117 protein-coding genes and 1 tRNA gene are annotated in these 166,816 nt (G+C 73.2%); 47 read left to right on the top strand and 71 right to left on the bottom strand.

The window, feature by feature from the left end; translation table 11 throughout:
* The 3 genes from H1A17_RS00590 to H1A17_RS00580 all read right to left on the bottom strand — a co-directional run.
* A partial coding sequence (locus tag H1A17_RS00590; protein ID WP_194820724.1) for a type I polyketide synthase occupies positions 1–4,596 on the bottom strand: 4,596 nt, incomplete at its 3' end.
* Between the two features lie 148 nt (positions 4,597–4,744).
* Positions 4,745–4,981, bottom strand: coding sequence for a ferredoxin (locus H1A17_RS00585; RefSeq protein ID WP_145918688.1), 237 nt, complete (start codon positions 4,979–4,981; stop codon positions 4,745–4,747).
* Positions 4,978–6,165, bottom strand: a complete 1,188-nt coding sequence (locus H1A17_RS00580) for a cytochrome P450 (RefSeq protein WP_145918687.1) — start codon at positions 6,163–6,165, stop codon at positions 4,978–4,980. The genes H1A17_RS00585 and H1A17_RS00580 overlap by 4 nt, the downstream gene beginning before the upstream one ends.
* A gap of 357 nt (positions 6,166–6,522) precedes the next feature.
* On the opposite strand from H1A17_RS00580, the gene H1A17_RS00575 reads away from it, so the two are divergent.
* The 4 genes from H1A17_RS00575 (at position 6,523) to H1A17_RS00560 (ending at position 11,719) form a co-directional block, all read left to right on the top strand.
* Positions 6,523–7,869, top strand: coding sequence for a KamA family radical SAM protein (locus H1A17_RS00575; protein WP_194820723.1), 1,347 nt, complete (start codon positions 6,523–6,525; stop codon positions 7,867–7,869).
* A 29-nt stretch (positions 7,870–7,898) separates the two neighbouring features.
* A complete protein-coding gene (locus H1A17_RS00570; protein WP_194820722.1) occupies positions 7,899–9,155 on the top strand; it encodes a pyridoxal phosphate-dependent aminotransferase in 1,257 nt (418 codons plus the stop codon).
* Positions 9,156–9,219: 64 nt separating this feature from the next.
* Positions 9,220–10,149 (top strand): ACP S-malonyltransferase, encoded by a 930-nt coding sequence (locus tag H1A17_RS00565; protein WP_194820721.1) that lies wholly within the window; start codon positions 9,220–9,222, stop codon positions 10,147–10,149.
* A gap of 25 nt (positions 10,150–10,174) precedes the next feature.
* A complete protein-coding gene (locus tag H1A17_RS00560) occupies positions 10,175–11,719 on the top strand; it encodes an AMP-binding protein (protein ID WP_194820720.1) in 1,545 nt (514 codons plus the stop codon).
* Positions 11,720–11,861: 142 nt separating this feature from the next.
* Here H1A17_RS00560 and H1A17_RS00555 read toward each other — a convergent pair whose 3' ends face one another.
* On the bottom strand, positions 11,862–13,457 hold the full coding sequence (locus tag H1A17_RS00555) for a D-alanine--poly(phosphoribitol) ligase (protein WP_194820719.1): 1,596 nt from the start codon (positions 13,455–13,457) through the stop codon (positions 11,862–11,864).
* Between the two features lie 158 nt (positions 13,458–13,615).
* Here H1A17_RS00555 and H1A17_RS00550 point away from each other — a divergent pair, with 158 nt between their 5' ends.
* A complete protein-coding gene (locus H1A17_RS00550; protein ID WP_145918681.1) occupies positions 13,616–13,870 on the top strand; it encodes a phosphopantetheine-binding protein in 255 nt (84 codons plus the stop codon).
* A gap of 58 nt (positions 13,871–13,928) precedes the next feature.
* Here H1A17_RS00550 and H1A17_RS00545 read toward each other — a convergent pair whose 3' ends face one another.
* Positions 13,929–14,795 (bottom strand): aldo/keto reductase family oxidoreductase, encoded by an 867-nt coding sequence (locus H1A17_RS00545; protein WP_305070346.1) that lies wholly within the window; start codon positions 14,793–14,795, stop codon positions 13,929–13,931.
* A 122-nt stretch (positions 14,796–14,917) separates the two neighbouring features.
* Here H1A17_RS00545 and H1A17_RS00540 point away from each other — a divergent pair, with 122 nt between their 5' ends.
* Positions 14,918–15,382: a helix-turn-helix domain-containing protein gene (locus H1A17_RS00540; protein ID WP_145918679.1), complete on the top strand. Its 465-nt coding sequence runs from the start codon at positions 14,918–14,920 to the stop codon at positions 15,380–15,382.
* A 27-nt stretch (positions 15,383–15,409) separates the two neighbouring features.
* Here the strand turns inward: H1A17_RS00540 and H1A17_RS00535 are convergent, their stop codons facing one another.
* The 11 genes from H1A17_RS00535 to H1A17_RS00485 all read right to left on the bottom strand — a co-directional run bounded on the left by H1A17_RS00535 (position 15,410) and on the right by H1A17_RS00485 (position 57,153).
* A complete protein-coding gene (locus tag H1A17_RS00535; protein ID WP_205789494.1) occupies positions 15,410–16,315 on the bottom strand; it encodes a proline iminopeptidase-family hydrolase in 906 nt (301 codons plus the stop codon).
* A gap of 11 nt (positions 16,316–16,326) precedes the next feature.
* Positions 16,327–32,394 carry a type I polyketide synthase gene (locus tag H1A17_RS00530; protein ID WP_194820718.1) on the bottom strand — a complete coding sequence of 5,356 codons (16,068 nt, stop codon included), beginning with the start codon at positions 32,392–32,394 and terminating at the stop codon, positions 16,327–16,329.
* Positions 32,395–32,453: 59 nt separating this feature from the next.
* Positions 32,454–37,217, bottom strand: a complete 4,764-nt coding sequence (locus H1A17_RS00525; protein WP_375372776.1) for a type I polyketide synthase — start codon at positions 37,215–37,217, stop codon at positions 32,454–32,456.
* A gap of 37 nt (positions 37,218–37,254) precedes the next feature.
* A complete protein-coding gene (locus tag H1A17_RS00520; protein ID WP_194820716.1) occupies positions 37,255–46,275 on the bottom strand; it encodes a type I polyketide synthase in 9,021 nt (3,006 codons plus the stop codon).
* Between the two features lie 47 nt (positions 46,276–46,322).
* Complete coding sequence (locus H1A17_RS00515) at positions 46,323–51,743, bottom strand: type I polyketide synthase (protein WP_194820715.1); 5,421 nt, start codon at positions 51,741–51,743, stop codon at positions 46,323–46,325.
* Between the two features lie 335 nt (positions 51,744–52,078).
* Entirely contained in the window at positions 52,079–53,344 is a 1,266-nt protein-coding gene (locus tag H1A17_RS00510; protein WP_145918673.1) for a glycoside hydrolase family 16 protein, read from the bottom strand.
* Positions 53,345–53,624: 280 nt separating this feature from the next.
* Positions 53,625–53,843 (bottom strand): hypothetical protein, encoded by a 219-nt coding sequence (locus H1A17_RS00505; RefSeq protein ID WP_088642133.1) that lies wholly within the window; start codon positions 53,841–53,843, stop codon positions 53,625–53,627.
* Positions 53,844–53,918: 75 nt separating this feature from the next.
* Entirely contained in the window at positions 53,919–55,013 is a 1,095-nt protein-coding gene (locus H1A17_RS00500) for an NYN domain-containing protein (RefSeq protein WP_145918672.1), read from the bottom strand.
* Positions 55,014–55,222: 209 nt separating this feature from the next.
* On the bottom strand, positions 55,223–55,768 hold the full coding sequence (locus H1A17_RS00495; protein WP_145918671.1) for an SRPBCC family protein: 546 nt from the start codon (positions 55,766–55,768) through the stop codon (positions 55,223–55,225).
* Positions 55,769–55,864: 96 nt separating this feature from the next.
* Entirely contained in the window at positions 55,865–56,878 is a 1,014-nt protein-coding gene (locus H1A17_RS00490) for a cupin-like domain-containing protein (protein WP_145918670.1), read from the bottom strand.
* A complete protein-coding gene (locus tag H1A17_RS00485) occupies positions 56,875–57,153 on the bottom strand; it encodes a hypothetical protein (RefSeq protein ID WP_145918669.1) in 279 nt (92 codons plus the stop codon). The genes H1A17_RS00490 and H1A17_RS00485 overlap by 4 nt, the downstream gene beginning before the upstream one ends.
* Before the next feature lie 116 nt (positions 57,154–57,269).
* On the opposite strand from H1A17_RS00485, the gene H1A17_RS00480 reads away from it, so the two are divergent.
* On the top strand, positions 57,270–57,959 hold the full coding sequence (locus H1A17_RS00480; protein ID WP_145918668.1) for a YoaK family protein: 690 nt from the start codon (positions 57,270–57,272) through the stop codon (positions 57,957–57,959).
* Between the two features lie 148 nt (positions 57,960–58,107).
* On the opposite strand, the gene H1A17_RS00475 is transcribed toward H1A17_RS00480, so the two are convergent.
* On the bottom strand, positions 58,108–58,674 hold the full coding sequence (locus tag H1A17_RS00475) for a TetR/AcrR family transcriptional regulator (protein WP_145918667.1): 567 nt from the start codon (positions 58,672–58,674) through the stop codon (positions 58,108–58,110).
* Positions 58,675–58,765: 91 nt separating this feature from the next.
* On the opposite strand from H1A17_RS00475, the gene H1A17_RS00470 reads away from it, so the two are divergent.
* Complete coding sequence (locus tag H1A17_RS00470) at positions 58,766–59,689, top strand: NmrA/HSCARG family protein (RefSeq protein ID WP_145918666.1); 924 nt, start codon at positions 58,766–58,768, stop codon at positions 59,687–59,689.
* A 203-nt stretch (positions 59,690–59,892) separates the two neighbouring features.
* Positions 59,893–65,358, top strand: coding sequence for a carboxyl transferase domain-containing protein (locus H1A17_RS00465; protein WP_194820714.1), 5,466 nt, complete (start codon positions 59,893–59,895; stop codon positions 65,356–65,358).
* Between the two features lie 56 nt (positions 65,359–65,414).
* Here H1A17_RS00465 and H1A17_RS00460 read toward each other — a convergent pair whose 3' ends face one another.
* The 4 genes from H1A17_RS00460 to H1A17_RS00445 all read right to left on the bottom strand — a co-directional run bounded on the left by H1A17_RS00460 (position 65,415) and on the right by H1A17_RS00445 (position 70,251).
* A complete protein-coding gene (locus H1A17_RS00460; RefSeq protein WP_145918664.1) occupies positions 65,415–67,067 on the bottom strand; it encodes a class I adenylate-forming enzyme family protein in 1,653 nt (550 codons plus the stop codon).
* Positions 67,068–67,216: 149 nt separating this feature from the next.
* Entirely contained in the window at positions 67,217–67,981 is a 765-nt protein-coding gene (locus H1A17_RS00455; RefSeq protein WP_145918663.1) for an ABC transporter permease, read from the bottom strand.
* 25 nt (positions 67,982–68,006) lie between these two features.
* On the bottom strand, positions 68,007–68,987 hold the full coding sequence (locus H1A17_RS00450) for an ATP-binding cassette domain-containing protein (RefSeq protein WP_194820713.1): 981 nt from the start codon (positions 68,985–68,987) through the stop codon (positions 68,007–68,009).
* A gap of 82 nt (positions 68,988–69,069) precedes the next feature.
* Positions 69,070–70,251 (bottom strand): glycosyltransferase, encoded by a 1,182-nt coding sequence (locus tag H1A17_RS00445; RefSeq protein ID WP_194820712.1) that lies wholly within the window; start codon positions 70,249–70,251, stop codon positions 69,070–69,072.
* Positions 70,252–70,419: 168 nt separating this feature from the next.
* On the opposite strand from H1A17_RS00445, the gene H1A17_RS00440 reads away from it, so the two are divergent.
* Positions 70,420–71,364: a 3-oxoacyl-[acyl-carrier-protein] synthase III C-terminal domain-containing protein gene (locus H1A17_RS00440; protein ID WP_145918660.1), complete on the top strand. Its 945-nt coding sequence runs from the start codon at positions 70,420–70,422 to the stop codon at positions 71,362–71,364.
* A 64-nt stretch (positions 71,365–71,428) separates the two neighbouring features.
* Positions 71,429–72,346, top strand: coding sequence for a 2-hydroxy-acid oxidase (locus H1A17_RS00435; protein WP_194820711.1), 918 nt, complete (start codon positions 71,429–71,431; stop codon positions 72,344–72,346).
* Between the two features lie 26 nt (positions 72,347–72,372).
* Here H1A17_RS00435 and H1A17_RS00430 read toward each other — a convergent pair whose 3' ends face one another.
* The 6 genes from H1A17_RS00430 to H1A17_RS00405 all read right to left on the bottom strand — a co-directional run bounded on the left by H1A17_RS00430 (position 72,373) and on the right by H1A17_RS00405 (position 79,681).
* Entirely contained in the window at positions 72,373–73,398 is a 1,026-nt protein-coding gene (locus H1A17_RS00430; protein WP_145918658.1) for a histidinol-phosphate transaminase, read from the bottom strand.
* Complete coding sequence (locus H1A17_RS00425; RefSeq protein WP_145918657.1) at positions 73,395–74,678, bottom strand: NAD(P)/FAD-dependent oxidoreductase; 1,284 nt, start codon at positions 74,676–74,678, stop codon at positions 73,395–73,397. Before H1A17_RS00425 ends, H1A17_RS00430 begins: the two co-directional genes overlap by 4 nt.
* Complete coding sequence (locus H1A17_RS00420; protein ID WP_145918656.1) at positions 74,675–76,375, bottom strand: prenyltransferase/squalene oxidase repeat-containing protein; 1,701 nt, start codon at positions 76,373–76,375, stop codon at positions 74,675–74,677. Before H1A17_RS00420 ends, H1A17_RS00425 begins: the two co-directional genes overlap by 4 nt.
* A complete protein-coding gene (locus H1A17_RS00415) occupies positions 76,372–77,409 on the bottom strand; it encodes a UbiA family prenyltransferase (protein WP_145918655.1) in 1,038 nt (345 codons plus the stop codon). Before H1A17_RS00415 ends, H1A17_RS00420 begins: the two co-directional genes overlap by 4 nt.
* A complete protein-coding gene (locus H1A17_RS00410; RefSeq protein WP_145918654.1) occupies positions 77,406–78,425 on the bottom strand; it encodes a polyprenyl synthetase family protein in 1,020 nt (339 codons plus the stop codon). The genes H1A17_RS00415 and H1A17_RS00410 overlap by 4 nt, the downstream gene beginning before the upstream one ends.
* A 230-nt stretch (positions 78,426–78,655) precedes the next feature.
* Complete coding sequence (locus H1A17_RS00405; RefSeq protein ID WP_145918653.1) at positions 78,656–79,681, bottom strand: methyltransferase; 1,026 nt, start codon at positions 79,679–79,681, stop codon at positions 78,656–78,658.
* 167 nt (positions 79,682–79,848) lie between these two features.
* Here H1A17_RS00405 and H1A17_RS00400 point away from each other — a divergent pair, with 167 nt between their 5' ends.
* The gene (locus H1A17_RS00400) at positions 79,849–80,712 is read left to right on the top strand and encodes a TauD/TfdA family dioxygenase (protein WP_145918652.1); all 864 of its coding nucleotides are present in this window, start codon (positions 79,849–79,851) and stop codon (positions 80,710–80,712) included.
* Positions 80,713–80,763: 51 nt separating this feature from the next.
* Here H1A17_RS00400 and H1A17_RS00395 read toward each other — a convergent pair whose 3' ends face one another.
* Positions 80,764–81,936 carry a cytochrome P450 gene (locus H1A17_RS00395; protein WP_228542645.1) on the bottom strand — a complete coding sequence of 391 codons (1,173 nt, stop codon included), beginning with the start codon at positions 81,934–81,936 and terminating at the stop codon, positions 80,764–80,766.
* 187 nt (positions 81,937–82,123) lie between these two features.
* Between H1A17_RS00395 and H1A17_RS00390 the strand changes: the two genes are divergently transcribed.
* Positions 82,124–83,314: a nucleotide disphospho-sugar-binding domain-containing protein gene (locus H1A17_RS00390; RefSeq protein WP_168222405.1), complete on the top strand. Its 1,191-nt coding sequence runs from the start codon at positions 82,124–82,126 to the stop codon at positions 83,312–83,314.
* A gap of 30 nt (positions 83,315–83,344) precedes the next feature.
* Positions 83,345–84,550, top strand: coding sequence for a cytochrome P450 (locus H1A17_RS00385; RefSeq protein ID WP_145918651.1), 1,206 nt, complete (start codon positions 83,345–83,347; stop codon positions 84,548–84,550).
* 82 nt (positions 84,551–84,632) lie between these two features.
* Here H1A17_RS00385 and H1A17_RS00380 read toward each other — a convergent pair whose 3' ends face one another.
* Positions 84,633–86,030 (bottom strand): condensation domain-containing protein, encoded by a 1,398-nt coding sequence (locus H1A17_RS00380; protein WP_145918650.1) that lies wholly within the window; start codon positions 86,028–86,030, stop codon positions 84,633–84,635.
* A 97-nt stretch (positions 86,031–86,127) separates the two neighbouring features.
* On the opposite strand from H1A17_RS00380, the gene H1A17_RS00375 reads away from it, so the two are divergent.
* From H1A17_RS00375 to H1A17_RS00365, 3 genes are all read left to right on the top strand, one after another.
* On the top strand, positions 86,128–86,832 hold the full coding sequence (locus H1A17_RS00375; RefSeq protein WP_145918649.1) for a 4'-phosphopantetheinyl transferase superfamily protein: 705 nt from the start codon (positions 86,128–86,130) through the stop codon (positions 86,830–86,832).
* 71 nt (positions 86,833–86,903) lie between these two features.
* Complete coding sequence (locus tag H1A17_RS00370) at positions 86,904–87,185, top strand: phosphopantetheine-binding protein (protein WP_240762710.1); 282 nt, start codon at positions 86,904–86,906, stop codon at positions 87,183–87,185.
* A 43-nt stretch (positions 87,186–87,228) separates the two neighbouring features.
* Complete coding sequence (locus H1A17_RS00365; protein WP_145918648.1) at positions 87,229–88,542, top strand: glycosyltransferase family 2 protein; 1,314 nt, start codon at positions 87,229–87,231, stop codon at positions 88,540–88,542.
* Positions 88,543–88,608: 66 nt separating this feature from the next.
* On the opposite strand, the gene H1A17_RS00360 is transcribed toward H1A17_RS00365, so the two are convergent.
* The 3 genes from H1A17_RS00360 to H1A17_RS00350 form a co-directional block, all read right to left on the bottom strand.
* Positions 88,609–89,844, bottom strand: coding sequence for a beta-ketoacyl synthase (locus H1A17_RS00360; RefSeq protein ID WP_145918647.1), 1,236 nt, complete (start codon positions 89,842–89,844; stop codon positions 88,609–88,611).
* A gap of 70 nt (positions 89,845–89,914) precedes the next feature.
* Positions 89,915–90,175 carry an acyl carrier protein gene (locus H1A17_RS00355; protein WP_145918646.1) on the bottom strand — a complete coding sequence of 87 codons (261 nt, stop codon included), beginning with the start codon at positions 90,173–90,175 and terminating at the stop codon, positions 89,915–89,917.
* 169 nt (positions 90,176–90,344) lie between these two features.
* A complete protein-coding gene (locus H1A17_RS00350; RefSeq protein ID WP_194820710.1) occupies positions 90,345–91,628 on the bottom strand; it encodes a cytochrome P450 in 1,284 nt (427 codons plus the stop codon).
* Between the two features lie 187 nt (positions 91,629–91,815).
* Between H1A17_RS00350 and H1A17_RS00345 the strand changes: the two genes are divergently transcribed.
* The 7 genes from H1A17_RS00345 (at position 91,816) to H1A17_RS00315 (ending at position 99,073) form a co-directional block, all read left to right on the top strand.
* Entirely contained in the window at positions 91,816–92,361 is a 546-nt protein-coding gene (locus H1A17_RS00345; RefSeq protein ID WP_145918644.1) for an RNA polymerase sigma factor, read from the top strand.
* Positions 92,358–93,119 (top strand): hypothetical protein, encoded by a 762-nt coding sequence (locus H1A17_RS00340; protein WP_145918643.1) that lies wholly within the window; start codon positions 92,358–92,360, stop codon positions 93,117–93,119. Before H1A17_RS00345 ends, H1A17_RS00340 begins: the two co-directional genes overlap by 4 nt.
* A gap of 314 nt (positions 93,120–93,433) precedes the next feature.
* Positions 93,434–93,823, top strand: coding sequence for an iron chaperone (locus tag H1A17_RS00335; RefSeq protein WP_145922657.1), 390 nt, complete (start codon positions 93,434–93,436; stop codon positions 93,821–93,823).
* A gap of 57 nt (positions 93,824–93,880) precedes the next feature.
* Complete coding sequence (locus H1A17_RS00330) at positions 93,881–94,327, top strand: hypothetical protein (protein WP_145918642.1); 447 nt, start codon at positions 93,881–93,883, stop codon at positions 94,325–94,327.
* A 95-nt stretch (positions 94,328–94,422) separates the two neighbouring features.
* Positions 94,423–96,681 carry a catalase gene (locus H1A17_RS00325; protein WP_194820709.1) on the top strand — a complete coding sequence of 753 codons (2,259 nt, stop codon included), beginning with the start codon at positions 94,423–94,425 and terminating at the stop codon, positions 96,679–96,681.
* Positions 96,682–96,796: 115 nt separating this feature from the next.
* Positions 96,797–97,237, top strand: coding sequence for a hypothetical protein (locus H1A17_RS00320; protein WP_145918640.1), 441 nt, complete (start codon positions 96,797–96,799; stop codon positions 97,235–97,237).
* Between the two features lie 177 nt (positions 97,238–97,414).
* Positions 97,415–99,073, top strand: a complete 1,659-nt coding sequence (locus tag H1A17_RS00315) for a lectin (protein ID WP_145918639.1) — start codon at positions 97,415–97,417, stop codon at positions 99,071–99,073.
* A 192-nt stretch (positions 99,074–99,265) separates the two neighbouring features.
* On the opposite strand, the gene H1A17_RS00310 is transcribed toward H1A17_RS00315, so the two are convergent.
* The 7 genes from H1A17_RS00310 to H1A17_RS00280 all read right to left on the bottom strand — a co-directional run bounded on the left by H1A17_RS00310 (position 99,266) and on the right by H1A17_RS00280 (position 114,336).
* Positions 99,266–100,180 carry an NAD(P)-dependent oxidoreductase gene (locus H1A17_RS00310; RefSeq protein WP_145918638.1) on the bottom strand — a complete coding sequence of 305 codons (915 nt, stop codon included), beginning with the start codon at positions 100,178–100,180 and terminating at the stop codon, positions 99,266–99,268.
* Positions 100,181–100,292: 112 nt separating this feature from the next.
* Positions 100,293–103,493 carry an AAA family ATPase gene (locus H1A17_RS00305; protein WP_194820708.1) on the bottom strand — a complete coding sequence of 1,067 codons (3,201 nt, stop codon included), beginning with the start codon at positions 103,491–103,493 and terminating at the stop codon, positions 100,293–100,295.
* A gap of 84 nt (positions 103,494–103,577) precedes the next feature.
* Entirely contained in the window at positions 103,578–107,258 is a 3,681-nt protein-coding gene (locus H1A17_RS00300; RefSeq protein WP_194820707.1) for an RICIN domain-containing protein, read from the bottom strand.
* A 24-nt stretch (positions 107,259–107,282) separates the two neighbouring features.
* Positions 107,283–107,714 carry a hypothetical protein gene (locus tag H1A17_RS00295; RefSeq protein ID WP_145918635.1) on the bottom strand — a complete coding sequence of 144 codons (432 nt, stop codon included), beginning with the start codon at positions 107,712–107,714 and terminating at the stop codon, positions 107,283–107,285.
* A 47-nt stretch (positions 107,715–107,761) separates the two neighbouring features.
* The gene (locus H1A17_RS00290) at positions 107,762–108,277 is read right to left on the bottom strand and encodes a hypothetical protein (RefSeq protein WP_145918634.1); all 516 of its coding nucleotides are present in this window, start codon (positions 108,275–108,277) and stop codon (positions 107,762–107,764) included.
* Positions 108,267–110,069, bottom strand: coding sequence for a RyR domain-containing protein (locus H1A17_RS00285; protein ID WP_145918633.1), 1,803 nt, complete (start codon positions 110,067–110,069; stop codon positions 108,267–108,269). The genes H1A17_RS00290 and H1A17_RS00285 overlap by 11 nt, the downstream gene beginning before the upstream one ends.
* Before the next feature lie 61 nt (positions 110,070–110,130).
* Positions 110,131–114,336, bottom strand: coding sequence for a HEAT repeat domain-containing protein (locus H1A17_RS00280; protein WP_194820706.1), 4,206 nt, complete (start codon positions 114,334–114,336; stop codon positions 110,131–110,133).
* Positions 114,337–114,630: 294 nt separating this feature from the next.
* Here H1A17_RS00280 and H1A17_RS00275 point away from each other — a divergent pair, with 294 nt between their 5' ends.
* Positions 114,631–115,617, top strand: coding sequence for an SCO2521 family protein (locus H1A17_RS00275; protein ID WP_145918631.1), 987 nt, complete (start codon positions 114,631–114,633; stop codon positions 115,615–115,617).
* Here H1A17_RS00275 and H1A17_RS00270 read toward each other — a convergent pair.
* From H1A17_RS00270 to H1A17_RS35385, 6 genes are all read right to left on the bottom strand, one after another.
* On the bottom strand, positions 115,596–116,561 hold the full coding sequence (locus H1A17_RS00270) for an SCO2522 family protein (protein ID WP_145918630.1): 966 nt from the start codon (positions 116,559–116,561) through the stop codon (positions 115,596–115,598). The genes H1A17_RS00275 and H1A17_RS00270 overlap by 22 nt on opposite strands.
* The gene (locus H1A17_RS00265; RefSeq protein ID WP_145918629.1) at positions 116,558–117,487 is read right to left on the bottom strand and encodes an SCO2523 family variant P-loop protein; all 930 of its coding nucleotides are present in this window, start codon (positions 117,485–117,487) and stop codon (positions 116,558–116,560) included. Before H1A17_RS00265 ends, H1A17_RS00270 begins: the two co-directional genes overlap by 4 nt.
* On the bottom strand, positions 117,487–119,328 hold the full coding sequence (locus tag H1A17_RS00260) for an SCO2524 family protein (protein WP_145918628.1): 1,842 nt from the start codon (positions 119,326–119,328) through the stop codon (positions 117,487–117,489). Before H1A17_RS00260 ends, H1A17_RS00265 begins: the two co-directional genes overlap by 1 nt.
* A gap of 196 nt (positions 119,329–119,524) precedes the next feature.
* Positions 119,525–120,313, bottom strand: a complete 789-nt coding sequence (locus tag H1A17_RS00255) for an SCO2525 family SAM-dependent methyltransferase (RefSeq protein WP_194820705.1) — start codon at positions 120,311–120,313, stop codon at positions 119,525–119,527.
* Positions 120,314–120,953: 640 nt separating this feature from the next.
* A tRNA-Val gene (locus H1A17_RS00250) sits at positions 120,954–121,025 on the bottom strand.
* A gap of 56 nt (positions 121,026–121,081) precedes the next feature.
* A complete protein-coding gene (locus H1A17_RS35385; protein WP_370517023.1) occupies positions 121,082–121,714 on the bottom strand; it encodes a TIGR02611 family protein in 633 nt (210 codons plus the stop codon).
* Between the two features lie 293 nt (positions 121,715–122,007).
* Here H1A17_RS35385 and H1A17_RS00240 point away from each other — a divergent pair, with 293 nt between their 5' ends.
* Positions 122,008–122,439 (top strand): SsgA family sporulation/cell division regulator, encoded by a 432-nt coding sequence (locus tag H1A17_RS00240; RefSeq protein WP_007457244.1) that lies wholly within the window; start codon positions 122,008–122,010, stop codon positions 122,437–122,439.
* 75 nt (positions 122,440–122,514) lie between these two features.
* Here the strand turns inward: H1A17_RS00240 and H1A17_RS00235 are convergent, their stop codons facing one another.
* On the bottom strand, positions 122,515–123,291 hold the full coding sequence (locus H1A17_RS00235) for a glucose 1-dehydrogenase (RefSeq protein ID WP_145918626.1): 777 nt from the start codon (positions 123,289–123,291) through the stop codon (positions 122,515–122,517).
* Between the two features lie 168 nt (positions 123,292–123,459).
* On the opposite strand from H1A17_RS00235, the gene H1A17_RS00230 reads away from it, so the two are divergent.
* From H1A17_RS00230 to H1A17_RS00215, 4 genes are all read left to right on the top strand, one after another.
* The gene (locus H1A17_RS00230; RefSeq protein WP_145918625.1) at positions 123,460–124,374 is read left to right on the top strand and encodes an AraC family transcriptional regulator; all 915 of its coding nucleotides are present in this window, start codon (positions 123,460–123,462) and stop codon (positions 124,372–124,374) included.
* 7 nt (positions 124,375–124,381) lie between these two features.
* Entirely contained in the window at positions 124,382–124,837 is a 456-nt protein-coding gene (locus tag H1A17_RS00225) for an Rrf2 family transcriptional regulator (protein WP_088642227.1), read from the top strand.
* A gap of 161 nt (positions 124,838–124,998) precedes the next feature.
* Positions 124,999–125,178: a DUF4236 domain-containing protein gene (locus H1A17_RS00220; RefSeq protein ID WP_007075522.1), complete on the top strand. Its 180-nt coding sequence runs from the start codon at positions 124,999–125,001 to the stop codon at positions 125,176–125,178.
* Between the two features lie 127 nt (positions 125,179–125,305).
* Positions 125,306–125,836 carry a potassium channel family protein gene (locus H1A17_RS00215; RefSeq protein ID WP_145918624.1) on the top strand — a complete coding sequence of 177 codons (531 nt, stop codon included), beginning with the start codon at positions 125,306–125,308 and terminating at the stop codon, positions 125,834–125,836.
* On the opposite strand, the gene H1A17_RS00210 is transcribed toward H1A17_RS00215, so the two are convergent.
* Entirely contained in the window at positions 125,796–126,704 is a 909-nt protein-coding gene (locus H1A17_RS00210; protein ID WP_194820704.1) for a hypothetical protein, read from the bottom strand. The genes H1A17_RS00215 and H1A17_RS00210 overlap by 41 nt on opposite strands.
* Before the next feature lie 24 nt (positions 126,705–126,728).
* Positions 126,729–127,250, bottom strand: a complete 522-nt coding sequence (locus H1A17_RS00205; protein WP_145918622.1) for a VOC family protein — start codon at positions 127,248–127,250, stop codon at positions 126,729–126,731.
* Positions 127,251–127,300: 50 nt separating this feature from the next.
* Between H1A17_RS00205 and H1A17_RS00200 the strand changes: the two genes are divergently transcribed.
* Positions 127,301–127,762 (top strand): MarR family winged helix-turn-helix transcriptional regulator, encoded by a 462-nt coding sequence (locus tag H1A17_RS00200; RefSeq protein ID WP_145922655.1) that lies wholly within the window; start codon positions 127,301–127,303, stop codon positions 127,760–127,762.
* Between the two features lie 57 nt (positions 127,763–127,819).
* Entirely contained in the window at positions 127,820–129,832 is a 2,013-nt protein-coding gene (locus H1A17_RS00195) for a tetratricopeptide repeat protein (protein ID WP_194820703.1), read from the top strand.
* A gap of 275 nt (positions 129,833–130,107) precedes the next feature.
* On the opposite strand, the gene H1A17_RS00190 is transcribed toward H1A17_RS00195, so the two are convergent.
* Together H1A17_RS00190 and H1A17_RS00185 are read right to left on the bottom strand one after the other, a co-directional pair.
* Entirely contained in the window at positions 130,108–131,517 is a 1,410-nt protein-coding gene (locus H1A17_RS00190; RefSeq protein ID WP_194820729.1) for a HAMP domain-containing sensor histidine kinase, read from the bottom strand.
* 41 nt (positions 131,518–131,558) lie between these two features.
* Positions 131,559–132,215: a response regulator transcription factor gene (locus H1A17_RS00185; protein ID WP_145922653.1), complete on the bottom strand. Its 657-nt coding sequence runs from the start codon at positions 132,213–132,215 to the stop codon at positions 131,559–131,561.
* Between the two features lie 95 nt (positions 132,216–132,310).
* Between H1A17_RS00185 and H1A17_RS00180 the strand changes: the two genes are divergently transcribed.
* Both H1A17_RS00180 and H1A17_RS00175 read left to right on the top strand, forming a co-directional pair.
* Positions 132,311–133,465 (top strand): sigma-E factor regulatory protein RseB domain-containing protein, encoded by a 1,155-nt coding sequence (locus H1A17_RS00180; protein ID WP_194820702.1) that lies wholly within the window; start codon positions 132,311–132,313, stop codon positions 133,463–133,465.
* 182 nt (positions 133,466–133,647) lie between these two features.
* Positions 133,648–136,008 carry an ATP-binding domain-containing protein gene (locus tag H1A17_RS00175; protein ID WP_194820701.1) on the top strand — a complete coding sequence of 787 codons (2,361 nt, stop codon included), beginning with the start codon at positions 133,648–133,650 and terminating at the stop codon, positions 136,006–136,008.
* Between the two features lie 53 nt (positions 136,009–136,061).
* On the opposite strand, the gene H1A17_RS00170 is transcribed toward H1A17_RS00175, so the two are convergent.
* Entirely contained in the window at positions 136,062–136,469 is a 408-nt protein-coding gene (locus H1A17_RS00170; protein ID WP_145918619.1) for a hypothetical protein, read from the bottom strand.
* Between the two features lie 374 nt (positions 136,470–136,843).
* Between H1A17_RS00170 and H1A17_RS00165 the strand changes: the two genes are divergently transcribed.
* Positions 136,844–137,128: a hypothetical protein gene (locus H1A17_RS00165; protein ID WP_194820728.1), complete on the top strand. Its 285-nt coding sequence runs from the start codon at positions 136,844–136,846 to the stop codon at positions 137,126–137,128.
* A 110-nt stretch (positions 137,129–137,238) separates the two neighbouring features.
* Here the strand turns inward: H1A17_RS00165 and H1A17_RS00160 are convergent, their stop codons facing one another.
* From H1A17_RS00160 to H1A17_RS00145, 4 genes are all read right to left on the bottom strand, one after another.
* The gene (locus H1A17_RS00160; protein WP_194820700.1) at positions 137,239–138,228 is read right to left on the bottom strand and encodes a sporulation protein; all 990 of its coding nucleotides are present in this window, start codon (positions 138,226–138,228) and stop codon (positions 137,239–137,241) included.
* 63 nt (positions 138,229–138,291) lie between these two features.
* The gene (locus tag H1A17_RS00155; protein WP_194820699.1) at positions 138,292–139,557 is read right to left on the bottom strand and encodes a multidrug effflux MFS transporter; all 1,266 of its coding nucleotides are present in this window, start codon (positions 139,555–139,557) and stop codon (positions 138,292–138,294) included.
* A gap of 198 nt (positions 139,558–139,755) precedes the next feature.
* Positions 139,756–140,352 (bottom strand): RICIN domain-containing protein, encoded by a 597-nt coding sequence (locus H1A17_RS00150; RefSeq protein WP_194820698.1) that lies wholly within the window; start codon positions 140,350–140,352, stop codon positions 139,756–139,758.
* 301 nt (positions 140,353–140,653) lie between these two features.
* Positions 140,654–141,322: a TetR/AcrR family transcriptional regulator gene (locus H1A17_RS00145; protein WP_194820697.1), complete on the bottom strand. Its 669-nt coding sequence runs from the start codon at positions 141,320–141,322 to the stop codon at positions 140,654–140,656.
* 56 nt (positions 141,323–141,378) lie between these two features.
* Here H1A17_RS00145 and H1A17_RS00140 point away from each other — a divergent pair, with 56 nt between their 5' ends.
* Positions 141,379–142,233 (top strand): alpha/beta fold hydrolase, encoded by an 855-nt coding sequence (locus H1A17_RS00140; protein WP_194820696.1) that lies wholly within the window; start codon positions 141,379–141,381, stop codon positions 142,231–142,233.
* A gap of 18 nt (positions 142,234–142,251) precedes the next feature.
* Here the strand turns inward: H1A17_RS00140 and H1A17_RS00135 are convergent, their stop codons facing one another.
* A complete protein-coding gene (locus tag H1A17_RS00135; RefSeq protein WP_194820695.1) occupies positions 142,252–143,172 on the bottom strand; it encodes an alpha/beta fold hydrolase in 921 nt (306 codons plus the stop codon).
* A gap of 56 nt (positions 143,173–143,228) precedes the next feature.
* Here H1A17_RS00135 and H1A17_RS00130 point away from each other — a divergent pair, with 56 nt between their 5' ends.
* The gene (locus tag H1A17_RS00130; RefSeq protein ID WP_194820694.1) at positions 143,229–143,813 is read left to right on the top strand and encodes a TetR/AcrR family transcriptional regulator; all 585 of its coding nucleotides are present in this window, start codon (positions 143,229–143,231) and stop codon (positions 143,811–143,813) included.
* 10 nt (positions 143,814–143,823) lie between these two features.
* On the opposite strand, the gene H1A17_RS00125 is transcribed toward H1A17_RS00130, so the two are convergent.
* Positions 143,824–144,597, bottom strand: a complete 774-nt coding sequence (locus tag H1A17_RS00125) for a phosphotransferase (protein ID WP_194820693.1) — start codon at positions 144,595–144,597, stop codon at positions 143,824–143,826.
* A 101-nt stretch (positions 144,598–144,698) separates the two neighbouring features.
* On the opposite strand from H1A17_RS00125, the gene H1A17_RS00120 reads away from it, so the two are divergent.
* Positions 144,699–145,130 carry an NUDIX domain-containing protein gene (locus H1A17_RS00120; protein WP_194820692.1) on the top strand — a complete coding sequence of 144 codons (432 nt, stop codon included), beginning with the start codon at positions 144,699–144,701 and terminating at the stop codon, positions 145,128–145,130.
* Here H1A17_RS00120 and H1A17_RS00115 read toward each other — a convergent pair.
* Positions 145,104–145,538 carry a hypothetical protein gene (locus H1A17_RS00115; protein ID WP_194820691.1) on the bottom strand — a complete coding sequence of 145 codons (435 nt, stop codon included), beginning with the start codon at positions 145,536–145,538 and terminating at the stop codon, positions 145,104–145,106. The genes H1A17_RS00120 and H1A17_RS00115 overlap by 27 nt on opposite strands.
* Before the next feature lie 58 nt (positions 145,539–145,596).
* Positions 145,597–145,962: a DoxX family protein gene (locus H1A17_RS00110; protein WP_194820690.1), complete on the bottom strand. Its 366-nt coding sequence runs from the start codon at positions 145,960–145,962 to the stop codon at positions 145,597–145,599.
* A 116-nt stretch (positions 145,963–146,078) separates the two neighbouring features.
* Between H1A17_RS00110 and H1A17_RS00105 the strand changes: the two genes are divergently transcribed.
* Both H1A17_RS00105 and H1A17_RS00100 read left to right on the top strand, forming a co-directional pair.
* The gene (locus tag H1A17_RS00105) at positions 146,079–146,456 is read left to right on the top strand and encodes a helix-turn-helix domain-containing protein (RefSeq protein WP_194820689.1); all 378 of its coding nucleotides are present in this window, start codon (positions 146,079–146,081) and stop codon (positions 146,454–146,456) included.
* A gap of 51 nt (positions 146,457–146,507) precedes the next feature.
* Complete coding sequence (locus H1A17_RS00100; protein ID WP_145918607.1) at positions 146,508–146,711, top strand: hypothetical protein; 204 nt, start codon at positions 146,508–146,510, stop codon at positions 146,709–146,711.
* A gap of 316 nt (positions 146,712–147,027) precedes the next feature.
* On the opposite strand, the gene H1A17_RS00095 is transcribed toward H1A17_RS00100, so the two are convergent.
* The 4 genes from H1A17_RS00095 to H1A17_RS00080 all read right to left on the bottom strand — a co-directional run bounded on the left by H1A17_RS00095 (position 147,028) and on the right by H1A17_RS00080 (position 149,293).
* On the bottom strand, positions 147,028–147,351 hold the full coding sequence (locus H1A17_RS00095; RefSeq protein WP_194820688.1) for a hypothetical protein: 324 nt from the start codon (positions 147,349–147,351) through the stop codon (positions 147,028–147,030).
* Position 147,352: 1 nt separating this feature from the next.
* A complete protein-coding gene (locus H1A17_RS00090; RefSeq protein ID WP_194820687.1) occupies positions 147,353–147,790 on the bottom strand; it encodes a hypothetical protein in 438 nt (145 codons plus the stop codon).
* A 415-nt stretch (positions 147,791–148,205) separates the two neighbouring features.
* Positions 148,206–148,424, bottom strand: coding sequence for a DUF397 domain-containing protein (locus H1A17_RS00085; protein WP_194820686.1), 219 nt, complete (start codon positions 148,422–148,424; stop codon positions 148,206–148,208).
* The gene (locus H1A17_RS00080; protein WP_194820685.1) at positions 148,421–149,293 is read right to left on the bottom strand and encodes a helix-turn-helix transcriptional regulator; all 873 of its coding nucleotides are present in this window, start codon (positions 149,291–149,293) and stop codon (positions 148,421–148,423) included. The genes H1A17_RS00085 and H1A17_RS00080 overlap by 4 nt, the downstream gene beginning before the upstream one ends.
* A gap of 308 nt (positions 149,294–149,601) precedes the next feature.
* Between H1A17_RS00080 and H1A17_RS00075 the strand changes: the two genes are divergently transcribed.
* Positions 149,602–149,850 (top strand): DivIVA domain-containing protein, encoded by a 249-nt coding sequence (locus H1A17_RS00075; protein ID WP_194820684.1) that lies wholly within the window; start codon positions 149,602–149,604, stop codon positions 149,848–149,850.
* Positions 149,844–150,110, top strand: a complete 267-nt coding sequence (locus H1A17_RS00070; RefSeq protein WP_375372775.1) for a hypothetical protein — start codon at positions 149,844–149,846, stop codon at positions 150,108–150,110. Before H1A17_RS00075 ends, H1A17_RS00070 begins: the two co-directional genes overlap by 7 nt.
* Positions 150,111–150,117: 7 nt before the next feature.
* Here H1A17_RS00070 and H1A17_RS00065 read toward each other — a convergent pair whose 3' ends face one another.
* Both H1A17_RS00065 and H1A17_RS00060 read right to left on the bottom strand, forming a co-directional pair.
* Positions 150,118–150,894: a DeoR/GlpR family DNA-binding transcription regulator gene (locus tag H1A17_RS00065; RefSeq protein WP_145918602.1), complete on the bottom strand. Its 777-nt coding sequence runs from the start codon at positions 150,892–150,894 to the stop codon at positions 150,118–150,120.
* A gap of 40 nt (positions 150,895–150,934) precedes the next feature.
* The gene (locus tag H1A17_RS00060) at positions 150,935–152,980 is read right to left on the bottom strand and encodes a beta-galactosidase (RefSeq protein ID WP_145918601.1); all 2,046 of its coding nucleotides are present in this window, start codon (positions 152,978–152,980) and stop codon (positions 150,935–150,937) included.
* Positions 152,981–153,262: 282 nt separating this feature from the next.
* On the opposite strand from H1A17_RS00060, the gene H1A17_RS00055 reads away from it, so the two are divergent.
* The 4 genes from H1A17_RS00055 to H1A17_RS00040 all read left to right on the top strand — a co-directional run bounded on the left by H1A17_RS00055 (position 153,263) and on the right by H1A17_RS00040 (position 158,783).
* On the top strand, positions 153,263–154,588 hold the full coding sequence (locus H1A17_RS00055; protein ID WP_145918600.1) for an ABC transporter substrate-binding protein: 1,326 nt from the start codon (positions 153,263–153,265) through the stop codon (positions 154,586–154,588).
* A 22-nt stretch (positions 154,589–154,610) separates the two neighbouring features.
* Positions 154,611–155,570: a carbohydrate ABC transporter permease gene (locus tag H1A17_RS00050; RefSeq protein WP_145918599.1), complete on the top strand. Its 960-nt coding sequence runs from the start codon at positions 154,611–154,613 to the stop codon at positions 155,568–155,570.
* A complete protein-coding gene (locus H1A17_RS00045; RefSeq protein ID WP_088642203.1) occupies positions 155,567–156,487 on the top strand; it encodes a carbohydrate ABC transporter permease in 921 nt (306 codons plus the stop codon). The genes H1A17_RS00050 and H1A17_RS00045 overlap by 4 nt, the downstream gene beginning before the upstream one ends.
* Positions 156,488–156,644: 157 nt before the next feature.
* Positions 156,645–158,783: an alpha-galactosidase gene (locus H1A17_RS00040; protein WP_228542643.1), complete on the top strand. Its 2,139-nt coding sequence runs from the start codon at positions 156,645–156,647 to the stop codon at positions 158,781–158,783.
* A gap of 146 nt (positions 158,784–158,929) precedes the next feature.
* On the opposite strand, the gene H1A17_RS00035 is transcribed toward H1A17_RS00040, so the two are convergent.
* Entirely contained in the window at positions 158,930–160,318 is a 1,389-nt protein-coding gene (locus tag H1A17_RS00035; RefSeq protein WP_194820683.1) for a cellulase family glycosylhydrolase, read from the bottom strand.
* Positions 160,319–160,699: 381 nt separating this feature from the next.
* Between H1A17_RS00035 and H1A17_RS00030 the strand changes: the two genes are divergently transcribed.
* Positions 160,700–161,662, top strand: a complete 963-nt coding sequence (locus H1A17_RS00030; RefSeq protein ID WP_145918596.1) for a TIGR03557 family F420-dependent LLM class oxidoreductase — start codon at positions 160,700–160,702, stop codon at positions 161,660–161,662.
* 415 nt (positions 161,663–162,077) lie between these two features.
* On the opposite strand, the gene H1A17_RS00025 is transcribed toward H1A17_RS00030, so the two are convergent.
* The 5 genes from H1A17_RS00025 to H1A17_RS00005 all read right to left on the bottom strand — a co-directional run.
* Positions 162,078–162,902 (bottom strand): endonuclease/exonuclease/phosphatase family protein, encoded by an 825-nt coding sequence (locus H1A17_RS00025; protein ID WP_194820682.1) that lies wholly within the window; start codon positions 162,900–162,902, stop codon positions 162,078–162,080.
* Between the two features lie 10 nt (positions 162,903–162,912).
* Complete coding sequence (locus H1A17_RS00020; protein WP_194820681.1) at positions 162,913–164,406, bottom strand: phosphatase PAP2 family protein; 1,494 nt, start codon at positions 164,404–164,406, stop codon at positions 162,913–162,915.
* Between the two features lie 82 nt (positions 164,407–164,488).
* Entirely contained in the window at positions 164,489–165,490 is a 1,002-nt protein-coding gene (locus H1A17_RS00015) for a YihY/virulence factor BrkB family protein (protein ID WP_145918593.1), read from the bottom strand.
* The gene (locus H1A17_RS00010; RefSeq protein WP_145918592.1) at positions 165,483–166,484 is read right to left on the bottom strand and encodes a diacylglycerol kinase family protein; all 1,002 of its coding nucleotides are present in this window, start codon (positions 166,482–166,484) and stop codon (positions 165,483–165,485) included. The genes H1A17_RS00015 and H1A17_RS00010 overlap by 8 nt, the downstream gene beginning before the upstream one ends.
* 102 nt (positions 166,485–166,586) lie before the next feature.
* Positions 166,587–166,816 (bottom strand): Clp protease N-terminal domain-containing protein (locus H1A17_RS00005; protein ID WP_194820680.1); only part of this gene is annotated, 230 nt, incomplete at its 5' end.

Raw genomic sequence — 166,816 nt, 5'->3', positions numbered from 1 at the left:
GGCCGCCGCCGGGCCGCTGCGGCTGGTCAAGAGCAGGTGGCGTACGCCGTGGTTGCCGGCCAGGTGCCGGGCGACGTGCGCGCCGAGCCCGCCGGTGCCGCCGGTGACCAGCACCGTGCCGTCGGTCGGCCACCCGCTGCCGGTGCCGGCTGCGTCGTCGGGGGTGGTGGCGACCCGGGCCAGCCGGGGCACACTGATCTCCCCGTCGCGTACCCGCAGCTCCGGTTCGCCGGTGGCCAGGGCGGCGGCCAGCAGCGACGTCGGGGCGTCGCCGAGCCGGACGGTGACGAACCGGTCCGGGTTCTCCGTCTGCGCGGCGCGCAGCAGACCCCAGACCGCCTCGGTGGCGAGGTCGTCGGCGCGGCTGACGAAGACCAGCCGGGTGCCGGCCAGCCGCGCGTCGGCCAGCCACTGCTGGACCAGCGTCAACGCGTCGGCGGTGGCGGCCCGGACGTCACCGGCGCCGACCCCGACGAACGCCCACTCGGGGGCGGTCGCGCCGGCGTCGATCGCGGCACCCAGCGCGGCCGGGTCGGCGTGCCGGGTGGCCGTGCCGATCCGCTCGTCGCCGAGCACCACCCAGCGGGGGGTGCCCGCCGGGGCGGGCCGGTGCCCGAGCTTCGTCCACTCCAGCCGGAACAGCCGCTCGTGGTAGCCGCCCCGGGCGGCGGTGAGCTGGGCGGTGGAGACCGGCCGGGAGACGAACGACCGCACCGACGCCACCGGTGCGCCGGTGGCGTCGGCGAGGGTCACCGACACGCTGTCCCCGGCGGCCGGGGCGATCCGCACCCGCACCTCGGCGGCACCGGCGGCGTGCAGGGTGACGTCGTTCCAGGCGAACGGGATGCGCACCTCGTCGTCGGTGGGCTCGCCCCGGCGGGCCGCGTCGATGGCGTGCAGGGCGGCGTCCAGCACCGCCGGGTGCAGGCCGAAGCGGGCCGCCTCGGCCCGGCTGTCGGCGGGGAGCGCGACCTCGGCGTACACCTCCTGGCCGCGCCGCCAGACGGCCTTGAGGCCCTGGAAGACCGGGCCGTAGCCGTAGCCCTGGTCGGCGAGTTCGGCGTAGATGCCGGCCAGGTCGACCGGGCGGGCGTCGCGCGGCGGCCACTGGGTGAGCGGCTGCCCGGCGTCGGCGGTCTCCGGGGTGAGGAAGCCGCTGACGTGCCGGGTCCAGAGCTGGTCGTCCGGGTCGGACCCGTCGGGCCGCGAGTAGACGGCCACCGGGCAGCGGCCGGCCGGGTCGGCGGCGCCGACGACCACCTGGAGGGCGACGCCGCGCTCGTCGAGCGCCAGCGGGGCCTCCAGGGTCAGCTCCTCGACGGTGGGGCAGCCGACCTGGTCGCCGGCCCGCACGGCCAGCTCGACGAAGGCGGTGCCGGGCAGCAGCGCCACCCCGGAGATGGTGTGGTCGGCCAGCCACGGGTGGCTGCGCAGCGACACCCGACCGGTGAGCACCACCCCGTCGCCGCCGGCCAGGCCGACGACCGCGCCGACCAGCGGGTGCCCGGCGGCGAGCTGGCCGAAGCCGGTCGCGTCGCCGCTGCCGCCACCGGATTCCATCCAGAACCGGCGACGCTGGAACGGGTACGTGGGCAGCGCGACCCGGCGGGCCCCCCGGGCGGCGAAGAACGCCGTCCAGTCCACCGGCACCCCCCGCACGTGGGCGCGGGCGACGGCGGCGACGATGTCGGTCTCCTCGTCGTGGTCGGCGCGCAGCAGCGGGGCGAAGACCACGTCGGCGTCGTCGTCGAGGCAGGCCGGACCCATCGCGGAGAGCACACCGGCCGGACCCAGTTCGAGGAAGGTGGTGACCCCCTCGTCGGCCATCGCCCGGACCGCGTCGGCGAACCGGACGCTGTCGCGCACGTGCCGCACCCAGTAGTCGGGGTCGCACAGCTCACCGGAGAGCACCGGCCGGCCGGTGACCGTGGAGACGACCGGGATGGTCGGCGGACGGTAGGTGAGCACGTGCGCGAGCCGGCCGAACTCGGCGAGCATCGGCGTCATCAGCGGCGAGTGGAAGGCGTGGCTGACCTTCAGCCGCTTCGTCTTGTGCCCGGCGGCGGCGAGGGCGGCGACCACCTCCAGCACGGCGTCCTCGTCGCCGGAGACCACCACCGAGGCGGGGCCGTTCACCGCGGCAAGGCCCACCTGCGCCTCGCGGCCGGCCAGCAGCGGGCGGACCTGTTCCTCGGTGGCCTGCACCGAGATCATCGCGCCCTCGGCGGGGAGCTGCTGCATGAGCCGGCCCCGGGCGGCGACCAGCAGCGCGGCGTCCTCCAGGGAGAGCACCCCGGCGACGTGGGCGGCGGCCAGCTCACCGATCGAGTGCCCGGCGAGCAGGTCCGGCCGGACCCCCCACGACTCCAGCAGCCGGAACTGGGCGACCTCCACCGCGAACAGCGCGCACTGGGTGTAGGCGGTCTGGTCGAGCAGGGCCGCCTCGGCGGTGCCGGGCTCGGCGAACAGCACGTCGGCCAGCGGCACGTCCAGTTGCAGGTCGAGCCAGCCGCAGGCGTCGTCGAACGCGGCGGCGTAGACCGGGTAGCTGCGGTGCAGCTGCCGGCCGGCGTTCAACCGCTGGCTGCCCTGCCCGGTGAACAGGAATCCGAGCCCACCACCGGCGGCCTGCCCCAGGCGTACGCCGGGCACGTCGCCACCGGCGGCGAGGGCGGCCAGGTCCTGGACCGCCCCGACCCGGTCCCGGGCCACCAGCACCGCCCGGTGCTCCAGCGCGGTCCGGGTGGTGGCCAGCGAGTACGCGACGTCGAGCAGTTCCGGGGCGTCCCCGTCGGTGCCCACGACGGCGAGCAGCGCGGCGGCCTGGTCGCGCAGCGCCGCCTCGCTCCGGGCGGAGAGCACCACCGGCAGCACCTCGCTGGGCAGCTGCGGCACGGCGGGCACGGCCTCGTCGTCGACGGCCGGCGGCTCCTCGACGATGACGTGCGCGTTGGTGCCGCTGACCCCGAACGAGGAGACCCCGGCCCGGCGCGGGTGGCCCGGGTCGTCCCACGGGCGGGCCTCGGTGAGCAGGGCGACGGTGCCGGCGGACCAGTCCACGTTGGGGGTGGGCGCGTCGACGTGCAGGGTCCGTGGCAGCACCCGGTGCCGCATCGCCATCAGCACCTTGATCACACCGGCGACACCGGCGGCGGCCTGCGAGTGGCCGATGTTGGACTTCAGCGAACCGAGCCACAGCGGCCGGTCGGCGGGGCGTTCCCGGCCGTAGGTGGCGATGATCGCCTGCGCCTCGATCGGGTCGCCGAGCCGGGTGCCGGTGCCGTGCGCCTCGACCAGGTCGACGTCGGTGGGGGCCAGGCCGGCCGACGCCAGCGCGGACATGATCACCCGCTGCTGGGACGGCCCGTTCGGGGCGGTCAACCCGTTGGACGCGCCGTCCTGGTTGATCGCCGAACCCCGGATCACCCCGAGCACCCGGTGGCCGTTGCGGCGGGCGTCGGAGAGCCGCTCCAGCACCAGGATGCCGACCCCCTCGGCCCAGCCGGTGCCGTCGGCCGCCGCCGCGAACGGCTTGCACAGCCCGTCCGGGGCGAGACCACGCTGCCGACTGAACGCGGTGAACGCGCCCGGGTGCACCATCACCGCGACGCCACCGGCCAACGCCGTGGTGCACTCGCCGCGCTGCACCGCCTGGCAGGCCAGGTGCAGGGCGACAAGCGAACCCGAGCAGGCGGTGTCCACGGTCAGCGTCGGGCCCTCGAAGCCGAAGGTGTAGGCGAGCCGGCCGGACACCACGCTCGGCGCGTTACCGGTGAGCAGGTAGCCGTCCAGGCCCTCCGGGGCCTCGTGCAGCCGGGGGCCGTACTCCTGCGGTTCGGCGCCGATGAAGACACCGGTCTGGCTGCCGCGCAGCGACGCCGAGTCGATGCCGGCGTCCTCCAGCGCCTCCCAGGCGGTTTCCAGCACCAGCCGCTGCTGCGGGTCCATCGTCATCGCCTCGCGGGGGCTGATGCCGAAGAAGTCCGCGTCGAACTCGGCCGCGCCCTCCAGGAAGCCGCCCTGGCGCACGTACGTCTTGCCCGGCTTGCCCGGGTCCGGGTCGTAGAGCCCGTCGGTGTCCCAGCCCCGGTCGGTCGGGAAGTCGCTGATCACGTGCCGGCCCTCGAAGACCAGCCGCCACAGGTCGTCGGCGGAGGTGCTGTGCCCCGGGTAGCGGCAGCCGATGCCCACCACGGCGATCGGCTCGTCGTCGGCGGCGGGCCGGCGCAGCGGCGCGGCGACCGGCGCGGGCGCGGCGTCCCCACCGAGCAGGGTCCGCAGCAGCCGCCCGACCGCCTGCGGCGTCGGGTGGTCGAAGACCAGGGTGACCGGCAGGTCCAGGCCGGTCGCGGCGGTGAGCCGACGGTGCAGCTCGACCGCGGCGAGCGAGTCGAAGCCCAGGTCGCGGAAGGGCCGGCCGGGCTCGACCGCGTCCGGGCCGTCCGGCAGCACGGTCCGCAGCACGTCGCGGGCCTGCTCCCGGACCAGCGCGGTGAGCGCCCGGTCCTGCTCGTCGGCCGTGCGGCCCTCCAGCCGCCGCCGCAGTGCCGACAGGGCGTCGGGCTCGGCACCGGTGGGGTTCACGGACTCGCTCATGGCACGCTCCACTAGGTCTCCGGGTTCGACGCCCGGCTCGGTGTGTCGGCTTTCGGCGCCCGATCACGGCAAGGCCGCCGCGACCGGTAGGGGGGACCGGTCGCGGCGGCCTCGCGGCGACCGGTGGGTTCACCGGTCGGGGCGGTGGTTACTCCTCGGGCGCGAGCAGCGCGCCCGAGGCGGCGTCGCGCACGGTGATCGCCGACATCGGGCACATGTCGGCGGCATCGATGACCGCCTCGTCGGGCGCGGTCTCCGGGGCCAGGGCGGACGCCTTGCCTTCCCGGATCTCGATCTGGCGGGGGGCCGCGCCGGCGCAGACCCCGGTACCGATGCAGGCGTCCCGGTCGACGGTGACCGTCCACCGGGTGTCCACAGCGGTCACCACGCCACCAGCAGCTTGCTCGGGCCCCGGACCAGCTGGCCGGACTTCCACGACACGCCCGCGTCACCGTCGGCCAGGCTCAGCTCGGGGAACCGGTCCAGGACGGTGTGCAGGGCCACCTGGAGTTCCATCCGGGCGAGCTGCGCGCCGAGGCAGTGGTGCGGGCCGTGGCCGAACGCGACGTGCGGGTTCTGCTCGCGGGTGAAGTCGAAGGTCTCCGGGTTGTCGAAGATCTCCGGGTCCCGGTTGGCGCCGGGCAGCGAGACCAGTACCGGCTCACCGGCACGGACGGTGATCCCGCTCAGCTCCACGTCCTCCACCGCGTACCGGGGGAACATGGCGGCCGGGTTCAGCGGGATCATCCGCAGCAGTTCCTCCACGGCGGCCGGCACCAGGCTCCGGTCGGCGCGCAGCTGCGCCATCAGCTCCGGGTGGGTGAGCAGCGCGTAGACGAAGTTGGGAATGTGCGTGGAGACGGTCTCGACCCCGGTGAGCAGCAGCCCGACCCCGGCGATGGAGAGCAGTTCCTGCTCGGTCAGCCGGTCGCCCTCGTCGCGGGCCTTGACCAGCGCGCCGAGCAGGTCGTCGGTGGGCTGCTCGCGGCGCTGGGCGACGAGCTTGCCCATGTAGCCGAAGAGCTGCTCGGCATAGACCATCAGCTGCTCGCTGGTGCTGGTCAGCCCCTCGGTCCAGATCCGGAACTGGGCCCGGTCCTCGACCGGCACCCCGAGCAGCTCGCAGATGACGGTGATCGGGTACGGCAGGGCGAACAGCTCGACCAGGTCACCCGGCGAGCCCTTGGCGATCATCTCGTCGACGTACTCGTTGGCGATCCGCTGTGCGCCCTCGCGCATCTCGTTGACCCGGCGGGCGGTCAGCGCCTTGCCGGCGAGCTTGCGCAGCCGGGTGTGGTCCGGCGGGTCGAGGCCGATGATGCCCTCGTAGGTCATCTCCTCGCGGGTGCGGGGCTGGTCCTTGCCCTGCGCCGCGGCCCGGCTGAACCGCGGGTCGGTCAGCACGGTCTTGACGTCCTCGTACCGGGTGGCCAGCCAGGACACCTCGCCGTACGGCAGTTGCACCCGGGCCAGCGGCTCGGTGCTGCGCAGCAGCCCGTAGACGGGGTCGATGTCGATCCCGGGCGCCTCGCTGAACGGATATTTACGGATCTCCTGATCGATCGTCACGGAGCACTCCCTCGGGTCGCACCGGGCGCACGTGATCCGGCGCTGGCGTCGATGTCTGCACGGCCGCTCGGTGCGGTACGGCGTATCCGGGCGACACGCCGGGCGCCGGCCGGACCAGGCGAGGGATACGTAATCAGGAAAGGAAATCCACCTACACCCCCGCGACGCCCCTAGCCTCCCCCTACCCGCGGCGCTAAGGGGCGGCTCTGGGGTGCCGCTAGGGGTCCGGGCGGACCGGCCGCCACTAGCGTGTGGTCGAGGCAACGCGCTGTTGACCGTCGAGCGATTCTCGCGGGCGCGCACCGGTGATTGAGTCACGCCACGTCGGTGGGCGCAACCCCCCATGGAGGATGGTTGATGTCCCTGCTCGTTTCCACGACCGCCGATCCGGGGCGGTTCCACTCCTTCGGGCCGCACCACATCGATGAGCTGGGCGCCCGGTACGGATTGTCGGCCGACAATCTGCACGCGATCCGCACCATTTCCCAGGTGCTGCCCTTCCGGGTCAACGAGTACGTCCTGTCGCACCTGATCGACTGGGACCGTATCCCGGACGACCCGATCTTCCGGCTGGTGTTCCCGCAGCGCGGCATGCTCGCCGCCGCCGACGAGCAGCTCCTGGGTGACCTGCTGCGCGCCGGTGACCGCAAGGGGCTGCGCGGCGAGGTGTCCCGGATCAGGGCGGGGCTCAACCCGCACCCGTCCGGGCAGCAGCAGCACAACGTGCCCAGCCTGGACGGCCAGGAGTTGCCGGGCATGCAGCACAAGTACCGGGAGACGGTGCTGTACTTCCCGCAGCAGGGGCAGACCTGCCACGCGTACTGCACCTACTGTTTCCGGTGGGCGCAGTTCGTCGGGGACGCCGACCTGCGGTTCGCCGCGCCCGGCCCGGAGCAGTTGGTGAGCTACCTGCACCGGCACCCGGCGGTGACCGACGTGCTGGTCACCGGGGGCGACCCGATGATCATGTCGACGGAGCGGCTGCGCAGCCACGTGGAGCCGCTGCTGAACGTCGACACCGTGCGCACCATCCGGTTCGGCACCAAGGCGGTCGCCTACTGGCCGTACCGGTTCGTCTCCGACAGCGACGCCGACGATCTGCTGCGGCTGTTCGAGCAGGTGGTCGCGTCGGGGCGCAGCGTCGCGGTGATGGCGCACTTCAGCCACCCCCGGGAGCTGGCCACCGAGGTCGCCACCCGGGCCATCGCCCGGATCAGGTCGACCGGGGCCGTGGTCTACTGCCAGGCCCCGCTGATCCGCTACGTCAACGACGACGCCCGCGCCTGGAGCGAGATGTGGCGGGCCGAGCTGGCCGTCGGCGCGGTGCCCTACTACATGTTCGTCGAGCGGGACACCGGCCCGCGCGACTACTTCCAGGTGCCGCTGACCCGGGCCGCCGACATCTTCCGCACCGCGTACCAGGACCTGCCGGGGCTGGCCCGGACGGTGCGCGGGCCGGTCATGTCGGCCACCCCCGGCAAGGTGCTGGTCGACGGCGTCGAACGGACCCCGGACGGCGACTTCTTCCAGCTCCGGTTGATCCAGGCCCGGGACCGGCGGCTGGTCGGCCGGCCGTTCCGGGCCCGTTGGTCGACCGACGCGGCCTGGCTGAGCGACCTGGAGATCGACCCGGCTGCCCCGGCGGACATCCTCGCCGCCGTCAGCCCCAGCGCGGCCCGCCCCGGCGCGGCCGTCACCGCCTGAGCACGTACCGACCTGAAGGGAGCTGGCTGATGGCCGGCCGGAAGATCTCGCCCAACCTCGCGCTCGACCAGTTGGTCGCGCAGCGCATCGCCGCAGGCGAGTCCATCGTGCACCTGGGCTTCGGCGAGTCCCGCCTGCCGGTGTTCCCGCCGCTGCTGCGGGCGCTGACCGAGGGCGGGGACCGCAACGCCTACGGGCCGGTGGTCGGCGACCCCGCCACCCGGGACGCGGTCGCCGGGTACTTCTCCCGCCGCCGGCTGCCCACCGAGGCCGACCAGGTGATCATCGCGCCGGGCAGCAAGCCGCTGCTGATGGCCCTGCAACTGGTCGTCGGCGGGGACACCCTGCTCGCCGCGCCGAGCTGGGTCACCTACGCCCCGCAGGCCCGGCTCGCCGGCCGCACCGCGCTGGGGGTGCCGATCCCCGACTCGTGCGGCGGGGTGCCCGACCCGGCGGCGCTGCGGGAGACGATCCGCGCCGCCCGGGTGCTCGGTCACGACCCGCGCATCCTGGTGCTCACCTCGCCGGACAACCCGACCGGCACGCACGCCCCGGACGACCTGGTCCGCGAGCTGTGCGCGATCGCCGAGGAGGAGGACCTGCTGATCGTCTCGGACGAGATCTACCGGGACATCCTGCACACCCCGGGCACGGACCTGCTCTCCCCGGCCGAGATCGCCCCCCGGCGGACCGTGGTGCTCACCGGGCTCAGCAAGAACCTGGCGCTCGGCGGCTGGCGGATCGGCGCGGCCCGGTTCCCGGCCGGCGGGTGGGGTGAGCGCATCCGCGCCGACGTCGCCTCGGTGGCCAGCGAGATCTGGTCCACCCTGGCCGGGCCGATGCAGTCGGTCGCCCGGTACGCCTTCGCCGAGCCGCCGGAGATCCGCGAGCGGCTCACCGAGGACGCCGCGCTGCACGGCGCGGTGGCCGGCGCGGTGCACCGGATCATGGTGGAGGCGGGCGCCACCTGCCGGCCGCCGACCGGCGCGTTCTACGTCTACCCGGACTTCGCGCCGCTGCGCGGGCCGCTGGCCGAGCAGGGCATCACCGACGGCGCCACCCTGCAGCACTACCTGCTGGAAGAGCTGGGCGTGGCGGTGCTCTCCGGCCACCACTTCGGCGACCGGCCGGAGGCGCTGCGGTTCCGGGCCGCCACCAGCATGCTCTACGGCGACACCCCGGAGCAGCAGCGGCAGACCCAGACCGCCGCCGACCCGCTGACGGTGCCGCACGTCGCCGACGCGTTGACCCGTATCGAGCAGGCCCTGGCCAAGCTCCCCCGGTGAACCGACCCGACTCCCCCGCCGACCGCGCCGGTGCCGGTCTGCCCCGACGACAAGGACGCCCCAGATGACCAGCGCCATCGTCTTCCCCGGGATGGGTCCGTGCGACTTCGCCGACGTCGCGAAGTTCATGCTCATCGACCGGGACGCCCGCGAGCTGCTCGCCACCGCCAGCGACGCCCTGGACTACGACCTGTTCGCCCGGTACCGCGACAGCGACAGCGACTACTCCGAGTACGCCCAGGTGGCCTTCCTGGTCAACTGCGTGGCGCTGGCCCGGTGGGCGGAACGGACCATGGACCTGCGGCCGGACCTGATCGCCGGGCCCAGCTTCGGTGGCAAGGCCGCCGCCGTGTTCAGCGGCGCGCTGGACTTCGCCGAGGCGGTCCGGATGACGGCGCGGCTGTCCCGGATCGAGACGGAGTACTTCACCGCCGAGCAGCGGGGCGTGGTGACCATGTCGTTCGTCCGTACCCCGGCCGAGCGGCTGCGGGAGATCCTCGCCGAGCTGGACGAGGCCGGTGAGTGGTACGAGATCTCCTGCTACGTGGACACCGACTTCTGGATGGTGACCCTGCACGAGGGGCGCACCGACTGGCTGGCGCAGCGGCTGCGGGCCGGCGGCGGGCTGCCGCTGTACGTGATGGACCCGCCGCTGCACGCCGCCGCGTTCGGGCCGCTGCGCGACCGGGTGGAGGCGGAGCTGTTCGGGTCGCTGCGCTTCACCGACCCGCAGATCCCGGTCGTCGCCGACCAGGACGGCACGGTACGCACCACCGCCGACGGCGTACGGACGATGCTGCTCGACGGGATCGTCACCCCGGTGCGCTGGCCGGAGGTGGTCGCCACGTTCCAGCGGTCCGGGGTGGAGACGGTGCACGTCTGCGGGCCGGACCGGTTGTGGGGCCGGGTCGGCGCCACCGTCCGCAACTTCCGGACCACCATCGTGGACCCGCGACGGGCGATGCGGCCGATCCGTCGCACCGTGGCCGCCTGAGCGCCGGTAGAGCACGGAGGACGAGATGACCCAGCACACCGACTACGCCCTGCACGGCCGGTTCCTCCAGGGGCTGGCCGTCGCACCCCGGGCCACCGCCCTGCACCTGCCGTCCGGGCCGGTCAGCTACGAGGAGCTGCACGCCACCGCGCTGCGCTGGGCGGGGGCGTTGGCCGCCGGTCCGGACGGGCCGCCCCGGGTGGTCGGCATCCTGGCCGGCAAGACCCTGGAGTCGTATGCGGGGCTGCTGGCCACCCTGTACGTCGGCGCGACCGCCGTCCCGCTGCACCCGGAGTTCCCGGCGGCCCGGACGGCGGGGATGCTCACCGCGTGCGGGGTCTCCACCCTGCTGCTCGACGAGGCCGGGCTGGCGGTCCGGGCGGAGATGGGCGACGCGGTCGCCGGGGTGCCGGTGTTCGCGCCGGTGGTGGACCCGCGTGGCAGCGGCACCGGGCTGCGGCTGCCGGTGGTGGGGGCGACGCCGCTGGCCGCGCCCCGCGCCGCCGGCCCCGACGACCTGGCGTACGTGCTGTTCACCTCAGGGTCGACGGGACGCCCCAAGGGGGTGCCGATCACCCACGGGAACCTGCGGCACTACTTCTCGGTGCTGGACGACCGGTACGACTTCGGCCCGGACGACCGGTTCTCCCAGTCGTTCGACCTGAACTTCGACTGCGCGATGTTCGACCTGTTCTGCGCCTGGGGTGCGGGGGCGAGCGTGCACCCGGTGCCGCCGGCGGCGTACCGGGACGTGCCGGCGTTCGTCGTCGAGCGGGGCCTGACGGTGTGGTTCTCCACCCCGAGCGCGATCACCCTGGTCCGGCGGACCGGCCGGCTGGCCGCGGCGGCGATGCCGTCGCTGCGGTGGAGCTTCTTCGCCGGGGAGGCGCTGCACGCCGCCGACGCGGTGGACTGGCAGACGGCGGCACCCGGGTCGACCCTGGAGAACATCTACGGCCCGACCGAGCTGACCGTGACCATCACCGGGCACCGCTGGTCGCCGCAGACCTCGCCGGGGTTGTGCGTCAACGGCCTGGTCCCGATCGGGACGCTGCACGACGGGCACGACGGGGTGCTGCTCGACGCCGACGGCGCGGCCAGCGAGGTGGAGGGGGAACTCTGCATCACCGGCCCGCAGCTCACCCCCGGCTACCTCGACCCGGCCGACGACGAGGGCCGGTTCCTGCTGCGCGACGGCCGGCGCTGGTACCGCACCGGGGACCGGGTCCGGCGGCTGGAGAACAAGGAGCTGATCTACCTGGGCCGGCTCGACTCGCAGGTGCAGGTGCACGGCTGGCGGGTGGAGCTGGCCGAGATCGAGCACGCCCTGCGGGGCTGCCCCGGCATCGAGGACGCGGTGACCGTGGCCCGTGCCGGGGCCGGCGGCACCGAACTGGTGGTCTTCTACACGGGTGCGCCGACCGCCCCGGCGGAGCTGTCCCGGCAGTTGCGGCAGATCCTGCCCAAGGGGATGCTGCCGCGGTCGTACCGGCACGTGTCGGAGTTCCCGTTGAACTCCAACCGCAAGGTGGACCGGGCCCGGCTGGCCCGGGAGGCCGCCGAAGGCTGAGGTTGATCGACGCTGTTGCGCCGAAATGGCGGCATCCGATCCCGTCGGATGCCGCCATTTGACTGTCGCAGCGGCGGCACAGGAAAAGCCCCTGGCCGGTCCCCCTCCTGAAGGGACCGGCCAGGGGCCGTCAGGGGCCGGCTCAGTGCTGCGCGGGCTGTCCGGCGCGCTCGGCGAGAGCCCGGCGGTCGATCTTGCCGTTGGCGTTGACCGGCAGCTCGTCGATGACCCGGACCTGCTGCGGCACCATGTAGTCGGGCAGCGCCTCCAGGCAGAACGCGCCCAGCTCCATCTCCTCCACGCCGGTGACGCCCTCGTCGAGCACCACGAACGCGGCCAGCACCGGGTCCTTGCCCTCCTGCGGCAGCATCAGCGCGGCGGCGCCGGCGATGCCCGGGAACTCCCGGACCCGGCGCTCCACCTCACCCAGCTCGACCCGGTTGCCGCGCACCTTGACCAGCAGGTCGGCCCGGCCGGTGAAGTACAGCTCCCCGCCCTCGCCCCGGTAGGCCAGGTCGCCGGTGCGGAAGACGACCTGCCCGGTGGCCGGGTTGAGCGGGTCGGGGACCAGCGCGGCGGCGGTGGCCTCCGGGTCGTTCCAGTAGCCGTGGAACAGTGCGGCGCTGCGCAGGTGGATCTGCCCGACGACGCCCGGGGAGTCGACCGGCCGGCCGTCCTCGTCGATCAGCAGCATCTCCGCGCCCGGGTGGGCGTGGCCGATGGAGATCCGGTCGACGTCGTCGGGCAGCGGGTTGGGCACGTCGGTGAAGGACGCGGCGATGGACTCGCTGCTGCCGAAGCAGTTGACCACCCGGGCGTGCGGCAGGGCACGTTGCAGCTCCCGCATCTCGGGCAGGGGGAAGTTCTCGCCGGAGTAGAGCACCCCGCGGATCTGCTCACCGAGCGCGGCCAGCCCGGCGAACTCGTGCCGCAGCACCCCCCGCCAGATCGACGGCACGCCGTTGACCTGGGTGGCGCCGCTGTCGGCGAGGAACTGCACGAAGCGGCGCGGCCAGCGCAGCAGCGACCGGGGCACCGGCACCACGGCCGCGCCGCTGCCCAGCGCCAGGCCGATGTCGAGCAGCGAGAAGTCGAACTGCAACGGCGAGGTGGTGGCGACCCGGTCCTCGGCGGAGACGATGCCGTGCCGCAGCATGCCCCGGAAGAAGGCGAGCACGCCCCGGTGGCTCATCACCACGCCCTTGGGCCGGCCGGTGGTGCCCGACGTGAAGATCATGTAGGCCGGGTCGGTGGGCACCAGTTCCCGGCGGTGCCGGGTGCGCGGCGCGGGCGCCCGCTCGACCTGGATGCCGTCCGGGCCGAACCGGGCGGTGCCCAGCGGCGCGGGCACGCCCTCGCGGCGGCCGTCGACGGGTTGCAGGTGCAGCGCGGCGGCGGTGCTCTCGGCGATCAGCGCGAGCCGCTGGGCCGGCGTCTCCGGGCTGACCGGGATGAAGGTCAGGCCCAGCGACGAGCAGGCCAGGAAGACCGCGATGGCGGTCGGGGAGGTGTCCGACTCCAGGATCACCCGGTCGCCGATGTCGAGGCCGAGTTCGTCGAGGGCGGCGGCGTAGCCGTCCACCCGCTGGGCGAGCTGACGGTACGAGATGGAGCCGACCTCGCCGCCGACGGCCTGGATGACGGCCGGCTTGTCGGGCGTCAGCCGGGCACCCGCCAACAGGAACTCGTGCAGCGTCTCCACGGAGGCGTGCGTGCGCGCGAAGTTCTCTCGACTCATGGCCGGAGCGTATCGGCGGCCCCGCCGGCCCCCACCCGCATCGACCCCCCTAACGACCCCTTACCCGGGCCGGGCGGCGGCCGGGAAATTGTCGGGTCGTCACTGCCCGTGGGGCGTTGTTAGCGTCTTCTCACCCTGCACCGGAAGGAATCGCGGACATGTGGGATCAACGGTTCGAGGCCATCCTGCGCCAGCACCTGCCCTTCCTCGACCCCGAGGAGACGCTGCTGGCCGGCACCAGCCTGCGCGACTCCGGCCTGGACTCCCTCGCCATGGTCGAACTGCTGGCCACCCTGGAGAGCGAGTACGACGTGCGCTTCGTCGACGAGGCGATGTCGATGGAGACGTTCGCCACCCCGCAGACGCTGTGGCGCGTGCTGACCGACATGCGTGGCGCGCCCGCGCCCGTGTGAGCGGCACCCGTTGCGCACAGTGCCCGTGACCGGTCCGGTCACGGGCACTTCTGCGCGGTCAGCGGCCGATCGCGTCCAGGGCGGCGAGGTCGTCGGCGGTGAGCGTCAGCCCCGCCCCGGCGACGTTCTCCCGCAGGTGCGCCACCGACGAGGTGCCGGGGATGAGCAGGATGTTGGGTGAGCGCTGCAACAGCCAGGCCAGGGCGACGGCCATCGGCGTGGCGTCCCGGCGGGCGGCCACGGCCGACAGCGCCGCGGACTGCAACGGGCTGAAACCACCCAGCGGGAAGAACGGCACGTAGGCCACCCCCTGCCCGGCGAGCCGGTCGATCAGCGCGTCGTCCTTCCGGTACGCCAGGTTGTAGAGGTTCTGCACGCACACGACCGGGGCGATCGACTGCGCCTCGGCGACCTGCTCCGGCGTCACGTTGCTCAGCCCCAGGTGCCGGATCAGGCCTTCCTGCTGGAGGGCGACGAGCGTCTCGAACGGCTCGGCGAGGGAGCCGTCCCGGGGGCCCATGGCGTCGCCGAGCCGGAGGTTGACCAGGTCCAGCACCGCGACGCCGAGGTGCGCCAGGTTCTCCTCGACGGCCCGGCGCAGCTGCTCCGGCTCCCGCGCCGGGGGCCAGCCGCCCTGCCGGTCCCGGGTCGCGCCGACCTTGGTGACCAGGTGCAGCCCCTCGGGGTACGGGTGCAGGGCCTCGCGGATCAGCCGGTTGGTGACGTGCGGCCCGTAGGCGTCGCTGGTGTCGATGTGCGTGATGCCGAGGGCGACGACCTCCCGCAGGACGGCCAGGGCGGCGTCCGGGTCGGCGGGCGGTCCCATCACCCCGGGGCCGGCGAGTTGCATGGCGCCGTAGCCGAACCGGGTGACGGTGAGGTCGCCCAGCGTCCAGGTGCCGCCGGGCAGAGAGCGGGTGAGCATGTGGCTTACCTCGGCCTTTCATGGTGATCGGAGCGGTACCGGACCACTGTCGGTGAGGTAGCTTTCTGCTGGGAAGTAGGCACCTGAAAGTGCGTAGCGCACCAACTGTGGAAGGAACGGCGATGACGACGAGGACGGCGGCCGAGCGCCGCGCGGAGACGGCGGCGGCGTACGACGCGTTCGTGGCGCAGTGTCCCAGTCGGGAGCTGCTCGCCCGGATCTCCGACAAGTGGGTCGCGCTGGTGCTGGCCGCGCTGCGCACCGACGGCTCGCACCGGTTCGGCGCGGACTGCGCCGGCACCCCCCGGCCGATGCGCTACTCGGAGCTGTCCCGCCTGCTCGCCGGGGTCAGCCAGAAGATGCTCACCCAGACGCTGCGCGCCCTCGAACGCGACGGCCTGGTCAGCCGTACCGCGACGGCGACCGTGCCGGTCACGGTCACCTACGAGCTGACCGACCTCGGCCTCTCCCTGCACGAGACGATGCGTGCCCTCAAGAGGTGGGCCGAAACGCACCTGGACGACGTGCACGCCCACCGGGCGGCCTACGACGCCCGCCACCCCGCCCCGGCGGCCCGCCCCGCCTGAGCAGCGGGCCGTCCGGGGCGGTCGGATTCAGAGCTTGTCGAGGAACTGGGTGAGGATCTCGGTGAACCGCTCCGGGGTCTCCAGGTGGGGCAGGTGGCTGGCCCCATCGATGATCTCCCAGCGGGCACCGGGGACGAGATCGTGGAAGGGGCGGACGGCCGCCGGGGTGACCTCGTCGTACTCGCCGCTGATCACCAGGGTCGGGGTGTCGATCTGCGGCAGCTGGTCGAGCAGCGAATAGTCGCGCAGCGTGCCGATGATGTGGAACTCGCTCGGCCCGTTCATCGCGTGGTAGACGGTCGGATCACCGTTGATCTCCATGAAGGAGGCCATCAACTCCGGCGGCAACGGCTTACACCGGCACACGTGCCGCTGGTAGAAGACCATCATCGCGGCCGTGTACGCCGGGCTGCCGGTGGTGCCGGCCGCCTCGTGCCGGCGCAGCGTCGCGTCCACCCCCGGGGGCAGCGCGGCCCGCAGCACGTCCAGCTCCGGCAGCCACAGCGGGTACGACGCGGGCGCGTTGGCGATCACCAGGCCGCGCAGCCCGGCCGGCCGGCGCACCGCGTGGGCCGCCGCCAGCACCCCGCCCCAGGACTGCCCCAGCAGCACGTACCCGTCGGCGATGCCGAGCTGACGCAGCAGGTTGTCCAGTTCGGCGAGGAACAGATCCACCGTCCAGAAGTCGGCGCCCCGACCCGGCAGGTGGGTGGAGCCGCCGTTGCCGAGCTGGTCGTAGTGCACCACCGGCCGGCCGGTACGGCTCAGCTCGGCCAGGTTGAGCAGGTAGTCGTGGGTGCTGCCCGGGCCGCCGTGCAGCACCACCAGTGGCGGCCGGTCGCCGGGCAGCTCCCCCGTCACCCGGTACCACGTCCGGTGGTCGCCGAACTCGACGGTGCCCTTGGCGGTCGGTGCCAGTGTCATGTCGTCCACTCCAGCTGTCGTCACTGCGCGATCCAGTCCCGTACCACCCCGGCGGTCGTGCCGGCCCGACCCTCCATCATGGTGAAGTGGTCGCCGGGCACCTCCCGGAGCGTGTGCGGGGTCTCCCAGGTGGCCCGCCACCCGTCGTCGTCCCCGCCGGCCACGATGGACTCCTGCGGCCGGACGAAGAGCACCGGTGCGTCGATCGCCTCCACCGGGCAGCTCTCCAGCAACCGGATGTAGCGGCCCATCGCCGAGAGTCGGGCGCTGCTGAACTCGCCGAAGGTGGCCTCCTTGTCCAGCAGCGATTCGAGCATGTGGGTGAAGAACGTCGCCGTGGTGCTGCCGGTGGTCAGGTAGGTGTCCAGCAGCACCACCCCGGTCGGGCCGTGCCCCTGCCGTGCCAGCAGACCGGCGGTGGCGTGGGCGAACAGGCCGCCGGAGGAGTAGCCGACGATGACGTACGGCCCCTGCTCGGCGATCGGGCGGACCATCTCGGCGAACACCCGCACCGCCGCGTCGGCGGAGGCGGGCAGGCTGTCGTCGCGGCCGAAGCCGGGCACCGGCAGGGTCCACACGTCCCGGGTGCCACCGAACTCGGCGGTGAACCGGGCGTACTGCTGGTCGCCGCCGAGGGCCATCGGCGACGGGAAGCAGACGATCGCCGGTGCCTGGTCGCCGCGGGCGAGCCGCCGGGGGGCGGGGATCTGCGGCAGGTCGGCCGGCCCGTCGAAGCTGGGCCGGATGTCGGCCACCGCGTGGAGCAACGCCAGGCCCTGCTGTACCCGACCGCCCCGAACGGCGGTGCCGAACAGCGCGCTCATCGAGTCGGCGGCGGCGTCGGGGGTACCGGCGCGGTCCTCGGCCGGCGGCGCGGCCAGTTCGGTGCGCAGCAGCGTGGCCAGTTCGTCGACGCTGCCGTGGTCGAAGACCACCCCGGTGGCCAGTCGCAGCCCGGTCGCCTCGTTGAGCGCGGTGCGCAGCTCCATCGCGGTGAGCGAGTCGAAGCCCAGCTCGACGAAGCGCAGCGCCGGGTCGAGGTCGTCGGCGCCGCCGTGTCCGAGCACGGCCGCGGCGCGCGCCCGGACCAGGTCGGCCAGCAGCGCCTGCTGCCCGTCGGCGTCGAGCCCGCCGAGCGTACGCCGCAGCGCCGCCGGGTCGGGCCGGTTCGTCCCCGACGCGGCCCGCCTGTTCGGGGTGACCAGGGCCCGCAGGATCGGCGGCACCTCGTCCCCCGCCGGGGTGCCCAGGTCGGCCTTGAGCGGGACGAGCACCGCCTCGGTGCGGGCCAGCGCCGCGTCCAGCAGCGCCAACCCCTCCCCGGCGGACATCGGCAGCACCCCGCCCCGGGACATCCGGGCCCGGTCGGTGCCACCGAGGTCGTCGGCCATCCCGCCGCCGGCCCACGGCCCCCAGGCCAGGGACTGGGCGGGCAGCCCGGCCACCCGTCGCGCGCCCGCCAGCGCATCGAGGAAGGCGTTCGCCGCCGCGTAGTTGCCCTGCCCCGGGCCACCGAGCACGCCGGCCGCCGAGGAGAACAGCACGAACGCGGTGAGGTCCGCGTCACGGGTCAACTCGTGCAGGTGGGTGGCGGCGTCGACCTTGGGGCGCAGTACCGCGTCGAGGCGCTCCCGGGTCAGCGACGGGATGATCCCGTCGTCGAGCACCCCGGCGGCGTGCACCACCCCGGTCAGCGGATGCTCGGCGGGCACCCCGGCGAGCAGCGCGGCGACCGCCTCCCGGTCGGCCAGGTCGCAGGCGGCCACGGTGACCTGCGCCCCGCGGGCGGTGAGGTCGTCGCGCAGCGCGGCCATCCCGTCGGCGTCCGGCCCGCGCCGGCTGGCCAGCAGCAGGTGCCGCACCCCGTACGCGTCGACCAGGTGCCGGGCGACGAGCCGGCCGAGGGTGCCGCCTGCCCCGGTGACCAGAACGGTGCCGCCGTCGGTGAAGCCGCTGCCGGGGGTGCCGTCGGGTACGGCGGCGGGCACCAGCCGGGCGGCGTGGGCGACGCCCTCGCGGACGACGAGCTGCGGTTCGCCGCCGGCCAGCACCGCCGGGAGGGCCTGGGCCGACCCGTCGTGGTCGTCGAGATCCACCAGGACGATCCGACCCGGGTTCTCCGACTGTGCGGAGCGGACCAGGCCCCAGGCCGCCGCGGCGGCCGGTTCGGTGACCCGGGTGCCCTGCGCGCCGTGGGTGAGCACCAGCAGCCGGGACGACGCCAGCCGCTCGTCGGCGAGCCAGCCCTGGAGCAGGGTGAGCAGCTGCCCGGTGGTCTGCCGGGCACCGGCGGCAAGGTCCCGCGAGTCGGGCTGGACGCTGGCGACCAGCACCACGTCGGGCGCGACACCGCCCGCGTCCAGGGCGGCGGTGAGGGCGTCCAGGTCGGGGTGGGTCTCGGCGAGCAGGCCGACGGTGTCGAGCGCGGCGGCCACCTTGAACTCGTCGGCGCCGACCAGCGCCCACCGGCCGGTGGCCGGGGTGGCGGTCAGCGGCACCGGGGTCCAGTCGACCCGGTAGAGGTGCTCCTGACGACCGGTGCGGGCGGCGGCGAGCTGACCCGCGTCGATCTCCCGCAGCACCAGCGAGTCGACCCGGGCGACGGGTGCGCCGGTCTGGTCGGTGAGGGTGAGGGCGACCTCGTCGGGGCCGGTCGGGGTGACGGTGACCCGCAGTGCGCCCGCACCGGTGGCGTGGACGGTGACCCCGGTCCAGGAGAAGGGGACGGCGGGTCTCCCCTCGCCCCGGCTCAGCCCGATGGCGTGCAGGGCCGCGTCGAACAGGGCCGGGTGCAGGTGGAACCGGTCGGCGTCGAGCACGTCGCCGGGGAGCGCGATCTCGGCGTACACCTCGTCGCCGTGCCGCCAGGCGGTCCGCAGGCCCTGGAAGACCGGGCCGTAGACCAGTCCGGCGTCGGCCATCCGCTCGTAGATCCCGTCGACGTCGACGGGAGTGGCGGCGGCCGGTGGCCAGACGGCCCCCGGGTCGGCCGGTGGGCCGTCCGGGGCCGGGGTGAGCAGGCCGGTGGCGTGCCGGGTCCACGGCGCGTCCCGGTGCCGGGAGTAGACGGTGACCGGCCGGCCGCCGTCCTCGCCGGGCGCGCCGACGGCCACCTGCACCTGGACGCCGTCGTCGTCGGGGACGACCAGTGGGGCCTGGAGGGTGAGTTCGGCCAGCCGGCCGCAGCCGACCTGGTCCCCGGCCCGGACGGCGAGTTCGACAAGCCCGGTGCCGGGCAGCACGATCGTGTCGCCCAGCGCGTGCTCGGCCAGCCACGGGTGGGTACGCCGGGACAGCAGCCCGGTGGCGATCAGCCCGTCGGTGTCGGGCAGGGTGGTGAGGGCCGACAGCAGCGGGTGCCCGGCGTCGAGCAGCCCGGCGGCGGTGACGTCCCGGTCCGAGCCGGTGTCCTGCATCCAGTAGTGCTGGTGCTGGAAGGCGTAGGTGGGCAGGTCGACCTGCCGCGCTCCCGGGTGCACGGCCGTCCAGTCGAGGTCGACGCCGGTGGTCCACGCCTGCGCCATCCCGGTCGCGTACGCCGTGACCTGTTCCCGGTCGCGGCGCTGCAACGCGATGGTCACCGCGTCGTCGACGCTGTCGGCGACCATCGCGGTGAGCACGCTGTCCGGCCCGATCTCGATGAACCGGGTGACCCCACGGGCGGCGAGAGCGGCGACCGCGTCGGCGAACCGGACGGTCCCCCGCACCTGACCCTGCCAGTATTCGACCGACCCGAGTTCGGCGTCGCCGGCCAGGTCACCGGTCACGGTCGACACCAGCGGAATGCCCGCCGGGTTCGCCGTCACCCCGTCGAGGACCAGCCCGTAGCCGGCCAGCATCGGGTCCATCAGGTGCGAGTGGAACGCATGCGACACCCGCAGCCGGCGGGTCTTCACCTCAAGGGAGGCTTCCAGCGCGGCGATCTGCTCCTCGGTGCCGGACACGACGACCGCCCGGGGACCGTTCACCGCCGCCACGTCGATGTCACCGAGGTCCAACTCAGCCAGCGGCGCGGCGATCGCCAACATGGCCCCACCCGCCGGAAGCGCCTGCATCAGACCACCCCGGGCCGCCACCACCCGGCACGCGTCCTCCAGCGACCACACCCCGGCCACGTGCGCGGCAGCCAACTCACCGATCGAATGCCCGGCAACGAAGTCCGGCTTCAACCCCCACGACTCCGCGAGCCGGAACAACGCCACCTCGACCGCGAACAGGGCCGGCTGCGTCCAACCGGTCTGGTCGAGAACACCCTCCGGGTCGGTGAACATCACCTCCCGCAGGTCACCACCCAGCAACGGACCGAACGCGACACACACCTCATCCAGAGCAGCCGCGAACACCGGGAAGGCTTCCGCCAGCCCACGACCCATACCGACCCGCTGCGCACCCTGACCGGTGAACAACACCGCCGTACGACCACCGGTCATCCGACCCGAGACACCGGTGCCGGCGGCCAGGGCCTCCAGACCGGCGGACAGGTCGGCGGCCGTACCGCCGACGGCGACCGCCCGGTGGTCCAGGGCCGCCCGACCGGCGGCCAGGGAGTGCCCGACGTCGACCGGCCGTTCGTCGGTGAGGAAATCGCGCAGGCGGGTGGCCTGTGCGGTGAGTCCGGCGGTGGAGCGGCTGGCGAGCGGCCAGAGCACCACGGCCGGTTCGGGCGTCGACGCGGGCGCGGCCTCGTGTTGCGGGTACTCCTCGACGATGACGTGGGCGTTGGTGCCGCTGATGCCGAACGACGACACCGCCGCCCGGCGCGGACGACCCTCGGCCGGCCAGTCGACGGCCTCGGTCGCGAGCCGCACCTCGCCGGAAGACCAGTCCACGTGCGGGCTCGGCGCGTCCACGTGCAACGTACGCGGCACCACCTGATGCCGCATCGCCAACACCATCTTCATCACCCCGGCGACACCGGCAGCAGCCTGCGTGTGACCCAGGTTCGACTTCACCGACCCCAACCAGAGTGGCCGCTCCCGGTCCCGGCCGTACGTCGCCAGGATCGCCTGCGCCTCGATCGGATCACCCAGGGTGGTGCCCGTACCGTGCGCCTCCACCACGTCCACCTCGGCCGCCGACACCCGGGCGTTGGCGAGGGCCTGCCGGATCACCCGCTGCTGCGCCGGCCCGTTCGGGGCGGTCAGCCCGTTCGACGCGCCGTCCTGGTTGACCGCTGAGCCCCGGACGAGACCGAGGATCGTGTGTCCGTGCCGACGGGCGTCGGAGAGGCGTTCGAGCACCAGCACGCCGACGCCCTCGGACCAACCCGTCCCGTCGGCCGCCGCCGCGAACGGCTTGCACCGACCATCCGGCGCCAACCCCCGCTGACGCGAAAACTCCACGAACGTCTCCGGCGTCGCCATCACCGTCACCCCACCGGCCAACGCCAGATCACACTCACCCGACCGCAACGCCTGACCCGCCAGATGCATCGCCACCAACGACGACGAGCAGGCGGTGTCCACGGTGACGGCGGGGCCTTCGAGGCCGAGGGTGTAGGCGATCCGCCCGGAGACGACGCTGCCGGCGCTGTGCCCGGTCACGTAGTCGTGGTACATCAGGCCGGCGAAGACGCCGGTGGCGGAGCCGCGTACCGAGGAGGGGTCGATGCCGGCCCGCTCGAACGCCTCCCAGGAGACCTCCAGCAGTTGCCGCTGCTGCGGGTCCATCAGCACGGCCTCGCGGGGCGAGATGCCGAAGAACGCCGGGTCGAAGCCGGCCGCGCCGGGCAGGAACCCGCCCTGGTCGGCGTAGCTGGTGTCGGGGCGGACACCGGTCGGGTCGTAGAGCCGGGCGAGGTCCCAGCCCCGGTCGGTGGGGAAGCCGTCGATGGCGTCGACGCCGTCGGCGACGAGTCGCCACAGGTCCTCCGGCGAGGACACCCCGCCGGGGTAGCGGCAGGCCATGCCGACGATCGCCACCGGTTCGTCACCGAACGCCGTGGTGGCGCTGCGCCGCTCCTGCGGTACGTCGAGCGCGCCGCTCAGCTCGCCGTACAGGAACTCGGCGAGGGCCACCGGCGTCGGGTAGTCGAAGATCAGGGTGGCCGGGAGCCGCAGGCCGGCCGCCGTGGAGAGCGCGTTGCGCAGCTCGACGGCGGTGAGCGAGTCGAAGCCGAGGCTCTGGAAGGTGCGGTCCGCCTCGACCGCCTCCGGGCCGGCGAGGCCGAGCACGGCGGCGACGTGGGTGTGCACCAGGTGCCGGACGGCACCGGCGCGCTCTTCCTCCGGCAGGCCGGCCAGCCAGTCGCTGCCCGCCCGGTCGACGGCGCTGGCGGCGGTGGCCGTGCGCCGGGTCGGCCCGGTCAGGGCGCGGAACACCGGGGGCAGCCGGTCGCCGAGCGTACGCAGGGTCGGCACGTCGAGCCGGGCCGGGACGAGAGTGGCCGGTCCACCGGCGACGGCGGCGTCGAGCAGGGCCAACCCGTCGGCGGTGGTCAGCGGCAGCACCCCGCCCCGGGACATCCGTTCCCGGTCGGCGTCGGCGAGCTTGTCGGTCATCGCCGACCCCTCACCCCACAGCCCCCACGCCAACGACACACCCGGCAGCCCGGCAGCACGGCGGGTGGTGGCGAGCGCGTCCAGGAACGCGTTCGCCGCCGCGTAATTGCCCTGCCCCGGCGCACCCAGCACCCCGGACAACGACGAGAACAGCACGAAGGCCGACAGTTGCCGGTCCCGGGTCAGCTCGTCCAGCAGCGCCGCCGCGTCCACCTTGGGGCGCAGCACCCCCGATACCCGCGCTGCCGTGAGCGACGACACGACGCCGTCGTCGAGCACCCCGGCCGTGTGCACCACCGCCGACAGGTCCGGCACCCCGGCCAGCGCGGCGGTCACCTGCTCCCGGTCGGCCACGTCGCAGGCGACCAGGTCGACCTGTGCGCCGGCCTCGGACAGTTCCGCGACGAGATCGTCCGCGCCGGCTGCCGCCGTACCGCTGCGGGACAGCAGCAGCAGCCGGGACACCCCGTGTGCCGTCACCAGGTGCCGGGCCACCGCCGAGCCGAGCGCACCGGTCGCGCCGGTGACCAGCACCGTGCCGGTGCCGTAGCGCGGGGCGTCCGGCGGGGTCGTCGGCAGCGTCCGGCGGGCGATCCGGGGCACCCGGACGACGCCGTCGCGGATCAGCACCTGCGGGTCGTCGGTGGCCAGGGCCAGCGGGAGGACGTCGTCGAGCCGGTCGGTGTCGACGTCGACGAGGAGGAACCGGTCGGGGTTCTCCGCCTGCGCGGAGCGGATCAGCCCCCACACCGCGGCGCCGGCCAGGTCGGTCACGTCGTCGCCGACGGCGTGCCGGGTGAGCACGACGAGCGGGGCGGCGGTGGTCCCGGCCAGCCAGCGCTGGGCGATGTCCAGCACCCGGTTCACCTCGGCGTGCACGTCGTCGGTGCCCCCGGCGCGCAGCACCATCAGTTCGGCCGCGCCGTCGGCGGTCGCCGAGCCACCGTCGCCGCCACCCGGTACGGCGGTCGTGGTGTGGCCGTCGCCGGTCGGGGCGGTGTCGGGGTGCCAGGTCCAGGTGGTGGCGGTCGGGGTGACGGTGACCGGCTGCCAGTCCAGGCCGAAGATCGCGTCGGCGACGCCGGTGCCGGCGGTGACCTGCACCGGGCGGAGCACCAGCGACCGTACGGTGGCCACGGGTGCGCCTACCGCGTCGGCGACCGCGATCCGTACCCCGCTGCCGGCCGGGGTGAGCCGGACCCGCAGGCTGGTCGCGCCGGTGGCGTGCAGCGTCACCCCCGACCAGGCGAACGGCAGGCCCCGGGGGGTGTCGCCGTCGGCGCGGGTGAGGACGTGCAGGCCGGCGTCGAACAGGGCCGGGTGCAGGCCGTAGCCGTCGGTCTCCGTACCGTCGGGGAGGTCGACCTCGGCGAAGAGTTCGTCACCGGCCCGCCAGGCGCGGCGGAGGCCCTGGAAGACCGGGCCGTAGTCGAGCCCGCCGCCGGCGAGGTCGTCGTAGAGGCCGGCCAGCGGCAGCGGTTCGGCGTCGGCGGGGGGCCACGCGGTGAGCGCGACGCCGGGGGTGTCCCCGGCGGTGAGCACGCCGGTGGCGTGCCGGGTCCAGGGGACGTCGTCGTGTTCCCGGGAGTGCACCAGGACGGCCCGGCGGCCGGTCGGGTCGGGCGGCTCCACGGCGACCTGCACCTCGACGCTGCCGGCGGCGGGGACGACGAGTGGCGCGTGCAGGGTCAGTTCGTCGAGCAGGCCGACGCCGACCCGGTCGCCGGCGTGGATGGCGAGTTCGACCAGGCCGGTGCCGGGGAAGACGACGGTTCCGCCGACGGCGTGGTCGGCGAGCCACGGGTGGGTGTGCAGCGACCACCGGCCGGTGAAGACGACGCCGTCGGTGTTGGCCAGCGGCACGGCGGCGTCGAGCAGCGGGTGGGTGGCGGCGAGCAGGCCGGCGCCGACGAGGGCCGGGTCGTAGAGCCAGTAGTGCTGGCGTTGGAAGGCGTAGGTGGGCAGGTCGACCTGCCGGGCGGCGGGGTGGATGGCGGCCCAGTCGAGGTCGACGCCGGTGGTCCACGCCTGCGCCATCCCGGTCGCGTACGCCGTGACCTGTTCCCGGTCCCGGCGCTGCAACGCAATCGTCACCGCGTCGTCGACGCTGTCGGCGACCATCGCGGTGAGCACACTGTCCGGCCCGATCTCGATGAACCGGGTGACCCCCCGCGCGGCGAGAGCGGCGACCGCGTCGGCGAACCGGACGGTCCCCCGCACCTGACCCTGCCAGTATTCGACCGACCCCAACTCGTCGTCGCTGGCGAGATCACCGGTCGCGGTCGACACCAACGGGACACCCGCCGGGTTCGCGGTCACCCCGTCGACGACCCGCCCGTACCCGGCCAGCATCGGATCCATCAGGTGCGAGTGGAACGCGTGCGACACCCGCAGCCTGCGCGTCTTCACCTCCAGGGAGGCTTCCAGCGCGGCGATCTGCTCCTCGGTGCCGGAAACGACCACCGCCCGGGGGCCGTTGACGGCCGCCACGTCGATGTCACCGAGATCCAGCTCGGCCAGCGGGGCGGCGATCGCCAACATCGCCCCACCCGCCGGAAGAGCCTGCATCAGACCACCCCGCGCGGCAACGACCCGGCACGCGTCCTCCAACGACCACACCCCGGCCACGTGCGCGGCAGCCAACTCACCGATCGAGTGCCCGGCAACGAAGTCCGGCTTCAAACCCCACGACTCCGCGAGGCGGAACAGGGCCACCTCTACCGCGAACAACGCCGGCTGCGTCCAACCGGTCTGATCGAGGACACCGTCCGGGTCGGTGAACATCACCTCCCGCAGATCACCGTCCAACAACGGCCCGAACGCCGCACACACCTCGTCCAACGCCTGCGCGAACACCGGGAAGGCCGCCGCCAGCTCACGACCCATACCGACCCGCTGCGCACCCTGACCGGTGAACAACACCGCCGTACGGCCGGTGGTCAGGTGGCCGTGCACACCCTGGCCGGCGGCGAGGGCGCGGAGGCCGGCGACGCCGTCCCCGACGGCCACCCCCCGGTGCTCCAGGGCCGCCCGGCCGGTGCCGAGGGTCAGCGCCACGTCGGCGGGGTTCAGGTCGGCGTCGGCGAGGAAGTCGGCGAGGCGGGCGGCCTGGGCGGCGAGGCCGCTGGCCGACCGGCCGGAGACCGGCCACAGCGGCACCGGCGTCGGGGCCGGCGCGGCGGGCGGCGCGGTGTCGGGGGCCTGTTCCAGGATCAGGTGGGCGTTGGTGCCGCTGATGCCGAACGACGACACCGCCGCGCGACGCGGCCGGTCCAGCGCCGGCCACCGCACCTCGTCGGTGGCGAGCCGCACCTCGCCGGAAGACCAGTCCACGTGCGGGCTCGGCGCGTCCACGTGCAACGTACGCGGCACCACCTGATGCCGCATCGCCAACACCATCTTCATCACACCCGCCACACCCGCAGCGGCCTGCGTATGACCCAGATTCGACTTCACCGACCCCAACCACAACGGCCGCTCCCGATCCCGGCCGTACGTCGCCAGGATCGCCTGCGCCTCGATCGGATCACCCAACGTGGTGCCCGTACCGTGCGCCTCCACCACGTCCACCTCGGCCGCCGACACCCCCGCGTTCGCCAGGGCCTGCCGGATCACCCGCTGCTGGGAGGGACCATTCGGGGCGGTCAGCCCGTTCGACGCGCCGTCCTGGTTCACCGCCGAACCACGCACCACGCCTAGGACCCGGTGCCCGTTGCGCACCGCGTCGGACAACCGCTCCAACACCAGCACGCCGACGCCCTCGGACCAACCCGTCCCGTCGGCCGCCGCCGCGAACGGCTTGCACCGACCATCCGGCGCCAACCCCCGCTGACGCGAAAACTCCACGAACGTCTCCGGCGTCGCCATCACCGTCACCCCACCGGCCAACGCCAGATCACACTCACCCGACCGCAACGCCTGACCCGCCAGATGCATCGCCACCAACGACGACGAACACGCCGTGTCGACCGACACCGCCGGCCCCTCCAGCCCGAGCGTGTACGCCACCCGACCGGTGACGACACTGCCGGCGCTGTGCCCGGAGACGTAGTCGTGGTACATCACCCCGGCGAACACGCCGGTGGACGAGCCGCGCAGGGTGCCCGGGTCGATGCCCGCCCGCTCGAACGCCTCCCACGACACCTCCAGCAGCAACCGCTGCTGTGGGTCCATGATCACCGCTTCGCGGGGGGAGATGCCGAAGAAGACCGGGTCGAACTCGGCGGCGTCGGTGAGGAAGCCGCCCCTGTCCACGTACGTGGTGTCGGGGCGGCTGCTGGTCGGGTCGTACAGCCGGGCCAGGTCCCAGCCCCGGTCCGTCGGGAAGCCGTCGATGGCGTCCGCGCCGTCGGCGATCAGCCGCCACAGGTCCTCCGGCGAGGACACCCCGCCGGGGTAGCGGCAGGCCATCCCGACGATCGCCAGCGGCTCGTCGTCGGCGACGGTCGTGGCGACCTTCCGTACGGTGGCGACGCCGTCCGGGCCGGCGATCTCGCTGAGCAGGTGCCGGGCCAGGTCACGCGGCGACGGGTAGTCGAAGATCAGGGTGGCGGGCAGCCGCAGGCCGGTGGCGGCGGAGAGCCCGTTGCGCAGTTCGACGGCGGTGAGCGAGTCGAAGCCCAGCTCCTGGAACGCCCGGCCGGCGTCGATCCGTTCGGCGGAGGCGTGCCCGAGTACCGCCGCCACCTGGCTGAGGACCAGGGCGGTCGCGGCGCGCTCGCGTTCCTCGGTGGACAGCGCGGCGAGGTCCGCCGCCCAACCGGTGGCGGTGGCCCCGGCGGCGGCGCGGGCGGCCGTCCGCCGGGCCGGGCGGACCAGGCCGTGGAACGGCAGCGGCAGGTCCTCGCCGAGGGTACGCAGGGCGGCCAGGTCGAGCCGGGCCGGCACCGCGGTCGGGTACGGGTTGGCCACGGCGGCGTCGAGCAGGGCCAACCCGTCGGCGGTGGCCAGCGGCAGCACCCCACCCCGGGACATCCGCTCCCGGTCGGCGTCGCCGAGCCGGTCGGTCATCGCCGAACCCTCACCCCACAGCCCCCACGCCAACGACACCGCCGGCAACCCGGCGGCCCGACGCGACACCGCCAACGCGTCGAGGAACGCGTTCGCCGCCGCGTAGTTGCCCTGCCCCGGCGCACCCAGCACCCCGGACAGCGACGAGAACAGCACGAACGCCGACAGCTCCCGGCCCCGGGTCGCCTCGTCGAGCAGCCACGCGGCGTCCACCTTGGGCCGCAGCACCGCCGACAGCCGGGCGGTGGACAGCGACGACACCACCCCGTCGTCGAGCACCCCGGCGGTGTGCACCACCGCCGACAGGTCGGCACAGGTGTCGAGGAGGGCCGTCACCTGCTCCCGGTCGGCCACGTCGGCGGCGACCAGGTCAACCTGCGCGCCGGCCGCGGTCAGCTCGGCGACCAGGTCGTCGGCACCCTGCGCGGCGGGGCCCCGGCGGGACACCAGCAGCAGCCGGTTGACCCCGTGCGCCGTCACCAGGTGCCGGGCCACGGCCGCGCCGAGGGCACCGGTCGCGCCGGTGACCAGCACCGTGCCGGTGCCGTAGAGCGGGGCGTCCGGGGTGGCCGGTTCGACGAGCTGACGGGTGAGCCGGGGCACCGAGACCACGCCGTCGCGGACCCGTACCTGCGGCTCGCCGGTGGCCAGGGCGACGGCGAGCGTCCCGGCCACGTCCGCGTCCGGGTCGGTGTCGACAAGCAGCAGCCGGTCGGGGTTCTCGGCCTGCGCCGAGCGGAGCAGCCCCCAGACGGCCGCCCCGGTCAGGTCGGTGCCGTCGCCGCCGACGGCACGCCGGGTGAGCACCACCAGCCGGTGGGTGTCGGGGCCGGCCAGCCACTCCTGCACCAGGCCGAGGACCCGGTTCACCTCGTCGTGCACCGCTTCCGGGCCGGTGACGTCCCCGGCGCTGCCGGCGGTCAGCACCAGCAGGTCCGCGTCGGCGGGGACCGGCCCGCTGCCTGCGGGCAGGGTGGCCGGGTGGTGGGCCCAGTGCGGAGCGGCCGTGGTGGTGGGGGTGCCGATCTCCTGCCAGGTCAGGTCGAACAGGGCGTCGGCGACCCCGCCGGGGCGGGTCACCTGGACGGGGCGCAGCACCAGCGAGTCGACGGTGGCGACGGGTGCGCCGACCGCGTCGGCGACCGCCACCCGTACCCCGGAGCCGACCGGGGTGAGCCGGACCCGGACGCCGGCCGCGCCGGTGGCGTGCAGGGTGAGGCCGGTCCAGGCGAACGGCAGGCCCCGGAAGGTGTCACCCTCGGCGAGACCGAGGGCGTGCAGGCCGGCGTCGAGCACGGCGGGGTGCAGGCCGAACCCGTCGGCGTCCACCCCCTCCGGCAGGGTGACCTCGGCGTAGAACTCGTCGCCGCGCCGCCATACCCGGCGCAGGCCCCGGAACACCGGGCCGTAGACGAGGCCGCCGGTCGCCAGGTGCTGGTAGAGGTCGTCGATGGGCACCGCTTCGGCGTCGGCCGGCGGCCACTGCGTGAGGGCGGTCCCGGTGGTACGCCGACCGGCGGCGAGCACCCCACTGGCGTGCCGGGTCCACGGGGCGTCGGTGTCGGCGCTGCGGGCGTACACCTGGAGGGTGCGGGCCTGGCCGGCGTCGGCGGGGCCGACGACGACCTGGAGCTGGACGCCGCCGCGCTCGGGCAGCACCAGCGGGGCTTCGATGGTCAGCTCGTCGACGGTCTCGGCACCGACCTGCGCACCGGCGTGCAGGGCGAGGTCGACGTAGCCGGTGCCGGGGAAGACGACCGCGCCGTCGACGGCGTGGTCGGCGAGCCACGGGTGCCGGTCGAGGGAGAGCCGGCCGGTGAGGACGGCCCCGTCGGCGTTGGCGAGGGTGACGGCCGCGCCGAGCAGCGGGTGGTCGGCGGAGTCCAGGCCCATGGCGGTGGCGTCACCGGGGTCGACCGGGGCGTCCAGCCAGAACCGCTGGCGCTGGAAGGCGTAGGTGGGCAGGTCGACGGTCCGGCCGCCGGGGTTGACGGCCGCCCAGTCGAGGTCGACGCCGCTGATCCACGCCTGCGCCATCCCGGCGGCGTACGCCTCGACCTGCTCGCGCTTGCGCCGCTGGAGCGCGATGGCGGTGGCGTCCTCCACGCAGTCGGCGACCATCGCGGTGAGCACACTGTCCGGCCCGATCTCGATGAACCGGGTCACGCCTCGCGCCGCCAGCGTGGCCACGGCGTCGGCGAACCGGACGGTCCCCCGTACCTGGCTCTGCCAGTATTCGGTTGAACCGAGTTCGTCGTCGCCGGCCAGGTCGCCGGTGGCGGTCGACACCAGCGGGATGCCCGCCGGAGCGGTCGTGACGTCCCCCAGCACCCGCCCGTACTCGGCCAGCATCGGGTCCATCAGGTGCGAGTGGAACGCATGCGATACCCGCAGCCTGCGGGTCTTCACCTCCAGGGAGGCTTCCAGCGCGGCGATCTGCTCCTCCGTGCCGGACACGACGACCGCCCGGGGGCCGTTCACCGCCGCCACGTCGACATCGCCCAGATCCAGCTCGTTCAGGGGCGCGGCGATCGCCAGCATCGCCCCACCGGCCGGAAGCGCCTGCATCAGACCACCCCGGGCCGCCACCACCCGGCACGCGTCCTCCAGCGACCACACCCCGGCCACGTGCGCGGCGGCCAACTCACCGATCGAGTGACCGGCAACGAAGTCCGGCTTCAACCCCCACGACTCCGCGAGCCGGAACAACGCCACCTCGACCGCGAACAGGGCCGGCTGCGTCCACCCGGTCTGATCCAGAACACCGTCCGGGTCGGTGAACATCACCTCCCGCAGATCACCACCCAGCAACGGCCCGAACGCGACACACACCTCGTCCAGGGCAGCGGCGAACACCGGGAAGGCCGCCGCCAGCTCACGACCCATCCCGACCCGCTGCGCACCCTGACCGGTGAACAACACCGCCGTACGACCGGCGACGGTCCGACCCGACAGGCCACCCCCGGCGGCGAGGGTCTCCAGGCCGGCCACGTCGTCACCGAGCACCACACCCCGGTACGCGCCGGCAGCCCGGGTGGTGCCCAACGCGTAGCCGACGTCGACCGGACGCTCGTCGGTGAGGAACTCCCGCAGCCGCTCGGCCTGCCCGGCGAGCGCTGCCGCCGACCGGCCGGACAGCGGCCAGAGCACCACCGGCGGCTCGGTCGTCCCGGCCGGCTCGACGGCCTCGACCGGTGGTGCCTGCTCCAGGATCACGTGCCCGTTGGTGCCGCTCACCCCGAACGACGACACCCCGCCCCGGCGCGGCTGGCCGTGGTCGGGCCACTGCCGCGCCTCGGTCAGCAGCTGCACGGTGCCGGCGGACCAGTCGACGTGGGTGGACGGCTCGCCCACGTGCAGGCTCTTGGGCAGCACGCCGTGCCGCAACGCCATCACCATCTTGATCACGCCGCTGACGGCGGCGGCGGCCTGCGCGTGGCCGATGTTCGACTTGACCGAGCCGAGCCAGAGCGGCCGGTCGGCCGGCCGGTCGTGCCCGTACGTGGCGATCAGCGCCTCCGCCTCGATCGGGTCACCGAGGGTGGTGCCGGTGCCGTGCGCCTCGATCAGGTCGACGTCGCCGGAGGTGAGCCCGGCGTTGGCGAGTGCCTGGAGGATGACCCGCTGCTGGGCCACCCCGTTGGGGGCGGTCAGCCCGTTGGACGCGCCGTCCTGGTTGATCGCGGAACCCCGCAGGACGGCGAGCACCCGGTGACCGTTGCGCTGGGCGTCGGAGAGCCGTTCCAGCAGCAGCATGCCGACGCCCTCACCCCAGCCGGTGCCGTCGGCGTCGTCGGAGAACGGCTTGCAGCGGCCGTCGGAGGCGAGCCCCCGCTGCCGGCTGAACGCGACGAACGCGCCGGGCGTCGACATCACGGTGACGCCGCCGGCCAGGGCCAGCCCGCACTCACGCTGGCGCAGCGCGTGCGCGGCCAGGTGCAGCGCGACCAGCGACGACGAGCAGGCGGTGTTGATGGTGACGGCCGGCCCCTCCAACCCCAGGCTGTACGCGACCCGACCGGAGATCACCGCCCCGGAGCTGCCGGTGCTCATGTACGCCTCGACCGGTTCGGGCAGCACGGTGAGCCGGTCCCAGTAGTCCTGCCCGCCGCAGCCGACGAAGACACCGACCGGGCCGCCGCGCAACGAGTCGGGGTTGATGCCGGCCCGCTCGCACGCCTCCCAGCTCGCCTCCAGCACCAGCCGCTGCTGCGGGTCCATCGCCAACGCCTCGCGGGGCGAGATGCCGAAGAACTCGGCGTCGAACTCGTCGGCGTCGTGGACGAACCCGCCCTGGCGGACGTAGCTGCTGCCGGCGGCGTCCGGGTCGGCGTCGTAGAGGGCGGCGGTGTCCCAGCCCCGGTCGGTGGGGAACTCGCCGATGGCGTCGACGCCGTCGGCGACCAGCCGCCACAGGTCCTCGGGCGAGTCGACCCCGCCCGGGTAGCGGCAGGCCATGCCGACGATCGCGATCGGGTCCTGCTCCTGCGACTCGACCTCGCGCAGCCGCTCCCGGGTGCGGTGCAGATCGGCGGTGACCCGCTTCAGGTACTCGAGGAGCTTCTCTTCGTTCGCCATCCGAACCTCACCAAACTCGTTGCCAGCGGGACACGTTGCTCCGGGAGCGCGGTGGCGGCTCAGGTCATGCCGAGTTCCTTGTCGATCAGGTCGAACACATCGTCGGCGGAGGCCGTTTCGAGCCGGTCGACGAGGGTGGTGCCGGTGGTGGTGCTGAGCGTCTCGTTGAGCTTCGCCAGCAGCGACTGGAGCCGGGCGGTGACCCGGTTGCGTTCGATCTCCTCCGGCGTCAGGCCGGCCACGGTGACCTCCAGCCGGTCCAGCTCGGCGAGCAGACCCCCGGCGGTGTCGCCGGTGTAGCCGAGTTCGGCGCGGAGCTGGTCGGCCAGGGCGGTCGGGTTGGGGTGGTCGAAGACCAGGGTGGCGGAGAGCCGTACGCCGGTGGCGGCGCTGAGCCGGTTGCGCAGCTCGACGGCGGTCACCGAGTCCATGCCGAGTTCCTTGAACGCGCGCTGCGGCTCGACCAGTTCGGCGTCGCCGTAGCCGAGGACGGCCGCCACGTTGGTGCGGACGGTCTCCAGCAGCAGGGCGCGCTGCTCGGCCTCGGGCAGCGTGCCGAGCCGGTCGGCGAGCGCCGACGACGACCCCGCCTCGGTGGCCTCGGCGGCCTCCGGTGCGGCGTCGGGCAGTTCGGCCAGCAGCGGCCGGGGCCGGGCCAGGGTGTAGATGGGGGCGAACCGGGCCCAGTCGACGTCGGCGACGACGAGGTGGCTCTCGTCGTGGTCGAGGGCCTGTCCGAGGGCGTCGACGGCGAGCCGGGGGGCCATCACACCGACGCCGAGCCGGTCGAGGTGCGCGCCGACCTCGCCGCCGGCCATGCCACCGCCGCCGCCCCAGCTGCCCCAGGCGACCGAGGTGGCGACCGCGCCCCGGCTGCGCCGCCGGTGCGCCAGCGCGTCGAGGTACGCATTCGCCGTCGCGTAGCCCGCCTGCCCGGCGCTGCCCCACACCGCGGCACCGGAGGAGAACACCACGAACGCGTCCAACGGCCGGTCGGCCAGCAGTTCGTCGAGGTGCACCGCGCCGAGCACCTTCGCCCGGCACACGTCGGCGAAGTCGTCGAGGCCGGTCCGCCCCAACGGCACCTCGGGGTGCAGCACCCCGGCAGCGTGGAACACGGCGGTCAGCCCGTCGCCGAGGTCGGCCAGGAGCGCGGCAACCGCGTCCCGGTCCGCCACGTCACAGGCCACCACCTCGACGCCCGGGTGCCGGGCCGTCAGCTCGGCCGCGCCCGGGGCGTCCGGGCCGCGCCGGCTCGCCAGCACCACCCGCTGCGCGCCGTTGCCGACCAGCCATTCGGTGACGTGCCCGCCGACCCCGCCGGTGCCGCCGGTGACCAGCACGGTGCCGGTGGGCGTGTAGCGCCGTTCGGGTGCCCCGGTCGCCGGGTGGCGGACCATCCGGCGGGCCAGCGTACCGGCCGCCCGCAGCGCCACCTGGTCCTCGCCGCCGCCGGTCAGCACGTCGGCCAGCCGGTCGACGGTCTGCGGCGTCCACTCGGCGGGCAGGTCGACCAGGCCGCCCCACCAGCCGGGGTAGTCGAGGGAGAGCACCGTGCCCAGACCCCACAGGGCACCCTGGGCCGGGTCGGCGACCGGCTCGAACCGGTCCACCCCGACCCCACCGGCGGTGACGCACCAGAGCCGGCCGGTGAAGTCGGACGCGGCCAGCGCGTGCACCAGCGACACGGTGGCGGTGATCCCGGCGGACAGGCCGACACCCAGCGGGTCGGGGCCGTCGTCGAGGGCGAGCAGGGAGAGCACCCCGGCGGGGGCCTCCCGGCCGGCGTGGTCGGTGCCGGTGACGGTGACCACCTCGGCGCCCCGGGCGGCCAACCCGTCGGCGAGCGTACGCAGCCGCTCGTCGTCGGCCAGCGCCGCCGGGGCGACCACCCACCACACGCCGGTGAGCTGCCCGCCGGTGGGCACCTCGGCAGGCCGCCACACCACCCGGTAGCGCCAGCCGTCCACGGTGGCGACGTCGCGCTGCCGGGACCGCCACGACGTCAGGCCGGGCAGCACCTCCCCGACGAGTGCGGTGTCCACGCCGAGACCGTCGGCGAGCAGGTCGACGTCGGCGCGTTCCACGGCATCCCAGAACCCGGCGTCGGTGCCGCCGGAGGCCGGGGCGGCGACGGTCGGCGCGATCCAGTAACGCTGGTGTTGGAAGGCGTAGGTGGGCAGGTCCGCCCGGCGGGTGCCGGGCAGGGCGGCGGCCCAGTCCACGTCGACGCCCCGGACGTGCAGCTCGGCCAGGGAGGTGAGCAGCCGGTCCAGGCCGCCGTCGTCACGGCGCAGGGTGCCGGTGACCACCGTCGGCCGGTCCGCCGACTCCAGCGTCTCCTGCATCCCCATGCCGAGCACCGGGTGCGGGCTGACCTCCACGAACCCGGTCCAGCCCTGCCCGGCGAGAGAGCGGATCGCCGGGTCGAACCGGACCGTGTTGCGGAGGTTCTCGTACCAGTAGCGGGCGTCGAGGGTGGCGGTGTCCACCCAGTCGCCGGTGACGGTGGAGAGCATCCGGATCGTCCCGGTCTTCGGGTTGATCGGGGCCAGGTCCTCCAGCAGCCGGTGTTCCAGCAGCTCCACCTGCGCGGAGTGCGAGGCGTAGTCGACGGCGACCTGCTTGACCCGGACCCCCTCCTCGGTGAGCTCGGCGATGAGTTCCCGCAGCGCCTCCGGGGTGCCGGAGACCACCACCGAACCGGCGCCGTTGACCACGGCGAGGGAGATGTCGCCCGCCCACCGGGCGATCCGCTCCTGTGCCCGGTCGGCGGGCAGCCCGACCGAGACCATGCCGCCCCGGCCGGCCAGCTTCTCGCCGATGGCCCGGCTGCGCAGGGTCACCACCCGCGCCCCGTCGGCCAGGGAGAGTCCGCCGGCCACGCAGGCGGCGGCGATCTCACCCTGCGAGTGGCCGACCACCGCGTCGGGTTCCACGCCGTAGCTGCGCCAGGTGGCGGCGAGGGAGACCATCATCGCCCACAGGGCGGGCTGGACCACGTCCACCCACTCCAGGGAGGGCGCGCCGGGCACCCCCCGGACCACGTCGAGCAGGTCCCAGTCGACGTACGCGCGCAGCTCGGTGGCGCAGCGGCCCATCTGCTCGGCGAACACCGGCGAGGAGTCCAGCAACGCGGCGGCCATGCCGACCCACTGGGCGCCCTGGCCGGGGAAGACGAAGACGACCCGGCCGGTGGCGTCGGCGGTGCCGGTGACCGCGTTCGGCGCGGGCTGACCGGCGGCGACCGGGGCGAGCCCAGCCCGCAACTGCGGCAGGTCCGCACCGAGCACCACGGCCCGGTGCGCGAGCCGGGCCCGGCCGGCCAGCGTACGACCCACCGCGGCGGGCTCGGCCGGCGCGGCGTCCAGGTGGGACAGCAGCCGTTCGGCCTGGGCGCGCAGCGCCTGGTCGGTGTACCCGGAGACCACCCACGGCAGCACGGGCGGAGTGGCCGGCTGTGCTTCCTCGTCGGCCGGGGGCACCTCTTCCAGCACGACGTGCGCGTTGGTGCCGCTGATGCCGAAGGAGGAGACCGCGCAGCGGCGGGCCCGGCCGGTCTGCGGCCAGTCCAGCGGCTCGGTGAGCAGCCGTACCGTGCCGGGCGACCAGTCGATCTCGCTGCTGGGCTCGTCGACGTGCAGGGTGCGGGGCAGCAGCCCGTGCCGCATCGCCTGCACCATCTTGATCACCCCGCCGACCCCGGCGGCGGCCTGCGAGTGGCCGATGTTGGACTTCAGCGAGCCGAGCCAGAGCGGCCGTTCGGCGGGCCGGTCCCGGCCGTACGTGGCGAACAACGCCTGCGCCTCGATCGGGTCGCCGAGCCGGGTGCCGGTGCCGTGCGCCTCGACCGCGTCGATCTCCTGGGCGGCAAGGCGGGCGTTGGCCAGCGCGGCCCGGATGACCCGGCGCTGGGAGGGCCCGTTGGGAGCGGTAAGGCCGTTGGACGCGCCGTCCTGGTTGATCGCGGAGCCGCGCACGACGGCGAGCACCGGGTGCCCGTTGCGGCGGGCGTCGGAGAGCCGTTCCAGCACCAGCACGCCCGCGCCCTCGGCCCAGCCGGTGCCGTCGGCGGTGTCGGCGAACGCCTTGCACCGGCCGTCGAAGGACAGCGCCCGCTGCCGGGAGAACTCGACGAACGCGTCGGGGGTGCCGATCACGGTGACCCCACCGGCGACGGCGAGCGACGACTCCCCGGAGCGCAGCGACTGACAGGCCCAGTGCAGGGCGACCAGCGACGACGAGCAGCCGGTGTCGACGGTGACCGCCGGCCCCTCCATCCCGAGGGTGTAGGACAGCCGGCCGGAGACGATGCTGCCGGCACCCCAGCTGTTCGGGTAGTCGTGGTAGACGACGCCGGTGAACACGGCGGTGGGGCTGCCCTTGAGCGACAGCGGGTCGATACCGGCCCGCTCGAACGCCTCCCAGGACGTCTCCAGGAACAGCCGCTGCTGCGGGTCCATCTCGGCGGCCTCGCGGGGCGAGATGCCGAAGAAGGTGGGGTCGAAGTCGGCGGCGTCGTAGAGGAAGCCGCCCTCGCGGGTGTAGCTGGTGCCGGGGTGGTCCGGGTCCGGGTCGTAGAGCCCGTCGAGGTCCCAGCCCCGGTCGGTGGGCATGCCGGAGATGGCGTCGGTGCCGGCCACGACGAGGTCCCACAGGGCCTCGGGCGAGTCGATCCCGCCGGGGTAGCGGCAGCCCATGCCGACGATGGCGATCGGTTCGGCGGCACGCTCCTCGATGTCGCGGAGCCGCTCGCTGGTCTCGTGCAGGTCGGCCGTGACCCGCCGCAGGTAGTCACGAAGCTTCTGTTCGTTGGACATCAGGAACCCATTCCCGGACGGCGCCGACGGAGCGGACGGATCATGAGGTGCCGAACTTGCTGTCGATGAAGTCGAAGAGGTCGTCGTCGGAGGCCGTGTCGAGCTCCTCGGTGACGCTGGCGACCTCGGCCGGACGTTGACCGGCGGTCCACGCCGCGAGCATGGTGCGCAGCCGCTCCCCCACCCCGGCGCGGGTGCTCTCGTCGAGAGCGGCGACCGCGTCGGCGTCCAGGGTGGACAGCGCGGCCTGGAGCCGGTCGAGGTCGTCGAGCAGGGTGACGCCCCCGGCGTCGGCGGGCACCAGCTCGGTGAGCAGTTGCTGGGCCAGCTCGGTCGGGGTCGGGTAGTCGAAGACCAGCGTGGCGGGCAACCGCAGCGCGGTCTCGGTGGCGAGCCGGTTGCGCAGCTCGACGGCGGTCAGCGAGTCGAAGCCGGCTTCCTTGAACGCCCGCTCCGGGTCGACGTCCGCGCCGGAGGCGTACCCGAGGACGGCGGCGACCTGGTCGCGGACCAGTGCCAGGACGGTGTCCAGGCGGTCCGGTGAGGGCATGGCGACGAGCCGGCCGGCGAGGTCGGCGTTAACGGCGACCGGGGCGGCCGTTTCGGTCTCGGGTTGGGCGTCGGGCAGCGCGGCGAGCAGCGGCCGGGGCCGGGACAGGGTGTAGATGGGGGTGAACCGGGTCCAGTCGATGTCGGCGACGACGAGGTGGCTCTCGTCGTGGTCGAGGGCCTCCCGCAGCGCCCGGACGGCGAGCCGGGGTTCCATCGGCGGGGTGCCCTGCCGGCGCAGGTGCGCGGTGGCCTCCCCGTCGGCCATCCCGCCGCCGGCCCAACTGCCCCAGGCGACCGAGGTGGCGACCGCCCCCCGGCTGCGCCTCCGGTGCGCCAGCGCGTCGAGGTACGCGTTCGCCGTCGCGTACCCGGCCTGCCCGGCGCTGCCCCACACCGCGGCACCCGAGGAGAACACCACGAACGCGTCCAACGGCCGGTCGGCCAGCAGTTCGTCGAGGTGCACCGCGCCGAGCACCTTCGCCCGGCACACCTCGGCGAACTCGGCCACGCTGGTCTCCGGGAGCGACTTCTCCTGGTGCAGCACCCCGGCAGCGTGGAACACGGCGGTCAGCCCGTCGCCGAGGTCGGCCAGGAGCGCGGCAACCGACTCCCGGTCCGCCACGTCACACGCCACCACCTCGACACCCGGATGCCGGGCCATCAACTCGGCCGCGCCCGGGGCCGCCGCGCCCCGCCGGCTCGCCAGCACCACCCGCCGCGCACCCTGACCGACCAGCCATGCGGTCAGGTGCCCGCCGATGCCACCGGTGCCGCCGGTGACCAGCACCGTGCCGGTGGGCGTGTAGCGCCGTTCGGGGTTGCCGGCGGCCGGCCAGCGGACCAGCCGCCGGGCCAGCACCCCGGCGGTACGGACGGCCACCTGGTCCTCCGCACCGGCGGCGAGGACGTCGGCGAGCCGCGCGACGTGTTCGTCGGTCCAGCCGGTGGGCAGGTCGACCAGGCCACCCCAGGAGTGCGGGTACTCCAGGGACAGCACGGTGCCGAGCCCCCACAGCGCGCCCTGCGCGGGGTGCGGCAGGTCCTCGAACCGGTCGACGGCGACACCACCTGCGGTGAGGCACCACACCCGGCCGGCGAAGTCGGTGGCGGTGAGCGCCTGGATCAGCGCAACGGTGTCGGTGACGCCGACGGACAGGCCGGCGTCGGTGGCGTCCGGGGTGTCGTCGAGGGCGAGCAGGGACACCACGCCGGCGGGGGTGTCCCCGGCGGGCAGGTCGGTGCCGGTGACGGTGACGACGTCGGCGCCCCGGGCGGCCAGTCCGGCGGCGAGGGCGGACACCCGGGCGTCGCCGGTCGACGCGGCCGGTACGACGAGCCACCAGGTGCCGGTGAGTTCGCCGCCGTCGGGCAGTTCGGTGGAGCGCCACACCACCCGGTAGCGCCAGTCGTCCACGGTGGCCGCGTCCCGTTGCCGGGCCCGCCAGGCGGCGAGGCCGGGCAGCACCTCGGTGACGACGCCCGGGGCGACACCGAGTCCGTCGGCGAGCACGTCGGTGTCGCCCCGGTCGACGGCGTCCCAGAACCCGCCGTCGGCCTCGCCGGTGCCGGTGGTGGCCTCGGGCTCGATCCAGTACCGCTGGTGCTGGAAGGCGTAGGTGGGCAGTTCCACCGGCCGCCCGCCCGGGTTGATCACGGCCCAGTCGAGGTCGACGCCGGTGGTCCACGCCTGCGCCATCCCGGTCGCGTACGCCGTGACCTGTTCCCGGTCCCGGCGCTGCAACGCAATCGCCGCAGCATCCTCGACGCAGTCGGCGACCATCGCGGTGAGCACACTGTCCGGCCCGATCTCGATGAACCGGGTGACCCCACGCGCGGCGAGAGCAGCGACCGCCTCGGCGAACCGCACGGTCCCCCGCACCTGACCCTGCCAGTAGTCGACCGAGCCGAGTTCGGCGTCGCCGGCCAGGTCACCGGTCACGGTCGACACCAACGGGATACCCGCCGGGTTCGCGGTCACCCCGTCGACGACCCGCCCGTACCCGGCCAGCATCGGGTCCATCAGGTGCGAGTGGAACGCATGCGACACCCGAAGGCGACGCGTCTTCACCTCAAGACGGGACTCCAGCGCCGCGATCTGCTCTTCGGAGCCGGACACGACGACCGCCCGGGGACCGTTCACCGCCGCCACGTCGACATCGCCCAGATCCAGCCCATCGAGCGGCGCGGCGATCGCCAGCATCGCCCCACCCGCCGGAAGCGCCTGCATCAACCCACCCCGCGCGGCCACCACCCGGCACGCGTCCTCCAGCGACCACACCCCGGCCACGTGCGCGGCGGCCAACTCACCGATCGAATGACCCGCAACGAAATCCGGCTTGAGACCCCACGACTCGGCGATCCGGAACAACGCCACCTCGACCGCGAACAACGCCGGCTGCGTCCATCCCGTCTGATCCAGAACACCATCCGGATCGGCGAACATCACCTCCCGCAGATCACCGTCCAGCAACGGCGCGAAGGCGGCACACACCTCGTCCAACGCCTGCGCGAACACCGGGAACGCTTCCGCCAGCTCACGACCCATACCGACCCGCTGCGCACCCTGACCCGTGAACAACACCGCCGTACGACCGCTGGTGATCCGACCCGACAGGCCGGTGCCCGTGGCCAAGGCTTCGAGGCCGGCGGCCAGGTCGGCGGCCGAACCGCCGACGGCGACCGCCCGGTGGTCCAGGGCCGCCCGACCGGCGGCCAGCGAATACCCGACGTCGACCGGTCGCTCATCGGTGAGGAAGTCACGCAGGCGGCCGGCCTGTGCGGCCAGCGCACCGGCCGACCGGGCGGACAGCGGCCAGAGCGCCACCGGCGGCTCGGGGGTCGCGGCCGGCGCGGCGGGCTCGACCGGCGGGGCCTCCTCCACGATCACGTGGGCGTTGGTGCCGCTGATGCCGAACGACGACACCCCGGCGCGACGCGGGCGGTCCCCGGCCGGCCAGTCGACCGGCTCGGTGAGCAGCCGCACGTCCCCGGCCGCCCAGTCGACCTGCCGCGACGGCGTCTCGGCGTGCAGCGTGCGCGGCAGGGTGCCGTGCCGCAGCGCCATCACCATCTTGATCACCCCGGCCATGCCGGCGGCGGCCTGGGCGTGACCCATGTTGGACTTGATCGAGCCGAGCCACAGGGGGCGGTCCCGGTCCCGGCCGTACGTGGCGAGCAGCGCCTGCGCCTCGATCGGGTCACCGAGGGTAGTGCCGGTGCCGTGCGCCTCGACGGCGTCGACCGCGTCGGGAGTGATCCGGGCGTTGGCCAGCGCCGCCCGGATCACCCGCTGCTGGGCCGGCCCGTTCGGCGCGGTCAGCCCGTTCGACGCGCCGTCCTGGTTGACGGCGGAACCCCGGATCAGCCCGTAGACGCGGTGCCCGTTGCGCTGCGCGTCGGAGAGCCGTTCCAGCATCAGCACCCCGACGCCCTCGGCCCAGCCGGTGCCGTCGGCGTCGTCGGAGAACGACTTGCACCGGCCGTCCGGGGCGAGCCCCCGCTGCCGGCTGAACGCCACGAACGGGGTGGGGTTCGACATCACCAGCACGCCGCCGGCGATGGCGGTGGCGCACTCCCCGGCCCGCAGCGCCTGACTGGCGAGGTGCAGCGCGACCAGCGACGAGGAACACGCCGTGTCGACGGTCATCGACGGCCCCTCGAACCCGAACGCGTACGACACCCGGCCGGAGATCACCGACGCGGAACTGCCGGTGCTCAGGTACGCCTCCGACTCGGCGGGGGCGAGACCGAGCAGGTCGCCGTAGTCCTGGGCGCCGGAGCCGACGAACACCCCGACGGGGCTGCCGCGCAGTGCCTCCGGGTCCATCCCGGCCCGCTCGCACGCCTCCCAGGTGACCTCCAGCATCAGCCGCTGCTGCGGGTCCATGGCGATCGCCTCACGGGGCGAGATGCCGAAGAACTCGGCGTCGAACGCGCCCGCCTCGTAGACGAAGCCGCCGGAGCGGACGTAGCTGGTGCCCGGCTGGTCCGGGTCGGCGTCGAAGAGCGCGTCGGAGTTCCAGCCCCGGTCGACGGGGAACGGGCTGATCGCGTCGGTGCCGCTGTCGACGAGCCGCCACAGGTCCTCCGGGGACCGGACGCCGCCGGGGTAGCGGCAGCTCATTCCGATGATGGCGATCGGCTCGTCGGGGTCGGAGCCGCCGACGCCGGACGTGACGGTGGCCGGGGCGGCGGTGCCGACGAGTTCGTCGTACAGGTGGCGGGCCAGCACGGCCGGGGTGGGGTGGTCGTAGACCATGGTGGCCGGCAGGCGCAGGCCGACGGCCGCACCGAGGGCGTTGCGCAGCTCCACGGCGGTCAGCGAGTCGAACCCGAGTTCCCGGAACGGCCGCTGCACGTCCACGGTGGTCGTCGCGTCGTACCCGAGGACGGCGGCGACCTGGGCACGCACCGTGTCCAGCAGGTACGGCAGCCGCTCGGCGTCGGGCAGCCCGGCCAGCACGGAGGTGTCGGTGGACGCGGCCGGGGCGGCGACGGCCGGGCTCTGCTGGGCCTCGGGGAGGGCGGCGAGCAGCGGCCGGGGCCGGGCCAGGGTGTAGATCGGGGTGAACCGGGCCCAGTCGATGTCGGTGACCACGAGGTGGCTCTCGTCGTGGTCGAGAACCTGCTGCAGCGTGCCGAGGGCGAGGCGCGGTTCCATCGGCGGGGTGCCCTGCCGTAGGAGGTGTTCGGTGGCCTGCTCGTCGACCATGCCGCCGCCGCCCCAGGTGCCCCAGGCGACCGAGGTGGCGGTCCGGCCCCGGCGGCGGCGCTGGTGGGCGAGTGCGTCGAGCCAGGCGTTGCCGGTGCCGTAGGCGGCCTGCCCGGCGCTGCCCCAGACGGCCGCGCCGGAGGCGAACAGCACGAACGCGTCCAGCGGCCGGTCGCCGAGTAGCGCGTCGAGGTGGGTCGCGCCGAGCACCTTGGCCCGGCACACGGCGGCGAAGTCGTCGAGGTCGGTATCGCCCAGCGGGGCCGGGTCGTAGAGCACCCCGGCGGCGTGGAAGACGGCGGTCAGGTCGTCGCCGATCCCGTCGAGCAGCGCGGCGACCGCGTCCCGGTCGGCCACGTCGCAGGCGACGACCTGCACGCCGGGCAGCCTGGCGGCCAGGTCGGCGGCCCCGGGGGCGGCGGGGCCACGCCGGCTGGCCAGCACCACCCGCTCGGCCCCCTGGTCGAGGAGCCATTCGGTGAGGTGCGCGCCGATACCGCCGGTGCCGCCGGTGACCAGCACCGTGCCGGTGGGCCGGAACCGCCGGTCGGGGCTGCCGGCGACGGGCCAGCGCACCATCCGCCGGGCCAGCACCCCGGCGGTACGCACGGCCACCTGGTCCTCGCCGCCGTCGGCGAGCACGTCGACGAGCCGGTCGAGGGTGTCGGGCGTCCAGTCGGCGGGCAGGTCGACCAGGCCGCCCCACCAGCCGGGGTAGTCGAGCGAGAGGACGGTACCGAGCCCCCAGAGGCCGGCCTGTGCGGCGTGCGGCAGGTCCTCGTACCGGTCGACGGCGACGCCGCCGGTGGTGAGGCACCAGAGCCGGCCGGTGACGTCGGCGGCGGCGAGGGCCTGCACGAGTCGTACGGTGGCGGTGACCCCGGCGGACAGCCCGGCGTCGTACGGGTCGGGGGTGTCGTCGAGGCCGAGCAGCGAGACGACCCCGGTGGGGGTGCCCCGGCCGGCGAGCGGGTCGGTGCCGGTGAGCCGGGTGACGGTGGCGCCCCGGGTGGTGAGCGCGTCGGCCACGGCGGTGACCCGGGGGTCGTCGGTGAGCGTGTCCGGGGTGACGAGCCACCAGTCGCCGGTGAGTTCCGGCCCGGTGGGCAGGTCGGCGGCCCGCCACACGACGCGGTAGCGCCAGTTGTCGGTGACGGTGGCCGGTGCGGCGGTGGGGGCGGCCAGCCAGTACCGCTGCCGGGCGAAGGCGTAGCTGGGCAGCTCGACCTGCCGCGCTCCCGGGTGCACGGCCGTCCAGTCGAGGTCGACGCCGGTGGTCCACGCCTGCGCCATCCCGGTCGCGTACGCCGTGACCTGTTCCCGGTCCCGGCGCTGCAACGCAATCGTCACCGCGTCGTCGACGCTGTCGGCGACCATCGCGGTGAGCACACTGTCCGGCCCGATCTCGATGAACCGGGTCACGCCTCGCGCCGCCAGCGTGGCCACGGCATCGGCGAACCGGACGGTCCCCCGCACCTGACCCTGCCAGTAGTCGACCGACCCCAACTCGTCGTCGCTGGCGAGATCACCGGTCGCGGTCGACACCAACGGGATGCCCGCCGGGTTCGCGGTCACCCCGTCGACGACCTGCCCGTACCCGGTGAGCATCGAGTCCATCAGGTGCGAGTGGAACGCATGCGACACCCGCAGCCTGCGGGTCTTCACCTCAAGGGAGGCTTCCAGCGCGGCAACCTGCTCCTCCGTGCCGGACACGACCACCGCCCGGGGACCGTTGACCGCCGCCACGTCGATGTCACCGAGATCCAGCTCGGCCAGCGGGGCGGCGATCGCCAGCATCGCCCCACCCGCCGGAAGGGCCTGCATCAGACCACCCCGCGCGGCAACGACCCGGCACGCGTCCTCCAACGACCACACACCAGCCACATGCGCCGCAGCCAACTCACCGATCGAATGACCCGCAACGAAATCCGGCTTCAAACCCCACGACTCCGCCAACCGGAACAGAGCCACCTCTACCGCGAACAACGCCGGCTGCGTCCACCCCGTCTGATCCAGGACACCATCCGGATCGGCGAACATCACCTCCCGCAGATCACCCTCCAACAACGGCCCGAACGCCGCACACACCTCATCCAGAGCAGCCGCGAACACCGGGAAGGCTTCCGCCAGCTCACGACCCATACCGACCCGCTGCGCACCCTGACCGGTGAACAACACCGCCGTACGACCGGTGGTGATCCGACCCGACACACCGGTGCCCGTGGTCAGGGCGTCGAGGCCGGCGGACAGCTCGGCGGTCTCCCGGCCGACCGCCACCCCCCGGAACTCCAACCCGGCCCGACCCGCGCCCAGCGAGAACCCGACGTCCACCGGACGCTCGTCGGTGTCGGCGGCGAACCCGGCGATCCGGGCGGCCTGGCGGGCCATCCCCTCGGGGGAACGCCCCGACACCGGCCAGAGGACGACCGGCGGGGTCGGCCCCGGCGTGCCGGCCCCGGCGGGCGGGGCCTGCTCGACGATGAGGTGCACGTTGGTGCCGCTGATGCCGAACGACGACACGCCCGCCCGGCGGGGCCGGTCCACCGCCGGCCAGTCGATCGCCTCGGTCAGCAGCCGCACGTCCCCGGCCGCCCAGTCGACCTGCCGCGACGGCGTCTCGGCGTGCAGCGTGCGCGGCAGCGTCCCGTGCCGTATCGCCATCACCATCTTGATCACGCTGGCTACCCCGGCGGCGGCCTGGGCGTGCCCGATGTTGGACTTGATCGAGCCGAGGAAGAGCGGCGTCTCCCGGTCCCGCCCGTAGGTGGCGAGCACGGCCTGCGCCTCGATCGGGTCACCGAGGGTGGTGCCGGTGCCGTGCGCCTCGACCACGTCCACGTCGGCGACGGAGAGCCGGGCGTTGGCCAGCGCCGCCCGGATCACCCGCTGCTGGGCCGGCCCGTTCGGCGCGGTCAGCCCGTTCGACGCGCCGTCCTGGTTGACGGCGGAACCCCGGATCAGCCCGTAGATCCGGTGCCCGTTGCGCTGCGCGTCGGAGAGCCGCTCCAGCACCAGCACCCCGACACCCTCGGACCAGGCCGCGCCGTCCGCGCCGTCACCGAAGGAGCGGCACCGGCCGTCCGGGGACAGGGCACGTTGCCTGCTGAACTCGACGAAGAGCTGCGGGGTGGCCATCACGGCGACCCCGCCGGCCAGGGCCAGCCCGCACTCTTCCTTGCGCAGCGACTGGCAGGCCAGGTGCATCGCCACCGACGACGACGAGCAGGCGGTGTCGACGGTGATCGCCGGCCCCTCCAGGCCCAGGTTGTAGGCGACCCGGCCGGAGACGAGGCTGCCGGAGGTGGTGCTGTCGACGTAGTCGTGGTGCATCACGCCGACGAACACGCCGGTGGCGCTGCCCTTGAGGGCGACCGGGTCGATGCCGCCGTGCTCGAACGCCTCCCAGGACGCCTCCAGCAGCAGCCGCTGCTGCGGGTCCGTCTCGACCGCCTCGCGGGGGCTCATCCCGAAGAACCCGGGGTCGAAGTCGGCGGCGTCGTAGAGGAAACCACCGTGCCGGGTGTAGCTCTTGCCGGGCTTGCCGGGTTCCGGATCGTAGATGCCGTCGACGTCCCAGCCCCGGTCGGTGGGGAAGCCGGAGATGGCGTCGGTGCCGTCGGCGACGAGCCGCCACAGGTCCTCCGGCGACCGGACCCCGCCGGGGTAGCGGCAGCCCATGCCGACGATCGCGATCGGCTCCTGGTCCCGGCCCTCCACCTCACGCAGCCGCCGGTTGGCCTGTTGCAGTTCGGCGGTGGCGCGCTTGAGGAAGGTCCGGAGCTTGTCGTCGTTCGCCATCGTTCACACCAATCTTTCCCGCGCCGGAGGTTCGTCGGAGACTGCCGTCAGGAGATGCCGAGCTCGTTCTCCAGCACGTCGAACAGTTCCTCGTCGGTGGCGGACTCGTAGTCGTGCGGGGTGTCGTCGTCGGGGCGGCCGGTGCGGTCCTGCCAGCCGCGCAGCACCGCCTCCAGCCGGGCGGTCAGCCGGGCGTGTTCCTCACCGGGCACCTCGGCCAGGGCCTTCTCCAGCCGGTCGAGGTCGGCGAGCACCGCACCGGCCGGGTCGGCGTCGGGCACCACCAGGTCGGCCTTGAGCGCGCGGGCCAGGGCGGTGGGTTCGGGGTGGTCGAAGACGAGCGTGGCGGGCAGCCGCAGCCCGGTGACGGTGCTGAGCACGTTGCGGAACTCGACGGCGGCGAGGGAGTCGAACCCGAGGTCCTTGAACGCGCGGCCGGGTTCCACCGACGCCGGGCCGGGGAAGCCCAGCACGGCGGCGGCGTGCGTGCGGACCAGGTCGAGCAGCAGGGTGTCCCGGTCGGCGTCGGAGAGCCCGGCGAGGCGCTGCGCCAGCGGCGGGCCGTCGACGGCCGCACCCGCACCGGCGGCGGTCGGGCGGGCGGGGGTACGGACCAGACCGCGCAGCACGGCGGGCAGCGCGTCGGTGCGCCGCCGCAACGCGTCCAGGTCCAGGCGCACCGGTAGGGTCGTGGCCCGCCCGGCGGCGACGGCCGCGTCGAACAACGCCAGCCCCTCGTCGGTACTCATCGCGGGCATTCCGAGCCGGCGCATCCGGTGCAGGTCGGCGTCGTCGAGGTGACCGCCCATCCCGGTGCCGGTGGCCCAGAGGCCGTAGGCCAGCGAGGTGGCGGGCAGCCCGTCGGCGCGGCGGCGTTGGGCGAGCGCGTCGAGGAAGAGGTTCGCGGCGGCGTAGTTGCCCTGCCCGGCCCCGGCCACCCAGCCCGCCGACGAGGAGAACAGCACGAAGGCGGTCAGGTCGTGGTCGCGGGTGAGGTCGTGCAGGTGCCAGGCGGCGTCCACCTTGGGCCGCAGCACCCGGTGCAGTTGCTCGGGGGTGAGGGCGTCGACCAGCGCGTTCTCGGCGGTGCCGGCGGCGTGCACCACCGCGCCGACCCGGTGGTCGGCGAGCAGGGCGGCGACCGCGTCCCGGTCGGCGACGTCGCAGGCGGCGACCGTCACGTCCGCGCCGACGGCGGTGAGGTCCGCGACCAGGTCCGCCGCGCCGGGGGTGGCGGCGCCGCTGCGCCCGGTCAGCAGCAGCCGGCGTACGCCGTGTCGGGTGACCAGGTGCCGGGCGACGAGGCTGCCCAGCCCGCCGAGCCCACCGGTGATCAGGACGGTGCGGTCGGTGGGCCAGCCACCGTCGGCGGGCGCGTCGACGGTCACCCGGGCCAGCCGTGGCACCAGCAGCCTGCCGCCGCGGACGGCCACCTCGGGTTCGCCGGTGGCCAGTGCCGCCGCCAGGTGACCGGTGCCGCTGTCGTCGCTGTCGACCAGGACGAACCGGCCCGGGTGTTCGGCCTCGGCCGCCCGGACCAGCCCCCACAGGGCCGCTGCGGCGGGGTCGACCGGGGTGTCGCCGGCACCGACGGCGGTGCGGGTGAGCAGGACCAGCGTGCTGTGGGCGCACCCCGGGTGGGTGAGCCAGCGGCGCAGCAGCCCCAGCAGGCGGGCGGTCGCCTCGTGTACGGCGGCCGGCGGGGTGCCGGGCGGGTCGAGGGTGACCACGACGGTGTCGGGCACCTCCTCGGGCAGCTCCGCGTCGACGTCGAGCAGGGTCCAGCCGTCGGTGGGGGCGTCCGGGGCGGAGACCGGCTGCCAGTCCACCTCGTACAGGTGGCGGTGCTGGCTGCGGGCGGCGGCGTCGAGCGCGTCGGCGGCGACCGGGCGGACGACCAACTGGTCGATGGTCGCGACCGGGTTGCCGTGGCCGTCGGCGACGGTGACGGCCAGCTTGTCGCCGGTGGCCGGGGAGATCCGGATGCGCAGGGCGGCGGCGTGTGCGGCGTGCAGGGTGACCCCACGCCAGGAGAACGGCAGCGGGGTGTCGCCCGCGCCCTCGTCGACCAGGTTGGCGTGCAGGGCGGCGTCGAGCAGCGCCGGGTGCAGCAGGAACCGGGACGCGTCGGCGGCGGCCACCTCCGGCAGCGCCGCCTCGGCCCAGACCTCGGCGGCGTCGCCGTCGCCACGCCGCCACACCGCGCGCAGCCCCTGGAACACCGGCCCGTAGCCGTAGCCGTGGTCGCGCAGCCGGTCGTAGAGGCCGTCGAGGTCGACGGCTTCGGCACCGGCGGGCGGCCACTCGGTGAGGTCGGCGGCGGCCGGGTCGGCCCCCGCCTGCCGGACCAGGACCCCCTCGGCGTGCGGGGTCCAGTCGGTGTCGTCGGCCGCGTCGTCGGCCCGGCTCCAGATGCCGAGCGTACGTGCGCCGCTCTCGTCGGCGGCGTCGACGGTCACCCGCAGGGCCAGGCCGCCGTCGGCCGGCAGCACCAGCGGCGCGCTGATGGTCAACTCGTCGAGCACGGGACAGCCGACCTGGTCGCCCGCGCGCAGGGCGAGTTCGACCAGTCCGGTGCCGGGGACGAGGACGGTGTCGAACACCGCGTGGTCGGCGAGCCACGGCTGGGCGGTGCGGGAGAGCCGGCCGGTGAGCACCACGCCACCGCTGCCGGGCAGGTCGACGACCGCACCGAGCATCGGGTGTCCGGCGGGTAGCTGGCCGAGTCCGGTGGTGTCACCGACCCCGGGAGGCACGTCGAGCCAGTACCGCCGGTGCTGGAAGGCGTAGGTGGGCAGGTCGACCTGCCGGCCGCCCGGGTTGACGGCCGCCCAGTCGAGCGTGATCCCGCTGATCCACGCCTGCGCCATCCCGGCCGCGTACGCCTGCACCTGGCCGTCGTCGTGCGGCTGCGCCGTACCTGTCTGTTCGCGCTTGCGTCGCTGGAGGGCGATGGCGGTGGCGTCCTCCACGCAGTCGGCCACCATCGCGGTCAGCACACTGTCCGGCCCGATCTCCACGAACCGGGTCACACCCCGCGCCGCGAGAGCGGCCACCGCGTCGGCGAACCACACCGTGCCCCGCACCTGACCCTGCCAGTACCCGACCGAACCGAGCTCGTCATCGCCGACCAGGTCACCGGTCGCAGTCGACACCAACGGGATACCCGCCGGGTTCGCGGTCACCCCGTCGACGACCCGCCCGTAGCCGGCCAGCATCGGGTCCATCAGATGCGAGTGGAACGCATGCGACACCCGCAGCCTGCGCGTCTTCACCTCAAGACGGCACTCCAGCGCGGCAATCTGCTCCTCCGTGCCGGACACCACCACCGCCCGGGGACCGTTCACCGCCGCCACGTCCACGTCGCCCAGGTCCAGCTCATCGAGAGGCGCGGCGATGGCCAACATCGCCCCACCCGCCGGAAGCGCCTGCATCAGACCACCCCGCGCCGCCACCACCCGGCACGCGTCCTCCAACGACCACACCCCGGCCACGTGCGCCGCAGCCAACTCACCGATCGAATGACCGGCAACGAAGTCCGGCTTCAGACCCCACGACTCCGCCAACCGGAACAGGGCCACCTCTACCGCGAACAACGCCGGCTGCGTCCACCCCGTCTGATCCAGGACACCATCCGGATCGGCGAACATCACCTCCCGCAGATCACCCTCCAACAACGGCCCGAACGCCGCACACACCTCGTCGAGGGCGGCAGCGAACACCGGGAACGCCGCCGCCAACTCACGACCCATCCCGACCCGCTGCGCACCCTGACCCGTGAACAACACCGCCGTACGCCCCGCGACCGTCCGACCCGACAGGCCACCACCGGCAGCCAGGGCCTCCAGGCCCGCAGACAGCTCGGCGGTCTCCCGGCCGACCGCCACGCCGCGGAACTCCAACCCGGCCCGGCCGACGCCCAGCGAGAACCCGACGTCCACCGGACGCTCGTCGGTCAGGAAGGCGCCCAGCCGGGTCGCCTGTCCGGCCAGCGCGTCCGCCGACCGGGCCGACAGTGGCCAGAGCAGCACCGACGGCTCGATGGCGGGCGTCGGTGCGGTGCCGTCGTCCGGCTCGACGGCCTCGACCGGTGGGGCCTGCTCCAGCACCACGTGGGCGTTGGTGCCGCTGAGCCCGAACGAGGACACGGCCGCCCGGCGGGGTCGCCCGGTCTCCGGCCAGGCGACCGGGTCGGTGAGCAACCGGACGTCGCCGGCCGTCCAGTCGACGTGGGGGGTGGGCCGGTCGATGTGCAGGGTGCGGGGCAGCATGCCGTGCTGCATCGCCAACACCATCTTGATCACTCCGGCGGCCCCGGCCGCAGCCTGGGTGTGCCCGATGTTCGACTTCACCGAGCCCAGCCAGAGCGGCTGCGCCCGGTCCCGGCCATAGGTGGCGAGGATCGCCTGCGCCTCGATCGGGTCACCGAGCCGGGTGCCGGTGCCGTGCGCCTCGACGACGTCCACCTGGTCGGCGGTGAGCCGCGCATTGGCCAGGGCGTCGGCGATGACCCGGCGTTGCGACGGGCCGTTGGGGGCGGTGAGCCCGCTGCTCGCGCCGTCCTGATTGACCGCGCTGCCACGGACCACGGCCAGTACCCGGTGCCCGAGACGCTGGGCGTCGCTGAGCCGCTCGACCAGCAGCACCCCGACGCCCTCGGCCCAGCCGGTGCCGTCGGCGGCGGCGGCGAACGGCTTGCACCGGCCGTCGGCGGCCAGCCCCCGCTGCCGGCTGAAGTCGACGAAGGTCTCCGGGGTGGCCATCACCGTCACACCACCGGCCAACGCCATGGTGCACTCCTCGCGGCGCAGCGCCTGGATCGCCAGGTGCAGGGCGACCAGCGACGACGAGCAGGCGGTGTCCACGGTGATCGCCGGGCCTTCGAGACCCAGCACGTAGGCGACCCGGCCGGTGAAGATGCTGCCGGTGTTGCCGTTGCCGATGAAGCCCTCCAACTCGGCGGGGATCACCGGCAGCCGGCTCGAATAGTCGAGGTACATCAGCCCGGCGAACACCCCGGTACGGCTGCCACGCGCCGACGTCGGGTCGATGCCGGCCGATTCGAACGCCTCCCAGGACGCCTCCAGCAACAGCCGCTGCTGCGGGTCCATGGCGAGCGCCTCGCGGGGAGAAATGCCGAAGAATTCGGCATCGAAAAGTGCGGCGTCGGAAAGGAACCCACCAGTCCGCGCGTACGTCTTGCCGGCCTTGGAATCGTCGGGGTCGTAGATTTCCTCGACGTTCCAGCCCCGGTCGTCGGGGAAGTCGGAGACGGCGTCGGTCCCGTCGGCGAGGAGTTGCCACAGCGCCGAAGGACCATCCACACCACCCGGGAAGCGGCAGCTCATACCGACGATGGCGATCGGGTCGTACTCCCGCCGCTCGGCTTGGCGCAACTGCCGGCGGGCCTCACGCAGATCGGTGGTGGCCCGCTTCAGATACCCGAGAAGCTTCTCCTCGTTCTCCATCTACGTCTCCCGCCACTAGCCCCAGCCGGGCAGACCCGGGCCAATATCGGCACACGGGTCGGCGCGGCGGCAATTGTCGAAACAGAGAGCTTCTTCAGGCATTCTTGGTTGTTCGCGATGACCCTACGGCCGCCCGGCGCAGCTCTAACCCCCTACCGCCCCCAGAGCGCCCCCTAGCCCGCGACGCCGCTACCTCGACCCCTCGGGCGTCGCCGGTCGGGCACCCCGGTGGGGGCTGGGGTTGCGGGCCGGCCGGCTGACCGGGGCACGACGACGGACGGCCCCCCGGCGGGTGCCGGGGGGCCGTCCGTCGCGGTGCTACCGTCGGGCCGTGGTCAGAAGCGGGACCACTTCTGGCTGGCGACGCCGAGGCAGTCCCACAGGTGCAGCTTGCCGCCGTTGTTGGGGTTCTGGTCGCGGACGTCGACGCACCGGTTGGCGCTGAGGTTGACCAGGTCCCCGGCACCGTTGAGGGTGAACCGTTGGGCCGGGTTGCCGTTGCAGGTGACCAGGTTGACCTCGGTGCCGTTGGTGGTGCCGGCCCAGGCCGGGTCCATGCACTTGCCCATCGCGCGGACGGTGCCGTCGGTGGCGAAGGTCCACGCCTGGGCGGCGGTGGTGTTGCAGTCCCAGATCTGGAGTTTCGCGCCGTCGACCGGGTTGGCGCTGGGAATGTCGATGCACCGGCCGCTCTGCGCGCCGCGCAGCCGGGTGGTGCCGGGCTGCGGGTTGCCGCCGCCGGGCACGTAGCTGGAGACCCGGACGTAGTCCACGAGCATCTGCTGGGGGAACTGGGTGGAGCCGTCGGGGTATCCGGGCCAGTTGCCGCCCACCGCCACGTTGAGGATCATGAAGAACGGGTGGTCGTAGACCCAGCGGTTGCCGCCGAGCCGGGACGGGTCGACGCGGTGGTACTCGACGCCGTCGAGGTACCAGACGATCAGGTTGGGCTCCCAGTCCACCCGGTAGGTGTGGAAGCCGTCGGCGAGGGGTTGGCCGATGGTACGGCTGCCGGTGATGCCGCCCCCGCCGGAGTAGCCGGGGCCGTGCACGGTGCCGTAGACGGTGTTGGGTTCCCGGCCGATGTTCTCCATGATGTCGATCTCACCGGCGGCGGGCCAGCCGGCGCTGCCCATGTCGTTGCCGAGCATCCAGAACGCCGGCCAGATGCCCTGACCCCGGGGGATCTTGATCCGGGCCTCGAACCGGCCGTACGCCTGGGTGAAGGTGGCGGCGGTGAGCAGCCGCGCCGAGGTGTACTCGCACCGGCCGTAGTGGCACTGGTAGTTGGCCGGGTTCTCCTTGCGGGCGGTGATGACCAGGTTGCCCTGTCCGTCGTGGACGGCGTTGCTGGTGCTGTTGGTGTAGTACTGCCGTTCGTTGTTGCCCCAGCCGCCGCCGCCGATGTCGAAGCGCCATCGGTTCTGGTCGACGGGGGTGCCGGCGGCGGCGTTGAACTCGTCCTGCCAGGTGATGCCGCCGATGGCGGCCGAGGCGGGCTCGGCCTGGGCGGGCAGGACGAGGGCGGCGGCGAGGGTGACGAGGGCGACCGCCGCGCGGGCGAGGGATCGGGGCCGGGGGACGGCTCGGGCTCCGGGCACGGGAGGCTCCTTGGGGCGACATCGGGGGCGGGGAGCACGCCGGGGAGAGCGCTCTCCACGAAGGATGTCGATATCCGGCCTTTCTGTCAAGAATGTTGCCAGTTAGCTCGCCCTGCTCAGGGCTCCGCCGACCAGCCAGTAAGAGGAAGACTACGCTCTGTGATCAGGGTCGTTGCGCGCCAGCCGGCTCGGAGGTCTCCTGCGGGGCGCCCGGCCGGGACCGGCCAAAGGGCGGGGCGGGCGGGACGCGGTGCGGACCGCCCGCCGGCGCCCGGACCGATCAGCGGTGCAGCCCGCGCCAGGAGGGATTGCTGCCGCGCCAGGCGTCGGCCAGGATGACCGCCGCCGCCCGGCTCGGGCACTGCTGCACGCGGGAGCGACCCGACGCCCCGCCGATCTGCGCCTGGACCTCCCAGGCCTCCCCGTCGGTACGGATGTAGACGTCCCGCCGCCCGCGTGGGCTCGGGTCACCGTTCCACCAGTGCTCCTCGACCATCATTCACCGACCGTATAGCAACTCGGCCGTGGAACGTGAGTCACGAATTCGTCGAGGCCCGCCACCGCCACCGCCCGGTCATCCCTGCCGGGGCGTGAGCAGGTAGTCGTCGGCCTCCGCGCTCCAGGCCAAGGCGACCTCACCGGCAGTGGCGGCGGCCTTACCGAACTGGAGGAAACTGCGGTAGCCGAGCTTCTTCTCGCTGAATTCGGGGCGGGCCCGGCGGAGCTGGTTCTTGAGTCCGGAGAGCGCCACCGGGCCACCCGCCGCGGCCAGTTCCGCCACCACCGTACGCAGTAGCGCGAAAGCCACCTCCTGGTCGCCGTGCTCGGGCAGGGACACCTCCGGGTCGCCCTTGGCCGGCCCCTCGGCCAGCTCGACGACGTTGTGCCCGGCGAGGTGGCGCAGCAGTTCACCGAAGGTGCGGAACCCGTAGTCGGACTCGCTGAACGTGGGGTCCTTGCGCAGCAGGGTGCGCTTGAGCCGGGAGGCGGTCACCTCCCCCTCCGAGCTGCCCTGGAGGCCGGCGACGGTCTGGGCGACCAGCACGGCGAGCGCCTCGGCGTCGCGTACCGGCTCCTCGGCGGCCGGCGGAGACTCCGGCTGCTCCGGTGTCGGCTCCACCGCCGTCGGCTCCGGCTGCTGCGGTTCGGCCGACCGGGCCGGGCGACCGCGACGGCCCCGTACGGGCGGGAGGTCGACGCCCTCCAGCCGGTCGTAGTAGAGGAACTCGTCGCAGGCGGGCGGGAGCAGCGCCGAGGTGGACTTCTCCACCCCGACCCCGATCACCCGCTTGTTGAGTTCGCGCAGCTTGTGCACCAACGGGGTGAAGTCGCTGTCCCCGGTGCAGATGACGAAGGTGGAGATGTAGCCGCGCTCGAAGGCCAGCTCCACCGCGTCGACGGCCATCTTGATGTCGGCGGCGTTCTTGCGGGACGCCCCCATCCGCTGCGGGATCTCGATCAGCTCGACGTGCGAGCGGGTGAGCATCCGACGGTCCTCGTCGAAGTACGACCAGTCCGCGTACGCCCGGCGGACCACCACCCGCCCCCGCTCGGCGAGGGCGTCGGCGATCGGACGGAAGTCGAACGCCCGCCCACCATGGTGTTCCCGGGCCCCCAGGGCAAGGTTCTCGTAGTCGAGAAAGAGCGCGATTCGATCCTCGTGATCCACCGCAACACCCTAATCCCGCACCCCTCCCCCACCACCCCGCCACGTCGCACCACCCGCTAAAACCCCGCCAAACCTCCACCGAATCCCCACCGAAACCCCGGTGATCAAGAGGAAAAGGTCAGCCGGGAGGCCGGTTCCTGACGTATTTCTCTTGATCACCGAGGGCTTGCGGCGGGGAACGCGGGACGGAGGGAGGTCAAGGGTGGGGGTCAGGGGGTGCGGTTCTCGGCCAGGGCCTTGATGCCGTCGAGCACCGACTCGATGTGGGAGCGGAGCTGGCCGAGCCTCGACTCGACGATCTGCTCCTCGTGCTCGGGGGCCTGGTCGATCACGAGGCTGAGCCCGGACCGGCCCGGACCGACCCGTACCGTCTGCCGCAGCCGGGTGCCGGCCCCCTCCGGTTCCAGCTCGAACCGCCAGGTGGCCGCCGGCGACGACACGTCGGCCCGGCCGGCGCCGTCCGGGCCGGCGAACATGCCGTCCACGTCCGTGACGACCCACCCGAAGACCCGCTCCTGGTCCAGTTCGGTGACGTAGGAGGCGGTGCGCCACTCCCCGATGCGCGGGTGGCTGTTGTACCCGAGGAAGCTGGCCCCCTTGGCCAGTTCGTCGGCACCGTCGAACCACTCGACCCGCTGCAACTCGGGACTCAACCGGGCCGGCAGGTGAATGTCGGTCACCAGTTCCCAGACCCGGGACGGAATTGCCTCGACGTAGACCTCGTAGGTCACGCCCGGCCCATCGGCATAACGCAAAGTCGCCACCTTCGCTCAGATCCGGCGTGCCGGATCACCCCACAATGCGATCGACGATAATGCATGTCGACAAGGGACCGTAGGGCTGCCCGGTCCTCACCGGTCCGGTCCGGCCGCGGGCGGCGTGGCCATCTTGTGGTTCTGCCCCGGGATGCGGAAGTGGTGGAAGCTGACCGTGGCGCTGACCTCCAACGCCTGCACCCAGTGCCACCAGCCCACCGGCACGAACAGCAGCTGCCCCGGCTCCAGCACGACGTCGAGCACCGTCGCCTCGGCGTACCGGGGGTGCCGGGTGAGATCCGGGTCCGCCGCGTCGACCGCGCTGAACGTGCCGCCGCGCGGATAGACCAGGTGCCGCTCGTACGAGGGGACCAGCCGGACGTGCTTACGGCCGAGCACCTGACCGAGCAGCACCGAACTGTTGTCCACGTGCAGCGGGGTCACCGTGCCGGCCGGCCCGAGCAGCAGGTGACCGAGCCCGGACGGGTCCACGATCCCCTCCGGGGCGCGGATGTCGGCGGTGAGCGGGCGCAGCGCGCCGGACCAGTTCTCGTTGCGCGGCACCATGTAGTAGTCGTTGGTCCGCCGGTCCGAGGCGAGCAGCGCCAGGTACTCGCGGAACGGCATGCTGGTGCGGTGGCGGTCGTACTGCCAGGCGTGGTCCGGGTTGGCGTCCCGGCCGGTCATCACCTCGACCACGGCGTCGCCGCAGGCCGCCGCCAGGCCGGAAAGCGTCCAGCCGAGGGCGGGCCAGTCGGCCATCAGGCCGTCCAGCACGACCGGCCGGTTGCCGAAGTAGTAGCGGGAGAAGAACTCCCCCGGGTCGAGGTCCGCGCGCCGCTCCAGCGTCCGCCCGCCGTCGCTGTCGCGCAGCGACCGGTACGTGTCGAGCACCGACTCCAGCCAGTCGTAGCGCAGCGCCAGCCGGCGGCACACCGCGAAGTACGGGTGGTCGGCCAGGTCCCGCAGCTCGGCGTCGACGGCCTGCGGGTCGGCGGACCCGGCGACGGCGACGGCCCGCGCCTGCTCCACCGACGCGCCCATGGCGAGGTTCTCGACCAGCCACTCCCGCCAGGCGGGGTCGAGCCGGGGCGGGACGACGGTGGTCATGCCCCGGCCGCCGGCACGAGGGTGAGCCGGGGCGGACGGACCGCCTCCTGGCAGGTCGGGTACGAGTTCTTCACGTGCTCGGGGAAGTGCTCGGCGGCCGGCGGCGGGGTGAGCCGCAGCTCCCGGGTGTACTCCTGGCAGTTGACGTAGGAGTTCTTCACGTGGGCCGGGATGTGGTCCGGGGGCGGGGTGAGCCGCGCCTCGCGGGCGTACTGGTCGCAGTTGACGTAGGAACCCTTGACGTGGGCGGGGAAGTGGTCCGGCAGCTCGGTCATGGGGCCAGTCAACGGGCCCCGGCGTCCCGGCCACCAGGGGCCGGTGTCCCGGCCGCCCGGGACGTTCCCGCAGGTCATGGGTAGACTCCCGGCCGGAAACGATCATCGGAAGGGCCATGACGAAGAGCTACGAGGTGCCGCTGCTGGTGCTGACCGCGGCGACCGGGGCGGTCGACGGGGTCAGCTATCTCGCCCTGGACCGGGTCTTCACCGGCAACATGACCGGCAACGTGCTCTTCATCGGGTTCGGGCTGGCCGGGGTGTCCGGCCTGCCGGTGCTCAACAACCTGGTGGCGTTGCTGACGTTCATGCTCGGCGCGGTGCTCGCCGCCCGGCTGACCCGGGGCGCGTCGGGGCCGGCGGCGCTGCCCGCCGCCGGGCTGGCCATCCTGGTCGGTGGCAGTGTGCTGAGCCTCGCCCTGGCCGGGTTCTGGCTCGCCACCGGCCCACCGGCGCACGGGGTGATGCTTGCCGTCACCGGCCTGCTCGCCCTGGTGCTCGGCGCGCAGGCCGCAGCGGTCAAGCACATCGGCATCCGGGACCTCTCCACGGTGGTGGTGACCATGACCATGGTGAACCTCTCCACCGACAGCCGGGCCGCCGGCGGTCCGGGCACGGCCTGGCTCCGCCGGTTCGGGGCGATCACCACGATGGGCCTGGGCGCGTTCGTCTCGGCGGTGCTGACGTTGCGGGTGAACGGGGCGGTGGCGCTGGTCGTGGCCGGCGCGTTGTTGACCCTCGGCACGGCGCTGATCGCGGTGGTCCGCCACCGCGAGGTCGCCGCCGCGGCGGCGGCGGACGCCTGACCCCGGCGGGTCGCCGCCTCCGCCGCACCGCCACGCGCCGACCGGTCGGCCGTCGGCAACCCGGCCCGCCCCGCAGCCGACCAGCCCGCTCCTCGGCCGGCGGCCCGCCGCATTCCCACCTGCCGAGCCGCCGGGCCGTCGGCGGGGTTCAGCCCGGCGGGCTGAGTCCCGCCACGGCCATCCGGAACAGCCGGTCCGCCCGGACGGCGGGGTCGGGGTGGTGCTCGGTGGCCAGGACGATGCCGACGATCAGCGTGATCAGGTCCCCGACGGTGACGTCCGCCGCGAACGCGCCGTCCTGGACGGCGCGGCGCAGCAGTGGGGACGCCGCCTCCTCCAACGTCGCCGAGCAGCTGTTCTCGTGCACCGGATCGGCCGGCGCGCCGTCGTAGGCCAACGCGGCGGCCAGCCCCCGGGCGGCGACGGAGTAGGTGACGACGTCACCGAGCCACTCCAGGAGCGCCGCCCGGCTGTCGCCCCGGCCGGTCAACTCCCCGGCCCGGACCCGCAGGGCCTCGATCCGTTCCCGGGAGACCGCTTCCAGCAGGGCCCGGCGGGTGGGGAAGTGCCGGCGCACGGTCGCCGAGCCGACTCCCGCGGTGCGGGCGATCTGCTCCAGGGACGCGCCGGCACCGTGCTCCGCCACCTCCCGCTCGGCCACGACGAGGATGCGCGCGTAGTTGCGCCGGGCGTCGGCGCGCTGGCCATCGGGCATGACGTCCTCTCCGAGCTTGATAAGTGGCGGGGCCCGCCGTATCGTACCCGACAGAAAACGGCGGGCCCCGCCGTTTAATCGGAGGAGTGTCATGTCCACAGCCACCGCCCCCGTCCTGGTCACCGGCGCCACCGGCCGGCAGGGCGGGGCCACCGTCCGCGCCCTGCGCGCGGCCGGGGTTCCCGTCCGCGCACTGGTCCGCGACCCGGCCACCGACCGCGCCCGCGCCGTCGCCGCACTCGGTGTCGAACTGGTCACCGGCGATCTGCTCGACCGGGGATCGGTGGTCCGGGCCGCCGAGGGTGCCCGCGCCGTCTTCTCCGTGCAGATGCCCCCGCTGGGCGCGACGGGCTTCGACTTCGCCGGCGAGGTGACCCAGGGCGTCAACCTGGTGGAGGGCGCGCGGGCGGCCGGCGTGCCGCAGTTCGTGCACACCTCCGTCACCGGTGCCGGTCAACACGTCGAGGCGGCCGGCTGGGCCGAGGGGCGCTGGGCCTCGATGGCACCCACCCTGGACGCCAAGAGCGCGATCCAGGACCGGGTGCGCACCGCCGGCTTCCGGCACTGGACGCTGCTCAAGCCGGGCTTCTTCATGGACAACTTCCTGCCGTCCATGGCCTTCCTGTTTCCGCGTGGCGTCGAGGGCGGGCTGGTCAGCGTCCTGCGCCCGGAGACCCGGCTGTCGTTGGTCGCGACGGACGACATCGGACGGGCGGCCACCGCCGCCATCACCGACCCGGAGCGCTTCGACCGGATCGAACTGGAACTGGCCAGCGACCACCTGTCGATGACCGAGATCGCCGAGGTGCTCTCCCGGGCGCTGGGCGTCCGACTGTCCGCGCCGCAGATGACCGAGCGGGAGGCCCTCGCCGCCGGCATGCCCGCGATGGGTGCCACCCACGAGTGGATGAACGCGGTCCCCCAGCCGGCCCGCCCGCGGTACGCGCGGGAACTCGGCCTCCCACTCACCAGCTTCAGCGACTGGGCGCGGGAGCACTTCCGCGCGGACGCCTGACCCCGCGACCTGCGGCGGGTGCCGCAGCACCCGCCGGCACGGTCGGGAAGACCAAAAACTTTTGTGGGGTTCCTACAACTGTCACCGCTCAGGGTTCGGTGATTACGACATGGCGCTACCGCCCGGCACCCGGAAGGGTGATCGCTGTCGGGGGTCGATGCCTTGCGGCGCGTACTCGTGGATCTACCGGAGGAGTCGGTCGGGTGTTCAGCCGTGTCGCCATCGTCAACCGGGGTGAGGCCGCGATGCGCCTCATTCACGCGGTCCGAGAGCTGGCCGCGCAGACCGACACTCCCATCGAGACGGTGGCCCTCTATACCGACGTCGACCGCACCGCGACCTTCGTCCGCGAGGCCGACATCGCCTACGACCTGGGTCCGGCGTCCGCCCGGCCGTACCTCGACCTGAAGCGGCTGGAACACGCCCTGGTCGAGACCGGGGCCGACGCGGCGTGGGTCGGGTGGGGTTTCGTCGCCGAGGACCCGGCCTTCGCGGAGCTGTGCGAGAAGATCGGCATCACCTTCGTCGGGCCGAGCCCGGACGCGATGCGCAAGCTCGGCGACAAGATCGGCGCGAAGCTGATCGCCGAGGAGGTCGGCGTGCCGGTCGCGCCGTGGAGCCGGGGCGCGGTGGAGACCCTGGAGGCCGCGATCGCCGCCGCCGCCGAGATCGGCTACCCGCTGATGCTCAAGGCGACCGCCGGCGGTGGCGGGCGGGGCATCCGCGTGGTCACCAGCGACGCCGAACTGGCCGACGCCTACCAGCGCACCAGCCAGGAGGCGGCCCGCGCCTTCGGCAGCGGGATCGTGTTCCTGGAGCGCCTGGTCACCGGCGCCCGGCACGTCGAGGTGCAGGTGATCGCGGACGGTCAGGGCACCGCCTGGGCGCTCGGCGTACGGGACTGCTCGGTGCAGCGGCGCAACCAGAAGGTCATCGAGGAGTCGGCCTCGCCGGTGCTCGGCCCGGAGCAGACGGCCGAACTCAAGTCCTCGGCCGAGCGGCTGGCCGTCGCGGTCGGCTACCGGGGTGCCGCGACCGTCGAGTTCCTCTACCACCCGGGTGACCGGCTGTTCGCCTTCCTGGAGGTCAACACCCGACTCCAGGTGGAGCACCCGATCACCGAGCTGACCACCGGGTTCGACCTGGTCAAGGCGCAGTTGCACGTCGCGGCGGGCGGCCGGCTCGACGGTGTGCCGCCGGTGGAGCGCGGGCACGCCATCGAGGCCCGGCTCAACGCCGAGGACCCGGACCGCGACTTCGCCCCCGCCCCGGGCCGGATCGCCCGGCTGGACCTGCCCGCCGGGCCGGGCATCCGGGTCGACACCGGGGTCAGCGAGGGCGACACCATCCCCGCCGACTTCGACTCGATGATCGCGAAGATCATCGCGTACGGGCGGGACCGGGACGAGGCGCTCGGCCGGCTGCGCCGGGCGATGGCCGAGACCACGGTGATCATCGAGGGTGGCGCCACGAACAAGAGCTTCGTGCTCGACCTGCTCGACCAGCCCGAGGTGATCGACGCCAGCGCCGACACCGGCTGGATCGACCGGGTACGCGCCGAAGGCCGGCTCGTGTCGCACCGGCACTCCGCCGTCGCGCTCGCCGCCGCCGCGATCGAGGCGTACGAGGAGCAGGAGCGCGCCGAGCAGCAGCGGCTGCTGTCCACGGCGTTCGGTGGACGCCCGCAGGTGCAGCACGCCAGCGGCCGGCCGCTGGACCTCAAGCTGCGCGGCGTGGGCTACCGGATGCGGGTGGCCCGGGTCGGCGCGCACCGGTTCCGGGTCGGCATCGAGGCCGGCGGCGACGTGCACACCGCCGACGTCGAGCTGGACCGGTTCGACAGGCACACCGGGCAGATCGCCGTCAACGGCGCGCGGTACCGGCTGCTCACCGGCACCCACGGCGCGATCCACCTGGTCGAGGTGGACGGCGTGACCCACCGGGTCGGCCGCGACGAGGGCGGCGTGGTCCGTTCGCCGATGCCCGCGCTGGTCGTCGCCACCCCGGTGGAGGTGGGCGCCGAGGTCGAGGCGGGCGCACCGGTGCTGGTGCTGGAGGCGATGAAGATGGAGACGGTGCTGCGGGCACCGTTCCGGGCCCGGCTCAAGGAGTGTGGCGTCTCCGTCGGCAGCCAGGTGGAGGCCGGCGCGGCGCTGCTGCGGCTGGAGCCGCTCGCCGACGACGCCGACGACGCCCCGGGTACCGACGACGTCGCACCGGTCACCCTGGACCTGCCCGCCGCGCCCGACCAGGCCCCGGCGGTCGAGCGGTCCCGGCGCGGCCAGGAGGACCTCCGTGGCCTGCTGCTCGGCTTCGACGTGGACCCGCACGACGACGGCCGGGTGCTCGACGAGTACCTCGCCGCGCGGCGGGCCGCCATCGAGGACGGCCACCGCCTGCTGGCCGAGGAGATCGATCTCGTCGACGTGTTCGCCGACCTCGCCGAGCTCAGCCGCAACCGGCTGACCGGGGAGGACGTCAGCGGCGACAACCACGTCCCCAGCGCCCGCGAGTACTTCCACACCTACCTGCAGAGCCTCGACGTCGAGCGGGCCGGGCTGCCGGCGCCCTTCCAGGACAAGCTGGCCAAGGCGCTCGGCCACTACGGCGTCACCGAACTGGACCGCTCCCCGGCCCTCGAAGCCGCCGTGTTCCGGATCTTCCTGGCCCAGCAGCGGGCGTCCGCCGACGCCACGGTCATCGCGACGTTGCTGCGCTCCTGGCTGCGTGAGCCGCCGCCGGACGCGGTGCTGCGCGAGCCCGCCGGCCTCGCGTTGGAGCGGCTGGTGGCGGCGACGCAGGTGCGTTTCCCGGTCGTCGCCGACCTGGCGCGCGGGGTGGTGTTCGCCTGGTTCGCCCAGCCGCTGCTGCTGCGCAACCGCGCCCGGCTGTACGCCTCCGTCCGCCGGCACCTGCGTCACCTGGACGCGCACCCGGATTCGGCGGACCGCGCCGAGCGGGTCGCGGAGATGGTCCGCAGCACCGAACCCCTGGTCCGGGTGCTCGGCCAGCGGCTCGTGCGGGACCACCTCGACAACGCGGTGATGCTGGAGGTGCTGACCCGGCGGTACTACGGCAACAAGGGCCTGGCCGACGTCCGGACCCGCCGGGTGGCGGACTGCACGTTCGTGGTGGCCGAACGGGCCGACTCCAGCCTGCTCTCCGCCGCCGTACGGTTCGACGCGCTGGGCGACGCGCTGCGTGGGCTCGCCGAGCTGGCCGGGGACGGCTCCGCCGTCGACGCCGACATCTACCTCGGCTGGGAGAACCAGCCGGAGGACTTCGACGCGATGGCCGCCGCGCTGCTGGAGGTCGTCAACGCGCACCCGCTGCCGGCCCAGGTCCGCCGGCTCACCACCACCGTCGCCGGGCGCGGCGGCGCGGTGATGCACCACCACTTCACGTTCCGCCCGTCGAGCACGGGGATGAGCGAGGAGCGGCTGATCCGGGGTCTGCACCCGTACATCGCGCAGCGGATGCAGTTGGAGCGGCTGCGTAAGTTCGACCTGACCCGGCTGCCGTCGTCGGACGAGGAGGTCTACCTCTTCCAGGCCGTCGCACGGGAGAACCAGTCCGACGAGCGGCTCGTCGCGTTCGCCCAGGTGCGTGACCTGACCGCGCTGCGGGAGCACGACGGTCGGCTGGTCGCCCTGCCCACCGCCGAGGACATCGTCGCCACCTGCCTGGACTCGATCCGCCGGGCGCAGACCCGTCGCCCGTCCAAGACCCGCTTCAACACCAACCGGATCGTCATCTACGTCTGGCCGCCGAGCGACCTGACCCGCGAGGAGATGGAGATGATCGCCGGGCGGGTCCGCCCGACGACCGTCGGCGCGGGGCTGGAGGAGATCCTGTTCATCGCCCGGCAGCGCGACCGCCGGACCGGCGAGCTGAACAAGATCGCGGTACGGATCTCGTTCGACGCCACCGGCGGGGCCGAGCTGACCATGGGTGAGCCGCCGGTCGACCCGGTCGAGCCGCTCGACGACTACCGGCTGAAGGTGCTGCGGGCCAGCAGCCGCAACACGGTCTACCCGTACGAGCTGACCGGGCTGCTCGGCCAGTTCGTCGAGCACGACCTCGACGGCGACCACGCGCTGGTGCCGGTGGACCGGCCCCGGGGGCGCAACACGGCGGCGATCGTCGCGGGCGTGGTCACCACGCCGACCCCGAGGCACCCGCAGGGCGTCACCCGGGTGGTGCTGCTGGGCGACCCGACCAAGTCGCTCGGTGCGCTCTCCGAGGCCGAGTGCCGCCGGGTGACCGCCGCCCTGGACCTCGCCGAGCGGCTCCAGGTGCCGCTGGAGTGGTACGCCCTGTCGGCCGGGGCGCGGATCTCGATGACGTCGGGCACCGAGAACATGGACTGGGTGGCGGCGGCGCTCAAGCGGATCGTCGAGTTCACCCAGGACGGCGGCGAGATCAACATCGTGGTCGCGGGGATCAACGTGGGCGCCCAGCCGTACTGGAACGCCGAGGCGACGATGCTCATGCACACCCGGGGCATCCTGGTGATGACGCCGGAGGCCGCGATGGTGCTCACCGGCAAGCAGTCGCTGGACTTCTCCGGTGGGGTGTCCGCCGAGGACAACTTCGGCATCGGCGGCTACGACCGGGTGATGGGCCCGAACGGGCAGGCGCAGTACTGGGCGCCGAACCTGACGGCGGCCCGGGACGTGCTGATGTCGTACTACGACCACACGTACGTCGCGCCCGGGGAGAGCGAGCCGCGCCGGGCGACCACCGCCGACCCGGTCGACCGGGACGTCACCACCTTCCCGCACACCGTGGCGGGCAGCGACTTCACCACCGTCGGCGAGATCTTCTCCGCCACCGCCAACCCGGACCGCAAGAAGCCGTTCGACATCCGTACGGTGATGCGGGCGCTGTCCGACCAGGACCACCCGGTGCTGGAGCGGTGGGCGGGCATGGCCGACGCGGAGACCGCGGTGGTGCAGGACGTCCACCTCGGCGGCATCCCGGTCTGCCTGCTCGGCATCGAGTCCCGGTCGGTGCCCCGGCGGGGCTTCCCGCCCACCGACGGCCCGGACACCTACACCGCGGGCACCCTGTTCCCGCGCTCGTCCAAGAAGGCCGCGCGGGCGATCAACGCGGCCAGCGGCAACCGGCCGCTGGTGGTGCTGGCCAACCTGTCGGGCTTCGACGGCTCGCCCGAGTCGATGCGCAAGCTGCAACTGGAGTACGGGGCCGAGATCGGCCGGGCGATCGTCAACTTCCGTGGACCGATCGTGTTCTGCGTGATCTCCCGCTACCACGGCGGGGCGTTCGTGGTCTTCTCCAAGGCGCTGAACCCGAACATGACGGTGCTGGCGCTGGAGGGTTCGTTCGCCTCGGTGCTCGGCGGCGCCCCGGCGGCGGCGGTGGTGTTCTCCGGTGACGTCAATGCCCGTACCGCAGCCGACCTGCGGGTACGCGACCTGGAGTCGCGGGTCGCGGCGGCCACCGGCACCGAGCGGGCCGCGCTCACCGCCGAACTCGACGAGACCCGCGCGGCGGTCCGCGCGGAGAAGCTCGGCGAGGTGGCGGCGGAGTTCGACCGGGTGCACAACATCCAGCGGGCGGTGGAGGTCGGCTCGGTCGACGCGGTGATCCGGGCCGCCGACCTGCGCCCCCGCATCATCGAGGCGATCGAGTCCCGACTGGGCTGACGCCCACCGGCCGGGACCCACCGGGTCCCGGCCGGCCAGGCGGGGGGCGGCACCGGTCAGGGTGTGCTGGCCGCCCCGGCGTCGGCCAGCAGCCGCTGGCGCATCAGGAACTTGCGGACCTTGCCCGTCGGCCCCATCACCACGCCGTCGGCGGGCACCGTGACCACCCGCCGCAGCGTCGCGGCGACCACCGGTCCGAGCGCGGCCCGGACCCGGTCGGAGCGGTCGAGTTCCGGGTCGGCGTCCTCGGCGAGCACGAGCAGCACCTCGGTGACGGTCCGGTCGTCGGCCTCCCGGGCCGCGATGACCGTGCAGTCGCGTACGTCGGGGCAGTGCTTGAGGATGCGTTCCTCGGACAGCGCCGTGTACAGCCAGTTGCCGTCGCCCAGGTCGACCGCGTCGCTGGCCCGGTCGACGTGGTGGTAGTTGCCGTCCGGGTCGCGGTACATCAGGTCACCGGTCAGGTAGTAGCCGCCCAGCCGGGTGCGGAACGTGTTGACCGAGTCGTTCCAGTAGCCGAGCGCCAGGGTCGGCGACTTGAGCCCGACGTGCCCCACCTGCCCCTCGGGGACCTCCTCGCCGGTGGTCACGTCGAGCAGGGCGATCTGCGCGAACGGGTACGGCTTGCCGACGCACCGGTCGTAGTGGTCGCTGCCGAGGCGGTGGCTGATCCGGAACGCCCCGTGGCCCATCTCGGTGGAGCCGAGCATGTCGACGAACTTGGACCCGGGCACGTCGACCATCCCCTGCCGGGTGTACGCGGGGTGGCTGCCCACGGCGACCAGCCGCCGCACGTGCGACTCGTGGGCGCAGTCCCCGGTGTTGAACCAGTTGCGCACGGAACCCAGGTCGCGGGTGGTCAGGTCGTGGCGGGCCAGTTCGGACCAGGTGACCGCGAAACCGAAGACGCCGGTCGGCCGCCAGCGTTCGATGGCGTCGAGGATCGTCTCGGCGCTGCTGGCGAACGGACCGCCCTGCGCCGACAGGTAGAGCAGCTGGTAGCTGTTGCAGAGCGCCTGGTTGATCGTGATGATGCCGGCGGCGTGCGCGGCCGGCAGCACGGACAGCTCGCGTACCTCGCCGTAGGGGCGGGACTCGGTGAGCCGGACGGCCCGGATGGCGGCGAACAGCCCGTGGTGCGAGTGGACGATCGCGGCCGGCACCCGGGTGGTGCCCGACGAGTGGGTGATCGCGACCGGGTCCTCGGGGTGGTGACGGTGGTGCGGTGGGGCCTGGCCGGGGTCACCGGTGCCGGTCTCGGCGGCGTCACCGAGGATCGGCACCCCGAGGTCGTGCTCGCGCAGCGCGGCGTGGTCGGCGTCGACGACGACCCCGACGCCGCGCAGCCGCCGGATGAACTCGGCCGCCAACTCGATCGGCATGTTGCCGTTCATCAGGGCGGGGATCGCGCCGAGCCAGTTGAGGGCGAAGAAGTTGAGGAACACGTCGGGCGCGGACGTCACGTAGACCGCGACCGGGTCACGCCAGCCGACGCCCCGCCGCCGGAACCAGTCGGCGCGGGCGGCGACCCGCTCGGTCAGGGTGGCCAGCGACAGCGGCGTCCAGGCGGGGATGCCGTCCACGTCGACGTCGAAGGTCACCCGGGGCAGGTCCGGGTCGGCCCCGTGTTCGGCGAGCCGGAGCAGCACGTTGCCGGCCCCCAGCTCCATGTCGGCCGCGAGCGTCGCCCGGAAGTTGTCGGCACCCAACGAGTTGTCTCCTCACCTGGCACGCTCACGGTCACCGCACCCCGGCGCGGCGGCCGATCTGGGACACGCTCAGGCTAGAGCGCCGATCACCGGCAGACAATGGCCAACATCAATCCTGGTCACGCCGCCCGGTCGACGGCGGGTCGGGGTCAGGAGACCTCGCGGTTGAACAGGTGCGACGACCAGACCAGGCTGATCGCGGCCAGCACGATCATGATGAGGGCGCCCTGCCAGACCACGGGCTCGGTGAGCTGCCCGTTGAACAACGCCCGCATGCCGTTGGTCGCCCAGGAGAACGGGTTCCAGACCGCGACCTGCTGGATCCACAGTGGTGCCAGCACGAGCGGGATGAGCACCCCGGCGAGCAGCGAGATCGGCTGGCCGACGGTGTTGACCAGCACGCCGAGGCTGTTCTCGTTGCGTACCAGCAGCGCGATGTCGTACGAGATCGAGGTGCTCAGCAGCACCATCACCGACAGCAGCGCGTACGAGATCAGCAGGTTGCCCAGGTGCACCCGCAACCCGAACGGCAACGCCACGATCGTGATGATCACCGCCTGCACCACGTTCAGGCAGACGTGCATCAGGGCCCGGCCCAGCAGCAGGCCGGTCCGGCTCACCGGGGTCACCCGGCACCTGTCGATGATGCCGGCGCGCAGCGCGCTGAGCAGCCCGTACCCGGCGAACAGGCCACCGAACAGGCCCATCGCCACGAACAGGCCGGGCACGTAGATACGGTAGGCGTCGGCGTACGAGGAGGCGCCCCGGTCGACCATCACCACCTTGAGGAACGGGGCGAACAGGATGAGGTAAGTGACCGGCTGCGCCAGACTGAACGCCACCATCACCGGGTTGCGCACCATCAGGCCGACCTCCTGTTGGAAGATCAGCCAGGTGTCGCGGACCAGTTTCACTGCGGCTCCTCTCGTGCCGGCCGGGTCACTCCTCCAGGGAGCGGCCGGTCTTGGCCAGGAAGACGTCGTCGAGGCTGGGCCGGCGGGCCTCGATCGCCCCGGGCTCGATCCCCCGCGTCAACAGGATGCGCATGATCTGCGGAATCGCCGTCGCGGCACTGTCCACGTAGAGCCGCAGAGTGCCGTCGACCGCCTCCGACGAGTGCACGTACGGCTGCTCGGCCAGCAGTTTCGTGGCGATCGGCAGGTCGGCGTCGGCCGGGCCGTCGGTCACGTCGGCGCGGGTCAGGTCGATCGCGACCACGTCACCGGAGATCTCCCGCTTGAGATCCGACGGGGTGCCCTCGGCGACGATCCGACCATCGTCGATGATCGACAGCCGGTCGCACAGGGTGTCGGCCTCGTCGAGGTAGTGGGTGGTGAGGAAGACCGTCATGCCCTCCGCCCGCAGCCGCCGGACCTCCTGCCACATCCGCACCCGGCTGGGCGGGTCCAGCCCGGCGGTCGGCTCGTCGAGGAAGATGACCTGCGGAGAGTGGATCACCCCGAGCGCCACGTCGAGCCGCCGACGCTGCCCCCCGGAGTACGTCCTGATCCGGCGGTCGGCGAAGTCGTCGAGCCGGAACGCCCCGATCGCCGCCTCGGCCCGGCGCTGCGCCTCGGCCTTGCCGAAGCCGTACAGCCGGGCCTGGAGCACCAGGTCCCGGCGGGCGGTCGAGTCGTCGTAGGTGCCGCTGGCCTGGGCCACGAACCCGATCTGCCGGCGCACCTGGGCCGGGGCCCGCAACAGGTCGACACCCGCGATCGTCGCCCGGCCACCGTCCGGGCGGATCAGCGTGGCCAGCATCCGCATGGTGGTGGACTTGCCCGCGCCGTTGGGGCCGAGGAAGCCGACGATCTCGCCCCGCTCCACGGCGAAGTCCACCCCGCGCACCGCCTCGACGGTGGTGGCGTTGCGGCGACGGCCGACCCGGTAGGACTTGCGCAGGCCGGTGGCCTCGATCATCGAGCCTCCTCGGACGGGGACGACGCCGGGCCACGGGGGGGGTGTCGACGGTGGACGGCGACACCCGTGCGGGTGCGTCAGGTCAGGCTAGTGTGGCCGTACCCGAAGGACAATGGTCGATGGGCCGGGCGGCCAGGGCGGCGAGGTGCCGGGCGGCCACGGCCGCGCCACCGGCGGCGGCGAACGACTCACCCACCCGGCGGGCCCCCTGCCGGTAGCCCGGATCGTCGAGCACGGCGGTCAGCGCGGCGGTGAGGTCCGCCGGGGTGGCCGAGGCGAACGCGACCTCGATGCCGGCGCCCGCGTCGGTCACCTGACGGGCCACCGTCGGATGGTCGTGCCGGATCGGCCCGACGACCACCGGCACGCCGTGCGCCAACGCCTCGGTGACGGTGCCCAGCCCGCCGTGCGACACCACCGCGTCCAGCCGGGGCATCAGCTCCAGCACCGGCACCCGGGGGGCGGCCAGCACGTGCGCGGGCGGGTCGGGCAGCACGTCGGACGAGGCGGTGACCACCACCTGCACCCGGTCGGCGAGCGCCGCCGTCGCCGTCATCATCCGTCGGTAGAAGTCCCGGGCCAGGTGCTCGGCCATCGTGCCGACGGTGACCAGCACATGCCGGCGGTCCGGGTCCCAGGCCTCCCAGTCGAAGGCCGGCGCGTCGGGGCGGTGGCCCAGGGCCGGGCCGGTCAGCACGCACCGCGCCGGCAGCGGGGTCGCGCCGGTCAACGCCGTGCTGGTCAGCCCGAGCACCAGGTACGGCGAGAAGCGCAGGTCGATCGCGTCGTCGACCGGCAGGTCGGTCATCGCCCAGACCCTGGCCAGTTGTGCGCGTACGTAGTCGGTGAACCCGGGCAGGTCCGGCGGGGTGAGTTCCAGCGCGCCCACGCAGAACGTCGCCCACGGCACCCCGTGCCGGTGCGCGGCCAGCGCGCCGGCCAGCGCGTACTGGTCGACGACGACGGCGTCCGGCCGGTGGTCGGCGACCGCCCGGTCGACGGCGTCCCGGATGAACCGGTTGACCGGCAGCACGTGCCCCTCCCAGAGGCTGCGTACCGACGCCATGCCCGACTCGTCGCCGTTGCGGAAGTACCGCTTGCCGGTCGGGTAGAGCGTCGCGTCGGGGCCGATCAGCGGGCGCAGGTCGGTGCGGGGGCCGCACCACGCCACCTCGTGCCCGGCGGCCCGGAGCGCCTGGCCGATGGCGAGCGGGGCGTTCAGGTGCGACGCCACCGGCAGGACGACGAACAGGAAGCGGGCCACGTCGATATTCTGGCACGCGTTGACAGCGACGGACGCCGCTGATGGGATTCTCACCGTGACGGTCGACGAGCAACGTTCCCGGATTCGACCGTCCACTGTGTCACCCGACGGCCGGTCGGATCCCGGCCCGGTCGCCGGTCACCCCCGGTCGACCCCGGCACCGGCGGCATGACGGCGCTCGACGCGGTCGCGGTCCACCTGCCGCCGCACCGCGTCCCGATCGAGAGCCTGGCCGGCCCGCTGGAACTGACCGAGATGCAGGTCCGGCTGTTCCGCCGGTTCCACGGCCTCGACCAGGTGCGCCGCGATCCCGACCGGTCCCTGGCCGACCTGCTGCGCGACGCCGCGACCGGGCTCACCGCCCTGCGCGGGCAGGAACACCGGGTCCGGTTCGTGCTGTACGGGCGGGCGTTCCCCGTCGTGGTGCCGTACCCGGTCAACCCGTTGCACGACGTGTGCCGCGCGCTGGGGCTCGGCCACGCGGTCGCCTTCACCCTGACCCAGCAGTCCTGCGCCAGCGCGCTGCTCGCCGTCGAGATGGCCGGTCGGCTGCTGGCCGCCGAACCGGGGCCGCACGCGCCGGGCGAGGGACCGCTCGCGCTGGTGCTCACCGCCGAGAAGGCGTTCACCCGGGACGCCCAGTTCATCCCGGAGACCTCGGTGTTCAGCGAGGGGGCGTCGGCCTGCCTGGTCAGCCTCGACGGCCCCCGGGACCGGCTGCTCGGCTACGCGTGCCGGCAGCGGGGCGAGTTCGACGTCGCCGGTGGCGCGTCCGGCGCGCAGTTCCAGCGCGAGTACCGGCCGGCGCTGGCGGACGTGATCGGCCGTGCCCTGGCGGTGGCCGGGGTGGACCTCGACGACATCCGGCTGATCCTGCCGCACAACGTCAACGTGGTGACCTGGCAACGGCTGAGCCGGCTGATCGGGTTCCCCCGCGACCGGGTGCTGCTGGACAACGTCCGGGAGACCGGCCACGTCTTCTGCGCGGACGCGTTCACCAACTACCTGACCGCCCGCGACCGCGGCCTGCTGAGCCCGGGTGACCGTTACCTGGTCGCGGCGGTCGGGGCCGGCGAGGGCGCGACCTTCGCCGCGATGGTCTTCGCCCACTGACCCCGCGATGGTCTTCGCCCACTGAGACCGCGCCCCCGCCGGACACCGAGGAAGGAACACCGCCATGGCGGCCCCGTCGACCGACCTGCACCTGATCCGGGCCGCCCGGCGGGTCTTCACCGGGCCGGCCGCGCTGCTGGACGACCCGGACCAGCGGACCCGCTCCGCCCGCTACCTGGCCGACCTGGCCCGCCCGTACGGGCTGGACCTGCCGGATGGCCCGGGGCAGGAGGCGCCGGGCCGGTCCCACGCGGAGATGGCCGAGGCGCTGATCGGGGCGCTCGTGCCGCCCCAGGAACCGGTGGACCTGCTCGTGCTGGCGTTCGCCCGGCACGACATGCTGCCCGGCCGGGCCACCGCCACCTACCTGAGCCACCTCTGCCCGGGGACGCCGCTCTCCTTCGCCGTCTGCGACCAGGGCCCGGCGGCGGTCGTCAGCGGCCTGCGGCTCGCCCACGCGTACGCGTCCTCGGGCGGCGGCACGACGGCCCTGCTGATCGCCGTCGACCAGGCCGTGCTGCCCTACCGCACGCCGACGCCCGCCCCGGCCCGGCAGCAGGCGGTCGGCATGCTCTACCGCACCACCCCGGCGGACGGGGCGGTGCGGGGGCCGGAGCACACCGGCGACGTGGTGCACGCCCCGGCCCGGATGACGGGGCTCCGCCAGCATGCCGACGTGGCGGCCGACGAGGTGGCCGCGCTGGCCGGGTCCGAACTGGCCGCGCTGTCGGCGGGCCGGACGGACGCCCGGGTGGTGCTCGGTTCCGACCTCGCCGCGGCCTGGCCGACGCACCCGACCGGCGGGGTGACCGTCACCCCGCCGGGGCAACCGGTCACCGGCCTGTGGTGGACCCTGCCCGACGCCCTCGCCGCCGGCCCGGACCGGCCCCGGCCGGTGCTGACCGCCGACTACGACCCCGACCTGCGCTACCTCTGCCTGACCGGCTGGGAGACCACACCGGTCGACACCCGACCCCGCTGACCGGGCCCGTCGATCGCCGCCGCCCGTCAGGCCCCGCCGGCCAGGATGGTCCGGGCGACGGCGCACAGCCGGGCGTTCGCCTCGTCGGTGCCGACGGTGATCCGTACCCCCGCGCCGGGGATGGCCATCACCAGGATGCCGGCGGCGCGGGCCTGCTCGGCGAACGGCACCGCCCGCTCCCCCAGCGGCAGCCAGACGAAGTTCGCCTCGCTGGGGGCCACGGTGAGGCCGAGGCCACGCAGCTCGTCGATGAGCCGGGTACGCGACGCCGCCAGGTCGGCGCAGCGCCGGGTCAGCTCGGGGGTGACCGCCCCGTCGAGGCTCGCCACCGCCGCCGCCTGGGCCAGGCTGTTCGGGAAGAACACCGCGCCCACCATGCCGGCCAGCGGCGTCACCCGGGGTGGCACCACCGCGTAGCCGACGCGCAGCGCGGCCAGCCCGTACGCCTTGGAGAAGGTGCGCAGGACGCACACGTTGTCGTGGGCGCGGTACAGGTCCATCCCGTCGGGCACCTGCGGGTCGGTGACGAACTCCCGGTACGCCTCGTCGACGATCACCGGCACGTCGGCCGGAATCCGGGCCAGGAACTCCTCGATCTCGTCACGGTGCAGCACCGCCCCGGTCGGGTTGTTCGGGTTGCACAGCAGCACGCACCGGGTCTGGTCGGTCACGGCGGCGGCCATCGCCGGCAGGTCGTGGCGGTAGCCGTCCATCGGCACCGGTACGCCCCGGGCCCCGACGTTGCGGATGATCAGCGGGTAGCCCTCGAAGGACAGCGCCGGGTGCACCACCTCGGGGCGCGGCCCGAGTGCCTGGACGAGGTGCTGGCACAGCCCGGCCGAACCGGGCCCGACGAGGATCGACTCCGGTCCCACGCCCAACCGTGCGGCAAGCGCGCCCCGCAGCGCGGCGGCGGTGCGGTCCGGGTACCGCTGGAGGGCGGCGGCCCCGTCCTCGACGATCCGTCGGATGCTCGGCAGCGGCGGGTACGGCGTCTCGTTCATCGACAGGTCGGCCGGCGGCTGGGTGCCGACGGTGGGGGCAGTGGTCATCGTTGCTCACTTCGTTGCGGGGCCGGCGGGACGGGTGGCTGGGCGTGCCGGTCGGTGAGCAGCCCGAGCTGGTACATCCGGTCCACCAGGGACAGCGGTCGGACGTTCGTGCCGGACAGGTTGCCGGCGGTGAGCCCGAGCAGCCGGGGGTTGGCCGCGGTGCGCCGCATCATCCGCGCCCCGAGCAGCCGGGGCAGCCCCGACACGCTGGTGATCATGCGGGCGGCGTTGTGGCTGACCGTGGCGACGTGGTCGAGCTGCGGCCGGCGGGCGGCGTCGTAGTCGCGCAGCGCCCGGTCCACGGCGGCGTCGTCCGGGCGGCCCCCACCGGCGGCGAGGCCGGCCGCGAGGGCCTCGGCGTCGGCGAGGGAGCTGTTCACGCCCTGCGCCGCCATCGGGTGCACCGCGTGGGCGGCCTCCCCGAGCAGGGCGAGGCCGGGCACGGTCAACCGTGCCGCCCGCAGCCGGTAGACGGCGAGCAGCTGCCGCCGGTGCAGGTTGGCCCGCAGCGCCGCGCCCAGCGGCCGGACGGCCGGCACCCCGGCGAGCAGCCGGTCGCACCAGTCGGCCAGGTCGGCGGTGCTGCGGCCCCGGAACTCGTCGGGGGTCACCTGGACGTAGACCCGGCAACGCCCACCGGGCAACGGGTAGACCAGGCACAGGCCCCGCTCGGTGCGGTAGGCCGACACCTCGTCGGCCACCTCCACGTCGGGCACGTCGAAGGCCACCAGGCCGTGCGGGTACTCCCGTCGCTCGACGTCGATGCCGACGGCCTTACGCAGCGGTGAGGACATCCCGTCGGCGGCGACCACCAGCGCCGCCCGGATCTCCTGCTCGCCGTCGCCGCCGGTGACCCGGACCCCGGTGACCCGGCCGTCGGCGGCGCGCAGCGGACCGGTGACCCGCTGCCCCCACCGGATCTCGACGGTGCCGGGCAGCCCGTCGGCGAGCACGCCACGCAGGTCGCCGTAGTCGGCGCAGAGGATCTGCCGGTATCCGCCGGGCAGGGTGCCGTAGTCGAGGGCGAGCAGCGGACGGCCCTGCGGGTCGCGGATGGCCAACCGGTCGACCGGGCATGCGCCGGTGGCCCGCAGGGCGTCGAGCACACCCCAGCCGTCCAGGATGCGTACCGTCTCGGGTTGCAGGATCTCGCCCTTGGCGATCGACGCGGGGGTGCGTTGCCGGTCGAGCACCAGCACCCGCAGCCCCCGCGCGCCGAGCGCGCGGGCGGCGGCCAGGCCGCCGGCCCCGGCGCCGACCACGACGACGTCGGCGCTCATCGGGCGACCGCGCCGGGTGTGACGCCGGCCCGCCCGGCGACGGCACGGCGGTACTCGCCGAGCGCCCGCAGCGCGACCGCCTGGGTGATCACCGCGTTGGGGTAGCGCAGGTGGTGGCGGATGTAGTTGCAGACCCGGGTGGCCGGCCAGCCGCCGTCCGGCCCGGCAGCGGCGAGCAGCCAGGAGACCCCCCGGTCGACCGCGTCGGCGGCCTCCGGGTCACCGCCGGCCAGCAGCCCCTGCACGGCCCAGCCGGTCTCCTCGACCGACCCGGCGGTGCCGTCGCCCGGCCCCCACGACCCGTCGGGCAGTTGGGTGTCGCGCAGCCAGCGCACCGCCCGCCGGACCACGTCGTGTCGGGCGTGCCCGACCCGGGACAGCGTCGCCACCACCACCGCCGTGCCGGAGGTGTGGTCGCGGTACCACAGGTTCTCGTAGCTGCCGTCGGGGCGCGCGGCGGTCAGCAGCCAGGCCGCCCCGGCGGCGATCGCCGGGTGGTCGTCGGGGTGGCCGGCGTCGTGCAGGGCGAGCACCGCCTGGCTGGTGATGGCGGGGCAGGGGCCGTCGTTGGCGAGCTTGGTGTCGCGTACCCACAGGCTCCACGAGCCCCGGCTGTCCTGCCGGCCGACGAGCCAGTCCAGGCCGCCGCGCAGCACCGGGTCGGTGTCGGCGTCGGGGTAGCCGGCGAGCGCCGAGAGGATCTCGGCGGACTCCAGCGTCACCGGCCAGCCGCCCACGTTGGAGTAGCTCCACCCGCCCGGTGGCACGTCCAGCACCGTGAACGCGGTCGGCTTCCGGGTGGCGTGGAAGAACTCGCGGGTGGGGCGCAGCCGGGGGTCGGCGGCGTACCCGGCGGCGATCAGCCCGGTCACCGCGTACCCGGAGCGGGTCAGGTCGAGGTTGGCCACGGCGTCCCAGGCGCCGTCGGGGCGCACGGCGCGCCGCAGCCAGCCCACCACGGCGGCGGCGATGTCGGGGGCCTCGCCTGCGCGGGCCAGGCCGAGCAGCACCAGGGCGGCGGGCCACGGGTCCTCGCTCAACGCGCCGGTACGGCCCTCGTGGTCGTAGATCGCGCGCAGCAGCCGCAGCGCCGCCGGACGGGCCCGACGCAGGGTGGCCCGGCGCAGCCGGCCGGTGGGCAGCAGGTCGGCCTGCATCAGGGCCAACCCGATGAACGGCGCGGTCCGGAACGACAGGCGCTGGCGGCGGACCCGGTCGAACAGCACGATCTCCAGCGGCAGCCGGCGCAGCGGGCCCGCCTCGGCGGTCATCCCGGCCATGGTGAGCAGTTGCCGGCAGAGCAGCGAGATGGCCGGGTCGGTGACCGTGTCGACGCCGCCCATCGCGGCCAGCCGGGCCCGTCCGGCGGCGATCGCCTCGGCGCTGTCGGCGGGCGCGGTCAGGGCCAGCGCGGCGACCGCGACGGCGGTGGCGACGACCTCGCTGTCGGCCCCCACCACGCCGCCCCAGCCGCCGTCGTCGTGCTGCTGCCGACGCAGCCATCCGGTGCCGGCGTCGACGAGGTCGGCGCTGCCCACCGGGTCGGCGGCGTGCAGGGCGGCCACCGTGCCGGCGGTGCCCAGCACCGAGGCCGGCGGGTCGTCGCCGAACACCCCGTCGGGGCGCTGCCGGCGCAGCAGCGCCTCCGCGCCGCGGGTGATGGCCCGGTCGAGGGCCTCGGTGGGCACAGCGGTCATGACACGTCCTCCATGGCGGCTCGACGGGGGGTGGCCAGCGCCAGCGCGGGTCGTCCGGTGCCGAGTTCGTGCCCGGCGCGCATCGTCCGCTGGGCCCACCAGGTCAGGGCGACCATCGGCAGCGCCAGCAGCAGTTGCGGGCCGACCCCGAGCCCCAGCCCGACCAGGGCCGAGGCCAGCACCACCCGTTCGACCACCAGGACGGCGTGCGCCCGCAACGCCACCAGCACGGGCATGTCGGCGCGGTGCGCGACGAGCGGGGCCAGGGCGGCGACCCCCAGTGCCACGACGACGGCCAGCGTCGCCAGGTAGCCGGCCCGCCGGGCCGGCCCGGCCAGCAGTCCGGCGGCCAGCGCGGCGGCGACGGTGCCGGCGTAGAGGGCCAGCACCGTGCGCACCGCGAACGGCGCGCCCCGGCGTACCGGCAGGGTGCGGTAGCCGCCGGCCCGGTCACCGTCGATGTCGCGCAGCGCACCGACCAGGTTGGACATCGTGTCGTGCGCCCAGAACGCGAACATCGAGGCGAGCAGCACCGGCACCGCCGACGGCTGTTGCGGGGACAGTCCGACGGTGAGCGTGCCGTAGAGCAGCGCGATCGCGCCGAGCGCGCCCCGGACCAGGTTGCCGGCGATGCCGCGTGCCTTGCACCAGCGGCTGTAGGCGACGATGCCGAACGCGGCGAGCACCGCCGCCGAGGTGGTGCCCCAGCCACCGAGCACCGCCAGCAGCGCGAGGACGGCGAAACAGGCACAGCCGCACCACAGCGCCGTACGGGCGGCCAGCCGGCCGGACGGGATCGGCCGGTGCGGTTTGCTGCCGGCGTCGAGTTCCCGGTCGAAGTAGTCGCCGAGGTAGTGGCCGCCGAGCCAGCCGGCGGTCGGGGCGGCCCAGGCCGACAGCAGCAGCCACGGGTGGTGCGGCCCGTCGGCCAGGGCCGCACCGGCGAGGCCGACCAGCCCGACGTACCACAGGGTGTACGGCCGCCAGGTCTCGACGTGTGCCCGCAGCGCCCGTACGGCGCCGGCCGCGTTCACGCCGTCTCGCTCGTCATCCAGTGCGCGATGCCGGCGAGCACGGTGGCGCTGGGCGACGGGGCGAGCCCGGTCAGCTCGGCCAGTGCCCGCCCGGCGTGCTCCGCCATCTGCCGGCGGGCGCTGCGCACCGCGTCGACCTCGGTGAGCAGGCCGGCGACCCACTCGACGTCCCCCGGGCCGGCCCCGCGCCGGTGCAGCACCGCCATGAGTTCCACCCGGGCGGCGTCGGTGGCGGCGTCGTAGGCGATCAGCAGCGGCAGGGTGGGCCGGCCGTTGTTGAGGTCGCTGGTGGCCGGCTTGCCGGTCTGTTCCGGGGTGGCCACGTAGGACAGCAGGTCGTCGCGGATCTGGAAGGCGATGCCGAGGTGTTCGCCGTAGCGGGCCAGTGCGGCGGCGACCTGCGGTTCGGCCCCGCCGAGCAGCGCGCCGACGTGACACACGGCGCGGAACAGCGCGCCGGTCTTGAGCCGGATCATCTCGGGGTAGCGGCGGGCGCCCTCGTCGAGGTCGCCGACGAGCTGGGTTTCGAGCATCTGCCCCCGGCACAGGTCCCGGCCGGCCTCGGCCAGGGCCGCGACGGCGGCGGCGACGTGCCCGGCCGGCGCGGTCGCCCCGGACTCCACAATGGACTGGAAGGCCGTGAAGATGAGGTGGTCGCCCACCACGATGGCGTTGGGGATGCCGAAGGCGACAGGCACCGCCGGGCGGCCCCGGCGCAGCGTGTCGGCGTCGATGATGTCGTCGTGCACGAGCGTCGCGACGTGCAGGTACTCCATCCCCAGCGCGGCCGGCAGGACGTCGGCCGGTGAACCGCCCACCGCCTCGGCCGCGTGCAGCGTCATCATCGGACGGAGCAGCTTGCCCGCCGGCAGCAGGGCGTAGCGGGCGATCCCGACCAACGGGTCGGCCGACTCCGGCCACCGGCGTCCGAGTTCCGCGTGCAGCAGCCGCCCCGATTCGCTGCGGGCAAGGTCGTCGATGAAGGGCGGATATCGCGTGAAACCAGTAACCGTCATAGCGTGTCGACCCTTTCGCAAAGGCTCGGCCCAGCCGGCACGCGAGACGTTACCTGCCGGTCCGTCCATGAACAACCTTCGGAAAACTGCGCCAGCTATGGAGAAACACGAATGTCACGAACCTATTCACCGGCAAATCGGTCGATGCCAGAGAAATCCGCTGAGCCGCTCACCGTGCGTCACACAGGACCGGGAAAACAGGTACGAACGTCGGATCACCGGTCGGCGGATCAGGCGTCCACGGCGAACTCCAACAGGGTCAGGCCCCCGGTGCCGCGATACGTCCCGACCGGCTTCAGACCCGCCGCCGCGGCCAGCGCCACGTGCTCGGGCACGCCCCGCTCGCGGCCACCCACCAGCACCAGCATCTGCAGGTCGTACGGCGAGCGGTGCGGCACGTACGGGTCGGTCGGCAGCACCTCCACCACCAGCACCCGACCGGTGCGCCCGGCCGCCTCGGCGCACCGGCGCAGGATCGCCGTGGCGTGCCGGTCGCTCCAGTCGGTCAACGCCCGGGACACCACGTACACGTCCGCGCCGGCCGGCAGCTCGGCGAAGAAGTCCCCGACCACGGTGTCGACCCGGTCGGTCAGCCCGTGCGCGGCGAACGTCGCCGTCGCCGTCGCCACTGGCTCACCCCGGTCGACCAGGGTGCCCCGCAGGTGCGGGTGGGTCGTCAGCAGCTCCCGCAGCAGCCCGCCGGCACCCCCGGCGACGTCGGCCACGTGACCCACCCGCTGCCACGGGTAGAGCGCCGCCACCTGCGGCGCGGTGAACCGCTGCTGGCTGAGCATCAGCGCGTCGAAGTAGGCCCGGTAGGACGGGTGCGCGTCGAGGTCGGCCCAGAAGTCCCGCCCGTGCACCGCCTGGTAGCCCGGCCCGCCGGTGCGCACCGCGTGCGGCAGCCCGGTGTAGGCGAGGTCCATCCGCGCCCCGAGACCGTCGAGGTCGAGGTAGCCGCCGTGGCCGCCGCCGTCCCGCTCGCAGAGCAGCTCGCCGACGTCGGTCAGCGCGAACACGTCCGGCTCGGTCTCCGCGAACACGCCCCGGTGGACCAGGTAGCGCAGCAGCCGGCCCAGCGCGTCCGGGTCGGCGTCACAGGCGGCGGCCAGCTTGTCCAGGCCGGTCACCCCGGCCGCGATCCGCTCCGGCACCCGCAGGGTGACCGCCGTGCGTACGGCGAACGGGGTGGCCAGGTCGGTCAGCCGGCCGAGCCGGGCCGCCGCATCGTCATCGGTCGAGGTCTCGATCGTCACCGGGACAGCCCCCCGTCGCGCCGCGCGTCCACGATGGCCGTGGCCTCCGCCGGCCCGAATGCTCCCAGGGACGGCACGACGGCGTCAATATCGACGGTGGAGATCCCATTCACCGTCGTGGAACAATGCGCCGACGGGCCCGGGTGCCCAGACCGGAGGAAGCACCGATGACCACGTCCCTCGTGCCGCAGGTACGGCTCGTCGCGGGCGCCCTGGGCGCCGAGGTCCACGGCATCGACCTGAACACCCTGACCGACGAGGGTTTCGCCCACCTGCACCGGCTGCTGCTCGCGCACCAGGTGGTCTTCGTCGCCGGGCAGACCGGGCTGACGCCGCAGGCGCACATCGCCTTCGGCCGACGCTTCGGCGAGGTCGAGCTGCACCCGTACCTGCCCCGGCTGGAGGGGCACCCGGAGATCGTCCTGATCGACTCCGAGGACGGCGGGAAGGTCGACGTCTGGCACACCGACATGACCTTCCACCAGAGCCCGCCGATCGCCTCGATCCTGCACCTGGTGCAGCTGCCCGAGACCGGCGGCGACACCATGTGGACCAACCAGTGCAAGGTGTACGAGGCGCTCTCCGCGCCGCTGCGGGACCTGCTCGACGGCCTGACCGCCATCCACGTCATCCGGATCGGCACCGAGTTCACCAGCCGGGCCGAGCACCCGGTGGTCCGGGTGCACCCCGAGACCGGCCGCCGCTCGCTGTACGTCAACCGGCTGTTCACGTCGCACATCCCGCAGTTGAGCCGCAACGAGAGCGACGCGCTGCTGGAGTACCTCTTCGCCTTCTCCGAGGGCCCCCAGTTCACCTGCCGGTACCGCTGGCGGGTGGGGGACGTCGCGATCTGGGACAACCGGGTCACCCAGCACTACGCGATCAACGACTACGCGGGCGTCCGGCGCGGGCAGCGGATCACCGTGCTCGGCGACCATCCGACCGGCGACACGCCCCGGTGGGACCACTACGTCGCCGCGCCCGGTCAGCGTTACTGGCCGGACCGGGTCAACGCGGTGGAGAGCTACTGACCGTCCGCGCCGGCGGGCGGCGTCCGCCCGCCGGTGACCGGCGCGGCGACCTCACCAGGTGACCGGGAACGACGCGATGCCGCCGTTCATCCGGTCGTGCCGCCAGGGGATCTCGTCGAGCGGCACCGCGGGGGCCAGCCCCGGCAGCCGCCGCAGCAACTCGCCGATGGACGACTCCACCTGCATCCGGCCCAGCGCGGTGCCCAGGCAGAAGTGCGGCCCGAAGCCGAAGGTGAGGTGCGGTGCGGTCGGCACCCGGTCGATGTCGAACACGTTGGGGTCGGGGAAGACCCGCGGGTCGCGGTTGCCGACCCACGGGATCGCCATCACACAGTCCCCGGCGCGCATCGCCACCCCGCCCAGGGTGAGGTCCTCGCGGACCACCTGGACCCGGAACATGCTGCTCACCGAGGTGTAGCGGAGGATCTCGTCGGTCGCCGAGGAGAGCTTGCCCGGGTCGGCCCGCAGTTTCGCCAACTGCTCGGGGTGCTGGAACAACGCGCGCAGCCCGGCACTCGTCGAGTTGATCTCCAGCCCGCCGAGCAGCACCCCCATCGCCAGCTCGACCAGCTCCGCGTCGTCGAGTTCGTGCGCGTCCCGGCCCAGCACCCAGGCCGAGAGCAGGTCGTCGCCGGGGGTCACCCGCTTGCCCGCCAACTGTCCCGCCAGGTACGCCCGCAGCTCCGCCTGCGCGGCGGCGGCGTCGGCCGAGCCGTACGCGGTGACCGAGTTGAGGCCCTCGATCCAGCCGTAGAACCGGGGCCGGTCGGCCACCGGCACCCCCAGCACGTCGCAGACCACGTGGACCGGCAGCGGCGCCACCAGCGCGGCGACCAGGTCGGCGGGGCGGGGCCCGGCCAGCAGGTCGTCGATCAGCGCGTCGACCAGCCGGCGTACCCGGGGGCGGAAGGTGTCGATCCGGCGGGCGGTGAACGCCCGGCTGGCCACCCGGCGCACGACCGCGTGCGCCGGACCGTCCATGTTCAACTCGCGGGGGCCCGCGCCGTCGGGCGTCCCGGTCGCGCCGAGCGGCAGCCGGGAGAACCGGGGGTCGGCCAGCACCGTGCAGCAGTCCTGGTAGCCGAGCACCAGCCAGGCCGGCCGGCCGTCGGGCAGCCGCACCCGGCTGACCGGCTCGGACACCACCATGTCGAGCAGTTCGGCGGGCAGGTCGCCGGTGAACGGCGCAAAGGGGTAGTCCCGCAGCTCCGAGACGACGGTCATGGCGAGCTACCCACCTGTCGGTCGGCGGTCCACATCGGGCACCGGTAAGACTCGGCCATCGGTACGGCCGGCGTCAATATCCATTGGTCCGGGTGACGATCTTCCGGGTACGGACACCCATCGCCTAGCATCGGTGCACCAGGACTGCCGGGTGGTACGCGCGGATGGGTCGGACTTGACTGCGGCTTTGCGGATTCTGCTGACGACGTGGGGCTGGCGGTCGCATTTCTACGGCCTCGTGCCGCTCGGCTGGGCCCTCCAGGCGGCCGGCCACGAGGTGCGGGTGGCCAGCCATCCGGCGCTGGTGCCGGCGATCACCTCGGCCGGGCTGGCGGCGGTGCCGCTGGGCGCGGACGTCGACTTCGCCACGGCGTTCGCGGGCCGGATCGGCGCGGTGGGCGCCCTGGACCGGGCCACCGACGACGACACCCCGGACGACACGGTCGAGCCGGCGATCACCGCCGACGGCGGGGTGGTCCGGTTCGCCGACGCCCTCCTCGACGACCTGGTCGGTTTCGGCCGCTCCTGGCGACCGGACCTGATGGTCTGGGAGCCGTTCAACCTGGCCGCCGCAGTGGCCGCCGCCGCGCTGGGCGTACCCGGGGTGCGGCACCTGTGGGGGCCGGACTCCTCGGTGACCCTCCGGCTCGACCCGGAGCCGGTGCTCGGCCCGCTGGCCGGCCGGTTCGGGCTCGCCGCGGCCGACGTTGACCTCGCCGGGGTGCTGACCCTCGACCCGGTGCCGCCCCCGATGCAGGTGCCGGCGACCGGCCCGACCCGGCCGGTCCGGTACGTGCCGTACAACGGCCCGGCCGTGCTGCCGGCCTGGCTGCACCGCCCGGCGGACCGGCCCCGGGTCTGCGTCACGGCGGGCACCATGATGGCCGGGGCCGGGCTGGACGACCGGCTGGACCTCCCCCGGGTGGTGCGGGCCGTGGCGGGGCTGGACGTGGAGGTCGTCGTGCTGGTCGAGCCGGCCCAGCAGGCGGCGCTCGGCCCGCTGCCGGGCAACGTCCGGCTGGTCGACAGCCCGCTGGCCCTGCGGCTGGTGCTGCCGACCTGCGCCGCGCTGGTGCAGCAGGGCGGCGCCGGGACCACGATGACGGCGCTCGGCCTCGGGGTGCCGCAGCTCGTCCTGCCGCAGGTCAGCGACCAGCACTTCAACGCCGAGCGGCTGGCCGCCACCGGGGCCGGCACCTGGCTGCCGGACGCGCGGGCCGCCGACGACGACACGCTCCGCGCGCTGGTCGGCGAGCTGATCGCCGACGGCCCGTGGCGCGCCGCCGCCGCGCTGATGCGGGACCGGGTCCACGCGATGCCCACCCCCGCCGAGGTGGTGCCGGCGTTGGTGCACCTCGCCGCGGGCACCCGGAGCTGATCCACCGTCAGACCACCCTAGGAGTCGCAGATGACGCAAGAGCCCATCCCGTACCCGCTCGCTCCGGCTCCCACGATCTACCACCCGTCACCGGACTACACCCGGCTGCGGGAGACCTGCCCGGTGGCGCCCGTCGCGCTGCCCGACGGCGGGAAGGCCTACCTCGCCACCCGGCACGCGGACGTCCGCCGGGTCTTCACCGACCAACGGTTCAGCCGGGCCGCCGCGGCCGGGCCGGACCGCCCGACCCGGGAGCTGGGTTCGCTCGCCGAGGACTCGCTGATCGGGATGGACCCGCCCCGGCACACGACGATGCGCCGGGCGGTGTCGCACGCGTTCACCGTCCGCCGGGTGGAGGCCCTGCGCCCGACGGTGGCCGCGCTCGTCGACCGGATGATCGACGACCTGGTGGCGGCGGGCCCGCCGGCGGACCTGATCCCCCACCTGTCCGCGCCGCTGCCGATCTACGTGATCAGCAAGCTGTTCGGCATCGCGGAACAGGACCAGGACCGGGTACGCGAGTGGTCCGACGCGCTCGTCGGCGACTGGGACGCCGACCCGGCGGCCCCGCAGGCCGCCCTCGACGCGTTCGGCGAAATGATCGTCGCGCGTCGCCGCGAGCCGGGCGACGACCTGATGAGCGCCCTGATCGCGGCCTGGGACGAGCACGACGACCTCACCGAACGGGAACTCGTCTCGGTGACCGCCGGCATCTTCGTCGGCGGCCACGAGACCACCACCAACCAGCTCAACCTGTTCCTGCTCGTGCTGGCCCGGCACCCCGAGCAGCTCGCCGGCCTGCGCGGCGACGACCCGGTCGCGGTGGCCCGGGCGGTGGAGGAACTGTCCCGCTTCATCCAGCTCGGCGACAACGGGGTGCTGCTGCCCCGGGTCACCACCGAGGAGGTGGAACTGGGTGGGGTGTGCCTGCCGGCGGGCACCCCGGTGCTCCCGGCGATCGCCTCGGCAAACCGGGACGCGTCGGTGTTCGCCGGGGCGGACACCCTCGACCTGACCCGGGCCGACAATCCGCACCTGGCGTTCGGGGCCGGCCCGCACCACTGCCTCGGCGCGGCGCTGGCCCGGATGGAGTTGCAGGAGGCCCTCGGTGCGCTGCTGCGCCGGCTGCCCGGCCTGCGCCTCGCCGTGCCCGAGGAGGAGCTGCGGTTCAGGCCCGGCCTGGTGGTACGCAGCCTGGAGGCGCTGCCGGTGACCTGGGACCGGGTCGAGCGGTGACCCTCCCCCGGGCCGTCGACCGGTGACCGGCGCCGCGGCGGTCACCGGGTCGTCCGGCGGCCGGTGACCGGCGCGCGGGCGGTCAGCCGGTGATCCGGGTCGGTGCCGCCGGGTCGAACGCCGCCTCGACGGCCACCTCCTCCACCCCGCGCAGCAGCGCCTCGGCCTGGGCCTCGGTGAAGCAGCCCAGGTCGAAGATCACCTGGAGGAAGATGGTGTCCGGCTGGTCCTCGACGGTGATGAACGCCTGCTCGGGCAGGTGGTCGAGGGTGCCGTCCCAGACCAGGAACGTCTCGCCCGCCCGGCGGCGGATCTGCTCCGGGGTCACCTCGGCGGCGCGGGCGGCGGCCTCCGCCGCCTGCCGGGTCACCATCCGCCGGTCGTTGATCCGGAGGGTCACCCGGGCCGGGTAGCCACGCTCCCCGTCGAGCCGGGCGGCGGCCTCGGCGAGCTGCCCCGGGTCGTAGTAGGCGTACATGCCGGCGGCGACGGAGGCGTGCCGGGCCCGGGTCACCACCTCGTCCACGGTGGTGTCGGTGGTGTCCACGGTGAGCACCCCGTTCTGGCTCAGCGGGGCGATCGCCTCGGCGAACCCCGGCCGGAACCGGTTGCCGACGATGAGTTTGGCGGTCAACGGGCTGACCCCGGTGGCCCGGCCGACCGCCACGGCGATCACCGCGAGCAGCACCCGGGAGGTGTCCGTCCGGGTACGTCGGGCGATGGCCTGCACCGCCAGGTAGGCCGCCGGTGAGCTGAACCGGCCGTGCCAGAACCGCCGGCCGTGCCGCCCGGCCGGGTTGGTGACCTCGCCGAAGGTCGAGGGCGGGAGGTCGCGCAGGTGCGCCTCCCAGTGGCGGACCGCCCGGTCGCTGACCCGGCGCAGCGGCGGGGTGCGCTCCCGCCGGCCGAGGTCGAGCAGCTGCACCGTACGCGGGTCGGGCGTCCGCCGGGCCGTCAGGTCCACCAGCCCGAGGTCGGCCATCACCAGGGCGGTCGCGGTGCCGTCGACGACCAGGTGGTCGAGGGTCAGCACCCGGTGCACCAGGACGCCCCGGTGCCGGATCACCGCCATCCGCACCGACCAGTCCCGGTAGAGGTCGTAGGGGGCCAGCAGCCGGGCGTGGGCCAGCTCGTAGCCGAACTTCGCCACGTCCGCCGGGTCGGCGTCGTCGGGGACGTCCAGCACGTCGAGGGCGATCTCCCCGTCGGCGGCGACCACCTGGCAGGGTTCGCCCCGCTCGTCGGTGCCCAGCCGCATCCGCAGCGCCGGATGCCGGCTCATCAGGTCACCGAGCTGCGCCGCGGCCTGCTCCACGGTGACCCCGGTCGGCACCGGGTGCGCGCCGCTGACGTTGTGCGTCCACCCGGTCTCCCGCATGTCCTGCATGATCGCCAGTTGACCCCAGGTCAGCGGCGCGGTCCCGGCCCCCGGGCCGGCGAACGGGACGAGCACCTGCGCCTCGGCGGTCTGCGCGAACATCGGTCAATCAGAGCAACGGAGATCGGCACGTGTCAACGTCGCAAATCGCCGCCGCCGGCCGGGCCGCGCGGCGGACGACGGGGCTAGGGTACGACCCATGCGGGAGACCGTCCGGATCTGGATCCTGTCGGCCCGGCCCGGCCCGGACGAGCTGGCCCGGTACGACGCGGTGCTCACGGCCGGCGAGCGCAGCCGGGCCGCGGCGCTCGGCCCGGCCGCCGCCCGGGACCGGTTCACCGTGGCGCACGGGGCGCTGCGGCTGCTGGTGGGCGCGGCCCTGGGCGTCGCCCCCGGACGGCTCGCCTGGCGGCGGGGGCGACACGGCAAGCCGACGTTGACCGAGCCCCGGGGCGGGCCACAGACCAGCCTGTCGTACTCCGACGACCTGGTCGCGGTGGCGGTGGGCGGTGACCGGGCGGTGGGGGTCGACATCCAGCACGTGACGCCGGGCCGGGACCCGGTGGCGCTGGCCGCCCGGTTCTTCGCCGCCGGGGAGGCCCGGCACGTCGCCTCGGGGCCGGACGTCGCCGGCCGGGCCGACCGGTTCGCCCGGCTGTGGGCCCGCAAGGAGGCGGTGGTCAAGGCGGCCGGGGAACGGCTCTGGCCGTACCTGGCGCTGCCGGTGCACCGGGGCGACGTGGTGGCCTGCGGCGACCCGCCGGGCGTACACCGGGTCACCGACGTCGCGACCCCGGCCGGCTACCGGGTCGCGGTGGCCCTGACCGGCGACGCGCCCTACGACACGGCGTCGTTCCACGGCCTCGACGGGCCGTCCGGACCGGTCCCGCGACCGGCCGGCTGAAGATCGCGACAGCCGTTGACACCCGCCGATCATGTTTGCTCTGATGGCTCCATGTTGGAGCGTGCGGTCCAGTGATAGAGCCCGACACGACCACCGCGCCGGAGCTGCGCGCGCAGGTCGTCGACACGATGGTCGCGCTGCTGACCCGGATGCTCCGACCGGAGGCCCCGGTCACCGTCGGCACGCAGCTCATGGACGAGCTGGGCCTCAGCTCCTCCCTCGCGCTGGAGCTGCTGCTCGAGATCGAGGACGAGCTGGAGATCCAGATCGACGTCGAGGATCTCGACGAGGACCGGATGGCCACCGTCGGCGACCTGGCCGACTACATCAACCAGCACTGCACCCCCCGCTGACGGCCCGCGACAGGGGCCGGCCGGTATCTTCCGAAGGAGTTCCATGGACCGGCCCCGCCTGAGCGTGGTGATCCCCGCCCACAACAACGCCGTCGCGCTCGACACGACGGTGGCGTCGCTGACCCGGCAGACCCTCCCGGCGCAGGAGTTCGAGGTCATCGTCGGCGACGACGGTTCGGCCGTCCCGCTGGCCCCGGTCGTCGAACGCTACGCCGACCGGCTGCGGATCGCCTGCGTGCGCAGCGAGACCAACCGGGGCCGCAGCGCCAACCGCAACGCGGCGGCGGCCCGCGCCCAGGCCGACATCCTGATGTTCCTGGACGCCGACACGGTCGCCCACCCCACCCTGCTGGCCCGGCACCGCGACCACCACGCCGCACGCGGCGGCCGGCCCGGGGTCCTGCTCGGCCAGCGCTACGACCTCGACTGGGCCGGTGCGGACGCGCTGCGCCGGGGCGAACCCGTCGGCCCGGAGCTGCTGGACGCCGAGCGGAGCGACCCACGGCTGGAGGACATCGCCCACCCGCAGCGCATCCGCGACTTCCCCAGCGCGCCCTGGGTGCTGGGCCTTACCCACAACGCCTCGGTCGACCGGGAGTCGTTCCTGCGGGTGGCCGGCTTCGACGAGGCGATGGTCAAGTGGGGGTTCGAGGACCTGGAGTTCTTCTACCGGGTCTTCCACCTGCACGGGGGCCGGCCCGACCTGTTCGAGCTGGACGTCGAGGCGACGTCGTACCACCTGCCGCACTTCCGCAAGACGTCCAACGGGCTCGCCTCGATGGACAACATGAAGTACCTGCTGCGCAAGCATCTGCGCTACGACGTCGAGGTGCTGTACGCGATCAACACGTTCGGCCGGCACCTGGGCCGCATCCGGCTCTACGGCCAGGCCATCGAGGCGTACCGGCGGGCGGGCCTGGGGCGGCCGGAGGCGCTGCCCGACGCGCTGCGCAAGGAGCTGGCCACCCGTACGGCGCTGGTGATCGGCAACGGGGTGTCCACCCTGGAGCTGGGCCCCGACTCGCAGACCTTCGACCACGACGCCCCGGCCGGGCCGACCAACGCACACCTGATCGGCACGGTGCTCCAGCAGTTCAAGGCCGGTGCGCTCGACGTGATCGTCAACGTCGACCTGTGGCGCTTCCTGCTCCCCGAGGACCTGCCGGCCTTCCTGACCCGGGGGCTGCTCAAGGCCGACCGGATCGAGCTGGTCTGCACCCACGCCCCGGTCGACCAGCGGGCGATGCTGCCGGTGCCCCTCGTGGCCGACCTCGACTACGTGACCGACATGCTGGACCAGCACTTCGCCGTCACCGTCGCCCGGCACGACGGGGCGACCCTGCTCACCGTCCGCTGAGGTCGCCCCGGGCGCGGTGCCGGCAGGGCGCCGCAGCCGCGACCGGGGGTGCGGCCGGGACGACGGTCAGGCCCCGGGCGGGCCGAACACCAGGCTGACGTTGTGGCCGCCGAAGCCGAACGAGTTGGACATCACCGTGGTCACCGCCACGTCACGCGGCTGCTTACGGATGTGGTCGAGGTCGTCGCCCGGGTCGGGGTCGTCGAGGTTGTGGGTCGGCGGGAGCAGACCGCGGCGCAGCGCCTCGACGCCGATCGCCGCCTCGATCACCCCGGAGACGCCGAGCACGTGCCCGGTGACCCCCTTGGTGGAGCTGACCGGCGGGCCCGCCGCGCCGAAGACGTCCCGCAGGGCGGCCACCTCCGCCGCGTCCCCCGCCTTGGTGCTGGTGCCGTGGGCGTTGAGGTAGCCGATGTCGTCGGGGCCCAGCCCGGCGTCCCGCAGCGCCGTGCGCATGCAGTGCGCCGCGCCCGACCCGTCGGGGCGGGGGGTGGTCGGATGGTAGGCGTCGTTGTTCGCGCCCCACCCGAGCAGGTCGGCGCGCCGCCGGGCACCGCGCGCCACCGCGTGCGTGGTGCGTTCCAGCACGAGCACCCCGGCCCCCTCGCCGAGGACGAGACCGTTGCGCCGCCTGTCGAACGGTCGGCTCGCCTCCGTCGGGTCCGACCAGCCGTGGGCGAGCGCGCGGGCGTTGCCGAACGCGTCGGCGAAGGTCGGGAAGAGCGGCGCCTCGCTGCACCCGCAGAGCACCAGGTCGGCCTCGTCGGCGCGCAGGATGCGCAGCGCCTCACCGATCGACTGGGCCCCGGCCGCGCAGGCGGTGCCGATCGACGAGGTGTAGCCCCGGATCCCGTGCCTGATGGCGATCCGCGCCGCGCCCATGTTGGGCAGGGTGCCGGGCAGCATGTACGGGCTGACCCCGAGCCGGCCCCGCTCGGCCCGCGCGAGGACCTGGGTCGCCAGGGTGGACAGGCCGCCGACGCCGGAGACGATCACGGCCACCCGGTACGGGTCGACGTCCCGGCCCACCTCGACTCCGGCGTCGGCCAACGCGTCCCCGGCCGCCCGCAGCGCCATCACCACCGCGCGGTCCACCACCCGGGACTCGGGGCCGGGCAGCACGCTGGCCGGGTCGATGTCCGGGCTGAACGCGGCGACGTCGACGACCCCGTGCACCGGGTGCCCCTCGGGTGGCCGGGTCAGGCCGGACCGTCCCGCGCAGACCGCGTCGAACACCTCGGCGGCGGTGCTGCCGACCGGGCTGACCAGCCCGATCCCGGTCACCGTCACGCCGGCACGCATGCGCGTCCCCCCTCGCCCCGCTGCACCGGACGCTTGATCGACCGCCTCCGGGGCGGCACGGCGGGCACGGTCAGTGTGCCGAGGTGGGCTGGACGCGGCCGGCCACCGTGCGGCAGAACTCGCCGACGGTCATCATCGCCAGTGCCTCGGCCTCGTCGTCGTCGAACGTCACCCCGAACTTGTCCTCCACCCGCACGGCCAGTTCGGCGAGGCCGAGCGAGTCGACGTCGAGACCGGCCGGACCGAACACCGTGTCGTCGTCGGCGCCCTCGATGTCGTACTTCATCTCGGTCAGCGCGGCGAAGAGGAACGCGCGGATCTCATCGGTCATGGTCGGGGTTTCCTTTCCGGAGGTCGGCGTCGGCGGACCCGGCCGCCGGTGGGACACGGGAGGCGTGGCAGTGGCCGGGGACGCGGCCGGGAACCAGGTGCGACGTCGGCGTGACCGTCGCCGCTCTGGTCACCGGAGCAGCCGCTCCGTTTCGATCGACCTTACTCAATCAAGACCGTTGCGCAAGGTCCACCCGGACGGTGCCGCCCGGCCGATCGGCCGCCGGATCGACGACCCGCACCGGGAGCCGATCGTGCCCCCGCAGCATGAGCTGCCGTGGCTCGCCGGGGGTCGCCGCGAGCGCCAGCGCCGGGAACCGGTCGAGCAGCCGGGGCAGGGCGAGCCGCCCCTCCGTCCGGCCGAGCGCCGCACCGACGCAGTAGTGCGGCCCGGCGCTGAACGCCAGGTGCCGGTTGTCCGCCCGGGACGGATCGAACACGTCCGGATCGGGGAACCGTCGCGGGTCCCGGTTGGCCGCGCCGGTCAGCACCAGTGCCGTCCGTCCACGGGGGACGTCCACCCCGGCGACCTCGGTGTCCTCGGCGGCGTAGCGCACCGCGAAGTGCACCGGCGGCTCGTAGCGCAGGATCTCCTCGACGTACGCCGGGGCGAGGGACGGGTCGGCACGCAACGCGGCCAGCGCGGCGGGCCGCGCCAGCAGCAGGGTCAGCCCGCTGCCGAACAGGTTGGCGGTGGTCCGGAACCCCGCGTTGTACGTGACGATCAGGTTGGCCAGCAGCTCCGCCTCCGACAGCTGGTCGGGGCGTTCGGCGCGGAGGCGGGCCAGCGCCGAGACGAGGTCGTCGCGGGGTTCCGCCCGGCGGGCGGCGAGCAGCGTGGTGAAGTACCCGGCCAGTTCCTCGGCGGCGCGGTTGGCGGCGCGGATCTCCCGGAACGAGCGCGGCCCGATCTCCAGCACCGCGTCGAACGCCCGCACCCGGGACGGGAACCAGGCCCGGTCGGAGTGCGGCACCCCGAGCAGCTCGCCGACGACGGCGCTGGGCAGCGGCAGGGCGAACGCCGCCATGAAGTCCACCGGCCGGCCGGCCGCGCCCGCCTCGGCGAGCCCGTCGAGCAGCCCGTCGGTGATCCGCACGATCGCCGGTTCCAGGGCGGCGACCCGGCGGGCGGTCAGCGCCTGGCCGAACAGGTGACGCACCCGCGCGTGGTCCTCGGCCGGGGCGTTGAACATGCTGGCCTGGAGGGTCCGCAGCACCGCGTGGTCACGCCAGCGGACGCCGGCGCGGTCCAGGTACTGCGCGTCGAGCACCCGGAAGACCGGGTCACGCAGCACCCGCTGGGCCGCCTCGTACCCGTGGACCACCACCGCGTGCGGTGCCGTCGGGGCGAGCGCGACCGCCTCCCCCAGCTCGTGCAGCCGGGCATAGTACGGGTACGGATCGCGTCGGACCTCGTCACCGAGCAGCTCGTCGAGGGATACCGGGAACCCCATGGCGCTCCTCGTACGGCGGGCACGGGCGGAGGATGCCGTGACGATAGACGCATCGACGGCGGCCTGTCCACGGTCGGCCTCCCGTCGGACCGGCTCGGCCTCCCGCCGGGCCGGTGCCGGACCTGGGTGTGACAGTGGGGACGCCGCCGGACAGGTAGGGGGTGGAACGGCCGACCGAGAGGTGCACATGAGCAGTGCTGATGACGGCGTACGGGAGCGACGATTCCGCTCCCTGCACGCCGCGACATACCCGGACCTGCTGCGGTTCGTCCAGCGGCGGGTCCCACCCAGCGAGGCCGAGGACGTCGTCTCGACGGTCTTCCTCACCGCCTGGCGACGGTTCGACGACCTCCCCGCCGACGCCCGTCCGTGGCTGTTCGGGGTGGCCCGCCGCACGATGGCGAACCACACCCGGGGCTGGCTGCGTCGGCAGGCCCTGGACGTGCGGCTGGTGGCGGCGGACGGGCCGGCGTACGGGGACGACACGGTCGACGCCGCCGCCCGGATCGACCTCGACCGGGCCTGGCGCAGCCTGCGACCCGCCGACCGGGAGGTGCTGGCGCTGGTGGCGTTCGACGGGCTGACCGCCGGGCAGGCGGCCACCGTGCTGGGCTGCCGCCGTTCGACGTTCGCCATGCGGCTGGGCCGGGCCCGGGAACGCCTCCGGGCCGCGCTGGAACCGGCCGCCGCCCGCCCGCACGCCCTCACCGTCTTCAAGGAGCAGCAGTCATGACGGATCTGGAACGCCTCGCCGCGTTGGACCCGGCGCGTGGGGTCCAGCCGACCCCGGCCGACTGGGAACGGGCCACCGCGGTCGTCGACGGGATCGTCGCGGGCCGGGCCGTCGCCCGCCCCGCACCGGCACGCCGCACGGTGACCAGGCGCGGGGTGGTCGGCCTGGTCGCCGCCGGGGCGCTCGCGGTGGTGGGTGCGGTCGCGGTGCCCGCGCTGCTACCTGGGCCGATGGACCGGGCCTTCGCCTCCTGGACCCCGGTGCCCGGCGCGCTCACCGGCGAGCAGGTCATGCCGCAGGCCCGCCGGTGCGCCGAGAGCGGGGTGGGCAGCGACCCGGGGGCACCGGTCGGCCCCTCCGACGTGCTCCTGGCCGAACGTCGGGGGGTGGCCACCCTGCTGATCCAGCGGCGTGGCTCGGGCGTGATCGAGTGTATGAGCGTGGACGACGGCCGGCCGGCCGCGATGACGTTGGCGGACGGCCCCCTGCCGCCCCCCGCCGCCGGCACCGTCAACGTCGAGACACGCAGTTCGGTCGGCTCCGGCCGCGACCAGTACTCCAACGCCGTGGGTCTGGTCGGCCCGTCGGTCACCGGCGTCGACCTGGTCCTCGCCGACGGCAGGACCATCCGGACCAGCACCGGGGGCGGGTGGTGGGCCGCGTGGTGGCCGGGGCCGGAGGGCGGCGAGGTCGGCAGCATCACGGTGGTCGTGCACCGCCCCGCCGGCTCCACCACCCACCGGATCGAGGACCTGTGACCGGCGGCCCGGCGTACGGCGTGGTGGGCAACGCCGTACGCCGGGCCGGCGGACCGCCGGTGCCGCGCGGGGCGGGCCGGCCCGCGCGGTGCGCCGGCCGCCGTCGGGTGGGCGGGTCGGGCCCGGCCGGTCAGGAATCGAGAAGCCGTCGGCCCGCGCCCGGTCGTAGCCTTCTCGCAGGTGGCCGGCAGGGTGCCGCGCCCCGTCCGACCAGCGAGGGAGACCGCGTGGCCACGAAGAAGCCGACCACCACGTCCGACGGCGACACCAGCGGGGAGGCCGGGGACGGGTTCACCGCCGAGGAGCGGGCCGCGATGCGGGAACGCGCCGCCGAGTTGCGGGCCGAGGGGCGCAAGGGCGCCAAGAAGGCCGACGGCATGCAGGCGGTCCTGGACCGGATCGCCCAGATGGCCCCGGCGGACCGGACGCTCGCCGAGCGGGTGCACCTGACGGTCAGTACGGCGGCTCCGCAGCTGTCGCCGAAGACCTGGTACGGGATGCCCGCGTACGCCAACGAGGACGGCAAGATCGTCGTGTTCTTCCAGGACGCCGGCAAGTTCAACTACCGGTACTGCACCCTCGGCTTCCAGGAGGCGGCCCACCTCGACGACGGCGACCTGTGGCCGGTGTCGTACGCCCTGCGGGCGTGGAGCCCGGAGGTGGAGAAGCGGGTCCGGGACCTGGTGACCACGGCGGTCTCCTGACGGCCGCCGGTCGGGCGGGGCGGGTGTCAGCGCCCCGCAGGCGGGTAGGCGGGGTGGATGACGCCCACCAGCAGAGCCCTGATCGCCGGTGCGGCCGGCGCGTCCGCCCTCAACGCCGTCACCTACCTCGACATGGCGCTGCGGGCCCGGCCGGCCAGCAGCGCCGCCGAGGACAGCGCCGGCCGGCTCGCCGACCTGGCCCACGTCGACCTCGGCGACCAGCGTACGGCCGCGAACCGCCGGTCCGGGCTCGGGCCGCTGCTGGGCTACGCCACCTCGGTGGCCGCCGCGGCGGGGTACGCGGCGGCGGGCGGTCGCCGGCTGCCGCTGGCCGTGTCCGCCCTGGCGCTGACCGGCCTGGCGATGGTCGGCTCCAACGGCCCGCTGACCCTGCTGCGGGTGACCGATCCCCGGACCTGGTCGGCCACCGACTGGATGACCGACCTGGTGCCGCACCTGGCGTACGGCGCGGTCACCGCCGTCACCCTGCGCGCGCTGCGCTGATCACGGGTGACGGCCGGCACCGGTGTGTTTTGCGCCAGGATGCCCGGGTAGGGGAGGAACACCCGATCCCCGCTCCGCGAAGAGGTGCCACCCAGATGGAATCCCGCAAGCCGACCGAGGTCGTCAAGGACGTGGTGGACGCCGCAGCCGAGAAGGTGTCCCACCTGATGACCCCCGAGGTCCCCGGAGCGCCGGGCAGCGCTCCGCCGACCGTCGACGAACCCACCACCCCGCACGACCCGCTGCCACCCAGGAAGGAGCAGGGCGCACCGCAGACGCGTACCCCGACCGGCGCGGCCACCGGCGCACCGACCGTCGCCAACGGCCAGCAGGGTGCGTTCCTCACCACCTCGCAGGGTGCCCGGCTGCGCGACACCGACCACTCCCTGAAGGCCGGCCCGCGCGGCCCGACGCTGCTCCAGGACCACCACTTCCGCGAGAAGATCACCCACTTCGACCACGAACGCATCCCGGAGCGGGTGGTGCACGCCCGGGGCGCGGGCGCGCACGGCGTCTTCACCGGGTACGGCGCGCAGGAGGTGACCCGGGCCGGTTTCCTGCGCAAGGGTAAGGAGACGCCGGTGTTCGTCCGGTTCTCCACCGTCCTGGGTTCCCGGGGCTCGGCCGACACCGTGCGGGACACCCGGGGGTTCGCCACCAAGTTCTACACCGACGAGGGCACCTTCGACCTGGTCGGCAACAACATGCCGGTCTTCTTCATCCAGGACGCGATCAAGTTCCCGGACATCATCCACGCCGGCAAGCCGCACCCGGACCGGGAGATCCCGCAGGCGCAGAGCGCCCACGACACCTTCTGGGACTTCGTCTCGCTGCACACCGAGGCGCAGCACCACACCATGTGGAACATGTCCGACCGGGGCATCCCACGCTCGTACCGCACCATGGAGGGCTTCGGGGTGCACACGTTCCGGCTGGTCGACGAGGCCGGGGCGACGGTGCTGGCGAAGTTCCACTGGAAGCCGAAGCTGGGCGTGCACTCGCTGGAGTGGGAGGAGGCGCAGCTGCTCAGTGGCATGGACCCCGACTTCCACCGGCGTGACCTCTACGACGCCATCGAGGCCGGGGCGTACCCGGAGTGGGAACTCGGCCTCCAGGTCTTCCCGGACACCCCGGAGGAGACCTTCGCCGGCATCGACCTGCTCGACCCCACCAAGATCGTGCCGGAGGAGCTGGCGCCGGTGCAGCCGGTCGGGAAGCTGGTGCTCAACCGGACGCCGACGAACTTCTTCGCCGAGACCGAGCAGGTCGCCTTCCATCTCGGCCACCTGGTGCCGGGCATCGACGTCACCAACGACCCGCTGTTGCAGGGCCGGCTCTTCTCGTACGTCGACACGCAGCTCACCCGGCTGGGCGGGCCGAACTTCTCGCAGATCCCGGTCAACCGGCCGCACGCGCCGGTCAACGACATGCTCCGCGACGGGTTCCACCAGCACGCCGTGCACGCCGGGGTCGCCCCGTACCGGCCGAACTCGCTCGACGGGGGCAACCCGTTCCCGGCCGGGGACGCCGAGCACGCGTTCGTCGACGTGCCGGTGACCGTGGCCGAGGCCCCGAAGGTCCGCGCCAACCCGGCCTCCTTCGACGACCACTTCAGCCAGGCCCGGCTGTTCTGGCTGAGCATGTCGCCGGTGGAGCGGGAGCACATCGTCCGGGCGTACACCTTCGAGTTGGGCAAGTGCCACCACCAGGCGATCCGGGAACGGCAGGTGCAGTGCCTGGCCAACATCGACCCGGTGCTCTGCGCGCAGGTGGCCACCGGTCTGGGCCTGCCGACGCCGGAGCCGACCGTGCCGCTGGCCGACGTCGCGCCCAGCCCGGCGCTGTCCCAGCTCGGCCGCACCTGGCCGGCCGACGGCCGGACGGTCGGCATCGTGGTCGACGCCGACACCGGCACCGACGACGTCGAGCAGGTACGCCGGGAGGTGTTCGCCGCCGGCATGGTGCCGCTGGTGATCGCCGCGCACGGCGGTACGGTGGGCGGCCTGACGGTGCAGCGGACCTTCGCCACCGGCCGCTCGGTCGAGCTGGACGCGCTGCTGCTGGCCGGGGCCCCCGCGCCGGCACCGGACGCGCTGCCGGCCCTGGACGCGAAGGCCGGCGCGGCGGACGCCGGCGTCGTCGACCCCCGGGTGCTGCTGCTGGTGCAGGAGTGCTGGCGGCACGCCAAGGTGATCGGCGGTTGGGGCGCGGGCGTGCGGGTGCTGGAGCTGGCCGGGGTGGCCGGCGCGGCGGGCGTGGTGGCCGGTGACTCGCCGACCGGCGTGCTCGCCGACGCGCAGACCCTGCTGGCCGCGCACCGGGTCTGGGAACGTTTCCCCGCCTCGGTCTCCTGACCGCACGGCTCGTCGACGGGGGTGTCCGCACCGGACGCCCCCGTCGCGCTCTGCGCATCCGTCCCACCGAGGGCCGCCGATGAACGGGGTTGCCGGAAGACCGTACCGTCGTGCTGTGGCCACCGAGGCAGAGCTCTCCAGCCGTGGTTTCGTGATCATCATGTTGGGCGTCGGCGTACTGCTCTGCTGCGGCGTGCCGGCCGGCAGCGTCTACCTCTACCGCAAGGACACCCGGGACGAGCCCGGCATCCGCGCCGCCGCCGACGCCTACCTGTCCGCCGTGGTCAGGCATGACTACAACGGCGCGTACGACATGTTGTGTGCGGCCGACCGACGCCGGGAGTCGCGGGCGGACTGGCTGGACCGGCCGGCGGCCGGGTACGGGGTGACCGGGTTCCGGATCACCGACGTGACGATCGAGCGTCCGAGCGAGACACCGACCCTGCGGTGGGTGACCGCCGAGGTCACCTATTCGGACCAGGCACCCCGGACGGTGCACCTGAACATCGAGCAGCAGGACGGCGACTGGAAGGTGTGCGGCCCGGACGTACGGTGACCGGCCCCCGGCCGCGCGGGCGCGGGCGGTACGGCCGGGCGGTGCGGGCGCGGGCGGCGTGGGCCGACCCCGGGTGCGGTCGACGGGCGCGTATTGACGGCAGATGTCAGACGAATTACGTTTGCGATCGTCGATACATTTCCTATCGTGGCCTGCACCCCGACGAGGAGCGTGCACATGTCCAGACGCAGAATCGCCCTGCTGTTCCCGGTGCTGCTGGCGGCGAGCCTCGGCACCGCGGTGGTCACCGGTGCGGCGGTGCTCAGCAACGCCCCGCCCGCGCAGGCGCTGGAGAACGGCCTGGCCCGCACCCCGCAGATGGGCTGGAACGACTGGAACTCGTTCGGGTGCAACGTCAACGAGACGCTCATCCGGCAGACCGCCGACACGCTGGTCTCCAGCGGCATGGCCGCCGCCGGCTACGAGTACGTCAACATCGACGACTGCTGGTCGACCAAGCAGCGCAACGCCAGCGGCGACCTGGTCGCCGACCCGGCGAAGTTCCCCAGCGGCATGAAGGCGCTCGCCGACTACGTCCACGGCAAGGGGCTGAAGCTCGGCATCTACTCCTCGGCCGGGACGACGACCTGCGCCGGTTACCCGGCCAGCATCAACTACGAACAGCGCGACGCCAACCTCTGGGCGTCCTGGGGCATCGACTACCTCAAGTACGACAACTGCGGCGACCACCTCGGTCGCAGCGGGCAGCAGCGCTACACCGCGATGCGGGACGCGCTGGCGGCCACCGGCCGGAAGATCCTCTACAGCCTGTGCAACTGGGGCCAGGAGAGCGTGTGGACCTGGGGCGCGGCGGTGGGCAACTCCTGGCGCAACACCGGCGACATCGGCGGCAACTGGAACTCCATCATGGGCATCCTCGACCAGCAGGTCGGCAAGGACTCGTACGCCCGGCCCGGCGCGTGGAACGACCCGGACATGCTGGAGGTCGGCAACGGCCCCACCGACACCGAGTCGCGGGCCCACTTCAGCCTCTGGGCGCTGCTGAACGCGCCGCTGCTGGCCGGCAACGACCTGCGCTCCATGTCGGCGGCCACCCGGACCATCCTGACCAACACCGAGGTCATCGCGGTCAACCAGGACTGGGGCGGCCGGCAGGGCTACAAGATCAGCGACAGCGGTGACCTGGAGGTCTGGCGTAAGCCGATGTCCACCGGCGCGGTGGCCACGGTGCTGCTCAACCGGGGTGGCGGCACGGCCACGGTCGCCACCACGGCCAGCGCGCTGGGCCTCGGCAGCGCCTCGTCGTACGCGGTGCGGGACCTCTGGGCGCACAGCAGCTCGACGTCGGGCGGCACGATCAGCGCCTCGGTGCCGGCGCACGGCGCGGCCATGTTCCTGGTGACCGGCGGCGGCACTCCCCCGCCCACCACCCCGCCCCCGACCACCCCACCCCCGACCACTCCCCCGCCGACCACCCCGCCACCGGGCACGACGTCCGCCGTACGCAGTGTCTCCGCCGGCCGGTGCCTGGACGTCAACGGCGCGGCGCAGACCAACGGCGCGACCACCATCGTCTGGGACTGTCACGGCCAGGCCAACCAGTCGTGGACCTCGACCGGCAGCCAGGAGCTGCGGGTCTACGGCACCAAGTGCCTGGACGTCAACAACGCCGGCACCGCCAACGGCACGTCGGTGATCATCTGGGACTGCAACGGCCAGTCGAACCAGAAGTGGCGCTTCAACGCCGACGGCACCGTCACGGCGGTCGGCTCGGGCCGGTGCCTGGACCTGGTGGGCAACGGCACGGCCAACGGCACCCGTACCCAGATCTGGGACTGCAACGGCGCGACCAGCCAGCGGTGGAGTCGCAGCTGACCAGGTGCGCCCGGTAGCCGGGCAGCGGTCGACGACGCGCCGCCGTGGGCACCGCCCCGCGCGGCGCGTGGTCATCCCCGCGCGGCGAGGACCTCGCGCCGCGTGGCCGCGTACCCCCGGCAGCCGCTCCTGCGGCCACGCGGCGGCACCGAGCCGACGGACGGGTGAACGGGCGCGCTCCCGGTGGCGGGGCTAACCCGTGGGGGCGAAGGTGTCGTGCAGCGCCGGTTCCAGCGACCGGCCGGTGGTGGGTTCGACGAACAGCTCGGCCAGCAGCAGGTCGGCGAGGTGGGTGGGGTTGAGGCCCGCCTCCCGGCGCGCGAGGCCGTGCAGCAGGCCACCGCAGCCCAGCGCGGCACGTACGGCGGGGGCGGGTAGGCGGCCGACCCGACGCGGCTGGCCGACGGCGGCGGCGATCCGGGTCAGCATGGTCGCCCAGGTGAGGTTCTCGTCGGCGACCGGGACGTCCGCGTCGCGGGCCTGTTCGAGCGCGTCGGCGGCGACCTCGGCCACGCTGCGCGCCGAGGCGGCGGCGGTGCCGCCGACGGGGACCGCCAGCGGTGCCCGGGACCGTGCCCACCGGTCGAGCGGGCCGGCCCAGTTGGGCAGCCGGTCGCCGGCCCGGCCGAAGACGAACGGCAGCTCCAGGACGGTGACCGGGAGCTGCGGGCCGGCGGCGGCGCGGCCCTCGGCGGCCTGTTCCCGCCGGCACCGGATGTAGACGTGCCGGTCCGCCAGCCGCCACTGCGGATGCCGCCGGTCGAAGAAGGTGTAGTACGACCCGGTCAGGACCGCCCGGGTGAGGCCCTCGGCGCGGGCGGCGGTGAGCAGGCGTACCACCGGGTCGACGAGTTCGCGGCGCAGCAGCGGGTGGATCGGCCGGGGCAGCACCCGCTGCTCGTCGGCCCGGGTGGCGAGGACGACACCGTCGTGGCCGGCGAGCAGTGGCCGCAGGTCGTCGGTGGAGGCGGACTCGACGTCGAGCAGGTGGTCCACACCGGGCCGGGCGGTACGGGCCGCCGTGGTCACCGCGTGCCCCCGCCCGCGCAGCACCTCGACGACGTGCGCGCCGATCAGGCCGCTGCCACCCACCACGAGGATTCTCACGTCTCATCGTCCACTGCGGACCCGGCCGCTTGTCAAGCCACGCTCCCCCGCCGTCGGTCGACGCCGCCCGGTCCCGGTGGCCGCGCCGACGTCCCGCCACCGGCGGGTCGGGTCAGGTCGCCAGTTCGGCGAGGAGCCGCTCGGCCCGGCGGGTGTGCAGGAACGCGCCCCGCTCGGCGGACACCGTCCGGGCCCGTTCGGCGGCGGCCCGGACGACCTCGACCGGCTCGCCCCGCGCCCGCAGCAGCCGGGCCCGCAGCAGGAGCAGCAGCCCCTCCGGGTGCCGCTGGCCGCACGACTCCAGATAGTGGTCGGCCTGGTCGAGCGCGGTCGCGGCGGCGTCGACCGCGCCACCGGCGAGGAGCATCTCGCCGAGGAGACCGTGCCAGGCGGCGACGTCCGAGCGGGGCGGGTCGAGCAGGTGCGCGGCGATGAGCTGCCGGGCCCGGTCCGCGTTGCCGAGCGGGTCCCGGCCGGTCACCGCCAGCGCCCAGCAGCGGGCCAGCCGCTGGTAGGTGCCGAGGAAGACGAACGAGAACCCGGGGTCGACGGCGATCCCCCGGCCGGACGTGCGCAACGCCAGCATCGGATCGCCGACGATCACCGCGATGCGGGTGGCGGCGCACGCCCACACCGTCACCATGTACGGGTCGTCGCCGGCCAGGCCCGCCAGCCCGTCGAGCATGGTCCGGCCGTCGGCCACCGCGCCGTGCAACGTGGTGACCTCGGCCAGCATCGCGGCCATCAGCAGTTGGAGGTCGTGCCGGACGGGGTCCTCGTCCCGGCGCGGAATGTCGAAGATCATGTCCCGGGACCGGTCGAGCCAGCGGACCGCCTCACCGATCTCCCCGTAGTCCCACTGTTGCAGACCCCACGCGTGCAGGCCGCAGGCGAGCACCCACGGGTCGGCGGACTCCTGCCCCCGCTCCAGCAGCCGGCGGGCCAGCGGGGCGCTGCGGTCGAGGTCGATCGCCTGGACCAGGGCGGCCCAGCGGGAGTAGAGGAAACCGGCCGCCTCCCGCTCCCGGCCGAGGTCCCGGGCCAGGTGCTCGGCCCGCTCCAGCAGGTCGGTCACCGAGAAGCCGTACATCGACCGCATCCCGAGGACGGCGGTGAGCTGGGCCAGCGCGGACAGCTCCCACCCGGCGAGACCCGCGCCGCGCGCCACCTGCACCGCCGAGCGCAGCCACCGCTCGGCGACGTCGAGCGCCGACTTGCCCGCCGCGTGCCGGCCCGCGCGGATCAGCGCCTGCGCCGTACGGGCCGGTTCGGCGAGCAGGCCGGCGGACCACAGGTGGTGGGCGAGGCGCTCGACCACCGTCTCGGCGTCCGGGCCGCCCCGTTCGAGCGCGTCCGCGATCCGCAGGTGCAGCCGTCCCGCCTGGGCCGGCCGGGTCGTCGCGGTCACCGCCTCGCGTACCAGGTCGTGGGCGAACCGCAGCGAGAACGGGTCGTCCGGGCGGCTGCGGAGCATGCCGAGCGCCTGCACCGGTTCCAGCAGTTCCAGGCAGCGGTCCAGGTCGAGCCCGGCCGCGCGGGCGAGCAGCCCGAGTTCCACGTCCCGGCCGATCGACGCGGCGATCCGGAGCAGGTCGCGGCTGTCGTCGTCCAGCCCGGACATCCGGTCGATCACCACGTCCCGCACGGTGGCCGGCACGCCCGCGCACCCCCGGGGCCGGTCGGTGAGCAGCCGGGACAGTTCCCGGACGAAGAACGGGTTGCCGGCGGTGCGGGCGAGGATGCCCCGGGTCGACTCCGGGGTGGGCGTCGAGCCGGTCTCCCGGCGGATGAGTTCGGCCACCTCGGTCTCGGTGAGGTTGCCGAGGCGGATCCGCTGGTGGCCGGGGAGCCGGCTGACCGTGGCGAGCATCCGGGACAGCGCGGAGCCCGGGGTGGGGGCGTGGTCGCGCAGCGCGCCGACCAGGGTGGTGCCGGCGGGCAGCCGGGCCGCCAGGTGGCTGATCAGGTGCAGGGCCGCGCTGTCGCCCCACTGGAGGTCGTCGAGCGCGAGCACCGTCGGCCGCCGCGCCGAGGCCGCGGCGACGATCGCGACGACCTGTTCGAAGAGCCGGAACGGGAAGCCGTTGTCGGGCAGCACGGGCGCGGCGAGGACGTCCCGGCGCGGCTCCAGCAGGCTGCCCAGTTCCCGGCCGACCGGGGTGTCCCCGGGCATCCCGTCGAGGACGGCGCGGATGGCCTGGACCCACGGCCACATCGCGGGTGCGCCACCGCCGTCGAGGCACTGCCCCCAGACGACGAGCGCGCCGCGCCGCGCCGCCTCGGCGGTGGCCTCCCGGAGCAGCCGGGTCTTGCCGACCCCGGGCTCACCCTGGACGAGCACCAGCGCGGTGCCGCCCGCGAAGGCCGCCGTGGTCGCGTCCCGCAGGGTCGCCAGTTCGCCGGCCCGGCCGACCAGGCCGTCACCGGTCGGGGCCGGCGGCGCGGGTGGCACGGCGGGGGCCGGCAGCGACGTCCGGCCGAGCGCGCGGTGGTACGCCTGGGTCAGCGCCGGGCCGGGGTCGACCCCCAGTTGCTCGGCGAGGTCGGCCCGGACGGCCCGGAACACGGCCAGCGCCTGCGCCTGCTGGCCGGCGGCGGCCAGCGCGGTGACCAGTGCCGCCTGCACCGGCTCGTGCAGGGGCGTCATCGTCGCCGCCAGCCGCAGGGGGGCCAGCACCTGGTGCGGCTGTCCGGCCGCGACGGCCAGGTCGGCGGCGGCGACGGCGGCGGCGAAGAACTCCCCGTCCAGGGCAGCGAAGAGGGCGACGGCGCCGGGCCGGTGCAGGTACCCGTCGCCGGCCGGTCCCCGCCACAGCGCGAGCGCCCGGCAGTACGCGTCGAGGGCGTCGGTGTCCCGGCCCCGGGCCAGGTGGGCGGCGGCGGCCCCGGTGTGCCCACGGAACGCCATCAGGTCGAGCAGTTCCGCCGTGGCGGACAGGCGGTAGCCGGTCGCGTGCCGGTGCAGGTAGGAGCCGACCGCCCGGGGCGGCAGTCCGGGTTCGAGCAGGCGGCGCAGCGCACCGACGTATTTGTGGATGACGTTGACCGCGGTCGCGGGCGCGTCGTCGCCCCAGACGAGGTCGATCAGCTCGGTGGTGCTGACCGGTTCCCCGGCGCGGGCCAGCAGCAGGACCAGCAGGTAGGCCCGCTGGCGGGGGCCGGGGTCCAGCTCGACGTCACCCCGCCGGACGCGCAGCGGGCCGAGGATCCGTAGTCGCAGCGCGCCCTGCGGCCGGGTCCGGTGCCCACCCTCGACGCCATTTCCCGACGACAGCCCCACCACGCCCCGGTGACCCCCGACCGTCGACGACATCGACGCCCCTCAGCTTACGCCGGGGACGTCGTGCCGATCGGCGTACCGGACGCCCGGGGCGGGGGTCGGCGGCCCCGCGTCACCTCACCAGCGCCAGCCCTCCCGCCCGGTGTCCGGCACGGACTCCACGCTCAGGTGCGCGTGCAGGCCGTGGTCGGTCAGGTAGGTCTGGACGAGTTGCCCCTGCACGACGGTGTCGTTGTAGATGGTCATCGAGGCGGTGTCCTGGTGTACGCACCACACCTGCCCCTGGCTGTGCGGGTCGTAGCCGTCGAGCACCACGTGCGCGCCGGGTTGGGGCAGGCCCCCGTCCGGGGTGGACGTCAGGTACTCGTCGTCGTACAGCAGGTAGAAGCACCGGTCGGCGCCGCGCTGCCCGGCCGGCACCGGCTGCCACTCCCGGCTGCCGGTGGTGGCGGGCAGCAGTTGCACCGGCCGGCCCTCGACGCCGTCCGGGCCGGCCACCCCCAGCTCGGCCGCCGTGCCGGCGGGCGCGACGACGGGCAGGATGTCACGCCGCAGTTCGAGGTCCGTCGAGGACGCGAGGAACCAGCGTTGGTACGGCGAGTCGGTGGCGTCCCGGGCGGCCAGCACGAAGTCGCCCGGCAGCACCGTGAGCGCCTGCCCGGTCAGGTAGTTGAGCAGGGTGTACGTGCCGTCGCCGTTGGCCACCGGTCGCCAGAGCTGGGCCAGCGACGGTGACCAGCCCAGCGCGGCGCGGGCGTCCGGGGCGGCGTCGGCCAGGCCCAGGTAGCGGTCGTCGGTCGAGTTGCCCTCCCGTACCCGTTGCAGGCGCAGGTAGCCGGAGACCTCGTTGTCCCAGTCCAGCCGCCACTGCTGCGCCCGCGACGGGTCGTACGCGGTGTCCACGACCAGCGGCCCGCCGTTGGGTTCGGCGTCGGCGACGGAGGTGGTGGCGGCGTTGCGCAGCAGGGCCCGGCCGGGCATCGTCGGCGTGGACAGCGGCGGCACCTCCGCGGCGGCGCGCAGGTCGAAGCCGTAGGTCACCGGGTGGTGGTCGGAGTTGGTGATCGTCCGTTCCGTGCGCGCCTGGAAGAGCGTCGGTGCGCCGTTGCCGAAGTCGGTCACCGCGTAGTCCAGGGTGCTCGTCGGGCCCGTCGTCGGATGGGTGTTGGCGTCCGGGGCCATCACGGCGAACTGGTTGGCCGGCAGCGCGTTGCGCAGGTTCTGCGGCTCCCGGTTGAAGTCACCGAGCACGACCCACTCGTAGGGGCCGTTCGGGCCCGGGTTGTTCTGGATGTACGTGCGGATGTTCGCCAGCGTGGTCGGCATGTCGTTGCCGTTGCCCGACCAGCCGTGCACGGTGAAGAAGAACGTCTCGCCGATGCGTACGCCGAGCGCCGGCCGGGCGTTCGCCTGACCGGCGACCACGGTGATCTGGTCGGCCCGCTGGGCGGTGGCGACGGCCAGGTTGACCCGGTTCGGGCCCTGCGTCGAGGTGTCCGTGTTCAACCAGTACAGGTGGCGGGTGGGTTCGCCGAGCAGGGTGCCCAGGTAGTACTCGTACACCGGCGGGGAGACGCCGTTGTTCCGGAACACGTTCTGGGTGTAGCGCCCCCGTTCGTGTGCGCTGCCGGCCGGCGGCGACCCGGCCTCCTGGAGCGCCACCGCCAGCGTTCCCGCGCTGAGGAACCCCGTCACGGTCGCGTACTTGTTCTCGTAGGTGCCGCCCGCGCTGGAACCCGCGCCCTGCATGTTCCAGGTCATGATCGTCCGCCGGTTGCCGTCGCGCGGTTCGAGCTGGCCGACGTCGCGCAGGAACAGCGACGGCCACCGCTCGCCGGTGCGTACCGCGACACCCTGGCCGGCGTAGTTCACGGTCTCCCGGCCGGACCAGTCCTTGATCGGCGCGCCGCCCTGGCTCAGCGGGGTGAACGCGCGCGGATTCGCCGCGTCGGAGCCGAACTGGTAGATCGCCTCCCCGTCGCCGCCGTCGCTGGAGTACGGCTCGTAGGGCAGGTAGGGGCCACCCGGTACGGACTGTTTGATCATGGTGTTGCGGTGGAAGACGTTCTGCGGCCCGGACGCCCCGGACCACTTGATCGCCTTCGCCGCCGCCGCCCACCAGATCGGGAACCAGGTGCCGTCCTCCAGTTCACCGCCCTCGCCGCCGCAGTTGGCGGTGCAACTTCCCGACCGGTGCTCGTACGGGACGCGGACGGTGTTGCCCTCGAACAGGTTGTAGCGTTCCCAGCCGCCGTGCAGGTTGAGGTCGGAGTCCAGGTCGTTGCCGAACGCCACGTTGCCGCTGGCCGACCACTGGAACGTGAAGTGCCGCAGGTTCCGGCTGGTGTTGTACGCCCACAGCGAGTCCCACACCCGGCTGCCGCGCAGGTAGCCGTTGCCGCCCTTGCCCTTGTTCCACGCCCCGTCGAACGTGTTGTGCTCGATCTGGAGGTTGCGGGCGACCTCGGTGACGATCGGGTGCGAGCCGGTCATCGACCCGGCCAGCCCGCGCGCCCAACTGTTCGCGGCCCACTTGAACGCGATGCCGTGCATGGCGTACTCGGGGGCCAGGTTGCCGTAGTTGTGCACGGCGTCGGTCGGGGTGGGGTGGTAGACGCCGCCGAGCAGCTTCGGCAGCCCCTCCATCTCCTGGGAGAACGCGAAGTTCTCGAAGCCGACGCCCTCCACCGCCCGCAGCGGGGTGATCTTGCTGGGGTAGACGTTTCCGGCGATCGGCGCCGAACCGTCCGAGGTGGAGTCGACGGGCGCGTCGTACTCCAGCGGACGGTCCAGCGTGACGGTCTTCGCCGACGTGTTCACGGCGATCGCCCGGAACATCTGCTGGCGCATGTGCAGGTTCTCGCGGGTGCCGGGATCGTCCGGCGCGAGCCCCTGCTGTTCGTAGAAGCGCAGGCTGTTGGCGACCCCGACCCAGACGTAACCGCCGACGCGGAAGCCGTCCATCTTGGCCTTGGCGTCGAGGCGGATCACGTTCTGCCCGGCGCGGGCCGAGAACCCCGGGTCGGCCGACGTGGAACCCAGCTTCTGGCCGGAGGCCCAGTGCTGGTTGACGGAACCCTCGAACAGGTCCCTGCGGTTCGCGGGGGCGGCGGCCCACTCGTCGGCGTACCGGTCGGCGACCTCACGGGTCTGCACCTTGAACAGGGCACGGCCCGGCCAGATCCAGCCCCCGGTGCCGCTGTCCGGCGGCGAACCGAAGGTCATCGTGTCCTGGTTCCACCGGCTGCCGTCGGCGGTCAGCGTGTCGTAGCGGGTGTTGACGTCCGGCCGGAACACGACCCGGGTGCCGCCGCTTGCGGCGCCCTGCCCCCGCAGCACCAGGAAGTTCGCGTCGACGTAGATCTGGCGGGAGATGTCGATCCGCCCGGCCGGCAACCCGATCAGCGAGAGCCGGTGCGGGTTGCCCGACGGCGAACAGTTCGCCTTGATCCGGTCGATGGCCGACTGGAGGCCCACGCTGTCGTCCACCGCGTCGTCGGCGCGGACCCCGAACTCGGCGGCCAGCCGCGCCGCGTCGATCGTGCAGGCCCCGCCCGCCAGGTCCGCGTCGGACGGCAACGACTGGCCGCCGAGATAGCCGACCCGGGACCAGTCGGGCAGCCCGGCGACCCCACCGATCCGGTTGCCGGCGGTCAGGTCCGCGTCCCCGGCGACACCCGCCGCCGGCGACGCCGCCCCGGTCGGCGGTGCGGCCACCGCCCGCGCCGCCGACGGCGCAGGCACCGCGACCGTCGCGACGAGCAACAACCCCAGCAGTACGCGGGCAGCGCGGACCATCGACTCTCCCCAGTTCCGGGTGGTTCAGTACCGGTAGTAGTGCGCGTCCTTGCGGCCACCGGAGGCGGTCGTGCCCTCGGCGGCGATGCCGATCCCGGTGACGCCGTTGTAGAACGTCTCGTAGTTCCGGTTCGGGCCGATCACCGCGAAGGTTCCGGAGCTGGTGTTGAAGTGGCCGATGACCCAGATCAGGGTGCTCTCGCCACCCGTCGGGACCGGCCCCCACCAGCAGTCGGCACCCGGGTTGAGGACCGGGCCCAGCTGCACGGTCTGGCCGTTGAGGTCGAGGTATTCGAGGTGCACCCGGTAGTTGCCCCACGGGCAGAGCTGCACCCACCCGTCGCGGATGGTGGACGCCGAGGCGGGCGTCGTCGGTGCCACGACCAGCGCGACCGCGCTGACCGCCGCGACGGCCGAGGCCAGCAGCCGCCGCGATTCGAACCACTTCGATGTCATGCCCGCGAGGATAGGTCGCCGCACTGGACAGGAAGTGAACCCGCGGTTCAGTGCGCCCCGGGCGGCATCCGCCGGGCACCGGCTGGCCAGAGGACCGAGATCGGGATGCCCCGACGCCGGGCCCGGTCGACGGTCCGGTCCGTCGACGCCGCGTGGCAGCCCGGCTCGCCGTCCCAGACCGCCACGAGCCGCTGCACCCGTCGGACCAGTTCCCGGTTGGCGGCGACGAAGGCGGCGGTGCCCGACCGGTCGTGACCGGTGTGCACGACAGTCACCGCCCGGTCGAGCAACTCGTCGAAGCCCGCCCGCTGTCCCGGGGCGATGACCGCGTCCCGGTAGTCCCGGGCCGGCAGGATCACCTCGTACGTGCCGCCCAGGTCCAGGACCGTGCGCGCGAAGATCTGGTCCGTGCCGCCGGCCAGGCAGGTGACGCCGCGCACCGGCCGGTCGCCGATCCGGCGCAGTTCGGCCCGCAGCGCGTCGGCGACGAGCACCTCCGTGTCGCGGGTCAGGTGGATGTGCCCGGTCACGCCGATGCGCTCCAGCCCGGCATCAGCCGACATCCGCCGGTCCTCTCCCCGAGGCGGGCGCCCCGGGCACCAGCCGGATCAGCTCGAAGCCGCTGTCGGACAGCACCTCGGGCAGCGCCCGGATCTCCTCGCGGTTGCGTTCCTGGACCTCGGCGGAGAGTTCGTCCCACGGCCGCAGGAACGGATGCCGCTGCTGGACGTCGTCGCGGGACTCGCCGTACGCCCAGCCCTCCCCCCGTCGTTCCCGGCACCACCGTTCGTGTTCGAGCCGGGCGAGCACCTCGATCCGGTCGTCGATGGCCTCCCCGGCGGAGACGTCACCGGCCCCACCCCGCCGGGGCGCCACCACGCACCCGAGGTTCAGCAGCTTCGCGGCGATGTCCTGGACGTGGGCCCGGTTGGCCCGCCGCAGCGACTCGGGCAGTCGCGACCAGTCGACCATCGCCGGGGTGTCGCCGGGACGCAGCCCGGCCCGTTGCTGCGCATCGAGATAACGCTCGTGGATCAGCCGGGCCAGCCGCTCGGTGAGGTCGTCGCCGATCAGCCGGGCATCGCAGGCGCGGGTCAGCACCGGATACAGGCGGAGCTTGCCGTGCACCTCGTCGAGCAGGTCGTGGCGGGAGTCACCGTGGAAGGCCGCGGCCAGCGCCGCCTGCCGGTAGACCGGCACGAACACGCAACTCTCGACACCTTGCCAGAGACCGGGTGAGTCCAGCACGAACTGCAAGCCGCTGCTCTCCTCCGGTGCACAGACGTAGATCCGATCGTAGCGGCCGGAGCCGAGCCGGCCGAGCGCGACACCGTCGAGGTCCCCGTCGTACGCGGTCAGCTCGCAGACGGTGCCCAGGAACGGGTAGCGGGACGTCACGACCTCCCGTTCGGTGCTGGCGTCCGGGGCGACGAGATCCACCCGCAGGGGTGGCAGGACCACACCGGCAGGTGCCCGCGCCCGGCACGTCCGCCAGTGCCGGGCGGTCTCGGTGAGCAGGGCGCGGCGGAAACCGCCGGTGCCGGCGATGAGCAAGCGGGTGGGCCGGTCGGCCGTGCCGGCCAGGGGATGGTGCCGGTACAGCGCGCGGGCGGCGACGTCGTCGACGTGGAAGTAGTCCAGCCGCAGCCGGCTGGACCCGGCCGCGCCGAGCCGCCGCGCCTGCAGGGACAGGCACATCTCGGAGTCGTTGACCAGCACGTAGACCCGTGGTGGTTCCCGTCCGCCCCGCACGAGCCGGCTGGCGGTGTTGGCGATGGCGTGGTTGCGGTCGTCGTCCTCACCACAGGCGTAGATGGTGTGCGCCCGGGGCAGGCCCGCGCCGCGCAGCACCTCGGCACTGGTCGGATCACCGATGACGCCGAGATAGCGGCGGCGGCGGTACTCCAACGGACCGAACGGTACGGACCGCACCACGACCACGCGTTCCCCGTCGGCGAAGAGCCGGTCGGCGAGCATGTGGGCGAACCGGGAGTCACCGCAGACGAGGACGTGGCCACGGGCCCGCCGGGCGCGCAGGCGGCGGCTCTCGGCGGCCAGCAGCAACCGGCCGGCCTCGGCCACGGCGAGGAGGGTGAACAACGGGGCGGCGAACCGGGCGACCTGCAACTGCCACGGGTAGGGGCCGGGGTCCTGGAACGGCTCGGCGCCGAACACGAAGAGCTGCAGATCGTAGTAGAGCACGTCGAACCGGTCGTGCACGGTGTCCGGCCGGGTCCGCAGCAGGCTCTCGAAGCCGACGTAGCCGAGAATCAGCGCCGCCACTCCGATGATCCCGAACAGTCCGCGCAGCCACCAGCCAGTCCGGCGGGGCGAGCCGACGAACGGGTCCGTCATGGGGCCATGGTATTTGACGGGGTCGATCAGAATCCGTCGCGAAGCGCCGTGCGCGGGCCGGTCACAGGAAGTCGTCGGGGCTGGTGCCGGGCAGGGTGGCCAGCAGTTGACCGGCCAGCCGCCGGGTGCTGTCGTCCTCCCCCCGGTGGGTGAGCCGCACGAGCAACTCCCGGGTCCGTGGATCCCGCCAGTGGTGCCGGGTCAACGCGAGCAGCGCGGTCCGGCGGATCTCCCAGTCGTCGTCGTCCACCAGCCCCAGCAGCAGCTCCGGCACCTCCGCCCGGCCGGCCAGGTTCGCGCCCACCTGTTCGGCCGCCCGACGCCGGACCTCCAGGGACGCGTCGTCGCGGACCAGGCCGACCAGCAGCACCTGCACCTCGGGATCGGCGCCGAAGTGCTCGCCGAGCGCGGCGGCGACCCGCGCGCGGATCGCCGGGTCCTCGTCCGCCAGCCGACGCATGAGCCGCAGCGTCACCGCCATGGACGTCGGGCTCTGCCCGGTCAGGCAGCACACCGCCGCGTCGAACACGGCCGGGTCGGTGTCCAGGTCGACGCACTCCAACAGCACGTCGGTCACCGTGTCGGAGCTGCCGTACCGGCCGAGCGTCTGCACCGCGGCCAGCCGGATGCCGCCGTAGCTGTCCCGCCGGGCCCGCCGGCACAGCGTCTCCAGCAGGCCGTCGGAGCCGTGGTGCCGGGCGAGCGCCTCGGCCGCCGCGCGCAGCACGGTCGGATCGGGATCTCTGCCGACCTGCTCGGCCAGGCACTCCCGCACCGCCGGCTCGGGCGGGTCGGCGAGGCCGGCCAGGCTCCGGGTGACCCGCAACCGGACGAGCGCGTCGCGCTCCTCGAAGGCCCGGACGATCAGCAGGGTACGGGTGGCGTGGCCGAGCGGTAGCCGCCCGGTGAGCAGGTCGACGGCGGCGAGCCGGACACTCGCCGTCGGGTCGCGGCGGGCGCTTTCCAGCAGCAGTTCCCCGGTGCGGTGGTCCGGGTACGCGTCGACCAGGGCGCGCACCGCCGCGAGGCGTACCGTCGCGTCCTCGTCCTCCCGGGCCGCCTTCGCCACCACGGTCCGCCCGGTCTCCTCGGCCCCGTCCCGGTCGATCAGCGCGGTCACGGCGGCAGCCCGCACGGACGACTCCTCGTCCTGTCCGATCAGGTCGACCAGCCGGGACCGGCAGCGTCCCTCCGGATCGGGTCCGGAGGCCAGCAGCCGCACCGCCGCCGTGCGCAGCCGCGCGGAGCTGTCCGATCCGGCCAGCTTCAGCAGCAGGTCCGTGTCCTCCGGGGCCGGTGGTCCCGGCAGCAGGATGGTCAGCAGGCAGCGCCGTACCTCGTCCGGGGCATCGCCGTCCACCCGTCGCAGCGCGGCGGCGCGGGCGGACCCGGCCTGCTCGGGCAGGGCCAGCAGGCCCTCCAGCGCCCGCTGCACCACCCCCGGGTCGCCGTCGGTGTCGAGCAGTCGCCGCAGCGTCCCGGCGGCGTCCGGCACCTCGGTCAGGCGCGCGGTGAGCACCCCGACGGCGGCCCGGCGTACCGTGGGGTCGGGGTCCACGGTGGCCCGGACCACCATCCGGCGGACGTCGTCGGACAGTCCGGTGCGACCGCCGAGGGACTGTACGGCCAGCGCGCGCACCGCGAGGTCGGTGGAGTCGACGAGCCCACGCAGCACGTCCGGCAGGTCGGGGTCGGCGCCGAAGTGGGTGACCAGCGCCCGCACCGCGGCCTGACGGACCGCGGTGGAGATCTCGGCGCGGGCCTGGGCGAGCAGGAGGTCCCGGTACCGGCGGCGACCGGTGGGGTCCGTCCGGGCGGCGGCCTCGGCGAGCCCGGCGACCAGGGTGAGGTGGGCGTGCCGCTCGGTGCCCTGACCGAGCTCCACGAGCAGGAGGTCCTCCAGCCGTTCGTCGGCGGTGGAGAGCGCGGCGGCGATCCGGGTGGCGAACACGGAGCCGGTGCGCCAACTGGTGCGTATCCCACGGCGGCGGTACCAGTGCAGGAAGGTCGTCCGGCCGGGCCAGTCCGGCCCCAGCGCCCGGATCGAGGAGAGCAGCTCCTGCTCGGTGAGGTCCACCAGTTGGGGATCGTCGGCGGAGATGCCGTGCTCGACCAGCAGCACCACCTGGCGCAGCACGGCCTCGCCCGCCTCGGCCAGGTCCGCGGGTTGCGGGGCCTCCGCCACGCACTGCGCGGCGAGCACCAGGTTCCAGGGCGGGCCGGTGAGGTTCAGCGGCGGCCAGGGTCGGGGTCCCTCGGTGGCGAGCCGGACGATCAGGTCGTTGGCGGTCGGGACGGGCAGTGCGCCGGCCACCAGCCGGAGCACCTCCCGCCAGGACGGATCGGCCCAGTGGTCGCGGAACAGCGATCGCAACCGCGCGGGGCCCCAGGAGCCCGGATCGTGCTCGATTCCGTCCACGATCTCCTCGGCACAGAAGAACTCCAGGAACGCCCGGTGCACGAACCCGAACAGTCGCAGCCCGTAGCGTTCCAGAATGAAACTCCGCTGGCGCAATTTGTCGATCATCGAGTGGGCCATGGCGAGTGCCCGCTCGTTGCCGAAACTGTAGAACGTGACGAGGTGGTCCCGGAAGATGAGTGCCAGTTCGTCGGATTCGATGCAGTTCCCGGCCAGCCCCGACTCCCGGAACTGCATCCGGAATGCCAGCTGGCGCAGCAGCCGGTGCTTCGCCTTCAAATCCAGCGGCGGCACCTCGCCGTGGCTCTCCCGCAATTGCTTGGTGACGTCCCACTCGGAGATCAGGACGTCGGTGACATGTGCGTACAGTCGTCGTCGGTTACGGGGCAGCGGGTGGCCCCGACCGACGATGGCCATGAGTATCAGCAGCAGCGGGTTGCCGGCGATCTCGTGCATCGCCCGGGAGTTGCGCACCACGTCGAGAAGCTGCCGCCGTTGCCGTTCCGCCTCCGCCTCGGTGGGCATGACGTAGCGGTACCAGTTGCCGAGGAAGCGGGCGATCTGCCCGTCGTCGAGATCCTCGATCGTGAAGTGGTCGAACCCGGCGTTGGCGAAGGTCTGCCGCAGATATCCCGCCGCCCGGGAGGTGACCACCGTCAGCACCCCCGGGTACTCGTTGGCGAAGGTGGCGATCTGCGCGGCCACCTCCTCCCGCTGCGCCGGGTCGACCACCTCATCGAGGCCGTCGAGCAGGAACAGCGCCCGGCCGCCCCGGCGCAGATACGACTCCAGCACCGTCCGGTCGAGTCCGGGCAGGCCCATCTGCTGGCTGTGGCCCACGTAGTCCAGCAGGCCGTCGCACCGCCCGTCCCCACGGTGCGTGGCGTACGACCGCAGTTCGATCAGCACGGGCAGGTGGCCGTCCAGCGCCGCCAGCCGGGGCTCGGCGCAGATCCCGGCCAGCACCAGCGCCAGGTAGCGGGCGACCGCCGACTTTCCGGATCCGGGGTCGCCGAGCAGCACGATCATCCGTCGGGCGGGATCGCACACCACGTCGAACAGCATCAACGCGTCCTTGGCCGCGTACTCCTCCCGCAGCCGCTCCACCTCCTCCGGGTCCACCACCCCGGGAAGTCCCGCGTCGTCGCCGTCCGGCGTGGCCCCGGCCGGGCGCCACCAGGCCAGGGGCATCTCCGGGCGGGCTTCCTCGTGCACGCGGGGCTCCACGAACACCTTCGGCAGCCCGACGGTCAGGTAACCGATGGTGGGGCGGGGCGAGACGGCATCCACCGCGACCGCCTCGTACATCAGGGCCAGGTTCCGGTGGTAGCGGGTCCGCATCTCCTCCGGCAGGTGGGTGCCCGGGTCGGCCGGCCCGCGGACCGGGGACCGGCCGCTGAGCACGTCGGTCAGTGCCGCCATCACCTTGGCGGTCAGGTCGTCGACGCTGGAGAAGAAGTCACACAGGTGGTGCTCCTGAAGCTCCCGGCGCAGTTCGAGGATCCGGTCACCGTCGGTGCCCCGGTCCATCATGTCGCCCGGCCAGCGCGCGTCCTCGGCGAGCAGGAAGACCAGGCAGGGCTTTCCGGCCGCGAGCGCGGCGCGGTACTCCAGTTCGGTGATGGACGACGTCTGGCCGGGCGGCCGGAATCCGTACCGCCAGGCGAAGAGCCCCAGGTAGAGGTCACAGTCCCGGACGTCGTTCAGGCAGCGCTCCAGCGGCGGCTTGACGTCGGCGCCGTACGCCTCCATGGCGACGTCCTCGATCTTCAGCCGACGGGCCACCGCGTGTACGGCCAAGCGGTATTTCAGCAGGTCCTTTTGGGTGGCTGAAATGTAGACCTTCATGAACGGCAAACTCCAGGGGGAGACTGGTGACCGTTGCTTTGAAAGTACCAGCCGTCGTCACCTGCTCATGTTCGACGAACACTCGATGCGCGTTGCTGCGCGTGGGATTCCCGCGGAGGGGCCTATGATGTCGACAGCACGGATTCAGGTCCGAGCGGGCCGAATCTCGCTTTCCCGAGGTCTCCTTTCGTCCGGCCCGCATCCGGGTCAGCACGGATCACGGCGGCGCACGTCAATCACCAGGGACGCATTCCGCGAGCCGGCGCGGACGGATGCGGTGATGCGGAGGAAGTCATGCTCACACTCGGTGAGGTGCACACCAACCTGCTGCAGCACAGCACCGCGCTGGCCCAGGAGCAGAGTGCCGAGGTGCTGCACCTGGTCGAGGGCGAGGCGGTGCTGACCTCCCGCCGCCCGTCGCTCTACGCGGTCTCCCCCGACGTCCGCACCGGGGTGGACTGCTGGCTGCCCAGCGCCCGACGCCGTCAGCTACGCGGGGTCGGTGCGGTGGTCACCCGGGCGATCGTCACCGGCGGCCGGATCGTGCAGGCCTCCTCGGTCATCCGGGTGACGGGCGGCGAGCGACGCCGGCCGTGGTCGCACTACCTGGCCAACCCGGGCATCCTGGAGACGGTCGGCAAACTGGACGCCGTGGATCTGACCGCGGGCTTCCTGCGCGGCGACGACGCCGACGTGCTGAACCTGGAGGCGATCACCGGCCGGGTCCTCGACGGTGTGCAGACGTCCGACCTGTTGGACCGGCGTCCGCCGCTGCGCGCGGCGCGTACCCGGCTGCGCTGGGCCGCGCAGGTCTCGCCGCGCCCGGAGCGGGAGGTCTCGGCGGTGGTCACCGTGGACTCCCCCACGCTGCGTACGGTCGAGCTGGTGCTGGATCCCCAGGACGTGCCGGACGCCGTGACCGGCCTCTGCGAGGACCTCGCCCTGCACGACTGGCTGTTGACCACACTGTCCTCCCTCGTGGAGGCCGCCGTCGCGCGCTCGGCCTCCGGTCAGGAACACATCGAGCGGCTGCGGCCGGTGCTGGAGCACCTGCTGCACCTGTGGCTGCCCGGCGCGCGGGTGAACCCCCGGCTGCGACCGATCTGGGACCGGCTCGAACAGGTGCCGGGGTTCAGCCGGCAGTGGAACTCGTCGGTGACCTGGATCCGGGACCAGATCGCCGTGGCCAACCTGACCCTGCTGCGTGACCTCGCCGGCCGGATGCCGGGCGGCCAGCAGTGCGGCAGGGCACTGACCGCTCACCCGCCGATGAACACGTAACTCAACCGGTCGACCAGTTCGCCGGGCAGCCGCAGGCCCTCGCCGCCCGCCCGCCGGGTGATCTGCTGCGCGACCGCCGGGGGCACCGCCACCTGGCCGAGAATCGTCCGCACCGCCATCTCCACCGGCAGGTACTGGGTGTCCATCAGTGTCAGCGTGCGGTACGCGCAGAACGGCGCGGCGGCCGGATTCAGCTGGACGACAGCCGGTAGCGCATCCCACGAGTCGGGCAGCTCGCCGGTGAGCCGGTGCGGCTGCATCAGCGTCTCGCCGCGACGACGCAACACGCCCAGCCGGGCCATCTGCCAGACCGAGGCGAGCAGGGCGCAGGCCCACACCCGGCTGCTCGGCTCGCCGGACCACAGCTCGACGTCGACGAAGATGGAGTGCCGGGGGTCACCGGACTGCACCGGCGGGGACCACGGCCGGGGCAGCGTCATCGCCGGCGCGTCGACGTGGCCGGGTGAGCGCATCCCGTTGGACAGCCAGCCCGACTCGCTCAGCGGGGGGCGGCTGCCGGTGGTGTTCCGGGGCGGCTCCACCACCAGGGTGTCGACGACCATCTGGGCCAGCTCGACGCCGTCGTGGCGGGCGAAGCTGGACTCCCGGGCGACGTAGTCGAGCACCAGGCCCTGCGCCGCCGCCGCGCTCTGCACCTGCGCGATCACCTCGCCGGGGGTGCCGAAGCGGTGGAAGTAGTCGTCCACCATGAAGCAGGTGCTGATCCGGGGTTGGCGGCCCGCCGTCAGCCCCCGGTTCGCCAGCACCGGGATCATCGCCGACCACTCGGCGATCTGCGCGAACCTGTCCCGCAGATCCTGGCATCCCGCGCCGAAGTCCTCGGCGTAGAAGTGCCCCAACTCCACCGACAGGTGCGCGTACGCCACGCTCTCCGTACGGGCCACCGCAGCCGCCTCCTGGAACCTCACGTCCACGTCGGTCATACGGCTTCCCACGCGGTTTCGTCGAACAGCTTCGCGGTCAGGTCCACGAAGGCGTCCACGGTCTTCACGTTCGCGATCTTGGTCTGCACGTCGTGGTCCGAGATGAGCTGCTCCCGCCACTGCAACAGCGGATCGAGCGGCACCGAGCCGAGCCGGGTGGTACGGCCGACCCCCTTACGCCGGGCCAGCTCCGACAGCTCGTCGTCGCACTTACGCAGGAACGCCTGCTGGGCGAGGTCGAGATGACCGACCTCGTCGCCTCGGGCGTCGATCAACGCGGTGCGGACGAACCGCAGCGACTCCCGCAGCCGTTCCCGATCGTGGCCGTACTCCCCGCCCATGGCCAGGATCCCGCCCGCCTCGAAGGCCAGGTCCGCCGCCGCCGTGACGTGTTGCGGGGTCCACCGGTGGAAGACCAGCCAGCGGGCGGTGACCTTGCACAGGGACGGGGTGGCGGTCGCGGCCAGGGCGATGTGACTGGCGTACGACCGGCCGGCGCTGAGGTCCACCAGGGTCAAATCGAACTCCTCCTCCAGGCGGAGGAAGAGTTCGGCGCAGCGCGTGGCGATGTCACTGGTGAAGCCGAACTCGCTGCCGTTGCGCTGACCGGGTAGGAGCACCAGGGCTCCCGAGCCGACGGGCCGCTGGCGCAGGCTGGCCCGCTCGGAGGTGCCCCAGACGTCCAACCGCTCGGGCGAGGGGATCTCCCCGCGCAGGTACCGGTGCAGACCGCCGCGGCTGGGCCCCGAGCCCTCCACCCCGTTGACGGCCTGCGGGATCTGGAACGTGATCCCCGCCGTCGGCGAGCCGAAGTCATAGTCCAGGTAGCAGGTCGACCTGCCGGACAGCGCGCTGCGGTAGGCGATGTTCGCCGCGGTCACCGACCGACCGGTGCCACCCTTATGGGACGTGACGAAGACCAGCATCAGATCCCCTCGCCGGCCTTCTGCTGACCGGTGCTGACGTCGTTGATCTGCAGCAACACCGTGTTCGCCAGGGCGGCCGCCGTGCCCGGACGCTCGTCCACCAGCAGTTGGGCCCGACGCAGGCTGGCCCGGATGCTGCGCATGTTGCGTTGCATCGCCACCCCGGAGAACGTGCCGCGCATCAGCTCCCGGTCGAACAGGTACTCGGCCTCGTCGACGAGATCCTGGGCGTACGCCGCGAGCCCGCCGGCCCGGGGGAAGGGCCGTTCCGAGAGCAGCTGACTGGCGTTGACCATCGCGTGCACCGCCCGCTCGGTCAGGTACCAGGAGGGTGCCTCGGGCATCGGCGCCAGCCCCGGGAACGCGCCGCCGGCATGGTCCCACAACCCCCGGTGCCGACCGTCCGGGATGCGCCGCAGCAGCAGGTGGTCCCACACCTCGTCCGCCAACTCGAGCAGTTCGCTGCGCCGCCGGGCGTTGTTCAGCAGGCCGGCGACGGTTATCGCCCGCTGGAGCAGCACCGTCGAGAACTCGTTGACGTTCCACGTCATGATCGGCTTCGACGTCTCGTCGTTGAGGATCACCTGTTTGCCTGGCGCGTGCACGAGCAGCGCCGGCTCGCCGGGGGACGCGCGCCGGGTGATCCGCGCCCGCTGCGCCAGTTCCACCAGCACCGAGGCGATCCGGCCGAGTTCCTCGTCGCCACCGCGCCCCACGGCGAGCAGGCCCTTGACCGCCAGCGACGTCGTCTGCAGCGTGTAGTAGTCGGTCCGGTCGCCGTCGGTCGTCCGCCACGGGATGTCCTCGATGGGCCAGCGTCGCCGGTTGCCGAAGGTCGCCACCGTCGCCCAGTAGGTCCGGGTCAGCTCCCAGCGCAGTTGCAGCGCCCGGGACAGCCGCTGCTGTTCCTCGTTGAGCAGGCCGAGCAGGCGGGTGCGTTCGGAGTTCAGGTCCTCGATGGCGTCCATCGCGATGACCGTGAAGTAGAGGTAGGGGGCGTTCTCCGCGGACCCGGGGCGCTGCCGGCCGATCGGTTCGCTGGTCGCGACCTCCTCGGCTCCGGCGATGGTTCCCCAGGACCAGCCGCACTCGAAGAGCATCTCGCTGTTGTCGAGGTCTTCGGTCACCCGACCCGACCCGAGGAGCACACTGCGCAGGCTGGCCATCGTGTCCTGCAACTGTTCGCGCAACGCGTCCACGACTTCCCGGCGCGGTAACTCGTCCTGGTTGACCATGTCGCACAGCCGACGGCCGGACGGGTCGGTGGAGGTGAAGACGAAGGTACTGAAGCTGCGGAGCAGACCGACCATGGCCGCGGTCAGTCGCACGTTGGCCATCGCCTCCAACTCGTCCAACTGGGCGAGCAGATCACGCCGCTGGGTGGCCTTGCGGTAGACCTTGACGAAACCGATCGTCGCCAAGGTGAGGGTGACGGACACCGCGAACGAGTCGACGATGTCCAGCGAGTACTGCTCCTCGGTGAGCGGTGGCCCGCCCTCGGTCGGGGTGAGGTAGCTGCCACCGGCGAAGATCGGCGTGCCGGCCTCGTCGGTGTAGCGGCGGAAGTACTCGACCATCAGACCGACCAGCTGACGGGGAATCTTGATCGCGTCACCGAGCGAACTGAGTGCCTCGATCACCTCGTCGTCGACCCGGTCCGGATCGTCGAGCGACAGCTCGGAAACCTTGGCCGCGGGGAGCAGCAGGGTCAGTAACTGCTCCGCGTCACTGATCGAGTTGCTGCCGCTCCGGCCACCCCAGCGCCATTCACCATCGTCCCAACAACTGCGCACCGTGGCCCGCCAGATGTCGAGGATCTCCTGGCGCGGCTGTATCCGCATGATCCACCGCCGTCTGTTGTTGTAGCCGCCGACTCGAAACCGCTGTTGTTGCCGTACGCAGGAAGATCCACGGTGGCCGACAGTAATGTGCACCGTCATGGTAGCGGGCCGGTCGACCACCGTACGAAGTGCTTGTCGACGGGGTGTCGGTAAGCCGACCATCGGGTGTGGACCAGGCCCGGTGCCGCCGTCGATGCTATCCGCGGGTACGACCGGTGGTCAGCAACATACTCACGTAACCGTCACGCAACGGCGGTCGGGGGCGTTCCTCGTGGACGTCAAGTTCGTACGCGCTCGCGGCGATACCGGCCACGACCTCGGCGCGGTCGAGTGACACGGCCGGAAAGGACCGTCGACCGACGTGGTAGCCGGCGGAGCCGAGCATGACCGCCAGGGCAAAGGGCGATCCGGGCCGCAGCGCACGCAGGAACCGGGCTATCGCCCGTTCGGCCTCCGACCGGTGGGCCGAGATGGAACACGCCACGAAGAACATCGTTCCGGCGTCCCAGGCGTGCACCGGCAGGGTGAAGACACTGGTCCGCGACACCCGGGCCACCCGCGCCAGCCGCCGCCTCGGGTCGGTCAGGGCAGCGTACGCCGGGTGCTCCGCACACACCTGCCAGTACGGATCCCACATCGGGTCGTAGGAGTCGACCTGGTGACGCAGCCAACACACATTCGATGTCGACCATTCACACAGATCGACGGTGTGGGCGAACGGCAGAAGCGACAGCGCCGGATAGAGATTCGCTCCCGACCCCACGTCGACACAGCGCGCCCCGGAAAGTTCCGCCCCGGCGAAGAAATCCCTGGTCCGGCGGAGAATCTCCCGATCATCGGCCCGCAGGTCCGCGTAGTTGTGTCGGACATATGTCTGCGGGTCGAACCCGTCCCACTGGACCTCGGCATTGACCGGTCCCGGTGCCGGAATCGGCAGGGGCGACGTCGGCGAGTCGCCACCACCAGCCGCCGGGGTCAACGCCATGACTGCGCCTCCATCAATGTCGGCGGACGACCTTCGGTAAGGTCTCGGACGCGCTCGGTGCACCGCCCTTTGTGTATCGGAAGTGCTGCCGGCCCGCAAGAGGCGCTCTTTCACCACGGTCGGCGGCTATCCGCACGGGCACGGGGTCGCGGCCGGTCCGCAAACGGGGGCTGAGGGCTGCGGGCAGGTATTGCTCTCAGCGTCCTTTCGACCTGACGGCGTTGACGAATCGCCGACGACGGCCGGCTGCGGATACCGCACGGCGGCGGTTTCCTCCGCAGCCGTCGACTCAGGTCGAGTCGGCCGGGGGCCGGCCGGGGCCCAGCGGGTCGATCACCGATCGAATCGGCCACGGCTGACCGGATACACCTGAATCGCTGATGTCATCAGCTCGAAAGGATGCGCACCCACCATCCCGCCCCCGGCCTCCGACCGAGCCCGGAGGGTGGCCGCGCCGCGCCCGGCCTGGCCCCGCCAGCGCAGGACGGCGGGTGATTCCCTATCCGAGACTGAGACCGCGGCCGACCACGTGATCACGGCCCGGAGTCGGGACGCTGCGGTCACCGGCCGGAGCACGTACGACAGCAGAAAGGCCACCTCCCGAACCCGGGAAGCGGCCTCTGACCTGCGGAACTGAGAGTGGGCGATGCTGGTATCGAACCAGCGACCTCTTCGGTGTGAACGAAGCGCTCTCCCACTGAGCTAATCGCCCTCAGCGCCGTTGACTCTACCCGATCGTGCGGCGGAGCCAAAAACCCGGGGTGCCGGTCAGGTCGTGGCGAGGTAGTGCAGCAGTTGGGCGACGAGGTCGATGCCGAGGCTGTACTTGAGCGAGAGCCAGAGCACCACGGCGACGAAGACGAGGCCGACGGAGCCGAGCAGGAACCGCACGGCCAGGGAGCGGGTGGTGGCCCACCGGGTCCAGGCGTGGACGTGGCGCCGGGTGAACCCGAGCAGCCGGCGGGCCCAGTGGAACTCGACGGCCCAGATGGCGAGGCCGGCGATGACGATCAGCCAGCCGGGACCGGGGAGCGGGATCAGGGCGATGCCGACGGTCACCACGAGCGCCCCGGCGACGGCGATGAATATCTTGAGGGCGACGCGTCCGGTGGGGTTGGCCCGGATCAGGTCGAGGGTGGTGCGTACCCGCCACCGCCAGCCGGTGGGGCGGGCGGCGAGGGCGGTCCGGCCGGATCGGCCTCCGCCACCGCGGGCGCGTCCGTTGACCGGCCGGGCCCGGCCCCGGGAGTTGCGGGGGGCGCCGGCGACTCGACCGGCACGACCGGCGTCGGAGGTCGCCCGACCGTCTCGGTCCGGTGGCTTGATCGGCACCCTGTCACCCCGCCTTTTGGCTGCTCGGGCCCCTACTTTCGGTGACTCGGCCCTACTCACCGCATCCATTGAGGAACGCTTCGCGGCCATTTCACCCCCCAGTGTCGTCCCGGCCCGTCACTTGCGCAGACCACTGGACGTTACCGGAGTAAGTCGACGACTGAACCACCCGACTTCGGACGGGCTCCCGACTGGGCAGAACCGGAAATCCTACAAGAATTCTCACATTCTCGCGGCGATTCGGACCCCCTTCCCACCACTGGGTGAAGTCAGCGTATGGCGGAGCGTAGCCAGCAGTAGCACCTGAGTATGGGAAAAGCGGGACACGCGCGTTCCGCAGCGGTGCCGGGGGGAGAACGTCCATGAGTGTCATCCGACCGACGACCGTAGAGGTCGAGACGTCGCTAAGGCTCGTCGCGCCTGACGCCACCGCCTTGCCGGTGCGTGCCAGCCTGCGTTACGACCCTGCTGACCCGTACGCGGTCCACGTCCTGTTCCACGCCGAGTCGGCCGGCGGCGAGGCGGTGAGCTGGTCGTTCGCCCGCGAACTGCTGGTCACCGGCCTCGACGAGCCGGCGGGCATCGGCGACGTGCGGGTCTGGCCCTGGGCCACCCCGCGCGGCGACTTCGTCGCGCTGGCCCTGTCGTCGCCCGACGGCAACGCCCTGTTCGAGGTCCCGCGCAGCGTGCTGGTGCGTTTCCTGCGCCGGACCTACGTCGTCGTCCCGCGCGGCCGGGAGGCCGAACACCTGGACGTCGACACGGCGGTGAACCGGCTGCTCGCCGGTCGCTGACCAGTCTGCCCCGGAGCCGCGCGGATCTGCCGAGTCCGCGCGGCTCCGGCCGTCCACCGCCCGTCGGTACGCCGGTCAGCCGTGCGTGGTGATGCCCCCGTCCACCGGGATCACCGCCCCGGTCAGGTATGCCCCGGCCCGCGACGACAGGTAGATCGCCGCGCCGGCCATGTCGTCGGGGCGGCCGATCCGGCCGAGCGGCACCTGCTGCGTGATCGCCGCCCGGGTCGCGGGGTCGTCCAGGGCGAAGGCCATCATCTTGCTCTCGAACGGGCCGGGGGCGATCGCGTTGACCGTGATCCGCTCGGCGGCGAGCTGATGGGCGAGACTGCGGGTGAGCATGTGCACGGCGGCCTTGGTGGCCGAGTACGCGTACACCTCCATCGCCGGCACCCGGAGCCCGTCGATCGAGCCGATGTTGATCACGCGGGCCGGGTCGTCGTCGGAGGCCGCCGCCCGCAGGGCCGGCAGCAGCGCGGTGGTGAGCCGGAACACCGCCTTCACGTTGACCGCCCAGAGCTTGTCGAACGCGCTGCCCGGGTACGACTCCAGCGGCGCGCCCCACGTCGCCCCCGCGTTGTTCACCAGCACGTCGAGCCGGTCGTACCGCTCGCGGACGGCGGCGGCGAGGGCGTCGGCGCCCGCGTCGTCGCCGAGGTCGGCGGGGATCGCCTCGCACCGCCCCTCGGCGGACAGTTCCTTGGCCACCGCCTCGCACACGTCGGCCTTGCGCGACGAGATGACCACCGTGGCCCCGGCCCGGACGAAGCCCCGGGCGATCATCAGCCCGATCCCCCGGGAGCCGCCGGTGACCAGGACCGTCTTGCCGTCGACCGAGAACAGATCCGTCATGAGCACCCCATCGCACGTCGCGGTCCTTACCGATCGGTAACGTAGCCCGGCCCCGGCAGCCGGACAACCCCACCGGGGTCGACCCCGGCAGCTCCCGTCCACCGCGAGCGCGACAGAGTCCCGTCGCCGGGATGCGACCTCGGCCGTCCCCGGTTACGGTCGAAGACGATGGTCCCTTCCGGTCAGCTCTCCCCGGCAACCCGTCCCGACCTGCCCCGCCCCGAGATCGACATCCTGGAGCTGGGCGACCTCGTACCCGGCACGGGCGCGCCCCGGCCGGTCCTGCTCGACGACGATCTGCTCGTCCTGGTCACCGGCGGGCACGGCCTCGTCGAGCTGGACTTCCGGGCGCTGCCTTGCCGCCCCGGCACCCTGCTGCGGGCCGCCCCCGGCCAGGTGCTGCGCTGCCCCGCGCGGCTCGACGCCGTCGTGCTCCGCTGGCACGCCGACGCGCTGCGCGGCCTGGACGTCGACCCCGACGCCGTGCCGCAGCACCACCAGCTCACCGGCCCGGACGAGGACGCCGTCATCAACGAGGTCTCCCAGCTGGTGGTGGACCACCGCCGGCACCGCGCCGACCCGGCCGCGCACGCCCTGCTCCGGCACCAGCTCGCGGTGCTGCTGATCCGGCTCGCCCTGCTGCCCGGCGTCCGCACCTCCGGCAGGACGCCCGACGACACCGACCCGCAGCGGACCGAGACGGCCACGTTCCGCCGGTTCTGCCGGGAGGTGGAGGCGGGGTACCCGTACACCAGGCGGGTGGAGGACTACGCGGCCCGGCTGGGCTGCTCGGTGCGTACCCTGACCCGGGCCTGTCTGGCGGTGACCGGGCGCAGCGCCAAGCAGGTGGTCGACGAGCGGGTCGCGCTCCAGGCCCGCCGGCTGCTCGCCGCCACCGACGAGCCGGTGGCCCGGATCGGTCGGCAGCTCGGCTTTCCCGAACCGACGAACTTCGGCCGGTTCTTCACCCGCGAGGTGGGGGTGAGTCCGGGGGCGTTCCGGGCCGCCCGGGACCGTCAGTCGTCGCGGATCGTCCGACCACGGCGACCCGCTGACCCCGCTGACCCCGACGGACGGGCATGATGGCAGGGTGCAGATCTCCGCGCGCGGCGACTATGCGGTCCGAGCGGCCCTGAGCCTGGCCACCGCCTACCCCTCCCTGCTCTCCACCCAGGCGATCGCCAGCGAGCAGGACATGCCGCGCAAGTTTCTCGAAGCGGTCCTGGCCGACCTGCGTCGGGCCGGCGTGGTCCGCGCGCAGCGCGGCGCCGAGGGGGGTTACACCCTGGCCCGGCCGCCGCGCGAGGTCACCGTCGGGGCGATCCTGCGCGCCGTCGAGGGCCCGTTGGCCGGGGTACGCGGGCTGCGCCCCGAGGAGACCCGGTACGAGGGCTCGGCGGAGAACCTCCCCCGGCTCTGGGTGGCGGTGCGTGCCGCCGTCCGGCAGGTGCTCGACGAGGTGAGTCTCGCCGAGGTGGTCAGCGGGCGGCTCCCGGCGCACGTCCGCAAGCTGACCACCCTGCCCGACGCCTGGGAGCCGCGCTGACGGTCGCGCCACCGGTCGGTACGCCGACCCGTCCCGCCGCACCCGCCCGCCGTGGTCGACACCGTCCAGCCTGGACCCGACCAGGTTTCGGTTTTCGTGAATGCGGGCATCTACCGGGCCGAGACGGCAACGACGACAGGGAACGCGAAGGGAGCGCCACGATGGGTCTGATGTTCCGTAAGCGCAAGAAGTACGGGCCGATCATCCTGAACTTCACCGAGAACGGCTTCTCGTCGTGGAGCATCAAGATCGGTCGTTGGTCGTGGAACTCCCGGGCCAAGGCGCACCGGGTCGACCTGCCGGGCCCGCTGTCCTGGAAGCAGGACAAGTCCCGGGCGTGACGCCCTTCCGCGAACGGGGTGCCGGTGGTCCACCGGTGCCCCGTTCGCCGTCTGCGTGTCCGGTCCGCCTCCGGCCAGGTTCGGCATTCGCCGGATCGGGGCGGCGAGCACGGCGCAGAATCGCCGCATGGCCAGCGACGACGGGAGCTACGCGCGGATTCGACGGCACACCCTGGCGGCCTGCTGCCTGCTGGTGGTCAGCTTCTTCCTGATCCCGTTGGAGCCCGATCCGAACGGGGTGCGGCTGACCCTGCGGGCGGTGGGCACCCTGGTGCTGATCGGGGTGGTCACCGTCCTGGTAACCCGCCAGGTGAGCCGTCAGCTCGGGGCCGGCACCCCGGTCGGTGACGACGAGGTCAAGTCGTTGAGCCGGCTGGTGGTGGCGCTGGTCGCCGGGCTGCTCGCGTTCGCGGTGGCCGACTACGTGGTGGCCGCGAGCGGGCCCGAGCAGTTCTCCGGGCTGCGTACCCGGTTGGACGCGCTCTACTTCGCCCTGGCCACCCTCACCACGATCGGCTACGGCGACGTGCACCCCGAGGGGCAGCTCGCCAAGGCTGTCGTCTGCGTGCAGATGCTGTTCAGCATCGGCGTCATCGCCACCGGGGCGTCCATCGTGGTCAAACGGTTGACCGCCCGGCCGGGGCGGGGCCGGCGCTGATCAGCACGTCCCCGCCGAGCCGCCCGTGTTCCGGGTCCCGGGTGACCGCGCCACCGTCCAGCAGTTCGGCGAGTGCGCGTCCGGCGTCCCCGGCCCGGTAGGCGGTCGCGGTCAGCGTGTGCCGGCGCAGCTCGGTCACCGTACGCGGGCCGTGGCGGGTCAGCTCGGCCAGCAGCGCGTCGCGCAGCGGACCGGTCGGCGGGTCCGCCCCCACGTCGAGCAGACCACCGGCCGGGTCCCGGTAGCGGACGGCGGCATCGACTCCGGCGGTCGCGGTCGCGGTGGCCCAGAGTGCCTCCTTGAACGCCTCCAGGCTCTTGTCCAGCCTGGTGCCGAACGCGACCAGCCGGGCCGGTGTCCCGTCGGTGGGGACCAGCTCGACCTCGGTGACCAGGGGGAACCCGGCGGCGGTCAGGGCCGGCCGCAGGGTGGGGGCGGTGGAGGTCAGCAGCACCTCGGCCGGTCGGCCGGTCGCCGTGGCGGCCAGCAGCGCCGGCTCCGGTGCCGCGCCGTCGACCAGGGTGAGCAGTGGCGCGCCGACCGCGCCGGCCGCCTTCAGCACCACCGGCAGCCGGCCGGGGTCGCCGGGCACCACGTGCACGGCCACGTCGCCGGGCAGGCCGGCCTCGACGACACCGAGCCGGGCGGGCAGTTCGGGGCCGCCGTCGGCGAGCACCAGCACGGTGAGCCGGCGGCCCCGGAGCCGGTCGGCGAAACCGGCCACCACCCGCAGGGCCGCCTCGGCGGTGCCCGGGTCACCGGCGTACGCCAGCGCGAGGGTGGCCCGCCGGGAGCGGTGCAGGGCCCCCGGCAGCCAGTGGTCGAGCTGACGGACGAGCAGTCCGCCCAGGACGGCGTCGATCGACATCCTGTCGTTCTACCGTACGGCCGTTCAGGCCGGGACGGAGATCCCCACCCCGCCCCGGGTCTGCCCGCCGTAGCGGGCCCGCTCGCGGTCGAGGTCGAGCCGGCCGATCCGCTTGCGGGCGGCGAGGGCGTCCTCGTCGAGCAGGTCGGCCGGGACGATCCAGACGATCTCGAACTCCAGCCCGTCGGGGTCGCGGCCGTAGAGGCTCTTGGTGGTGCCGTGGTCGGAGGTGCCGACCAGGGCGTCGGCGGCGGCCAGCCGCTGCGCGGTGACGGCCAGCTCGTCGAGGGTGTCCAGTTCCCAGGCCAGGTGGTAGAGGCCGACGGTGGCCCGGCCGGCCTGGGAGCGGCCGGCGGTCGCGCCGATCTCGAACAGGCCGAGGTCGTGGTCGTTGGTCGAGTCGGGGGCCTGGAGGAAGGCCGCGCCCCGGAACCCGTCCGGGGTCATCGGCACCGGGCGGAAGCCCAGCACGTCGCGGTAGAAGTCGATGCTGCGACGCAGGTCGGAGACGTAGAGCACGGCGTGGTTGAGGCGATGGATTCCCATGCCCACCACGCTAGCGCGGTTTTGTTGAGCGTTCAACTATTCCGGCTATGATGGTGGCCATGACCCGCTGGCTGGACCCCGACGAGCAGCAGACCTGGCGTGCCTTCCTGGCCGCCTCCCGGGCGCTGACCGACACCCTCGACCGCGAGCTGCAACGCGACGCCGGGATGCCGCACGCCTACTACGAGATCCTGGTGCGGCTCTCCGAGGTCCCCGACCGGCGGCTGCGGATGAGCGAACTGGCCGACCTCACCGGCTCCTCGCGCAGCCGGCTGTCGCACGCTGTGGCCCGGCTGGAGACCGCCGGCTGGGTCCGCCGCGAGGACTGCCCCACCGACCGGCGCGGGCAGGTCGCCGTACTCACCGACGCCGGCTTCGCGGCCCTCGCCGCCGCCGCGCCCGGCCATGTCGAGGGGGTACGCCGGCACCTGTTCGACGCGCTCAGCCCCGCCCAGGTCGACCAGTTGCGCCGGATCAGCGAGACGCTGGTCGCCCACCTGACCGGTTCTTGACCAAGTTGCCGACCGGCAAGGGTTGTACTAACCGTTGCCGGCCAAGCACGATGGGGCGTGTCTTCCGGCTTCGGTGAACTGACCCTCCAGGCGCAGCACCTGGTGTCCGCCGGCGACCTGGCCGGTGCCCAGCGACTGCTGGCCGACGCGCTGACCGACGCGGACCCCCGCCCCGACCACGCCTCCCCCGAGCTGGCCGAGGCCGCCGGCCTCCAGGCCCGACTGCTGGTCACCCTCGGTGAACCGCACTCCGCGCGCGGCTGGGCCGCCTTCGCGTACGCGGCGTCGAGCCGGTTGTACGGCATCTCCGACCAGCGGACGATCTCGGCGGCGGCCACACTGGCGGCGGTCCTGCACCGGGTCGGCAGCGACGCCCGCGCCGCCCGGCTCTACTCCGAGGTGATCCTGGAGCTGACCGCCCACGACGGTCCCGAGTCGCTGCGGGTGCTCGCCGCGCACGCCGACCTGGCCACCGTGGAGTACGCCCGGGGCCAGTGCTCCCAGGCCCGCGAACGTCTCCAGGACGCCTGGGAACTGCACCGCGAGGTGTACGGCGACGGCCACGCCAGCGGCATCAAGATGCTCGCCCGGCTCGGTGCCATGCAACGCGACTGCGGCCGGTTCGACGAGGCGCACGACAACCTCGCCCTCGCCCGCGAGCTGGCCCGACAGCACCTCGCCGCCGACGACCCGCTCGCCCGTCAGGTGGCGGCCCTGGCCCGCGCCGCCGCCGACCCGGACCACGTCTGCGACGACGAGCCCACCCCCGAGCGCGGTACGCCGGTGGTGCCGGCCGCCCGTACCCCGCCGCCCGCCGAGGGGCCGCCCGACCTGCCGGCCTGGTCGGCCGGCCCGGTGCCACCCGACGATCCGTACCCGCCGACGGTGCCCGGCCAGCGGATGCCCGCCGACGACACCGGCTACCCACCGGACGCCGGCCGCCCCGGCCCCGCCGACCGCTTCGGTCCACCCGACCGCTTCGATGCCCCCGACCGGTTCGGTCCACCCGACCGGTTCGGCGCGGCCGGCCCCGCGGCAGGTGGTGGATACTCCGCTCCCGCCGACAGCGGCTACGGCCCCTGGGACGGTCAGCCCGGCGGGGACGGCTACCGGGCCGGCGACGGCCCGGGCGATGCCGGCTACCGGGATGACACCGGCTACCCGGGCGGCAGCGGCTACCCGACCTCCGGTCACCCGGTCTCCGATTACCCGGCACCTGGCCACCCGGCCGGGTCGGCCTATCCGGCGGGCGCGGGTCATCCAGCCCGGCCGGGTCATCCGCCCGGGCCCGGCTATCCGCCCGAGCCGGGTTATCCAGCCGAGCCGGGTCATGTCGGCGGACCCGGCCATCCCAGTGGGTCCGGCCATTCCGGTGGGCCGGGCTATCCGGCAGGGTCGGGGCGGATCGACGACGACGGACACTGGCCGCCCGAGCCGGCCACTGCCGGAGCGCCCGGGTCCACGACCGGCGGGTGGCGGGAGGTCCCCTATGCCCCGCCGCTGTCACAGAGCCGCCGGGACGAGGAGGCGGCCGGGGTACGCCGGGTCACGCCGGCCGAGCCGCCGGTGGACCCGTCGCGGTTGCTGCCCGTGCTGGTGCCGCGCCGGCACGCCCCGCCCCCGCGCCGCCCGGGTGCCGTGCCGCTGGTGGCCGCCGGGGTCGCCGTGGTGCTGCTGGGCGCGGTCGCGGTGATCGCCGGGGTGTCCCAGGTGGGGGGCTCCGACGCGCCACCGCCCGCCGCGCCGAGCGAAGCCGCCCCGACCGCCACCACGCCGAACGCCGGCCCACCCGCCTCGCCGGGCACCCCACCGGGGCGGGTGACGTTGCGCGACCGACCCGACGGCATCACCCTGACCTGGACGTACCCGGCCGGCAGCGAGGGCCCGGTGGTGCTCTCCGCCGCCCAGGCCGGCCAGGACCCGCGCCCCTTCCAGACCCTCCCACCCGGCACCGACAACTTCGTCGTGCACGGCCTGGACCGCACCACCAACTACTGCTTCACCGTCGCCGTCGTCTGGTCCACCGACGTGGTGGCCCGAGCCAAACGCGTCTGCACCACCCGCCGCTGACCCACCCACCCCTCCCCACCCCACCCCTCCCCACCCTTCCCCACCCGACGCCCACCCCCGCCCCGCCCGTCCGCCCCCGCCCCGCCCGTGTTGATCAAGAGGTTTACGTCACCCCCAGCAAGATTCCTGACGCAAACCTCTTGATCACCGCCTCATCCACCCCGCCCGGTCGGGCGATCAAGAGGTTTGCGTCAGCCGAGGTGGGTTGGGGTGACGCAAACCTCTTGATCAACTCGGGCAGGCGGGGGCCACCGGCGCGGAGTGTGGAGGGCGGATCAGTCGGGGTCGGGGAGGACGGGTAGGTGGAGCCGGACGGTCAGGCCGGGGTGGGCGTCGTCGAGGGCGATGGTGCCGCCGCCCCGGCGTACCAGCTCGCGCACGATGGCCAGGCCGAGTCCCGCGCCGCCCGCGTCCCGGGCGCGCCCCTCGTCCAGCCGGGCGAACCGGCGGAACACCCGCTCCCGGTCCGCGACCGGGATTCCCGGCCCGTCGTCGGTCACCGTCACCAGGTGGTACGCCCCGTCGGCCGCCGGTTCGACCGCCAGCACCACCCGGGTACGCGCGTGCCGGACGGCGTTGTCGACGAGGTTCCCCAGTACCCGCCGCAGTTCGTCGGGGACACCGACGGTCCACGCCGGACCCGCCGCCGCGACGACGGTGACCTCCGACGCCACAGCCGGACCCGCCCCGACGACGGTGACCTCCGGCGACACAGCCGGACCTGCGGCGACGGGGTCGGGCCAGCGGGCGGCGACCTCGGTGAGCAGAGCGCCCAGCTCCACCGGCTCCGCCGCGCGGAGGTGGTCGGCCTGCTGTGCCGGTTGCTCGTCGAGTCGGGCGAGCAGGAGCAGGTCGTCGACGAGCCGGCCCAGCCGTTCGGTGTCGGTGAGCAGGTCGGCGGCGACGGCCGGCCAGTCGGTGCGGTCACCGAGGCGCTGGGCCACCTCCAGTTCGGTACGCATGTTCGTCAACGGGCTGCGCAGTTCGTGTGCCGCGTCGGCGAGGAACGACCGTTGTCGGGCGCGGGCCGCCGCCAACCGGTCCAGCATGTCGTTGAGGGTGACCGCCAGCCGGTGGATCTCGTCCTGGGAGGCGGGTACGGGCAGCCGGCCGGCCGCGTCCCGCCCGGTGATCTCGGCCGCCCCGCTACGCAGCGCCTCGACCGGGCGCAGGGTGGCCCCGACCACCCGCCAGGCGACCACCGCGAGCAGCCCCACCAGCAGCGGGAAGGCGACCAGCAGCACAGTACGGGCGGCCTGCGTGGCGTGCCGGACGTCCACGGTGGAGCGGCCCACCAGCACGGTCACCGGCTCCCCCGCCGACCGGGCGGGTACCGCCACGACGCGTACCGGCCCCTCCCAGCCGAGCCGTTGGCCGGGCACGACCGTGCGCTGCCGGCCGGTGCCGCTGAGCTGGTCGGGGCGGACCATCGGCACCAGCCGGTCGGCGTCGATGGAGGCGGCCCTGATCCGCCCGGCGGAGTCGACCACCTGCACCCGTAGCTGCCCGCCGGCCACCGGCAGCGGATCGGGCAGGGCGTCCTCGCCGGCCAGCCGGGCGACCGCGTCGGCGGTGCGGAACGCCTCCTCGTCGACGGTGCGTTGCAGCGTCCAGCCGAGCGCCACCAGCAGCACCACCCCGCCCAGGGCCAACCCGACCGAGAGGCCCGCCACGCCGAGCACCATCAGCCGGGCACGCAGCCCGAGCGCCGACCAGCGCAGCCGGCTCACGGGATCAGCCGGTAGCCGGCGCCCCGGACGGTCTCCAACCGGTCCCGGCCGATCTTGCGGCGCAGATAGCCGACGTACACCTCGACCGCGTTCGGGGCGGTCCGCAGGCTGGCGTCCCAGACGTGGTCGAGCAGTTCGGTCTTGGAGATCACCTCGCCGGGGCGGCGGATCAGGTACTCCAGCAGCGCGAACTCCCGGGCGGTGAGCACCACCTCGGCGTCGGCGCGGGTGACCCGCCGGCGGGCCGGGTCCAGCCGCAGGTCCCCGACGGCGAGCACGGTGGGCCGTTCCGGGGCGCCCCGGCGCAGCAGCGCCCGCAGCCGGGCCACCAGCACCACGTACGAGAAGGGTTTGGTCAGGTAGTCGTCGGCCCCGCAGTCCAGCCCGTCGGCCTGGTCGTACTCGCCGTCCTTGGCGGAGAGCATCAGCACCGGCAGCCAGTGCTCGTCGGCGCGCAGCCGGCGGACCACCTCGTAGCCGGACAGGCCGGGGAGCATCACGTCGAGGATCATCGCGTCGTATCCGCCGTGCCGGGCGGCGTCCAGCCCGGCCGGGCCGGTGCCGGCCGTGTCCACCACGAACCCCTCGGCTGTGAGGCCACGCTGCAACGCCGCCGCCAGCCGGGCCTCGTCCTCCACCACCAGCACCCGCATCATCCCAGCGTGCCACCCCGACGCGACCGACCGGGACGCCGTCCTCAGCGGGCTCACAGCAGCGAACCGGCAGGATGGTCGCAGGAGGTGCGCTCATGTCCGTACTGAAGAACCGCTCCACCCTGCGGTGGCTGGTGCCGCTGGCCGCCGCGGTCACCGTCGTCGGTGGGGGTGCCGCGATCGGCACGTTCGCCGCGAACGCCGAGCCGGCCCTGCCGCCGCGCAGCGCCGCCCAACTCCTCGTCGACCTGCAGACCGCCCGGCTGGACGGGCTCTCCGGCACGGTGGTGCAGCGGGCCGACCTCGGGCTGCCGCCGCTGGCCGGACTGGCCGGTGGGGACGCCGCGCTGCTCACCGGCACGCACACCCTGCGGGTCTGGTACTCGGGGCCGGACCGGCAGCGGGTCGCGTTGCTCGACACCCTGGGCGAGCGGGACGTCATCCGTTCCGGCCGGGACGTGTGGGCCTGGGACAGCAGGGCCAACACGGCGACGCACCGGACGCTGCCGGAGTCGACCGGGCGGGCGGCGGAGGGCGCGTTGCCGGTCACCCCGAAGGACGCCGCCGAGCGGGCGTTGGCCGCCGTCGACCCGAGCACGCTGGTGACCACCGGCCGGACGGCCACGGTCGCCGGACGGGACGCGTACGAGCTGGTGCTCACCCCGCGTGACGAGGCGTCCCTGGTGCACCAGGTGCGGATCGCCATCGACGCGACGGAGCACGTGCCGCTGCGGTTCGAGGTGCTCGCCGACGGTGCCGACCGGCCGGCGTTCGAGATGGCCTTCACCCAGGTCGACTACCGCCGGCCGGACGCCGACCAGTTCACCTTCAACCCGCCGCCCGGGGTGAAGGTGACCGAGGCGACCGGCGACCTCCCGGAGGCGGAGGCCGCAGCCGGGGCGAAGGTCGACGCGCACCGGAAGGCCGGGGCCGCAGCGAAGCCCGGGGCGGGCGACGACGCCGGTCTGCGTACCGTCGGGACGGGCTGGACCACCGTGCTGGTGACGCGGACGGACGAGGCGGACGAGGCGCGCAAGCCGGACGGCGGCGCGGCGAAGCCCGGCCCGGCCGACGGTCCCGGCGCGGCGCAGGCCCTCGACCTGCTCAACGGGTTGCCGAAGGTCAGCGGGGACTGGGGCAGCGGCCGGTTGTTCGCCGGGAAGCTGTTCAGCGTGCTGCTCACCGACGACGGGCGGGTGCTCGCCGGGTTGGTGACGCCGGAGCGGCTGTACCAGGCCGCGCGGGGCTGATCCCGCACCTCACGACCCTCCGGGGGTCCGGGCCGGCGTGAGCCGGCGCGGGCCCCCGTCGCCGTGTCCGGCGCAGGGTGCGGGCCGGGTCCGGCGTGGGGTGCAGGCTTGGTGGGGGCCGCCGCAGGCGGTATCTTGAACAGTTCCCGAAATGCAAAAAGGAATGACTCAAGAGCCATTCCATGCGTGATTCTAAGCGACGAGGAGACGGCTTGTCAACGCACCCGGACGAGCTGCGACAACACGACGACGAGATCGGCCGCGAGCAGGAGTACGTGTCGATGCTCTACGGCCGGCTGGACGGCATGCGTGAGCAGGCCGCCCGGCGGCTCACCGACGAGCTGCGCGCCGGTGGCGGCGGCACCCAGCAGGACCGCTCCCAACGCGACAGCGCCGTCCAGATGTACGCCGACCAGGTCGAGCAGTTCTCGGCGGTCGAGCAGGGGCTGGCCTTCGGCCGGCTCGACGGGGCCGACGGCAGCCGGCACTACATCGGCCGGATCGGCATCTTCGACACCGACGGCGACTACCACCCGCTGCTGATGGACTGGCGTGCCCCCGCCGCCCGGCCGTTCTACCTCGCCACCGCCGCCAACCCGCAGGGCATCCGGATGCGGCGGCACCTGCGCACCCGGGAGCGGAAGGTCACCGGCCTCAACGACGAGGTGCTGGACATCGCGACCGCCTCCCCCACCGGTCACGAGGAACTGACCGGGGAGGCGTCGCTGCTCGCCGCGCTCGGTGCCGGCCGGACCGGCCGGATGCGGGACATCGTGGAGACCATCCAGGCCGAGCAGGACCGGATCATCCGGGCCGACCTGCCCGGGGTGCTGGTCGTGCAGGGCGGTCCCGGCACCGGAAAGACGGCCGTCGCGCTGCACCGCGCCGCGTACCTGCTCTACACCCACCGGCAGCAGCTCTCCACCCGCGGTGTGCTGCTGGTCGGCCCGAACGCGACGTTCCTGCGGTACATCTCGCAGGTGCTGCCGGCGCTTGCCGAGACGGGTGTGCTGCTCAGCACCCCCGGCGACCTGTTCCCCGGGGTCAGCGCCCGGCGCGCCGAACCGGCCCGGACCGCCGCCCTCAAGGGCCGGGCGGTGCTGGCCGAGGTGCTCGCCGCCGCCGTCCGGGACCGGCAGTGGGTGCCGGACGAGCCGATCGAGATCGAACTGCCCCAGCGCGAGGTGCTCCGGCTGGACCCGGAGACGGTACGCGAGGCCCGCGACCGGGTCCGGCGTACCGAGCGTCCGCACAACCTGGCCCGCGCCCTGTTCGACATCGAGATCGTGCACGCCCTCGCCGAGCAGGTGGCCGAGCGGATCGGGGCGGACCCGCTCGGCGGGGAGAACCTGCTGGAGGAGGCGGACCGGGCCGAGATCCGTCGGGAGCTGCGCGAGGAACCGGAGATCACCGCCGTCCTGGACGAGCTGTGGCCGGTGCTCACCCCGCAACGGCTGCTCGCCGACCTGTACGCCGCGCCGGAGCGGATCGCCACCGCCGCGCCGATGCTCACCGACGACGAACGCGCCCTGCTGCACCGCCCGGCCGGCGGTGGCTGGACGCCGGCCGACGTGCCGCTGCTCGACGAGGCCGCGGAGCTGCTCGGCGAGGACGAGCGGGCCGCCGCCGCCCGGCGGGAACGCGTCCGGTCCTTCCAACGCGAGTACGCCGAGGGCGTGCTGGAGATCGCCCGGGGTTCCCGCTCGATCGACGTGGAGGACGAGGCCGACGGTGGTGAGATCCTCGGCGTCACCGACCTGATCGACGCCGACCGGCTGCTGGAACGGCAGGAGGAGGCCGACCGGCTGACCACCGCGCAGCGGGCCGCCGCCGACCGACGCTGGGCGTTCGGGCACGTCATCGTGGACGAGGCGCAGGAGTTGACGCCGATGGCCTGGCGGTTGCTGATGCGCCGGTGCCCGAGCCGGTCGATGACGATCGTCGGGGACGTGGCGCAGACCGGCGCGTTGGCCGGCACGCCGTCCTGGGCCGAGGCGCTGGAGCCGTACGTGGCGCGGCGGTGGCGGCTGGAGGAGCTGACCGTCAGCTACCGCACCCCGGCCGAGATCATGGCGGTGGCCGCCGAGGTGCTCGCCGGGATCGACCCGGAGCTGCGCCCACCCCGGTCGGTACGCCACAGCGGGGTGCCGCCGTGGGACCGGACGGTCGGGGCGGACCGGCTGGACGCGGAACTGGTCGCCGCGGCCCGCGCGGAGGCCGCCGAGCTGGCCGACGGCGACGCGGACGGCCGCCCCGGCGACGGCGGGGGGCGGCTCGGGGTGATCGTGCCGGCCGGGCGGGCCGACGAGTTGGCGGGCGTCCTGCTGGCCGCGTTGCCGGAGGCGGCCGTCGGCGAGCAGCCCGAGTTGGAGAGCCGGGTGGTGCTGCTGACCGTCGGCCAGGCCAAGGGGCTGGAGTTCGACTCGGTGCTGGTGGTGGACCCGGACGGGATCGTCGCCGAGTCACCCCGGGGGCGCAGCGACGTGTACGTCGCGCTGACCCGCGCCACCCGACGTCTGGGCGTGCTGCGCCCCGCCGGCTGACCGTCCGACCCGGTCCCGCCCGGCGGCGACACACCACCGCCGGGCGGGCCGGTTCAGTCGTCGGAGAAGTCGCCGATCTCGACGGCGCTGGCGGACTGGTCGCTGACCGGGCCGCCGGTCGGGGTGCTCAGGCCGCCGGTGGTGGCGTCGCCGGTGGTGGTCGGGGCCACCGTGCCCGGGTGCCGTTCGGGCTGCCGGGCCACCCGTCGGACGCTGGCCGGCCCGGCCGTGCCTCCGGTGGTGGTCAGCGCGCCCTGACCCCGGGTGGGACCGCCGTCGCGCAGCACCTCCGGGTCGACCGGCACGTCGGCCACGTCGTCCGGGTCGTCCTCCTGCAGTGCCCGGGTCACGTCGATCTGGGGCACCGTCACCTCGTCGAGGGCTCCGGGACCGTACGCCCCGGCGGTGAGCCGTTCCTCGGCCTGACGGGTGGACTCCCGCATCCTGTCGTCGTCGCGCACGTTCCTCACCTCACAGGGTCTCGGCGGAACCCACTGCGTGCCCGGGGGCCGGACCACCAAACACCGCCGCCCGGGTCCGGCCCCGCTGGCGTACCACGGTCGGGGCACCGCGGCGCGGACCCGGCGGGCGGCGGATTTTCGGCCGGAGGCCGGTGTTACCTGCTCAGGGTCGGGGGGTAGACCCAGGGTGCCCCCGCCACAGCAGGTGAACCGTGCCGTGGCCGACCGCGGTAGCGGGGCGAGGGAGTTGCAGGTACTCATCAAATCCTGAGGAGGACCAGATGAGCACGCAGGCTGCATCCACCAGGCCCATGAACCGGCCGATGCAGGACACCGCCCAGCGCAACGCCATGATGAACGAGCAGACCCGGCAGATGCCGGCGATGCACGACGGGCACCGGGAACCGATGCCGTCTCCGGGTACGGAGACCAAGCAGTCGTTCCTGACCACCGAGTTCTGGGTCTACGCCGCCGCAGTCGCGGTCGTGGTGATCTCCGCCTTCTGGCGCGGTACCACCACGAACGGCCTGAACATCAACAACCCGACGCAGGCGTGGTGGTTCCTGACCGCCCTGACCGGCGCCTACCTGGTGAGCCGGGGCCTGGCGAAGGCGGGTTCGGCACGGCGTTCCGGCGCCGAGCGCAAGGGTCGTCGCTGACACGGCTGACCCGAGCAGCGTGAGCTGCTGAGCACGATGGCCCCCGGGATTCCGCCCGGGGGCCATCGTCGTGCGTGCCGGTCAGCACCCGTGCCGGACCGGAACGCCTGTCACTCGAAGTCGCCGCCGAAGTCGCCACCGTCGTCGTCGCCCTCGAAGGCGTCGTCGAGCAGCTCACCGGCGACCAGGCCGCCGGCCACGCCGAGCGCCGCGCCGGCCACCACGCCACCCATCCCCGGCCCCCGGCCGTGGTGGCCGTGACCGTGGCCGTGCGTCGGGTAGCCGTGGGTGGGCGCGCCGAAGCCGGACGAGGCCCGCAGGTTGCCGTACGTCGAGGTGGTCTCGCGCAGCCAGCCGTCGACGACCCGGACCCAGTCGACCCGGTCGACGTCGCCGTGCGACACGGTGTACCGGCCGAACACGTCGTGCCCGGAGCTGAGGAAGCCGCCCCGCTTGTCGCACTCCAGCACCACCTCGACCCCGTGCGGGCTGGTCACGAAGGTCAGCTCCACCTCGGAGATGGCCTGCGCGTACTGGGGCGCGGCGAAGAACTCGATCTCCTGGTAGAACGGCAGCGTCTGCTGCGAGCCCCGGATGTGGCCCCGCTCCAGGTCGGCGTGCTTGAACCGGAAGCCGAGCTGCTGGAACGCCCCCAGGATGTGCTCGTGCACCGGCAGCGGGTGCACGTTGACCTGGTCGAGGTCGCTCTTGTCGACCGCGCGGGCGATCGCCAGCTCGGTACGCAGGCCCATCGTCATGCCGTGCAGGCGCTGGCCGTAGACGTCGGTGATCGGGGTCTCCCACGGCACCGGGAACTGGAACGGGATGGCGAGCTGCTGCTTGGGGGCGAGCTGGAGCGGGCCGCTGACCACCATGCGGTGGAACTCCATGACACCGGCGTACTCGCTGTCGCCGCCCTCGATCTCGACCCGGGTGACCAGGCCGATGCCGATCTGCTCGATGTTGGCCGGGGCGTCCCCGCCGACCAGGTTCACGTTGCCGTCGAGGGTCAGGCCGGGCCGGGTGTTCGGGTTGGCCAGGACGGTGTCGACGCTGGGCCCACCTACACCGAACGCGCTCAGCATCTTCTTGAAGACCATCGGAACTCCCGCTTCACGGTCGGCGTACTCCACCGTGGAGCACGCACGGTTACCCGGCGCACCCTAACCGCCAGGACTGTGAAGTGGCTGAAAGGGCGCACCGGGGCGGGCCAGCAGCACCAGCACCACGCAGGCCGCCACGAAGAAGACCGCCATGGCCGAGGCCATGGGCAGCAGGGTGGCGTACCCGAGGAGACCGGTGAGTGGCGTGACCAGCGCGCCGGCGAGGAAACCCAGACCACCCTGGAGCGCGGCGGTGGTGCCGGCGGAACGCCGGCCGGCCTCCTGCGCCAGCGCGGTGCTGGCCGGCAGGGTCAGGCCCATGCCGGCGACCACCACGGCGAGCAGCGTCCACGGCACGGCCAGCGGCCACCCGGCCCCCCGGTCCACCAGGGCGACGACCAGCAGCGCGAGGGTGGCCACCGTGGACGCGGCGAGCCCGGCGGCCCGCAGCCGGCCGGTGCCGAGCCGCTTGACCAGCACCCGGAACAGCAGCCCGGCGGCGGCCATGCCGGCGGCGTTGGTGGCGAAGATGAGGGTGTAGCGGGACTCGTCCACCCGGTAGGCGGTCTGGAAGACGAACGACGAGCCGCCGATGTAGGTGAAGAAGCCGGCGATGGCCAGGCACAGCACGATCAGGTTGGTGAGCACCGTACGGTCGCGCAGCAGCCCGGCCATCCGCGCCAGCGCCGCGCGGGGGCCGCCGTCCTGCCGGCGGTGCGCGGGCAGCGTCTCCGGCAGGCCGACCAGCGCGGCCACCGCCATCGCCGCCCCCAGCCCGGTGAGGGCGAGGAAGACGGTACGCCAGATGCCGTGGTCGAGGATCACCCCGCCGACCGCCGGTGCCAGCACCGGGCCGAGGAAGGTCACCGAGGCGATGCTGCCGAACCGGGCGGCGGCCTGGTCGCCCTGCCACGCGTCGGTCACCATCGCCCGGCCGAGCGCCACCCCGGTGCCGGCCGCGATCCCCTGCCCGAGCCGGGCGAGCACCAGCACCCCGGCGGTCGGGGCGGCGGCGCAGAGCAGCGACAGCAACGCGAACGCCACGGTGCTCACCAGGACGATGCCGCGCCGGCCCCGGATGTCGCTGACCGGGCCGAGCAGGAGCTGACCGGCGGCCATGCCGACGATGAACGCGGTCAGGGTCAGCTGCGCCATGGTGGCGCTGGTGTCCAGGGAGCGCCGCAGTTCGGGCAGGGCGGCGATGTACGCGTCGGTGGCGAACGGCCCCACCCCGGTCAGCAGCACCAGCGCGACCATGGACGGCCTGCCCGCCGCCCGGCCGGGTCGGTGCGACGTGGACGGCGTCTCGACCTGCGGAGGTGTCACCCATGGACCGTAGACGAGCCAACCGGCCGGTAGCGACGACACCCTGAAGACCTCGCCTGCTTGATTCACCACGTCCCGCCGATTTGGCGGCATACCCGACCTCGGGTATCGCCACATCGGCGGCACGTCGTCCACGTCCATGGCCGGCCCGCCACCCGAGCCACCTGGCCCGGCACCGCGAACGTTCATGTCATGGCACTAGCTGATAACCCACTTCGCGTAATCGCCCGCCCCACTCGGAGACGGAGACGGAGACGAAGAGGGGGCGGGGGAGGGAGAGGGAGAGGCGCTTCCACCCTCATTCAGGCACGACATCAGGACGACGATCGTCCCAGGCGTCGGGTTGTCCCCGTAGATGGAGAGACACCACCCGCCCGACAGACCGCTCAGTAGTCTGCCACCATTGGTGAGGGTCCACTGTTGGTTGGGGTTGGTGGAACCGCAGGACCAGTCGAGCACGGAAGTTCCGTCGGCGGTCACGCCGTTCAGGACATCGGCGCATCGACTCGGATCGGCCTGGGTGGAGAGATTACCGGCGTTCCCAGCACTGAAAGCCCAGCTCATGGGCTTCCCGCCCTGGGCGCATGGCATGACGACCAGCGGTGCCCCATCGAATGCGTTGCCGTTGTAGAGGGTCAGACACAATCCGGAGTCCGGATTCTTGAGCTGATAGTAGTTGGCGTTGACACCCACTTTCGTGTCATTCCGGTCGGGAGTTTCCAGTTGCGCCGTGGCACCGGCGGCCGGCCACACCAGAAGACTCAGCGCGAGAAGGGTGGCTCCGATTCCCGCCACGAGGGCACGGTGATCACGACGGAGACGACTCATACGTTAATCCATTCGTAGATGTGAATACTTCTTCCAAGTATCCGGATGCGGGCGGGAGATTGCAATAGCCGTTCAACCATGGCATCGATCACCGCCCCTTCCCCCGATCGTCCGGCCGGAGCCCACCGCTCATCGTCGTGCCACTACGGAAGTAAACAGGATTCCCGAAATGGGGATTCGCCGATCCGCCAGTACCGAACCGGCTCGCCAGCACACTGCTCGAATTGCATGTCGAGAAAAAGGCGGAGGTCACCTTGTGGAGGTTGCCTCACCCGGCGTCGTCGACGAGTAGTCCGCGCAGGACGCCGCGTACCGTCGTCGCGAAGAGGTCGCGGGGCGCGGACGGTGACGGGTCGGTGACGGCGGCGACCAGGTTCGGGTATGCCGCCAGGTCGATGCCGGCGAAGCCGACCGGCGGCGCGGCGGACTCCTGCCGGGCGAACAGCGACGTCACCCCGGTCATCATGGCGATCGCCTCGAACTTGGTGGTGGTCGCGGCCGGCACCGGCCGCAGGACGGCCAGGCAGTGGTCGAACCAGGCCAGGCTCTGCGGGCCGGGGGCGGTCGGCCGGGGCAGGACCGCCACCAGCCAGGGGTGCCGCCGGTAGAGGTCGAGCTGCCGCCTCGCGAGACGCAGCATGGTGTCGAGCCAGTCGCCGCCGGCCTCCGGGTAGGGGCGCAGCTCCCCCGCCGCCCGGTCGACCATCAGGTCGAGCAGGTCGTCGCGGGAGGACAGGTAGCGGTAGAGCGAGCCGGCGCCGGTGTGCAGCGCGGCGGCGACCGCCCGCATGGAGACCGCGCCGATGCCGTCGGCGTCGGCAACCGCGATCGCGGCGGCCACGATCTCGTCCCGGGAGTGCGAAGGCGCGGGACCGCGCTGCCCCCGGGCCGGCCGGGACCAGATCGGCGGACGCGCTGGCTCGTCGGGTGAGGTCACCGCTACACTCTAAAACTGCGAACACCGTTCGCGGTTTTGATGTCGGGGAGGACGAGATGGAACAGCACTGGACCGTGCAGCGGGTACCGGCGGCCGACGACGCCGAGATCGTGCTCCACTCCACCGGCAGCGGGCCGGGCATCATCGTGGTGCACGGCGGCGGCGTCACCATCGGCATCTACCGCCGGTTGGCCCTGCGGCTGGCCGACCGGTTCACCGTGCACCTCTACAACCGTCGCGGGCGGGACGACGCGGCGGCCCGCGCCGAGCCCTACGACGGCGAGCAGGACGTCGACGACCTCGCCGCGCTGCTGGCCGCCACCGGGGTCGGCAACGTGCTCGGCCACAGCGGCGGCGGCTTCGTGGCCCTGCGCGCCGCCGCCCGGGGGCTGCCGATCGACCGGCTCGCCCTCTACGACCCGGCGGTGCAGGTCAACGGTCTGTTCCCGCTCGACTGGGTGCCCGCCGCCCGCGCGGCGGCACACGCGGGCGACATCGCCCGCGCCATGGCGATCACCGGGGCCGGCCTCAACACCCAGTCGGCCACGTCGCGCCTGCCACTGGCCGTCCAGGTGGCCATCTGCCGACTGTTCCTGCGTACGCCGATCGGGCGCGGCATGGGCGAACTGCTGCCGACCACCCTGGACGAGAGCGCGCTGATCCAGCACCACGACAGCCCGCCGCAGCGGTGGGCCGGCGTCACCGCCGAGGTGCTGTTGGCCTGCGGCGGCAGCGGTCCGCCCTACTACCGGCCGATCAACGAGGCGCTGGCCGTGGCGCTGCCGCACGCCCGCACGCTGGTGGTGCCGCGCGCCGGTCACGACGCGCTCAACCGGGCCCCGCAGCACCTGGTCGACGCGCTCGCCGACTTCTTCACCACCCCGGTCCCCTCGGAGCGGACCCACTCCTGACCCGGCAGGGGGCCGTCCTCAGCCGTGCGGCACGGCCGACGCCGGCCCGCCACCGAGGAAGCCGGTCAGGATCTCGGTGAACCGGGCCGGCTGCTCCTCGGCGGCGTAGTGGCCGCAGTCGTCGATGACCGCCTCGGTGACGTCGTCGGCGGCCAGGCGCATCGTCCGGGCGACCAGCGCGCCACTGTAGAGCGCGCCGCCGATGGCGAGCACCGGCAGCGTCAGCCGGGTCTTCGCGCGCTGTTCGTTCTGCGCGATCGTCGCGTCCAGCGCCCGGTAGTAGCCGAAGCTGGCCCGTAGCCCGCGCGGGTCCGCGACGATCGCGTCGACGTAGACGTCGACGGCGTACGCGGGGATGGTGGTCGGGGTGGCGGCCTTCGTGGCGAACTGGTAGCCGAAGAACAGCCGCTCCCGGCCCCGGACCAGCGCCTCGCTGAGGTCGTCGAGCCGGTTGAAGCCGAAGTGCCAGAACCGCTGGCTGACCTCGGCCGGGCTGAAGAACGACGGGGTCGGCGTGAGGCCGGGGACGATCGCGTCGACGACGGCGAGCCGGCCCACCCGCCCGGGATGGTCGGCGGCGAGGGCGTACCCGGTCCACATGCCGATGTCGTGGCCGACGACGTCGAACCGGTCGTGCCCGAGTGCGGTCATCAGGGCGACCAGGTCGGCGGCGAGCGTGCCGGCGTCGTACCCGTCGTCGGGTTTGTCGGAGAGGCCGGTCCCGCGCTGGTCGACGGCGACGACGGTGTGCGTACGGGCGAGCGCGGGCATCACCTTCCGCCAGGCGTACCAGGTCTGCGGCCAGCCGCCGACCAGCAGCAGCGGCGGGCCGTCCCCGCCGGTGACGGCGTGCAGCCGCAGCCCGTCCAGCTCGACGAGCCGGCTGGTGAAGACGTCGGTGAAGCCGTCGGGCAGCCGCAGCGAACTCAGGGTTGTCATGCCGGCGACCATACCCATCTTGGAACGATCGATACAAGATAGGTATGCTGACGAACATGGCGGGCCGCAAGCAGTTCGACGTGGACGAGGCGCTACGACGCGCCATGCACGTCTTCTGGCGCTGGGGCTGGTCGGAGGCCTCCATCGACCGCCTCACCGAGGGCACCGGCCTCGGCCGCAGCTCGCTCTACGGCACCTTCGGCGACAAGAGCGCCCTCTTCCGCAGCAGCCTCCAGCTCTACACACAGACCTACCACCCGCTGTACGACCAGGCGCTACGCGGCCCCCACCCGGACCCGGGCGCCGTGACGGCCGCCTTCCTCCAGGTCACCCTGAACCGCATCGCCGACCCGACCGTGCCGGACGGCTGCCTGGTCACCGTGTCGGCAACGCAGTTCCCGGCCCTCGACGCGGAGGGCCGGGCGATAGTCCGCGCCGTGATCGACGGCCTGCGGGCGATGCTGGAACAGGCGATGCTGGCGGCGGGGGCGGGCGAACGGGAGGCCGCCGAGTGGGCGTTGTGCACGCTGGCGACGAACAAGTCCCTGGCGGTGCTGAGCCGCGCCGGCTTCTCCGGCGAAGACCTGGCCACCGTGGCCGCAGCCGCCGCCCGCCGCCGCGACCAGGCTCCCGGCCGGTGACGGGCGTCGATCAGGGCATCCAGAAGCTGGCCGGAAGGGCTTCGACGTCGGTCGCGGACCGTTCGAGGAGCGCCGCGATGGGCAGCAAAGCCGTCGCCGCAGCATCCCCGGCGTCGGCAAGGCGACGGATCACGTCCGCCTGCCGTCGTGCCCGCTGCGGCACGGCGGCGGCGAACCCACCCCGGTCACCCTCGTAGCCGTACGCGTCGAGCAGCAGGCGTAGCCGGCGGGCCCGCTCGCGCAGGTCGTCGTCGCTCAACGGGCTGCCGTCGCGCGGTGAGGCCAGCGGCACCCAGGTCAGCGCGGAGAACGCCAGGTCCCAGTCCCGCGACGACGGGCCGGCGGTGTCCCAGTCGCAGAACCCGACCAGCCGGTCACCGTCCACCACCGCGTTGTAGGGGGACGCGTCCTGGTGCCCGACGACCAGCCCGGGGCCCATCGTGCGGCCGACGAACCAGCACTCGTCCGGCGGCGGCGTGAAGCCGGCGGTCAGGTCGTGGACCCGGCGCAGCCACCGGCCGACCTGGACCAGCATCGCGTCGTCCGACGCCCAGTCGGGCCAGGGCTCCCGGCCGCCGATCGTCTCCCCCGGCAGATAGCTGAGCATCTCGCGACCCTGGTCGTCGAAGCCGAGGGCGCGGGGAGCGGCGTCGAACCCGGCATCCTCCAGATGTCGCAGCACCGCGTGCACGGTGGTCGTCCACCGCGACGCCCGCTTGTGTACGACACCATCGATCAACACGGCACCCGTGGTGTTACCGCCGGGAAGCACCTCTTCACGCATCTGCCCGGTATACCGGGCGTTGCGACGCCGACGACACCGAATTTCGTACGACCGAACCCGGCCATGGCCCGACTGTCCGACCCCTGTGCTCGAATGCCGGCATGCACATCGTCGTCTGCGGGGCGCTCGTGGTGAACGACGCGGTCCTGCTGGTGCACCGCAGTCCGGCCCGCCTGGCGTACCCGGATCTGTGGGATCTGCCCGGGGGTCACGTCGAAATGGGCGAGTCCGAACGACAGGCCCTCGCCCGTGAGCTGCGCGAGGAGGTCGGCGTCGAGATCGTCGCGGAGTCCTGCTCACGGCTGGGCGACCTGCGGTCCGGCAGCGGCGAGGACGCCGTACACGTCGGTGTGTGGCACGTCGGAGCCTGGCTCGGCTCCCCCACCAACCGTGCGCCCCACGAGCATGACGACCTCGCCTGGGTCGGGCTCAGCGAGTTGGGCGGTCTTCCCCTCGTGCACGGTGGCCTACCGGCGCTGCTCCGTGCCCTCGACGGGCCGCCCGCCTCACGCCTGGTCGAGGAGGTGGCGTGACGGGAGGTAGTCGATCTTCGTGTCGGCGTAGACGCCGAGGGTGCCGTCGTCGAGGCACCGCAGGCCGACGCTGAGCCAGCGCACCTCGCCGTCGGCGTGGAGCGCGTAGCCGACCGCGACGGCGAACTCCTCACCCCCGCAGGGGCAGGAGCAGGACTCGTGACCGGCCTCGACCCAGTAGTCGGCGCTGTCACCGATGAAGGCGACCGTGCCGCAGGCGAGGCAGGTCCGCCGGGTCGCCTCCTCCTCGTCGATGTCGACACGGAAGGCACGGCCGTCGCACCCGGCGCACCGGGACTCCACCACCGTGTCCACCGGGTAGCCGCCCGCCGCGAAGTAGCGGAGGTAGTCGGCGAGGTCGTCGACGTTCTCCCCGCGCCACAACTCCCCGGACCTGTCCAGTGCCATCCCGGCATTCTGCCTGGTGCCGGCGGTGCGTCGGCGAGCGGATGAGCCCCCGTCCGGTTCAGACCCAGGTGGTGGCCAGCCAGGTGGCGACGGCGGCGGTCAGCAGCAGGACGATGTTGAGACCGATCTGGCGGATCTCACCCCGGGACAGGTGCACCGTGATGCCGCCGACCTGGATCAGGACGAGCCCGACGGCCGCCGCGACCGCGAGCCAGGGCGCGATCCCGGTCAGCGGCGGCAGGACCAGGCCGGCCGCGCCGAGAACCTCCAGCACCCCGATGGTCCGGACCAACGGCATGGGTACGCGGTCGACCCAGCCCATCATCGGCCGGAGCTGCTCCTGGCTCTGGGTGACCTTCTTGCCCCCGGCGTAGAGATAGAAGACGGCCAGCAGGGCGGCGACGATCCAGTAGGCGAGTGTCATGACGGGCCCTCCGACTCTGAGCGCGATGGTTACGGGAAGGAAGTAGCCACATCATGTGTCAGTATCGGAGGGCTTACAAAAGGCACACGGGTGTGCGTAAGGCACAGGGGGTGGTCATGTCGCAGTACGAACACACCTGCATGATCCGGGGCGACGGCGGCCGGACGATCCGGGCGATCCTCGACCGGATCTGCAACAAATGGACGCTGCTGATCGTGGCGACCCTCGACGGGGGCGCGCTGCGGTTCACCGAGCTGCACCAGCAGATCCCCGGCATCTCCCAGCGCATGTTGACGCTGACCCTGCGCCACCTGGAGCACGACGGTCTGGTGTCGCGCACGGCGTACGCGGAGGTCCCGCCCCGGGTGGAGTACGCGCTGACCCCCACCGGCAAGAGCCTCATCCCGCCCGCGCTGGCCCTCGCCGGCTGGGCCATCGAACACGTCCCCCACATCGAGGCGAGCCGGGCACTACACCAGGGACCCACCAGATGACAGGCCCACCGGGCCCCCGGCCGGTCCGGTCCAACCGGCTAGGCTGACCACATGCGGCAGGAACTGAAGGAGCTGACCTTCTCCGACCACTCTGAGTGGTTCGGCTTGGGCCCGCTGTTGTTCGCCGTCCTGGCCGGCATCCGCGCGATCGTGGCCGATGAGCCCTTCGCCCGCTGGGCCTGGGTCGCCGTCGCCGCCGTCATGCTGATCATCTGCGCCGTCTATGTGATCTGGGCGATGAAGAAGCGCTCCTGAGACCTCGCTACATCTCGAACACCGATGCAAGCCAGGATTCTCAACCGACAACCCCAGTCCTACACCGACTTCGACGCGCACCCTAAGCAAGGCCCTCGATGTGAATGGCGGTGGCGGTGACCCAGTCCCGTATCGCGGCGAAACCATGGATGCCCAGGTCGTTCGGGGCATCACGCTTCGGCGACGTAAGTAGCGGATTCACGACCGGGACGAGTGGCGCAAGCATAACGCCCCCCAAAAATCTCCTGATGCTGGTACGGTGGCTTGACCGAACGACCGTGATGCTCTTGACGCGTCGATCGCCGCGAGTGATGCCTCATGTTTCCGCATCAGAATCACGGGACCGCTGCGCCATGCCTCCTAGAACTGCATCGCTTATGCGCTTGGCCTGCTCAGGAGTAAGACCCGTTTCCATGGCCCGATTCAAGACCTGTTCCCGCAGTTCATGCAACTGCTGCTCATTCAGTTCCACAGATGGCAGCGGTTTGCGATCCTCGCCACGCCCCGGGAAACCTTGATTCTTGCGCTTTCGTAGCCGCTCAACGACGCTGCCCACAAGCGATGTCCCGGCGAGCGCGGACGTCACGGCGGTTCCAATCCATGCCGCGATCTCCAACCCTGCCGCCTCGAAGCCCGCCACGCTAGCTCCCTTCCGAAAGGAAGACGGATATCAGGCCAAGCGGAAGCGTGAAACTCAAGAGTACCACGGAGACAGTATTGAAGCCCGACCAGATATTGGGATTAAAACCATTCATGGTCAACTGCATCTTCATCGCACCCATGATGAAGGCGGCCGTACTCAGCGTTAGAACGTGACCCCACTGCATGGTCAACACCGGCCACCGAGCTTGGCCTTGAGCGTGATCGAAGTCGAACAGCACATCTGACATTGATGCAATCAGCGCACCAATAACCACTGTACACGCTGTGCCGTTCGAGATGATTCCAGTGATGGTGGCCTTGCCGATAAAGATGTCCTGCGATTGATCAACGATGGAGATCAGTAAACCCAGGAGTGCGCCCAGAAGCCACTTCGCAACCTTGCGTAGGCGCTTCTGACCTGATGCACTTAAAGCCATCCCATCCCCACAGCGAGACCTTTTTGGATTTTCTGGTACTCGATTCTAGTGAAAAGCAGTCTTGTGTGGACCGCAACAGCGACCGAGCCGGGTAAGGGTAGCGTAGGGCGGCTCGCTGCGCTGCGACTGGCAGCTATGCACCTGATGACCGCAGCCTGGAACCGAACTCCTCGGCATGATCAAAAGTGATCTTCTCGGCATGAGCGGGTGCTTGACCGGCAGGTGGGGGCACAGAGAGATGGCCCTCATGCGTACCGGCCAGAAATGGTCAGGCACCGACGACGGTGAGGTTCGAGCTGCAGGTTGCACCAGACCCCCCGCAGACTGACCCCCTGTGCGGGGTGAGGCCGCCCGAGGTGACACGACGGGTGGCACCTTACAAGCCACCACCCCTGTCGCTTTCGGAGGCCGTGAGTCACCTGCCGAAGTCGAACTCGCCGTCCTTGACTCCACCGACGAACGCCGCCCACTCGTCAGCCGTGTAGACGATCGTCGCCGCGTCCCGTGCCTTGCTGTGCCGCACCGCCACCCGACCGGAGCCGTCGAGCAACGGCCCCGCCTCCACACAGTTCCCCCCGTTGTCCGGGCTTTTGGTACTGATGTGCCACGCCACTTCGGGCATGATCTCGCTCATGACAGCTCCTCTGCGAGTGCTGCGATCAGCTTCACCGACTCGCTCACGCTGAGTGCGGCCTCCCGGAGGCGATCGTACGCGTGGACGTACCGCAGGGCCTTGTCCGATTCCATGAACAGCCGGCCGCCCAGGGTCTCGGCGTGTGCCACGTCGGAGTACGGGGGCGGCATCTTGAACAACCAGAAGGTTCCGTCGAGACCGGCGTGAAGTCCCAACGAGGCCGGCAACACCCGCACCTCGACAGTCGGTCTGGCCACCATCTGCCCCAAGTGGACGAACTGTGCGGCCATCACGCCACGGCTCATCACCGGCCGGCGGAGCGCGGACTCTTCGATGATCACGGAAAGGTTGGTCGCGGAAGGACCCTCCAACAGGCGTTGCCGGTCCATCCGCAGTTGCACCCACTTGCGGATCTGACTCTCGCTGGTGGAACTCGGCTCCGCGTTCCTGATGACGGCCTCGGCGTAGTCCCTGGTCTGGAGAAGTCCGGGGATCAGCAGTGACGCGTAAGTGCAGACCTGGTTCGCCCGCGCCTCCAGCCAGGGGAAGTCGATGAAGGACGTGTCGTAGATCGCCCGGTCGAAGCTGTTGTCCCACCGGTCCACCCGCCAGGCGTCCTGGGCCAACTGGATCAGCCGGTCACGCTCGCGCTCGTCGTAGACGCCATAAAGATCGAGCAGCTCCACCACGAGGTCACGGCGGAACGGCCACTCGGCCCGCTCGTACCGGGCCAGCGACGAGAAGTCCCGTTCCAGGAACTTCGCCACGTACTTGAGAGTCAGGCCCCGCTGCTCGCGCAGCTCGCGCATCTGCTGACCGAGCCACTGCGCGCGCAGGGTGCGGACGAACGCCTCCCTCTTTGCGGCCATGCTCACCTCCCCGGAGGTACCAACGAGAAGAAATCCGTTGGTGTCGTTGCACCAATACGGAGGCCACTGGAAATGTGGCCTTCGGGTGAGGGTGATCACCGGCCCCCGGGGACGCCCGGTGCAAGCGCAGTAACCGCGGCTGGGCCAACAGCCGAGAAGGTGACGAGAGACGGCCTCGCGGGTGGCAGCCGCATACCGGATCTCGTCGGGTCTCAACATGGAGCCGAATTCCGGCTCCGACCGACTTGCTGAATACCTATCACGGCGGCGCGGGTTCCCGCGACCCCGTACCCGCCAGGAGGCGACGAATGATCCGCGACGACGGCACCCTGCCGGCCCGGCTGCATCCGGTCCTGGTCCGCGACCACCAGTTTCCCACCGCCGGCTTCGGCCGTCGGGGCCTCGACCCCCGGGAGGTACGCCGGTTCCTGCTCCGGGTCGCCCTGGAGCTGGCCAGCCTGCATCAGGAGGTGACCCGGCTGACCGGGGAGAACACCAGGCTCAAGCGGCTGCTGCGGGACCGCCGCAGCGCCCAGGCCAACCGTCCCCCGTGCTGAGCGACGGCCACGACGACGGCCCCCGCCACGTGCTGCACCTGCCCGTGACGGCCCCGACCGAGGATCAGGCGCTGCGGTTCGCGTATGCGCTGGCGCGGTCGTTGGCGTCGGTGCCGGGGGTCGAGGTCGCCGGGGCCACCGTCTCCACCGAGGACGCCCAGCACGTACGACGGTGGGTGTTCTGTGACCGGATCATGGCCGACCGGCGGCGCTGCCGGGCGCGGGCCGACCACGACGGGCCGTGCGACCCCGACCGGTGAGCCGGGGTCAGTCGACCTCGACGACGACCAGCTCACCGACCTGTTCGCCGATCTGCTGCCGGCCGTCCGGCGGCAGACCGGCGTCGGTGATCAGCAGGTCGGCCTCGGCCAGCGGGGCGATGGTGGCGATGCCGATCGTCTCCCACTTGGTGTGGTCGGCCAGCACCACCAGGTGCCGGGCGGCCCCGATCAGCCGCTTGTTGACCGCCGCCTCCAGCAGGTTGGGGGTGGTGAACCCGGTGCGCGGGCTCATCCCGTGCACGCCGAGAAAGAGCAGATCCACGTTCAGGGTACGGATCGCCGCCTCGGCCACCGGCCCGGTCAGCGCGTCCGACGGGGTACGGATGCCGCCGGTCAGCACCACCGTCTGATCGACGCGCGGGTTCTGGTAGAGCGCGTCGGCGACCGGGATCGAGTTGGTCACCACGGTCAGCCCGGGTACGTCGCCGAGCAGGGTGGCCAGCGCGGCGGTGGTGGTGCCGGCCGACAGCGCGACGGCCATCCCCGGCTCGACCATCCGGGCGGCCCGGCCGGCGATGGCCCGTTTCTCGTCCTGCTGGCGGATCGACTTCGCGGCGAACCCGGGTTCCTCGGCGGACCCGGGGCCGGCCAGGGTCGCCCCGCCGTGCACCTTGTCGACCAGCCCCCGTTCGGCGAGCACCTCCAGGTCGCGGCGGATCGTCATGTCGGAGACGCCGAACCGGCTGACCAGGTGGCTGACCCGCACCCCGCCGCGCTGCCGGATCAGCTCCAGGATGGCGTTCTGCCGTTGCTGAGCGAGCATCGAACCTCCCAACCGCGCGGACGAGGGAACGGTACGCAGGTCAGGCCGCTGCGGCCGGGGACGGTTCACCCGCTGGGACCGCCCCGCTCACGGCCGGCTCCTCCCGGACCACGGCCACCTCGCCGGCCGGTACCCGCAGCGTGCCGTCGCAGGGCTGCCCGGTGAGCAGGTCGGTGCCGGTCACGTCGAGGGTCGCCTCGGCGTCGGTGTGGTTGACCACGAACAGCCAGGACCGGTCGTCGGCGCGGCGGCGGACCACCTCGACGCCGGTCGGGGCGGCGACCGGCGGGCGTGCCCCGGCCTCGGTGAGCAGCCGGCCCACCAGGGCGTCGGTGGCCGCCTCGTCGAGCCGGGTGGCCAGGTACCAGGCGCTGCCGTCGCCGACCCGGTGCCGGGTCAGCGCGGGCACGCCCGGCAGCGGACCGTCCTCGTAGGACGCGACGACCTCCGCGCCGGCCGGGTGCAGCCACTCGGTCCACACGTCGGCGGTGGAGCCGTCGTCGAGGGTGACGCGCTCGCCGGCCAACAGCGGGAAGAACTCTTCGGTACGCACCCCGAGCAACTCCCGGAACGCCCCCGGGTAGCCGCCGAGTCGGATGTGGTCGTGCTCGTCGACGATCCCGCTGAAGTACGTCACCAGCGCCGTCCCGCCTGCGGCGACGTACCGGCGCAGCGCCTCGGCGTCGGCGTCACGGACCAGGTAGAGGGTGGGGACGAGGACCAGCCGGTAGCCGGACAGGTCGGTCGACGGGTGCACCACGTCGGCGGTGACCCCGGCCCGCCACAGCGCGTCGTAGAGCGCCCGCATCCGGTCGGGGTAGGTGACGTCGACGCTGGGGTGGGAGTCCAGTTCGACGCCCCACCACGCCTCCCAGTCGAACAGGATCGCCACCTCGGCCTCGACCCGGCTGCCGCGCACCTCGGCCAGGGCGGCGAGGTCCGCGCCGAGCCGGCAGACCTCGTCGAAGACCTTGGTGTCGGCGCCGGCGTGCGGGACCAGGGCGGAGTGGTACTTCTCCGCGCCGGCCCGGGAGGCCCGCCACTGGAAGAACAACACCCCGTCGGCGCCGCGCGCCACGTGGGTGAGGCTGTTGCGGCGGAGTTGGCCGGGGGTCTTGGCGACGTTGCGGGGCTGCCAGTTGACCGCGCTGGTGGAGTGTTCCATCAGCAGCCACGGGTCGCCGCCGGCGACGCTGCGGGTCTGGTCGGCGGCGAACGACAGGCCGAGGTGGGCGTACGGGTCGGTGGCCATGAGGTAGTGGTCGTTGGCGACCAGGTCCACGTCGGACGTCCACGAGTGGTAGTCCATGTGCTTGGCCATGCCGATCATGAAGTTGGTGGTGACCGGCTGCCGGACCCGCCGCTTGAGCACCTCCCGCTCGGCGCGCAACTGGGCCCGCTGCTCGTCGGAGGAGAAGCGCAGGAAGTCGAGCTGCTGGGTGGGGTTGGCGATGGTCAGCGTCGCCCGGGGCGGGTTGATCTCGGCCCAGTCGTGGTAGTGCTGGCTCCAGAAGGCGGTGCCCCAGGCGTCGTTGAGCCGGTCGAGGTCGCCGTAGCGCTCGCGCAGCCAGCCCCGGAACGCCTCGGCGCTGACGTCGCAGTAGCAGTGCACGTTGTGGCAGCCCAGCTCGTTGGAGACGTGCCACATGACCACGGCGGGGTGGTCGGCGTACCGGTCGGCGACCGTCTCGACCAGGGCGAGCGAGCGCTCCCGGAAGATCGGCGAACTGGGGCAGTACGCCTGCCGCCCGCCGGGCCACCGCACGGCGCCGTCGACGCCACGCGGCAGCGTCTCGGGGTGCCGGTGGGCCAGCCACGGGGGCGGGCTGGCGGTGGCGGTGGCCAGGTCGACGTGGATGCCTCCGGCGTGCAGGACGTCGAGGGCGCGGTCGAGCCAGCCGAACTCGTACCGACCGGGGGACGGTTCGAGCAGAGCCCAGGAGAAGATTCCGACCGAGACGAGGTTGACGCCGGCCCGACGCATGAGCGCGACGTCGTCGGCCCAGACCTGCTCGGGCCACTGCTCGGGGTTGTAGTCGGCGCCGAAGTAGATTCCGTCGCCCTGCCAGCTGCCGTGTTGCCGCATGAGAGCAGAGCGTGCCCCTAGCGGTCGATCAAGTCAACACTTTCCAACACCGGCCCGCTTTCCAACGTTTACCCCCAGGATCGCGCACGGCTCCGGCGATACCGATCCGGAGCTGCCCTCTTGACAGGCGCGTACGGACGGGTAGCTTCAAGCGCCACCGGGAGTTTGTGTTCGCCAATGTTCGTTCTCGGTGGATCTATGTTGGCATTCCCGAACAGCCCCTCCCCCACCACCACTGACGGCCCTCGGGCGCAGCGCACCTCTTCATCCGCAGGAGGCACCATGTCCCGTCCCCGCACCGAAGCCGAGTATCTCGCCCGGCTCGTACCGTCCTCCGTCGCCGGCATCGGACGACGTTCCCTGCTCACCGGGGTCGGCGCGGGCGCGCTGCTCGGCACCGGGCTGCTCGCCGGCTGCGGCTCCGACTCCGACTCGGGCAGCGACAGCAAGGAGGTGTCGGTCGGCTCCAACCAGTCCGACCCGCAGCCCAAGGGGGTCATCGCCAAGGTGATGGACGGGTTCAAGACCTCGTCCGGCATCACCACCAAGATCAACACGGTGGACCACAACACCTACCAGGAGAACATCAACAACTACCTCCAGGGCAAGCCGGACGACGTGTTCATGTGGTTCGCCGGCTACCGGATGCGCTTCTTCGCCGCCAAGGGACTGGCCGGCGACATCAGCGACCTGTGGGGCAAGCTCTCCGGCTACTCCGACGCGTTCAAGAAGGCGTCCACCGGGGACGACGGCAAGCAGTACTTCGTACCGTCGTCGTACTACCCGTGGGCGGTCTTCTACCGCAAGTCGGTCTGGAAGCAGTACGGCTACCAGGTGCCGACCACGCTCGACCAGCTCACCACCCTCAGCGCGCAGATGAAGAAGGACGGGCTCACCCCGATCGCGTTCGCCGACAAGGACGGCTGGCCGGCGATGGGCACCTTCGACATCCTCAACCTGCGGATCAACGGCTACCAGTTCCACATCGACCTGATGGCGGGCAAGGAGGCGTGGACCTCCGACAAGGTCAAGAAGGTCTTCGACACCTGGGCCGGGCTGCTCCCGCTGCACCAGCCGGACAGCCTGGGCCGCACCTGGCAGGAGGCCGCCCAGTCGTTGCAGCAGAAGAAGAGCGGCATGTACCTGCTCGGCCTCTTCGTCGCCCAGCAGTTCGGCAACGACGAGCAGGACGACATCGACTTCTTCACCTTCCCCGAGATCGACCCGGCCATCGGGGCCAAGGCCCTGGACGCGCCGATCGACGGCTACATGCTGGCCCGCAAGCCGAAGGCCGAGGCCAACGCCAAGAAGCTGCTGGAGTTCGTCGGCTCCAAGGAGGCCGCCGACATCACGGTGAAGAACGACCCGACCACGCTGGTCGCCAACAGCGGCGCGGACACCAGCGGCTACACGGCCCTACAGAAGAAGGCCGCCGAACTGGTCGGCTCGGCCACCGAGATCGCCCAGTTCCTCGACCGGGACACCCGGCCGGACTTCGCCTCCACCGTGATCATCCCGGCGCTCCAGCAGTTCATCAAGAACCCCAAGGACATCGACGGGCTGGTCAACAGCATCGAGAACCAGAAGAAGTCGATCTTCACCAGCTGACGGCGAGAGGGGGAGGACCGTCGTGTCCGACCTGCCCCTGATCCAGGCGGATCACGCCGTGCCGTCGCCGGCCACGACCACCACCTCCCCGGGTGGTCGCGGCCGGCGGCTACGGCTCCTGTCCCGCACCGACCGCGTGGTGATCACGCTGATGGTGCTCGTACCGCTGTTGCTGGTGGTCGCCCTGGTCTGGCTGCCCGCACTGGCCACCGTGGCACTCTCCGGCACCGACTGGGACGGCATCGGCCCGCTCGGCGAGATCGACTGGGTCGGCGGCCGGAACTACTCCGACGTGGTCAACATCTACCCGCCGTTCGTGCCGGCGTTGCAGAACAACCTGCTCTGGCTGGCCGCGCTGTTCGTGGTCGCCACCCCGTTCGGGATGTTCCTCGCCGTGCTGCTCGACAAGGAGATCCGGGGCAGCCGGTTCTACCAGACCGCGCTCTACCTGCCCGTGGTGCTCTCGCTGGCGCTGATCGGCTTCGTCTGGCAGCTCATCTACTCACGCGACCAGGGGTTGCTCAACGCCGTCCTGGGCGGCCAGACCGACTGGTACGGCGACCCGGACGTCAACATCTGGGCGGTGCTGGTGGCGGCCGGGTGGCGGCACGTCGGCTACATCATGCTGCTCTACCTGGCCGGGCTCAAGGGCGTCGACCCGTCGCTGCGGGAGGCCGCCTCGGTCGACGGCGCGTCGGAGACCAGCACCTTCTTCCGGGTGATCTTCCCGGTGCTGCGGCCCATCAACATCATCGTGCTGGTGGTGACCGTGATCGAGTCGCTGCGCGCGTTCGACCTGGTCTGGGTGATCAACAAGGGACGCAACGGGTTGGAGCTGATCTCCGCCCTGGTGACCCAGAACGTCGTCGGCGAGGCCAGCCGGATCGGCTTCGGCTCCGCCCTGGCGACGATCATGCTGGCGGTCTCGCTGGTCTTCATCACCATCTACCTGGCCGTCGTCATGAGGGAGGACCGGCGATGAGCGCGTCGACCGTGACCCGACCGCCGGCGTCGACGCCGACGGCCAAGCCGGCACCGCGCCGCCGGCCGCTGCGCCCCGCCCGGGTGGTGCTGCACCTGTTCCTCGGCGCGGTCGCGGTCGGTTGGCTGTTCCCGATCCTCTGGGCGGTGCTGACCTCGCTGCGCTCGTACGCCTACACCGCCGCCAACGGGTACGTCTCGTTCGGCGGGTGGACGTTCGACAACTACGTCACCGCCTGGCAGACCGCCGAATTCGGCAAGCACTTCCTCAACTCGGTCTACATCACCGTCCCGGCGGTGCTGCTGACCCTGTTCCTCGCCTCGTGCGTGGCGTTCGTGATCGCCCGGTTCAGCTGGAAGCTCAACATCGTCCTGCTCGGGCTGTTCACCGCCGCCAACCTGCTGCCCCAGCAGTCGCTGCTGATCCCGCTGTTCCGGATCTTCACCGAGGTGCCGCTGCCCGAGTTCATGAGCGACTCGGAGCTGCTCTACGACAGCTACTGGGGGCTGATCCTGGTCAACGTGGCCTTCCAGTGCGGCTTCTGCGTCTTCGTGCTCAGCAACTACATGAAGGCGCTGCCCCGCGACCTCTACGAGGCGGCCATGGTGGACGGGGCGAGCATCTGGCGGCAGTACTGGCAGGTGACCATGCCGCTGTGCCGGCCGGCGCTGGCGGCCCTGGCCACCCTGGAGGTGACCTGGATCTACAACGAGTTCTTCTGGGCCACCGTGCTGATGCGCACCGGCGACAAGTTCCCGGTCACCAGCTCGCTGAACAACCTGCGCGGCGAGTTCTTCACCGACAACAACCTGGTGTCGGCCGGCTCGGTGCTGGTCGCCATCCCCACCCTGGTGATCTTCTTCCTGTTGCAGAAGCAGTTCGTCAAGGGCCTGACCCTGGGAGCGTCCAAGGGCTGAGGTCACCGCACCCGCCCACCCACACATGCGCGCGGGAGCGGTATTCCTGACAGGCATGAACATGACCCACAGGCATACCGCTCTCGCGCGGTACTGACGCCCGGCGACCTCACCCACGGTGACGGACGCCGACGCGCCCGCACCGGAGATGAGCGCCATGACCGATCCGACCGTGATCCACCTGCGCCGGGGCCACACCAGCCTGGTGCTCGACGCCCGCGGCCCGGGGCTGCCCCGGATCGTGCACTGGGGCACCGACCTCGGCCCGGTGCCCGCCGACGACCTGCCGGCCCTGCTCGACGCCACCGTGCCGCCGGTGGTGCCGAGCAGCTTCGACGCGCCGACCGTGCTGTCCCTGCTGCCCGAGGCGAGCGCCGGCTGGAGCGGCCGGCCCGGACTCGCCGGTCACCGCGCCGGCCGGGACTGGTCCACCGCCTTCCGGCCCGACAGCCTCGATGTCGACGACCCGGACGGCGCGGCGCGGGTGACCGTGCGGGCGACGGACCCGGGCGTGGGGTTGACCCTGACCGTCGAGATCACCCTCGACCCGGTCGGGGTGCTGACCGTGCGGCACCGGCTGCGCAACGACGCCGACCACCCCTACGAGGTACGCGAGCTGACGCCGGTGCTGCCGGTGCCGGCGGTCGCCACCGAACTGCTCGACCTGACCGGGCGGTGGTGCCGCGAACGCGCGCCGCAGCGGCACCCGTGGCAGCACGGCGCGTGGGTGCGCGAGGGCCGGCACGGCCGCACCGGGCACGACGCCACCCTGCTGCTAGTCGCCGGCACCGCCGGGTTCGGCTTCGGCCACGGCGAGGTGTGGGCGGTGCACACCGCGTGGAGCGGCGACCACGTGACCGTCGCCGAACGCCGCCCCACCGGCGAATCCACCCTGGGCGGCGGGGAACTGCTCGCCCCCGGGGAGATCGTCCTCGGCACCGGCGAGGAGTACACCACCCCGCTGCTCTACGCGGTGCACTCCACCGCCGGGCTGGACGGGCTCAGCGACCTGCTGCACACCCACCTGCGGGCCCGGCCGGGCCACCCCCGCACGCCGCGCCCGGTCACCCTCAACGTGTGGGAGGCCGTCTACTTCGACCACGACCTGGACCGGCTGCGCACCCTCGCCGACCGGGCCGCCGAGGTGGGCGTGGAACGGTTCGTCCTCGACGACGGCTGGTTCACCGGCCGCCGGCACGACCGGGCGGGCCTGGGCGACTGGCAGGTCGACGCCGACGTCTGGCCGGCCGGCCTGGGACCGCTCGTCGACCACGTGCGCGGGCACGGCATGCAGTTCGGGCTCTGGGTCGAGCCGGAGATGGTCAACCCCGACTCCGACCTGTTCCGCGCCCACCCCGACTGGGTACTCAGCGCGCCCGGCCGGCTGCCCCTGCCGTGGCGGCACCAGCAGGTGCTGGACCTGGCCAACCCGGCGGCGTACGCCCACCTGCTCGACCGGCTCGACTCGCTGCTGACCGGGCACCCCGGGATCAGCTACCTCAAGTGGGACCACAACCGGGACCTCACCGAGGCGGGGCACGCCGGCCGGCCCGGGGTGCACGCGCAGACCGTGGCGGCCTACCGGCTCCTCGACGAGCTGCGCGCCCGGCACCCGCACCTGGAGATCGAGAGTTGCTCGTCCGGCGGGGCCCGGGTCGACCTGGAGATCCTGCGCCACACCGACCGGGTCTGGGCCAGCGACACCAACGACGCCCTGGAACGGCTGTCCATCCAACGCTGGACCGGCCTGCTGCTGCCCCCGGAGCTGATCGGCACGCACATCGGCCCCGGGCGCTCGCACACCACCGGCCGGGTGCACACCCTGGGCTTCCGGGCGGTCACCGCGCTCTTCGGCCACCACGGCATCGAATGGGACATCGTCGCGATCGACCCCGCCGAGCGGGCCGAGCTGACCGCCTGGGTGGCCCTGCACAAGCGGCTCCGGCCGCTGCTGCACAGCGGGCGGGTGGTGCGGTTCGACCACCCGGACCCGGCCGTGCAGGCGCACGGTGTCGTCGCCCACGACCGCTCCCGCGCCGTGTACGCGGTGTCCCGGCTGGCCACCTCCGTCACGCAGACCCCCGGCCCGGTCCGCCTGCCCGGCCTCGACCCGGCCCGCCGGTACGCCGTCCGCCCCGCCGAGGGGGTGCCGGAGCCGGAGACCATGCAGATCACCGGACCGGGCTGGCTGCCCGCCGTGACGCTACCCGGCTCGGTGCTGGCCACGGTGGGCCTGCACCTGCCGGCCCTGAACCCGGAGCAGGCGCTGCTCCTGGAGGTCGACGCCGTCGACTGACCGGCCGGCCCCGGGGGTGATCGACTCAACGGGGGCGATGTTGCGGTATCCCCAGCGGTCGATACCGCAACATCGCCCCCGATGCGGGGAGCACACGGGTGGTGGCCGGGCCCCGGAGGGCCCGGCCACCGGTGGGGCGGGGATGGTCAGCTCGCGGTGCAGGTCACCGTGGGAGCCGGGTTGCTGCCGGTCCAGCTGCCGATGAAGCCGAAGGCGGTGCTGGCGCCGGCGCCGAGCCGGCCGTTGTAGTCGACGTTGCGGGCGGTCACCGTGCTGCCGCTGCTGCTCAGCGTCGCGTTCCAGGACTGGCTGACGGTCTGGCCGTTGGCGAAGGTCCACTTCGTCGTCCAGCCGTTGATCGCCGCGCTGCCGGCGGTCACCTTCACCTCACCCTGGAAGCCGCCCTGCCACGAACCGATGACCGTGTACGTCGCGGTGCAGCCACCGGTCGCCGGCGGGGTCGTCGTCGGCGGGGTGGTGGGAGGCGTGGTGGGCTGGGTGGTCGGGGGCGTCGTGGGCGGGGTCGTCGGCGGCGTGGTGGGGGTGGTGCCGGAGTAGACCGACGCCTCCTTCGCCGTCGCCTTGATGCCGTTGGCCCCGTTGAAGATCCGCTGGCCCCAGGTGGTCAGGGCGGCCGGGTTGAAGTTGGTGGTCATGTCGAGGTACTCCACGCCGCCGCCGTTGCCGCTCCACGACCAGCCCAGGTAGCCGATCCCGTTGGCCTGCGTGTACGACAGGATGGTGTCCTCGTCGGGGTTGCCGTCGGAGTGGTCGAAGCCGAACTCACCCACCACGATGGGCAGCTTGGCGGTACGGAACCGGCCCAGGTAGTCGCTGATCTCGGCGGCGGTGTCGAAGACGCCGTACATGTGGATGGAGAAGACCGTGTTCTTCTGCGGGTCGGCGGCGAACACCCCGGCCGCGTTGTCGCGCATGGTGAACGACCAGTCCTGACCCCAGTTCGGGGCGTCCACCATGATCGTGTGGGTGATGCCGCCGGCCCGCAGCCGCTTGATCGCGTTGGCGTTGTCGGTGGCCCAGGTGCCGTAGCCCTGGTTGCCGTACGGCTCGTTGCCGATGTTGACGATGACGTACCGCTCCTGGCCCTGCAGGGCGCTGGCGATGCTCAGCCAGTAGTCGACCGCCCGGTCCAGGGTGATCGCTCCGGCCTGCTCGCCGTACCCGGTGGTGTCGTGCACCTCCAGCACGCAGATCAGCTTGTTGGCCTTGCACAGCGAGATGACGTTGCTGACGTCGGCGGCGGTGTTCTTGGTCCAGCGGTCACCGCTGGCCAGCACCACCCGGACGGTGTTCGCACCGAGCGCCTTGATGTTGGCGAAGGAGGTGGTCTGCTGCGGGTACCAGGTGTGGGCGTGGTTGACACCCCGCATGATGAACTCGTTGCCGTTGGCGTCGTAGAGCTTGCCACCGGAGACCGTGAAACCGGCCGCGGCCTGGGCCGGCTGGCCGAAGGCGAACACGGCGGCGAGGACGGTGAGCAGGGCGACGCCGGCGACGGAAAGTCGCTTCTTCATGGGTTTCCTCAGGAAGGGTCGACCCCGTTGCCCTGGCGGGGTGGCGATGCTGGTGACGGTGGCGCTCGGCTGTAGCCCGACAGCCGCCGCCTGACTCCCTGGCCGCGTGCGGACCAGCGTAGGCCCACCGGGTCGGGAAGGCAACCGGTTAAGTAGCCTGCCTGTCTCCGCCGACCCTGTGGCGGCCCACGCCGACCGTGAGCCGCCACAGGGGGCGGTCATCCCCACCACAGGATGTGACACCACCAGCCTGAACCGGTTAAGCCGGACCTTAGACGGCCCTCCCGTCACCGTCAAGAGGGACCCGGCCGCCCATCCGAGGTTGACCGGCACCGGCCAGGGGTATCCGGTGACGATCGTCGCCCGGAAGGAGAAACCAGGATGGTCCGCGTCGGCTACACCCTGATGTGCGAACAGACCGGCCCGAAAAAGTTGGTCGACCACGCGGTACGGGCGGAGGCGGCCGGCTTCGACCAGCTGGTCATGTCCGACCACTACTATCCGTGGCTCGACGCGCAGGGGCACTCCCCGTACGCCTGGTCGGTGCTCGGCGCGGTCGCCCACGCCACCAGCCGGGCCGAGCTGATGTCCTTCGTGACCTGCCCGATCCGCCGGTACCACCCGGCAGTGGTGGCGCAGAAGGCCAGCACCATCGGGGTGCTCTCCGACGGGCGGTTCACCCTCGGCCTCGGCGCCGGGGAGAACCTCAACGAACACGTGGTCGGCGGGTGGCCGCACGTGCAGCAGCGGCACGAGATGTTCTCCGAGGCGCTCCAGATCATCCGTCCGCTGCTCAACGGTGAAACGCTGACCTTCTCCGGCAACCACTTCGACGTCCCCGACGCCTATGTCTGGGACCGGCCGGAACACCCCGTACCGATGGCCGTCGCCGCGTCCGGGCCGTCGTCGGCCACCCTCGCCGCCGAGTACGCCGACGGCATCGTCGCCACCGAACCCGACTCCCGGATCATCCAGCTCTACGACGACGCGGGCGGCGCCGGGCAGCCCCGCTACGGCCAGGTGGCCATCTGCTACGGCCCCGACGAGGCCGAGTGCCGCAAGATCGTGCACGACCAGTTCCGCTGGTTCGGCAGCGGCTGGAAGGTCAACGCCGACCTGCCCGACCCGGAGGCCTTCGCCGCCGCCACCCAGTTCGTCCGGGAGGAGGACGTCGCCGAGGGCATCCCCTGCGGCCCCGACGTCGAACGGCACGTCGAGGCGTTCCGCGCCTTCGTCGACGCCGGCTTCACACACGTGGCGATCGTGCAGGTCGGCGGGGACAGCCAGCCGATGTTCCTGGACTGGGCGCAGGAGCAGCTACTGCCCCGGCTCCGCGAGCTGTGACCGCCGTGGCGGGTCGGGTGCGGGTCGTACCCCGCCCCGACCCGCTCCGACCCGGACGCGTTGCGGCGGGCGCTCGCCGCGCCCCGTCCGACGGCCGGCCTGGATCGGGGCCCCTGCTCCACCTGCGCGCCGCACCGGGCCCGGAGCCCACGGCCGGGATCGGCAGCCCGAGCCAGCATCTCCCGGACCAGGGTCTCGTCGTCGTGGATCATCGGTTCACCGGCGCGGTGGGCGTCGCCCCCGGTGAGCAGGTAGGCGGTGCGGCGCAGCTTCGGTGTCGCCGCCGTCACGAAGTCGACGTACTCCTGCCGTCGCGTCGCGCGCATCGACCACTCCCCGTCCCGGACGCCGGCACTGTCACCGTAGTGATGGCGGCGGGGCCGGAGAGGGTTGCACGGGTTCCCGGGTGGGCCGGTCAGGCCGGGTCGAGATCCAGGTCGGCGACGACCGGGTAGTGGTCGGAGGCGTACTCGGTGTCGCCGCCACGTACCACCTGGAAGTCCCGCAGCCGGGCGGCGAGCGCCCGGGTGCCGAGCAGGTAGTCCAGCCGCATGCCGGAGAACTCGACGCCGCCGCCGTGCCGGGTCGGCGCGGTCAGCCCGGCCCCGGCCGACCCGCCGGCGTCGGCCGGGTCGGCGGTACGGGTCCAGAGGTCGACCAGGCCGGCGGCGAGCAGCCGGGCCACCGCCCGGGTGTCCACGGTCCGCCCGTCGCGGCGCAGGTGCCGCCGCCGGTACGCCGCCGGCAGCCGGGCCACCCGGTCGGTGTGGTCGGTGCCCGGGTCGAGGGTGTTCAGGTCACCGGCGAGCAGCGCCAACTCCCCCGGTGCGCGGCGCACTGCCCCGGCGAGCCAGCCGGCCTCGATCCGCCGCCGCAGCCCGGTGTACGGGTCGAGGTGGGCGCTGAACACGGTCAGCGGCCCGGCGGTGGTAGCCAGCTCGACCCGCTGCGCCGCGTGGTGCAACGGCCGACGGACCGGCCCGGCGTGACGGGTCCGCCACGGCGGGCGGACCAGCACCGCCACCGGCTGACCGAAACAGCTGCGGGCCAGGTACGGGCGCATCCCCACCCGGTCGGCGAACCCGGCCAGCACCCCCGGCCGGTCGAAGCCGCGCAGCTCCTGCACGGCCAGCACGTCGGGGGCCTGCGCGGTGACGACCCGGCACACCAGGTCCCGCCGATCCGGGCCGGTACGGTCCCGGCCGCCGGTCCTGATGTTCCAGGTCATCATCCGCAGCACGGTCGACGGCTCACCCGGGGCGGCCGGCCTTGGCCAGCTCGTCGTCCAGCTCGTCGACCTGCTCCGACTCGATCTCGGGCCGGTTGCCCTCGTAGACGTCGGCGTTGGGCCGGATCACCCAGTAGAGCAGGCCGATCCACAGGCCGCTGAGGATCAGCGCGCCCATGAAGTCCGTCGGGTGGTGCATGCCCCGGTACATCCGGGAGGTCGCCACCCCGACCGGCATGATCACGGCCAGCGCCACGAAGAGCCACCGCCACCAGCGGTCGGTGCGGACGAACACGATGATCGCGATGACCAGCCAGAGGCAGGTGGTCGCGGCGATGTGCCCGGACGGGAAGGACGAGGTGGGCATCTGCCCGTCCAGGTTCTCCACCGCCGGACGGGGCCGGTCCACCACCCGGGCCGAGGCGAGGAACAGGCTCAGCTCGCCGAAGAGGGCCAGCACCACGAAGAGCACCGGCCGCCACCGCTTCCAGATGGCCAGCACCAGCGGGCAGAAGACCAGCGAGACGATCAGGATGGCGTGGGTGTCGCCGAACTTGCTCCACCACCAGCTCAGCTCGGTGAGGAAGTCGGTGTGCCGGTCGGCGAACCAGCGCGGCAAGTCGGTGTCCAGGGTCTCGAAGACGGTGCCCTTGGCGTGGTAGCTGACGTAGGTGCCGAAGCCGTACAGGGCACCGAAGACGATCACCCAGCCGACCAGCAGTTCGGCGACGGCGGAGCGGGGGTGCTCCAGCACGTGCTCCTCGGCGGGGGCGGGGGTGATCTTGTCGCCGGCCTCCGGCTCCAGCCCCTCGGTCAGCGGCGGCACCGGCCGGCCCCGCTCGCGCCGCCACAGCCGGAAGGCGTACGCGGTGACGCCCAGCCAGGCCGCGCCGAGCAGCCAGCCGCCGATCACGTCGGAGACGAAGTGCACGCCGAGCGCGATCCGGGTCAACCCGATCAACGCCACCAGCACGGCGGCGACGGTGATCGCCGGCTTGCGCCAGCGGGGCGACATGGCGGGCAGGAAGACCAGCAGCAGCGCCCCGTACGCGACGAACGAGCCGAGCGCGTGCCCGCTGGGGAAGCTGTTGCCGGGGGCGCTGGCGACCGGCACGTCGACCACCGGGCGGAGCCGGCCGACCAGGGCCTTGAGCGACGGGTCGAGGATCAGCCCGCCCACGCCGGTGACGATCAGGTAGACCGCCAGCCGGGACTGGCGACGGATCAGCAGGGTGACCACGGCGATGGTGACCAGCCAGATCAGCACCGGCCGCCCGCCCAGGTCGGTGACCGCCTGGAGCACGGTGACCAGCGCGTGGTGCGGGGCGACGAGCCCGTTGAACCACTCGGCCGCCTCGTGGTCGGCGTGGTACATGGGGCTCCACTTGAACCGGACGAGCATCAGCAGCAGCCCGAAGGCCACCCCCGCGCCGGCCACGGCCAGCAGGCCGACGACGCTCCGTTCGGCGAAATGGCCGAGCGGCCGTCGGGCCGTTGACTCCTTGACCGCGGTCACCCCGCACCTCCCTGCGTCGACGTGGCGAGGCGCGCTGTACCCGATTCCGCCGCCGCGTACACGCCCGTCCGGTGTGGCGGGGTCAGAGAGCGGTCATGTCACCGGTGTCGAGCAGTTCCCCCCGCTCGGCGTCGGGCTCCCACAGGTCGGGTTGGGCGGGCTCCGGGGCCCCGATCCGCATCGCCTCCAACTGGGCGGCGAAGGACAGCCCGCCGAACAGCGCCATGCCGGTGAGGTTCGCCCACAGCAGCAGCGCCATCATCCCGGTCAACGCCCCGTACGTCTGGCCGAACCCGCCGCCGAACTTGACGTACGCGGCGAGCAGCAGGCTGGCCAGCCACCACAGGGCGGTGGCGATGCCGGCGCCGAAGAAGAGCCAGGACAGGCCGGGCTGCTTGCGCCGGGGCGCGTGCCGGAAGATCACCGCCACCGCGACGACGGTCAGCACGAGGCTCAGCGGCCAGCGCACCACCCCCCAGAGGCCGGCGGCGAGATCACCCCACTCGTAGTGGCGCTGCACCGACTCGCCCATCGCCCCGCCGCCGACCAGGATCAGGAACCCGGCCAGCGCGGGCAGGCCGGCGACCACGGCCAGCACCGCCGCCCGCAGGTACTTCCACAGCGCGGGACGGTCCCGTTCCACGCCGTAGATCCGGTTGGCGCCGCGTTCGATCTGGGCCATCGTGGTGGTCAACGCGACCAGGCCGGTGATCAGGCCGAGGGTCAGCGCCAGTTCGCCGGTGCTCTCGGTGCGGTCGCTCTCGCCGAGCAGGTCCTGCACCACCTGTTCGCTCTGCCCGGGGGTCAGTGCCAGCACGGTGTCGGCGACCACCCGGCCGCCCTCCTCGACGCCGAGGTCGCTGATCAGGCCGGTGAGGGCGATCAGGAACGGTACGACGGCGAGGCAGAGTTGCAGGGCGAAGGCCCGGGAGTGGCTGAACCCGTCGCCGTAGCGGAACCGGATGAACGCGTCCCGCATGAGTTGCCAGCCGCCGTGGCGGCGCAGCGTACGCCAGGCGTCGTCGGCGGAGAGTTCGTCCGACGCCATCAACCGCGTCTCGGGGACGAGTCTCGTGCTACTCACGGCGGGCTTCCTCGACCAGCTTCTCGCCCCGCCGCGCCGCCGCGTCGGCGTCGTACGCCAGGTCGGGGTCGCGGGCCGGACGCGGCACGCAGAGCCACAGCGACTCGGGTCTGATCTCGGCGGTCAGGGTCCGCCCCGGGGCGATCAGGTCGCCGTCGAGCTGCCGGGGCTGGGCCCGGTTGCTGGTGATGACGACCTTGCGGGCCCGCTGGACCTCCATCTGCGGGACGCTGCCCTGCCGGCGGACCAGGGCCCAGCCCATGGTGAGCCAGTGCCGCAGCGTACGCGGGGTGAGCACGGCGACGTCGAGCCAGCCGTCGTCGGGCTCGGCCTCGGTGAGCAGGCGCACCCCACCCTGGAGCCGCCCGACGTTGGCGATCAGCACGGAGCGGGCCCGGCGACGCATCGGCGGCCGGTCGTCGATGCGGATGGTGACCCGCATCGGCCGGTCCCGCAGGTGTTTCGCGGCCCCCACCACGTACGCGGGCCAGCCGATCCGGGCCTTGGTGGTCTCGGAGGTGTCCGCCAGCATCTGCGCGTCGAAGCCCATCCCGGCCATCACCGCGAAGCACCGGTCGTCGACGACGCCGACGTCGAGCCGGCGTCGTCCGCGCTCGACGGCCACCTGGAGGCCGGCGGCGAGGTCGTTGGAGAGCCCGAGGTTGGCGGCGAGCAGGTTGCCGGTGCCCTGCGGCAGCACGGCGAGTTCCACGTCGGTGCCGGCGAGCGCGGTGACGCAGGCCATCACCGTGCCGTCGCCGCCGCAGGCGAAGACCAGTTCGGCACCGGCGGCGACGGCCTGCTCGGTCTGGCCCCGGCCGGGGTCCTCGGCGGTGGTCTCGTACCAGGTGGGGGCGGGCCAGCCGGCGGCGGCGAGGGCCTCGTCCACGGTCGCGCGGAACTCGTCGAGATCGGCCACCTTCGTCGGGTTGACCACCACCGCCGAGCGCGGGGGGCGGTCACCGCCGGTCACCGTACGCTTCTGCTCGTCCACGGCGTCAGTGTGCAGCACCCCGGCCCGGTCAGCGACCCGGCGACGACCGACGTTGCGTTGACCGCAAACAGGTTTGAGCCGGGCCGGGGGTGGGTGGGCCGGTCAGGCCGCCGTCCGCAGTGCCGACTCGACCCGTCGGCGCAGGTCGTCGAGGTCCGCGCCGGCCTCGGTGAGCACCGTCGCGCCCAGGCCGCCGCCCTCGCGGAGCACGCCGAGCAGGAGGTGTTCGGTGCCGATGTGCCGGTGGCGCAGCCGCAGCGCCTCGCGCAGCGCCAACTCCAGTGCGGTGCGGGAGCGCGGGGAGAGCGGCCCGCCGAGCGGCCGGCGCAGCC

It is taken from the genome of Micromonospora sp. S-DT3-3-22 (genome assembly GCF_015354745.1).
Lineage (GTDB): Bacteria > Actinomycetota > Actinomycetes > Mycobacteriales > Micromonosporaceae > Micromonospora > Micromonospora wenchangensis.
Note: the sequence above shows the minus strand (reverse complement) of the source record. Positions and strands in the feature narration are given on the sequence as shown.

Coding starts and splice junctions, on each gene's coding strand:
- H1A17_RS00270 (WP_145918630.1), bottom strand. CDS start 116,561: ATGACCGACGTGGACGTGAGGTTCCAGGAGGCGGCTGCGGTGGCCCGT.
- H1A17_RS00220 (WP_007075522.1), top strand. CDS start 124,999: ATGGGTCTGATGTTCCGTAAGCGCAAGAAGTACGGGCCGATCATCCTG.
- H1A17_RS00165 (WP_194820728.1), top strand. CDS start 136,844: ATGCCGGCGATGCACGACGGGCACCGGGAACCGATGCCGTCTCCGGGT.
- H1A17_RS00505 (WP_088642133.1), bottom strand. CDS start 53,843: ATGATGGTCGAGGAGCACTGGTGGAACGGTGACCCGAGCCCACGCGGG.
- H1A17_RS00530 (WP_194820718.1), bottom strand. CDS start 32,394: ATGGCGAACGAAGAGAAGCTCCTCGAGTACCTGAAGCGGGTCACCGCC.
- H1A17_RS00240 (WP_007457244.1), top strand. CDS start 122,008: ATGAGTGTCATCCGACCGACGACCGTAGAGGTCGAGACGTCGCTAAGG.
- H1A17_RS00185 (WP_145922653.1), bottom strand. CDS start 132,215: ATGCGGGTGCTGGTGGTGGAGGACGAGGCCCGGCTGGCGGCGGCGTTG.
- H1A17_RS00575 (WP_194820723.1), top strand. CDS start 6,523: ATGTCCCTGCTCGTTTCCACGACCGCCGATCCGGGGCGGTTCCACTCC.
- H1A17_RS00285 (WP_145918633.1), bottom strand. CDS start 110,069: ATGACGGACCCGTTCGTCGGCTCGCCCCGCCGGACTGGCTGGTGGCTG.
- H1A17_RS00565 (WP_194820721.1), top strand. CDS start 9,220: ATGACCAGCGCCATCGTCTTCCCCGGGATGGGTCCGTGCGACTTCGCC.
- H1A17_RS00365 (WP_145918648.1), top strand. CDS start 87,229: ATGGACCGGCCCCGCCTGAGCGTGGTGATCCCCGCCCACAACAACGCC.
- H1A17_RS00140 (WP_194820696.1), top strand. CDS start 141,379: ATGGAACAGCACTGGACCGTGCAGCGGGTACCGGCGGCCGACGACGCC.
- H1A17_RS00235 (WP_145918626.1), bottom strand. CDS start 123,291: ATGACGGATCTGTTCTCGGTCGACGGCAAGACGGTCCTGGTCACCGGC.
- H1A17_RS00200 (WP_145922655.1), top strand. CDS start 127,301: ATGGTGGCCATGACCCGCTGGCTGGACCCCGACGAGCAGCAGACCTGG.
- H1A17_RS00440 (WP_145918660.1), top strand. CDS start 70,420: ATGACGGCGCTCGACGCGGTCGCGGTCCACCTGCCGCCGCACCGCGTC.
- H1A17_RS00135 (WP_194820695.1), bottom strand. CDS start 143,172: ATGACAACCCTGAGTTCGCTGCGGCTGCCCGACGGCTTCACCGACGTC.
- H1A17_RS00515 (WP_194820715.1), bottom strand. CDS start 51,743: ATGGAGAACGAGGAGAAGCTTCTCGGGTATCTGAAGCGGGCCACCACC.
- H1A17_RS00425 (WP_145918657.1), bottom strand. CDS start 74,678: ATGAGCGCCGACGTCGTCGTGGTCGGCGCCGGGGCCGGCGGCCTGGCC.
- H1A17_RS00260 (WP_145918628.1), bottom strand. CDS start 119,328: ATGCGGATACAGCCGCGCCAGGAGATCCTCGACATCTGGCGGGCCACG.
- H1A17_RS00450 (WP_194820713.1), bottom strand. CDS start 68,987: ATGATCGAGGCCACCGGCCTGCGCAAGTCCTACCGGGTCGGCCGTCGC.
- H1A17_RS00330 (WP_145918642.1), top strand. CDS start 93,881: ATGACGCCCACCAGCAGAGCCCTGATCGCCGGTGCGGCCGGCGCGTCC.
- H1A17_RS00560 (WP_194820720.1), top strand. CDS start 10,175: ATGACCCAGCACACCGACTACGCCCTGCACGGCCGGTTCCTCCAGGGG.
- H1A17_RS00280 (WP_194820706.1), bottom strand. CDS start 114,336: ATGAAGGTCTACATTTCAGCCACCCAAAAGGACCTGCTGAAATACCGC.
- H1A17_RS00065 (WP_145918602.1), bottom strand. CDS start 150,894: ATGCTCGCTCAGCAACGGCAGAACGCCATCCTGGAGCTGATCCGGCAG.
- H1A17_RS00175 (WP_194820701.1), top strand. CDS start 133,648: ATGCGTGATTCTAAGCGACGAGGAGACGGCTTGTCAACGCACCCGGAC.
- H1A17_RS00255 (WP_194820705.1), bottom strand. CDS start 120,313: ATGGCGTTGACCCCGGCGGCTGGTGGTGGCGACTCGCCGACGTCGCCC.
- H1A17_RS00545 (WP_305070346.1), bottom strand. CDS start 14,795: ATGCTCACCCGCTCTCTGCCCGGCGGCACCTGGACGCTGGGCGACCTC.
- H1A17_RS00100 (WP_145918607.1), top strand. CDS start 146,508: ATGCGGCAGGAACTGAAGGAGCTGACCTTCTCCGACCACTCTGAGTGG.
- H1A17_RS00190 (WP_194820729.1), bottom strand. CDS start 131,517: ATGGTGCTCGGCGTGGCGGGCCTCTCGGTCGGGTTGGCCCTGGGCGGG.
- H1A17_RS00110 (WP_194820690.1), bottom strand. CDS start 145,962: ATGACACTCGCCTACTGGATCGTCGCCGCCCTGCTGGCCGTCTTCTAT.
- H1A17_RS00215 (WP_145918624.1), top strand. CDS start 125,306: ATGGCCAGCGACGACGGGAGCTACGCGCGGATTCGACGGCACACCCTG.
- H1A17_RS00305 (WP_194820708.1), bottom strand. CDS start 103,493: ATGTCGTCGACGGTCGGGGGTCACCGGGGCGTGGTGGGGCTGTCGTCG.
- H1A17_RS00085 (WP_194820686.1), bottom strand. CDS start 148,424: ATGAGCGAGATCATGCCCGAAGTGGCGTGGCACATCAGTACCAAAAGC.
- H1A17_RS00400 (WP_145918652.1), top strand. CDS start 79,849: ATGACCACGTCCCTCGTGCCGCAGGTACGGCTCGTCGCGGGCGCCCTG.
- H1A17_RS00385 (WP_145918651.1), top strand. CDS start 83,345: ATGACGCAAGAGCCCATCCCGTACCCGCTCGCTCCGGCTCCCACGATC.
- H1A17_RS00360 (WP_145918647.1), bottom strand. CDS start 89,844: ATGCGTGCCGGCGTGACGGTGACCGGGATCGGGCTGGTCAGCCCGGTC.
- H1A17_RS00540 (WP_145918679.1), top strand. CDS start 14,918: ATGACGACGAGGACGGCGGCCGAGCGCCGCGCGGAGACGGCGGCGGCG.
- H1A17_RS00105 (WP_194820689.1), top strand. CDS start 146,079: ATGTCGCAGTACGAACACACCTGCATGATCCGGGGCGACGGCGGCCGG.
- H1A17_RS00125 (WP_194820693.1), bottom strand. CDS start 144,597: ATGCGTGAAGAGGTGCTTCCCGGCGGTAACACCACGGGTGCCGTGTTG.
- H1A17_RS00375 (WP_145918649.1), top strand. CDS start 86,128: ATGCGGGAGACCGTCCGGATCTGGATCCTGTCGGCCCGGCCCGGCCCG.
- H1A17_RS00490 (WP_145918670.1), bottom strand. CDS start 56,878: ATGACCACCGTCGTCCCGCCCCGGCTCGACCCCGCCTGGCGGGAGTGG.
- H1A17_RS00180 (WP_194820702.1), top strand. CDS start 132,311: ATGTCCGTACTGAAGAACCGCTCCACCCTGCGGTGGCTGGTGCCGCTG.
- H1A17_RS00395 (WP_228542645.1), bottom strand. CDS start 81,936: ATGACCGTCGTCTCGGAGCTGCGGGACTACCCCTTTGCGCCGTTCACC.
- H1A17_RS00290 (WP_145918634.1), bottom strand. CDS start 108,277: ATGTCGGCTGATGCCGGGCTGGAGCGCATCGGCGTGACCGGGCACATC.
- H1A17_RS00115 (WP_194820691.1), bottom strand. CDS start 145,538: ATGGCACTGGACAGGTCCGGGGAGTTGTGGCGCGGGGAGAACGTCGAC.
- H1A17_RS00300 (WP_194820707.1), bottom strand. CDS start 107,258: ATGGTCCGCGCTGCCCGCGTACTGCTGGGGTTGTTGCTCGTCGCGACG.
- H1A17_RS00435 (WP_194820711.1), top strand. CDS start 71,429: ATGGCGGCCCCGTCGACCGACCTGCACCTGATCCGGGCCGCCCGGCGG.
- H1A17_RS00555 (WP_194820719.1), bottom strand. CDS start 13,457: ATGAGTCGAGAGAACTTCGCGCGCACGCACGCCTCCGTGGAGACGCTG.
- H1A17_RS00090 (WP_194820687.1), bottom strand. CDS start 147,790: ATGGCTTTAAGTGCATCAGGTCAGAAGCGCCTACGCAAGGTTGCGAAG.
- H1A17_RS00470 (WP_145918666.1), top strand. CDS start 58,766: ATGTCCACAGCCACCGCCCCCGTCCTGGTCACCGGCGCCACCGGCCGG.
- H1A17_RS00075 (WP_194820684.1), top strand. CDS start 149,602: ATGATCCGCGACGACGGCACCCTGCCGGCCCGGCTGCATCCGGTCCTG.
- H1A17_RS00130 (WP_194820694.1), top strand. CDS start 143,229: ATGGCGGGCCGCAAGCAGTTCGACGTGGACGAGGCGCTACGACGCGCC.
- H1A17_RS00295 (WP_145918635.1), bottom strand. CDS start 107,714: ATGACATCGAAGTGGTTCGAATCGCGGCGGCTGCTGGCCTCGGCCGTC.
- H1A17_RS00210 (WP_194820704.1), bottom strand. CDS start 126,704: ATGTCGATCGACGCCGTCCTGGGCGGACTGCTCGTCCGTCAGCTCGAC.
- H1A17_RS00265 (WP_145918629.1), bottom strand. CDS start 117,487: ATGCTGGTCTTCGTCACGTCCCATAAGGGTGGCACCGGTCGGTCGGTG.
- H1A17_RS00480 (WP_145918668.1), top strand. CDS start 57,270: ATGACGAAGAGCTACGAGGTGCCGCTGCTGGTGCTGACCGCGGCGACC.
- H1A17_RS00030 (WP_145918596.1), top strand. CDS start 160,700: ATGGTCCGCGTCGGCTACACCCTGATGTGCGAACAGACCGGCCCGAAA.
- H1A17_RS00570 (WP_194820722.1), top strand. CDS start 7,899: ATGGCCGGCCGGAAGATCTCGCCCAACCTCGCGCTCGACCAGTTGGTC.
- H1A17_RS00380 (WP_145918650.1), bottom strand. CDS start 86,030: ATGTTCGCGCAGACCGCCGAGGCGCAGGTGCTCGTCCCGTTCGCCGGC.
- H1A17_RS00120 (WP_194820692.1), top strand. CDS start 144,699: ATGCACATCGTCGTCTGCGGGGCGCTCGTGGTGAACGACGCGGTCCTG.
- H1A17_RS00335 (WP_145922657.1), top strand. CDS start 93,434: ATGCGGGAACGCGCCGCCGAGTTGCGGGCCGAGGGGCGCAAGGGCGCC.
- H1A17_RS00475 (WP_145918667.1), bottom strand. CDS start 58,674: ATGCCCGATGGCCAGCGCGCCGACGCCCGGCGCAACTACGCGCGCATC.
- H1A17_RS00160 (WP_194820700.1), bottom strand. CDS start 138,228: ATGGTCTTCAAGAAGATGCTGAGCGCGTTCGGTGTAGGTGGGCCCAGC.
- H1A17_RS00230 (WP_145918625.1), top strand. CDS start 123,460: ATGGTCCCTTCCGGTCAGCTCTCCCCGGCAACCCGTCCCGACCTGCCC.
- H1A17_RS00205 (WP_145918622.1), bottom strand. CDS start 127,250: ATGGGAATCCATCGCCTCAACCACGCCGTGCTCTACGTCTCCGACCTG.
- H1A17_RS00315 (WP_145918639.1), top strand. CDS start 97,415: ATGTCCAGACGCAGAATCGCCCTGCTGTTCCCGGTGCTGCTGGCGGCG.
- H1A17_RS35385 (WP_370517023.1), bottom strand. CDS start 121,714: ATGGATGCGGTGAGTAGGGCCGAGTCACCGAAAGTAGGGGCCCGAGCA.
- H1A17_RS00275 (WP_145918631.1), top strand. CDS start 114,631: ATGCTCACACTCGGTGAGGTGCACACCAACCTGCTGCAGCACAGCACC.
- H1A17_RS00345 (WP_145918644.1), top strand. CDS start 91,816: ATGAGCAGTGCTGATGACGGCGTACGGGAGCGACGATTCCGCTCCCTG.
- H1A17_RS00355 (WP_145918646.1), bottom strand. CDS start 90,175: ATGACCGATGAGATCCGCGCGTTCCTCTTCGCCGCGCTGACCGAGATG.
- H1A17_RS00410 (WP_145918654.1), bottom strand. CDS start 78,425: ATGACGGTTACTGGTTTCACGCGATATCCGCCCTTCATCGACGACCTT.
- H1A17_RS00325 (WP_194820709.1), top strand. CDS start 94,423: ATGGAATCCCGCAAGCCGACCGAGGTCGTCAAGGACGTGGTGGACGCC.
- H1A17_RS00430 (WP_145918658.1), bottom strand. CDS start 73,398: ATGACCACTGCCCCCACCGTCGGCACCCAGCCGCCGGCCGACCTGTCG.
- H1A17_RS00520 (WP_194820716.1), bottom strand. CDS start 46,275: ATGGCGAACGACGACAAGCTCCGGACCTTCCTCAAGCGCGCCACCGCC.
- H1A17_RS00055 (WP_145918600.1), top strand. CDS start 153,263: ATGTCCCGTCCCCGCACCGAAGCCGAGTATCTCGCCCGGCTCGTACCG.
- H1A17_RS00340 (WP_145918643.1), top strand. CDS start 92,358: ATGACGGATCTGGAACGCCTCGCCGCGTTGGACCCGGCGCGTGGGGTC.
- H1A17_RS00045 (WP_088642203.1), top strand. CDS start 155,567: ATGAGCGCGTCGACCGTGACCCGACCGCCGGCGTCGACGCCGACGGCC.
- H1A17_RS00420 (WP_145918656.1), bottom strand. CDS start 76,375: ATGACCGCTGTGCCCACCGAGGCCCTCGACCGGGCCATCACCCGCGGC.
- H1A17_RS00350 (WP_194820710.1), bottom strand. CDS start 91,628: ATGGGGTTCCCGGTATCCCTCGACGAGCTGCTCGGTGACGAGGTCCGA.
- H1A17_RS00080 (WP_194820685.1), bottom strand. CDS start 149,293: ATGGCCGCAAAGAGGGAGGCGTTCGTCCGCACCCTGCGCGCGCAGTGG.
- H1A17_RS00035 (WP_194820683.1), bottom strand. CDS start 160,318: ATGAAGAAGCGACTTTCCGTCGCCGGCGTCGCCCTGCTCACCGTCCTC.
- H1A17_RS00060 (WP_145918601.1), bottom strand. CDS start 152,980: ATGCGGCAACACGGCAGCTGGCAGGGCGACGGAATCTACTTCGGCGCC.
- H1A17_RS00550 (WP_145918681.1), top strand. CDS start 13,616: ATGTGGGATCAACGGTTCGAGGCCATCCTGCGCCAGCACCTGCCCTTC.
- H1A17_RS00040 (WP_228542643.1), top strand. CDS start 156,645: ATGACCGATCCGACCGTGATCCACCTGCGCCGGGGCCACACCAGCCTG.
- H1A17_RS00485 (WP_145918669.1), bottom strand. CDS start 57,153: ATGACCGAGCTGCCGGACCACTTCCCCGCCCACGTCAAGGGTTCCTAC.